A 230,686-nucleotide genomic window follows, 5' to 3' on the forward strand; every position below is an offset into this window, starting at 1 on the left:
ATACTCGCGACGCGGACACATTCCGTCAAGCGTGAATCTGTCCGCGAAGAGTCTTCTCGACTCCGACTCCCGGATGCTTCCGATCGAGAAAGTCTTGTCGAAATCGGCCGACGTTCTACCAACCGCCACCGGCCCTGTCGTGATCTATTGCGGTGGCGGAGTTTCGGCGTGTTTGACCGCACTTGCGCTGATCCGCAGCGGCCACGCGGACGTCAAAGTCTACGACGGTTCGTTAGAGGAATGGACTGCAGATCCGGTTTTGCCGATGGTTGTCGGCAGTGAGCCCGGTGGCGCGAATCCGGATGTGCGATGTCCGCGGTCCTGAATCGCCGCAGTCCCCAAATACCTCCCGTCCTGAAGGAATTCTCATGTCTGACACTGTCTCTGTCGAAACCGTCGCGTCGGCGATCGACGCACTCCGCGATCAGGTACCGCTCGTCCAGTCGCTGACGAACATCGTTTCGGCGAACTTCTTGACCAATGTTCTGCTCGCTGCCGGCGCAAGCAACGCTCACATCGACAACGTTCATGAAGTGGGTGGGTTCGCTGCCGTCGCCGGGGGAGTGCTCGTCAACCTCGGAACGCCGGACGACGGGACAGCCGAAGCCTTCCTGATTGCCGCAGAAGCGGCCCGAACTGCCGGTACGCCATGGGTTTTGGATCCAGTCGGTGTCGGCGGACTACCCTGGCGGAGCGGTATTGCTGTGGATCTGCTGCGCTTTCACCCCAGCGCCATCCGCGGGAACGCATCGGAGATCATCGCTCTGGCCGGACTCGGCGGTGACACCCGCGGCGTCGACAGTGCCTCCGACTCCGCCGACGCAGTGCCCGCCGCTCTGTCACTCCTGAAGCATGCGGATGCCGTGTCGGCATCAGGCCCGGTCGACTACATCGTCGGCCGCGATGGTGGCGGCGACGTTCGGGGCATCCGAGTCTCCGGTGGCAGCGCTCTGTTGCCGCGCGTGACCAGTACCGGTTGCTCTCTGGGAGGCCTGGTCGCTGCCTACCTCGCCGTTACGCCGACCGCGCTGGACGGATTGGTTGCCGCGCATACGCATGTTGCCGTGGCATCGGAGATCGCCGAGGAAAAAGCCTCAGGTCCTGGTTCTTTCGCGGTCGCGTACCTCGACGCGCTCTACACCGTGAGTGCGGACACCATCCGCTCACGTGCCCGAATCGAATCGTTCGACCTGCCGGCTGGAGTGCAGAACTGATGGGCGTCAAGACATTCTGGTATCTCACCCAGGCCGACGGGGACTACCCGTGGAGCCCCGGCGGGCTGTTCCCCGTGGACGGGGCCAGGCAGATCGAGCTCGCGAAGACCATCGACGACGGCGGATTCGAAGGTGCGCTTGTTGCCACCTGGCCGAACGATCCGTTCATTTCGGCGACGTGGGCGGCAGCGCACACCGTGCGCATGAAGTTCCTCGTCGCCGTCTACGCGAACATGACGCCGGCGCGACTGCTGGCGGAGAAGGCATTGACTTTCGACGCCTTCAGCGGTGGCCGACTGTTGATCAACTCGGTCAACGGACGCGAGAACATCCTGACCAAGTACGACATGAACGTGCCCCACGACGACCGTTACGAGTTGGGGGAGCAGTACTGGGCGGACTTCCGCCGCATCTACGCCGAAGGCACGGAGTCGAACTTTCCCAACACACCACTGCGTATCGATGCGCCCGCTGGGCATCAGGTTCCGCTGTGGGGTACCGGTGATTCGCCTGCAGGCCTGGCGAATTCAGGCAAGGTGCTCGACACCTATCTGGCGATGTTGCGCGAGACTTCGTTCATCGAAGACAAATTCTCTGCCGCACGAGCGGCGGCGGAGGCAGCCGGGCGCGAGTTCACCGACTTCGGTGCGCTGACCGGTGTGATCGTTCGCCCCACCAAGGCGCAGGCGCACGACCGGTTCCGTTCGTTGTTCGAGAAGACGGGCGTCGAGCAGATCGCTCATGTCTTGGACAACGCAGTGCGTCGTCGTACTCAGGGGAAGCAAGACCTCAAGACTTTCACCGCTCGCGACGCACAGCGGCAGGGCTGGGCGGACAAGATTGCTTCCGGCCGACTTCCGGAACCGGAGGAGTTGTACGTCGGTGACGGGCTGTACGCGGGTATCACAGCGTGGTCGCCTCTCGACATCTTCGGCACCGGGTCATCGGCGGTGTACTACGTCGGCGATCCGGATTCGATCACGGACTCGGTACGCACGCTTCGCGGCCGAACCGGTTTGACTGCACTGATCCTGGCAGGTTGGCCGCTGATCGAGGAAGCGAAGTGGGTTGCGGAGCATCTTGTTCCGCGATTCGACGAACTCAGCTGACTTCGCGCCGCAAGACAGTGGTACCGAGACCCAAAGTGTCGCGGAGAAATGCTGCGGCAGTGCCGATTTCATCGGCAGTGCAGTCGAGAAGGATCTTGACTTCCACGTCCTTCTTGTCGATGTCGGCAATAACGGCCATGGCAACAACGCCGTTGCCGACGGCAGAGCCTCGGAACAGATCGATCCCGTCGCCGTCCGCGCTGACGGTCCCGTCGAGATAGCCGTAATCGAGCGGATAAATCGCAGCGGGGTAACGCGGGTGTGCCGACCCTCGGGGGCGATCGATCACGACAGTTGACGTGGCAGCCAGGTGATCGAGGGCGGAGAACAGGTCTTCGCTCATCGTTATCGGTGCTCGCGCAGTAGCTGAGTCGGTGTCAGGCCTGTCAGCGCTCGCGTATCGCGCGCGAGGTGGGCTTGGTCGGCGTAGCCGGCGCGACCGGCCAGCGACGACAGCGTGAGATTTGCATCGCGGCTGAGAGTCAACACGTCCTGGATACGTTGCACTTTCTGAATCAGTTTGGGGGACAGCCCGACCGCCGACGTGATCGATCGTCTGAAATGACGTTCGGAAACACCGAGGTCTGCAGCGATCTCTCGTATCGGCGTCGAAGGGGAGCAGATGAGCGCGGAGTAACCACGCTCGATTCCGTGGTCGGGTTCCAGTCCACGCCACAACTGGCCCAGTAGGTGAGCGTCGACTGCCTCGTGGCTAAGGGCGTCGGCAAGTACCCGCGCTTGTCTGGAAGTGAGGATGTCGTCGAAGGCGATCTTCGAATCCTGCACCGCGTCGGCCGCTGTGCCGAGCAGGCTCCGCAGAGCCGGCGGATTGATCCGGATGCCCCACATGGTTGTACCCGCGGCGACCGAAACCAGATCGGCACCGGTTGCAGGTCCGACGAGCCACGACTTTCCGGTGCTGTCGACGATGAAGTCTGCGCAGAGATCGGGAAGAATCCGCTTTGCTTCCGTGGGCGCATGGGGGTCGGTAGTGCTTTTCCACGTGCAACTGAAGAGGCCGGCCGAACCTGTGATCCGAGTCTCGACATAGGTGTGGCCGTTTTGTTCAAGACTCGACGCTACCGTCCGACTACCGTCAAGAGCGAGGGTGTCAGTGCCGGTCATCAGATCATCGTCACACACTCGCCGATCACTTCTCGACCCGAAACAGGAGAAATACCGTGTCCGTCTCTCCGAGACTCGATCTCGTCGGAATCGTCACCAACGATCTCGCGCGTTCCCTCGCGTTCTACCGAACCCTCGGGCTCGACATTCCGGAAACACCCGCTGACGCTCCACACGTGGAGTTCACTTTCGACAGTGGGCTTCGGCTGGCCTGGGACGCGCTGTCCACCATCGCGAGCTTCGATCCTGACTTCGTTGTCGGGGAAGGTCGACACCCCGTCGCTTTGGCCTTCGATTTCGGGACACCCGCTGCAGTCGACGAGGCGTATCAGCGCATCACAGCCGACTTCCCCGGACATAAAGAGCCATTTGATGCCGTGTGGGGCCAGCGCTACGCCGTTCTTCTCGATCCCGACGGCAATACCGTGGATCTCTTTGCCGCGCTCTGATGTCGAACGACGCAGGCCCCGACCGAAATTCGGTCGGGGCCTGCGATTGTCGGTGATCGAGTCGTTGTCAGTTCACCAAGCGTTGAGGGTGTCGAGGATCTGGCCTCGGGCCTTCCACAGTTCCGCGCCCCAGTACGGCCACGAGTGAGTGCCGTTGGCCGGGAAGCTGTACGTTGCCGGAATTCCCAGGGAGTTCATGCGCAGCTGGAATGCCCGTGAGTTCATCAGGGCAAGGGCTTCGAGGCCGATGGCGCTACCGGTATTCACGAAGTCGACGGGACGACGCGGTTGATCGAACTGCCCGGGTAGGCCGCTCGCGGCGGAGATGTACAGAGAGAGCCCAGCCAGTTCGGGTGCAAACACGAAGGGGTCGTTGCGGAGCCAAGCGGGGTTCCATGGCGGTCCCCACATGGCATCGACATTGAAGGACCCTGCGCTGACCATGGCCACGCGGATTGCTTCACGCATGCCTGGAGCTGAGATGTTGAGGTATCCCGAGAGCGATCCGGCGAACTTGAACTGATCGCGGTGATAGGCGGCGAGCGTCAGTGCCGCGCTGCCACCCATGGACAATCCGAGCACACCGTTGTTGGTTCGGGAGACGCCGCGCGATTCCAGATAGGCGGGAAGTTCCTGGGTGAGGAAGGTTTCCCATTTGTACGTGACCGGCTGGCGATTCAAATTGCTGTTCGCATACCAGTCGGAGTAAAAGCTGGACTGCCCGCCGACCGGCATGACCAGGGTGACGTTGTCGCCGCGATACTGCTCGAGAGCGTTGGTCTCGAAACTCCATGCGTTTCGGTCGTCGCGTGCTCGTAGACCGTCGAGAAGATAGAGCGCCGCGTTGCCGCCGCGCGAAGCCCACTGGATCTGAACCTTGATCGGCCCCATCGAGGAGTCGACGAACACTTCCTCGTATCCACCGGCCGGGGCGGTGCGCGCGGGCGCTGCGGTCGCTACTGATCCGCTGATCAGGCCTGCGGTCAGGGGGAGTGCGAGTGCTGTCGCGGCGAGGCCGAGGATCCGACGCTTGATTCGTTTCGAAATGCGGTTTCTCGAAATATCCGGGTTCGAAATATCTGGGTTCTTCGCCAAATCTGTGTGAGCCTCGTGCATGTATCACTCCCGCCCCAAAGGTGCTTGCACACCGAAATCCGACCGAGCCCCCCGAGGCACGGAATTCCTGATGACACTAAGTGGTCTGTAATGACGTCGACGGCTCCGTTACCGTTTCGTTATCAAACTGGTCTGATTTGGGTAGTGCCGTCAGGCGTCGTCGACCGGAGGTTGCGCGTCGATTTGCCACCCTCCACGAATCAGGTGTTCACGTACCCGGGCGACGTCCGATTCGTGCGGAATATCGTCGGTGACCTTGGTGATGAGGACGCCGATGTCGATCGGATCGACCGAACCGGGAAAGTCGATCGGATCGACCGAACCGGGAAAGTCGATCGGATCGACCGAACCGGGAAAGTCGATCGGATCGACCGGAACCGGAAAGTCGGCGACGAGATCGTCGGCAAGAACGGCGATCTCGTCGTCGGACAGCTGTCGCCGGAGCAGGGCCATCAAAGGGACGTAGTCCTGCTCCGGCACGCCGTTCGGATACCCGGCACGGAGCCAGCCGAGTATCGAAGCCAGAAGTGGTGGAAGACTCAACGAATCGAGCTTCAGTCGTTGTCGAGATCAGCGAGGGGCCACCCGGCGGCGGCCAGGACGGAGGCAACGCGCGCGATGTCCTCGTCCGAGGGAGTCTGGCTCGTGAGATCGGCGATCTGAGCGCTGATCTCGTCGCTAGAGATCACCTGGTCGCTGTTGACGTCGCTCAGTTCTGCGAGTGCAGCGCCGATGGCAATGTCTCGAATTTGCGCGTCCGAGAGCTTGCGTCGTAGCAATGCGACCAGCGGAATGCGGTCCTTGGGCGGTATGCCTTCGGGGTAGCCGGCGCGAAGCCATTCCAGAATGGACTGAGGAAGGGATGGAGTCGGTGCAGTCACGGTGATGTCTTTCCGCTCGTGAGGGCGCACGGGATCAGAAGATCTCGATGCCGAATGTGTGGCTGAGGAAGCCCTGCATGATGAAGAGGATTCCGGTGACGATCGCGATGAGCACTACCGCGAAGCACACCACTGCGCCTGCCACGGCCAACGGACTGCGAGCCGCGACGGCAGTGCTCCCGCCGCCACTGCCACGTTGCCCGGCGTCGAGGGACTTCAGTCCGATTGCGAAGATCGCCGGAAGTCCGGCGCCAAGCAGGAGGCCGACAAGCACGACCTGCCAGAGCGAGTCGACGGTGTTTTTCAAGATATCCATGTCGATTCCCTCTTTCAGGCTTTGACGTCGGTGGTGACGCGGGCATCCGGACCGGGGACCTCTGCAGGCACCAGGCCGCCGTCCCACTCGGCGTTGACGTTGCTCGGATCGATGGGCTCCTTGCGGGAGCGCAGGTACATCCAACCGGCCAATGCGATGAGCACAGCGAAGACGACCAGGACACCGGGCAGGCCGCCGACGATGTTGGCCAGTCCCCAGCACAGAGCGCCGACGATCGCAGCGGACGGGAGAGTGATCAACCAGGCGACCGCCATACGTCCGGCGACGCCCCAACGAACCTCGGCGCCCTTGCGTCCCAGACCGGTTCCCATGATGGAACCCGTCGCCACATGGGTGGTCGAGAGTGGAAGACCGAGGTGGCTGGAGGTGAGAATGATGGCAGCAGAAGATGCTTCGGCCGCCATGCCCTGCGGCGCGGCGATCTCGACCAGGCCCTTGCCGAGTGTGCGGATGACTCGCCACCCGCCGAGGTAGGTTCCGGCAGCGATCGCGAGTGCGCAGGTGAGCTTGACCCAGAACGGCATGTCCGCGTCGGCGGAGATGGTTCCATGGGCAACCAAGGCGAGGAAGATGACGCCCATTGTCTTCTGAGCGTCGTTGGTGCCGTGGGCGAGGGAAACGAGTGAAGCCGAACCGATCTGGCCGAGTCGGAAACCCTTGTCCTTGGTTTCCTCACCGACGTTGGAGGTGATGCGGTAGATGAGCCAGGTTCCGGCCGCTGCAACCAAGCCGGCTACGACGGGAGCGAGAACTGCGGGGATGACAACCTTGCTGAGCACGCCGCTCCAGGCGACACCGCTCATTCCGAGGGACGCGATGGCGGCGCCGATCAGGCCGCCGAACAGTGCGTGTGAGGAACTCGAGGGGATGCCGAGCAACCACGTTGCCAGGTTCCAGATGATGCCGCCGACAAGGCCGGCGAAGACGATGGTGAGCAGCGCTTGGCCACCCACATTTCCGAGGTTCACCACGCCCTTGGCCACGGTGGCAGCAACCTCTACCGAGAGGAAAGCTCCGACCAGGTTCAAGGAAGCAGACAGAGCGACTGCCACCTTGGGCTTGAGGGCGCCGGTTGCAATCGACGTGGCCATAGCGTTGCCAGTGTCATGAAAACCGTTGGTGAAGTCGAACCCCAGAGCGGTTACGACGACGACGAGGAGAACGATGAGTTCCGCATTCACGAGAAGTCATGTTCCAACACCTGCGGGCCACAAATCGACCTGAGACGTGGTCGTTCCGCGACATTTCCATCACTCGGCACCTGTTGTTCATCTTCGTCCGGATAATTGTCCGTTTCGAAACGCGTGAGGCATAGAAAGTTCATTCGTGTGCATGGTCGTGGAGTTTGTGGAGGCATACGCCAATTGCCGGACGGACGTATCGGGTTCTGGACTTCCTCGAAATCGGGTAAGGCCAAGCGGCTGCGGAACAACCCACGCGTCACCGTCGTGCCGTGCGACAACCACGGAAAGGTTGCCGACGGCTCTTCGCGTGTTGCCGGGACCGCTCACTTGGTGAGCGGCGGACCTGAATTCGACGAGATCCGCCGCAAAGTGAAAGCGAAATACGGTGTGATGGTGCCTATTTCGAAATCCTTCAACACCCTCGGTCACATCGGTAATGGTCCGTTCCCGTACGGCGACAACGGCGTGATCATTTCCGTCGATGCGTAGTCGGGATTGCGCAGCGGAGTAGCCTGAAAGTATGGAACCCACGACCGGGCGCCTCTGCCTGACGGTTCCACGAATCCTCCGTTAAGGAGCCTCGTCATGGCGCACATCAGCACTCTCGACTATGCAATGGAAGCGCCGCAGCGCCATGTCGGGCAACCTTTCCCGTCGCCGACGCGGACTCCGAGGTTCCTGCTTCGTGGTCAAGGTGCCGTCAAGGCATCGGTAGACGGCGCGTGGTTCCCATGGACCACCAACGTCACGGCGGAGCTTCACGATCTGATATCCGCACTTTCGCTGAGGTTGGGGCCGATCGCGCGGGTTGCGTTCGACTGGAACACGATCAGCAGCGCGCAGCGTCGTATCGACGAGGTCGACGGACTGGAAGTGCGGGGTCCGTACCCTGGCCAGCCTCACGATTTGATGTATCTCGACGACATCTATGGTCGTCAACTCGTTCTGATGATGATTCCGCCGTACACGGATCCGGACCGTGCGTACGAGATCATGCGGCGGTTGGTTGATCCTGGCCGTAGCGAAACCTATCGGGTGCAGTGAGATCTTTTCTGACGTGCGGGGTCGAATCTTTCGATTCCTGAACATGCGTCCAGTTTGTCTGGTTTGATGGTTCTCGTAACCACAATCTCAGGCGCATTCCTTCAGGTCAGCGCTTGGGCGCGGCAGCTTGACTCCCTGCCGTGTCGTCGGTCCGGCATGTCCACCACCCTCCCACTGTGCGTGAGCGCCGGATCGAATGAAGCCCCGCCCTCCCCACGGGGGTGGGGCTTCAACTTTGTTCGGGCTGACCGGCGTTCGCATTTCCCGAATCCGCCGGGTCGTTCGGAAGTTCGGGACGCCGTGGTCCGTAGCATCGCCACTGTGAACATTTCTCTACTCGGTGCGGCGGGGCTTCAGGACTGCGCCGACAGTGGAATGGACTGTATGGACGGATTTGGGGCGTTCGTTCTTCTGTACGTCGGCGGATTCACTCTCGCCTTGATATGGATTTCCGTGTGCCTTGTCGGAACGGCCGATGTGGTTTCCGTGTCCCGGCGAATTGGTGTGTGGCGAGCAGTCGCCTTCTTTTTCGGGATTTGGCTTGTGCCCATCGCCGGGTTGAGTGCATGGCTTGTTTTCCGACGCTCTCGTTAAACTCGCGAAAGTGGAGTCGGAGAGGTAGACGCGCTTCCGGAGCCCGGTAACTTGTTGGATCCGAGGCGATTTGAAATGTGGCGAGAGGCTCTTGTCGATGCAGCAGGCGACAACGTCCATCCAGGCCATGCCGGAACTGGTTGGGCCTGGGCCAACTGGCAGTGGGTGGTCGGGACCGCCCGCTACGGCCGAGTGGATCTGCTCGGCATCGACGAACTCGGTTACATGGAACTCGACAAACGAGGCGCCGAGCTGCTTTTTCAGGTGTTGACCGAACGGGAGGAAAAGAACTCCGTCGCCATCGCCTCCAACGCGTCGTTCTCCGGCTGGACGACAACGTTCACCGAACCACGACTTTGCGCCGCCATCGTGGATCGGCTCACCTTGCGGCGGCAACATCATCGAAACCGCCACCGACTCTTACCGACTCGTCCACATCCGAGCTCAGCAATCCGCTTGATACACACAAGGTGGGTCCGGATCACGCCCCCTATCGGACTTGAATGAGACTGACATTTTCACTGAGACCCGCACCTAGCCTTGAAACTATGTGGCATCCTGCCGCTCCAGCCAGTTCAAGATCGCTTGGTTGGTCTCTTCGGGTCTTTCTTGCTGGATCCAGTGACCGCAGTCGAGATTGACTACTTCCACATTGGGCACGAACTCTGTCAGGTTCTCAGCCCTCACGATCGCGTCACGGTTGCCGTAGATCATGAGTGCGGGCTGTTGGATAATCGGGTCCACCTCCGCCAGCAAATGCCAGTTGCGGTCAAGGTTCCTGTACCAGTTCACACTGCCCGTGAATCCTGTCGATTCGAAGGCGGAGACGAAAACGGCCAATTCGCTATCGCTCATCAGAGGCTCACCGAGTGGTGTCTCTGCTCTGGCGAGATCGATCAGCGCCATACCCGGCTGAGGCTCCCTGAGGGGTTCGTTCTTCCGGTACAGGTTGCGGAGGAACCGGAAGGTGTTGTCTTCGAACACCGCGTCCGCGACGCCCGGCTGTCGATTGAAATGGACGAAGTAGAAATCACCGCCAAGCACGGCTTCCATGAACTCAATCCAGGGCTGCTCTCCGCGATCCTGGTAGGGCAGGCTCAGGTTGATCACTTTGTTTACCCGGTCCGGGTGCAACAGGGTAAGGCCCCACACGACAAAGGCACCCCAATCGTGACCGACAAAGGTGGCATCGTCGTAGCCGTAGTGATCGAGAAGTGCGATGAGATCACCCGCCAAATGTTCGATGTCATAGTCCGTCACTTCGGTCGGGCGTGATGAATTGCCGTAGCCGCGTTGGTTCGGGACGATGACGTGGTAGCCCGCCTCGGCAAGGGCGGGCACCTGGTATCGCCAGGAATAGGCGTGCTCTGGCCATCCGTGACACAACACGATGGGTTTCCCGGCATTGTCTCGCCCTGCTTCGAAGACTTCGAGTTCCACGCCGTTGACTTGGATGAGGACGGGCCTGGGGAAGTCGGATGGATTCACGGATGCTCCTTTGATTTGAGTACCGATCTCGTGTCTGGATCGACCGGTTGCTCCGACGATAGGGAGCATCGTGGACACATAAAGTCCTAGATCGCTGGCAATCTGAAGAAATGCGGAACGATCCCACAGGCCGAGCACTGCAATTGCTCTCGCTCCTTCAGACCCATCGCTTCTGGCACTGTGCCGAACTTGCCGCACGACTCGATGTCACGCAGCGGACGGTGCGCCGCGACATCGATCGGCTACGCGACCTCGGTTATCCGGTCGATTCCACGTCCGGAAAGTACGGGGGCTACCGACTTGCAACGGGGGCGCACGTGCCGCCCCTGATCCTCGACGATGACGAGTCCGTGGCGGTAGCCGTCGGACTGCGCTACGCCGCCGAGGCCGCCATCGGAGGCATCGAAGAAACATCGCTGCGCGCGCTGACCAAGATCGAAGCACTCCTGCCCCATCGACTACGCCGACGTGTGTCGGCACTGCATTCGAGCGTCAGTTCCATGCGGCGGGCAGATGACGACATCGTCGACCCCGAAGCACTCAGTGTGCTCGCTGCGGCATGTCGCGACCACGAGCACGTTCGTTTCGACTACCGGCGAGGTGACGGCGAGAGCAGCAGACGGCTCGTCGAGCCGCACCGCCTTGTCACGGCGGGACGTCGTTGGTACCTCGTAGCATGGGACCACCATCGTGCGGATTGGCGAACATTTCGACTGGACCGGCTCTCGGAGCCCTGGCTGGCAGGCAGTCATTTCACGCCACGCGAGATCCCGGGCGGTGACGCGGCAGCCTTCGTCGCGAGATCAGTCGGCTCGCCACCCCGTCACCACGATGCAAAACTCGCCATCGAAGCTACGTTCGCCGACCTCGAGGGCGTACTCAGATGGATAGACCACACACCGATCGAGGTGGCAGCGGACGGCTGCCTTGTCGAGATCCGCAGCGAAGATCTCGGCAGGCTCGCCATGACGGTTGCGCGCATTGCGCTCACCGCCCCAGTGGTCGTCATCGAACCAACCGAGCTTGCCGACACCGTCAGTCGGCTCGCCCTTCACCTCAGGGTCTCGCCACCATGACAGTCAGAAGAGGATTGTGCGACAGAACCATTCATGTCCAGGTTGCCGCGGGGACGTGTTCCCCACGCAGGCCCCTCGTCTATCGAGACACGTATCCGTTCCCCTGTGAGCTTGGAGAGTAAGTGACCAATTCGAAATCATCGCCGGCTTCCATCCACCCCCCGACGTGGAAGTTCGACTACCCGATCATCCACGCCGAGACTCGGGAACAGTGGCGAACTTGGCTGACGGACAATCACACGTCAGGCCGAGGTGTGTGGTTGTGCTCCTGGCGCACCACCACCAACCGACCACGCTGCCCCTACCCTCAGGCCGTTGAGGAAGCCATCTGCTTTGGTTGGATCGATTCCACCAACACCATCCTCGACGAAGAGCGCAATTTGCAACTGTTCACGCCTCGTAGACGCAAGAGTTCCTGGACCCGTCTCAACCGCGAACGCGCAGCTGATATGGAAGCGCGTGGCCTTATGACCGCTGCTGGTCGCGGTGCAATTGCTGCCGCGAAATCCACTGGTTGGTGGACGATTCTCGACCAAGTCGAAGACCTCGAGGAACCATCTGACTTGCAGGCGGCGCTGGACCTGGACCCGCAAGCTCGAAGCAACTGGGACAGTTTTCCGCCCAGCGCCCGCAAACAGATGCTGTGGTGGATAGTCTGTGCCGCTCGAGACGCAACACGGGCAGGTCGAATCGCCCATATCGTCAACAATGCGGCCATCGGCGAACGTGCTCGCGGCTGATCCGCGATTCGACCGCGTCCGGTATGAAGGCCGGTCATCATCTCTCCGAGGGGTTTCCCTCGGACCGAAACAAGTCCACCCGCCCCGCAGAAGCGGGACGGGTGGACTCGGTACTCGCAGGTCTGACTTACGTCAGGATGCGGATCACACGTCGTAGTAGAGCTCGGACTGCGTTCTCGATGTTTGCCGTTGTTGACATTGGTTGGTGAAACGAATCTACCTGCAGATATGCCGTTGATGGTGTTGGTATGACCTGGGCGGTTTCGGATCTACTGCGTACTCTCTGCGTACCGAAGAGCTGCCTCAGCTCTTACGGGCCCATGTACTTGACGATGGGTATCTTCGAAACGACGATCGTAGTTCCAGCCGCCTCGCAGGCTCGAGATACTGCAGCCGAGTCCGTGTTGAATGATTCCGCAGCCGACTTACTCGTCAGGAGTTCCGTCGTGTCAGTCGGGATCCCCTCCACCAGAGAATTGATGCGCGCCTTGATATCACTGTCTGTCGTGGCGAGGCCCGCCGAATCCATAGACTCAACGGCTTCAGTCTTCGCTGCCGTGAACTGCTCGAGCGTCAAGGCCTTCTTACCGTCGATTCCGTAGCCGACGAGTTCCCTCTGCGCGCTCGCAAAGTTGGTGCAAGCTTCTGCATGGTTGTTGTCTGCCTTGTCGTCGCTCCCACAACCTGCGAGGAGTAGAGCGCCGGCACCGAGTACAGCCACGAGTGTCTTGTTCATCAGCAATGCATACCAGACCGGTCGGACGGAGAGATTCCCAATGAACCTCCCCCCGCTCGGTGCGTGACGAAAAACGTCACGCCCCGGCCGTGGTCATAATGACCACGACTGAACCGTGACGAAAAACGTCACAACTGATTCGGATCAGAATTACTGCTGATCAATTTGTGGGATCCCACAACACGCGGCGCCAACTGTGGCGGGACGCCCATGGTTGCCATCTACATGATGTCTATACCGCTGATCGCAGGCCGTACTTCAACTACGGCCAGGTCGGGGCGCTTGCAGGATCCCACACCAGGGCTGTTCATGCGGCTTACAAACGCCTGGCAACTTGGTTCGACAGCCATGCTGGTCGAGCCGTCCGGACTGGACCGGACCCCCGACTGGACGTTCTTCGTGACTTCGCGAAGAAGGGTACTCACTACCGAGTTAGCCCTTGGGTGTCGATGTCGCGGTTGACCTGATGTCGATTCAACCGACACCAACCCGAGGAAGCGCACTAGATCGCGCCCATCACTCGAGCAGGTGACCGTACCCACTCCGAGCGAGACTGCGCCTCAAAGACTCGGAAGCCGAATGATCTCGAAGCCATACCTCAATGCCATGCTCTTGCTCGATCGAGAATTCCCGAGACAAATCTCAACCGATTTACCAGAGACGAGACAAACCGAGGCGCCGGCAACAGGAGAATCGGGAGCCGCGAACACGCTCCCCCAGAGTCGAGCATTGCTCATCGGGATTCACACGAGAGTTGCCGAGTGCGCCGACCGGAAACTTTCGGCGATTCCGGAATGGCATTTCACGATTGGGGAGCTCTCGACCAGCGCTTTCGCGCCTTCTCCGACGGCTCTCGGCAAAGGGGTGGGGGTGGACCTAAAACGAACGATTCACGCGGCACCGCGGGGGAGGGGAGTAAGACCCGCGGAGGGTTCAAACATTTTGCGAATCGCTCGAGCTAGCCTTCCGCATGACCAAAATCAAGATTGAGATCACGCTTGAGATCGACGAGGCTGAGTGGATGCAACGTCAGCATGTCGACATCGACGAGGTGCGGAGCTCGGTGCAATACAGGATCCACGAATTAGTCAGTGATTACATCTCGGGCGGAGATTTCGGTTTCGTGAGCAGGTCGACCCACACGCATCCGAAGCCCCGGCCATTGGGTCGAGGTCGTTAGACAACGACTTCTATCGTTGACGAGCCCTCTCAGCCTTCGCTTTCTTCAATCGGGAGCAGCGCACGGAGCTCTTTCGCATGCCGGAACGGCATTCCGCATGCCAAGGAGTACGTAACAATAAAGTCCGCGTCGAAGCCCTCACCGAGAAGTTCGTCGATGATCGGTGTTGCTTGGCGCATAGCGTACGCGTCTCGTTTCGAGAACCCTTTGTAGCCGGCGCGATTCAACTTGTCGAAAAGTGCGTCTTTTTCTGCGCTAACTCCTGGATGGTGTTGACCCGTTAGGACATTGAAGGCTCGGGTTGCCGCGGCAAAGCCGTCGAGGGTGGGACGGTGGAAGGAGACCAACCCAAGGACATGTCCAGCAGCTCTAGAAGCCGCGATCTCAAGCTCCTCATCACCTGGACCGTATGCCAGCACTGGTCCGCCACGGACTGTCGAGCGCCGATTTCGATGCGTGACAATGTTGCCGTTTGAGCTGTAAGCACGGACGTTCGGATCCTGGCGGGCGTCATTGACAAGGCACACGACGATCGAGCGTTCATTCCATGAACTTGTGTTTTCGTGTAGCCAATCTATGACCGGCACGGCGGAATCATCCAGTGCAATGTCATGCAGCCAGGGTATCCACGCAACGGTCAATTCTGGCCTCTTACTCATTGAGCCAGTATGTCAGCGACTTACCCGCGGTGGATTCGTTTCGATTGGTTTCGAGGTTGGCCCCAGGGTGGTCAGTAGTGACCACCCTGGGGGGCTCAGTAGTGAGCGGCCTTTGCCGAGCGGCTTTCGACGCCAAGGTCTGTTCGGAGGTGCGAACTCTTAGATCGGCTGTGTCGTCCAGGTCCTGCCGAAAGCGGCGATGCCCGTCTCCGTGGTCCCGACCTCGACCAGGCCACCTGATCCGACGTGCTTGCGGATGTCGGTCAGCCATAGGCGGTCCAGGTCCGAGTCAGGCAGGTGATCGGGATTGTCGACCCGCACGGTCGATACCTCATCACCGATCAGGATTGTCAGGTCGAGCCATGCGCGCTCGTTGACGTCCTTCTTGATGTGCGGGCCGAAGCGGCTGTCGAGGACGGATGCCATTGCCATGGTCTTGCTCCTTGCGTTCGTGGTGGTGGTCATTCGACGCCCCAGCTGCCGGCGTCGTGTGCTGCCGAGTTCACGGAGCCGGGTGCGTTGCCGAACCCTGGCTGTCCGCCGAACCCCGCAGTGAGGTCACTCTCTGACTGTCCTTCCAGGAGTGCAGCTGCGAAGTCCTTGCCGAGTCGGTCACTGCGACTCTTTGCCGATTCCTCAACCTCACTGGGCTGACGCAACTCCGGCGGTTCTGCTCCGTAGATTTCGAAGTGTGCTGAATCCCAGTCGATTCCTGCTCGATCCGTCGGCGTTCCGGGACTGTCGATAGTCGGGTCGAGATTCCAGAGTTCGGCCACCTCGTCTCGGTAATCGGTGGTGTCGGCGTACGCGTTCACTACGTCGGGCCAACGATTTTCCATTGCCACGTTGACTACTGCTCGAACGAGGAAGGTGTCTCCGGAGTTGATGGCGCGGTTGACCATCTCCAGTGCCTTCTGTTCGTTTCGGTAGAACGACTGAGGGTCGTCGGTGTAGTTGGTGGGAGTCAGTGCTCGAGCGCGGTCTTCAGCATCTCGCCAGGCGATCATGTCGGATCCGGTGAGATTGTTGATCGGTGGACCCCAGACCTTTCGCTCCAAGGTCTGTCGGTGGGCCTTCCTCTGCCACTCGTGCTTGCCCTTTAATTCGGACAGCGCCTCGGTGGTGTCGGCGTGCAGTGCCTTGATCTTCCGCGCCTTTGCGCGGTCGTTCAGATCCGGCTCCGATCGAATGCTGTCGAGCTGTACTCGGTAGGTCTCGGTGACCTTTTCAGCCTTGGCTTTGTAGTCGATAGGCATGGTGTGTCCTCTCTCGGTGGTTGTTAGAAACGGGATCCGGCACCAAGTGCGCGGGTGTTTTCGATCTGGCGGATGCGACGTGCGTTCTCTTCGACGTCGCGGGTGGTGAAGTTGTAGACGCTGGTCGGCTTGTCTGCGACCTTCATCAGTCGGTCGACTTGTGCGGTGAGTGCGCTGATGTCGGCGCTGCTTCCGTCGCCGCCTTGGCTGGCTCCTCGCATAAGGGCGAAGTCTCGGGAGAGGTTCAGCCGCTCGTCTGCTGTGAGCATCCATTCCTCGGCTCCTGAGAGGTTCAGGGCGGCGGTTCCGTGTGGGACGGGTCCGCCGTTGTCTCGCAACACTGTCGGGACGTTCAGGGCTTCAGCTAGACGCTTCTGCCAGTCGTCTCCGACCTGAGCGAGCATGTTCTGCCAGCCGGGAACTCCGGGTGTGGTCGGCAGCTGACCCTGAATCTCGGCCGTCGAGAACGTCGGGGAAGCAGCAGGAGTCGACTCGGGCTTCTTACCCATCAGCCCCTCCCAGTCCGTTGTCATCCAATGCGATTCGGTGACCTGCGACGGGAACTGTTCGAGGATGGCGCCGGCCACGATTCCGCCGACGTCCGATCCGAATTGCTTGAACCGGTCGTTGAGCGAGAACGTCTTACCGTCCTTGGCTTCCTTCGCGTCCTTGCGGGCTTGCTCGAGTCGGTTCTGCGCCGTGTAGACCGCGATATCGGCCTTTTCCTTGTCCAAAGACGTCGAGGTGGCATCGGCGTAGGTCTTGTCTCGGGACAGTTGAGCGTCGAGTACGGAAATCTCGGCATTGCGGATCCCGATCGCGTCCTCGGTCATTGCCCCTGTCAGGGCAGGTGCGGGAGCGATCGACGTTGCTGAGCCGGCTCCGTCTCGCTTCTGTTCGAGTTCCTTGACCTTGAGTTCTGCGCGTTGGACTTTCAGGTCTGCCTGCTGCCGGTCGGCGTCGCTCTTCTTGTCGTTGGCGTAGACGGCGTCTCGGTCCTCCTGAGCCTGGACGATTGCCACGCGAGCCGATTCGAGCGCGAGGGCGTCCTTCTCGGTCCAGGGATTGGTCGACGCCCCTGCGGTGTATGAGGCTCCCCCGGAGAGTGCCATCTGCACGGCCGGATTGAGCATGGTGTCAGGAAGGAAGAATTGGCGAGAGAACTGTGCGTCGTCGTACCCGGCTGCACTGCCACCGAAGGTGGATCCTGCATTGCTGCCGCCATTTTCGACGTCAACCCGGGAACCATCTTTCATGAACAACGTGCCCGCCATATGCTCCTGGCTCACACCGATCCGGAAGTGCCCCTCACTTCCTCCAGGTTGCATACCCTGCAGGTCGCCGCCAAGGATCGAGTAAGTCGTCCACAGTCGGCGAGGCTGCTGCCCCATGCCCGTTGCCGCAATATGGGACATGTACATCGAGCAGTCCCACGGGCCGTAGTTGTAGCCGATCCCAGCCTTGGCCCGGGCGAAGTTGATCATGTTATCGAGACCGTCAGAGCCAATGGCTCCGCCGTCTGCGAACTTCCCGACCTTGCCCTGCGACAACGCTTCTCGGAAGCGATACACCCCTGCCTGGCCACCGAGGTTGTCGACGTCCGTGGTGGTGAGAACGTGCTCGCCCGGCATACCGAGGATCGGTACCGAGTCTTTGCCGGGGATACCACCCTCGATGGGTCCGCCGAGAGCGCGCTCAGCTGCACCGAATACCCCGAACGGGAGAGGCGCCGAGAATGCAGGCGTCGGTACTGTCAGTTGAACGCCCTTGAGGTTGTCCAACGTCGTTTGGAAATATCCGAGCTTTGCGCGAGCGTCAGTGTCGTCGACGTCGATGTACGTACTCTTGCTTGGAGGAATCAGATTGAACTGGGTAATCAGTGCCGCAACAGCCTGCTCGGACCAGCCGAGATTCAACAACGTCTGCTGGAGGGCATCAATCTCGCGCTGAGATGCGGCTTCTGCAGCCGCAGCCGCGTCCTCGTGGGACTTCCCCTGTTGGATTGCCGATTGATAAGCAGCGTTGGCTACTCCATCGAATCCTGACATGACATTCTTCAGTTCGGAGTACAGTCGCGACCCTGCCGCGGTCGAGGTATCGATATTGCCGGCTGCATCAACTACGCCAGTGCCGGCTTCGCGTGCCGCCTCTCCGAATCCCCGCATAGCGTCGTTGATCGCTTGTTGAGCATCCTTGGTGGACAACTGATCTCCGCGAAGCTTTGCTAAGCCGCCGTTGAGGATGTCGATCTTCGAGGCTGCCCCGCCCGTGGATTCACCGAAGGCCCGCATCGTGCTCGACATCGTGCCCAGAGCTGTTGCGGTACCTGATGCGTCGATAAATCCTGCGGATAGATCAAGACGGCGCTGGGACTCGGCCAGCTTCCGAGCTTCCTCGTCGAGCTTCTTGAAGTCCGCCAACGCATTCGCCGCTTCATTGGCCTTGTCTTTTGCGCCGCCGATGTTGAAGAGCGATCCCAGGGCGGAGGATGCGAACCCTTCGGACCCCTTACCGACGCGCTGCTTGTTCACCTCGGCTTCGATCCGGGCTTGATCCTCGAGAACCTTCAAGGTTGCCTGCATTTCGGAGCGGGATCCTGCGAGGCCCTTCGCCGCTACGCCACCGGAGACTCCTACCGCTTCGAGGTATTCGACCAGGGAACGTCCGGTGCCTGCGAGCTTCGAACTCTCCAACGCATTCGCCGCTGCGCGTTGAGTGGTGGCGTTAAGGGCGCCATTGGACTCGTAGAGAGCCTTGCCGAGTTCTTCGGCGGACTGCTTGAGCATCCGATTGTGCTCGGCGGCCTTGCGCTGGTTGGCCGAATAGATCGAGAGTGCTGCAATCGCGGCGCCGATACCGATCATCCACGGTCCACCGACCGCGGATAGTAGATTTCCGCCCATGGTCTTGAGTCCGGTCCCGGCTGCGGCCAACGTACCGATTGCTGTACCGAATCGCTGGGCTCCGGTCGAGGCGGTCACGAATGATTGGCCGATCCGGGAGAGGCTTCCTTGTCCGGTGGCGAGAACCTGCATCGAGCCCGCGAAGCGTCCGACTCCTGCGCCGGCCTGGCCGGAGAGCGTGGTGAATGCTCGGAAGTTTCCGCCCGCCGTCTGGAGTGAGGTACCGAGAGTTCGGACTGTGCCCGGTAGGCCCTGGATTCGAGTTCCGAGTCCGTGTGCGGCGGTGGCCATCCTGCCCATACCGTCAGTACTTCGGGCCATGAATGCAGACGTGGCCATCGAGGCGACCTTGAGGGCAACGAGTCCGACCGCAACGGATTGGATGGGGCCCGGGAGAGCTCCGAACGCTCCGGCCGCGGTGGCGACAACACTGACGAGCGGCTGAATGGCATTGAAGGTGGTCGACACGACCCCCGTTGTGAGACTGAGGGTTCCTTGGAGGGTGTCGACGACGCTGCCAGACTCCATTGCACCTTCGGCGATGGACTTGAGTCCGTTGCCGACGCTGACGCCCATCTCGGCGAGGGATCGTCCTGTGCTGACGACGTTGTTGAAAGCGCCTTCGAGCATCGGCAGGTTGGTCAGGGATCCGCCGATGACCTCGTTCATTCCGACGAGAACGCCACCCGAATTGTCGAGCGCGATAGCGAACTGATCCATGGCGCCATCAGCGATTCCGACGACCGTGTTTCCGAAGCTGGTCAGAGGCCCGTCGATGAGTTCGAAGAGTTGGAGCTGGAAGCGCTCCGATGCATTGCCGGCGCGCTCGAATACTCCAGGCAGTCCCTGGTTCTGTGCTCCCGCGAGTTCGAGTGCTCCGCCTGCTCGGCCGACCGACTCGGCCATTGTGTCCCAGTTGCCGGCACCCTCGGACGCCATTGCCGAGGCAGCGCGCACGGCGTCTGTTCCGAATGCCGTTGCCGCAGCCGAGGCGAACTGCTCCTGCGTCATGTTCTGCTGAGCGTCGGCGAGCTGCTCGGTGATGGTGCGAAGTCCGACGAAATTTCCTGCGGCGTCGAATGCGCTGATGCCCAGGTCTTCAAGGGCTCCGGCCTGGACCTTGCTCGGTGAGGCCAGGGAAACAAGCATCGTCTTCAGGGAGGTTCCGGCGTCACTGCCGGCCATGCCGTTGTTGGCGAACAAGCCGAGCGCGGTGGAGGTGTCCTGCAATGAGATTCCGAGGCTGTGTGCGACGAGTCCCGATTGTGAGAGCCCCATTGCGAAGTCGGTGATTTCACCGCTCGCGGCGTTGGAGACGTTTGCGAGGGTGTCTGCTACGAGTGTTGCGTCCTTGGCTTCGAGGCCAAAGGTGTTCAGTGCCTGGGACTGGATCTCGGAGGCTTCGGCTGCCTCGATCTGCGCGGCTGCGGCGAGTGCGAGACTGCCCTTCGCGGCGTCCATCGACTGCTCAACGGAGAGGCCACCTTTGGACAACTCAGTCATTGCAGCGGCGGCATCGTTAGCGGAAGTGCCGGACAACTCGATGTCGTTACCGAGTTCCATGGCCTTCTTCTTGACCGCATCCATCTGCGCGCCGGTGGCCTGGGAGACGCCCGACATCTCATTCAGTGTCCGGGTGAACTCGACGCCTGTATCAATCACTGACTGGAAACTGATGGCTACGCCGGCAACTGCGGCTACTCCAGCCAGCTTGCCGGCGAAGCTCGAGGCGGCCTCACCTGCTGACTCGAGACCGCTCTCGAACTCCTCGTTGAATGGTCCGAGGTCTGCTGCGACCTCGACATCGATTCTTCCGCCTGCCATGCCATGTCCCGTCGTCACTTCGATAAGTGGCCGCGGTTCAGCGTGGATGAGCCTTCCGGTAATCCATCACCGTTGCGCGATCAAATGAAAGTGAGCGCCCGAAAAACCTTTTGGCTCCGAGTACCTCGGCTAGGCGTTGCGCCTGCCGGACAGATACTCCCAAAATGGTTGCAGCCGTTGCGGTGCTGATCCAGATCTGCTCTATATCAGATTCTTTCACAATCGGCGTGACTAATGCCTGTTCATGTCGCTCAAGCGACATCGAGTCGTTCTTCCGGAGTTCTGTCATGGCTTCGTCGAGCGCCTGCAACAGATCTCGGGTCGTGGGGCTGGGTGAGATCCCATCGCACCGAGACGAATCCCTAACCGCTTTGAAGACCAGGGCCCGACACTGAACCAGCGCCGGGCCCTGAAGCAGTACAACGCCTCCCGAGCGATGAATGCCGGGGTCAGTCGACATCGCGCCGCATGTACTCGAAGACAGCGGTTTTCACGTTCGAGTCGATGACATCGACAATCTGACTCGGCGACTGCCCCATGTCGTTCAACTTCCGCACGAGAGGATCGAACCCGAAGTTCATCAGCAACGCGATCAGGTGACTCGCCGTCGCGCTCCACTGCACGGTGCCGACCTTCTTCTCCGCCGCATTCAGAAGATCGACAACCTTGTTCGGATCCTGTGTCGCGTCGAGGACGTCTTGGAACAATTCCCATGCGTGCGCACGAACTTCGTTGAAGTCGGTTACCCCGTCGGGGAGTCCTTGGTCGTCGAGATGGAACCTCGTATCGGCCGCGTTGTCAGTCATGTTTCCTGCTTTCAGTTGAATGTTCGGTGGCGTCGACCAATTCGTTCGCGAGTCGGATCGCCTGCCTTGGGGTGAGCACGACGCCGATTCCGGTGCGCCCGAGATCGACTCGAATCCGCTTGTTGCTGTTGCGGGCTACCGTGAGCCCTCCCTCGACGTCCAGGATGAGCCTTGCCATCAGTTAGCCCGCCTTTGCGATCTCGGGACGTGCGAGCGAGTCAGGGCACTCGGCAGAGTGCACGCACCTCCGGCACAACCCACGTGCATAGTTCTTGTCGTCGCGGGATGCTTTGCCGTCCACGATGTCGTCGAACAACTCCCTATTCGTTCGACACCTGGCCTCAGGAAGATTGGGTCGATTGTCAAGAATCTCCGCAAGGAGAGACAGCGCCCCGGGTTCCTTCCGCGAGCCGGACCGAGTTCTCTGCGCGGTCATGCGGACCGGACCTTGTTCAGGACACATTCGAGGTGTCTGACGATGCCCGCGGGGAGTCGTTCATTGCACTCGGGGCACAGTCTGATCAGTGACGGGGTTCCGGTCCTTCGGTGGGGAATTTCCCCAGTCGGCTCATTCACGGGAGTGTGAGCCGACTGCAATTTCGCTCCAGTTGGCTCATCGGGTTTGCGCAGGTCAGCTCCAGTTGGCTCAGTTGGCTCAGTCAGCTCATGTGAAAGGGTTGGATGGTCCGGCTGAGCCGGCTGCACTGGCAGTGACCAGACCGACGTTCGAGGGAACCCTTCGAAGGCGTAAACGACCCCGAGTTTCTTCGCCGCGCGCTTGATGGTCGGTTCCGAGATGCCCTTCTTTCGGGCGTCGTCCTTGACCTGTTTTGCGGTCCGTTTGCCTTGCTCGGTGAGGTAGTCCTCGAGCCATGCCTCGGCTTCGGATCGGTCATCCAGGTCACTGTCGTCGGCGCCCTGAAGTAACTCTCGGGCGTCTCGTGTGGATTCGCCGAGCCATTCGATCCGTCCGACTTCTGCGTCACCATCTTCGGTGGGAATTGTGGTGGATACGATCTGCGCTTCCATCGACCGCGTTCTCGGTGCGAGATTACCTTTGGTGTTGGTCACCACCAGGTGCCCACTGTCCTCGTCGAGCGCTACGGAGAGAACCGAGCGCGCAACTTGCGACCATGCGATCGAGCCGAGGATCAACTTGCCGGTATCTGCCCCGTCGCGCTTACCGAAGTGACACAGGCCGAAGACGACACAGTCACGTCGTGCAGCCAACTGTGCCAATGGTTCGAGATACTGACGAACCGCTCGATCGTCCTTGCCCGACAACTCCGCCGACATGCTTGACGTGGCGGCATCGAGCACCACTATGGCCATGTCGTATTTCGTGACCAAGTCTTCGAGAGCGAGCGTGTCGAGCGGCAAGATCAGCGTTCCAGAGTCACTCATCTCCGTCTGCACGTCAACGAAGAAAACCCGGTCCATGTCCGCGCCGGCCGCTTTCAGCCGCGGTGCGACGGTGAACTCCCTGGAGTCCTCGGTATGGACGTAGAGGACATTCCGAGGCGTGCCGAACAGTTCTCCTTCGAGTGCTCCGCGGGTGATTGCCGCGCAGATACTGCCCGCAATCGTCGACTTACCCAACCCCTCACGCCCTGCAAGCAGGGTCAGTGAGCCGGTGGGGATCCAGTCGGGCATGATCCAGGTGACTCGTCGGGTCTGAACCTCCGAGCCTCGCGTGACCTTGAGTCTGCGGCCCCGACCGACGCTCATGTCGAGCGGCTGAAACTCATTGAGCCCATAACCAGCAGCGACATGATCGGCAGCGTCCTTGCCCTGCGCTGCGTGAACGACGACGACCCCGTTTGCGAGCGGTTCGAGGATCTCGTAGACCTGCTGGGCGTGCTTGTCGCCAGGTGCATCGTTGTCGGCCACGATGATCACTACGTGACCCGTCAGTGGAGTCCAGTCGAATCGATTGGCCTTGCCAGCGCCCATCGCGGAGCACACTGCAACTGCGCCTACCGATTCCAGTGCATGGACGTCCTTCTCGCCCTCGACCACGTAGACCGGTGATCCGGTCTGATGCTGGTCGAGCCGCTCGACGCGGTAGAGCGCAGTGCCGGAAGTGTTCCCAGCCTGCCGAAACTTCTTGGTTGGGGACCGATGGACGGTGCGGCCGTCGCCGTAGGAGTACGTCACCCCTTTCGGATCATCGAACAGGGCCGCTGTCGTGAGTCCAACCGCAGCAAGAACCTGCTCTTTTTCGTCGGCGTGGCTATTCATCAGGACTTGGCCGGAAATCTGCCGGAAGGTGACAGATCGATCGCTGTCGGAGTGTCCGGGAGCCTGCGCTGATGCGCTGTCGCCGTTGTCCTTCCAGATGAGACCGTTCTCTTGCCACTTGCCCCGAAGGACATCGAGCGCAGTCATGCAGCACCGCCGTTGGCCATCGGCTTTGCGGCCTTCGCTGTACGGCGCCAGACGCGAGCCGGGGAATCCCAGTCCCCGGGGATCGCTCGGGGTCCGTAGGAATGGAACTCGACATAGCCCTTGCGATTCAGTTCGCGAATCAGAGCGCCGAGACGTGACGGCTTGTCATCTGCATAACCAGGTAGATCCTCCGCGAGCTGAGCGGCGGTGAACTCTGTGCCAGTGGGCATTCCATCCAGCCGCTGCAATGCAAGCGGCCAGAGGTCGGGGTGCGCTGCAAGCAACGCATTATCAGGTCCGTAGGGGATAGAATTACGTGGAGGCATTTGGGCGTGCTTTCTCGAGGGTGAAACGGGGCTGGTCTTCCGAGCTGGAGGGCCAGCCCCGTTTCGTGTGTCAACCAGGAATTCCGCGCCAGGCGTTGTTAACGGATCGAATATTTTTAGGGTGCGTGTGCTGGATTCGGTTGCATCAGAGCGCCTCTCGAATCTCTGCGGCCGTGCGGATCTCGGACTCGTCGCGGACGAGAGTGCGAATCTCTTCGCCTTCTGCTTCGCCAAGGGTGAGAGCGAGTTCGGTGATGAGATCTACCGACTCCGCAATCGAGAGCGTGAGGTTCAAGTCATGGGCGAACCGAATGTTGACCTGATTGCGCTCTGTAAGAGCAACTTCCAAAGGCTCTATCGTCGTGCTGGTATGTGTCACGTGTGCCATCTCAAGCCACCTGCTCATGCTCGATCAGTGGTGCCTGCTCAGTCATCCGCTTCAGGCGGGACGCGTACTGGACACGCTCGAAATCAGTCGCAGCCCGGATTGCCATCGCAACTTCATCGCGGGAATCGACTCTGATCGCTATTACCGAGTACCAATAGGACGCTCGGGCGTTCCGAACACGCTTCCAACCCGTTGCCTTGTACATCTTCTCGGCGGAACGGAAAGACACTTCCGCCGCGCCGAGCAGGCGAGCGAGTTCTTTCGGCGAGGTGTCCTCGAACGGCCAAGCATGGATGTTGCCCGAGTCGTAGACGGCGATGGAACCGATCTCCTTCATCAGTAGACCGTCATCACTTCGGTAGTAAACAGCGCGATCTTGTTGCTCTCCGAGGACGATTCCGAGCGCTCGCAAGTCGTCAGCAGTGCTCGGATCTACGGACGGGCATAGAAACCAGGTAGTCATCAGGCCACCTCCGTAAATCCGGCGCCGTGGCTGAAGCGGACAATCAGAGCGGAATCGGCCAGCACCGCCGACAGTTCCTCTGCCTCATCGAACGACAGACGGAGAGAGGGGTTCTCATCTCCGGGAAGCGTGACCTCGATACCACCGTTCTCGGTGACTGCAACGGAGACTTCCTGCTTGCGTCCGAGGTTGTCTCGGTGAGATCCAACTCTCACTTCCGCGCTGAAAACGCTGGGTTGTACAATGGTGGTCACTGAATCTCCTTCGTAAGGGTTGGGGTTCTGGACGGCATCGGTCGCAATTGGGACTGCCATCCCGCGGTCGATGCCGTATCTGTGCATTTGGTGTACGCGCAACGCGATCAAGCTTCGAGGCGTTCGATGTACTCGCAGAGTGCCGCTTCCGACACAAGACGACGCTTGCCGATCGTGACGCTCCTGATCGCGCCAGACTTGATCAATCCAAAGAGCGTTGTCCTGCCAATTCCAAGTCGATCCAGAGCCTCTGGGATGGTATGGAGACGTGCCTGCTGTTTTGACATTTGATCCTCTTTCATCGGTTTGATTACTGGCATGGAGTCATCGGTCGGTCGCCACCTATCGCGCGACGCCGCCGCGTACGTGGTTGGTTTCCTGCGCTGCCAGCCATTCGTTCAGCTTCGAGAGTTTGTAAACGACCCTCGCCGGCCCCATGACCATCGACTCGGGTCCAGCATTGATGTGGCGCCAGTACCTCAAGGTCGCTGTGGGAACGCCCGTTAGGTCGCTCACGTGCTTGGTGGTCAGGTACTTCTCGGTGGGCGCTGCGATGGGGGAGTGGATGTCTGGCATGTCGAAACTCCTGTTGGATTGATTGGCGTGCAACGTAGTGATGGGGTCTTCATCACTACGTTGTTTCTACACCAACCAGATTGCGTTCGCAACGTGGTGTTGTGTGGCGCATCATCCTGTTGGTACCGTTGGGGAATGGCACCTACTGAAGAGTTCGATCCATGGTCCTGGGATGACTACGGATGGGAAATGAACTTCGTGGCCCAGATGCAGGCGCGCAGGGAAGCGAAGGGATGGTCTCAGACGGAATTCGCTAAACGCCTTTCCGCTGAAGGGCTTCGGTTCCACCAGCCGACCGTCCAACGCATCGAATCGGGCGAGCGACCGTTGAAGCTAACGGAGGCGATCAAAATCGCTGAAGTTCTCGATACAAGGTTGGAGGTCATGCTTCGGGCGGCGAGCGTTCCTATGGTGTATGACGAGCTTGCCGAGTACCTTCGCCCGGGCGCGTTCGACAGCGAGATTCGGGACGCCGAGATGCTGGAGAATCAGATCGATAACAACATTCGCATGGCCAATGAGCTCGTCGACGCTTACCACGAAGCGGTCACGCACTCACCGAGTCATCAGGTAGACAAGCGCCTCATGAATGTGGCGAACGCGTTTATCGACCTCAATGACAGCCTCCTCGATCACGTTGAAACGACCACCATGATGGTCAAAGAGGCTGCGCAGAAGTTCGGGGCACTTCCACGCGAATATCCAATGAGCCTGAGGGACCGCGATGACAGCACCCAAACGCAATAGGCGCGCCGGTGTCGAGGACCTCTGGAGAGATTTGCCCCGACCTCGACCGCTACTTGACGAAAACGGCAACCAACTTCATGACGACGACGGCGCTCCCCTCATGACGCTGCGCCCGAAGTTGTACGGAAAAGGGAAACGCTGGCGCGCGAGATACGTCGACCACCAGAGTGGCGAGCACACGAAGAGATTTGATCGCAAGGTTTCTGCGCAGAATTGGCTCGACAGCGCGACTGCAGCTTTGGAGCAGGGTACTCACGTCGCCCCACGTGACGCACAATTGACAGTCGAGCAGTGGTGTGATCAGTGGTTACTCGGCTATTCGGTTCACCGTGACTCGACCGTCAGGCAAGCTCGGACACACATTGCGCAGATAAACGCAGCGTTCGGCGGAATGCAGTTGGCGGCTGTCAGACCTTCGGCGGTCAAAACGTGGACGGCACAGCTGAAGGCGGAAGGTTTCGCTGACTCGTACGTATACGCGTTGCATTCGCGCCTAGCGCAGATTCTCGGCGACGCGGTTCATGACGGGTTGCTCGGGCGTAATCCATGCTCACGTCGGACGTCGCCGCCAATGGGGCGAGCAAAGATGTATGTGATCACGACTGAGCAACTGTGGGCAGTGCACGACGCAATGCCGGCGCATTATCGAGTGGCAATCCTGCTCGGCGCGTTCGCAGGCCTTCGGATCTCCGAAGCGGCCGCGACGCTCGTCGATGATGTCGACTTCATCAGGGGAGTAGTTCACCCGAAACGGCAGTGGCCGGACAAGCCATTGAAGACGCAGGGGAGTGACGCGGCGATACCGGTGCCGCAGTCTCTCGCACTCATGCTGGCGGCGTCGGTACAGCAGTGGCCCCATGAGCACATGGTCACAAACGGCGAGGGGAAGGCCGCGGGGCCGTGGTTGATCGAACGTGCGTTGCGAGCGGTGAAGGACTCGGGGGAAATCGACCTACCGGACGAGTTCACATTCCACGACTTGCGGCACTATCTCGCCTCGCTGCTCATTGCCTCGGGCGCGGATATCAAGACCGTCCAGGCTCGACTGCGGCATGCGAGCGCGAAGACAACGCTCGACACTTACGGTCACCTGTGGCCGGACGCAGACGAATCCACCCGCTTGGCGATCGATGCTGTGATCGCGAAGCGGATGGACTCGGCTGAATCTTCTGCGTACTGACTGCGTACCGAGAGGGTATTTCCACCCTCCCGATGCAGGTCAGCGAGTTAAGCGGATCACACGTCGTAGTAGAGCTCGAACTCGTACGGGTGCGGACGCAGGTTGACCGGAGCGATTTCCTGCTCGCGCTTGAGCGAGATCCAGGTCTCGATCAGGTCGGTGGTGAAGACGCCACCCTCGGTCAAGTACTCGTGATCGGCTTCGAGGCGGTTGATGACCGTCTCGAGGCTGGTCGGAGCCTGCGGGATGTTGCGAGCCTCCTCCGGGGGAAGCTCGTAGAGGTCCTTGTCGACCGGAGCCATCGGCTCGATCTTGTTCTTGATGCCGTCCAGGCCGGCCATCATCTGTGCAGCGAAGTTGAGGTACGGGTTACCCGAGGAGTCGGGTGCGCGGAACTCGAGACGCTTTGCCTTCGGGTTGTTGCCCGTGATCGGGATACGGACAGCTGCCGAGCGGTTGCGCTGGCTGTACACGAGGTTGATGGGGGCTTCGTAGCCCGGCACCAGACGGTGGTACGAGTTGATCGTCGGGTTGGTGAAGGCCAACAGCGACGGAGCGTGGTGCAGGATGCCGCCGATGTAGTGGCGAGCCATGTCCGAGAGGCCTGCGTAGCCGGACTCGTCGTGGAAGAGGGGCTTGCCGTCCTTCCACAGGGACTGGTGGACGTGCATGCCCGAGCCGTTGTCACCGAAGAGCGGCTTCGGCATGAAGGTCGCGGACTTGCCGTGCTGCCAGCAGGTGTTCTTGACGATGTACTTGAACAGCTGCAGGTCGTCAGCAGCTGCGAGCAGCGTGTTGAACTTGTAGTTGATCTCCTGCTGTCCGCCGGTGCCGACCTCGTGGTGGCCGCGCTCGAGCTCGAAGCCCGCGTTGGTCAGGTTGGTGGAGATTTCGTCGCGCAGGTCCACGTAGTGGTCGTACGGAGCGACGGGGAAGTAGCCGCCCTTGGCGCGAACCTTGTAGCCGAGGTTCGGGGAGCCGTCGGCGTTGGTCTCTGCGCCGGTGTTCCAGGAACCGGAGATGGAATCCAGCTCGTAGAAAGCGGAGTTCATGCCGGAGTCGTAGCGAACCGAGTCGAAGATGTAGAACTCGGCCTCGGCGCCGAAGAATGCGGTGTCCGCGATGCCGGTGCTGACCAAGTACTCCTCGGCCTTGCGGGCAACGTTGCGCGGGTCGCGGCTGTAGGACTCACGGGTGAACGGGTCGTGCACGAAGAAGTTGATGTTGAGGGTCTTCGCCTTGCGGAAGGGGTCGATCTGCGCCGTGGTGACGTCGGGAAGCAACATCATGTCGGACTCGTGGATCGACTGGAATCCGCGGACCGAAGATCCGTCGAATGCGAGGCCGTCCTCGAACACGTCCTGGTTGAAAGCAGACGCCGGGATCGAGAAGTGCTGCTGGACGCCGGGCAGGTCGCTGAACCGAATGTCGACGTACTCGATGTTCTCGTCCGCGATGTACTTGATGACCTCTTCGGCCGTGGTGAACGCCACGCTTGTGCTCCTTAAGTCGCTTCAGCCAAGTGATGTCGGTTGAATCCGTCGAGGCAGACGGTAGGGAGCTGGTGTTGCCCGCTCGTCAACCCTTTGTTTCGGCAGTGTTACGCGTCGCAGCATCCTGGGGATTTCCGAAGTCCATGTGACCGGCCACACAGTTAAAACCCGGCAAATCTGGACTACGGTGCTGCGACGCCTATCCTGGACAGCATGGCACGTATCACCGGAACTTGGCTCTCTGGGCCGCAAGCAGCTTTGCCGAAGAGCACGGACGGCCGTGAGCAGTCGTACCGTGGCGAGTTCCTCGGTTTCCCTCAGGAGGGGCCGGGTTCGCTGGTCGGTTCGGGCCGTCGTATCGCCGCACTGTTGGTGGATTGGGTCATGGCCGTGGGAGTGGCCTCGCTCATCACCGGAGACTTCTTCGACGGTATGACCTCGACTGTCACGCTGATGGTGTGGTTCGCCGTCGGTGTCGTCACTGTGGCTCTGTTCAACTTCACCCCGGGGCAGTTCGTCCTCGGACTTCAGGTTGCGCGAATCGAAGGCCCGATCCGAGTGGGCTTCGTTCGCGCGTTGGGGCGTCAGGCGCTGCTGGTGTTCGTCATTCCCGCGACCATCACCGACATCGACGGTCGCGGTATGCAGGACCGCGCGACCGGCACTTTGCTCGTGAAGTCGCGCTGACACAAACTTCTCGAACGAAGAAAGACCCGGGTCCGTATGGGCCCGGGTCTTTCGTTTGCTGTGGGGGAGTGTCAGCGACGACGAATGGTTCGCTGCATTCCCTTCATCTTCGCGCCTCCGGGCATCGGGCCCTTGGGAAGCGCTGCTCCGCCGCCGCGTGCGCTGAGCGCAGCGAGGCGACCTTCGATGTTGTCCATGCGCTTGGTGTCGATGTTGCGGGGCAACTTGTTCAAGTAGCGCTGGAGCTGCGAGAGCGGAACCTGGCCCTCGTCGTTTCCGATGATGATGTCGTAGATCGGGGTGTCGCCGATGAGGCGGGCAGTCTTCTTCTTCTCCTGCGCGAGGAGGCCCTTGACGCGTTGCGGCGAACCCTCGGCGACGAGGATGACACCCGGCCGTCCGACGACGCGGTGAACGGCGTCGAGCTGGGTGGTGCCGGCGACGGCATTCGTGACGCGCCACGCGCCCTGCATGTTGTCGAGCGCCCACGCAGCGGCACCGGCCTGGCCTTCAGCCTTCTTGTACACCGATTTCTGGACGCGGCGACCGAAGATGATGAAGGCGCCGAGGAGTCCGAGAACGATGCCGATCGGCAGCAGGAACCACTGAAGGCCCCAGATGAGACCGACCAGGAAGAAGACCAGAGCAGCACCGACGAGGGTGCCGATCATCAGCGGCAGGAGGAGCTTGTCGTCCTTGCGCTGCATCTGGAATGCCTGCCAGAGCTGAGTTCTACGTTCCTTGGAAGCCTGCTTGCGGGCAGCCTTCGCTGCAGCCTTTGCCTCTTTGGTGGGTTTGCCCTTACCGGATTTGCTGCCGTTCGCCATGTACCCAGGATACGTCCATTGCTGTGCGCCTTTACTAACCGCCCGCGGTTAATAAAGGCGCACAGCAGAAAGTGGATCAGCGATTCAGGCGCGCCATGAGTGAGCTGGCTTCCTGGGAAGCGTCTCCGCCCTCGGTCAGATGACGCTGCGCCTCGGGCAGTTCACGGCCGTGATGTGCCATGGCCTGCGCATACAGGCGTCCGGCGCGGTATGACGAGCGAACCAACGGACCGGCCATGACGCCGGCGAAGCCCATCTCTTCTGCAGCCTTGGAGTGTGCGACGAACTCCTCGGGCTTGACCCACCGCTCGACGGGGTGGTGCCGGGGCGAGGGTCGCAGGTACTGGGTGATGGTGAGGATGTCGCAACCGGCGGCGTGGAGATCTGCCATCGCTTCGGTGACCTCTTCAGGGGTTTCGCCCATACCGAGGATCAGGTTGGACTTGGTGACCAGGCCGTAGTCGCGTGCTGCCGTGATGACGTCGAGGCTGCGCTGGTACCGGAATGCCGGACGGATCCGCTTGAAGATGCGGGGGACGGTCTCGAGGTTGTGTGCGAGTACCTCGGGGCGTGAGGCGAAGACCTCGTCGAGCAGTTCGGGTTTGCCGTTGAAGTCCGGAACCAGGTTCTCGACGCCGGTGCCCGGGTTGAGTTCGTGGATCTTGCGGACGGTCTCGGCGTAGAGCCAGGCGCCGCCGTCGGGGAGGTCGTCGCGGGCGACGCCGGTGATCGTGGAGTACCGAAGCCCCATGGCCTGAACGCTTTCCGCGACGCGACGGGGCTCGTCGCGGTCGAGGGCTTCGGGCTTGCCGGTGTCGATCTGGCAGAAGTCGCAGCGGCGTGTGCACTGCTCGCCGCCGATCAGGAACGTGGCTTCGCGGTCTTCCCAGCACTCGTAGATGTTGGGGCAGCCTGCTTCCTCGCAGACGGTGTGCAAACCTTCACGCTTGACCAGGCCCTTGAGCTCCGTGTACTCGGGGCCCATCTTTGCGCGGGTCTTGATCCAGTTGGGTTTGCGTTCGATGGGCGTCTCCGCGTTTCGGATCTCGAGGCGGAGCAGCTTACGTCCTTCTGGGGCGATAGTCACGGGGACGATCCTACGCCCGGTGATTACTGCAACGGGGTTCGGGCGAGCCCGTCAGCTGTACTGAACGGTAGTAAAAGTCGGAGTAGGCGAGGCGCTTTCGAAGGTGACGCGCTCGACGTTCCGTTCGGTGACGGGCATGGTTCCGTCGAGAGCAGCGATCACTGCCTCGGTCACAGCGGGAGTGACTTCGTCCACGGTGACGTCGCGACCGAGTTCGTCCGACAGCGTCGTCACCCCGGCGTCACGGATGCCGCAGGGAATGATGTTGTCGAATCCGGTCAGGACCGAATTGCAGTTCAGGGAGAAGCCGTGCAGTGCCACGCCACGTTGGACGCGCACGCCGATGGCAGAAACCTTGCGCTCGGGCTTCCATTGCCCGTTTGCGAGTTCGGCGGGCAGCCAGACGCCGGAGCGGCCGTCGATGCGCCCGCAATTCAGCCCGAGGTCCGTGCACACCGTGATCAGTGCTTCCTCGATGCGTCGGACATACCGCACCACGTCGATCGGCTCGGCCAGTTTCACGATCGGATATCCGACCAGCTGGCCGGGGCCGTGCCAGGTGATCTTCCCACCGCGGTCGACGTCGATGACAGGTGTGCCGTCGACGGGACGGTCTTCGGGTTCCGTGCGTCGACCTGCCGTGTACACCGGCGGGTGTTCGAGGAGCAGTAGCGTGTCCGTTCCGATGTCGTCTGCCCGCGCTGCCGCGAGCTCACGCTGGCGGTCCCACGCGGCGTTGTAGTCAGTCAAACCGAGTTGCTCGACGGTGATCGGCAGTTTCGAGAACCGGGCGGAAACGTCAGCGCTGCTCATGGACGTAGAGGTTACGCCCGACTTCGGAATCATCCGAGTGCGGCCGCCAGCGCTTCGCCGATCGTGTTGTGGCGGAAGGAGAATCCCGCCTTTTCCAAGGCCGCGGGAATGGCGCGCTGGCCACCGAGGATGCCACTCTTGGCGAATTCTCCGATCAACGCTTCGAGTGCGAACCCGGGAACGATCCAGGGAGCCGGTCGGTGGACCGCACGGGACATGGCGTCGTTGAACTGGGCGTTGGTGACCGGTGCCGGACCGGTCAGGTTGACGGGACCGGAGATTTCGGAATTCGTGAGCGCGAACTTGATCGCGTCGCACTCGTCCTCGAGTGAGATCCACGGAAAGTACTGGCGACCGTTGCCCAGTCGCCCACCGAGACCGAACGAATAAAGGCGCCGAAGCCGACCGAGCATGCCGCCGTGGGGTGAAATCACGACGCCCGAGCGCAGATTGACCACGCGGGCTCCCGCCTTGTGTGCGGGCTCGGTGGCAATTTCCCAATCGCGACACGTCGTGGCGAGAAAGTCGGTGCCTGCCGGCGAATCCTCGTCGACGATCTTGTCGCCGGTGTCGCCGTAGTAGCCGACGGCGCTCGCGTTGGCGAGTACGGGAACCTTCTGACTTGCGACAGCTTCGGCCAGGACATCGGTCGCGACGATGCGGCTGTCACGGATCGCCTGCTTGTAGGAACCCGACCACCGTTTGTCGCCGATGCCGACGCCGCAGAGGTTCACGACGGCGTCAGCGCCCTGTAGGACGGAGAGGTCCAGACGGTCCTGGTCCGGGTCCCAACGCGATTCGTCGGGTCCAGCGGTCGAGCGTCGCACGAGACGTACGACGTCGTGGTTGTCGGAGCGCAACGATGACACCAAGGCCGTTCCGATCAAACCGGACGAGCCGGCGATGACTACTCGCATTCGGAAAGCCTCCTTCGATTCAGCCTGCTTCGATATCCGACCGTGTATATCCGACCGTACTGAAAAAGCCGGGGCGCCACCTCCTGATGGAGATGACGCCCCGGTCGGCCGAGCAGTTGCTTACAGGCCCAGATCAGCTTCGAACGAGGCTTCTTCCAACCGCTGCTTCACAGTGGTGAGGAATCGGCCGGCGTCGGCGCCGTCGACCAGACGGTGATCGTAGGTCAGCGGCAAGTAGATCATCGAGCGAACGCCGATGGACTCGTTGCCGTTCTCGTCGGTGACCACCATCGGGCGCTTGACGATCGCGCCGGTTCCGAGCATGGCCGCCTGCGGCGGTACCAGGATCGGGGTGTCGAACAGCGCGCCCTGGCTGCCGATGTTGGTGATGGTGAAGGTTCCACCCGAGAGCTCGTCCGGCTTCAGGCCACCCGAGCGTGCACGCTTCGCGATGTCGGCGATGGCGCGAGCCAAACCGGCAAGGCCGAGATCGCCGGCGTTGTGGATGACGGGGGAGAGCAAGCCCTGATCGGTGTCCACTGCGATGCCGAGGTGCTCAGCGTCGTAGTAGGTGATCTGCTTGGCAGCCTCGTCGTAGCTGGCGTTGATGTTCGGGTGCGACTTCAGCGCCTCGACGACTGCCTTGGCGAAGAACGGAAGGAACGTCAGGTTGACGCCTTCGCGCTCGATGAAGCCGGCCTTGGCGCGGGTCCGCAGGGCGACGATCTTGGTGACGTCCACCTCGAAGGTCTGCGTGAGCTGAGCGGTGTTCTGCAGCGACTCACGCGTCTTGGTGGCCGTGATCTGCCGAATACGGTTGGCCTTCTGCGTGGTTCCGCGCAGGTGTGCCAGTTCCGGTCGGACGCCTGCGGCTGCGGTGGCGGCCGGTGCGGCCGCGGGTGCTGCAGCAGGAGCAGCGGCGGCGGGAGCCTTCTTGGCCTCCGCAGCGGCGAGCACATCCTGCTTGCGGATGCGGCCGCCGACGCCGGTGCCGGTGACGGTCGCGAGGTCGACGCCGTTGTCCGTGGCGAGCTTGCGCACGAGCGGGGTGACGTACGGGCTGCTGTCGCCGGAAGCTGCGGGTGCGGCCGCCGGTGCGGGAGCTGCAGCAGGCTTCGGAGCGGGTGCGGCCGGTGCGGCAGCAGGCTTGGGTGCCTCAGCCTTCGGTGCTTCGGCCTTCGGTGCTTCAGCCTTGGGTGCCGGCGGAGCGGCCGGTGCTGCGGGAGCGGCCTTGGGTGCCGGAGCCGCGGCGGGTGCGCCGGATCCGACGACGGCCAGCTGGCCACCGATCTCGACGGTGTCGTCTTCCTGTGCATTGATCTCGAGCAGGATTCCGGCGACGGGGGACGGGATTTCGGTGTCGACCTTGTCGGTCGAGACTTCGAGCAGCGCCTCGTCGACGGCAACCTCGTCGCCGACGGCCTTGAGCCAGCGGGTGACGGTGCCTTCGGTGACGGACTCGCCGAGGGCGGGCATCGTCACGGCGGTGCCTTCAGCGGAACCGCCGGAAGCAGCGGGTGCCTCGGCGGCGGGAGCTTCTTCGGCGGGAGCTTCGGCAGCCGGGGCTTCCTCGGCGGGAGCTTCCTCTGCGGCGGGGGCGGGCGCCTCTGCCTCGGGTGCTGCGGCTTCGCCGGCTTCACCGATCTGGGCGAGCTCGCCACCGATTTCCACGGTGTCGTCTTCCTGCGCGACGATCTTGGTCAGGACGCCGGCGACGGGAGACGGAATCTCGGTGTCGACCTTGTCCGTGGAGACTTCGAGCAAGGGTTCGTCGACTTCGACCGTGTCTCCTTCCTGCTTGAGCCACCGTGTGACAGTTCCCTCGGTGACGCTCTCACCTAGGGCTGGCATCTGGACGGAGAAGGCCATGTCTTTTGACTCCTCGACAGTTGTGTTCGGGTTGTTGAATTTTGTCGACTTGTGGTCGTAATGCATTGTGCTCGAGTGGCGCGCGACGTGCGGCTACTTGTAGCTATTTTGCCGATGTCGACGCGCGGGCGCGGCGTCACCGTCGTTCATCTTTCCATTGATACGCCGGGCGTGTCCGATGAGGGGGATGCCGTCCGTTTCGGGTGTGTCGGCTACTGGCGAGTAGGTATGCGTTGGGGGTCCGGCTGTAACGTCGTAAGCGGACCAAACGGTATGTCGTGCGCAGGCACAACGGACATCGCCTGGCAAACTTGACATATCGCCGGGGTGCATCCGCGGCGTCGGTACCGAGGAGGGTACGACCGTGGGACTGTTCGATCGTTTCAAGCGTTCGCCGAGTGCGGCTCAGGCAGCAGCGCAGAGTGATGCGGATCATCTGGCGAATTGGGCGCATTCGCACGAAGGCGTCGAGGCCTATGTGGAACCGCAGACGACGGTGACCGAGGTGACCGTTGTCCTCGTCGCGAAGGACGGGGAGTGGACTCGTCGTCGTGTCGGCGGCGAACGTGGTGCCCGCAAATTGGGACAAGACCTGAAGATCCCCGTCTACGACGTCCGAAAAACGGGATATCCGCAGCGTATGCGCGATCACGACGAGCGTAATCGAATCGAACGCAAGCGGGCCCGAGAGCAGGAATTGCGCGACGGCGCCTGAACTGCTGTGCGCCTTTATTAACCTCCCGCGGTTAATAAAGGCGCACAGCAAGTGGTCAGCCGTTGACCGCGATGTCCTCCAGGACCGAGATCATCGTGCGAACCGGAACGCCGGTGCCGCCCTTGCCGGTGTAACCCCACGGCCCTGACGTGTTGTACGCAGGACCTGCGACGTCGATGTGCGCCCACTGGACACCCTCGGGAACGAATTCCTTGAGGTAGTGAGCGGCGACCAGCATGCCGCCCCAGCGGTGCGGGGTGACATTGGCCATGTCGGCGACCTTGGAGTCGAGATCTCCGCGCAGTTCCTCGGGCAGCGGCATGGCCCAACCGTTCTCGCCGACGCTCTGCGAGATGGAGGCGACGCGGTCACGGAACTCGTCCGTGCCCATGACGCCGGGGGTGCGGTTGCCGAGCGCCACCATCTGCGCACCGGTGAGGGTTGCGGTGTCGATCATGTAGTCGGGGTTGTCCTCACCCGCGCGAACCATCGCGTCGGCCAGGATCAAACGGCCCTCGGCGTCGGTGTTGACGACCTCGATGGTGATTCCGCCGTACTGGGTCAGCACGTCGCCGGGACGCTGCGCGGTTGCGGACGGCATGTTCTCGGCCATCGGGACGTATGCGACGACGTTGACGGGCAGACCGAGCTTGGCGGCAAGCACGACGGTGGAGATGACGGCTGCGGCGCCGCCCATGTCCGAGGTCATGTTCTCCATCCCGGCGGCAGGCTTGATGGAGATTCCGCCGGTGTCGAAGGTGATGCCCTTGCCCACCAGTGCGACCTTGCGGGCTCCACGCTTCTTCGACGCGTATTCGAGGCGGACGAGACGAGGCTGGCGTGACGAGCCCTTGCCGACGCCGATGATTCCGCCGTAGCCACCCTTCTCGAGTGCCTTCTCGTCGAGCACCTGGACGGTGAGCCCGGCCTCGACGCCCAGTGCCTTGGCGCGCGCGGCGAACTCGGCGGGGTAGAGGTGGCTCGGGGGAGTGTTGACGAACTCGCGTGCGGTGGCGACGGCCTCGGCGATCGCTGCCGACCGTGCCAGCGTTGCCTTGGTCTCCTTGGTGCGCGGCGAGGGCACCAGAAGTTCGACGCGGGCCAGTGGCTGCGAATCAGGACCGGGAGCCGTCATGGACGACTTGAATTCGGTGAAGCTGTACGCGCCCAACGCAAATCCCTCGGCGGCTGCGCCGAGATCGAGGATCGAGAGCGTGGTTGCGACGGTGTCGATGCCGGACAGTGAGCGCGCTGCAGCACCCGCGGACTTGCGGATCTGCTCACTGTCGAGTTTGTCGGCGGAGCCGAGTCCGACGGCGAGGACGCTGGTGACCGACAGCGCGCTCGGTGCCGGGACGCGGGTGAGCTGCTCGGCCTTGCCGGTGGCGCCGACGGCGATGAGGCTGTCGAGGATCTCGGCGAGCACGTCTTCGGCGACGATGCCTTCGCTGAGTGCGATCTCGGGGCCGTCCGGACCCGACGTCAGACCGACGACCAATATCTCTGCGCGCTTGGCGACTGTGCCGGCGAGAACGAGGTCGGGTCCCAACGATCGGGCTGTGCGAGTGCTCAAGGTGTCTCCTGTGAGGTGAGTGTGCGACGCGTCCGGTTCTGGCGGATGCCTGAGTCGATGTTAGGCCCTTTGCCGTTTGCGGACGGGGCGATCGTCGCGGCCGGGTGAGCTCTCGCTGCGGACATGTTTCGATCGGCGAAGTCCGATAGGTTGTGGGCCATGACCGACGAACAACTGTTGCAGGGCCCGATCCACCCCGTCCACGTCGAACTCGGCGCGACGTTCGCGCCGTTCGGGGGATGGCAGATGCCGGTTTCGTACGCCGGCGTCGTGGCCGAACACACCTCTGTGCGTGAGAGTGTCGGACTCTTCGACGTCAGTCACCTCGGCAAGGCCGTCGTGCGTGGCGCGGGCGCCGCAGAATTCGTGAACTCCGCACTGACCAACGATCTGAACAAGATCGGGCCGGGTAAGGCTCAGTACACGTTGTGCTGCAACGAGTCCGGTGGTGTCATCGACGACCTCATCGCGTACTACGTCAGCGACGACGAGATCTTCCTCGTCCCGAACGCGGCCAATACCGCGGACGTCGTTGCGGCTCTTGTCGCCCTCGCACCGGACGGAATCACCGTCGAGGATCAGCATCGTGCCTACGGTGTGCTGGCTGTGCAGGGTCCGAAATCGGTGGCGGTTCTGACGGCGCTGGGACTTCCCACCGAGATCGAGTACATGGCGTACGAAGATGCGGAATGGAACGGCGTGCCTGTTCGTGTGTGCCGCAGCGGTTACACCGGTGAGGTCGGCTACGAACTCCTGCCGCGGTGGGAGGACAGCGAGCCGTTGTTCCGTGCGCTTCTCGAGGCAGTGCGCGCCGAGGGTGGGCAGGCCGCCGGACTCGGCGCCCGTGACACTCTTCGTACCGAGATGGGTTATCCGCTGCACGGGCATGAGCTTTCGCTCGAGATTTCTCCGCTCGAAGCGCGCTGCGGATGGGCGATCGGTTGGAAGAAGCCGACATTCTGGGGCAAAGAGACCTTGACCGACGAGAAGGCTGCCGGCCCGGCTCGCAAACTCTGGGGGATCAAGGCTCTCGATCGCGGCGTGCTTCGTGCCGGCCTCGGTGTTCTGCGTGACGGCGAGGCAATCGGCGAGACCACCTCGGGGACGTTTTCGCCTTCGCTCAAAGTGGGAATTGCGTTGGCGCTCCTCGATTCCGGTGCCAATGTCTCGGCCGGCGACGAGATCGAAGTCGACGTCCGTGGTCGTGCTCTTCGGTGCGTCGTGGTGTCTCCTCCGTTCGTGGAGACCAACACCAAGTAGAGAGCTTTTTCACGTTCGATAGGATTGCGCCCATGACAGGTGCCGCCGATTTCGTTCGTGTTCAGAGCTCGTCCCCGAAGTCCGACGCCGAGCGCCGTGACATTTTGGCGGCGCCCGGCTTCGGGCGGCACTTCACCGACCACATGGTCTCGATCGACTACACCGCGGGCAAGGGCTGGCACGACGCCCAGGTGTTGCCGTACGGAAACATCGAGCTCGATCCGGCCGCAATGGTTTTGCATTACGGACAGGCCATATTCGAGGGCCTCAAGGCATACCGTCAGCCGGGTGGCGAGATCAGCTCGTTCCGCGTCGAGGCCAACGCCGAGCGTTTCGCAGCATCTGCGCGCCGTCTGGCCATGCCGGAGCTCTCGTCGCAGATGTTCATCGATTCCATCACCGAACTGATCGACGTCGATCTCGACTGGGTTCCCGCAGCCGGTGGCGAGGACGCGCTCTACCTCCGTCCGTTCATGTTCTCCACCGAAGCCGGACTCGGTGTCCGTCCCGCCGACGAGTACCGCTACCTGCTGATCGCCTCACCCGCCGGTGCGTACTTCCCGCGCGGCGTCAAGCCGGTCAGTGTGTGGCTGTCCACCGAATACGTTCGCGCGGCCCCCGGCGGTACCGGCGCGGCCAAGTTCGCCGGCAACTACGCCGCTTCGCTCCTCGCCCAGGCGCAAGCCGCCGACGAGGGTTGCGACCAGGTGGTCTGGCTCGACGCCATCGAGCGCACGTACGTCGAGGAAATGGGTGGAATGAACCTGTTCTTCGTCTTCGGCTCCGGCCCCGACGCTCGCCTCGTGACGCCGTCGCTGTCCGGTTCGTTGCTGCCAGGCATCACGCGCAACTCGCTGCTCGCCCTCGCCGCCGATTCCGGCTTCTCCGTCGAGGAGCGCAAGATCAGCACCGACGAATGGCGCACCAAGTGCAAGAGCGGTGAAATCACCGAGGTCTTCGCTTGCGGCACAGCAGCAGTCATCACCCCCGTCGGACGCGTCAAGTCCGCCGAGGGCGAGTTCACTATCGCCGACGGCGAGCCGGGTGAAGTGACGATGGCACTGCGCGACACCCTCACGGGCATTCAGCGCGGCACCTTCGCCGACACCCACGGCTGGATGACCAAGCTTCACTGATCGCTGGTTCGTTCTGCGAGCAACCGCTCGCGGAAGAACTGCAGAATCTCGTCTCGAGCGACGGTGGTGGGCGATCCCACCTCGTCGACGAGATGAGCCGTCACCACGCTGTGTGGATTGGCAATGACGTGTTCGAAGAATGGTGACGTTGTCGCGTTGGCCGCTTCGTCGGGCAGTACCTTCCCGACGAAGCGCTCGCCCATGGCCTTCGAGTAGGCCGCGAATCGCTGTGCGCGGCAGAACGGGTCACCTTGAAAGCGGTATGCAAGCACCGTGAGGTCTTCGGCCTCGAGTCTCGAGCGCACGGCTTCGAGTTCTCCGGGCCCGCTGTCGGTTTCGTCCGGTCGATCGAGCGGTAACGACGGTTGGGCGAGAACCGGCGCGATGACCGAGGGTTCGAGCATCATCGACAACGCGAAGTTGCCGGTGAAGCACATCCCGATCACGCCAACGCCAGGACCGCCGCACTCCTCATGCGCCGAAGCGGCGAGTGAACGCAGCCAACGGACCGCCGGACTCGGTTCGTCGACAGCGAGGGCGCGGAACTCCGCACTGACGCAGGCTCTCTTGAACACCGTCAGCCCCTCGTCCACTGTGGGGACCGCTCCGTCGCGCCCGAACAGTGACGGAACGAAGACAGTGAAACCGGCGTCGCGCACCCAGCGGGCGAATCGAGCTACATGGGGGCTGATGCCTGGCATTTCCGGCATGACGATTACTGCGGGACCGGTGCCGGCCACGTACACGGACTTCGACACTGCGCCGATCGTGATCGTTCGACGGTCGAAGTCTTCGAGTGGATCATCTTTTGTCATACTTCGGTTCGGCACGATGAGCCCTCCCAAGTAGTCGAAGTAATTCCTCTGCACAGTCTTTCGGTGCGGGATCAACTACAGAAGAGGGCGGTTCGCCACGTTTTCGGGCGGGCTCGCCACGCACGGCCTATCCGGCGCCGCCGTTGCGGAATCGCTTTCGATAGTCGGCCGGGCTGATGCCGACGCGGTCGGCGAACAGGCGACGGAAGGTTCCAGGATCCTGATAGCCGATGTGCCCCAGGATCTTTCCGAGAGACCAGTCGGTCGATTCCAACAACCGTTTCGCTTTTCGGATCCGTGCACGCTGCAGATAACTGCGCGGCGATTCCCCGGTCTCGTCCTTGAACTTCCGAAGCATGGTTCGAGTGCTGAGGTGAAAAGCATCCGACAGCAGATCCAAGTCGTATGGCTCCGCCATCCGTTCGACCAGCCAACTTCCGACGTCGTCGGCGAACTGTGTGTGTTTGACGGGCAGTATCGAGTCGACGATGTACGGAGATTGACTGGTTCGGTTTTCCGGCGCCAGAGTAATTCTCGCAGTCGTTCGCGCAATCTTGTCGCCGAGATGCTCGCGCACGAGTGCTGTTGCGAGGTCGAGCGCGGCAGTGAACGCCGCAGTGGTGGTGACGCCGTCGTCCTGGACGATCAACGAGTCGGTTCGAACCATCGCACCGGGGTAACGACTTGCGAGGTCCGCACCGTACAGCCACGACGTCGTACATCGGCGTCCGTCGAGCAGTCCCGCCTCGCCCAGCAGATACGCGCCGACGCAGACCGACGACACCCGAACGCCGCGCGCCTCGCACGCACGGATGAACTCGATTTCTCTGTCCCACAGCGACAAACGCGTCGCAGGGTCTTCGGACGGCACGAGGTCGAACCCCGGCACAACCAGGTGATCGATGTCGTGATGCCCCTCCTGCACGCCGAGCGAAAATCCACCTGCCGCAACGACGGGCGTGCCCGACGCTGCGATGACCGATACCTCGAAGGGGTCGGCGGGCGCTCCATCAGCGACCCGATTCGCGATCAGGAGAAGGTCGGTGAAAACGAAGATCTCGGCCGCGAGGCAACCTTCGTACGCAAGGACACCTACTCGCACGACGTCGGATCACAGTCCGAGAGTGAGGCCGACGGCCGTCAGCGTCACAGTGAGTTCGAGCGCGAATCCGAGAACGTCTCCGTTGAGTCCGCCGAATCTACGGACGCAGTGACGCACGCACAGCACACTGATCACCAGCGCCGACGCGGTCACGAGAGGGCCGAGCCACCACCGGTCGGTGGCAAAGCCGGAAGCGGCGATCAGCGGAACCGACCACACGATTGCGGCCCACAGCGGTTGTGAATCGGCGACGAGCGCACCGAATCCGCTCGGGCTCGACGCGAGAATACCTCGGCGGCAGGCAAAAACGACGGCCACACGACCCGCAGCGACAGAAACGAGAACGGCGATCCACTGCGTGGGGGAGTCGGCAACAGCGAGGACGCCGAAGGAGACCGATTGCAGCCCAAGGAAGATGAACAGTGCCGCGACTCCGAACGGTCCGGCACCGCCGCTGTGCATGACCTCGCGGGCGCGCTCCGGTGGACCGTAACAACCCAGTCCGTCGACGGAGTCTGCCAGTCCGTCCACGTGCATCCCGCGTGTCCCGAGAGCGAGCGCACCGACCGTCAGCAAGCCTGCGAGATAGGGATTCAGGCCGATACTGGTTGTGCCCCAGAGCAGAAACGTCGCGGCAATGCCGAGAGCGATCCCGGTGAGCGGAGCTGCCGCGATGGCGCGACGACCGGCAGTTCGGTCGATGTCGGAGGGACCACGAACCGGAAGGACCGTCAGCCACGAGAAGGCCAGAGGCACTCCGGACAGCGGGCCCGCCATGCTCACTCCGCCGTATCGGTCTTGGTCAGGTCGATCGACTCCGGTTCGTCGGCAGGTGCGCTGCCCTGAGTGCTGACACCGGCTTCGGAGAATGTCGCCATCTTGCCCAGGATTGCCACTGCGCCCTGAAGAATCGGGAGCGCTGTGACTGCACCTGAACCTTCACCGAGCCGCATGTCGAACTCGACGATCGGGTCGAGACCCATGCGGGTCAATGCGATGGTGTGGGCGGGTTCGGTGGAGCGGTGTCCGGCGACCCACCATTCACGTGCACCGAAAGCCAGTTCGTCGGCAACCATGGCGGCTGCGGTGACCACTACGCCGTCGAGGATCACCGGCGTGCGACGCGAAGCTGCCTGGGCCAGAAAGCCGGCCATCGCGGCGAGGTCGGCACCCGAAGACGTGCGTAGCAGCGCGACTGTGTCGCGAACGTGCGGACGGGCGCGACGGAGAGCGTCGCGAATCGCTGCGGTCTTGCGGATCCACCCGGCGTCGTCGATACCGGTACCTCGACCCACGACTGCGACGGGTTCACTGTCCGTCAGGGCTGCGATGAGTACGGTTGCGGGCGTCGTGTTGCCGATGCCCATGTCGCCGGCGATGAGAAGATCTGCGCCCCCGTCGATTTCCTCGTCCGCGATCGCTCGGCCGGCGGCGATGGCCTGAAGGGTTTCCTCGTTCGACATGGCGTCTTCGCGGTCGATGGACCCGGAAGACCTGCGCACCTTGTGGTTCGAGACGGACGGATCGGTATCGCCGTCCACTGCGATGTCGACGACGCGTACCGTGGCGCCGGCAACCTCGGCGAGGACGTTGACTGCCGCGCCGCCCCCGAGGAAGTTGGCGACCATCTGTGCGGTCACTTCCGGCGGATAGGCGGAGACGCCGTTGCGGGCGATTCCGTGATCACCCGCGAAGACGACGACGCGAGGCCGAGCGAAAGCGTGTGGGGGACAAACTCCTTGGCAGGCTGATGCCCAGCCGGCGAGAGTCTCCAGTCGGCCCAGCGAACCTGCCGGCTTGGTCAGATCACGCTGACGCGCATCGGCCTGCGCACGCACCTCGCGGTCGGGCGGGGTGACGGGTTCGAAGTCGGCGCTACTGACTGGCGCGACGTCAGGGTTGGCATCTGGATTCGCCCCTGAAATGGCCCCTGGATTGGCCTCGGTACTCACATCGTGCCTTCCGGTTGTGCAGCAGTATCTTTCAAGATGAGCGGTAACCCTGCAACCACTAGTACGACACGATCGCACACCGCGGCGATACGAGCGTTGAGAGTGCCGATCTCGTCGCGGAACAATCGTCCCGACCGCGTCTCGGGGATGACGGCCAAACCCACTTCGGGGCTGACCAGCACCAGGTGTCCGCGATAGTTCTCGACACTGGCGACCAGGCTGTCCGCAGCGGGAGTGACGGTGCCGCGCGGAGCGTCCCAGGCGCCTTGCCGATCGAGTTCAGTGGTCAGCCACGTTCCCAGATCGTCGACCAACGTCGCTGTGTGTGAATCGCTTTCGAGCTGCGCCGCGAGGTCACCGGCAGCTGCGGTTTCGACAGTCGACCAATGAGAAGGCCGTCTGTTGCGGTGCTGGTCGATCCGGCTTTCCCAGTCTGCGTCGGAGACATCACGTCTGGCTGTCGCCAGGTACCGGATCGGTGCCGAACTTTCGGGTAAGTGGCCTGCACAAACCAAATCCTCGGCGTGCGCGGACTTACCAGACCGCGCGCCGCCGAGGACCAAAGTTCTATACGTGTTCGTCACGCTCAGATTGCGTCGCCCGGCCCCACACGAGGCTTCGGTGCGCGCAGCTTACGGATCTGCGACGCGCGAACGAACGCGTACCAGCCGAGCTTGAATCCGCCGTCGGTGCTGTCGGGGAAGCGCTCGGCGACGCGGTTGTTGATCATGCGACCGAGCCAGATGCCTTCACCGACCATGAAGAGCATCATCACGAGCATTGCCAGCGTGACGATCTGCTGGAGAGCGGGCGTGACGAACATCGTCATGATGAGGATCAATGCGAGCGGCATGAACAGCCCGACGAGGTTGCGGCGAGCGTCGATGAAATCACGGACGTAGGCGCGAACCGGTCCCTTGTCGCGGGGGAGCAGGTACTTGTCCTCGCCGGCGAGCATGCGGGCGCGGCGGTCTGCCGACGATGCGCGACGCTCGGCGGCTTCGGCCTTGCGGTCCTCCTTGGAGCCGCGGGTCGCCTTACGGCGGGCGCGGGCTTCCTTCGCGGTCAGCGGGGCAGGTGCAACGGGGCCACGCCTCTTCGCCTCGGCGTCACGACGCTTGGGTGTGGGGCGGCCCTTGCCCACCTGCTCGATGGGCGCCTCTTCGGAGGCCGAGGATGCCTCAGTGCCCTCGACGTCACGTTTGTCGGAGTTGTCTGAGTCACCGCGGCGTAGCAATTTCACACCTCCAGGCTATTGGATAAGTGCACGGTCTGGGAAACCGACCTCGGTCTTTCTGAAAAACCCGATCGCCCGAGGCACTGAAACGCGCGAGATCGTGAAACATCGGGGTCATTCGGGACTCTTAGACTTCCGCTATGCGGGTAATAGTTGCTCCAGATTCGTTTGGTGAGACGTTGACGGCCGTCGAGGCGGCTGAGTCCATTTCTGCCGGTTGGCGACGTGGCCGACCCGAAGACGACGTCGTCACCGCGCCACAATCCGACGGTGGTCCGGGTTTCGTCGACGTCTTGGCCACGGCTGGGGGCGACATCCGGACCGCACGGGTGCCTGGGCCACTGACCGTGGGCGTCGACGCCGCGTGGCTGTTGGATTCGGACACGGCGTACATCGAGTCCGCCGAGGCTGTCGGGCTCGGTCTGCTCGGAGGTCCGCCGACACGGGACAGCGCACTCGCCGCGCACAGTCGCGGTGTCGGAGAACTGATCGCAGTCGCGCTCGAGGCAGGCGTGAAGACGATTGTCGTCGGACTCGGCGGGAGTTGCTGCACCGACGGGGGACGTGGGCTGGTGGAGGCGCTGGGCGGTCTGGAGGCCGCAACGGCGGCTACGGCGGGCATTGCGTTGGTCGCGGCCACCGACGTCGAACACGTACTTCTCGGCGAGCACGGTGCGGCAGCGGTGTTCGGCCCGCAAAAGGGCGCCGACGCCGATGCCGTCTCTGTCCTCGAAGCGAGAAACGTGAGATGGGCCGAACAGTTGGAGTCCGCCACCGGAAAACGAGTGTCGGATTTTCCGGGTGCCGGCGCCGCGGGTGGTATCGGTGCTGCGCTGTTCGCCCTCGGTGCACAGCGGCGATCGGGGGCGGACGTCGTTGCCGATCGCACCGGCCAGGCGGCGCTATTGGCTTCCGCTGACCTGGTGATCACGGGTGAAGGCAAGTTCGACCACCAATCTCTGCGCGGCAAACTCGTCACGACGCTTGCTTCGGCCGGGGCGGCGCACGGAGTTCCGACGCTCGTCTTTGCCGGTCAGGTCACGCTCGACGCGGCGGACTTTGCGTCGACCTCGATAGTCGCGACGAAATCGGTGACGGAGTTCGCCGGGTCGGTGGAACGTGCGATGGAGGAAGCGTCGGCGTGTCTCGAGGGACTCGCCGAACACACGGCACGGGAGTGGAACATCTGGCGCGGCGCCCGGAGCTGAGGATCCACAAGCGTCGACGCGCCGTTGCCGTGTCGGGAAGACCGGATAGGATGAAGACGAATCGCACCCGGTAAGGACTGGCGGGAATAAGTCGGCAGCGGCGTACCGTTGAAGCGTTCACGGGTTGGTACGAACATTAGGGAGAGCCCATGACTGTGCAGAACGAGACCGCCACCCACGGCGTCAAGATGACCGAGGCCGCATCCGCCAAGGCGAAGGCACTCTTCGATCAGGAGGGTCGCGACGACCTCGCGCTGCGTATCGCAGTGCAGCCCGGCGGCTGTGCCGGACTGAAGTACCAGCTGTTCTTCGACGACCGCACGCTCGACGGTGACCTCACCGTCGACTTCAACGGCGTCAACCTGGTTGTCGACCGGATGAGCGCGCCGTACGTCGAAGGTGCGTCCATCGACTTCCTCGACACCATCGAGCAGCAGGGCTTCTCGATCGACAACCCCAATGCAACAGGCTCCTGCGCCTGCGGTGACTCGTTCAACTGAGTCTGTCGATCACAACTCAATTCACAAACAACTGACGCGGAACCGACATTCGGTTTCGCGTCAGTTGTTTGTGGTGACTCGCCTGCAGACCGTTCCGATCTGACGGCTCGGGCGCCGATGACGGCGCTACGGGCGGTAACGTGAACTTTTGCTCCTCTTTCATTCTTGTACTCACTTCGCTGAAAGGCCACGATCCGTGACTATTGCGGTAACCGGTTCCATCGCCACCGACCACTTGATGCGCTTCCCCGGCCGCTTCGCCGATCAGCTCCTCGCCGATCAGCTCGCCCACGTTTCGCTGAGTTTCCTGGTGGACGATCTCGTGATTCGCCGCGGTGGTGTCGGCGGCAACATCGCTTACGCCATGGGCGTGCTCGGTGGGTCCCCGCTACTCGTCGGCGCAGTCGGTGCCGACTTCGCCGAGTACCGCACGTGGCTCGAGGACAACGGCGTCGACTGCAGTGCGGTCCGTATCTCGGACAAGGCACATACGGCGCGTTTCGTGTGCACCACCGACGAGGACATGGCGCAGATCGCGTCGTTCTACCCCGGTGCGATGAGCGAGGCCCGCGAGATCGAACTCGCGGCAGTGGCCAAGACTGCGGGCGCAGTCGAGCTGGTGCTGATCGGCGCCAACGACCCCGAGGCCATGGTTCGCCATACCGACGAATGCCGTCTGCTCGGAATCCCGTTCGCAGCGGATCCGTCGCAGCAGCTTGCTCGCCTGTCCGGTGACGAGGCCAAGGCGCTCATCCACGGTGCGAAGTACTTGTTCACCAACGAGTACGAGTGGGGTCTGCTTCAGCAGAAGACTGGTCTGAGCGAGGAAGAGATCCGCGCGCAGGTCGGCATTCGTGTCACCACCCTCGGCTCCAAGGGTGTGGAAATTGTTGACGCCGAAGGTAATTGGGTGCGCGTCGACGTAGTGCCCGAGACCGGCAAGGTGGATCCGACGGGCGTTGGCGACGGTTTCCGCGCCGGGTTCCTGCTCGCACACGGCGCTGGCCTGAGCTTCGAGCGCGCCGCACAGCTGGGATCTTTGGTCGCTGTGCTGATCCTCGAGACCGTGGGAACGCAGGAGTGGGTGTTCAATCGCGACGAGGCCCTCAAGCGCCTTACCGACGCATACGGCAGTGCGGCTGCGGACGAGATCGCGACGATCCTGCCGAAGTAGGGCTCCGCCCCGTGAGTGGTTGAGGAGTCCGGAGACTCCCTGACCACTCACGGGGCCGAAGGCCTAGATGTTGACCGGGTACACCGGTTCCTGGATCTGCGGCACGATGCGCTTCTCCACGAAGATCCCGTGCCAGACCATGAACGTCAGCACGGTCCACAGGCGTCGGCTGTGGTCGGACACGCCCTCGCGGTGATCGTTGAGCATCTTCACGACGGCCTGCTTGTCGAAGATATGGTCGGTTCCCGACTCTTCGATCTGCAGATGTGCCCAGTCGAAGAGTTCGGTGCCGCGCAGCCAATGGCGCAGGGGAACCGGGAATCCGAGCTTCGCACGGTGCAGAACATGGTGCGGCACAATGCCTTCCAGGGCCTGGCGCAGTGCGTACTTGGTTGTGTCCTTCGTGATCTTCTGATCGAGCGGTACGCGTGAGGCGACGTCGAAGACCTCTGGATCGAGGAACGGCACACGCAGCTCCAGCGAGTTGGCCATCGTCATCTTGTCTGCCTTGACGAGGATGTCGCCGCGCAGCCAGGTGAACAGGTCGAGATGCTGCATCCGCGCAACCGGATCCCAGTCCCGTGACTGCGCGTAGATCGGCGCGGTGACGTCCTGGTGCGTCCACTCCGGACGGAAATCGCGCAGGACGGCGCGGAGCTGAGCGTCGTTGAAGCTACGAGCATTTCCGTAGTAGCGCTCCTCGAGGGTCAACGAACCGCGATTGAGCAGGCTCTTGCCGCGAGTGCCGTCCGGGATGCGTTCGGACAACTTGCCCGCGGCCCGACGCAGTCCCTTTGGGAGGTACTCGAAAGGTTTGAGCGACAACGGTTCACGGTAGATCGTGTAGCCGCCGAACAGCTCGTCGGCGCCCTCGCCGGACAGCACCACCTTGACGTGCTTGCGAGCTTCCTTCGCGATGAACCACAGCGGAATCAATGCCGGATCGGCCACCGGGTCGTCGAGGTACCAGACGATCTCGGGAATGGCAGCGGCGAACTCGGCGGGGGAGACCACCTTGACGACGTGCTTCGCGCCGATCGCTGCGGCGGATTCTGCAGCAACGTCGACCTCGGAATAGCCCTCACGTTCGAAACCTGTCGTGAAGGTGATCAGGTTGGGGTTGTGACGCATCGCCAGCGCCGCGATGGCAGTGGAGTCGATACCGCCGGACAGGAACGAACCGACGGTGACGTCGGCGCGCATGTGCTTGGCAACCGAATCCTCGAGTGCCTCGGCGATTTCCTGGTAGCGCGCCTTCTCCGTGCCCGGCGCAAAAGGCTTGGCCGGGAACTTCGGCGTGAAGTACCGCGTGAACGTGGGCTCCTCGCCCGGACGGACCCGAGCGAAGCTGCCCGATTCCAGGCGTCGGATCTGCTTGTGCAGTGTTTCCGGCTCCGGTACGTACTGCAGAACGGTGTAGTGCTCGATTGCGCGCGGATCCAGTTCGGTACCGATGCCGATCAGATCGGTGAGTTCGAGCAGGCTCTTCTTCTCGCTGCCGAACGCGGTGCCGCCGGCGCCGGTCGCGATGAACAGCGGCTTGATCCCGAACGGATCGCGCGCGATGAACAGCTCGCGTGTGTCGGTGTCCCAGATCGCGAACGCGAACATTCCGCGCAGGCGCCGGACCGCGTCCTCACCCCAGTAGTGGAATGCAGCGACGATGGCCTCGGAGTCGCCCTCGGTGAAGAACTTGGCGTCGTGGTCCTTGACCAGTTCGGCGCGGATCTCCAAGTAGTTGTAGATCTCGCCGTTGAACGTGAGCGCATAACGCTCCGGGTTCTCCGGCGGGCCCCAACGCAGCGGCTGGTGGGAATGAGCGATGTCGATGATCGCCAGGCGGTTGAACCCGAAGACGAGGTGGTCGTCGTTCCACGTCCCGTGTTCGTCCGGCCCGCGGTGACGAAGGCAATGCATCGCCTGGTCGACCCGCGAGACGGCGTCCTCGCTGGTTCCGCCAGATGTCAGTAGCCCGAGCAGTCCACACACAGCGTCCGGTTCCTCGATTCAGAATTTTTGTACAGAAGGCTCCCGGACACGAGTGTCGGGGAGAGGTCAACGAACTCTTGACGAAAGTATGCCGCAGATCGACGTCCCTGCCGATCGCGGCGGAACGAATCGACGTGATGTGCGTCGCCGAAACGACCTGAGCCGTTCCTGAGCAGCACCTGAGAGAGCTGTGTGACGTCCGCCGCGACACGGGCGAGGACCCGAGGATGGATAGCGCCCGGCTTTGGTCTACGCTGCGTAGTAATTGGGCCTTCCCTCCGGGCATGCCCTAGTTGAATTTTGTGGCGATCAGGAAGGCGTGAACGTGGCGCAAGGTCGGATCCTTCGGCGAGCGGGGCTGGCAGTATCTCTGGGCATTGCTGCCTTGCTGCTGTCGGGTTGCTCCATCGACAACGAAGTGCTTCGTTTCGGGTGGCCTTCGGGCATCACCCCGGAGGCGACGCGCATGCGTGAGCTGTGGACGTGGTCGGTTGTAGCCGCCCTCGTCATGGGTGTGCTGGTGTGGGGGCTGGTCTTCTGGGCCGTCATCTTCCACCGCAAGAAGAAGGACTCGCCGGAATTCCCGCGTCAGACGGCATACAACGTGCCGCTCGAACTCGGTTACACGGCAGTTCCATTCGTCATCATCGCGGTTCTCTTCTACTTCACCGTCATCGTTCAGAACCATGTTCTGGACAAGACGGACAATCCCGACGTCGTCGTAGACGTCACGGCCTTCCAGTGGAACTGGAAGTTCGGCTACCGCTCCATCGAGTTCGGTGACGGCTCCGCCAAGTACAACGGCATCGACGTCGAGGCCGAAGAGGCTGCAAAGACCGAGGGCTCGACCGTGAACGAACACGGGGAAGAAGTTCCCGGCCCGATCCACGGCAACAGCACCGAGGACCTGAGCTACCTGCACTACGACAAGATCGAGACCGTCGGCTCCAGCCAGGAGATCCCGATCCTCGTTCTGCCCACCGGCAAGCGGATCCAGTTCGAACTTGCTTCCTCGGACGTCATCCACGCTTTCTGGGTGCCTGAGTTCCTGTTCAAGCGCGACGTTCTCCCGAACCCCAAGGAGAACCACTCGGACAACATCTTCCAGATCAGTGAGATCGAGAAGGAAGGCGCGTTCGTCGGGCGTTGTGCAGAAATGTGTGGCACGTTCCACGCGATGATGAACTTCGAGGTTCGTGCGGTTTCGCCCGAGGACTTCGCCAAGTACATCGAACTGCGCAAGGGTGACGCGGAGGGCAAGGGTGGTCTGACGACCGCCGAGGCTCTGCAGGCAATCGGTCAGTCGCCGGTGGCTACGTCGACCACGCCGTTCAACACCGACCGCGAGTACCGTCAGGCAACCGTCGCCACTGCAGGCAACTGAGCCGGCCAGCCTCTTCACTGAACAAGGACAAGTGCTGATATGAAGATCGAAGCCAAGCTCTTCGAGATCCTGACGATGTTCTTCATTCTCGTCGCGATCATCTACGGAGTGTTCACCGCTCTGTCACGCACAGGTATCGAGTGGGCCGGACTGACGGCCATCGTCCTGTCTGCAGGTCTGACGCTCATCGTGGGTACCTACTTCCGCTTCGTCGCCCGTCGTCTGGACACCCGTCCCGAGGACTACGACGACGCTGAAATCTCGGATGGTGCAGGAGAACTGGGCTTCTTCAGCCCGGGTAGCTTCTGGCCGATCCTGCTTGCCGCTGCTGCTGCACTCGCGGCAGTGTCGCTGGCGTACTTCCAGCCGTGGCTCATCGCAGTCGCAGTTGTCTGTGTGCTCGCCGCAGCCGCAGGCCTGGTGTTCGAGTACTACACCGGACCCGAGAAGCACTAGTTTCACCCGCACTCGAACAGAGGCGCCGCACCCACCCGGGTACGGCGCCTCTGTTGTCGTTTATGTGAGTTTCGGTGGTAGGAGGGTGCCTGTCAACAACCGCTCTCTGTCAATCGTGGAGCGAGTATTCGAGGTCGTAGCGGTGCAGACCGTCGACGACCTCCAGCTCGAGAGTGCCTGCGATGCCCTTCAACTCGCCGGTTCCGGACCCCGGCACGATCTCGTACAGAAGCTTCTGCGTTCCGTCGATCATCTGACCGAACTGCTGCAGGGCGAACGATCCCACAGCTTCGTCGACCTGCCCCGTGACAAACTCCAAAGCGACATAGCCCGCTGCACCGGCTGTCGGATCGCCCGCGGACAGCATCAGTCCGGACGATGTTCCTTCGACGCCGCCGATGAACGTCTTGTCGAACTCGAATCGTCCGACGCGTCCGGAGAGCTCAGGATCGGCGGGGCGAAGATCGATCTCGAAGGTGCCGCGTGCATGGGATGTCATGGTCCGAGTATCTCACCAGGCGACAACGCCTCGAGGGGACTCCCGAGAACGTGCAACACTTCGTAGATGATTCTCGAACATGCCGTCCTGCAGGTCGATCCGTCGCAGTCAGCGCGTTTCGAGGCTGCATTCGACGTGGCCCGAACCATCATCTCCGAGGTTCCCGGATTCATCAGGCTGCGGCTCTCGCGCTGCCTGGAATCACCGGAGCGATATCTCCTGCTAGTCGAGTGGGAAGACGTGGAGTCACACACCATCGGGTTCCGTCAGTCCACGGGATACGAGAAGTGGCGAGAACTTCTCCATCACTTCTACGAGCCGTTCCCGACGGTGGAGCACTATTCGACTGTGCTCGAGGTCTAGCAAAGCGTAGTGCCTCCTGTTGTCGGCGCTCAGACGACGAACCGGGGGAGTGGTGCCCACTTGGAGGTTGTACATACTGAATCGCTCAGAGAACGAGTGAGGCCCCGAACCGGAATCCGGTTCGGGGCCTCACTGGTCAACTGACGTTCTTAGTGGAGTTCTCCACTGGAACCATCGGACTTGCCGTTGGTTCGGTTCTGGTAGTCCAGAAGGATCTGAAGCTGCTCGTGCTCAGCTTCGTGATGAGCGGCTTCGAGAGCCTCGCTCTCCTCGACTGGGTCAGCGGTGATCAGGCTACCGCTACCGGGCTTGCCGGCGAGGCCGAGCTTGTTCATCTTCTTCGGGACAGCAGCACCCTGGTACTCGAGCGGGATCGGGTGTCCGTGCTCGTCGACGGGGCCGAGCGGCTGGTGGATCTCGATGTACTGGCCGTTCGGCATCCGCTTGATGATGCCGGTCTCGATGCCGTGTTCGAGGACTGCACGGTCACTGCGCTGCAGGCCGATGCAGAACCGGTACGTCACGAAGTACGCGATGGGCGGAAGGATGACCATGCCGATACGGCCGATCCACGTCATTGCGTTCAGCGAGATGTGCAGGTGGTACGCGATGATGTCGTTGATGCAGGAGATCGTGAGCACCAGGTAGAACGCGATGGACATCGCACCGATAGCGGTACGGACCGGCACGTCGCGCGGGCGCTGCAGGATGTTGTGGTGAGCGTCGTCTCCGGTGAGACGCTTCTCGATCCACGGGTACGCGATCAACAGTGCGAAGACGAGGCCCATGATCAGGGCGACGGCGAACACAGCGGGGATCGTGTAGCGGCCGAACAGGTAGATCTCCCACGCCGGCCACAGTCGAGCAAGGCCGTCCGTCCACATCATGTAGATATCGGGCTGGGAACCTGCCGAGACCTGTGACGGGTTGTACGGACCGATGTTCCAGACGGGGTTGATCTGGAACAGACCACCGAGCAGTGCGAGCACGCCGAAGGTCATGGCGAAGAACGCGCCACCCTTCATTGCGAAGACCGGGAGGATGCGGACGCCGACGACGTTCTGTTCCGTACGGCCGGGGCCGGGGAACTGCGTGTGCTTCTGGTACCAGACCAACGCGAGGTGGCCGGCGATCAGAGCCAGGATGATGCCCGGGAACAGCAGCACGTGAGCGACGTAGAGACGCGGGATGATGAGGTCGCCGGGGAAGTCGCCGTCGAAGATCAGCCAGTGCATCCAGGTACCGACGATCGGGATACTCATCGTGATACCACCGAAGGCGGCGCGAAGGCCGGTGCCCGAGAGCAGGTCGTCGGGGATGGTGTAGCCGAAGAAGCCTTCGAACATCGCCAGGATGAGCAGCAGGCAGCCGATGACCCAGTTCGCTTCACGCGGACGACGGAATGCGCCGGTGAAGAAGATGCGAGCGAGGTGAACGATGATCGACGCCGCGAACATCAGTGCAGCCCAGTGGTGAATCTGGCGAACGAAGAGACCGCCGCGCACCTCGAAGGAGATGTTCAGGGTCGTCTCGTAGGCGCGAGACATCGTGACACCACGAAGCGGCTGGTACGCGCCCTGGTAGACGACGTGTGCCATCGACGGATCGAAGAACAGTGTCAGGAACACACCGGAGATCAGCAGGATCACGAAGCTGTAGAGCGCGATCTCGCCGAGCATGAAGGACCAGTGCGTCGGGAAGACCTTGTTGATCTGCCGGCGCATGCCTGCGGCTAGGTGGTAGCGGGAGTCCATAGCCTCCGCTTGTCCAGCCGCTGCCGCGCTGATCTTGGACGGTTTGGTTGTTGTTGTGGTCACGGTCGACGCTCCCAAAATGCCGGGCCGAGTGCTTCGATGAAGTCACCGTCGGCGACCAGGAAGCCCTCTTCGTTCACTGTAATAGGCAACTGCGGAAGTGCGCGAGCAGCGGGACCGAAGATCGGCTTGCCGTAGGTCAGTGCGTCGAACTGCGACTGGTGGCAGGGGCACAGAATACGGTTGCTCTGCTGTTCGTAGAGCGAGGTGGGGCAACCCAGGTGGGTGCAGATCTTCGAGTACGCGAAGTAATCGCCGTAGTTGAAGCTCTCCTGGCCCTTGCGCTTGGTGACACGCGCGGTGTCTTCCGTGCGGAGGCGGATGAGCATCACCGAGTTACGAATGCCGCGCAGTGCTGCGAGCAGAGCGTGCTCGTCGCCACGGTCGGACTCGCGGAACGGGAAGACCGTTTCCATCGAACCGGCATCGAGATCTTCCGGGCGAACGAGGACGATGTCCTCGGGACGGCCGGTGTCACGACGCAGGTAGATGGTCTCGCCCGGGTAGTTCGGGGTCCAGCCGGACACCCACAGGGGTGAGTCGTCGCCCTTGGCCCACGGGTTCTTGATGAGTCCACCGAGAGGCATGACCATCATGACGCCGAGAGCGCCACCGCCGAACATCAAGCTGCGCTTGATGGCCTTGCGGCGGGGGAGGGTGGACGTATCGAGGGTGTCGCCGAGCTCGGCGACGATCGTGCGACGATCGACCTCGGTGGATCCACCGTCGTGGCGGTCCTGGATCGAGACCTCTTCGGGGATGAACTTCTTGGTGAACTGAACGGCACCGATGCCGACGCCGAGGATCGCCAGACCCATGGTCAAGCCGATCAGCGGGGTGTACAGGCTGTACTTGCCGTAGTTCTCGTCACCGGCACCTGCATACTCCCAGGGCCAGAACAGGTAGATCGCGATGAATGCGATCGCCGAAACGCCGGCGAGGCCGAACCAGAAGGCGACGTTGCGCTCGGCGCGCTTTTCCGCCCTGGTGCCCTTTACCGACCAACGATCACGGCGGTAGACGACATCGACGCCATCGAGATTGGTACCCAGCTTGACCAGGTCGTCGCGTGACATCGCGTCGAGCTCTTCATCTGTGTACTTCTTAGGCGTATCGCCGCCATGCTGGCCAGCGTCGCTCATGACCTTGCTCCGATCCACAATGCTGCACCGACGACAGCGATGATTCCGACGGCCCACATGGCGAGACCCTCAGAGGCCGGACCGAGGCCACCGAGCCCGTACCCACCGGGGTCCTTCGACTCGCCCGACGACTTGACGTAGGCGATGATGTCCTTCTTCTCCTCGATCGTCAGCTGACGATCCGAGAACTTCGGCATGTTCTGGGGGCCGGTAACCATGGCAGCGTAGATCTGCTGCTCGCTGGCCGGATCCAGGACCGGGGCGTACTTGCCCGAGGACAGTGCGCCACCGCGGCCGGTGAAGTTGTGGCACGACGCGCAGTTGAGCCGGAAGAGCTCACTGCCGCGTCCGATGTCGCCACCGCGCAGCGAGGACTGGGCGATTTCGCCGTTCTCGTCGCGGATGAGCGTCGGGCCGCCGCCGTTGGCCTGGATGAAAGCGCCGAGGGCGTCGGTCTGCGCAGCATCGAACTTGGGGTCCTTGCGTGCAGCCTGGGCCTCGTTGCGAGCTGCGGGCATACGACCAGAGGAGACCTGGAAGTACACGGCTGCTTCGCCGACGCCGATGAGGCTGGGACCGCGGTCCTGCACGCCCTGCAAGTTCGCGCCGTGGCACGTGATGCATGACGTGTCGTAGAGCTGCTTGCCTTCACGAATCAGGGCTGCTGAATCGTCGCTGGCGGTCGCAACCTGCGGAGCTGGTGTCAACGCCGAAGCGAGGAAACCTGCGCTGATCAATCCCATCATCAATACGAGCGCGCCGGTAACGCGCCGGCGGATTTTCCGCTGGCGACGCGACTTCGCGGCATTCGCTGAGTTATCGGATGCGGGAGGGGGGGATGAACTCATCTGTATCCCTTTGGTATGTCGGGACGGAACTGGACGTCAGGGGCTGCCTGGGGCGTACAGCTGATTAACGGATGAAATAAATCGTGGCAAACAGCGCGATCCACACGATGTCGACAAAGTGCCAGTAGTACGAAACAACGATCGCGGCGGTGGCCTGGGCGGGCGTGAACTTGCTGACCCGGGTACGTGCGATCAAGAAGACGAAGGCGATGAGACCGCCGATGACGTGCAGGCCGTGGAAGCCGGTGGTCATGTAGAACACCGAGCCGTACACGCTGCTCGAAATCGTGGTGCCCTCGTGCACAAGGTGGTAGTACTCGTAACCCTGGCCGGAGACGAAGAACGCCCCCATGATCAAGGTGATCGTGTACCAGCGACGAAGTCCGAAGACGTCGCCACGCTCAGCCGCGAAGACACCCATCTGGCAGGTGAACGAAGATGCGATAAGCACCAAGGTCACCGGCACGGCCAGATACAGGTTCAATTCGGTTGGCTCCGGCGGCCAATTTCCGTTCGCCTGAGCTCGTGCCACGAAGTACATGGCAAAGAGCCCTGCGAAGAACATGAGCTCACTTGACAACCACACGATGGTGCCAACGCTGACCATATTCGGCCGGTTCAGCGAGTGCACGCGTTGGGTGATTGCCGATCCTGAAGTCCCTACTGCGCTCGTCACAGACAGAAGTATGACGCTTCGTCGTAAGAGACGACCACTCGGGTCCACCATCGGCGCGTCGCTCGGCTCGAGTTCGCGGGATCGGGCGGCGAACGCGCTGGTGGCGTGGTCGGAATATGCTGGCGCGATGGCAGCTACACACAAGAGTAGACCGTGGTTCCTGAGAATTTTCGGCACGAAGATTCCGACGCCGCTCGACGCGGGGCGGTCGGATCTGGTCGTCGTTGCCGAGGGCTTCGACGACGCCGAGGCGAGTTCGACCGCACTCGAACGTGCCGGCTCCACAGAGCCGGAGTTTCGGGCGGAGTCCGAAGTGGTTCTGCGGCACCATCTCGACCTGCCGGAGGACTCGGTTGCCGATGCCGAGAACATCGTCGCTCAGGACGGATATGTGCGAGGCGCGAGTCGGCCCGAGGAGGTGACTCAGGCGGTCGAGAATTCGGTTCGCGTCATCTTCGAGCGTGTCCAAATCCTCGATGCCCTGCATTGCTCCCAGGAGCGATCACGAATGGCCGGTCTGGCGCAGCGACTCGGTGGTTCCGTCGCCGGGTGGGACGCGCTCCAGCCCCCGATTCTTGCGGAGGCGACGCCCAAACGCGGTCGCCGAAAGACCTGAGCGGCCCTATTCGGTTTCCTTGCTACCTCACTGACTAGGCTGCGAGGGTCATCGGCAGCACAAAATGGCAGCACGAAACGACAGCTCGAAATCCAGCCCACATGAACGACAAGGGGACCAAGGCACTATGGCCGGCACCGACGCATCCAACGCCGTGAACGTCGATTCGAGTGCAGTGGTGCGGTCGTGGCCGATGATTCTCGGTCTGCTCACGGACGGCAGTGACTTGTCGGAAGCCGACAGTCGGTGGGCGATGGGCGAGATCATGTCGGACAATGCCACTTCCGCTCAGATCGCCGCTTTCGGCGTCGGGCTGAAGATGAAGGGCGAAACCCCCGCGGAGTTGGAAGGGCTCGCCGGCGCGATGCTCGAACACTCCCGGCGCGTGCCCGTCGATTCCGACGTCGTCGACATCGTCGGCACGGGTGGTGACCGCTCCAACACGGTGAACATCTCGACAATGGCCTCGATCGTGGTTGCCGCGTCCGGTGTGCGAGTTGTCAAGCACGGCAACCGCGCTGCTTCGTCCAAGAGTGGTGGCGCCGATGTGCTCGAGGCGCTCGGCGTTCGCATCAACCTCGGCCCGGAGCAGGTTGCGAGGTGCGTCGAAGAGGTCGGCATCGGCTTTTGTTTCGCGCCGGTCTTCCATCCCGCACTGCGCTTTGCGGCGGTGCCTCGCAAGGAAATCGGCATCCCGACGGCATTCAACGTGCTCGGTCCACTGACCAATCCGGCTCGTCCGCGTGCCGGGCTGATCGGGTGCGCATTTCCGAAGCTGATCTCGGTCGTCGCGGGAGTCCTTGCGCAGCGCGGTAATTCGGCGTTGGTGGTGCGTGGAGACGACGGACTCGACGAACTGACCACATCGACGACTTCGACGGTTCACATCGTCGGCGGTGGAAGTGTGCGAACTGTCACGCTGGATCCGCGCGACCTCGGAATCGACCGCGTTCCTCTCGAAGAGTTGCGCGGAGGAGACGCCGAATTCAACGCCACCGTCGCCCGAACGCTGCTTTCCGGACAGAAGGGGCCGGTCCGGGACGCGGTCTTGCTGAACGCGGGAGCGGCCATCGCGGCGTTCAACGGTGTCGGTGACGATCTCGAGGGTGCGATCTCCGCCGGGATGACTGCAGCCGCTGCCGCGATCGACAGCGGCGCCGGCGCTGAACTGCTTCACAAGTGGGCGGCACTCACCGCCGAACTGGCCGACCAAGCCTGATCGACGAGCTACTCGCCCAGCGAGAAACCGGCCTCGACGTCTGCGCTGGAGAATGACTGGAAGGCGATGTGTGTGGCGGTTCGCAGAACGCCGGGCACCTTGTTGATTCCTCCGGTGACCACGTCGGCGATCTGGGCGTGGTCACGTACCTTCACGATGGCGATCAAGTCGACGTCACCTGCGCACGAGTAGACCTCCGTCACTCCGGACAGGTCGGCGACGGCCTGCGCGGTTTCCGGGATCCGAGCGGACTCGGCGTGAATCATGACGATGGCGTTGATCATTTCTCTCCTCGATTTCCCGGTGGGTTGTGATGACCCGGTGGTTTCGATCGAGCTTAGGGGTGCCGCCCCGTCGTTACGTCATCGATGTTCGGATTCGGTTCCGGCCCGCGCGAGTCGGCACCAGGCTTCCCACTTGCCGGCGCCGCCCGCAGGTTCGACGTAGCCGGATGTCGCCGACACGATTCGGACACCGTCCGATGCGAGCCACCGTGCGATCAGGCCCAGTTCTTCGGGTGACGCGCCGCGAAACGGTGCGTCGTCCGGTAGGACGGTTTCGGCGGCCGCGGTGATGGCGTCGACGACGGGCATCGGGTGAGTTCCACGTCTGGCGAGCCCGGCGGACGCGAGACGTCCGGAACGGATCACCGACAGCTCCCAGCCCCCGTCCCCGGTGGGACGGGCGAGAATCAGTTGTTCGATCGCCGCGACTGCTGCAAGTCGCTGAGTGCGCCGCACTGCGGTAGAGACTGCGACCGTTCGGTCACGCAGACGAGCAGCATTCTCGAACAACGCGTGTTCGGACAGCTCGTCTATTCGCGCCTGCATTTGTTGGAGGGGAGCGTCGTTGGTTCCCCGGAAGAATCCACGCACAGTCTCAGGGGCGGCCGCGTAGTCCTGCGCAGTGAGTTCCGGTGCCCAGGAGGCGGGACACGCCCCCAGTTCGCGAGCGGGGCAGTCAGGGCCGTGAACGGCGCCGCGCCCGAGACGTTTGGTGCACGTGCGTAGGCGGCTGAACTCTGCGACGGTGTCGGCGACTTCTACTGCGTCGCCGCGAGAGGTGAACGGGCCGATCGAATCGGCCGTAGGCGTGCGAACCACGGACAGTCTGGGAAACGCCTCGTCGGTGAGAGTGATCCACCATCCTCTTTTGGGGAATTTGGAGCGACGGTTGTACGGGGGTGCATGCGCGCTCAGTAGGCGTAGTTCACGCACCCCTGCCTCGAGCGCATGGGCGCACTCGACGTGGTCCACACGGGTGGCGAGCGCGACCATTTCCTTCATCCGGCCGCGGGTCTCCGAACCGGTGAAGTAGTTGCGGACGCGGCGTCGAAGGTCGTTAGCAGTTCCTATATAGAGGGCTTCGTCCGAAGGGCCTCGGAAAAGGTAGACACCCGGGCTTCGCGGCAGGTTTGCGGCGAAGGACCGTTTGGCCCGCTGATGTGAGGAAATGTTGGGCAGGTAGTCGACGAGTTCGCTGTAACTGTGGACGCCTTGGTTCCCGACTCTGTCGATCAACCCGTGTAGGACGTCGACGGTCGCACGCGCGTCGTCGAGCGCGCGGTGCGTCGGTTGGGTGGTCACCTGGAAGAGATGGGCGAGTGCTGAGAGTTTGACCGAAGGCGCCTCGTCGCGGGTGAGCACGCGCCTGGCGAGCTTCACAGTGCACAGCACACGGAACGCCGGCCACGGGCGTGCGCTGCGTGACGCCGCTGCTTTGAGGAAGCCGATGTCGAAGGGCGCGTTGTGTGCCACCAGCACCGCACCCTCGGCGAATTCGAGAAAAGCGGGTAGGACACGTTCGATGGGAGGTGCGCCGATCAGCATGGCGGTGGTGATTCCGGTCAGTTCGACGATGTACGGCGGAATCGATCGGCCGGGGTCGACGAGTGTTGCCATTTCACCGAGCACTTCGCCACCGCGGATCTTGACGGCGCCGATCTCGGTGATGGAGTCCTGGTCGGCGCTTCCACCTGTGGTCTCGAGGTCGACGACGACGAACGTCGTTTCGCTCAGCGGTGTGTCCAGCTCGTCGAAGCTCAGTTGCCGCCCGACGTCGAACTTCTCCCCGTCGGAGAACGGGGACGGAGACGGAAATTCTCGGGCCGAGGCGGGACTCACACCGCAGACAGTAGAAGGACCCCCCGACACGAATTCGAGAGTGCATACGCGGAATCCGGCTCACTGCGACTTCCATTGGGAAAGCAACGGATTGACCCCCGACAAAAGTATGAGAGACGAGGATCACACTTGCGGTGGGAACTCGCGAATGCGGTCTCCTACCTACTTACCGGTAGGGCGATTCGTGAGGGTGTTGCTACGGCGATCAGTCGCCGAAACCGCCTGATTGATCGAAACGGGTTCTAGTTTCAAGTAATCGGCGTTGAACTGCATGGAAGATCGGATTGTCGGGTTTGGTGACCCTTGCCAGTGGGTAGCAAGCGCAGGTTTGCGGGCCAGGTGAGCCTCGCCGAACAGACCTGTTGTTATCTCTTCGTGACCCGTCCGGCGTATCGCGGGCGCGGCAGCATGATTTCCGGCGAATCGGGCGCGATTGTCACGAAGCGGTCGACATCGTCGCGATCATTTCGTAACCTTCCTGAGACCTAACGAAGTCTTGCCGGACCAAACAGGACCGGCATCGTCAGGAACCGCCTAATCGGGATCTCCGCGAGGAACCCGAACCGGGAACCCAAGTTTCCACTGGGGTGAATCCCGCCTGGGGTGCAGCACGCATGATCGCTGCGGACCACGCGGGTAGGGCTGATCTTCCCAGCCCGAACCCGTCAGCTAACTCGGTCGGCGGATGAATGGAAGAAATGGAGCACCCCTTAAGTGGCGTCACAGAGTTTCAAGCGTTCAGCGCAGTTGGCAGTAGCCGGCGCGCTCGCAGTCGGAGCATTTGCTGCAACCGCTGCACCTGCCTCGGCAGACCCCATCACCATCCCCGGCGTCGGCACCTTCGAGGTTCCGGGCGTTTCTATTCCTCAGTTGCCGGTCATCCCGGGCATCACCGACATCGCACCGGCCGCTCCGGCCGCTCCCATCTCCAGTGTTGGTGAGCAGGCAGTTCGCGCCGCAGAGAGCAAGCTGGGCTCCCCGTACGTGTACGGCGCATCGGGCCCGGACGCATTCGACTGCTCCGGTCTGGTCCAGTGGGCATACAAGCAGGCTGGTCTGAACCTGCCTCGCACGAGCTACGACCAGGCCGCAGCCGGCGTTGCCGTTTCACAGTCCGATCTTCAGGTCGGCGACGTGATCTCCTTCTACGGCGGATCGCACTCGGGCATCTACGCCGGCAACGGCAATGTCATCCACGCGTCGACCGCTGGTCAGCCCGTGAAGCTCGCACCGGTGTCCTCGATGCCGTACGACGGTGCTCGCCGTTACTGATTTCTGAACACGCTCGACGGCTGTCTCCGGTAGACGGTCGGAACGATCCGCCGCTGCAAGGCGGCGGAGCTCGGGGGAGCTCCGGATCTTCGAATGTGGGCCTCGAATCTTTGATTCGAGGCCCACATTTTCGTTTCGCGACAATTCGCCCGGTACTTCACCCCGACACGCCTACCGGCGAGTAGACACAAACGTATGCCGTTCCGTAACCTTATCGAGACATTGCGCGGCCGAGACAGGTACTGTGGATAGTTGACAGCCAGCTAACAGATCGTCGACCGGTCCCGGTCGACGTCGCTTCACCGAGACGGAGAGTTGCATTCCGTGGTTTCATCGAAAAACAACAGTCGAGTACGCGCCGCATTGACAGTGGGAGTGCTGGCGTTCGGACTCGTCGCAGGGCCTTCGATGCAGGCCGGTGCCGACCCCGTCATCACCAACCCCACCGAGGCGCTCGACAAGCTCGGTGAACTCTCCCGGGTATCCGAGCAGACCAACGAAGCGCTGCACAACGCACAGATCGACCTCGACGCGAAGCTGGCGGTCGCGAATGATGCGGACGCGCGTTCGGCAGCCGATCAGGGTCTTCTCGACGCGGCTTCGGCACGTGTCGCCGAGTTCGCTCCGGCGGTAAACCGTATTGCCACAGCGAATTACCAGGGTGCGCGGACCAATCGCCTCTTTGCGTTGATGGTGAGCGACTCGCCGCAGCAGTTGCTCGATCAGATGTCCGCGCTGGACGTGATTTCCAACGACGCGGCAGTGCAGGTCTCACAGTTCAACCAAGCCACTGCCGAAGCGCGTGCCGCCTCGGAAGCATCGAAGCGTTCGGCCGAAGAAGCGCGGACCGCCGCCGATCAAGCCCGCGCACTCAGTGACGATTTGCAGCGCAAGCAGAGTGAATTGCAGACGCAGATCGCCGACGTGACCAAAGCTTTCCAGAGCCTCACCGACGCCGAGCGTAACCAACTGAGCGGTACGCCATTCCCGCCGGACGTCGATCTCAGCAAAATTCTAGCTAACTTGACGCCTGGTTCGGGTGCTGCTGCTCTGCAGGCAGGCCTCACGCGGATCGGTGACCCGTATGTCTGGGGCGCGACCGGCCCGAACGAGTTCGACTGCTCAGGTCTGGTCGTATGGGCCTACAAGCAAATCGGGAAGACTCTGCCGCGTTCGAGCCAGGCGCAGGCGCAGGGCGGCGTACCGGTGTCGAGGGACCAACTACAGCCCGGTGACGTCGTGACTTTCTACAGCGACAACTCGCATGTCGGTATCTACGCCGGCGACGGAAACATTCTGCATGCGTCGACGTTCGGCGTACCGGTGAAGGTTCAGTCGATGGCAGGCATGGAGTTCTCCACTGCGCGTCGTTACTGACGGCTTGCTGCGCCCGAGCGGCGTGTGGCCAGCCGCCGTGAAGCGTCGAGTCGAGTTCTCCTACACTCGGCACCGTGCCGACTGAACCGATGACGACGCCCGACGTCGGCGCAGATCGACCACGCCGTTGGGAGTATCCAGCCCTCGTGGCGCTCGGCGTTGCCGTGGTGCTCGTTCTAGGGTTGACGATCTTCCTGACGAACAGGTCCGATTCCGACGAAAATGCGGCCAGTGAGCAGGACGCCGAACGCACCGCGCAGGTACAAGCATTTCTCGATGCATGGGCTGCGGCGCAGATGTCCGACGATCCGTCGGGGCTGGCGAAGTTCGTCGACAGTGCTGCGGCACCCGGTGTGCTCGAAGCGGAAGTTCGGCGAGCCACCGCTGCGGGAGCGCTCGATTTCTCCGACTGGGGATACGAGATTCCCAGCGGCGGCCTGACACCGGCGCCGCGAACCGGTGCACCGGACGGAGACGTCGAGGTCTGGAATGCACAGGTTCTGTTGCGCTACGCCCTCGACGGCGTTGACGCATTGCCCACTCGCAAGGCAGTGTCCATGACGCTCGCGAAACGCGGAGATCAGTGGTCGGTTCTTGCGGACGGGTCGATCGTCGGACTGGACGGAGCCCGAACGGCGGGCGAATCCTGGAACGGCCCTTGGGACTTCGGGCCGCTGGCCGTCGCCGAAAATGCCGCGGGCAATGCACTCGTGATCGGTCACCCGGGTCAGCAGGCGTTCGTCGACGCTTTGGCGGCCGATGTGGACTCAGCCATCGAGAACACGACGCAGTTGTGGGGGCCGTGGTGGTCCGAGCGCGCGGTGCTCATGGTGGCGGGGTCCGCGGAGGAGTTCACCGCACTGGTCGGCTCCCATCACGACGGCGCTTCGATTGCCGCAGTGTCGGTCGCGGATGCAACGGCGGACGGGTCTTCCGACGTGAGCGGCCAGCGGGCGGTCTTCTCGCCTGCCGCGGCTTCGAGGCTGACCGACATCACCAGGCGAACGGTGCTGCGCCACGAGCTCATGCACATAGCCGCCCGATCGAAAACCCGTGACGGGTCGCCGATGTGGGTGTTGGAAGGGTTCGCCGAATACGCGGGAAATCGTGGATCCTCGCGGGCCTGGGGTGAGATCGCGCCGACTCTGGCAGCAGCGGTCCGCTCCGGCGATACTCCGACAGAGTTTCCGGACGACACACAGTTCGGCGGTGTCCCGGTCGTGAGTTCACTGGCGTACGAATCGGCGTGGTCTATCAACGCGTATATCGCTGATCGATTCGGCGAGGCGAAGCTGACCGACCTCTTTCGCGCCCTCGCCTCCGGAAAGATGACGGCCGAAGACCTCGACTCGCGGATCCGAGCGGTCCTCGGCGTCGGAACCGAGGAACTGCGAGTCGGCTGGGTCGACTGGACCAACAGCCATCTGGGCTGAGCGGTTTGCGGCTGGACGTTCGACTCGGCGAGGTGAGCTTCGCAAGTCTCGAAGCACTGCGTGCCCTTGTCACGACTCCAAGCACAGCGTGCCCTACGGTGGACGGATGCGCCGGACCCTCTTGGTGACCAACGATTTTCCTCCTCGCCCCGGAGGTATCCAGTCTTATCTCCACACGTTTGCCGGGCACCTGCCGGCGGACAAGTTGGTGGTGTACGCACCGCGGTGGCGGGGCGACTCGCACAAGAAGTTCGATGCGGCACAGCCTTTCGAGGTCGTTCGGCACCCGACGACACTGATGCTGCCGTCGCCCTTTGTCGCTCGTCGGGCCGCGAAGCTGGTCAAGAAGCACGACTGTGAGTCGGTGTGGTTCGGTGCGGCAGCGCCCTTGGCGCTGTTGGCGCCGGTTGTTCGACGCGCCGGAGCGAGCCGAGTGATCGCGAGTACTCACGGCCACGAGGTCGGGTGGTCGATGATTCCCGGTGCGCGGCAGTCGTTGCGTGTGATCGGCGATCACACGGATGCGGTGACGTTTGTCAGCAAATACACCCGTGGACGGTTCTCGGCGGCTTTCGGCCCGCAAGCGGCGCTCGAGCACCTTCCGTCCGGAGTGGACACGTCGGTGTTCCACCCGGACTCGGTCGCCCGCGCAGAACTGCGCAAGCGATACGGGCTGGGGGAGCGGCCCACGATCCTGTGCCTGTCGCGGCTCGTGCCACGCAAGGGGCAGGACATGCTCATCAAGGCGCTGCCGACCATTCGCAAGAGCGTCGACGGGGCGGTACTGGTGATAGTCGGCGGTGGACCGTACGAGGACCACCTCCGTCAATTGACACGTAAGACCGGGATGGACGATCACGTCGTCTTCACCGGCACAGTGCCCGCCGCAGAGTTGGCGGCTCACCACACGATTGCCGACGTGTTTGCCATGCCGTGTCGCACGCGAGGCGCGGGATTGGATGTCGAAGGACTGGGAATCGTCTACCTCGAGGCCTCGGCGACCGGCGTTCCGGTCATCGCCGGCCGCAGTGGTGGCGCTCCGGAAACCGTGCAGCAGAACAAGACCGGGCTCGTAGTCGACGGCACCTCTGTTCGGGACGTCGCCGAATCCGTGATCGAGGTGCTGTCCGATCGTGATCGAGCGGCCGCGATGGGAGCAGCCGGCCGGGAGTGGGTTGCCGAAGACTGGAAGTGGGACACGCTCGCTTCGAAGCTGCGTAATCTGCTCGGCTGAGCCACCGGGACTCGAACGCAAACGGCCCGCACCGAATTCGGTGCGGGCCGTTCGTTGCTGCGAGAAGCTGCTTGCCGAAAACCTACTTGGCGTAGATCTTTTCGATGTCGGCGGCAAAGCTCTCGTGCACGACGTTGCGCTTGAGCTTCATCGTGGGCGTGAGTTCGCCTGTGTCCTCGGAGAAGTCGACCGGAAGAATGCGGAACTTCTTGATCGCCTCGGCGTGTGAGACGAGCTTGTTGGCCTCGTCGATGGCGTCCTGGATTTCACCGACCAGCTCGCCGTCCGAAACCAGGTCGGCAGCTGTGGTTCCCGCGGCCTTGTTGTTGCGCTCGTTCCAGGCGGGAAGTGCCTCGGCGTCGATGGTGATGAGAGCGCCGATGAAAGGCTTCTGGTCGCCGACCACGATGGCCTGGCTGATCAGGGGGTGTGCGCGAAGGGAATCTTCGAGCTGAGCGGGGGAGACGTTCTTGCCGCCTGCCGTGACGATGATTTCCTTCTTGCGACCGGTGATCGTGATGTAGCCGTCCTTGTCGACGGTGCCCAGGTCTCCGGTGTGGAACCAGCCGTTCTCGATCGACTCGGCGGTCGCCTTCTCGTTGCGCCAGTAGCCGGTGAAGACCACCGGTCCCGAGAGGAGGATTTCGCCGTCTTCGGCAATGCGAACGGAGTTGCCGGCCAACGGCTTTCCGACAGAGCCGACCTTCTGTGCGCCGATGGTGTTGACGGCGAACGCTGCGGTGGTCTCGGTCAGTCCGTAGCCCTCGTAGATCGTGACGCCGATACCGCGGAAGAAGTGGCCGAGTCGAGCGCCCAGGGGTGCACCACCGGAAATGGCCAGCTGGCACTGTCCACCGAGTGCAGCGCGCAGCTTCGAGTACACGAGCTTGTCGAAGAGTGCGTGCTTGGCCTTGAGAACGATGCCCGCGCCGCCCTTGTCCTGAGCCTCGCTCCACGCGACCGCGGTGTCTGCGGCCGCGTCGAAGATCTTGCCCTTGCCGTCACCGTGCGCCTTGGCGCGTGCGCTGTTGTAGACCTTCTCGAATACGCGCGGCACCGAGAGGATGAAGTCGGGCTTGAACTCGCCGAACGTCGGAACGAGGTTCGGGATGTCGCTCGTGTGTCCAAGCGCTGCACCGGCATCGAACGACGCGATGCTGACTGCGCGAGCGAGAACGTGCGCGAGCGGCAAGAACATCAGGGTGCGAACGCCGGGAGTCTTGAGCAGCGTCCCGAGGTTGGAGTCGAGGATGCCCTTCGACTCCGCAATGAGGTTGGAGTGCGTCAGCTGGCAGCCCTTGGGTCGGCCAGTGGTGCCCGAGGTGTAGATCAGGGTCGCAGGATCGGAGGCCTTCAGTGCAGCGACGCGGGCGTGGACGTCCTCGTCGGAGATGTCGGCGCCCAGTGCGGTCAATTCCTCGACGACACCCTTACCGGCTGCCGCGGCATCGATCTGGTAGACCGTGCGCAGCGCGGGTGCGGCTGCGGCGACGTCCTTCACGGTCGCGGCGTGAGTGTCGTTCTCGACGATGAGGTCGATTGCTTCGGAGTCCTCGAGAATCCAACGAACCTGCTCGGCTGCGGAGGTTTCGTAGATCGGAACCGTCACGCCGCCGGCTGCCCAGATGGCGTAGTCGACGAGCGGCCATTCGAAACGCGTCGCCGACATGAGGCCGACGCGGTCGCCTTGCTTGACGCCGATCGCGATGAGGCCCTTGGCGACTGCAGTCACCTGGGCGGCGAAATCGCCTGCAGTGACATCGACCCATGCATTTCCGACTTTGCGCTTGTAGACAACCGCCGCCGGCTTCGTCTTCGCGAAGGCGAAGACCGAGTCGACCGCGGAGGCATCCTCGGGAATGGTGAACGTCTGGGGTGCGCTGAACTCAGGCACGAAATACCTCCGACACTGCGAAATACTGACGAGTAGGGTTTTCGTCTCCTACTGTAGTCGCATGTCCGACGCAGTTGTGGCCAGGCTTACAGTCTGTCCGGTATGTAGTGTTGCGACACCCCTCGACGCTTCGCCGACGCGATATGTGAAGCTACTTCGGTGAGCAGCATTCAGGTCGCAGACCAGACTTTCATCGCCGCCCCGCCCGAGCGGGTCGCCGAACTGTTGTCCTCGCGCGCGCGGTGGCGTCGCTGGTTCAGTGATCTTGCGCTCGAAGTCCGGGAAGATCGCGGTCCCGCAGGATTCCGTTGGGGAGTGTCCGGTCAGCTGGTCGGCACCATGGAGGTGTGGCTCGAACCGGTCATGGACGGGACGATCGCGCACTACTTCCTGCACTGTGAACCGGTCGGCGTATCACCGTCGGATCTGGCGAACCTCGACCTCGCCGGGATGAACCGAAAGCGTCGGGTCGACGGCAAGGTCATGTCCTTCCAGCTCAAGCGCGAACTCGAAGCAGGACGTGCCGCCGGGGTAGCACCGGACTGATAATCGAAGTAGTGCTCGTTGTGCAGGTTCTGGACTTTTGACGAAGGAAGGTAGCGCAGTCGTATGGCCGAGAAGACCAAGGGGTTGATCAGCATCGACGCCCCTGCCGACGCCGTGATGGACGTCATCGCCGATTTCGCGCAGTACCCCGAATGGGTGGCCGCGGCGAAGTCCGTCGAGGTGACGGCACCGGGGCAGGGCGGCCGCGCGGACCGAGTGCGTTTTGTCCTCGACGCGGGGATGGTGAAGGACACCTACGAACTGCAGTATTCGTGGGCGCCTGACGGGATGGCAGTGAGCTGGGAGCTGATCTCGGGTGAGATCCAGAAGTCCCAATTCGGTTCGTACACACTCGAGCCCGGCCCGAACGGCACCACCTCTGTCACCTACGAGTTGACGGTCGACCTGACGATTCCGATGATCGGTCTCTTCAAGCGCAAGGCCGAGAAGATCATTACCGACACAGCTCTGAAAGAACTGAAGAAGCGAGTCGAGGGCTGAGTGCCGGAGCAACGATCTCGCGTCCAACTGTTCGTCGGTAAAGGCGGAGCAGGCACGACGACGCTTGCCTCGGCGACGGCTGTGTCGGCTGCGTCCGACGGGGCACGAGTGCTTTTGGTGTCGATCGATCAGGCAGGTTCTCTCGCGGATGTCGTGGGCGTGCCGGCGCTGCGAACGACTACACCTCTCGCCGAGCGCCTCGACGTCCGGCAACTCGACACTTCCGAGCTCCTCGAGGAAAAGTTCCGAGGACTGTCGGGATTGATCGATGCTGCAGGAAATTTCGGAGCGGGAGATCACGAACACGGTTCGTCGTTCGAGGGGTTGGAACCGGAAGAGTTGACGGGATCCCTGGGGATCCAAGACATACTCGGACTCTCCGAGATCGTCGATATCTCGAGCAGCGGTGACTACGACCTCGTGATCGTGGACTGTCCGGCCGCAGCCGAAGCACTGCGGATCCTCGGGTCGCCGTCGATGGTGTCGGAGTATCTCGAGCGATTGTGGCCGCGGCACAGGCGGATGGTCGCCGTGACGGGCTCGGACATGCGAGTGTTGCTACTCGTGTCCGTCATCGAACGCGTGCTCGCGTCGGTGGATCGAATCGCCGTTCACCTCTCGGATCGGGAGAACACCAGCGTGCGCGTTGTGACGTCGGCCGATGGCGTGTCGGCCGCGGCGACTCGCCGGACGTTGTCCGGTCTGGCTCTGGCCGGATTGCGAGTCGACGGGATTATGGTCAACAACCTTGTCCCGCAGTTCAACTCGTCGGCCGGGAAGGGTGTCGACGATTCGCCGGCGGCGCAGTGGCTTGCTTCGATCAGGGCGTCACAGGCACTCGTCGTCGCCGAATTGCGTGGATCGACTGATGGAATGTCCGTCACAACGGTCGAGCGCGCCTGCGCCGAACCGGTAGGGTTGGCGGCTCTGGGCGAGATCGCGGCCACGTTCGAGGGTGGAACGGGCACGGATTCGGACACCGTCGACACAATCGACGCTGTCGACACCGCGGACAACATCGTGGTGTCGTTGGAGTCGGGGGCCGGAGTCGATTCGGTGTACGTGATGCGGATGTACCTTCCGCTTGTGGATCCGTCGTCGTTGTCGTTGGGCCGGGTGGAGGACGATGTGCTGGTGGGAGCAGACGGCGTACGACGCAGAGTTCGTTTGGCGTCGGTGCTGCGTCGTTGTGTCGTGAACGGGGCGGAGTTGGACGGCAGTTACCTGATCATCCGGTTCAGCCCGGATCCCGCGGTGTGGCCAGTATGAGCGAAGAGCACGAGCGCCTCGTCGCGGAATTTCGTGCGCTGGCGGATACCGTTCTGACGCGCCTGGAACCGGTCTTGCAAAAGGCTGCAGCAGCGACGGCCGACGTTGCGGGTGACTCGGCGTCAGCGGACACGCAGCCGGTGTTCACTGGCTGCAGTTGGTGCCCGGTGTGCGCTCTCGCTGCACTGGTTCGCGGTGAGCACCACGAACTACTGGCGTTTCTCGCGGGTCACGCAGCCGCGTTCCTCGCATTGCTTCGCGAGATTCTCGACGAGTTTCTCGGGGGGCCGTCCGGCCCGGATCGCGGACCGGACAGCGGAGCGACGACGCCAGGTGCCGAGCGAACTCGAACGGCGGCATTTGTCCCGATCAACGTGACGGTCAAGGACTGACTTAGTACCCCGGGTAGAGCTGACGGCCCGAGATGAGCACAATCGACACAATGGTCACCGACGCACGAGGCACCGATACAGGGTGCGCACTCCAGCGGGCGCCGCTCGCGCGGGAATTGGCGCGATGAGCGCGCGCCGCTTGAAAGCGGTCTCCGACTCCACCATGGACGACATCTTGACGGTCGGCATCGACGTCGGCGGAACGAGCATCAGGGCCTCCGTCGTGGACGTCGACGGACAAGTGCTCGAGATGATTCAAGCCCCGACCCCGCAGTCCGCACGCGCTCTCGAAGACGGCCTCGATCGCGTCGTACGCGAACTGGTCACCCGGCACGAGGTGTCTGCCGTGGGGTTGGCGGTCGCCGGCTTCATCACCTCCGATCGAAGCTCGGTTCGGTTCGCGCCGCACTTGCCGTGGGTGGACGCGCCGGTGGGCAGTGACTTGAGTAAGCGGCTCGGATTGCCGGTCGTTCTCGAGCACGACGCCAATGCAGCGGCGTTCGCGGAGCACCGATTCGGCGCGGCCGCAGGTGGCCGCAATGTCGTGATGGTGGCAATCGGGACCGGAATCGGCGGTGCGCTGCTGATCAACGGTGAGCTGTACCGGGGCAGTCACGGCGTCGCCCCCGAACTCGGCCACATCCAGGTCGTGCCAGGCGGGCGTCAGTGTGCGTGTGGCAAGCGTGGGTGTTGGGAGCGCTATTGCAGCGGAACGGCGCTCGTGGACACGGCAATCGAACTGCTGGCCGCCGACCCGGCTGCGTCGACGGTTCTGGCGCGCGAAGTAGCGGTGGATCCGGGTTCCCTCACCGGTCGCCGGATCGCCAACGCCGCGCAGGACGGTGACCCACTCGCTCTGGCAACCATTGCCGAGTTCACACGTTGGCTGGCCGTCGGATTGGCGATGGTCGGGGACGTCTACGATCCCGATCTGGTCGTGATCGCAGGCGGCGTCGCGAGTTCTGCCCCACTGTTTCTCGACGACGCCCGTGAGCAGTACGCGACATTGTTGACCGGCGCGAAGCACCGCCCACTGGCACGAATCCGTTCGGCTCAACTCGGCGAAGCTGCGGGCATGGTGGGCGCCGCCGCATTGGCGCGTTCGGTAGTGCCTCAGGATCTCGGTGGGGTCGACGGCGCTGGAACCACGTCTGCCAGACTGTGATCGGGTCGATCCTCCAGGGGCGTGTGTAGCGGGGGTTACCGGTCGGCAGTAAGGTCGTACTCAGCGAAATTCAGCTGTGAATGGGAGGGACGCCGTGTGGTATTGGCTCTTCAAGTATGTGTTGCTGGGGCCGATTCTCTGGCTGCTCGGGCGTCCGACGGTCAAAGGTCACGAGAACATTCCGACTGACGGCGCGGCCATTCTGGCCAGCAATCACCAGGCGGTTCTGGACTCGTTCTACCTTCCGCTTCGCGTCAACCGCCGTATCACCTTCCTTGCCAAGAGCGAGTACTTCACCGGTTCCGGCCTGAAGGGCGCTTTCCAGAAGTGGTTCTTCACCGCGGTCGGACAGGTCCCCATCGACCGAACCGGCGCGGACGCGGCGCAGGATGCGCTCAACGCCGGTCTCAAGGTTCTCGGTTCGGGCAGTCTGCTGGGTATCTACCCCGAAGGGACGCGTTCGCCTGACGGTCGTCTCTACAAGGGCAAGACCGGAATGGCGCGCCTCGCGCTCGAATCGGGCGTCAAGGTGATCCCGGTTGCGATGGTCGGTACCGACAAGATGAATCCGATCGGCTCACGGATGTGGCGCCCCGCGAAGGTCACCGTGATCGTCGGTGAACCCATCGATTTCTCCCGCTTCGAAGGCATGGGCGGAAACCGCTTCGTCGAGCGGGCTGTGACCGACGAAGTGATGTACAAGCTGATGAAACTCTCCGGTCAGGAGTACGTGGACATCTACGCGGCGAGCCTCAAGAACCAGGCGCCCACGAAACCCGAAGCTGCCGTCGATGTTCCGGCGGAAGGCGGCGAGTCGGTTGTTGATCTCGTGGTCTCGGCCGAGTCGAAGGAGTCCGCGAAGACCGACAAGGATTCGCTCCCGGACGCACAGGCCAGCTAGAGATTTCCCACACCTGCCGCACGCGCATTGGCTCCAGAGCCTGCGCGTGCGGCATAGTTTTCGGACGTGCGCTACTTCTACGACTGTGAATTCATCGAAGACGGTCGAACCATCGATCTCGTGTCCATCGGCGTTGTCTGCGAGGACGGCCGAGAGTATTACGCGGTCTCGACGGAGTTCGATCCCGCCCGTGCCGGTAGTTGGGTGCGCAAGAACGTGCTGCCGAAGTTGCCGCAGCCTTCGTCGCCGCTGTGGAAATCACGCGAGAAGATCCGCGACGATCTTCTGAAATTCTTCGTTCCGCGGCCGATGGTCGTTCCGGAGCTCTGGGCGTGGGTAGCCGCATACGACCACGTCGCGCTGTGCCAGTTGTGGGGCGATATGACCGAACTACCGCAGTCGATGCCGCGGTACACCCGCGAACTCCGACAGTTCTGGGAAGACAACGGCAGTCCTGCCCTCCCGTCAGCGCCCGCCGACGCACACGACGCACTTGCCGACGCCAGGCACAACCTCGTGAAGTTCGACGCGATTTCGGCAGCACGTTCACTTCGCTGACTCAGGTTTCGGTGCGCGAGAAGTGTCCCGATTGGGCTGCGATCGAGAGCCTGTGTGACGCGCCGACGGGCGAGCGAATATCCTGTAGAGGTGAACTGGACTGTCGACGTGCCGATCGACCGCTTGCCCGAACTCCCGCCGCTGCCTGCCGGACTGCGTAAGCAGCTCGACGAGGCACTCGCGAAGCCCGCTGCTCAGCAGCCCTCGTGGCCCGCTGACCAGGCGGCCGCCATGCGGACTGTGCTCGAGAGCGTGCCTCCCATCACGGTGGCCAGCGAGGTCGAGGCGCTGCAAGAGCGTCTCGCGCAGGTCGCGCGTGGTGAAGCATTCCTGCTCCAGGGCGGTGACTGCGCCGAGACATTTGCGGACAACACCGAGCCGCACATCAAGGGAAACATCCGCACGTTGCTGCAGATGGCCGTCGTGCTCACCTACGGTTCCTCGATGCCTGTCGTCAAGGTTGCTCGCATCGCCGGCCAGTACGCCAAGCCGCGTTCTGCCGACATCGACTCGCTGGGGCTCAAGTCTTACCGCGGCGACATGATCAATTCGCTCGTCGCCGACGAGGCAGTCCGTGCGCACGATCCTTCGCGTCTGGTGCGCGCATACGCCAACGCCAGCGCCGCGATGAACCTGGTTCGCGCGCTCACCGGCGCCGGTATGGCCGATTTGCACAAGGTGCACGACTGGAACCGCGCGTTCGTCGCAGCTTCGCCCGCGGGCGCACGTTACGAGCAACTGGCAGCCGAGATCGACCGCGGCCTGCAGTTCATGAACGCGTGTGGCGTCACCGATCCGAGCCTGCACCAGGCACAGATCTTTGCCAGCCACGAGGCCCTGGTTCTGGACTACGAGCGCGCGATGCTGCGTCTCGACAACGACAGCGACCACCCCAAGCTCTACGACCTGTCGGCCCACTTCCTCTGGATCGGTGACCGCACCCGTCAGCTCGACGGCGCGCACATCGCCTTCGCCGAGTTGGTCTCCAACCCGATCGGCCTCAAGATAGGTCCGAGCACCACGCCGGAAATGGCGGTGGAATATGTCGAGCGTCTCGACCCCACCAACAAGCCGGGTCGACTGACTCTGATCTCGCGCATGGGCAACGGCAAGGTCCGCGACCTGCTGCCGGCGATCATCGAGAAGGTCCAGGCCACCGGCCACCAGGTCATCTGGCAGTGCGATCCGATGCACGGCAACACCCACGAAGCCTCCACCGGGTACAAGACGCGCCACTTCGATCGCATCGTCGACGAGGTTCAGGGCTTCTTCGAGGTCCACAACGGCCTCGGCACGCATCCGGGTGGTATCCACGTCGAGCTGACCGGTGAGAACGTCACCGAGTGCCTCGGCGGCGCGCAGGACATCTCAGATCTCGATCTCGGTGGTCGCTACGAGACGGCGTGCGACCCCCGATTGAACACCCAACAGTCGTTGGAGCTCGCGTTCCTCGTGGCCGAGATGCTGCGAGGCTGAAACCCTGTTTCGCCGAAGCTGATTCGCACTGGCACTGATTTTCAGCAAACGCCCTCACCCGCTCGCGCCGGTGGGGGCGTTCGCTATTTCGTGAATCGTGTGACGAATCGGCGCTGCCAGGGCATTTCGACGGCGCGAGGTGAGTAGCGTGCGCGAACGTACGCGGTGGCGTCCTCACTCGGCACTCCGTCCATAATGGCAAGAGCGGCCAAAGCTGTTCCGGTGCGGCCGAATCCGCCACCGCACGCGATCTCGACTCTTTCGGTTTCCGAACGCACCCAAACTTCGTGCAAGGCGCTGCGCAGCGCGTCGGGATCGCTCGGCAACCAGAAATCTCGCCAGCGGACCCACACCGAATCCCACTCGGTGGCGGGAGGTTCTTTACCGGTCAGATAGACACCGAAGGTGGGGAGAGGCCCGGAGGGAAGTGGATTGCGGAGTCCTCGACCCCGAATCGATCTCCCCGACGGCAAGTCGAGTATCCCTATGCTCTCGGGTTCCCACGTGGCCATGAATTCAGACTAGGCCGAAGCGGACTGTCAGGGAATTGCGACGACGCTGATGTCGGTGCCCTTGGCAACGAGGTCGTTCTTGACGCTCTGGCTGATGATGACCGAGCTGTCGTTCTGGGTGAGCTGACGCACGGTGATCTCGAGGCCGAGGCGGCCGAGTTCTTCGCGTGCTGAGGAGACGGAGCGGCCGATCAGCGAGGGAACCTTGACGGAGTCGGAGATGAGGAGAACAACGGAGGTGCCGGCGTTGACGGAGGACCCGACTGCGGGATCTGTGCCGATCACGCTACCGCCCTCGACGGCGTCGTCGAACGTTGTTCTGGTGGTGCTGACGGAGATACCTACCTTGTCGAGGGCGGCGCGCGCAGCGTTCTCGGACATGCCCTTCACATCGGGAATGTCAACGGGCGGTGACCCTTTGGACGTGATGACCTTGACCGAGGAGCCCACGGCAACCTCGGTTCCCGGCGCCGGGTCGAGCGCCGCCACGCCGCCGATCGGGATCTTGGAGCTGAATGTGTCCCCGCCGTCGACCGCGACGAGAGTGCGGTCGGCGAGTTGTGCGCCCAGGGCCGAGACGTCGCCGCCGGCCGGAATGGGCGGAACAGTCGGACGCCCGAGCGAAGTCAGCAGCGCGACGGTCGAGCCTTTGGTAACCCTGGAGCCGGAGGCCGGGTCTGTCCCGATCACCGTGTCGATGGGTTGGGCGTCGGAGTACTGACCCTGGACGTCGGGGGAGAGCCCGGCGTCCTGCAGAGCGGTGACCGCAGTGTCCTTGGTCAGCCCGTCGATCGAGGGAACAGCTGTATAGCGGCCCGAGCCCATCCACCATCCGCCGAAGCCCAACGCAAGCGCGAGGACCGCGATGACGAGCAGCCAGATCAGGGTGGCTCGTCGAGACTTGCGTCGTGCTTCGACAAAATGAGCGTGCGGATCGTCAGGTCCCAGTTGGTCGTCGCCGAAATCGGAACCGTCGTCGAAATCCGAGTCGCCGTCGACCGTCGCCGGACGAGCAGTTTGTGCGGTGACCGCGCGAGTGTGCTGAATGCCACCGGGGGGAGGAGAGCCCGTGCCGAGCGCCGTGGTGGCTGCCGCAGCCGGGGCCACGCCGGACGCCAATACCGTCGTGGCACCAGGGTTCGGGCGCGCAGCAGAGTTCGGGTGTACATCCGTCGGGGGCGCAGGCGCCGGTTGTGGCCGAGCCGGGGCAACCTGCGCGCTCTGGTGCTGGGCGCTTCGACGCGGAGCCGGAACGCGGTATGACGGAAGTTCCAGTTGTTCGCTCACACTGCGAAGTGCAGCTGCCATCTCACCAGCGTCGGCGAAACGATGTGCCGGCTCGCGGTGAGTGGCTTCGGCAACCAGGCGATCGAACTGCGCCGGTACACCGGGGATGCGTGAACCGGGGCGCGGGACATCGTCGTGGATGCGTTGGTAGGCGATGGAGAGTGACGTATCACCGGTGAACGGTGTTGTACCGGTGAGAAGTTCGAACATCAACACGCCGGTCGAATAGACGTCGCTTCGAGTGTCGGCAATTCCTGACGTCACCTGTTCCGGCGACAGATAGGCTGCGGTGCCGAGGATCACGCTGTTGGAGGTGGTGGTTGCTGCCGCGGCTGCACGCACCAATCCGAAGTCGGCGATCTTCACTTCGCCGGTGTCCGAGATCAAGATGTTCTCGGGTTTGACGTCACGGTGAACCAGTCCCGCTCGATGCGCCACCGCCAACGCGTCCAGGACAGGTGCCACGACTGCAGCGACGGCGTGAGGCGGCATCGGTCCGCGCTCACGAAGGAGTTCGCGCAAAGTTCCACCGTCGACGAGTTCCATCACGAGGAACACGTGATTGCGATCGCTGCCCTGGTCGTAGACGGCCACAAGGGACGGATGCTTGAGTCTGGCCACGGCCCGGGCCTCGAACTCGAAACGAGTCAGGAACGCTGGATCGCCGGCAAATTGCGGGTCCATCACCTTGATCGCGACAGGTCGATCCAACCGTGTATCGAGGCCTCGATACACGGTCGACATACCGCCGCGCGCGATCGGTGCGTCCACTCGATAGCGGCGCTCGAGCATTTCGCCGATCAACCCTCGACCTCCGTAATGACTATTCCTCCGTGCTTGCGATCTGTGTGGTTGTGCTCTGTGTGGTTGTGCTCTGGGCGGTAGCTGTCTGCATGTAAGTAGTGGCCCCCGCCGTACGGGCGCCGTTTCGCGGTCACCACGAAATCCCGGTTCGCGAAATCCCGGTTCACGAAATCCCGGTTCACGAAATCCCGGTTACTGATACGCCGCATCCCGTCCATCGTAGCCAGCGATACCGACGCGGAAGTCTCGAGAATGTCACAGAGCGCTGTGACCCAAGCGGAGCGGCGGTTTCGAGCACTGCACCGGGCGGTACACAGCGGGCTCGCCGGACCGGATAAACTTCTCGCGGTGAGCGCGATTCCTTATTGTGATGATGTCCTGGATTCTTCGGTTTCCCTGTTCCAGCTGGTGGATGTGGCGAAGAACGTCGGGTTGCCGGTGAGTAAGGTTCACCAGTTGCTTCGCGATCACAAGATCATCGCAGTCAAGCGGCATGGCGTTCTCGGTGTCCCCGAAGTGTTCTTCGGCGAGGACGGCCAGATCGTCAAGTGGTTGCCCGGTCTGCTGGCGGTGCTGTACGACGGCGGCTACACCGATATCGAAATCCTCCGCTGGTTGTTCCTGGCCGACGATTCCCTGCCGGGGCGCCCGGTGGACGCACTGCATGGTGATCTCGCGCGTGAGGTCATCCGCCGCGCACAGGCCATGGCTTTCTGAGATGCCGGCCTTCTGACAACTCACCTCATGCGGTTTTTCGCCGCGTAGGTTGCCGACCGGACCAGACCCGGCGCAGCGACTCGAAGTCGCGTGCGTCCGGGAACGGACACACGTCGATGCAGTATCCGGAAGTCGGCGCGCTCGACCTGGTCGAGAATTGCTCCGTACAACACGAAAGCCGTGCGGATCGACGGCTGGACCCGCCGATCGAGCATCGGGATGCCGGATTCAGCAGACCGATACCGCCCCCGCGTCACGGCAATGAAGTGTGCCAGCGCGCGCTTGACCCGAACGTCCACCGTTCCGGTTCTGCGCCCGTGCTCGAGCATCTCGATGTCGACCCCGAATGCGGCGAACTCGCCCGCCGGGAGATACAGACGTCCCCGGTCGAGGTCTTCACCGACGTCGCGGATGAAGTTGGTCAGCTGAAACGCCTCACCGAGATTCGACGCGGGCACTACAGCTTCCTGCTGCGGAACGCTCACTCCGAGAATCGGGAGCATCTGCAAACCGATGACGACGGCGGAGCCGTACATGTACTCGCTGAGTTCGTCCATCGTGTTGTAGACGGGTCGAAACTTCGCCGTGTCGGGGGCGTCCATCCGCATGGACTCGAAGAAGGCGTCGAAGTATGCACGCGGAATGTCGAACGTCTTCACAGCATCGGCGAAGGCAGGGAGTACGCGTGTCAGGTCGAGGGGAACCGTCGACGGGAAGCCACCTGTCGCAGTGGGGTTGTCGAGTGCGGTGACGGCTGCACGTTCGACGTCGGCGAGCACCGTGCCTCGTTCATGCGGACCCGAGGGTTCGTCCACGACGTCGTCGACGACGCGAGCAAATGCGTAGAGAGCGTGAACTGCGCGGCGTCGAGGCTCGGGCAGCAACCGAGTGGCCAGAAAGTACGTTCGGCCGTGTTCCCTCGTCACGTCCTCGCAGAATTCATAGGACGCAGACAATGCGTTCATGACACGCGGATCACGCAGATTCTGACGTCGAGGGCGCCGAGGCGGCTGACGTCATGTCGATCGGTTTTTCGTGTTTGCGTCCACGAAGTCTGAGTGGGTCTTCCGTCTGCAAGGACATCGCCGCGACGACGGCGACGAAGACGGCCAGAGCCACATGCGGGAAGGTGTAGAGGCCGAGCGATCCGTCCGGCTGGAACACCAGCATCAGCCAGGTGGACAGCCCGGTCAGTACGGCGAGAGTCGTCGGCGACATTGCGAAACCGGCCGCCACTGCCAGCGGCCAGGAGTAGTACCAGGGGAGTGCTGCGGGGGACAGAACGACGATGGCGACCATCACGATCACGATGCCCATGACGGCGTCGCGCTCGGTCTTGCGGTAGCGCCACCACACGACGGCGATGATCGCGATCAACACAACTGCCGAAATGGTCCGGGAGACTTCGAGGATTTCGTTGAAATGGTTACCGGCGAACCACGAGGTAGCCAAGGTACTGATTTCCGCTACGAGCGTGGGCAGCGAGAGCCAGTTGATGATCTTTGCCGAACCCGAGAGTGCCGTCGTCCAGCCGAGGCCGACTCCGGCGATCAGTGAGGTGGATCCGAGTACCGCCACGAACACCGCGAAACCCGCACCGGCCGTTTTGACGAACGATCGGATCGGTGACGCCGGTTCTCGCCCGGCCGCCGCCGCGTCCTCCCGCTCGTGGATCATCCAGATCCAGACTATGAAGGGAAGTGCGACGCCCGCGGTTGCCTTGATCGCAACGGCGAACGCGATCAGCCCGATTCCGAACAGGTGCTTGCGTTCGAGAGCGAGCGCAATACCCGCGGCCATGAGGCCGACCATGAGCATCTCGTTGTGAACGCCGCCGATCAGGTGGATCAGGACGAGGGGATTGAGTACTGCGAGCCACAGGGCGATCGAGGTATTTCCGCCGAGCTTCGTCGCGAGATGGGGAACGGCCCACATCATCAGGGCGAGTCCGGGCAGCATCGTGATCCGCAACAGCATCGTGCCGGCGATGACGTTCTCACCGGTCAGCCGAACGATGGCGTCGGCGAGGAGAAGGTGAACCGGACCGTACGGGGTAGTTGTCGTCGTCCACACGTTGGAGACGTTGTCGAGCAGGATTCCCGGATTGACGACGGGGCCGACGGCATACGGGTCGAAGCCGTTGCGTAACAAGGCGCCCTGTGCCAGGTAGGAGTAGGCGTCACGGCTGAACATGGGCACCGCGAACAGCAGCGGAAACGTCCAGACCGGGACGACGTAGCGCAGGCCGCGCAACGAGACGTCACCGCGCAGAGTCGAGCGGCCGAGTCGAACCCAGGCGGCGATCATGCACAGGACACCGATCCAGACGATGGCCGCCGACAGAATCGATCCGTGTCCGAAACGGAGCCAGGAGAGATGCATCGACTCGAGCAGCGGATCTTGGCGCCGGACGCTACCGGCACCGAATCCGCCGAACGTGATCATGACTGCGCCGAAGAAACCGAGCAGTGCACTGTGACCTTCGGGAGTCCGAAGGAAATTGGCGGCCCTTAGGTGCCACGGTCTTTCAGTGGCTGCGGCAGAGGACGTCATCGGTGCAGGTTCCTCCCCCGAGGAGATCGGTGTCGATCGGCGCATGCAGCGCCCGAGTCGGTGAATCGTGGATGAATGGTCGGTTACGAGGGGCTAGTTTAGTTGCTCGCACGAGTGCCCACCGCGCTGGCTCGCTCGCGTGTACCGGTAATACGTTCGGCGGCGAGCCGGCCGGACAGCAGAACGGTCGGTACTCCCACCCCCGGAACGGTTCCCGATCCGGCGAGAACGACGTTGTCGAAGCCGCGGGCGAGGTTCTTGCGTCGGAACGGCCCCGTCTGGGTGAAGGTGTGTGCCGCCGCGAACGGGCTACCCGCGGCCATGCCCTTCTCGAGCCAGGTCTGCGGGGTCTCGACGTGATCGATATCGAACCCCTCGACCAGTCCCGTATAGCCACGTTCTTGCAGCGTGAGGATGATTTCACGCACGTAGGCCGGGCCGAGAACTGCCCAGTCGAGCGGCGCACTGTCCAGATTCGGGCACGGCGCGAGGACTGACAGCGGTTCACGGATCCGGCCGTCTCGCGAGAAGGCCAGGCTCGGGTCGGTCTGCGCCGGTCGGGTGACGAGCAGTGACGGATCACTCATCAATTGCCCGCGGCCGCGGCGTGCCGTGATCTCGGCGAAGGTGCGCTTCCACGCCTCGCCGAAGTCGATCATGTGGTGTCGCTGCGCGGGCCATCCGTCGGCGACGGCTGAAGAAACAGTGCCGTGAATCACGACCGCGGACGGCGATGTACGCACCGGTCGCGGGCGCAATCGCGTATGCGGGCGCAAGAGGGAGTCCGTGACGGCCATGTCGGGGGTGAGGACTGCGACATCACAGTCGTAGCTCTCACCGTCGCGTGTGTGTACGGCACGCACGCGACGGTCGCTCGCCTCGAGTCGTTCGACCGTGCGGCCGAGATGCAGAATTCCGCCGGCTTCGGTGAAAGCGTCGGCCATCGACTCGGCGATCGTGCGCATCCCGCCCTCGGGAAAGTAGACGCCCAGTGAGGTGTCCATGTGAGCGATCGCCCCGTACACCGCGAGGGCTCGAGACGGAGCAACTCCCGCATACAGCGCTTGGAAAGTGAAGATCCGCCGGAGGCGAGGGTCGCGGATCTTGCGATCCACCTGCCCGCCCAGTTTCCCGAATCCTCCCAGTGCGACGAGTCGGCTCAGATCCTTGACTGCGCCACGCGAATTGACCAGTCCGAGGGGAGAATCGAAGTCGGCGTCCATGAAGCGGTCGAATTCCGCGTCGAAGATGCGGTTCAGCCATCGCCGCAACGCACGGTATCGCTGCGCTTCTTCCGGCCCGCAGACACGAGAGACTTCGGCAGCCATGTCTTCGGGGTCGGCGTGAACATCGAGAGCGGTGCCGTCTGCGAATCGCGCGTGGTACGTCGGATCGAGCTTGTGCACAACGAATTTGGGGTTTGTCGAGTCGGGGTCGGCGCCGACGGCCGCAAGAGCGTCTTCGACGAGTTCGGGCATCGTGAGCACCGTTGCGCCGTTGTCGATGCTGTAGTCACTGCCCTGGTAGACACCGACTCGCCCGCCGACCGAGCCGTTGCTCTCGAGGATCGTGACGTCGCGGCCGGCGCCACGCAGATACAACCCCGCAGACAGTCCGGCAAGTCCCGCGCCGACGATCACGACTCGATCGGTCGGCAAGCTGACGGTTCGAGTGCGGTGCACGTCTGCCACGGTCAGTAGCTTCGCTTCGTGGCCGCGATCGCCATATCGGTCAGGCGAGCCTTGGACTCGGCCGTTGCCGTGCTCGAGTCGAGGGCGTTCGCAGCTGCCTCGACGAGGGTGTCGATCTGCGTTTCGACGTCGGTGACGGCGCCAAGATCGGTGATCACCTGACGCAGAGTGTCGACTTCGTTGTCGGTCAACTGGGTGCCGATTCCGTTGCGGAGCAGTTCTGCTGCCGCCGGATCTGCGGCGTCGGCGCGGGCAAGCGCCATCGCGAACAGGACAGTCCGCTTACCGGCGATGAGATCGTCGCCCGACGGTTTGCCCGTGACGGACGGATCTCCGAAGACACCGAGCAGGTCGTCGCGAAGTTGGAAGGCAATCCCGATGTCGGTGCCGAACGTCCGGTAGGCATCGATCAACTCGGCGTCTGCACCGAACAGTGCGGCGCCGAGGTGCAGGGGGCGTTCGATCGTGTACGCGGCGGTTTTGTAACGGTTGACCCGCATGGCTGCCTCGACGGTCTCGTCTCCGCGGGCTTCGTTGCTGATGTCGAGGAATTGGCCACCGAGCACCTCGGTGCGCATTGCCGACCAGACCGGGCTCACTCGTGCGGCCGCGTCGGGGCTGATCCCGGATTCTCGGATCATGTCGTCAGCCCAGGCCAAGGCCAGGTCGCCGAGGAGAATGGCGACAGCCTCGCCGAAGTGCGCGGAGTCGCCGCTCCACTCCTCGCCTCGGTGCTGGTCCTCGAATTCGACGTGAACGGTCGGGAAGCCGCGCCTGGTCGTTGATGCGTCGATGATGTCGTCGTGCACGAGCGCGCAGGCCTGCACCAGTTCGAGGGCCGCGCATGCACGAATCACCGCCTCCGCGTCGCTCCCGTTCGGGTCGCCTCCGGCGCCGAGCCATCCCGTCCAGGCGAACGAGGGCCGGACGCGCTTTCCTCCGCGCAGGACGAAGGCTTCGAGGGTGCTGACGGCTTTCTCGTATCCACCGCCGATGTTCGAGACGAGTTCGCGGCGTGAATCGAAGAAGTCGCGGAGCGCTCCTTCGAACATGCCTGGCAGTTCGAGTGAGGTCGGATGCGGTGCGGTGTTGGTCGAACTCTGTCCAACGCGCGCGGTTCCTGCGGACAGGGTGGCCTCCAAGATCGGTATGTTCTCGCGCCGGAGGGTTACACGGAAGCGAGCTTGAGGCCCAGCTTAGTGGGGGTTGGAATCAACGGGGGTTCGGGCCGTGAACTGCGTGATCCTGACATTCGGGATACGCGGTCCTGGGCGATGAGCTTGTTTGCAGCTGGAAAACATATGCTTGACCGGTGACATTCGATCCAGTCAGGGGCCGCTCCAGCGAGGGGTGGGCCACCCGAACACCGTCGATCGTCGATCGGATCGCTTCCTCGACAGGTAGCCGTATTCCGTTCTCGGTCGAGTTTTCGCCGCCGCGCGACGCTGACGCCGAAGCGCGCCTGTGGCGTGCGGTGCGTACCTTCGAGCGGCTCGGACCGGCGTTCGTCTCGATGACTTACGGCGCAGGTGGCTCGACGCGCGATCGTACGGTGCGCGTCACCGGCGAACTGGCCGAGGAGACGACCCTGCTGCCGGTTGCTCACCTGACTGCCGTCTCGCACAGCACCGAAGAACTTCGCGCCATGGTCGGTGCGTACGCCGATCGTGGGATCAGCAACATCCTCGTGTTGCGCGGCGATCCGCCCGGCGATCCGCTCGGCGAGTGGAAGAAGCATCCCGAAGGCGTCGAGTACGCCGAGGAACTCGTGCGGATGGTCCGTGACCTGGGCGACTTCCACGTCGGCGTCGCGTCGTTCCCCGAGGGGCATTACCGCGCTCCGGACTTGGCGTACGACACGAAGTACCTGGTGTCGAAGTTGCGTGCCGGCGCCGAGTACTCGATCACGCAGATGTTTTTCGACGTGGAGGACTACCTGCGTCTCCGTGACCGGGTGAGTGCATACGACGCAGAACAGGGCGCCAAGCCGATCATCCCGGAGATCATGCCGGTGACGTCGCTGCGCTCGGTGAGGCGCATGCTCGAGCTCTCGGGCTCGTCGTTGCCTCCCGCCCTCGAACGCCGATTCGACGCCGCGGCCGGAAGCGGTCCGGACGAGAACCGTGCAGCGGTCCGCGAACTCGGCATCGATCTGGCCACCGAGATGGGAGAGCGGTTGATCGCCGAAGGCGCTCCGTGCCTGCACTTCATCACGTTGAATTTCGCGCGCGCCACCAGTGAGGTCCTCGAGCGACTCGGTCTCACCCCCGACACCTCTGTCGGGACAGCACAAGCCGTCTGATCCCGGTTGCCCCGCTCGACACCTATCGAGGGGGCAATCGTCAGGCGCTACTTCGTGGTGTTTTTCGGATTCCTGTTGTCAGCTTGCTTGCTGCCAGGTGATTTCGTGACAGGCGTCTTCATGGCCGGTGCTTTCGCGGCGGGCGCGCGCTTGATCGGTGCTCGATTGCGCGCCATCCAGGCCATTGCACCGACGATAATCGCGACACCGAGCGCCAGTCCGGCCATGATTCCTGCCCACCCGGCGAAGCTTCGGGTGCTGGGGTCCGCGTAGTTGACCTCGGCGCGCATTGTCGACACCTCGCCGGCGGGCAAAGTCCACGAAACCCGGGAATCGCCGTCTCGTGTTCCGTTGGTCGTGCCGACCCGTGCCGGGAAGGCGATGCTGACCTGGACGTCGGCGCCCTGAGTCGGAACCGTCTTCAGGTCTGCCTTGCCGTCGAGCGTGACGGTGTCCCCGGATCGCTTGAGGGTGATCTGGAACGACCCGGATCCCTCGGCATACATCGAGCCCAGTTGGGCGACGTCACCGAAGGACAAGTCGCTGAAGAACGCCTGGCTGCCGACGTATCCGTCCTTCTTGTATTCCTGAACCCGTATCTTGTCCTCCAGCGAGGAAGGCGGGGTCAGCTGCGGACCCTTGTCCGCCTCGTTCGCCGGAATAGCGGCAGCTACCACCTGTCCGGTCACACGATCGTTCGCGGACACTCCCATCGACACCTGCACGCGGATGCACCCGGCAAGCAAGGGAACAAGCATGAGGGCGAGCGCGGCAACCGTCAGGAAACGTTTCCGACTGGTCGGCTTGGCGGCGGGATCGGTGGACTGTTGCACAGTGGTCATCGTGCCAGCCGTGGCGTAGCCAGTCATCGAGGCGGGGGCGTGTCGGCGGGTGAAGTTCGGTGGGTGACCTTCACGACCTGCTCGAACGACGCAGCCACTGACTCGCTTTACCCCGGCGGCTGTCGGACAGTGCGATTCGAGCCGCACTGCGACCACTGGCTCCGGACACACCACCACCGGGATGCGTCGATGCTCCGGTCAGATACAACCCGTCTGCTCCCGGAACGCGATGGCCGGACAGTTCGGGAAGCGGTCGCCACAACATCATCTGATCGAGTGACATCTCGACGTGCATGACATTTCCGCCGATCATCCCCAATTCCGACTCGATGTCGCGGGGAGTCTGAATGAAGCGGTCGAGGACGGAATCGGCGAATCCGGGTGCAAAAGCCTCCATCTCGCCGACGATCCGGTCGGCCTCGGCCTCGGCGACCGACGCCCAATCGCGATGTCCGCTGAGACGATACGGCTGCCACTGCGACCACAGTGTCACCTGATGCCGCCCGGCCGGGGCGATCGTGGGATCGATTCCGCTGAAACTCATTCCGAGAACCGCAGGGCGAGGAGGCAGTTCCCCCGCCAGTGCTGCGCCGTGTGCAGTGCGCAAGTGGGCGCGATCGGAAACGAGTAATTGCAATCCCGAGGTACTTTCCCGTGTCGTGGCGTCGCCGCGGTAGGACGGGAGCGCAGATGTTGCCAGTCGCAATACAGCGCCGATGCCGGGGCCGACCCTGATCTTCCGCCGCCAGTGATCGAGCGTGGTTCGGTCGAATCCTCCGGTGCCCAGGAGATCGAGTGTCGTGAGGATGTGGCAACCCGCGATTACCTTGCGAGCGTGAACTTCTCGACCGCTCTCGGTTGTGACGGTCCAGTGGTTCGAGTTCCGGCGGATCGACGTCACGCCGTCACCGAGCGCGACGGTGGCGCCGTCGACAGCCATCCGGGAGGCCAACGCAGCACTCAGTGCGCCGCTCCCTCCGACTGCTCGCCCGGGCGGTAGGACGTGCATGAGGGCCGCGAAGCCGACCATCGGAGCGGTTCCCGGTTCCGACATCGGAGGCCCGGACTGGGCGCCGAACCACGCCAACGCTGCCTTGAGCGCCTCACTGTCGAAATACTCGTCCAGCAGTGCGTCGCCAGGCGCGAGGAACTGCCGCGACAGTTCGCTGTTGCCGCGCGCTGTGGCCAGTCCTCCGAACGCACCGATCAGGTTCGATCCGGTGGGCGGTGTGGAAAATGCCTTCATCACGTGTCGGCTGCGCTCCGACCAGACCGCGAAGAACTGCCGGTACGCGTCGGCGTCCTTTGTCCCGCAAGCTCGTTCGATGGACCGGCAGGTTGCATCGAGGTCGCGATGAAACACGATGCCCGGCCCGTCGGTGCCAGGGGCGGGCGGAGCGAACGCCCACGGGTCACAGTCGATGTAGCGAAGGCCGTGCGCGCCGAGTCCGAGTTCCTCGATGATGCCGCTGTGTCGGATCATGAGGTGTGCAGACGACCCCCGGTCCACCTTGTATCCGGGAAATCGCTCGACGGTCGAGACGGCACCGCCGAGAACCGTGTCCTTCTCGAGAACCTCGACCGACCAACCCTCGCGTGCGAGATACGCGGCCGAAACGAGCGCGTTGTGTCCGGAACCGACGACGACGGCGTCGAGAAATGCGCTCACAGCGGCAGTCCACGGCCGAGGACCGCAAATGGCCGGTTGTCGCCGGCAAAACGAAATCTGCGGAGCACGTCGCGAAAGCCGAGACGGCGGTACAGCCGCCAGGCTCGGTTGTCCTCGTCGAACACCTCAGGTGTCGACAACAGAACGCTGCGTTCGGTTCGATCGACGAGGAGGTGGCGCAAGAGCGATTCGCCCAATCGGTGACCTTGACCGTTCGGATGCACGTGGAGTTCGGTGAGTTCGAAGTAGTCGCTCAGAATCGCGTCGATCTCGCTTTGAGGGCGACCCGAGCGCCGAAGCCCGTGCAGTACCTGTTGATGCCACCACTGGTCCGGGCTCCCGCGATACCCGTAAGCGATCCCCACCAGCGGCAGATTTTCGTGTGACGGTTCCTGGGGAACCGCCAATGCGCCGACGGCTTTCCAGCCAGGCCGGTTCGCGTGCTCCTGCCACATCGGTGCGCGATGGAACTCGGTTCCTCGCGGATAGTCCATCGCAGTGACGTACACGGCCAGTGCCTCGTGGAGTCGACTCGCGAATTCTTCACGATCGAGGTCGACCGTATGTGGTGTCCAGGCGATCTGCGGGTCGACCGGTCTCACCTCTTCTCTTGACGGCGTGTCGGTGGGTGCAGTTATATTGAATAGGTCGAACAGATGTTCGATGTGGGTGATCCGGAGATGCCCGAAGGGAAGCGGGCATCTCCGGCCCACCTGGCCTTGGATCCTTACGGTGCAGGAGGTGCCCCGATGTCCGAGCATGTAAAGCCTGATCGTGTGAAGTGCCAACGAACTCTTCCGGCCGAGTTGTCGAGCCCGTCGGATGCCGCAATCTCGCGATTGCCTATATCGGCGAGGCGGTCCTTCGGTGCGACGGACGCCAGCCACCGCACTGCGCAAGTGGGAAAGCCCGGTGTGGCGTGGGGGCTCCTCCGGAAGGCGGATGCGCTTCTCGAGGAAGCGATTGGGGCGGGCGATCCTGCCGACCGGTTCCGGTGTGCCTATCTGGCAGCACTACGTGGTGCCGGGGCAGTGTTGGCCGCAGCTCCTGCCGGTGCCGGATCGAAGCGCAAGCGAAGCGGAAACGCGTGGGTTCTGATGGACGCCGCAGCGCCCGCGTTCGGAGCGTGGTCGAAGTTCTTCGCGGGGTGGTCCGCTGCGCGTGCGGCCGTGGAAACCGGTGTGTCGATCGTGATCACGGACTCCGATTCCGATGCATTCTTCGCCGAGGTCGGTCGTTTTCTCACGGCGGTCGAAGATTTCATCGGTCAGGACGCGTCCGAGCATTTGCGAGCGTCGTGAACAAATGGTCCGTGTTGGCAGTTGTTTCCGGGGAATTTCCTGGTCCGCACAGGCAAATGGAGCCGAATCGGGGCCCTTCGGCACGAATACGTACGCTTGTGGCGGAACTCGTACCCGGAGTTGGTGGTCCGAGACCTAAACTGCTCGTATTATGAAAACAGGTAATCGTCCAACTTGATTACCCGCCGCCCCACACCGTGGGGTGGTTGCCAAACTTCCAGTGCCGGGGGAGGTACCGTGCCACTCTCCGAGCACGAGCAGCGCATGCTCGATCAGATCGAGAGCGCTCTCTATGCCGAAGACCCCAAGTTCGCCTCCAATGTGAGGGGCGGCCGTATGCGGGCGCCGTCGAGTAGACGGCGGTTCCAAGCAGCGGCTCTATTCGTGCTGGGTCTGGTCCTGCTGATCGCGGGGGTTGCCCTCCCGCTCAAGCCGGGCGGTTTTCCGATCATCAGCCTGTTCGGTTTCTTGTTCATGTTCGGCGCAGGGGTCTTGTTCCTCTGGGGTGGTGGACGCAAGTCCGCAGCAGCAGCCGAACCTGCTTCCGAAGGTGGCAATCATCCCTCCGGTCCGCCGGGTAGGGGTAGTGCCGGTGGATCCGGGCGGGGACGCGGCCGCAAGTCCGGCGGCGGATTCTCGTCGCGGATGGAAGATCGATTCAAACGCAGGTTCGAGCAGGACTAGCTCTCCCGCCCTTCTTCGGGCGTACTTCGAGAGTGGTGCAGTTCGGACATGACGCCCTCTGTAGGGCACGGACGACCACACGTGTGGCGGTCGGCAACCAAGGTTGCCGACCGCCACACGTCGTTGGTGTGGGTGTTGTACATGTGTGCCGGCAATCCATCGAAGTGAATCAGTGACGCGCGAGCGAATCACTCGCCACCCACGGTCGCCCCTAGGCAAGCCCGCGGGCTTCCTCCACTTCGCTCCACTCGGCCCTCCACTTTCCTCCACCCTGGTCGAACTGCAACGCACGACCAGACCTCGTCCCGCTCACGTCTATTCGAAAACCGCGCTTGTACTGCGATTTTGCTTGGGGGAGCGACAAATCGTGGCGTGAAGGGTCGATATGACGGCGGTGTGGGCCGGGACACGGTTGCAAATTTCCCCCACGTATCCCCACCTGCGCTGACCTGCTATTTATCAGCAAATGATGCTGAATAGGGACCATGTGCTCCTTGTTTGTGGGGGAAAGTGGGGTACTGTGGGTTCGGGCGGAGAGCTGAAGCACGATCCGCTCGATAGGGAGGGTTTCAGCGCAAGCTCGCAGGAGGTGTCGAGTGTTCCTCGGTACCTTCACGCCGAAGCTCGACGACAAAGGTCGGCTCACGTTGCCGGCAAAGTTCCGAGACGAACTGGCAGGAGGATTGATGATCACCAAGAGTCAAGATCACAGCCTCGCCATCTACCCCCGGGACGAGTTCGTCAAGCTTGCTCGAAAGGCAGCGGCAGCTCCACGCAATGATCCGGCAGCTCGGGCGTATGTACGTGCCCTGGCCGCCGGTACAGATGAACAGCACGCCGATGCCCAGGGGCGAATCACCCTCTCGGCTGATCATCGGCGTTACGCAAACCTGTCCAAGGAATGCGTAGTGACCGGCTCCGTCGATTACCTCGAGATCTGGGATCTAGCAGCCTGGGAGAGGTATCTCGGAGACAACGAAGAGGACTATTCGCAGGCAACAGGCGAATCTCTCAGCGAGATCGTCTAGGCGAAGAGCCCCCGGCGAATGCCGCGAGGCCTCTGCCCGGAAAGACCCTGACGCACTTCCCCAGCGCCAGGTTCTCCTTCGGGCAGGGACCTCGAAGCATTCGCCTTCTCGAACAGTCATCGCCTTCTCGGAAAGTCAGCATCTTTTCGAAAAGTCATCGGAAATCATGAAAGTAGGAGCCGGAGCAATCATGGTGGATCACGAGGTGAACGAACCCTCGGATGCCGATGGCTTCGCGCACGTCCCCGTACTTCTGCATCGTGCCGACGATCTTCTCGGCCCTGCCATCACCGCCGTCGGTGACGGTGGCGAAGGCGCATACATGATCGATGCGACGTTGGGGCTCGGAGGCCACTCCGAATTCTTCCTCGGCAAGTACCCGGGCCTTCACCTCATCGGTCTCGATCGCGACACCAACGCACTCCGCATCGCTGCCGAGCGTCTGGCGCCATTCGCGGACCGAACCACGTTCGTGCACACCACGTATGACGGGATCGAAGACGCGCTCGAACAGGCAGGTCTGCCGTCGACGGAGTCGGTTCACGCGATCCTCTTCGATCTGGGTGTGTCGTCGATGCAGTTGGACGAAGCCGACCGAGGTTTTGCGTACTCGATCGACGCCCCTCTCGACATGCGGATGGATCAGACGGTCGGGCTGACCGCGGCAGAGGTCCTGAACACCTACAGTCACGGCGACCTTGCTCGCATTCTGAGCACGTACGGCGAAGAGCGGTTCGCCGGAAAGATTGCGTCCGAGATCCTTCGGCAGCGTGAGCGTGAACCATTCACCACCAGTGCAGCTCTGGTCGAGTTGCTGTACCGAACAATCCCGGCGGCCACGCGGCGTACGGGTGGACACCCGGCCAAGCGCACCTTCCAAGCGCTGCGGATCGAAGTCAATGCCGAGTTGGATTCGCTTCGCGCGGCCGTTCCTGCCGGGCTCGATGCACTGGCAGTCGGTGGGCGAGTGGTGTTCATGTCCTACCAGTCGCTCGAGGATCGAGTTGTGAAGGCGGAGTTGGTTCCCCGCTCGAAGTCCACCAGTCCTGAAGGTCTACCGGTCGAGTTGCCGGGTATGGGGCCGGAGTTCCGCATTCTCACCCGTGGCGCAGAACGTGCGTCTGAGCAGGAAATCGAAGAGAACCCACGATCAGCTCCGGTGCGTTTGCGTGCCGCAGAACGCATTTCCAGGAGGCGGGCATGAGTCGTCAGGGCAAATCCGGTGCAGCGCAACGCGCATACGACAAGCGCACCGCACGGGCGGCAGGCCGGACCGGAACTGCCGCTGCTGTCGGCCCGTCGATCTCTCCTCGGGCGATGCTCAAGGGACGGGTACCGTTCGTGGCCTCCGTTATCGGACTTCTGTCCATCGGTCTCGCGGTGACTCTGCTGCTGACCACTCGCGCTGCCGAGGATTCGTACCAACTCAGTGATGCACGTGCATACAACCAGTCTTTGGTCGAGCAGAAAGCAGCGCTCGAACGTGACTTCCAGTCGCGTAACTCGGCTCCGGAGTTGGCAAATCAGGCAAGCGCTCTCGGCATGGTCCCCGCCAAGGACCCTGCACGTCTGGTAGTTCATCCGGATGGTTCGGTCGAGGTCGTCGGAACGCCGACTCCCGCGACTGCCGGCGCGATGCCGCCGCTCGATGCGCCCACATCGGTGCCCGCACCGACCGCGACACCGCCGCGCACCACAACGCCAGTTGTTCCTGGAGCCACGCCGAGCGTTCCGAATAACACGCGAAACCTCGCGCAGAGTGAACAATTGGTTCCTGTGATCCCCACGACGACAGCACCCGCCACCACGACGGCGGTGCCTGCTCCGCCTGAGGAACGTCGGTGAGTCAGAACTCCCGTAACAACCCCGGTCGGCGTCCGCGCCGCTCGGCCACTGCCTCATTTCCGTTTCGTCAGCGAGTCGGTCGTATCACCATGTGTGGTGCGCTCGCCGTTGCGGCATTGCAGCTCTTGTGGATTCAGGGAATCGATGCGCCGAGCCTGGCTGCGGAATCTGCGAATCAACGAACCACGACGCAGGTCGATCCGGCCGTACGCGGCTCGATAACCGATCGCAACGGAAACCCCCTCGCGTTCACCATGGAAGCCAAGGCGCTGACCTTCCAACCGGTGCGAGTACGCAAGGAACTCGAGGAAGCGCGCGCGAAGAGCATCGAGCAGGGCGCCGAGGGTGACAAGCAGGCGCCGGAAGTCAGCGATCGCCTCGCCGAGATCGCCGCCGGAATCCACGCCAAGCTCGGCGATACCGTTCCGGAAAAAGATCTGCTTCAGAAGATGAACAGCAACGAGACTTTCACGTACCTCGCTCGCAGCGTGGATCCGGCGGTTGCTGCCGAGATCTCGGACAAGTTCCGGGAGGTCGGCCTCGAGCGACAGGACATCCGCGAGTACCCCGGTGGCTCTCTGGCGGCGAATCTCGTCGGCGCGACCGGCTGGGACGGGCACGGTTTGCTCGGCCTCGAAGATTCGATGGACTCCACGCTCGCCGGAACCGATGGATCCGAAACGTACGACCGCGGTTCCGACGGCGCTGTGATCCCTGGTAGCTGGCGTGACAAGCAACCGGCCGTCAACGGTTCGGGCGTCGAGCTGACCATCGATTCGGACCTCCAGTTCTACGTTCAGCAGCAGGTCCAGATCGCCAAGGACAAGTCGGGCGCCAAGAACGCTTCGGTTGTGGTCATGGACTCCAAGACGGGACAGGTGTTGGCCATGTCCAACGACAGCACCTTCAACCCCGCGATCGGCATCGACAAGAACGCGCCGACAGCCGAAATGGGCAATCCGTCGGTCAGTACGCCGTTCGAGCCCGGATCGGTGAACAAGATCGTCACCGCAGCAGCGGCCATCGAGGACGGCAAGACAACTCCGGACGAAGTTCTGCAAGTCCCGGGCAGCATCACGATGTCCGGTGCCACAGTCAAGGATGCGTGGGATCACGGTGTGGCCCCGTATACCTCTACCGGTGTGTTCGGAAAGTCCTCGAACGTCGGCACCTTGATGCTCGCTCAGCGAGTGGGCGAGGATCGCTACGCAGACATGCTGAACAGGTTCGGCCTCGGACAACGCACCGACGTCGGACTTCCCGGCGAGAGCGCGGGCAGCGTCCCGAGTCGCGATCAGTGGTCCGGCGGAACCTTCGCGAACTTGCCGATCGGGCAGGGTCTTTCGATGACAACCTTGCAGATGACCGGGATGTACCAGGCCATTGCCAACGACGGTGTGCGAATTCCTCCGCGAATCGTGAAGTCGACTGTCGATTCTTCCGGCACTCGGACCGAGACGCCGCAGCCCGAGGGTGTCGAGGTGGTCAGCGCCCAGACAGCGTCGACGGTTCGGGACATGTTCCGGTCGGTCACTCAGGAAGACACCGGCAACCAGCGAGGAACCGGTGTTGCCGCGGGCGTCGAGGGATACCAGGTCAGCGGAAAGACCGGCACCGCGCAGCAAGTGGATCCCGCGTGCAAGTGCTACTCCAACTCCAACTACTGGATCACCTTCGCGGGAATCGCGCCCGCGGACAACCCCCGATTCGTGATCGGAATCATGCTCGACGCACCGGTTCGCGGTGTGGACGGCGGCGGCGGTCAATCGGCAGCACCGTTGTTCCACAACATCGCGTCGTGGATGCTGCAGCGTGACAGCGTTCCGATGTCGCCGGACCCCGGTCGCAAGTTGGTGTTGCAGGCGGACTGATTGCGGTGTGTCGGTTTCGACAGGGTCTTCGGGTGAATCCCGGACACGGTAATCTCAAACGTCGCAGTAACCTCATTCATCGCAGTACGCCGAACTTTGCTTGCGCTGCGACCGCCAAAGAACAACGACAATTGCCAGGAGTCGAGTGACAGTGCCGAATCGTTTGCAATCGTCGAACTCGGACGGCGCTCCCGGGACGCGTCCGACACAACCGGTTGCTACCGCGATCACGGCGCTCTCCGAACTGTCCGGAGCTCGCCTCGAATGGGTCGGGCAACCGGGATCACAGTCGTCGGAGGTCGTTGTCAAGGGCGTCGACCTGCGTGCGCAGGGAATCGTGGCCGATGACCTCTTCGCCGCTCTGCCCGGTGCCAGGACGCACGGCGCTCAGTTCGCCGTCGACGCTCTGGGGCGCGGTGCGACCGCGATCTTGACCGACGAGGCCGGCCTCGAATTGATCGAGGCCGCCGGCAAGGCGCCCGACCGGTCCGTCCCGGTTCTCGTTCATCCGAACCCGCGGGATGTGCTCGGTGAGATCTCAGCCGAGATCTACGGCCGGCCATCGGAGAAGATGCAGGTCGTCGGCATTACCGGCACATCCGGCAAGACGACGACGTCGTACTTGCTCGAAGCAGCGATTGCCGGAGCCGGCCGCAAGCCCGGCCTGGTTGGCACCATCGAGACTCGGATCGACGGCCGACGGGTGCCCAGCGCTCTGACCACGCCGGAAGCTCCGCAACTCCATGCGCTGTTCGCCGTGATGGCAGAGCAGGGGATCGATACCGTCGTCATGGAGGTGTCCAGTCACGCGCTCGCTCTCGGACGCGTCGACGGCATCCGCTTCGACATCGGCGCGTTCACCAATCTTTCGCAGGACCACCTGGATTTCCATCGGGACTTCGAGGAGTACTTCCAGGCCAAGGCTCGACTGTTCGATCCCGAGTCGACGGTGCGAGCCGAGCATGCCGTCGTCTGCGTCGACGACGTATGGGGTCGACGGATGGCTGAGTTGGCCGCGACCGACGAGAGCGATCCGGTGACCACGGTCTCGACCTCGACGGCCGAGGCCGAGTGGAAGGTCGGCGCCGTCGAGGTTGCCGAGGACGGCTCGCAGACTTTCGAGTTGGTCGGGCCGGACGGACAATCGTGGCCCGTCTCGCTTCGCCTCCCCGGTCGATACAACGTGGCCAACGCAGCCTTGGCGCTGACTGTCAGCTTCGCGGCCGGACTCGATCCGGACGCTGCTGTTCGAGCACTCGGAACGGTGGATGTCCCCGGACGAGTGCAGCGGATCGACCGCGGGCAGAGCTTCCTGGCAGTGGTCGACTACGCCCACAAACCGGCGGCACTCGAAGCCGTGATCGCCACCCTGCGCAATCAGGTTCCCGGCCGAGTGGCTGTGGTCGTCGGTGCGGGCGGGGACCGCGACGCCGGCAAACGCACCCTCATGGGCGAAGCTGGTGCGAGGGGCGCAGACCTGCTGATCGTCACCGACGACAACCCGCGCACCGAGGATCCCGCGAAAATTCGCGCTTCGGTTATGCAAGGCGCCATCGACGTTCCCGAATCCGAACGCGGCGAGATTCGCGAAGTGGGGGACCGGGCGCTCGCGATCGAGCAAGCAGTCCGGTGGGCGCAGCCAGGCGACGTAGTTCTGGTGGCAGGCAAAGGCCACGAAGTGGGTCAAGAAATCGACGGGGTCAAACACCCATTCGACGACCGCGAGGTGTTGGGCGAAATGATCGGCCGATTCGCGATCAACACAGCACATGGAGGCAAGCAATGATCCCGATGACGCTCTCTCGGATCGCCGAGATCGTCGGAGGAACCCTGCATGACGTCGACGATCCGTCGACTCAGGTGACAGGAACCGTCGAATTCGATTCGCGCAAGGCTGGTCCAGGTGGACTGTTTCTCGCACTCCCCGGCGCACGCGTCGACGGTCACGACCATGCGGAAGCGGCGGTGGCCGCCGGTGCGGTGGCGGTGCTCGCAGCGCGGCCGGTCGGGGTTCCGGCGATAGTTGTCCCGTCGGTACCGAACGACGGTCCGAGCGCTGTGATGTTGCTCGAACATGACACAGACGGATCCGGGGCTGCCGTCTTGCATGCCCTCGGCCTCCTGGCCAGGGCCGTGGTCGACGAACTGGCAGCAGAGGGGTCGGCTTCGGGGGGCGGGCTGACGCTGGTCGGTGTCACTGGTTCGGCGGGCAAGACCTCGACCAAGGACCTGATTGCGGCGCTGCTTCGCGAGCGCGGTGAGGTGGTCGCCCCACCAGGCTCGTTCAACAACGAACTGGGTTTGCCGTGGACTGTGCTCCGCGCCGACGAGAAGACCCGCTTCCTGGTCCTCGAGATGTCGGCCCGTGGGGTCGGTCACGTCGGCGAACTGACCAAGATCGCGCCGCCGAAGATCGGCGTCGTTCTCAATGTAGGCACGGCCCATCTCGGTGAATTCGGTTCGCGTGAAGCGATCGCGGTCGCCAAAGGTGAACTGGTGGAAGCACTCCCGTCGGCAGCCGACGGTGGAGTTGCGGTCCTCAACGCCGACGACCGCATGGTCGCCGCAATGGCGAGTCGAACCAAGGCCCGGATCGTATTCGTCGGCCAGTCCGAAGACTGCGACGTTCGGGCGACCGACGTGGTTGTCGACGACCAGGCCCGGGCTTCCTTCACGCTGAACTGTTCACAGGGTTCTGCGCGTATTCGCCTGGCCGTTCACGGCGAACACCACGTGAGCAACGCCCTAGCCGCTGCGGCCGTCGCACTCGAGAACGGCCTCGCGGTTGCAGACATCGCGCGTGTCCTCGAGGGCACGAAGGCAGCGTCAGCGAGGCGGATGGAAGTCACCGAGCGCGCCGACGGCGTCACCGTCGTCAACGACAGTTACAACGCCAATCCCGATTCCATGCGCGCTGCGCTCAAAGCGTTGGTGTCCATGGCGCGATCGGATCGGCACTTCGGGCGCCGTAGCTGGGCTGTGCTCGGTGAGATGGGTGAACTCGGGCCGGAATCGGTCGTCGAGCATGACGCGATCGGTCGCCTGGCCGTCAGACTCGATGTCAGCAAGTTGATCGTCGTCGGAACGGGCCGCACCTCGCGTGCGATGCATCAAGGTGCGGTGATGGAGGGGTCGTGGGGTGACGAGTCCGTCGTCGTGCCCGACGCAGCTGCGGCGATCGCCATTCTCGAAGCGGAACTCGAACCGGGCGATCTCGTCCTGGTGAAGGCGTCCAAGTCTGTTGAACTGTGGACAGTCGCCGAAGCGATTCTGGCCGCAACGCCCAGCGACAACACCGGTGACGCGAACACCGATGGCGAGAACGGCGGGGATTCGCAGTGATCCAGATTCTTCTCGCCGCAGGCATCGCGCTGGCGGTCTCCATCATGCTCACGCCGATCCTGATCAAGGCGTTCTCGAAACAAGGTTTCGGGCAGGAGATCCGAACCGAAGGTCCAGCCAGTCACCAGGCCAAGCGCGGCACTCCCACGATGGGCGGCGTCGCGATCCTGACCGGAATCTGGGCCGGCTATCTCGGCTCACACCTCATCGGTCTCGGCATGGACAACGCGGAGGGACCGTCGGCGTCCGGCCTACTCGTTCTCGGTCTGACCACCGCGCTCGGTGGAGTCGGTTTCCTCGACGACTTCATCAAGATCCGCAAGCAGCGCAATCTGGGACTGAACAAGACAGCGAAGCTGGTCGGCCAGTTCGTCGCTGCCATTGCCTTCGGAATTTTGGCCCTGCAGTTCCGCGGTGACGACGGGCTGACTCCGGGCAGTGTTCATTTGTCGTACGTTCGCGACATCGCCACCGTCTCACTCGGTTCCGTGGTCTTCATCGCCTTCTGCTACCTACTGGTCAGCGCCTGGTCCAATGCCGTCAACCTGACCGACGGCCTCGACGGATTGGCCGCCGGAGCGATGAGTTTCGTTCTCGGCGCCTACGTCATCATCACGTTCTGGCAGTTCCGCTACTCGTGCGAGACGAATCCCGGTAAGGGTTGCTACGACGTCCGAGACCCGCTCGATCTTGCGGTGCTCTGCGCGGCCGGCGCCGGCGCGTGCATCGGTTTCCTCTGGTGGAATGCCGCACCCGCCAAGATCTTCATGGGCGACACCGGTTCTCTTGCCCTCGGCGGCATGCTCGCCGGATTGTCGATCACCACAAGCACGGAACTGTTGATGGTCGTCATCGGTGCACTGTTCGTCGCGGAGGCCGCGTCGGTGGTGATCCAGGTAGCGGTGTTCCGGTCCAGCCGACGGCGGGTCTTCCGAATGGCGCCGTTCCATCACCACTTCGAACTTGCCGGGTGGGCTGAAACCACGGTCATCATCAGATTCTGGTTGCTGGCGGCTATTGCGTCGGCTATCGGATTGGCACTCTTCTACAGCGAATACCTCGCAGCGCTCGGAGGCTGAAAACCATGACCAGCTCAGCGGATTCCGAGAACGACCTGTCCTGGCTCCGCGGTACGCGAGTGCTGGTCGCTGGAGGGCGGGTGTCCGGTCAAGCGACCATCGAACCTCTCGTCGCTCTTGGTGCTGTCGTGACGGTCGCCGATTCGACCTTGGACTTCGCGCAGCGCTGCGCCGAGCTCGGCGCGGATATGGTGACCACCACCTCGATCGAGGATGCTCCGGATTCGATCACCGAGTACGGGCTCGTCGTCACCAGTCCGGGCTTTCGGCCGGACGCACCGATCCTTGCAGCGGCCGCCGGTCACGGGATTCCCATCTGGGGAGACGTCGAGTTCTCGTGGCGCGTCGACCACAGCGGGCACTTCGGCGGACCCCGTAAGTGGCTCGTCGTGACGGGGACGAACGGCAAGACCACGACGACGTCGATGCTGGCCTCGATTCTCGACGCCGCCGGAGTTGTCGGCCGAGCCTGCGGGAACATCGGGCTTCCGATACTCGACGCACTCGCCGAGACGTCGCCGCGCGTGGAGTACCTCGCTGTCGAACTGTCGTCTTTCCAATTGCACTGGGCGCCTTCGGTGCGTCCGGATGCCGGCGTCGTCCTCAATGTCGCCGAGGATCACCTCGACTGGCACGGCGGAATGAGCGCGTACGCCGCGGCAAAGTCGCGGGCGCTGAGTGGAAAGGTCGCGGTGGTCGGCCTCGATGACGCAATCGCTTCCGAACTGGGAACACGAGCAACTGCAGACATTGTCACCGGGTTCAGATTGGGTGAACCGGGCGAAGGAGAACTGGGTGTCGAAGCGGGACACCTCGTGGACAACGCTTTCGGTGATCACGTCCGCTTGGCCGAAGCAGCTTCCATAGATCCGGCCGGCCCGGCAGGCGTCATGGACGCGCTGGCCGCTGCCGCTTTGGCGCGGGCACTCGGATTCGAGGCCGACGTCGTCGAACGCGGTCTGGCCGCACACAAGGTCGGCCCACACCGAGGGGCCCTGGTCGGTCGTGTCGGGTCCGTTGTGTACATCGACGATTCCAAGGCCACCAATCCGCACGCAGCCAGGCCGTCGATACTCGCGCACGACCGCGTCGTCTGGGTTGCAGGCGGTCTACTCAAGGGCGCAAGCGTCGAGCAGTTGGTGAGCGAAGTGGGACCGAGACTGTCCGGCGCTGTTCTTCTCGGCCGTGACGCCGGTGTGATCGAGGACGCGCTGGCGCGACACGCGCCCGATGTTCCCGTGGTGCACGTGCTGTCGGGGGACGATGAAGTGGTGAGCGAAAACAGCAGCAACTCGACTCTCACCATCCGGCTGCCGTCGGGTGCCGACGCGGATGCCGTCATGGCCGCAGTGGTCGTCGAAGCTGCCGAGTTGGCGTCCCCCGGTGATGCAGTTGTACTTGCCCCGGCCGCCGCGTCCTTGGACATGTTCGCCAGCTACGGACATCGTGGTGACAGTTTCGCCGCCGCCGTAGCCGCATTACCCGATCCGTTCACGGATTCGCCTGGCCAAGCCGGGAACTTGCGATGACCAAGGGTCCCAAGACCCGAATCGGTGCCTGGTTGGCGCGGCCGTTGGCGTCGTTCCACCTGGTGGTGACGATTGCCACGATGTTGACTGTCTTGGGGCTCGTGATGGTTCTGTCGGCGTCGAGCGTCGAGCAGTACGTGTCCGGTGGCTCGGCATATTCGTTGTTCACCCAGCAGTTGATCTTCGCGATTCTCGGGGCGGTGCTCTTCTACGTCGCGCTGCGGATCCCGGCGAGAGTGCTCCGGCAGTATTCGTTTCCGCTGTTCGTCGTCGTGCTGATCATGCTGGTACTCGTTCTGATTCCGGGAATCGGCACCGAAGCGCAGGGTGCGCGTCGCTGGTTCAACGTCGGTGGATTCTCGGTGCAACCATCGGAAATCATGAAGGTCGCCTTGGCGATCTGGGGCGCGCATCTGTTGGCCTCGAGGCGTCCGGACGACCGATCCGTGAAGTCGATCCTGATTCCGCTCGTGCCCGCTGCGATGCTGGTCTTCGCCTTGGTCGTCGCGCAGCCGAATCTCAGTACGACCATCGCACTGGGAATCATCGTCGGGGCCCTGCTGTGGTTCGGCGGGCTTCCACTGAAACTCTTCGGCTCGATAGCGCTGACAGGCGTTGTCGGCGCCGCTGTCCTGGCCATGACGGCCGGGTATCGATCCGACCGAGTCCAGGCCTTCTTCAACAAGAGCGATGACCTGCAGGGCAACAACTATCAGGCCAAGCAGGCCTTGTATTCGCTCGCAGACGGCGGCTTTTTCGGTCGCGGACTCGGGCAGAGCGTCGCCAAATGGAACTACCTACCGAACGCGCACAACGACTTCATCTTCGCGATCATCGGCGAAGAGCTGGGATTTGTCGGCTGCGCTGTGGTGATCGGTTTGTTCGCTGTATTCGTGTACACGGGATTGCGGATCGCAGCCCGCAGCATCGATCCGTTCTGGCGGCTCCTGTCGGCCACCGCAACTACCTGGATCGTCGGCCAGGCGATGATCAACATCGGTTACGTCATCGGACTGCTGCCGGTGACCGGACTCCAGTTGCCCTTGGTCTCCGCCGGTGGTTCGTCCTTGGCGATCACGCTGTTCATGTTCGGGGTCATCGCCAATGCAGCGCGCCACGAGCCAGAAGCAGTTGCCGCTCTGAACTCCGGGCAGGACGGCAAGATCTCGAAGTTGCTCAGACTGCCCAAGCCGGTGCTGTACCACCCGCCGTCAGGGGGCCGGCCTATCCGTCGACAGAAGCCCGCACGACAGATCGAACCGGCACGCGGACGCGACGGCCGGCGCGCGATCGAGACGGGCGATCGACGCAAGCGGGCAGATCAAGGCGCTCGCCCTTCCTCGGATTCCAACCGAGGTGCGGCCGCTGGGTCACGGAAGCACACCGCGGGAGGGCAGAATGGTCAGCGTCGGCAGGCGCCGACACGTAGGGCACAAGATCCACGAGAAGTTCGAGAGCGAGGAATTCGTAGGTGAGCGGCAACAAATCGGCTCTGTCGGTAGTGGTGGCAGGGGGAGGCACGGCTGGTCACATCGAACCCGCACTTGCGGTCGCGGACGCGGTCAAGGCCGCTCAGCCCGACACCAGGATCACCGCACTCGGGACAGCACGTGGTCTCGAAACCACCTTGGTGCCTGCCCGCGGGTACACACTCGAGCTCATTCCGCCGGTTCCGCTTCCACGTAAGCCCACGATGGATCTCGTCAAACTGCCGACACGCATCCTCGCCTCGGTGCGCAAGACCCGTGAGGTACTCGATTCCGTCGACGCCGACGTGATCGTCGGTTTCGGTGGTTACGTCGCGCTTCCGGCGTATCTTGCCGCACGTGGCGGTGTTCTTCGGCGCCGCCGCAAGATTCCGATCGTCATCCACGAGGCGAACGCCAGTGCCGGCATCGCGAACAAGATCGGTGCTCGCCTGGCGACGCGGGTGCTTGCTGCTGTTCCGGGTTCCGGAGTGAAGAACCGCGGCGATCAGGACGCCGAGATCGTCGGCATCCCGGTTCGCGCGTCGATCGCCAATTTCGATCGAGCGGGACTCCGCTCGCAAGCTCGCGAGTACTTCGGACTTCCTCAGGACGGTCCCGTTCTGCTCGTCTTCGGCGGATCGCAAGGCGCGAAGTCGCTCAACGACGCGGTGTCCGGAGCAGCGGAAGAACTGGCGAAGGCCGGGATCTCGGTCCTTCACGCACACGGACCCAAGAACTCCCTCGAGGTCACGCAGTACTCGGAGACGGCACCGTATGTGGCTGTACCTTATCTTTCGCGGATGGATCTCGCGTATGCCGCAGCCGACGCGACGATCTGTCGTTCGGGCGCGATGACGGTCGCCGAGGTCTCGGCGGTCGGACTACCGGCCGTTTACGTTCCGCTGCCGCACGGCAACGGTGAACAGGAACTCAACGCGAAACCCGTTGTCGCAGCGGGCGGCGCGATCATCGTCTCCGACAACGAGCTCACGCCGACGTTCGTCGCCGGCACCGTCGTCCCGATGCTGAGCGACAGCGCGCGTCTCGACAAGATGAGCAGTGGCGCTGCCAATGTCGGGCACCGCACGGCGGCAACAGAGATCGCACGGATCGTGCTCGACATCGCGGCAAAGGAAAACGCCGTCCAGGAAAATGCAAGGGGAAACCGATGACCGCGCTGCCCGCCCACCTCGAGCGAGTACACATGGTCGGAATCGGCGGTGCCGGTATGTCCGGCATCGCTCGAATTCTGCTTTCCCGCGGGGGCCTTGTCTCGGGTTCGGACGCCAAGGAGAGCCGAGGAGTCCTGGCGCTCCGTGCACGCGGGGCACAGGTCCGGATCGGCCACGACGCCGATGCTCTCGACCTGCTGCCAGGTGGACCGACCGTCGTCGTCACGACGCACGCAGCTATCCCGAAGGACAACCCGGAACTCGTCGAGGCCGCTCGCCGCGGAATCCCGGTGATTCTTCGGCCGGCTGTCCTTGCATCACTCATGCAGGGAAATCGCACGTTCCTGGTTTCGGGTACACACGGCAAGACGTCGACGACGTCGATGCTCGTGGTCGCCCTGCAGCACTGCGGTTTCGACCCCTCGTTTGCCGTTGGCGGCGAACTCAACGAGGCGGGCACGAATGCCCATCACGGCAGCGGTGACGTCTTTGTCGCCGAGGCCGACGAGAGCGACGGGTCGCTGCTTCAGTACGACCCCAACGTGATCGTCGTGACCAACATCGAGGCCGATCACCTCGACTACTTCGGCAGCGTCGAAGCGTATGTGAAGGTGTTCGACGATTTTGTCGACAAGCTACGTCCAGGTGGACTTCTGATTGCTTGCCTCGACGATCCGGGATCTGCGGATCTCGCGAAGCGAATCGTGGCCTCGGGTCGTTCGGACATCCGTGTGCTCGGTTACGGATCAGCGGATGCGCAGGAAGTAGAAGCGGGCACTGCCTTCGAACCTGTCGACGGCGTCGAGGTCGGAGTCCGACTACTGGGCTTCCATGCACACGACGTCGGGGGAGTCCTGCAGTTCCAACTGGCCGGCGAGAGCGCCGCGCGAACCGTGCGGATGGCAGTGCCGGGTCGGCACATGGCGCTCAACGCACTTGCCGCCCTGCTGGCCGCCCGTGATGCGGGCGCCGAGACCGAGGAGATCGTCGAGGGGCTCGCCGGATTCGGTGGCGTCCACCGCCGCTTCCAGTTCACCGGCCGCGAGCGTGGTGTCCGGGTGTTCGACGACTACGCCCACCATCCGACCGAAGTTCGCGCGGTTCTCGGCGCGGCCGCGGATCTGGTTCGACCGGAAGATGATTCGTCGTCGACCAATTCGGCAGCCGGACGTGTGATCGTGGTCTTCCAACCTCACCTCTATTCGCGCACAGCGGCATTTGCCGTGGAGTTCGCGCAGGCACTGGACTTGGCCGACGAGGTAGTGGTTCTCGATGTCTACGGTGCTCGCGAAGAGCCGATGCCGGGAGTCAGCGGTGCGCTTGTCGCTCAATCGGTCACCAAACCTGTTCACTATCAACCCGATCTGTCGCAGGCACCGAAGCAGGTGGCGGCGTTGGCTCACCCCGGCGACATCGTCATCACGATGGGCGCCGGTGACGTGACCATGCTCGGCAAACAGATCCTCGATGCTTTGCGTTCGGCGCCGCATCCCGCGCCGCGATGACACCCGACGCACGAAGTCGTCGCGGGCGTCGAGATCCTCAGGCCAGGCGAGCCACCAGTACGCGTCGGCGCAGTACTCGCACCGAATCGCGATATTCGACGCGGTCGACGGAGCCGGCTCCCGAACCCACGCCGACTCGTAAGTGGTTCAAGCGACCGCTGATCGTGGCACCGCTGGCAATCGTGCTGGTGGTGGGAATTGCGCTGACGGCCTGGTTGTCTCCGGTGCTCTCGGTCCGGGGCACCGAAGTTCTCGGTGCGACGACGGTCAGTGAGGAACAGATCCTTTCGCTCCTGGCAGTACCGACCGGTCAGCCGTTGATGCGGGTCGACGCCGGCGCCGCCGCCGCACGTGTAGCGACGATTCCGAAGGTGGCCTCCGCCCGAGTGCAGCGGATGTATCCGTCGACCATTCGCGTCACCGTGACCGAACGGGTACCGGTTGTCTTCGTCGACTCACCCGAGGGTGCACACCTGCTGGACGAGAAGGGTGTCGACTTCGAGATGGGCGTCCCGCCGCCGGGGGTTCCGCGTCTGGTGACACCGACGCCGGGATGGAACGACGAGCCGACGCTTGCCGCGCTCGAGGTGTTGTCGGTGCTGCCGCCGGATCTGCGATTTCAGGTGGGAGAGGTTGCCGCTCGGTCGATTTCGAGCGTCACGCTGACTCTGCTCGACGGTCGCGTCGTAAACTGGGGCGGTGTCGAGCACTCGGATCGTAAGGCTGCCGTGACACTTCCTCTGTTGACTCAACCGGGGCAGACGTACGACGTGTCCAGTCCTGATCTTCCGACGGTCCGATAGCGCACGGTGCACCCGTGCGCCGGTGCGTGGCAAATACTTCGGTGTGTCTCGGCGCGCCTAATGGCGGAACGCGACGACGGTGCATAGCGTTTCGTTTCAGATCGAATACTTGACATAACTCTAACCCTGTGGTTGAGGTTTAGAGTTTATCTCGAACACCAGCAGTAACAAATACACCAGCAGTTACAAATACAGCAGCAGTAAAAAGACAGCAGCACTGACAAGCAGCGTGAAACACGACACGGAAGGCGAGAGCCGATGACGCCCCCGCACAACTACCTCGCCGTAATCAAGGTCGTCGGCATCGGCGGCGGCGGCGTGAACGCAGTCAACCGCATGATCGAACAGGGACTCAAGGGAGTCGAGTTCATCGCGGTCAACACGGACGCGCAAGCCCTTCTGATGAGTGACGCCGACGTCAAGCTCGACGTCGGTCGTGAATTGACCCGTGGCCTCGGCGCCGGTGCTGACCCTGAAGTGGGTCGCAAGGCAGCCGAAGATCACAAGGACGAGATCGAAGAGGTCATCAAGGGCGCCGACATGGTGTTCGTGACCGCAGGCGAGGGTGGTGGCACCGGAACTGGTGGTGCCCCTGTCGTGGCAAGCATCGCCCGGAAGCTGGGCGCACTCACCGTCGGCGTCGTGACTCGGCCGTTCTCCTTCGAGGGCAAGCGTCGTGGGGGACAGGCGGATACCGGAATCCAGGCGCTCCGCGAGTCCTGCGACACGCTGATCGTCATTCCCAACGATCGCCTGCTCCAGTTGGGTGACGCGGCCGTCAGCCTCATGGACGCCTTCCGCAGCGCCGACGAGGTTCTCCTCAACGGTGTCCAGGGCATCACCGACCTCATCACCACCCCGGGTCTGATCAACGTCGACTTCGCGGACGTCAAGGGTGTCATGTCCGGTGCAGGCAGTGCGTTGATGGGCATCGGATCCTCACGTGGTGAGGGACGCGCGATCAAGGCGGCGGAATCTGCGATCAATTCGCCTCTCCTCGAAGCATCGATGGAAGGCGCCCGCGGCGTTCTCCTGTCGATCGCCGGCGGTAGCGATCTGGGCCTGTTCGAGATCAACGAGGCGGCTTCGCTGGTGCAGGAAGCCGCGCACATCGACGCCAACATCATCTTCGGAACGGTCATCGACGATTCACTCGGTGACGAGGTTCGTGTGACGGTCATCGCTGCGGGATTCGACGGAGGAGCTCCGGCTCGTCGTCCCGTGGAGTCGACCGCACAGGGACGTGGAGCTATCGGCGCCGGGCGCGCGGGTGAGGTCGGCCGGTCACCGGTGGCCGCCGAACCTGCTGGCGAGCAGCCGATTTCCGCAGCGCGCGAGACGACGGGTTCGGGTAGCTTGCCTCCGATCGGTGGCCCACGCCATGCGCCGGTCCAGGAAGACGAGGGCGACGACGACGTCGATGTGCCTGTCTTCATGCGTCGCTGACGCAGGGCTACAAACAGTTTCGAGAACAGGGTGCCCGGAATTTCTGGGTACCCTGTTCTTGACTGGATGTCCGGTCACGTCTGAGCCGGACGACAACTTTCGACGTTTGTGAGCACACATATCTTGAGTACCGAGAAGTCGACCACCCGCACCCGCATTCGCCGCGTCGTGACCAGCCGAGCCGGTGGTGTTTCCGCGTCGCCGTACGAGTCGTTCAATCTCGGCGATCACGTCGGAGACGATCCGGCAGCCGTCGAGGCGAATCGCCGTCGTCTGGCACGCGAAATAGGCGTCGAGCCTGACCATCTCGTGTGGATGGAACAGATCCACTCGCGCAACGTCACTGTCGTGACGGAACCGACCGACGAAGTGATTCCCGTGACGGACGCTCTGGTCACCACCGTTCCCGGCCTGGCGCTCGCCACCCTCAGCGCAGACTGTGTTCCCGTTCTGCTCTCCGACGAGGAGGCCGGTGTGATCGCGGCAGTTCATGCCGGACGGATCGGTGCCCGCATCGGTATCGTCCCGCGCGTCCTCGCGGAGATGGTGCGACAGGGCGCGGACGTCTCACGTATCGGTGCCTTCCTCGGCCCGGCAGCGAGCGGACGCCAGTACGAGGTTCCCGCCGCGATGCGTGCGGACGTGGAAAAGCACTTGCCGGGCAGCGCAACTCGCACCGAGAAGGGCACGCCGGGACTCGATCTGCGTGCGGGACTGCGTAAGCAGTTGCTCGCCGCGGGTGTGTCCGGTGTTGCCGAGGACCCGCGGTGCACGATCGAGGATCGCGCGTTGTTCAGTCATCGCCGAGAATCTCTGACCGGGCGTCAAGCTGCAGTGATCTGGATGGAAGCGCCCGCAGCGCAGGAAACCGTCTAGGCAGAAATGCGCCAGACGGATATGCGGCTGACAGAAATATCGACGGCACTCGACTCGGTGCGTGCGCGGCTGGCGGCCGCCTGCCTTGCCGCCGGTCGTGAAGTTTCCGACGTAGCACTGCTGCCAGTTACCAAATTCTTTCCGGCGTCCGACGCCCGAATCCTGTACGAACTGGGTTGCCGTGAATTCGGTGAGTCTCGTGAGCAGGAAGCAGTGGAGAAGGTCGCGGACTTCGACGGCGCTGCACAGAGCGGGGCGATCGACGATCCGGTTCGCTGGCACATGATCGGGCAGTTGCAGCGCAACAAAGCGCGTTCGGTAGCGAAGTGGGCCTACGCAATTCACTCGGTGGACAGTGCACGACTAGCCGATGCACTCGATCGGGCGGCGCTCGGAGCTTTGTCCGACGGGGAGCGTAAAGCGCCGCTGCGGGTGCTCATCCAGGTAAGTCTCGACGGAGACCCTGCGCGTGGCGGAGTTCCGACGGGAGAGCTAACCCCTCTCGCCGAGCGGATCGAATCAGCCGAAGGTCTCGAATTTGCGGGACTGATGGCCGTCCCGCCACTTGGATCAGATCCGGACGAGCAGTTCGAAATCCTCCGCAGGGCACATCTTTTGATTCTCGAATCGCATCCCCGGGCAACCGAACTCTCGGCTGGCATGACCGGTGATCTGGAGGCCGCAGTGCGCCACGGATCAACGTGCGTGCGTGTCGGAACCGCACTGCTCGGCTCACGACCAGTAATCTCGAGGTGATCGCTCAGGTGATCGCCCAACCCGTCCACACCGCTGCGACCGGTCGCAGTCGGATTGATTCCGCCGCGCCAAGGAAGGTCGATCAATGAGCAACCTGCATAAGTTCAAGGCTTACTTCGGCATGGTTCCCCTCGATGACTACGAGGACGAATACGTGGAGGAGCCCGATCAGGCTCGCCGCGCACCCCGTCGTAGTCACGACGGCTATGCCGAGCGCGACGACCGCGAGTTCGTCGAACCTGCCTTCTCGAAGGCGAGCTACGCGCCCAGTCGTCGTGACGAAGAGGACGCGGAGTTCGATCGCTACGATTCCCGGCCTCGCGTCGACACCGTTCCCAGCCGCAGTAGCCGCCCGGCGATGTCGCCGCGTCCGGCAAGCCGTGGAAACCTCGCGGTCGACGCCCGTGCAGAGCGTCCCGAAGCGCGACGTGCGCCTGTTGTCGATGACGGCGGCCCGCTCGCCAAGATCACGACACTGCGTCCGCAGAGCTACGCAGAGGCCCGCACCATCGGTGAGCGGTTCCGCGACGGCACTCCCGTCATCATGGATCTGGTCGACATGAGCAACGCCGACGCGAAGCGTCTGGTCGATTTCGCGGCCGGCCTGGCGTTCGCATTGCGTGGTTCTTTCGACAAGGTAGCCACCAAAGTGTTTCTTCTCTCACCGGCTGACATCGACGTTTCCGCTGAGGAACGCCGTCGTATCGCGGAGACGGGTTTCTACAGCCAGAAATGATGGTCTCGACCGCAGTCCGGCCCCTGAGCAGGGGTGACGTGAGCACATTCGAACGGCGGCCCGTCTCGGCGGACGCCGCATTCGGACCCATCGCCGGCCGTTACAAGACGGACTCGATGCGGGCCGGTTCCGGAATTGCTGCGGTGTGTCTGTTTTGGACACACCGCAGAAGTCAGGCAGAGTGAGGGTGTGGACGCGCTTCTCTCTGTGATCTATCTGGTGCTGGTTGTCTTCTGGCTGTTGCTGATCGGCAGAGTGATCGTCGAGTTCGTTCGTTCGTTTGCCAGAGATTGGCGACCGACCGGATTGGTCGCTGTCATTCTCGAAACCATTTTTACGATCACCGATCCTCCGGTGAAACTGCTCCGCAGGTTGATCCCCCCGATCAACCTCGGTGGAGTTCGCTTGGATCTATCCATCATGGTCTTGCTTTTCATCGTCATCATCCTGATGTCGGTTGTTCGCTGAGCGCAGTCCGAGTGAGTGGTATGCCAGAATGGAAGCCATAACTCATCCGGTGGTTCGCCACTACGTAGACTGTGTTGCAACTGAATGCTTGCTAGACCGCCAAATGACGCGTGAAGGGATCCTTCCATGCCGCAACTGACTCCAGCTGACGTGCACAACGTTGCGTTCAGCAAGCCGCCTATCGGCAAGCGTGGCTACAACGAGGACGAGGTCGACGCATTCCTCGACCTCGTCGAGCAGGCGCTGTCGCAGCTCATCGAAGAGAATGCGGACCTGCGCCAGCGCGTAGGTGAGCTGGATCAGGAGCTCGCGGCTGCCAAGAAGTCGCCGGCACCTGCTCAGCAGGCAGCACCCGTCGCAGCGCAGCCCAAGCCGGAGCCCGCTCGGGTTGTCGAACCGCCCAAGCCTGCACCCGTTGCAGCTCCGGTTCCCGCCGCCGCTGCCGTTGCAGCGCCGCAGAGTGGCGACACCCACATGCAGGCCGCGAAGGTCCTCGGACTGGCTCAGGAGATGGCGGATCGCCTCACCAACGATGCCAAGACCGAATCCGAGCAGCTGCTCGGCAGTGCTCGCACCAACTCCGAGCAGCTCATGAGCGAGGCTCGCAGCAAGGCCGACGGCATGATCGCGGATGCGCGCAACAAGTCGGAGGCAATGCTGACCGACGCTCAGACTCGCTCCGAGACCCAGCTTCGCCAGGCTCAGGAGAAGGCAGACGCTCTCAAGGCAGACGCCGAGAAGAAGCACACCGAAATCATGGCGACCATCAACCAGCAGCGTTCGGTCCTCGAGGGCCGTATCGAGCAGCTCAAGACGTTCGAACGTGAGTACCGGGTGCGCCTGAAGTCCTACCTGGAATCGCAGCTCGAAGAGCTCGAACAGCGTGGCTCGGCCGTTCCGGTCGACGGTGGACAGGATTCCTACAGCCCGTCCTTCGCCAAGGGAAACAGCTGACCGAGAGCGCCTCGTCGGCTCAGCTATCGGACCGGACAAAGGTTGATACGTGCTGGTCGTGACGTTGGTTCTCGCGGGAGTTGGCTTCGCTCTCCTGATCGTTGCCCTGACCACAGGGTCGCTGATCTGGGCGTGGGCATGTATCGCGATTTGTGTAGCAGGTGCCGTCCTCCTGCTGGTCAGTGCGCTGACCAGCAGGAAGGCGGTTCCTTCGTTGGATGACCCGATATCGGGCAGCGGCGTGTCGTCGCCTTACGGTCGAGTCGAGAGTTCCTCGGATTCCTCGACCGATGATGCAGCTACTGCCAACGACGACAATCAGGGAAACCACGGCGGGTCGCCGGGTGCCCCCGACAAGTCCTAGGGCGAGTTCCGACAAGGTCCAGGACGAGTATTAGACTGTCCAACACGAATACCAGGCTGTGATCCGGCAATCACCGGGGAGCTTTCGGAAGAACGGTTGTCGACGCTTTCGTACGTGTCGAGGACCCAGTAGAACCGAACGGGTGAGCCCGTCACAGCTCGATCGAGTGGCAGCTCGAGATCCGGTGTGAAAGCACGGATCTGCGGGGTGCAAACGGGGTGGTACCGCGGTGTCGGCGCACAAGCGTCACGTCGTCCCCGTGCCGAGTCCGACTGGCACGAGGAGATCGCCATGGCGAGTAACGGGTATCCCAAAGTCGACTACGGTGTCCCCGCCGACACCGGAGTCAAGTTCCCCGAACTGGAACAGAAAGTCCTGAAACAGTGGGACGACGACGACACCTTCCGTGCGTCGGTTTCCAATCGGGACGGTAACGAAGAGTTCGTTTTCTACGACGGACCGCCATTCGCAAACGGTTTGCCGCACTACGGCCACCTGCTGACGGGGTACGTCAAGGACCTGGTGCCGCGCTTCCAGACAATGCGTGGACGCAAGGTCGAACGACGCTTCGGCTGGGATTGCCACGGCCTTCCGGCAGAGCTCGAAGCGGAGAAGCAGCTCGGCATCAAGGACAAGGCCGAGATCGAAGTCATGGGTCTGGCCAAGTTCAACGAGTACTGCAAGGCCTCGGTGCTCAAGTACACCGACGAGTGGCGTGACTACGTCACCCGCCAGGCGCGCTGGGTCGATTTCGACAACGACTACAAGACCCTGGACGTCGACTTCATGGAGTCCGTCATGTGGGCCTTCAAGGAGCTGCACGACAAGGGCCTGATCTATCAGGGCTTCCGTGTGCTGCCCTACAGCTGGTACGAGCAGACTCCACTGTCCAATCAGGAGACTCGCCTCGACGATGCGTACAAGATGCGTCAGGATCCTGCAGTCACGGTCGACATGCCGCTGGTCGCTCCGGGTTCACCCCTCGACGGCGCAAACGCGATCATCTGGACCACGACTCCGTGGACACTGCCGTCCAACTTGGCCACTGCGGTTCATCCCGAGGTCGACTACGTCCAGGTGCTCGGCGAGGACGGAAAGCGGTACGTGCTCGCAGAAGCACGGGTAGCTCATTACGCACGTGAGCTGGGGGAGGACCCCGAGGTCGTTTCCCGTCACAAGGGCGCCGAACTGGTCGGACTGTCGTACACACCGCCGTTCGACTTCTTCCTCGGACATCCGAATGCGCACGTCGTGCTCTCGGCGGACTACGTGACAACCGACTCCGGAACCGGAATCGTCCACCTCGCACCGGCTTTCGGTGAAGAGGATATGGACGTGGCCACGGCCAACGGTATCGAGGTCGTACAGCCGCTCGATCCGGGTGGAAAGTTCACCTCGATGGTTCCGCCGTACGAGGGCCTGATGGTGTTCGACGCCAGCCCGGTCATCATCAAGGACCTCAAGGCTGCCGGAAAGCTGCTGCGGCACGAGACGATCGAGCACTCGTACCCACACAGTTGGCGCAGTGGGCAGCCGCTCATCTACATGGCGGTTCCCTCGTGGTTCGTCGCGGTCACCAAGTTCCGAGATCGCATGGTCGAGCTGAACAAAGACATCACCTGGGTGCCCGAGCACATCCGTGACGGCCAGTTCGGCAAGTGGCTCGAAGGTGCACGAGACTGGAACATCAGCCGAAACCGTTACTGGGGCAGCCCGATCCCGGTGTGGGTGTCGGACGATCCGCAGTACCCGCGTACGGACGTGTACGGCTCGCTCGATCAGTTGGAGGCAGACTTCGGTGTGCGTCCGACCGATCTGCATCGCCCGATGATCGACGACCTGGTCCGTCCGAACCCCGACGACCCGACCGGGAAGTCGATGATGCGCCGCGTTCCCGAGGTGCTCGACTGCTGGTTCGAATCCGGTTCGATGCCGTACGCGCAGGTGCACTACCCATTCGAGAACCGTGAATGGTTCGAGGGCCATTTCCCGGGCGATTTCATCGTCGAGTACAACGGGCAGACTCGCGGCTGGTTCTACACGCTGCACGTACTGGCAACCGCACTCTTCGATCGTCCGGCGTTCAAAACCGTTGCTGCGCACGGCATCGTGCTCGGCGACGACGGACTGAAGATGAGCAAGTCCAAGGGCAACTACCCGGACGTGAAGGAGGTGTTCAACCGCGACGGCAGCGATGCCATGCGATGGTTCCTGATGTCTTCGCCGATCTTGCGCGGCGGAAACCTCATCGTGACCGAGCAGGGCATCCGCGAAGGCGTACGTCAGGCGTTGCTCCCGCTGTGGAACGCCTGGAGCTTCTTGCAGTTGTACGCGCCGGAATCCGGTGTGTGGCGTACCGATTCGGAGAACATCCTCGATCAGTACATCCTGGCCAAGCTCGCTACCACCCGCGACGTGATCACCGAGGCCCTCGAGGTCAACGACATCGCCGGCGCGTGCGACGAGCTTCGGTTGTTCTGTGATGCGCTCACCAACTGGTATGTGCGACGGTCTCGTTCGCGGTTCTGGGACGAGGATCGCGACGCGATAGACACCCTGCACACCGTGCTCGAGGTCGTGACGCGTCTCGCTGCGCCGCTGTTGCCGCTGGTATCCGAGGTGATCTGGCGCGGGTTGACCGGGGAGCGCTCGGTTCACCTGGCTGATTGGCCGGAGGCGTCGGAGCTCCCCGCGAACCCCGAGCTGGTAGCGGCGATGGACGACGTCCGGACCGTGTGCTCCACGGTGCTGAGCCTGCGCAAGGCGCAGAATCTGCGTGTTCGTCTTCCGCTGCCCGAGGTCACGGTTGCGGCGCCGGATGCCGAGCGTCTGCGTCCGTTCCTCGGACTGATTGCCGACGAGGTCAACGTCAAGAAGGTCGATCTGACCGATGACGTCGACGTGCACGGGCGCTTCGAGATCGCGGTCAACGCGCGTGCTGCAGGACCGCGTCTGGGCAAGTCCGTTCAGACTGTCATCAAGGCGGTCAAGGCGGGCGACTGGACCGAGAACGCGGACGGCGTCGTGGTTGCGGCGGGCATCGAACTGCTGCCCGAGGAGTACACGCAGAAACTGGTTGCAGCCGAGCCTGATTCGACGGCTGCATTGCCAGACGGTGTGGGACTCGTCGTACTCGATTCCGTCGTGACGGAGGAACTCGAAGCCGAGGGCTGGGCGAAGGACCGTATCCGTCAGTTGCAGGATGCGCGTCGTGCCGCCGGTTTGGACGTCTCGGACCGGATCAACGTCGTACTCGAGGTTCCGCAGGACTGCAAGGAGTGGGCGGAGCGTCATCGCGAATTGATCGCCGGTGAGGTTCTGGCCACCTCGTTCTCGGTGGGTGAAGCGGGAGACGACGCCGTCGATCTCGGTGACGGTATCCGCGCCGCGATCACGAAGGTCTAATACCGCCGTAACTACTCCGGCTCCCCGATGAATGTCTGTATGTCGGGGTGCCGGAGTAGTTTGCTCTCATGAGTACGAGCAAGGAAACCGTGGCGCGCATTCTCGAGCAGTTGGAACCGCTCGACGTGCGGGCAAGGGCGATGTTCGGCGAGTACGGATTGTATTGCGACGAGAAGATCGTGGGCTTGATCTGCGGAGACGTTCTGTTCGTCAAACCCACCGAGGTCAGTGCGGAGTTCGGATCAGAAGCGGATCTGGCTCCGCCGTACCCGGGAGCGAAGGATTACTACCGGGTGACGGAGGAACGGTTGCAGGACCTCGATCACCTGCACGCCTTCATTCAACGGACTGCCGACGTACTACCCCTGCCGAAGAAGAAGTCGCCCAAGAAGAAGGCGCGGACGTAAATTCTGCACCTACTTTTGAGAGAACCGTAACTCCCGATGAATCAAGGTGATCCCACACGAAGTCGCAGGTGGGTGCTGCATCTCGACATGGATGCGTTTTTCGCCTCCGCCGAGCAGTTGACCCGTCCCACGCTGCGAGGTCGCCCGGTGCTGGTCGGCGGCTTGGGCGGGCGCGGAGTGGTGGCCGGGGCAAGTTACGAAGCGAGAGTTTTCGGTGCGCGTTCGGCAATGCCGATGCACCAAGCACGCCGGATGGTCGGTGGCGGAGCGGTGGTATTGCCACCGCGGATGTCGTTGTATTCAGTTCTGAGTAAACGCACCTTCGACGCGTTGCGCCTTCGTATGCCGATCCTCGAGCAATTGTCGGTGGACGAGGCATTCGGCGAACCAGTGGAATTGGCCGGAGTCGGCGCCGACGAGGTCCGCGCGTTTTGTGAGGACCTGCGGGCGTTGATCAAAGCCGAGACCGGGTTGGTCGCCTCGATCGGTGCCGGCGCAGGTAAGCAGGTCGCCAAGATCGCGTCGGGACTGGCAAAGCCCGACGGCGTCGCAGTGATTCCTCCCGGGATGCAGCACGAGTTGCTCGATCCACTTCCGGTGCGAAAGCTGTGGGGGATCGGCCCTGTTGCCGAGGAAAAGCTGAAGCGTCTCGGCATCGAAACCATCGGAGGGTTTGCCCGCACTCCCATAGCGGAGGTGGCGTCGATACTCGGAACCACTGTCGGACCGGGGTTGCACCGGCTCGCGCAGGGGATCGACGACCGGCCGGTCGCGGAGCGTGCCGAATCCAAGCAGATCAGCGCGGAATCCACGTTCGCCGCAGACATCGTCACTATGGCGCAACTGCGCGCGGCCGTCGAAAGTAGTGGTCGCGCAGCATTTTCCAGGCTGGAGAAGGACGGAAGAGCAGCTCGCACCGTCGTACTGAAGCTCAAGAAGTCCGATATGAGCATTCTGACGCGATCCGTGACGTTGCCGTTTGCCACCATCGACCGCCAAATCCTTGTCGCGACCGCGCAGAAACAGGTCATCGATCCACAGGAATTGGGGCCGATTCGCCTGGTCGGTGTGGGATTCGCGGGTTTGTCCACCGTTCGGCAAGGATCACTTTTTCCCGAGTTGGATCAGGACGTTCCCGGCTATCCGGTCGAGACTCTCACGGGCGCCCTCGATGAGGCCGAACTCGACGTTCCGGTGGCCGCACGCGTCCCTCAGCGCTACTGGCACCCTGGTTTGGACGTGAAGCATCCAGAATACGGACACGGTTGGGTGCAGGGTGCCGGGCACGGAGTGGTGACAGTTCGCTTCGAAACCCGTTCCAGCGGAACGGGAATAGCCAAAACCTTCGCCGAATCGGATGAGGTGCTCGAGGTAGCAGATGCGGTCGACAGCCTTCTCTGAGGATGTCCTTAGACTTTTTCCGCTTACCGTTGGGTAATGTTGTCGACGATCCTCGAGCAAGCACGATGTTCGACTGACGCTCGAATGTGAACACCCGAATGGATAGGACTGAGAAGTTGAAGCTTCAGAAGATGACCGTTGCAGCCGTGGCGATCGCAGCAGCCCTGACGATGACCGCTTGTGGCTCGGATGACAAGACCGACTCACCCACCACGACGTCCAAGAGTGCGACGGCCACCACCAGCACCACGGACGTTGCAGCTCCCGAGCTCCCGACGTCTGCTGAGCTCAACGGCAAGGTCGCTCAGGCACTCGACGAGACCGTTCCGGCCGCAGACAAGGTCAACCTCGTCCAGGGCGCCGAGCAGGATCCCGAGCTGATCAACCAGGTCGCCGCTGCCGCCAAGGCTGCCGGCGCGCAGGTCGAGATCCTCGACCCGGTCACCGACACGGGTAGCGAGACGGCCGCAGCTTCGCTGAACATCGTCGTCAACGGCCAGCCGCTGCAGCAGGGTCTGCAGGCTTCGTTCGTCTACGAGGACGGCGTCTGGAAGCTCTCGAAGACCACCGCTTGCCAGATCGTCGGCGTTGCAGGTCTGACCTCGCCTGCTTGCGCTGCTTGATCTCTGCGCAACACCTGAAACACCAGAGCGGCCGTCGACTCCCGAAAGGGAGTCGGCGGCCGCTCTTCATGCAGTGAGCGTCGTCAGTGATGGAATCCCTCGGTGACGCGTGGCCGCGGCATCGGGCTGTCGAGTTCGTCGAGGAACGCGGTTTCCTCTTCGATGATGCGCAGCAGATTGGCTGCCAGGTCCATGCTCAGTCCGTTACGAACCACGATGCGCTGCACTGTCAGATCCGAGAGATCGTCCGGCATGGGATAGGCCGGCACCAACCAGCCCTTGCCCCGCAGTCGGTCGGACAGGTCGTACAGCGTCCAGTTGGACGTGTGGCCCTCGGCGAGGCGCCACGCGAAGACCGGGATGTCGGAACCGTCGTTCCACAGTTCGAAGGCGTCCAATTTCCCGATTCCTTCGGCGAGGAATTTCGCCACGTCCTGTGAGGACTGCTGGATCGCGCGATAGCCGTCGTGGCCGAGACGCAGGAACAAGTAGAACTGCAGGATCACCTGAGCGCCGGGCCGCGAGAAGTTCAGCGCGAAGGTCGGCATACTGCCGCCGAGGTAGCTCACCTTGAACACGAGGTCGTCGGGAAGTAGATCCTGCGATCGCCAGACCACCCAGCCGAGGCCGGGGTAGACGAGTCCGTACTTGTGCGCCGAGGTGTTGATGGAGTGCACGCGTGGGAGCCGGAAATCCCATTCGAGTTCGGGCTGTAGGAACGGGGCGATCATTGCGCCGGAAGCGCCGTCGACGTGGATGGGAACGTCGAGTCCCGTCTTTTCCTGGATCGCGTCGAGTGCCTTCGAGATTTCCAGGACCGGCTCGTACATCCCGGTGTACGTGACACCCATGATCGCGACGACGCCGATCGTGTTCTCGTCGACGTACTTGTCCAGATCGTGACCGTCGAGGGTCCGGTGTTCCTCGCTGATCGGCACGTAGCGCGCCTCGACGTCCCAGTAGTTGCAGAATTTCTCCCAGCACACCTGGACGGCGGAACTCATGATGAGATTTGGTTTTTCGGTCGACTTGCCCGCGGCTTTTCGTGCGTGCTGCCAGCGCCGTTTCATCGCCAGGCCACCGAGCATGCACGCCTCGGACGAACCGATCGTCGAGGTACCGATTGCGTCCTTGGGGGAGGGCGAGTGCCAGAGGTCGGCAAGGATGCGCCAGCAATAGGTTTCGATCGCGGCGGTCTGTGGATACTCGTCCTTGTCGATCATGTTCTTGTCGAACGACTCGGTATACAGCTTGGTGGCGTGATCGTCCATCCACGTGCTGACGAACGTCGCGAGATTGAGCCGCGCATTGCCGTCGAGCATCGTTTCGTCGTGGACGATCTGATAGGCGGTCTCGGGAAGCATGCCGTCGGGTTCGAGTGTGTACTTCGATGCAACCGAATCCTCGCCGGGCCTCGAGAAGATCGGATTGACGGCTACGTAATCGGTGTGATCTGACCTTCTGGGTTCCGGCATGAACTCTGGCTCCTCACATCAGTGTGTCGCGTTGGTCTGTTTCGTACCTACTCTCACCGTTCAGTGTGGACGGGCAGTTGTCAAAGGGTCTGTGGTCCCGAATCATTCGCGTAAGGCCGAGACGGGTCTAATCCGCTCGTTGTCAGGGCGTTTGTGCGCGCAGGCGATCGGCGGCAGCCGATGCCATCGAGTGCAGCACGTCGGGGGCGATCGGACTCGGCGCAGTTGCGGACACCTGGGTCAACGTGGTCCCGACTGCGGCCACGATCGCATCGGCGACCAAGGTGAAACCGCCACTCTCCGTGATGATTCGGAAAGCGAAAGACGCGTCGCCGACGTTCGGGTCCGATGCTCCGCCGACGCGATAGGTGATTGTCGTTCCGTCGGCATCGGTTCCTGAATACTCCGCACACCCGGCCAGCGTGGTCTGAAGTTTCTCGAAAGCTGCTGCTGCCGCTGCGCCGTCGGCGTACGAAGCAGAGTCCTGATCGATGCTCGTGAAATCGGGGCCGGTGAACATGTCGGAGAGGTCGGCGACGGATCCGGCGGCCTGGGTGGCTATCGGTGCCAGAACCTGAGCGCAGACGGCAGGGTCGGTGCTCGACTTGTCCGCCTCCGAACTCTCCGGCGCCGGTGCGAGGCCGAGGTCGTCGACCGGGTCGGGAACTATGTCGAAGTCCGCAGGTAGTTCGGAGAGGGTGAGCGCGGCTCGTTGCAGCGCATCACGGTCGAGAGGTGCCCCGCTCAGCGGTGCGGCCGGAGCAGCTGTGAACGGCGCCAAGCCGACCTGTGGGGCGGAAACCTGCGTAGTTGTGTCAGCACTAGGAGAGTCGTCCGAGCCGCAACCGGTGACGACGAACAGTGCCGCCGTTGTTGTCAGGCCCAGTGCGAGCGACCGGCGTGTCACGATTCCCACCGAATGCTGTTGGAGATCGTCTGCCGGATCACCGAGGAGCTGTCCGGATCGCCGTACGCCTGGTCGCCGCCGACGGTCATCTGTCCGGCGATCGGCAAGGGGAGCGAGAGGTCGACGGTGAGGTTTCCGGAGCCGGCCATGACGTACTGATCGATGTTCAGCGTTCCGGCGTCACCGGCCAGGTTCCAGACCGGGCTCTGCGGGGTCTGCGATACGTCCACCGCGAGCGAAAGCCGATTGCCCTCCCGCGCGGTGAGCGTGACGGTGGTTGTCTGATCGAGCAGGATTTCACTGCTGACTTGTTGTCGAACCACCCAACGTGCGCCGACACCGACCGGAGCGTCGGGGAGTGCAACGGTCCGGTAGACCGCTTGGCCGAGCGCCTGTTCGATTGCAGCGCGGGCAGCATTGGCCGAGTTGGCGGACGGCTTCAACCGTAGGGCGGTGATGGCGCCCGAATCCGTGACCGACAATCCGGCCGCAGATCCGTCGGCCCCGCTCAGCGCTGCCTGCAGCGTTGCATCCGGCGAGGTCATCGACGACAGCGTCAGGTCCACGACAGCGGTGGGATCGTCAGCGGTCACGTTTGCCGAGAGCGGGATCGTGATCTCCGGCGAAGAGAAATCTTGTGCCGGCTGTTGATCGATCTGCTGACTCACGACCGCCTGGGTGACGAGCGTCGCCGTCTGCGTGGTGCCGACAGGCAAGTTCATGCGCAACACCTCGCGCGGTTCGCTTCCCGCATCGAGTACCTCGACGGTGGCGGCGGTCACCGGAACAGTGACTTCGCTCGGCGACGAGGTAGGTGTGGTGGGAGGTTGATCCGAGTCGCCGCAAGCGGTGAGAACGGTGGTGAGAGCGAGGGCAGCGAGGGCGAACGGAACTCGTCGGCCGGTCGTGGACAGCAGTGGCACGCGCTCCAGGCTAGCCGCAGTTGCAGAGTGCGTGACCCGGTGCGGTGAACATGAGGGATGATGGTTGCGTGAGTACAGACCACCCAGACCGAGATGTCAACGCGGAGGATCAGCCGATTACCGAAATCTCGAAGGCCGACGAGCCCGAAACCGTGAAACCGGAAGCCGTGAAATCGGAAGACGTGAAATCGGAAGACGGTGACCTGGCGGTTGCGCCGGTCGCAAAGCCCCGCCGGCTGACCATGCTCATTGCCATCGCCGCTGTCATCCTGCTCTCGGACATTCTCACGAAGGTGTGGGCAGTCGCCGCGGTCAAGCCGGGGCAGCCGATCGAAATCATCGGTGACGTGGTCACATTCACGATGGTGCGCAATCCCGGTGCAGCGTTCTCGATGGCGACGTCGATGACGTGGATCCTCACCCTCGTCGCCATCGGTGTCGTCATCGGTGTGATCAAGATCGGTCGCACGCTCCGATCACCGTGGTGGGCGCTCGGTCTCGGCCTCGTTCTCGGTGGCGCGCTGGGTAACCTCGTCGACCGATTCTTCCGCTCTCCCGGAATCATGCGCGGACATGTGGTGGACTTCGTCTCCGTCGGTTGGTGGCCCGTGTTCAACATCGCGGATTCCGCGATCGTCTGTGGCGCGATCCTGCTTGTCGTACTGACTCTTTTCGGCTTCGAACCCAACGGCGAACGCCTGCGTGATCACAAGGCGGACGACAAGAAGCTCACCGAATCGAAGGCCGCAGCCGAGGGAGAAACCAAGTGAGGGAATCCCGTTCGATGCCCGTGCCCGACGGCCTCGACGCCATGCGGGTCGATGCCGGCCTCGCGCGCCTTCTCGGACTCTCGCGCACCGTGGTCGCGACACTCGCGGAAGAGGGTTCGGTACTCGTCGACGGTGTGGCGGTCGGCAAGTCCGATCGTCTGACCGCAGGATCGTGGCTCGAGGTTGTCCTGCCCGAACCGCCGCGGCCCCTGACCATCGAGGCGACACCGGTCGAGGGGATGGAGATCCTCTACGCCGACGACGACGTCGTTGCAGTCGACAAGCCCGTCGGAGTTGCCGCGCACGCCAGCGTCGGGTGGACGGGACCGACGGTCATCGGCGGACTTGCCGCGGCCGGTTTCCGTATCTCGACGTCCGGTGCCCACGAGCGTCAGGGCATCGTCCACCGTCTGGACGTCGGAACGTCGGGTGTCATGGTGGTTGCCACCTCCGAGCGCGCATACACCTTGCTCAAGCGCGCTTTCAAGCAGCGGACCATCGACAAGCGCTACCACGCTCTCGTGCAGGGACACCCCGACCCGAGCAGCGGAACCATCGACGCCCCGATCGGACGCCACCACGGGAACGACTGGCGGTTCACGGTCACGGCCGACGGCAAGCCCAGCGTCACGCACTACGACACCATCGAGGCGTTCCAGGCAGCGAGTCTGCTGGACGTGCACCTCGAAACCGGTCGCACACACCAGATCCGTGTCCACTTCTCGGCGTTGCGCCATCCGTGCTGCGGCGACCTGACCTACGGCGCGGACCCCCGACTTGCCGAGAGGCTCGGTCTCGAACGCCAGTGGCTGCACGCAGTCTCGCTCGGCTTCGCCCACCCGGCGGACGGTCGCTGGGTCGAGATCAAGAGCAAGTACCCGAAGGATCTCGAACACGCACTCGAAGTTCTCCGGTCCTCATGACACCGCGCGGGCTTACCCCCGCGCTGGCCGTCGTCGCGGTGGTGGTCGGTGTGGCGGCGGTGGTGGGCGTGGGGTTCGCGAATCCCGTGCCGACCCCGCCGATCACGACGGACACTCTCGGTCCGGACAGTGGGGAAGCTGTGCCGGACTACCTCGACCGAGCGCGAGATTCTGTCGCGTCGGTCGATGAGCCGGTGTGGGCGTTGGTCTCGTTCACGAAGGCACTCACCGTCGACGAGGTCATCACGTCGACCAGCAGTGTTCAGGTGCCGGGCGCTGAGGTCTCGGGCGTTCGCGTGTCCAGGGTCATGTTCCGAGTTCCGATCGAGCGCGTCCAGACGCCGCTCATGTCGGTGCCCGTTCCCGACAACGACGAAGCAGTGCGCAGATCGCCCGGTGTTGCAGCCACGCGACTGATCTCGCTCGGCGGCGACACCGATCGTCAGCAACAGGTGGCGCTCGCGTCGGCGAAGCAATTGTCCGCCGGGTGCGCCTGCGCGGTGGGCGTGCTGGTGCGAGCTACTCCCGAAGGACTCGAAGCGATCGAACATGACTCGAACGTCCGTGCAGTGGAAGCGTTGCCGTCCGACGCCTCGCCGTGGTTGGCGGCCATCCGTCCCTTGCTGCCGGAGTACGCGGACGTCGTTGCTCCCGGCCCCGACGACGGTCCGGTCCCGTGAACTCCGGTCCCGTGAACTCCGGTTCCGTGAACTCCGGTTCCGTGAACTCCGGTTCTGTGAACAAGGACGAACGCGCTAGGTCCGGTTCGTCCTCGGGGATCCTCTACGGTGTGGCGGCGTTCCTGTTGTGGGGAACGTTCCCGGCATTCTTCGGACTACTCGACTTCGCCGATCCGGTCGAGATCCTTGCGCACCGAGTGGTGTGGACCCTTCTGTTGATGCTGATCGTGTTGGCCTTTGCCGGCCGCCTCGGATCGCTTCGCGGAATCAGCGCACGCACCTGGCTGCTGGTGACCGCGGCATCAGCGGCGATCGCGGTGAACTGGGGGACGTACATCTATGCCGTGGTGTCAGGTCGCGTCGTGGAGGCGGCCCTCGGGTACTTCATCAACCCGCTGGTCACCGTGTTGCTCGGCGTCGTGATCTTCCGCGAACGATTGCGCCGCGCTCAGATCGCCGCCCTCGTCCTCGCCGCCACGGCAGTTGTCGTGATTACGGTCGACTTCGGAAAACCGCCGATCGTCGCATTGGTGCTCGCCGGTTCGTTTGCCACCTACGGGCTGGTCAAGAAGGTGGTTCCGCTCGATCCCCGAACCAGTTTGACTGCCGAGGGAGTCGTCGCCGCACCCTTCGCGGTCGGCTACCTCGTGTTTCTCGGCCTGACCGGGGCCGGTGCATTCATCAGCAGCGGCGCCGGACACAGCCTGTTGCTGCTTGCCGCCGGCCCGGTCACTGCACTGCCACTGCTCCTGTTCGGCGTTGCCGCTCAGCGAGTTCCGTTGGCGACGATGGGCATGCTGCAGTACCTCACCCCGGCGCTGCAGATGGCGTGGGGTGTGGCCGTCATGCACGAGGACATGCCGGCCTCTCGCTGGATCGGCTTCGTTCTGATCTGGGCTGCGCTGGTGATCTTCACGACAGACACCTTCGTCGCCAGTCGACGTTCTCGGCGTTCGATGAGGTCGAGCGCCGAACCTGAGGTTCCGGTCACGTGATCGGAGGCGGCACACTGCGACTCCACGATGGCGGTCGCCGAACGTGTCGGCAACGCGGCATACACTCGATCTCGCTCCCAGACCTTCAGAGAGGCGCACGTGGCTGACTCGTTCGTACATCTTCACAATCACACCGAGTACTCGATGCTCGACGGTGCGGCCAAGGTCGGCGCCATGTTCGAGGAGGCCGCTCGTCTCGACATGACCGCTGTCGGCATGACCGACCACGGAAACATGTACGGCGCCAGCCAGTTCTACAACGAGGCCAAGAGTGCCGGCATCAAGCCGATCATCGGCATCGAGGCGTACATCGCACCCGAGTCTCGCTTCAACACCAAACGAGTTCTCTGGGGAGATCGCAGCCAGAAGTCCGACGACGTCTCCGGTAGCGGCGCGTACACGCACATGACGATGGTGGCCGAGAACGCCACGGGGCTCCGAAACCTCTTCAAGCTGTCTTCTCTCGCGTCAATCGAGGGACAGCTCGGCAAGTGGCCTCGCATGGACGAGGAACTCATCGCGGCGCACGCCGAGGGCATTATCGCCACCACCGGTTGCCCTTCGGGTGAGATTCAGACGCGTCTTCGTCTCGGTCACGATCGCGAGGCTCTCGAAGCTGCCGCGAAGTGGCAGGAGATCTGGGGACCGGACAACTTCTTCCTCGAACTGATGGATCACGGTCTCTCGATCGAGCGGCGGGTGCGCGAGGGTCTCCTCGACATCGGCAAGCAACTCGGTATTCCGCCACTTGCCACCAACGACTGCCATTACGTCACCAAGGACGCCGCCGAGAACCACGAGGCGCTGCTCTGCATCCAGACCGGCAAGACGCTGTCCGACCCCACTCGCTTCAAGTTCGACGGCGACGGCTACTACCTCAAGTCCGCTGCCGAGATGCGCGCCATCTGGGACAACGAAGTACCGGGGGCGTGCGACAACACCGTGGCCATCGGCGAGCGTGTGCAGTCGTACGAGGACGTGTGGGCGTTCCACGACCGCATGCCGATCTTCCCGGTCCCGGAGGGTCACACGCAGCAGACCTTCCTGCGCGCCGAGGTGATGCGCGGACTCGATCGCCGCTTCCCGAGCGGACCTCCGCAGGAGTACCTCGCCCGCGCCGACTACGAGATCGGCGTCATCAACGAAATGGGCTTCCCGGCCTACTTCCTGGTGGTCGGCGACCTGATCAACCACGCCAAGGACGTCGGAATCCGCGTCGGGCCCGGCCGTGGATCGGCTGCCGGTTCGTTGGTGGCCTACGCGATGGGTATCACCAACATCGACCCCATCCCGTACGGGTTGCTGTTCGAGCGATTCCTCAACCCCGAGCGTGTGTCCATGCCCGATATCGATATCGACTTCGATGATCGCCGTCGCGGCGAGATGGTTCGCTACGCGACGGACAAGTGGGGCAACGACAAGGTCGCCCAGGTCATCACCTTCGGCACCATCAAGACCAAGGCTGCCATCAAGGACTCGGCTCGCGTCCAGTTCGGCAAGCCGGGCTTTGCCATCGCCGATCAGATCACCAAGGCGCTCCCGCCGCCCATCATGGCCAAGGACATCTCGGTTTCCGGTATCACCGATCCGAAGCACGAGCGGTACAAGGAGGCAGTCGAGGTTCGAGCGCTCATCGACTCCAGCCCGGACGTCGCGAAGATCTACAAGACCGCGGTGGGTCTGGAAGGGCTGATCCGCAACGCCGGTGTGCACGCCTGCGCGGTCATCATGTCGTCCGAACCGCTCACCGACGCAATCCCGGTCTGGAAGCGCGCCCAGGACGGCGCCATCATCACCGGGTGGGACTACCCATCGTGTGAAGCCATCGGTCTGCTCAAGATGGACTTCCTCGGTCTGCGAAACCTCACGGTTATCGGCGACACGCTCGAGAACATCAAAGCCAACCGCGGCATCGACCTGGACCTCGACACGTTGCCGATGGACGATGCGGCAACATACGAACTGCTCGCCCGCGGCGACACTCTCGGTGTGTTCCAGCTCGACGGCGGCGGCATGCGCGAGTTGCTGAAACTGATGCAGCCCACCGGATTCGGCGACATCGTCGCCGCATTGGCGCTGTATCGACCGGGACCGATGGGTGTGGACGCCCACATCTCGTACGCCAAGCGCAAGAACGCCTTGGAAGACGTCAAGCCGATTCACCCCGAGCTGGAGGAGCCGCTAGCGGAGATCCTCTCGGAGACATACGGCCTGATCATCTACCAGGAGCAGATCATGCAACTGGCGCAGAAGGTGGCCGGTTACACCCTGGGTCAGGCCGACTTGCTGCGTCGCGCCATGGGTAAGAAGAAGCTGTCCGAGCTGGAAAAGGCCTACGCCGGCTTCCGGCAGGGCATGTTGGACAACAACTTCAGCGAAGCCGCCATCAAGGCGCTGTGGGACACGGTCCTTCCCTTCGCCGGGTACGCATTCAACAAGTCGCACTCCGCCGGCTACGGACTCGTGTCGTACTGGACTGCGTACCTCAAGGCGAACTACCCGGCCGAGTACATGGCAGGTCTGCTCACATCCGTCGGTGACGACAAGGACAAGTCCGCGATCTACCTCGCCGACTGCCGCAAGTTGGGCATCACAGTTCTCCCACCGGACGTCAACGAGTCACGCGTCGACTTCGCGACCGTCGGCGACGACATCCGTTTCGGTATGGGGTCGGTGCGCAACGTCGGCGCCAACGTCGTTGCCTCGATCATCAAGGCGCGCACGGAGAAATCGAAGTTCACCGATTTCTCCGACTATCTCGGCAAGATCGACGCGATGGCTTGCAACAAGAAGGTCACCGAATCTCTCATCAAGGCCGGTGCTTTCGACTCGTTGGGTCACCCGCGCAAGGGCCTGATGTTGGTCCATGCCGACGCCATCGATTCCGTGATGAGCACCAAGAAGGCAGAGGCGATCGGACAGTTCGACCTCTTCGGCGGTGCCGAGGCGGACGAGTCGATCACCTCGGTGTTCGACGTCAAGATTCCCGAGGAGGAGTGGGACTCCAAGCATCGCCTGGCACTCGAACGAGAGATGCTGGGGCTGTATGTTTCCGGTCACCCGCTCAACGGCGTCGAGCACATTCTTCGCCAGCAGTCCGACACGTCCATCGCCGCGATACTCGAAGGCGGCGTTCAGGACGGTGCCCAGGTAACTCTCGGCGGCATCATCGCCTCGGTGGACCGCCGGGTCAACAAGAACGGTCTGACCTGGTGCATCGTGCAGCTCGAAGATCTCGTGGGTGGAATCGAGGTGCTGTTCTTCCCACAGGCGTACGCGGTGTACGGAATGGACATCGCCGAGGATGCCATCGTGTTGGTCAAGGCTCGCGTCTCGATCCGAGACGATCGGATGTCGCTGATCGGCAACGACCTTGCGGTGCCTGATATTTCGGCGATCGGGGTCGCACGCCCCCTGTCGGTCTCACTGCCCCTTCGGCAATGCACCAAGGACAAGCTCAGTGCTCTCAAGCAGGTGCTGACGAGGCACCCCGGAACGTCCGACGTCCATGTCCGGCTGATCGGCGGAACCGAGATCAGCTTGTGGAAGGTCGACGACGTCCTTCGGGTCGAACCGTCCTCGGCGCTGATGGGCGACCTGAAGGCATTGCTCGGGCCGAGCTGTCTGACGGTCTGACCGCCGATCGAGCGCACCTGAACCGAACGAAGGGACCTTGCTGCATCAGCAGCAAGGTCCCTTCGTGGTTCGCGGGAGATCGGGGAGTGGAGTGATCAGGTGGTGCGCGAGTAGTACACGCGACGCGCCCACCAGGTGATCACAGCGGCTGTTGCGGCAGTCAGTACGGCTACCTGCATCGACTGGGTGACAGCTCCGGCGACCACGAACAGCACAAAACCGACCGCGAGAGCTTCGATCTTGTACAGCGGCCACTGAGTCCCGGCCAGATCGACGAAATGGTCGGACGAGGGGCGTGATTCGCGAGTGGAGATATCTGCGGTAGTCATCTCGTCCCCTTCTCTGTGCAGTCTGTTCTCGATGCGGCTTGGCTAGCGATACGGCTGTTCGAAGCTGTGGTTTCAGAGTAGCCAGAGATGAGAGTTCGGGCAAGCGAACTTTATTGATCGGCAGCTCACTTAATCGATCAACCAGGGGAGTGTGCCGACGACGGTCCTGGTCGGTGTGGTTCGGTGGCCAAGGTGCTCGAGTGGGTGTTCACTGGTACACATGCCAATCACAGGTGAGTACGAACCCAGTCCAGCGTCGTGGGCCGCCGATCAGGTCGCACGCATCGAGAACTCCGGTGGCACCGAGGGAAACGACATGAACGGCATGCCCGTCGTCGTTCTCACGACCGTCGGGGCAAAGTCCGGCAAGGTCAGGAAGACGCCGCTGATGCGCGTCGAGCACGACGGCTCGTATGCCGTTGTGGCTTCGCTTGGTGGCGCTCCGAAGAATCCGGTTTGGTACTACAACGTCAAGGCCGATCCGCACGTCACGCTGCGTGACGCGACGCAGGTCTTCGACCTGGTTGCTCGTGAAGTCACCGGCGACGAGAAGGCGATCTGGTGGGAGCGCGCTGTCGCTGCGTACCCCGACTACGCCGATTATCAGACGAAGACCGATCGTGAGATCCCGGTGTTCGTGCTCGAACCCAAGTAACGCACCGCAGCCCTCACGAAACGGCAGTCCACAAGAAGCACTGCATAAACCACAAGCAAATCGTCACTCGCGGGGGTCGGCGATCCCGACTCCCGTGAGTGTGTCATGGAGGTCTGATGAGTCCGAAAACCGTTGCAGATCAATTGGTTCAGCAGCTCGTTGACGCGGGTGTCAGTCGGATCTACGGAATTGTCGGTGACAGTCTCAATCCCATCGTCGATGCGGTACGTCGCACCGGTGGTTCCGAAAAGGGCGGAATCGACTGGATACACGTCCGTCATGAGGAAGCAGCTGCGTTTGCGGCCGCAGCGGATGCCCAGATCACCGGAAAACTCGCAGTGTGTGCCGGATCCTGCGGTCCCGGAAACCTTCACCTGATCAACGGCCTGTACGACGCGCATCGTTCGGGCGCCCCGGTCCTCGCGATCGCGTCACACATCCCCAGCGCCCAGATCGGAATGGGCTACTTTCAGGAAACGCATCCCGAGCGGATCTTCATCGAATGTTCGAGTTACACCGAACTCGTCAGCACGGCAGTCCAATCACCTCGCGTGGTGCAGTCGGCGATTCAGCATTCGGTGGCTCGAAACGGCGTCTCGGTGATCGTGCTTCCCGGGGACATCGCCGATTGTCCGGCAGAAGGCACCCCGCCGACGCTCGTCGAAACCCGAAGGCCGACAGTCGTTCCGGATGCCGGTGACGTCAAGGCGTTGGCAGATGTGATCAACGGCTCGCGTAAGGTTGCGATCTTCGCCGGCGCAGGCGTGCGAGACGCACGCGCCGAGGTGTTGGCGCTGGCCGAAACCGTCGGGGCTCCCATCGGGCATTCGCTGCGCGGCAAGGAATGGATCCAGTACGACAACCCGTACGACGTCGGGATGACGGGATTGCTCGGTTACGGTGCGGCGCACGACGGTATCCACGGCGCCGATCTTCTGCTCCTCATCGGAACGGACTTTCCTTACGACCAGTTCTTGCCCGATGACGTTCGTACCGCTCAGATCGACATCGCGGCCGAGCGGTTGGGGCGTCGAACCAGCCTGGACCTGGCGGTGCACGGTGACGTCGCGAGCACCTTGAGCGCACTGATTCCGCAACTCGATCGAAAGACCGACCGCGGGTTCCTGGAGGATACGCTCGCAAAGCACAACACTCTGATGACCAAAGTGGTTGGTGCGTACACGGATCCGGTCAAGCAGCGCACACCCATTCATCCCGAGTATGCGGCCTCGATCCTCGACGATCTGGCGGCCGACGACGCGATCTTCACCGCCGACACCGGGATGTGCAACGTGTGGACGGCGCGCTATCTCAATCCGAACGGATCGAGACGCTTCATCTCCTCGGCGCTGCACGGATCCATGTCCAATGCGCTCCCACATGCGATGGGTGCGGCATGGTCGAGTCCGGGGCGTCAGGTCATCTCGGTGTCGGGCGACGGTGGATTGTCGATGCTGCTCGGTGAGTTGGTCACCGTCGCGATGTACAAGTTGCCGGTCAAGATCGTGGTGTTCAACAACTCGACGCTCGGAATGGTCAAGCTCGAGATGCTGGTCGACGGCCTTCCGGATTTCGGGGTCGACGTGCCCGCGGTCGACTACGCGGCGGTTGCTGCTGCGCTCGGTATCTTCTCGCGCCGAATCGAGAATCCCGCGGACATCGAAGCGGGCCTACGCGCCGCGCTCGATCACGACGGTCCGGCCTTGGTTGATCTGGTGACCGATCCGCTGGCATTGTCGTTGCCGCCCACCATCACCGGTGGTCAGATGAAGGGCTTCGCTTTGGCGATGTCGAAGATGGTGATGAACGGCGGCGTCGGCGAGGCTGTGCAGATGGCCAAGTCGAATCTGCGGAACGTGCCACGTCCCTCACAGTTGGATCCTCGCGGCTGACCTACCCGCCGCCCTGCCTCGCAGACCATGTGGGGCGGGGTGGTGGGAAGGTTGATCCCCGACGTGCGAAAATGGCGGAGTGTCTAACTCGCCCGATGTCGTAGTAACGAAGTCCACCGTCCCCGCGCTCGACGCGCAGGAGATCGACGCGGCCATCGAGCGAATTCAGCACGTCATTGCGGCGACACCCCTGCAGTACAGCGACCGTCTTTCGGCGTTGACCGGCGCGCACGTGTACCTCAAGCGCGAGGACCTCCAGGGCGTTCGTTCGTACAAGATTCGTGGCGCGTACAACCTGATCGCTCAGCTCAACGAGGCCGAGCGCGCGGCCGGCGTGGTGACTGCCAGTGCCGGTAACCATGCGCAGGGTGTTGCCTTCGCGTGCCGAACGATGCAGATCAAGGGTCGGATCTACGTTCCGGCAAATACCCCCAAGCAGAAGCGTGATCGCATCCGCGCCCACGGTGGAGCGTTTGTCGAACTGTTCATGATCGGTGAGACCTATGACGCCGCCGCTGCTGCGGCCGCGGAGGACGTAGCCGAAACCGGCGCAACCATGGTTCCCCCGTTCGACGACGTGCGCACCGCTGCGGGGCAAGGAACCATCGCAGCGGAGATTCTCACGCAACTGGACGCACCTCTCGACACGATCGTCGTGCCGGTCGGCGGCGGCGGTTGCATCGCGGGCATAGCCACCTATCTGCACGAGCGATCGCCCAAGACGTCGATCGTCGGGATCGAGCCGTCCGGCGCGGCGTCCATGACGGCCGCTCTCGTTGCCGGGGGCCCGGTGACTCTTCCCGACGTCGATCCATTTGTCGACGGGGCAGCGGTCAAGAGGATCGGCGATGTTCCCTACGAGGTCGTCTCACGTCTGGGTGCCGCCGTGGTGTCGCACGCGTCGTTGCCGCTCGTGGCTCGTCAACTTCAGACACGGTCCGGTTCGGGATCGTTTGTCGTCAATCAGATCGACGAGGGCGCTATCTGCACGGCGATGCTCGAGCTGTATCAGAGCGAGGGCATCATCGCCGAACCCGCGGGAGCGCTTTCCGTTGCGGCACTTCAGAATTTGACGTTCGAGCCGGGTTCGACCGTCGTGTGCCTGATTTCCGGTGGCAACAACGACGTATCCCGTTACGGCGAAATCCTCGAGCGTTCGCTCGTTCACCTCGGGCTCAAGCACTACTTCCTGGTGGACTTTCCGCAGGAACCGGGAGCGCTCCGTCGCTTCCTCTCGGACGTGCTCGGGCCGGACGACGACATCGCGCTGTTCGAGTACGTCAAGCGAAACAATCGCGAGACGGGTGCCGCGTTGGTGGGTATCGAACTCGGTTCCGCCGACGGGTTGGCGGCGTTGCTCGAGCGGATGGAGCGCGCGCCGATGCAGTCCGAGAGGCTCGAGCCGGGAAGCCCGGCGTACCGCTATCTGACGTAAGGGACGCCCCCGGTCAGGGCCGCAGTCGCTCGACCACCTGTCGATGCAATTCGGGATCTGGCTGGGGGAGCCCGAGCATGGCCGCCAGGTATAGACCGTCGCCGACGAGTCGGATGATCTCGGCTTGTATGGGATCGGCGATCTCGGTCTGAAGGCCCTTGTCCCAGCTGCGCATCACGTGGGTAACGGCTTTCTGGATCTCGTCGTGTTGTCCGTCGACTGTTCTCAGTGCCGCGATGATCGACCGGAAGAGTGAGAGTTCTTCGCTTTCGTTCGCATCGGGGATCTGCAGATAGAACTCGGTGACCGTCGTACCGCCTGCTACGGCGTCTTCGAGTTGTTGATCCGAGCGTTCTCCGAGTCTGCGGACCATCGCCGCGAGGAGTGCTTCCTTGCTGGGGAAGTGATAGAGAAGTCCGCCCTTGGAAACCCCGGCTTCGGCGGCAACGCCTTCGAGCGTGACTTGGGCAACGCCGCTGACCAGCAGCAGCTTCTCCAGTGCGTCGAGAATTCGATCGCGAGTGTCGGCAGCCATGTGATGTGACCCTACCCGGAAATAACTTTACCGCTTGGACGGTTCACTGTTACCGTAGACCTACTGTACCGGCTGGACGGTTCAGTGAAATTTTTTCGAAAGAACTCAGAGAAAGTCGCAGGGGAGCAATGTCAGTGTCGGCAGATCAGACGTCTGCAATCAATCCCGACGAGGTTCGGGCGACAAAGCGTGACTGGGCGGGCTTGATAGTCCTTGCCTTTGCTGTGTTGCTCATCGCAGTCGACGGCACGGTGCTCGATCTTGCGCTTCCGTTCATCAGCGCCGATCTCGAGCCGAGCAGCACGCAGTTGCTGTGGATCATCGACGTCTATTCGTTCGTGCTCGCCGGTCTGCTCATCACCATGGGTACGCTCGGTGACCGGATCGGTAGGCGAAAACTGCTCCTGATCGGCGCAGTCGGCTTCGGTCTCGCCTCGATCATCGCCGCTCTTGCTGTCAGTCCCGAGATGCTCATTGCGGCCCGCGTGCTGCAGGGTATTTCCGGTGCAACGCTGATGCCGGCCACCCTCGGTCTGATCCGCACGATCTTCGTCAACCCGCGTCAGCGCACCGAGGCAATCGGTGTCTGGGGCGCGATGGCCGGTGGCGGTACAGCGGCAGGCCCTTTGGTCGGTGGTTGGTTGCTCGAGCACTTCTGGTGGGGTTCGGTCTTCTTGATCAACATTCCGGTCATGATCGCGCTGGTTGTACTCGGCCCGATCCTGATCCCGGAGTCGAAAGACCCCAACCCGGGTCGATTCGACCTCATCAGCGCTGGTCTGTCGATGGCGACCATGTTGCCGTTGGTGTATGCGGTCAAGGAATCCGTGGTGCACGGCGTCAGCATCACGTTGCTGGTGATCGGCCTTGTGGGTCTCGCCGCCGGCTACGTGTTCGTGCGTCGTCAGCGGATGCTGAAGGATCCGATGTTGGATCTGAAACTGTTTGCCAACGCGTCGTTTTCCACCGCCGTCATCACCAACCTGCTCTCGATCTTCGCACTCGCCGGTGTCCTGTTCTTCGGCTCGCAGTACCTGCAGTTGGTGCTGGGTAACTCGGCGCTCGACGCCGGCCTGCTGATGCTCCCGGGTATGTTGCTCAGCGCATTCACCGCGGTTGCGGCGGCCTGGTTGATTCGCCGGTGGTCGGTGTCTCACGTGCTCAGCGCAGGCCTCGCGGTTGCCGGTATCGGTGCTGCGATGCTGCTCGCCCTCGGGGTGGACAGCGGCCCGTTGATGTTCGTGATCGGCTTCGGTCTGGCCGGTGCAGGTGTCGGTGTCGCACTGACCCTGACGTCGGATCTTGTGGTCAGTTCGGTGGAACCCGAGCGTGCCGGCGCTGCGTCCGCGGTGTCGGAGACTGCGTACGAACTCGGTATCGCGCTCGGTGTGGCGATCCTGGGCAGCGTGGTGATGGCGATCTTCCGCAAGGGAATCGACACGTCCATGCTCGAAGCAGATCAGGCGCACGCTGCGCAGGGCACCCTCGGCGGTGCGCTGCAGGAGGCGACGTACCTACCTGGTGAACTCGGTTCGGTGCTTGCCGATTCCGCGAAGGCGGCGTTTGTCGACGGTATGCACGTTGCCGCCGGCGCAACCGCTTTGGTTCTGTTCGTCAGTGCCGCATTGGTATTGCGGATGCTGCGGAGTACACCAGAGAACGCGAAGCGTTGATGCGTGTAACAGTAGAACGCGAAGCGTTGACCCCTGCAGAATCCGGGTAGTCAGCTTTCGAGTACGACGAACGAGTGCCCAGGCACGACTGTTGCGGACGCGGTCTCGTCCTGAGTCGGCGGATCCCACCAGAGGATGGGGGTTCCGCCGGCTGGGACCGAGGCCGCGTCCGTTCCCAGATTGCACACGATCTGTAATGCGCCGCGGCGCAGGGTGATCCACTGGTCGTCCTCGTCGTAGTCGACGTGCAGGTGCCCCAGCCAGGGGTCGGTGATCTCGATTCGCTTCTTGCGCAGGGCAAGGAGATCGCGATAGCACGCCAGGACGCGAGCATGTGTCTCGTCGGTTCGCTCGTCCCAGTCCAGTTTCGATCGCAGAAATGTCTGTGGATCTTGCGGATCCGGAATGTCGTCGCTGTTCCAGCCGTGTGCCGCGAACTCCGCCTTACGGCCCTTGGCGGTGGCCTCGCCGAGTTCCCGTTCCGGATGCGAGGTGAAGAACTGGAACGGAGTGGAGGCTCCCCATTCTTCTCCCATGAACAGCATCGGCGTGTACGGCGAGAGCAGGACCAGTGCTGCCTTGATCGCCAATTGTCCTGGCGTCAGATAGGCGCTCGGGCGGTCGCCGATCGCTCGGTTGCCGATCTGATCGTGGGTGCACGTGTATGCAAGCAGAGCACTGGCGGGCTGATGCGTGATGTCGATCGGCCGGCCGTGAACCCGCCCACGGAACGAGGAATACGTTCCGGCGTGGAAGAACCCGCGCCGCAATGTACTTGCAAGGGATTCCAAGGATCCGAAGTCGGCGTAATAACCCTGACGTTCGCCGGAGACGGCTGTGTGAATGGTGTGGTGGATGTCGTCGTCCCACTGCGCGTCCAAGCCGAACCCGCCCGCCGCTCGTGGCGTGATCAGAGTGGCGTCGTTGAGATCACTTTCGGCAATCAACGTGAGCGGTCGGCCCAGATGGGCCGACAGTGTTTCCGTTCGGACGGCGAGTTCCTCGAGGATGTGCGTTCCGGTGTGATCGACCAACGCGTGGACGGCGTCGAGGCGTAGGCCGTCGATGTGGAAATCACGCATCCATCGCAGGGCATTCCCGATGATGTATTCGCGAACCTCGCCCGACTGCGGGCCTCCGATGTTGATCGTTCGGCCCCAGGTGTTCGCGCCATCGGCAATGTAGGGGCCGAACTTTTCGAGGTAGTTACCCGACGGGCCCAGGTGGTTGTAGACCACGTCCAGGATCACGCCGAGTCCACGTTCGTGGGCCGCATTCACCAAGCGCTGTAACCCGTCCGGGCCACCGTAGATCTCGTGGACCGTGTACCAGAGCACACCGTCGTAGCCCCAGTTGTGAGTTCCGTTGAAACCGTTGACCGGCATGATCTCGACGAACCCGACGCCGAGGTCCACGAGGTGATCGAGACGCTCGATCGCGGCGTCGAAAGTTCCTTCGGGGGTGAACGTTCCGATGTGCAGTTCGTAGACCGACGATCCTGGGAGTTGCCGTCCGGTCCACTGAGAGTCGGTCCAGGAGGACTCGTCGAGTTGGTGCAGTTGGGAGCGGAGATGCACGCCTTCGGGCTGGCGTGGTGACCGCGGATCCGGGAGTATTTGACCGTCGACGACAAAGCCGTAGCGAGCTTCGTTCTCGCAGTCGACCTCGCCTCGCCACCACCCGTCGTCGGTCCGCTCCATGTCGTGCGTGATGCCATCGACTTCGACCCGGACCGATTCCGGCGTTGGCGCCCAGACCTCGAAAGTATGCACACGATCAGCATGCCTTGTTCGGTCGGATGTGGCAGCCCGGCGGGGTGGATCCGTCGTCATGGACTGTTTCTAGCCGCGGGTGTTGCCAGACGGAGCGGACAACGTGATCAGTTCCGGAGTGGGTGCGCCGCAGCATCCGCCCTCGGCTTCCCCGCCTTCGGCTTCCGCTGCGTCAGCTTCGTCGAAAACACCTGCACCGCCGCAGACTCCGGTCTCCGGAAGGATCAGCTCGACGCGGGCTGCCGCTTCGTGATCGCCGGCGAGTTCGGCGGCGATGCTGCGAACCTGCTCGTAGCCGGTCATCGCCAGGAAGGTGGGTGCCCGGCCGTAGCTTTTCATTCCTGCCAAGTACACGCCTGGCTCCGGATGGCGAAGCTCCTTCGCGCCATGCGGGTACACCGTGCCGCACGAGTGGACGTTCGGGTCGATCAGTGGAGCCAACTCGACCGGTGCTTGTAAGACCGGGTCGAGGCCGAGTCGAATTTCCGAAAGCCAGGAAAGATCGGGGCGGAATCCGGTCAGCGTTATGACGTTGTCCACGTTCTCGATGCGATCACCGGCATCGGAGGCAAGTACGAGTTGTCCCGAAGGGGTTGTTGTCACCTCTGCGGTGCGGAAGCCGGTGACCACTCTCAGTAGTCCGTCCTCGACGGCCTTCTTTGCGCGCAGTCCCAGGGCGCCGCGCGCGGGCAGTTCGTCAGCTTCGCCGCCACCGAACGCTGAGCCGACGTTTCCTCGGCGGACCGCCCAGATGATGCGGGTGCTCGGAGCCTGCTCCGCCAACCCCGACAGCGCAACGATCGCCGTCAGCGCAGAGTGGCCGCTCCCCGCGATGACCGTGTGTTTTCCGGCAAACTGTGCACGCACCGCCGGATCGTCGAGATCAGGAACCCGGTACCTGATCGCAGTGCCCACAGCGCCCTCGCCGAGGGCGGGAAGACCTTCACCGCCGAGCGGGTTGGGAGTACCCCAGGTGCCGGATGCGTCGACAACCGCCTGGGCGAACACGCGGTCCTCGGTTCCGTCACGGCGGCGCAGATGAATCGAGAGGGGTTCGGTATCGCGGCCGGCGTCGACGACCAGGTCACGTCCGCGTCGGGCTACGCCGATCACTTCGGTGTCGAACTGGATGGCGTCGCCGAGTGTTGAGGCGAGTGGCCCGAGGTAGAGGTCGCGCCATTGCCGGCCGGTCGGGTACGTCTCAGCGGCGGGAGAGCGCCATCCATTCTGCTCGAGGAGTCGCTGCGCGGCGGGGGAGACGAGTTCGGACCACCGGGAGAACAGTCGAACGTGATTCCACTCGGAGATCGCAGCACCGGCTGTGCTTCCGCGCTCGTAGACAAGGGGTGTGAGTCCGCGTTCGCGCAGTTCTGCTGCGGCTGCCAGGCCGATCGGGCCGGCCCCGATCACGACAACGGGTAGGGGGTTCATCTCGTACCTTTCATCGACGATTATCGATCTTAGTGGAACTGTATCGACAATCATCAATGTAGGCAACCATCGACAGCTGTCGATATAGTGGAGAGATGACATCGCTGCAGACTCCGACGGTGCGCGTCGGTGATTCGGACCCGGATCAAATTGGTTCTTCCGTCCTCGCGCAGGGCGATGCCGATACCTACGCGCAGTGGTTCGCCTGCCTTGCCGAGCCGATGCGCGTCCGATTGCTTCACCGGGTGGCGAGCGCGGTCGGTGGTATTACCGTCGGAGCGCTCGCCGAAGCGTTGGGGATCGGACAACCGACGGTGTCGCACCACCTGCGCAAGCTCGCCGATGTGGGTTTTGTGACCATGCGTAAGGAGGGGACGAGCACGGTCGTCGCGGTGAATCCGACGTGTTGCGTTGCCTTGCCGCAGGCGGCGGACGTGGTGATGGGAGTCCTTGCTCCGCGTCCTTGCTGCCCGAGTGATCTGCCCGACGATGTCTCTGTCCGGGCCATGATCGACGACGACTGGGATGCGGTTCGCCGTATTTACGGCGAGGGAATCGACACCCGAAATGCCACCTTTGCTACTGAGGTCCCCTCGCGTGAGCATCTCCACGAACGGTGGCTGTCGAAGCATCGGTGGGTCGCGACTATCGAGGGTGTTGTTGTCGGTTGGGCTGCGTTGAGTCCAGTTTCCGAGCGTGACTGCTACCGCGGGGTGGCGGAAAACTCCGTGTACGTCGCGGGCGGAATGCGTGGTCGGGGTGTCGGAAAGGCGTTGTTGCGCAAGCAAGTCATGGCCGCTGATGTCGACGACCTCTGGACACTGCAGACGTCGATATTTCCCGAGAATCGCGCCTCCATCTCGCTGCATCATTCGGCCGGGTTCAGAACTATCGGTCTCCGCGAGAAGATTGCCCAGCTCGACGGTGTGTGGCGTGACACTGTTCTGCTCGAACGACGTGCGGTGACCGCCGAGGGGTGAGTCCGGGATCCGGCCGACCGGGCACTCGATTGCGCGTTGATTCGATATCTGTCAATATCGAAGAATGTCGAATCAAGAGCCACCGGAGTCCGAGGCTTGCTGCACCCCGCTCGTCCGTGAACCGCTGACCGAGGATTGGGCCGGCGACCTGTCGCGGATGTTCAAAGCTCTCGGCGATCCGGTTCGCCTCCGCTTGCTCAGCTTGGTGGCAAGTCACGAGGGTGGTGAAGCCTGCGTCTGCGACATCTCCGACTCGTTCGATCTGTCTCAGCCGACTATCTCGCATCATCTCAAGGTGTTGCGTCAGGCCGGGCTGCTTGACTGTGAACGTCGCGGGACCTGGGTGTACTACTGGGTGATTCCTACTGCACTGCAACAGCTTTCCGCCGTTCTACTGGTTGAAGGTACGAGCGTGAGTGTCGCGGACGCATGCGCAGAGGTCAGCGCATGAGCAACACCGCTGTCACCACCGAACACCCCGCAGTCGTCGGAAAACTCTCCACCCTCGACCGCTATCTGGCGGTCTGGATCGGCGTGGCCATGGTCGTCGGCCTGCTGGTTGGACGCTGGATCCCCGGTGTGAACACTGCCCTGGACAAGGTGCAGATCGACGGCATCTCGTTACCGATCGCCCTCGGCCTGCTGATCATGATGTACCCGGTGTTGGCGAAAGTTCGCTACGACCGCCTCGACACAGTCACCGGGGACAAGAAACTCCTCGCAGGCTCCCTGTTCCTGAACTGGGTTCTCGGCCCGGCGCTGATGTTCGCCCTCGCCTGGCTGTTTCTGCCTGACCTGCCGGAATACCGAACCGGTTTGATCATCGTCGGTCTCGCTCGCTGTATCGCGATGGTGATCATCTGGAACGACCTGGCCTGCGGAGACCGCGAAGCCGCCGCGGTGCTGGTCGCCATCAACTCGGTGTTTCAGGTGATCATGTTCGCCGTGCTCGGTTGGTTCTACCTCTCGGTCCTGCCCGGGTGGCTCGGCCTCGAACAGACCACCATCGACACCTCGCCCTGGCAGATCGCGAAATCGGTCCTGATCTTCCTCGGTATCCCGCTGCTGGCAGGTTTTCTGTCCCGCTTCTTCGGTGAACGCGCCAAAGGCCGCGACTGGTACGACAACAAGTTCATCCCCAAGATCAGCCCCTGGGCGCTCTACGGTCTGCTGTTCACCATCGTCGTGCTCTTCTCGATGCAGGGCGAACAGATCACCTCCCAGCCTTGGGATGTCGTCCGGATCGCGCTGCCCTTGCTCGCGTACTTCGCGCTCATGTGGGGCGGAGGCTACATCCTCGGCGCCGCAATCGGATTGGGCTATGAACGCACGACGACCCTGGCGTTCACCGCAGCGGGCAACAACTTCGAACTCGCGATCGCCGTAGCCATCGCCACCTACGGCGCCACCTCGGGGCAAGCTCTTGCCGGTGTTGTCGGCCCGCTGATCGAGGTACCGGTGCTCGTCGGGCTGGTCTATGTCTCCCTTGCTCTACGCAAACGCTTTGCAGTCGAAGAGGTTTCATCCAGTCGAGAAAGAGCGAGGTCATGAGCAAACCATCGGTGTTGTTCGTCTGCGTCCACAATGCCGGCCGATCTCAGATGGCCGCGGGATTCCTGAGCCATCTCGCAGGCGACGCCATCGAGGTCCGTTCCGCCGGATCCGCACCCGCCGAGACCGTCAATTCGGCAGCGGTCGAGGCGATGGCAGAGCACGGTATCGATATCTCAGCTCAGTCTCCGAAGATCCTCACCGTTGACGCCGTCCAGGATTCGGATGTCGTCATCACCATGGGCTGCGGCGACACGTGCCCGATCTTCCCCGGCAAGAGCTACCGAGACTGGGTTCTCGACGATCCGGCCGGACAGGGCCTCGAAGCGGTTCGCCCGATCCGTGACGAAATCGAGCGTCGCGTTCAAGCCTTGATCGCTGAACTCACCACTGCCGCGAAGTCTCCCTGACCGATCGGGGAATCGACAGGATCATTCGCCCGCGGGCTCGATGTGTTCGGCACCGAGGACCGAGAGTCGGTATTCCTGTGCGTCCTGCTCGGTTTCGAAATCTTTCTCTTCGAGGAGGTTTCGATCGGCGTCGAGGTATCGGTAGGTAGTCATTCCTCCACCGTGCCACTGATGTCCGATTCGTGCTCGGATACCGGTTCGATTTCGTCGACGACTGTTTGAATCAGACTTCCGTAGCGCCGGATCAGGTCCTTCGACGACAACGAATCCTCACCGAGGAGTTCGAGCGTCCGCATGCCGGTGGCAAGTCCGAGCAACAGTGAGACGACGACCTGGCTGCGAACCAAACCGGGCTCGGTGTCGCCGATGCGTCGTGCGATCCCGTGAACGTATCGTTCCTTGATCTCTGCCCGGGCGGCGTCCGGATCTGGCGCCTCGTGAACGTGTACTGCGAGCATTGCCCACGGATCGGTTTCGTCGGATTCTCTACGAGCGACAAGTTTCTCGACCAGTTGACAGCCGATGTTTCCGGTGGCGTCGGCATTGGGATCCTCGTCCATCGGAGGTGCGGACGGGATCGCAGCCGAATACAACCGAGCTTTGCTGCCGTAGATCTTCATGACCAGGGCAGGGGAGTAACCGGCTGCGACCGCGATGTCCTTGATGGTCGTCGATGCGTAACCTCGTTCCGCGAACAAGGCTTTCGCTGCTGTGAGGATGCTGGCTTCACCGCTGCTCATGCCGCTCGCCTCGATACCCGATTGCCATGCGTTTGGTTGCTCATACTGTCGTCAACGGCTCGGCATCGACGGGTACGTCGAAGTCGACGACGGTGGATGCGACGAATTCGCCGGTCGGTTTCGTGAGTGTGACGACGGTTCCCGAGGTTGTTCGGCCGTCGACTCCGACCTTGCCGGAGATGGTGAGGCGGTCACCGAGTTCGACGGTGTGCGTCGATTGCGCGCTGTCGAAAGCGATCACCTGCGACCGAGGGGACCAGCCGTCGGCACTCGTCACCACCAAGTACCGTCCGGGCCGGGGTAGTGCGAGGGAGAAGTTGCCCTCGTTGTCGGCGCGACTCCAGTCGATCGGTCGCCCCTCCATGTCCATCACGGTGACAACAGCCTGCCGGATCGGTCGGCTGTCGGCTCGGACCACCCGACCGGCAACCACAATTTCCGTTTCGGACACGGCGGCGTCGGGAAGCTCGAACCCTTCCGGGGTCACCGGGCGAAGCGCCGTTTCCGGTTTTGCGCCGCGGCGAGGAATGAACGCAGCGGCAGCGGCAGCAGCCACGGCGGCGAGGGCGGCCAGCCAGAAGATGTTCTTGAAGGCGTCGATCGACGGAAGGCCCTCGCCCGGCCCGGACGGGATGACCATCGAGGTGAGCATGGCGGCAACCACTGCGCTGGATGTGGACGTACCGACTGAGCGGAGCAGCGAATTGAGGCCGTTTGCGGACGCGGTTTCGGTGATCGGAACCGATCGCATGATCAGCATCGGCATCGCGGAGTAGGCGATTGCAGTTCCGATGCTGACCACCGCCGCGCTGATGATGATCAGTGCTATCGAGCCGGTCAGGAACACGCGCGCGATGTAGGCGAGCGCGAGCACAGTGCCGCCGACGATCAGGGTGATCTTGGCTCCGAATCGTTTCGTGATGTTCGCGGAGACGGGAGCGAAGAAGACCATCGCGAGGCCTGCCGGAATCATGCACAGTCCGGCCGCCATCACTCCCAGTTCGAAGCCGTAGCCGGAGATCTTCGGCATCTGGAGTTGTTGAGTGGTGGAGAGGTTGTTCGCATACATCGAGAAGCCGACGAGGATCGAGGCGACGTTGGTCAGGAGAACGGGCCGCTTGGCCGACGTTCGCAAGTCGACCATCGGCTGGGTGACGCGAAGTTCGTACGGGAACCACAGTGCGAGCGTCACGATTCCGATGACGAACATGAGCAATGTCAGTTCGCTCGTCCATCCCCAACGGGCGCCCTTGGAGATGGCGAGGAGGATCGCCGTGAGTGCTGTCGAGAGCATGACCGCGCCGAGGAAGTCGAATTTGCCGCGGGTGCGAACACTCGATTCCGGGACGACGGCGGCTACCGCGATGATCAACAGGACGCCCACGATTGCCGAGAGCCAGAAGATGGCGGGCCAGCCTAGATGCTCGAAGATCAACCCGGACAGGGGGAGCCCGAGTGCGCTGCCGATTCCGAGAGTGGCACTCATCAAGGCTGTTGCCGACGCCACCTTCTCCTTGGGCAGTTCGTCGCGCATGATGCTGATTCCGACGGGGATCATCGAGATCGCGAAACCCTGGAGACCACGTCCGATCAGCAGGGCGACAAAGTTGCCGCCGATCGCCGCGACCAGTGATCCGACCACGATCATCGTCATCGAGATCAGCATCATGCGTCGTTTTCCGAACATGTCCGCCAGGCGGGAGACGATCGGAGTGGCGACGGCGCTCGTGAGGAGTGTGACGGTGACGAGCCAGGAGGCGTCGTCAGCGCTGACGCCGAGGATTTTCGGGAAATCTGGCAACAACGGAATGACCATCGTTTGCTGCAGCGCGACCACGGTGCCGGAAAGACAGAGAATTGCGGTGATGAGCCGACTTGAACGGCGAGTGGTCGGAGACGAGTGCAATGCCAAGAGACGGTCCTTCACGCGGCGGTGGTGAACGGTAATTCACCCATGAGTGAACCACTGTTCACCCCTCGTTGTCACCTTCGGTGAATATGCGATTCCTCACGACGGCAACCCGCCCAGGGTTTCCAAGTCGGTATCGCGGGAACAACGTCAGTGGTTGGTCTGCGCCCGCGCGAGCGGGCAGCGAGGAGGAGTGATGCATGCCGAAGTGGGTGACCGTCTCCATGTCCAGGGGCGCGTGGTTGGGCAGGCGGAGGTAACTGCCGAGGTCCTCGAAGTCCACGGGGAGGACGGAGGGCCGCCCTATCTGGTCAGGTACGACAACGGGCACGAGGCGTTGGTGTTTCCCGGTAGCGACGGCTGGATAGATCACCCCGGAAAAGGCTCCTGAACTGCACGATTCTTTCCATGCATGGCCGTTGCATCGAATGCGGCTAAAGTGTGCGCAATGGAGGGCAGACGCCAGTACTACTCCCGCGTGCGTGAAGCTTCCGCACAGCGAACGCGTGAACTCATTCGTGATGCGGCGACGACCTTGTTTGTCCGAGACGGATACGTCAGTGCCACCGTCAAACAGATTGCCGACTCGGCCGGCGTCGCCAATCGGACGGTGTTCACAGCCTTCCCGGGCGGGAAGCTCGAGATCTTCGAAGCGGCCCTCGCCGCGGCGCTCGATGCCGACGAGGTTCCACTCGGCGCGCCGAACCTGGCCTCGGACCCCGATGACGTTCGCCGGATCGTCTCCCAGATCGTGGCACAGGGCATCGGACTGCTCGAACGTGCCGGCGCTCTGATGATGGTCGCGGTCGAATCGTCAGGTGCGGATGCCGACATGCGGCGACTGTCCGAGGAATCGTCGGATCAGTCGGCCGTCAATGCGATGTCGATAGCCGAGGGTCTGTCCGAGCACGGATTGTTGAGGCCCGAGATTTCGCTCGAGAAAGCCGCGGGCATACTTGCCGCTTTCGTCTCGCCTCAGCTTCATCAGCAATTGCGTCGGGTTAGTGGATGGGATGTCGATGCATACCGAGGATGGCTCGAGTTCAACATTCGCCAGAATCTAATGTACTAATCGGTCTGTTTTCGTTAGCATGGCGAGGGTTTTTTATTCTCGGGAGGAATCGCCAGCGTGCCCTATGCCTTGTTCGGCCTCATCACGATGTTGCTGTGGATTTTCTGCATCGTCGACGCCATCACGAGAGATGACGCCTACATCCAGTACCTACCCAAGGTCGTCTGGATTCTGATCATCATCTTCCTTCCCACCTTGGGGTCCGTTCTGTGGCTGGTGGTCGGGCGCGGACAGAACGCGCCCCGCGGTTACGTCGGCCCAACCGGTTACGGCGAGTACGAGCGTCCGGGACGCGCCGTTGCGCAGGATCCGGCGGCGGACGAAGCATTCTTGCGTCAGTGCCGCGAACGGGCGGAAGAGCAGCGTCGAATTGCCAAGCAGCAGCGCCACGACGGCGACGCTGATCGGATTTGAGTTATCGGTAGGCCGTGAGGCGGTCCAGCACGAGCCGAAGCGGCGGCCACGACGATCGGCCGCGACGCGTCACCGCATAGGCGGTGAGGATGACAGGCGGATCGGTCAGCGGCACGACGCGTACGCCTTCGCGGGTCTTGCGTTCGAGTGGCATCAGCCCCACGCCGTAACCACTGAGGATCAAGAGTTCGACCAAGTCGAGACTGTCGATCTGGTGAGTGATCCGAGGGGTGAATCCAGCCAGTGACGCGAGGGTTCGCACGGCCCGCTCGTCGGCTGTATTTCGCGAGTTCACTATCCATGGTGTGTCTGCGAAGGCGCGAAGATCGATCCCGGATTTCGTGGATTCGTCGGGTGTGTGGGCGTTGTCGGGAACGCATAATCCCCACGGCGTCGACCAGAGCGGTAGTGCTTCGAGTAACGAGCTCGGGGATGCGGGGGCGAGGTTGTAGTCGTACGTCAGCGCGAGGTCCAGGTCGTCTCGTTCGAGTAGGGCAAAAGCCTCGGCCGGTTCGTACTCGCAGATCACCACGTCTACCTGTGGATGGCTGTGTTGCAGGCTCAGGGCGACGGGGAGCATCGCGGTTCTGACGGCAGTAGCGAATCCGCCGACTCTCAGTGTCCCCTCCGGTTCGGCGGTCGGATCGAGGTCCAGGCGAGCTGCATCCACGGCTGCCAGGATGGTGACGGCATGATCGGCGAGTCGTTGACCGGCAGGTGTGAGGCGAACGCGTCGGCCTTCCGGTTCGATCAATGCAGTACCGGTTTCCGCGGTCAAAGCCGCGAGCTGTTGGGACACTGTCGATGTCGTGAGGTTGTGAGCTTCGGCGACCGCGCGCATGGAACCCAAGCGGGAGAGTTCGAGGAGGAGATGGAGTCGACGGGTTTCCATCGTTCGATCATTCACTAATCGTGAACATAATGTAGGTCAAAATCGCGTGGACACGAACGGTTGGCGTCCCGTTCAATTCAGCTATGGATACGAAAGCGCGGGCCGGAGTGGGCCTGGCTGTTCTGGCGATGTTGTGCGTGCAGCTCGGGCTCGCCGTGTCGGTGGGTCTGATCGATCAGCTCGGAGCAGACGGAGCAGCGTGGATACGTCTCGCCTGGGCGGGCATCATTCTTCTGATCATCGTCAGGCCCCGTCCCTCCGCGTTCACTCGCAAAGCGTTTCTGGCCTGCGTGGTCCTGGGTGTGGTCACCGCCGGCATGACGCTGTTGTTCATGGCGGCCGTCGAGCGTCTTCCTCTGGGAACGGCAAGCGCGCTGGAGTTCTTGGGTCCGCTGACGGTTGCTTTGCTCCGGGGGCGTGGCCGCGTTCTGTGGCCGGTTCTGGCAGGCGTGGGCGTAGTCCTTCTCACCGAACCGTGGGCAGGGACAGTCGATCTGGTCGGTGTGGCGTACGCACTTGGCGCGGCGCTCTGCTGGGCGATGTACATACTGCTCACCCAGCGGGTCGGCGACGAGGTTGCCGGTATCAACGGGCTGGCGGTGTCGATGGCGGTTGCCGGGTTGGCCGCGACAATTGCCGTGGGCCACTCGGCCATTGGGCGGCTGACCCCGCACCTGGTTCTCGTGGGCCTCGGACTTGCGATCTTGCTGCCCGTCGTGCCGTTCGTTCTGGAGATGGTCTCGCTACGGCGGCTGTCGACGGCAGCATTCGGCACGCTGATGAGTCTCGAACCCGCATTCGCGCAGCTCATCGGTCTTGTTGTGTTGCAACAAGTTCCGAGTGTTCTGGCAGTGGCAGGTATCGCATGCGTCGTCGTTGCGGGGATCGGCGCGACCCGCGGTGGTGCTCGGGGTGGTGGCGGGAAGCCGGCAGGCCCACCCTCCGATTCCGAGCGAACGTACCTTTCGGCGCCCTCATGAGACCGAGAGTGCCGTTCGCTCAGGGCATGTCAGCTCAGTGCACGGCTGCCGCAGCGATTGCTCCGGCGAACACATCGGCGACCTCGCCGAGGGAATCGAGGATCGGCTGACCTGATCGTTCGACGCGAGCCCGCACCAGCGAACCCTCGAGTGCGGACACTGCCAGGACGGCAAGCCGTTCCGCTCGAGTGCGTGCGACACCGGACTCGATCAGTGGGTCGCGCAGTAGCGAAGTCCACTGTCGGTAGACCGCCTGTCCTGCGGCTGTCACGCTCTCCGAATCGGGGGCAAGTTCCAACAACACCGTCGTGATCGGCGAGCCTTCGTGGAAGTCCGAATCGCTCACCCATCCAGCGAGCAGCCGCGCATACTCGCGCAGCAGTGCTCCGGCGTCCGGGTGGTTGTCGGCGAGTTCGGTCAGAGTGTCGGTGACCAACTGCCCGCCGACGCGGACGACCTCTTCACCGATCTGCTCTTTGCCGCCGGGAAAGTAGTGGTAGAGCGAACCTTTCGGGGCGCCACTCGACTTGAGGATCTCGTTGAGCCCCGTAGCCGCATACCCCTGGCGGCGAAACAGATCGGCTGCAGCTCGTACCAGTGCTTCGCGGTGTTTCGGGGGAGTCGCCACGAGTTGGAGCTTAAACACCCCAGCGATCCACCACAATCTATGTAGACTGGTCTACATGGAAAATTCGGAAATGCTGGAACAGTTGCGCGCAGTCAACGCCTCGGCGGCCTTCAACCGGTGGGCCGGATTCGAAGTGACGGAGGCCGAACCAGGACGTGTCTGCCTGCGGCTCGAATGGCGTGAGGATCTCGGCCAGTACTCGGGACACTTGCACGCTGCGCTTGTGGCGGGACTTATCGACACTGCGTGCGGATTTGCTGCCTTTACACAGGTAGGTGTCGTGGCGGCGTCCAACTGCGCGGTCAATTTCGTGAGCCCGGGAGTCGGAACGGCATTCGTCGCCACGGCACGCTCGGTCAAGGCTGGGCGCAAGCAGGTGTTCGTCACTGCCGAGGTACATGCCGAACGCGAAGGCGAATCCGTGCTCGTCGCGTTCGGCACTACCCTCTTGGTTCCACTCGCCGTTCAGGCTTAGGGAACCTCAGGGAATGAGGATGAACTTCCCGGCGGGATGAGAACTCTGCAACTCGGTGTGAGCGAGTGCGACGTCTGCGAGCGGGAAGGTCTTGGCGATCTTCACGGTGAGGTGTCCGGACCCGGCTTGTTCGACCAGTTCGGAGCGAGCCTTCAAACGTGCTTCGGCACTTGCCGGATTGCCTCCGCCGACAGACTCGAAGCCGTCGGTCTGGGCGCGTCCGAACGCGACGATGGTGACGATACGGCTCTTGTCGGTGACCAACGCCAGAGATGTATCGACGGCTTCGTCAGTTCCGGCGGTGTCGAAAGCGGCGTCGACACCGTTCGGTGCGAGTTCACGAACGCGGGCTTCGAGGCCCTCGCCGTAGAGCACCGGCGTGGCGCCGAGCGAGCGCACGTAGTCCTGATTCGATGCTCCCGCAGTGCCGATCACGGTGGCACCGCGTGCTGCGGCGAGCTGAACCGCAATAGCGCCGACGCCACCGGACGCGCCGTGGATGAGGACGGTGTCCCCGGAGCCGACGCGAATGGTGTCGAGGGCGTCGACTGCAGTTCCGCCGACGAGAAGGAGTCCGGCCGCCTGTTCCCAGCTGATGCCGGCGGGCTTCGCGGTGATCGAGGAGACCGGCACGACTACCTGTTCGGCGTAAAGACCGTTGCCGGGGCTGACGATCACTTCGTCGCCGACTGCAACACCGGTAACGCCGTCGCCGACCGCCGAGACGACGCCCGCTGCCTCGCCGCCGAGGCGGATCGGAAGTTTCTCGGGATCAGTGCCGAAAGCACCGCTGTAGAGCTTGAAGTCGAAGGGATTGACGCCGATCGCCTTCACGTCGACCAGGACTTCGCCTGATTTCGGTGCCGGTAAATCGATGTCCACCAGCTCCAGGACCTCGGGCGTGCCGTACGTCTGCGCTACAACAGTTTTGGTCATGTCTCGCGCAACCGTCCTCGGGGAAGCGATATTCCCCGAGGACGGGAAAAACTCGAGAAGATTCGATCAGCGGATCAGGGTGCCCAGATCGAGCGGCATCGCGATGCCGGTGATGTGATGGGCCTCGTCGGAACCGAGGAACGCGACGGCTGCGGCGATGTCCTCCGGCTGGCTGACCGGGTCTGGCAAGGTCTGCATGAAGATCGGACCGAGGGTGTGAGCGTTGGCGTCGATGAGCGGCCGCATGTCCGTCATCTGCATTCCGGTTTCCACGCCGTGCGGGTGGATGGTGTTGACCCGAATGTTGTACTGCCCCAATTCCGAGGCCATCGTCTTGGCCAGACCGGTGATGCCGTGTTTGCTCGCGACGTAGTGGCCGAGGAAGGGGAGCCCACGCAGGCCGGCGACGGAGCTGGTGAAGATGATCGAGCCACCGGTGCCTTGCTTGATCAGGTGCGGGATCGCTGCCTTGGCGGTGTGAAAGACGCCGGTCAGGTTGACGTCGAGCGTTTCCTGCCACTGCTCGGGCGTGATTTCCCAGGACATGTTGGCAGAACAGATTCCGGCGTTCGCGACGACGACGTCGAGGCGCCCCAGTTCGTCGATGCCGGCATCGAGCGCCGCGGTCAGCGCAGAGAAGTCGCGGACGTCGGTCTTGGTAGCGACAATTCGTCGGTCCAGAGCCTTGACCAGTTCGACTGTCTCGGCCAGGTCGTCTTCGGTGGCGCCGGCGTAAGACGTGGATTCGAATTGAACACACGCGTCGACGGCGATGATGTCTGCGCCCTCTTCTGCCAGCCGGACAGCTTCCGCCCGCCCCTGACCGCGGGCTGCTCCGGTGATGAAGGCAACTTTTCCGGTGTATCGATTGGCAGTCATGCTCAAACCTCCGAATAGTGGTGACGATCTGCTCTTCGGAAGTTAGCGCGACGAAGTTCTTTTCGGGGGTGAATGTCCAGTCAGCGGAAACCGCTCAGCACACCCTGGTCAACAGGGCACATGGTCCGTCGGCGAAGACATCGCGCGCATCTGCGGACGTGACGGGTTGTCCGCTCAGTGCGTCGAGCCATTCGCCTTCGGGAAGGTCGATTCGTGTGTCTCGCCAGCCGTGCGACGAGAGTCCGAGCGAATGTCGCGTCGCCAGAGCAACGACCATGGGCGGATCACCTGCCGGGCCGCGCGAGAAGCCGACCAGATGACCGGATCCGGAACCTGAAGCGAAGATGGGCCGGTACTCACCGTGATCGAACCACGAGGGGTTCTCCCGCCGCAGTGTCAGTGCCGTGCGAACGAGGTGCAACTTTGCGGTTCCTGTCGCGTCGATCGGCGCGGCGCCGGATTCGAGCAGTGATCGCCTCGTTCCGTAGTCGACAACGCGCCGGTTGTCCGGGTCGACCAGCGAGTCCTCCCACAGCTCCGTGCCCTGGTAGACGTCGGGAACTCCGGGCCCGAGGAGTTGGAGCAGCTTTTGGCCCAGAGAGTCCGCCCAGCCGTGACGCGCGATCCGGCCGATGAATTCGCTGACCGAATCAGCGACAGGTCCGTCGAACACCTCGTCGATCCAGCGGTGCACTGCCGACTCGAAGCCGACGTCCGGATCGTTCCAGGAAGTCCTGGCGCCGGACTCGCGGACGGCTTTCTCCGCATAGGCGTGTAAACGCTCGCGCAGCTCTGGAACCGAGGCTGCCGAGCGGCTGTCCGCCGGCCACACACCGATGATGTTCTGCCACAGGAACAATCCGGTAAGCGGATCAGGGCTGGGGCACACGTTTTCCCACTCGCGAATCAGCCGGGACCACAGGGTCGGCACCTGAGACACAACACCGATCCGTGCCCGCACGTCCTCGCCGCGTTTGGTGTCGTGAGTGGACAGACTCGTCATCGCCCGCGGCCACCGCTTCGCTCGGTCCGCGTTGTGGAGATGGAATTCGGCGACGGAGACGGCAAGTGATGCCGGGTTGCCGCCGACTTCCTGACGTGAGACCAGTCGCGCCGTCCGATAGAAGAGTCGATCTTCGACGGACTTAGCCATGACGGCGCCGCACACCTGCTGGAAGCGAACCGCCGCTTCACAGCCGTTCACCAAGGATTGCGCCAGCACGTTGAACGCCGCTTCATGCCCGGGCGCCAATTCGTGCATGTCGCCGACGATGCGAGCGGCCAAACCGGCGAGGGGACTGTAGTCGGATCGATAGACCGGCATCCGAGCGATCGCGACGACGACTGCGTCGTTCAGTTCGGTCTCGCTGCAACGACTTCCGGTTTCGCGTCGGATTGCGCGCACGAGTCTGCGAACCTCGGGTGCAAGGTCACCGCGCCCGGTGTCGCGTTTGAACTGACGTTCGGTGTGATGCAACCACGTACTGTCCCCGTCGTCGCCGGTCAGATCTGCCGAGAGTTCGGTCAATTCGAGTTCGGCGGCGGGATCGACGAAAATGCCGCCCAGTTGATTGAGTGCGTCGTATCCGGTAGTGCCGTCGATCGGGAGCAGCGGATCGAGTGGTTCCGTATGGCCGAGGATCTTTTCGATCACGAGCCACTGATCTGGTCCGATCAGTTCCCGCAGGCGACAAAGGTACTCCGCCGGATCGGCGAGTCCGTCCGGGTGATCGATGCGAACGCCGTCGATCAGTCCTTCGTCGACCCACGACTTCAATTGCCGATGGCAGAGTTCGAAGACTTTGGGGTCCTCTTGGCGCAGTGCAGCGAGTTCGTTGACGGCAAAGAACCGTCGGTAGTTGATGATTCCGGCGTTCCACGGTACGAGTCGGTACGACTGCCTGGAGTGGACCTCCTGTGGAGATCCGAATTCGGTGCCGGAGGCGACAGGGAAGCGGTGCTCGTAGAACGCGAGAAGTGTTTCCTCACCATCCTTCTCGACAGTCAGTGCGTCGAGATCGTCCTGGCTGCCCAGCACCGGGAGCGAGAGTTTGCCGTTGGCCCCGTTGTCGTCTGCCCAGTCGATGTCGAAGAAGTCCGCGTACTCCGACGACTGCCCGTGCGTGAGAACGTCCCACCACCAAGCATTTTCGCGAGGTTTGGCGACACCGACATGGTTGGGGACCAGATCGACGATCAGGCCCATCCCACGTGATCGAACCGCGCGCGATAGCTCCACCAAAGCCTCGCGGCCACCAAGTCCTTCGGACACGGTCGTCGGATCGGTGACGTCGTAGCCGTGCGTCGACCCGGACGTCGCAGTGAGGATGGGGGAGAGATAAAGATGTGAGACCCCCAATGCCTCGAAGTAGTCCACCTGTGCGGCCGCATCACGAAGAGTGAATGCATCCGGTCGCAACTGCAGTCGGTAGGTGCTGGTTATCGGGGCCATGTGCACGTCTCCCTCAGGCGGTTCTGCGAAGTACCGTCAATGCTCGCGCTTTTACATCCAATGTTGTTCCGGCCTTGATCACGGTATCGCTCTCACCAGTGGGGACCGAGGTGTCGAGTACGACGGTCCACTCCGACGCGTAGTCCGCGTTGGGGGTGGAGAATTCGAGATCTTCGTAGTGAGCGTTGAAACACAGGAGGAACGAATCTCCCGTGACACGCTCGCCGCGGTAGTTCGGTTCCGGGATCGCGTCGCCGTTGAGAAAGACGGCCAACGACTTACCGAAACCGCTGTCCCAGTCGGCCGGAGTCATCTCCTCGCCCGACGGCGTGAGCCAGGCGATGTCTCGGCCCTGATCGCCACTTCGAATGGGTCGGCCCTCGAAGAATCGACGACGCCGGAAGACCGGGTTCTTGGCGCGCAAGGCAATTGCGCGCTTGGTGAACTCGACGAGGTCCGCATTGGTTTCCGCGAGAGTCCAATCCATCCATGACAGTTCCGAATCCTGGCAGTAAACGTTGTTGTTACCCTGCTGAGTTCGGCCCATCTCGTCGCCGTGAGCAAGCATCGGGGTGCCCTGGCTGAGCATCAGCGTAGCCAGGATGTTTCGGCTCTGGCGTCCACGCAGTTCGAGGATTTCGGGGTCGTCTGTGGGGCCTTCGACGCCGCAGTTCCAGGATCGGTTGTGCGATTCGCCGTCGTTGTTGTTCTCGCCGTTGGCTTCGTTGTGCTTCTCGTTGTACGAGACGAGGTCGTGCAGGGTGAAACCGTCGTGGGCGATGACAAAATTGATGCTCGCGCCGGGGCGACGTCCGGTCGCCTCGTAGAGATCCGAGGATCCGGTGAGGCGGGAAGCGAACTCGCCCAGCGTTGCCGGCTCACCACGCCAGTAGTCGCGGACGGTATCGCGGTACTTGCCGTTCCATTCGGTCCACAGGCCTGGGAAGTTGCCGACCTGGTAACCGCCTTCGCCGACGTCCCACGGTTCGGCGATCAGTTTCACCTGACTGACGATCGGATCCTGTTGCACCAGATCGAAGAAGGCGGAAAGGCGGTCCACGTCGTGCAGTTCACGGGCGAGTGTCGAGGCCAGGTCGAAGCGGAAACCGTCGACATGCATTTCGGTGACCCAGTACCGCAGCGAGTCCATGATCAATTGCAGGGTGTGCGGATGACGGGCATTGAGGCTGTTGCCCGTTCCGGTGTAGTCCATGTAGTGCGCTTCGTCGCCGTCTACCAGTCGGTAGTAGGCGGCGTTGTCGATTCCGCGGAAGCTGATGGTCGGCCCCATGTGGTTGCCCTCGGCGGTGTGGTTGTAGACCACGTCGAGGATCACCTCGATACCCGCCTGGTGGAAACTGCGCACCATTGCCTTGAATTCCGCCACGGCCGCATCGGGTTTGGCGGCCGAGGAGTAGTCGGTGTGCGGAGCAAGAAAGCCGAAGGTGTTGTAGCCCCAGTAGTTTCGCAGTCCCTGATCGAGCAGCACCTGGTCGTGCATGAACTGATGGACCGGCATCAGTTCGATCGCCGTGACACCCAGATTGGTGAGGTGCTCGATGATCACCGGATGCGCGAGTCCGGCGTAAGTGCCGCGCAATTCCTCCGGAACTCCGGGGTGCGTCGCGGTCATACCCTTGACGTGCGCTTCGTAGATGACCGTCTCGTGGTACGGACGCTTCGGCGAGCGGTCGGATGCCCAGTCGAAGAACGGATTGATGACGACGGTCGACATCGTGTGACCGAGCGAATCATGTTGGGGGAAAGGGATGGTAGCGGGTTCGTCGACGAGCGGTTCGGGATCGAAGGGTTCTGGGTCGAGGCTCTCGTCCGATTCCTGATCGTCCGTGGGTGACTCGTCTTCGAGGCCCACCTCGCCCGATTCGGCCTCCGAACTCGTTTCGTCGGTGGCTTCTTCCGGCTCCACGGCAGGAGTTTCGTCGTCTCCAGCAGGTTCGGGGTCCGCCGCCGACTCGACGTCGTACGAGAACAGTGAACGGTCTCCGTCGAAGTCTCCGTCGAACGCTTTTCCGTACGGGTCCAGCAGGAGTTTGCTCGGATCGCAGCGCAGACCTGCAGCCGGATCGTACGGCCCGTGCACGCGGTAGCCGTATCGCTGGCCGGGGGACACGGACGGAAGGTACGCATGCCAGACGTAACCGTCGACCTCGTCCATCCGAATGCGGGTTTCGGTGCCGTCCTTGGCGATCAGGCACAGTTCGACGGCTTCGGCGACCTCGGAGAAGAGCGAGAAATTGGTCCCCGCGCCGTCGTAGGTGGCACCGAGTGGGTACGCACTGCCAGGCCATACCGGGATGGGAGTGGCTGAGGGCGCGCTCGGCGGTTGATCCATGAATCAGACCCTATCGGGTGCAGCCGATCGAATCTTGTCGACTGTCTACGCCGCTGATCACCGTTTCGCCTGGCTGCGGGCGGTTGCAAGCATTCCGGCTGTGATCTGTTCCACCTCCGCGTCCGAACACAGGTACGGAGGCATCGCGTACACGAGGTTGCGGAACGGTCGAAGCCAGACCCCGGCGTCGACGGCCGCATCGGTGGCGCTCTGCATCTCGACCGGCTGCTCGAGTTCGATCACCCCGATTCCGCCTTTGACTCGAACGTCCACCACCCCGGGAATTGTGACGGCTTCGGCGAGGCCGCGAGTGAGGCCACGTTCGAGGGTTGCGACGTCACGCCGCCAGTCCATTGCGAGCAGAAGTTCGGTCGACGCGACCGCGACAGCGCACGCGAGTGGATTGCCCATGAAGGTGGGGCCGTGCATCAGTCCGCCGCCCTCGCCGGCAGTGATGGTCTCTGCGATCTCCGTGGTGCACAGCGTTGCCGCCAGACTCATGTACCCGCCGGTCAGTGCCTTGCCGACGCACATGACGTCGGGACTGACGCCGGCATGATCGGCGGCGAACAGTTCACCGGTGCGTCCGAATCCGGTCGCGATCTCGTCGAAGACCAGGAGGACTTGGTATTTGTCGCAGAGGTTACGTAGGTCGATCAGGTACGCGGGGTCGTGGAAACGCATTCCGCCGGCGCCTTGGACTACGGGTTCGACGATCACCGCGGCGAGGTCCTCGTGATGCTCGGCCAGCAGCGTTTCCAACTCCTGCACGTATTCGGGGAGATAGTCCGCCGGGGGAGTCTGCGCGAAGACCTGAGGGCGAAGGACGTCGGTCCAGAGAGAGTGCATGCCGCCGTCGGGGTCGCAGACGCTCATGGGGGTGAATGTGTCGCCGTGATATCCACCGCGCCAGGTCATCAAACGATTCTTCGACGGTTTTCCGAGGCTCCGCCAGTACTGCAGGCACATCTTGACTGCTACTTCGACGGCCACCGAACCGGAGTCGGAGAGGAACACCTTGTCGAGGTGAGGTGGTGTGATGTCGACGAGCAGTCGCCCGAGGCGAGCGGCGGGTTCGTGCGTCAGTCCGCCGAACATGACATGACTCATCTTGCCCAGCTGCCGTGCAGCAGCAGTGTCGAGCACGGGATTGCGGTAGCCGTGAATGGCGGCCCACCACGAGCTCATTCCGTCGACCAATCGGCGGCCGTCGGAGAGCGTGAGGGTAGCCCCCTGGGCAGAGTCGACGATCAGCGGACGAGTCGACGCGGGAAATGATCCGTACGGATGCCAGAGGACATCGGCATCGATGGCGGAGACGTCATGGGGATCAAGTCCGGTTGTGAGCACGGATGCACCCTAACCATTGAGTTGAACGGTGTTCAAGTATGGTCGGAAAAGTGAACACCTCGCTGAATTGGCTCACTGCCGTCGAAGCGGACCGTAGGGCCGCTGGACTGCGCCGCGAACTCCGTCCTCGCACGGTCGACTCCCCGTTGATCGACCTGGCGTCGAACGATTACCTCGGACTCGTGCGGCACCCCGACGTGATCGAGGGTGCAACGGCGGCTCTGCGCCGTTGGGGCGCGGGCGCCACGGGTTCGCGTCTGGTCACCGGCACCACCACCGAACACGAACTGCTCGAAGTCGAACTGGCCGAGTTCGTCGGGGCGGACTCCGGACTGGTCTTCTCTTCCGGCTACACAGCCAATCTCGGCGCGGTGACGGCGCTCTCGGGTCCCGGATCGTTGATCGTCTCCGATGCGGGATCGCATGCCTCACTCGTGGATGCCTGCCGCCTGTCACGTGCCCGGGTTGCGGTAGCTCCGCATTCGGACGTGAGCTTTCTCGCCGACACGTTGCGCAGCAGAGTGGAAGAGAGAGCGCTGGTCGTCACGGATTCGGTCTTCAGCGCCGACGGAGACCTCGCGCCGCTGCGGGAGATGCATCAGGTGTGCCGCGAGTACGGGGCGATCCTGCTGGTCGACGAGGCGCATGGCATCGGTGTGCGCGGTGCCGGTGGACGTGGACTCGTCCACGAGTCGGGCCTGGCGGGTGAACCTGACGTCGTCGTGACGGCAACGCTGTCCAAGTCGCTCGCCAGTCAGGGCGGAGTTGTACTCGGCGACAACAAGATTCGCGCGCATCTCATCGACGCGGCAAGAACGTTCATCTTCGACACCGGTCTCGCTCCCGCCGCTGTCGGGGCGGCCAGAGCTGCACTCGCCGTACTCCAGCGCGAGCCGACGCGAGCGCTCGACGTCCTGGCCCGGGCATCCGAACTCGCCGACGTCACCGGTGCACCGTCGCCTGAATCTGCTGTCGTCTCGGTCGTTCTCGGCGATCCGCAACGGGCGTTCGATGCCGCGTCGGCGTGCCGGGATCAGGGGTTGCATGTCGGTTGCTTCCGCCCGCCGTCGGTTCCGGAAGGAACGTCACGGCTGCGTCTGACCGCACGAGCGACGCTGTCCGCATCCGAGATGGAGCAGATCGCTCTCGTACTGCGCGACGTCTTGGCCGGTGCCCGAGCATGAGCATTTTCCTGGTGACCGGAACGTCGACGGACGTCGGAAAAACAGTGGTGACAGCCGCATTGGCATCGGTGGCCTTGCAGTCGGGCAAGTCGGTTGCAGTGCTCAAACCGGCCCAGACCGGCGTCGACGTGGACGGTGCGGGTGATCTGGCCGAGATCGAGCGTCTGACCGGCGGCGGCATGACGCTGGTCGAGTTGGCGCGGTATCCCGAACCTTTGGCGCCGGATACTGCTGCACGTCGAAGTGGTCTCAAGTTGTTGGCGCTCGACGACGTAGTCCGAGTTGCTCGCGACCTGGACACCACCCACGACTTGACCTTGATCGAAGGTGCCGGCGGCTTGCTGGTTCGGTTGGGGGTGGACGGGTTCACCGCGCGCGATCTCGCCGCAGCTCTGGCAGCACCGGTAGTGCTGGTGGTTGCGTCCGGCCTGGGCACGCTCAATCACACCGCTCTGACCGTGGAAGCGCTGGGTGCATCCGGTGTGGAATGCGCCGGGTTGGTGATCGGTTCGTGGCCGCAGGAACCGGACCTCGCCGAGAGATGTAATCGCGAGGATCTTGTCTCGGTCAGTGGTGTTCCCCTTCTCGGGTTGATGCCTGCGGGAAGTGGCAGCGAGAGTGTCCAAGAGTTTGCTCAGACCGCTTGGGGCGCGCTCGGTAAATCTCCTTTGGCCATCTGACGCCGTAACATCCGATTTGTCTGCATCGATAGCCAAGGCACAGTGGGGCGAATTGTGAGTAGGTCAGTCGAATGTAGGTGGTGAGCACGGTCGAAAAGTCGTTGTCGTCATCGGCCGTACGTCGCGCACTGCTCATCGGCGTAGTCGTCTTCGTCTCGTGCCTGGTCGGAATTTTGAGCCGCCTACCGGGCACGCTTGCTGTCTTCTGGCCGGCCAATGCGCTGCTTCTCGGGATTCTCTTTCGATCGCCGCGCTCGGCCACACCGCTCACCTGGATCTGCGCTGCAGCCGGCTACGTTGGAGCCGACCTCATCACGGGCGGGGCGTGGGAGTCCACGGTGTGGCTCAACGCGGCCAACATCGTCGGGGTTGCGAGTGGCTTTTACGCCTTCCGCTGGGTGGGCGGCGACGATCGTCGACTGACCAGTATTCAGTCCGTCGGCTATCTCGTGTCGATGACTGTCGTGGCCGCGTCGATGGCGGCGCTCGTGGGCGGAATCGCGAACCGCGTGCTGTTCGGCGGGCAGTGGTGGGACGGTTGGTTGCTCTGGTTCTCGAGTGAGTTCGTCAACTACATGACCATCGTCCCGTTGGTGCTGACTTTCCCTTCGCTTCGGCGGGTGGATCGAGACCCGAAAGCTGTTGGCACACTTCTGCGTCGATCCGTTGTTCCGACAGCGCTGCTGGCCATCTGCATCATCTTGGAGTGGGTGATCGGCGGCGCCGGAGCGATCGCGTTTGCCATGCCGGCGCTGGTGACTGCCGCTTTGCTCACCAATGTCTTTGTCACGTCGGTGCTCACCGCCGCATCAACTGCCTGGACGTTGGTACTGACGGCCGACGGGCATCTCGGATTGTCCAGCGAAGGCGTCTCGCCCGTCAGTGCGTCCGTCCAGATCGGATTGTCGTTGCTGGCGGTAGCGCCGATCGCGGTGGCGTGTGTGATCCTCGAGCGCCGCCGCGCGCTCGAGGCACTCACACAGGCCGTCACCCACGACGATCTCACCGGTGCGTTGCGCCGGGACGAGTTCTTGCGGCGAGGCGGCAGCGTGACGGGTGCGCCCGATCCGCGTCGCCACTCTGGACGTCCGGTGAGCGTCCTGATGATGGATCTGGATCACTTCAAGATGGTGAACGACAACCTCGGTCATCGCGCCGGCGATACCGCGTTGGTGAGTTTTGCCGATCAGGTGCGGCGGAACCTCGATGACAAGCATCTCTTCGCCCGGTTGGGCGGTGAGGAGTTCGTCGTACTGATGGCCGGCGTCGATCTCGAGGGTGCGACCGAAACGGCCGAGATGATTCGACGCGCACAAGCGGAGAATTCGTCGGCGGTATTGGGTGAACTCGGGCCGACGGTCAGCATCGGCGTCGCATGTTCACCCCACGGCGACGCAGACCTGACGCAATTGGTCGATTGCGCCGACGAGGCGTTGTACCGAGCGAAGAAGCTGGACCGGAATCGAACCGTGGCGCTCACGGTCGGTAGATGAGAAAACACGTGCGGACCCGCATTCTTGCGGGTCCGCACGTGTTGGTTGAATCCAGCGATTCAGAACAGATTGATCAGGGCAGGAACGCTGAACAGCGCCACGTAGTAACCCATGAACAGAACACCGCCGTGAATCTTGAACAGGCGCCCGAGAAGGCCACCGACCAGGCCGACCGTCACGGTGATCAGAAGCCCGAGGATGCCGCCCTCCCAGATACTGATGACCACAACCAGTCCCGTGAACACCGCGATCACAGCTTCGTGACTGATGTGCTTGACCACCGCTGACGCAGCGCGGTACGCGTAGTTCATGGCAAACGGGTATGCGATGACCGTTGCCGTGACCACTGCGAGCAGTCCGTAGAGCAGGAACTCCCACTGCGTCAGGTACGTGGAGAGATTGTTGATCACTCCGGTTTCCTGATTGGTCTCGAAGACCGGCGGAGCGTTGAACAGAGGGGCCGCGGGACCTGCTGCCAGCGGGCTGAGCGGAAGGCCGAAGGCCACGAGAGGGATGAGGGTTTCCGCGATGTAGGTGGATTCCGTCGTACCGTTCTTTGCCGAGACCATGGTGGTCAGTCGGTGATAGCCGTTCTTGATCCGCGCACCTACCAGCTCACCCATCAGAACTGTCATGGCGACGGGGCTGAAAACGAACGTTGCGCTCGACACCGTGGAAGCGGCTGCGGTGTAACCGATCTGCTTGCGATCGAGGACCTTCAGAGGATTGGGGAAGTATCCCTTCCATCCTTTGATGTCCGGGGCCAGTGCGACGGTCTTGGGTTCGCTGCGTTCCATGTCCTTGCGGCTCGACGGCCCCAGGGTCAGCGCGAGGTCGGCGATCAGCGGCCCGACCGCAATGGCCAGGAAGTAGCTGATGTTCAGCGACACATCGTAATTCGACGTCAACGCGCGGGCACCGAGGATCAAGATGACAAACGGAACGAGGGCGACCACCCCGGCCCAGCGGCCTGGTGAGGCGTAGGCGATGCCGATGGCGGCGACCAGGAACAGCCACGGTGCGATCGACTGAACGGTGTCGGCGAACGGCGCGAGGATGGTCGCGAACAGGACGGCAACCGGCACGGCGACGAACGCCGAGATCACTGCTCCCGAGATCGCCTTGCGGAGTGCGATGTGCGGGATGCCGAGTGAGCGCATCATCTGCGCTTCCGGCAAGAGCGGAATCGCCATCGTGTCGCCGGGAATGCCCAGCAGCATCGTCGGCACCGCATGCGTCATGTGTTTGGCGATCGCACCGGAGAGGAAGAACGTGAAGACTGCCGCCGGGGGAGCGCCGAGCAGAATCACGAGCAGAGTCAGCGGTGCGATGGTGGCGGTCTCGTCTGTGCCGGAGATCAATCCGATGAACGTGAACGCGACAGCACCGATGATGCCGAAGAGAACGGCGATGAGAATTTCGTTGGTCAGAACCGAACTCATGCGCGCCCACCGCCCTTCGGCGGGTTCGAGGGCGATGTCTTCGAGGCCTGTGCGTGCTCGGCCTCGGCAGCGGCGAAGTGGTCGTACAGACCGAGTTCGCGAAGTTCCTGTCGACTCTGCTCCGGAATGTCGGCGAGAGTGCCCAGACCCTGACGCTGCTCACTCATCGTCGTGATGACACCGTCGATCGACTCCGCGTCGGCGGCGGCCAAGGCGACTATCCGCTTCGGCTTGATGAAGACTCCGCAGACGACGCCGGCGAGCAGGCAGGCAGCGATCCCGACCAGCAGGCTGTACGCCTGGGCCAACGACGGTTCGCTGACGACCCGTTCGAACAGCGACTGGGCCGCAAGCAGAGCCGAGGCGCCCACGACACTGCCGACTGCGACGGAGATCGCGAGGTGTCGACCGTTGACAGTGTCGCCCCAGACTTCGAGGTATGTCTGCTGATCGGTCGGCGCGGTTGTGGTGGTCGGCGTCGTTGCCGACTGCGGTGGTGACATCAGTCTTCTCCAGTGTCATGCATGGCAGGGGGTCGTACAGGGAGGGGCTTGCGTGCGAGTGTCAGGTACGTGCTGCGCGGAGGGCGGTGACGACTCGGGACGGACTCGAGTGTCCGATCTGTTCGGCCATCCAACTACTTGTGTCGGTAAGGGAATCCAGGTCGATGCCGGTGTCGATCCCGAGGCCGTGGAGCATCCACACCAGGTCCTCGGTGGCGAGATTCCCGGTCGCGCCCTTGGCGTACGGGCACCGTCCGAGACCACCTGCTGAACTGTCGAATTCGGATACTCCAGCGGTCAATGAGGCATAGACGTTCGACAGCGCCTGGCCGTAGGTGTCGTGAAAGTGCATGGCGATCTGCGATGTGGGGATGCCACGTTCTCGGAGGGCGTCGAGTAAGGCGAGCACATGGCCAGGTGTGCCGACGCCGATGGTGTCGCCGAGTGAGAGTGACGTGACACCGCTGTCGACCAGGGTCTTCGCGATGTCGGCGACACGTTCGACGGGCACAGTGCCTTCCCAAGGGTCGCCGAAGCACATCGAGATGTAGCCGCGGACGGGAAGTCCCAGAGCTCTTGCGGCGGCAGTGACCTCGGTGGCCGCGGCTATAGCGCCGTCTACCGTCGAGTTGAGGTTTCGTTTACCGAATTCCTCTGTAGCGCTGACGAATACTGCAACTTCGCGCGCTCCGGCGGCAACGGCCCGCTCGAGACCCTTGCGGTTCGGGACAAGAACGACCGTACGTACCGAGTCCGGCAGGTGCAGCCGATCCATCAATTCTTCCGCGTCCGCGAGTTGCGGGATCCATCGAGGTGAGACGAAGCTCGTCAATTCGACAGTGCGGGAACCGGCCGCGACGAGGCGTTCGATGAACTGGGCTTTCGTCTCGGTCGGGATCACCGCCGTCTCTGCTTGAAGTCCGTCGCGTGGCCCGACTTCGTAGATCCGGACCGAGGTCGGTAGTCCCGGCGCCGGCACTCGATGAGGCGCCGGCTTCCACACTGGTGATCCTGCAACTGTTTCGGTCATTGTCGTCAGTTTCCGCCGCGGATCTCGGCGAGAACCTTCTCGGCATGTTCGACGCGAATGCTCTTGTCCGCGATCAGGCGTGCGACCACGGCGTCGATCTCGCTCTTCTGCGCTCCGGCGGTGGCAGCGATGTTGCGGGCGTGCAGTCCCATGTGTCCGCGTTGGACACCTTCACTGGCCAGAACGCGGACAGCGGCCAGGTTCTGCGCCAGACCGACTGCCAGGATGATGCCGGCGAGTTCCTCGGCGCTCTCGACGCCGAGCATCTTGATTGCGGCCTGCGCTACGGGGTGCACTTTGGTGGCCCCGCCGACGAGGCCGACCGGCATGGGCAGCTCGAGGGTGCCGACGATGTTTCCGTCGGCATTCTTCTCGAAATGCGAGAGCGAGGAGTAGATTCCGTCGGCGTTGACTGCATGGGAGTGGCATCCGGCTTCGACTGCGCGCGTGTCATTTCCGGTAGCCAGCACTACGGCGCTGATGCCGTTCATGATGCCCTTGTTGTGCGTCGCGGCGCGGTAGGGATCCAGCTCCGCCAAGCGCGCGGCATGGATCAGGTTGTCCACAACCTCTGCGCCGCCGATCAATTCGGCGTCGAACACGGCGCGCACGCGCGTCAGCCGCAGATCGGCCTTGTTGGTGAGAATGCGCAGGACGACGTGTCCGCCGCCGATCTCGGCGACTCGATCCGCGATTGCCTCGGCCATCGTGTTGACGGCGTTGGCGCCCATGGCATCTCGTACGTCGACATGAAGATGGAGGACCACGTAGGTGGCCTTGTCCGAAGGAACGATGCGAACCGAAATGTCCTTCACACCACCGCCGACGCTGACCAACTTCGGGTCCTGCTCGTTGGCGAGTGCAATGATTTCCTCGCGAGCCTCGAGGAGTCGGATTCGGGCGGCCGCCGGATCCACGACGTCGACGAGTTGTATCTGGGCCTGCATGATCGGCGGGGTGCTCGAGACGTGAAAGCCGCCGAGTCCGCGTGCGATGCGGGCAGCGTTACTCGCGGCTGCGACTACCGACGGCTCCTCGGTGGCGAGAGGGATCAGGTAGTCCGTGCCGTTGATCGTGAAGTTGGTGGCGACGCCGACCGGGATGCCGATGACGCCGACTACGTTCTCGACCATGCGATCGGCCTGATCGATGGTGAGACCGTCGGCAGCGTCGTAGACCGCGATGTCTGCTTCGGTCAGGTCCGTCTGGCGGACGATCTCGGCGCGCCGTGCGGCGACATCGTAGGACCGGAAATTGGCGATACGGCTATTGATAGACCGGCTGTTGATTGACACGGGGGGTGGTCCTCCTGAAGTGATTCTGTGCTCCGCTTCACAGTAGGGAGGGTGATGGCTGCCAGGCCACGTGCTCAGGGCACATCGATCGGTCGAAATTGTAGTGTCATGCACCACCGTCTTTGTCGACGGTCTCACCCCCGGCCTCTTCGGCGCCCACTTGCCGAAGCTCGTCGAGCCTCGTCGCCATGGACACCCGAAAGAAGTTCTCGTCTTCACGCCACGAGTGACCGAGGAGCGTGCGGATGCGCTCGAGACGCTGAACGACGGTGTTCGGGTGATAGTTGAGGGCGCGGGCAGCCTTGGTCGGGCTTCCTTCGTTGCGCACGAGGGCGCGCAGGGTCGCAGTGAGATCGGTGTCCTTGTCGCGGTCGTAGGCGAGTACCGGGCCGATCACGTCATCGATGAACTGATGAAGTGATTCCGGATTTTCGCCGAACAGAACGGTGTACGGCAGATACGACGCCGTCGTGACCGCGCCGTCGGTCTTGCCCAACGCCGAGAGCAGGCGAGCAGTACGCAGGGCAGAGGTGAAGCGCGCCGGGAGGTCTTCGGGACGCTCCGCCGTTGCCGGCGCAATCACCACGGCGTGAGGTCCCACCGAACCGGTGATCTGGCGGTGAACGACGGTTGCCGCGGCTGCCGGGTTCCCCGAGCGCGACACCACCGCGATCAATCCGGCGTGCTGCGACGCCAAAGCCCCGACCGGCAAACTCTGCCCGATTGCGCGGAGCGCAGCGGTGCGGAGTTCCGGAGCAACCGACACCACGAGGACGGTATCGAGTTCGCCGAGGGAGATGCCGAGGTTGCGGGTCCGACGTTCGAGATCGCGCCTGCGCTCGGGCGCAGTGCTCAACAGATCGGCGACCAGTTCGTCACGTGCGCGCCGATCCGCTGCTGCCGCCGCCGTGTGCTGCAACACGAGGATCGCAGTAACCTGAGCGGCCCGTTCCACGGTCCTGAGTTCGACAGGTCCGATCGGCGCGTCCGAACGATTCAGCAAGATGGCCCCGAGGAATGATTCGCCGGCGGTGATGGCGCTGACGAGTTGGATCACGGTTTCACTGTCATCGGCGACAAACGTGCATCGGCCGCTTCGGCGACTCTGGTCGATGGCCTCGGACACGGCGCGAGGTAGAGACAACGGCACCGTCGTGATCTGCTCGCCCGAGGATTTGACCAGAGGGCGTAGCTCACTGTCGACCACGACGGTGCCGCGCTCGAGTGCGCTGCTGAGGGTTCGTGCAACCTGGGCGTATCCGCCGCCACGGAGAACGGCGTGGATCAGATCCTGGTGGACGATGTTCGACTTGTCGCGCGCGGACACGTGCTCCCGCAGTTCGTCGAGTGCTCGCCCGGTCTCGGCGGCGGATTCCTCGGCGCGGTCGAGCGCCCGCGCGGTTTGCAGGACCACCGAGGCATGATCCGCCAGCGCCGAGAGCAGGGCTATCTGATCGGCAGTAAATCGTCGTTCCCGGCGGTCGGCGGCAAACAGGACTCCGAGGATCTGGCCGTCCGAGAGCATCGGCACGCCGAGAATCGCCACCAGACCTTCGGCGACTATCGCGGCGTCGACCACCTCGTCGTGACGCGACTGCGTGTAGTCGCTGTAGTTCTGAACCCATTGGGCTGCTCGAGATTCGGCAATCGCACTGACCAGTCCCGCGCCGGCGGGAACCTGTAGATGCTGTAGCTCCGGCGAGACGGCGCCTGCTGTCTTTCGAACATTCAGATCTCTGGTGACCACATCGAACTCGGAGAGGTACGTGACGTCGGTGCCCATGATGTCGTGTGCTCGGTTGACGAGTCGCTGGAGCAGAGTGTCCACGTCGCGAACTTGCGCGAGTTCACGCGCACTCGAGTAGAGGACCGCCAATTCGTTCTCGCGACGGCGCAGTCGGCGGAATTCCGACCGACTGGCCCGGATGCGGGCCGCGGTCTGCGTGATCTCCGTTGCGCCGAGGCCGAATTCGGAAAGTACCTGTTCGACATGTTCGTCACCGACGGAGTCGGACGTCACGTCGAACAGCGCGGCAATCTCGTTGGGTTCCGAGTCGGAGTCTGAATCAGGGGCGGTCACACCGAACAAACTACAGACCTGCGGACCTACCGAACTCGTCGAGCGGCGGGGGTGTGTGACTGTTGTTGACCTTTAATGCATTTCGATCCGTGCCCGTGCCTCCCAGTTCTTCGTGCAGTCTGTCCATGTCCTTCTCGAGCGCGCTGACCTTTGTCTCGAGGGCGAGAACTTTGCGGTTCAATGCTTGGATGCTCGCCATGCAGACGCCGTTTGCATCGACGGCCGAGATCCGACGGGTGTTGGATCCCAGGCCGAAGACTGCGGCAAAATCCTGTGCCATCGGTCCGAGATGACGGATCGACTTGTGGTCGAAACCGTAACTCCACGTGCTGATTCGGAGAGCCGTCAACCGGTCGAGCACGTTCTGGGCGCTGGTGGGAACGGCTGCGTCTGTGTCCACGCCGCGGCGACGTGTGGCGTGCGAGAGCACCCACTGCGCGGGGTGGCGCATCGCCGCGTTGACCCGAGTGCTGACCCGAGTGTCCAAATAGTCAGTGCGCTCGCCCTCGTCAGGCGGTGAGGTCACGTCGCGCAGTTTTGACGGTCTTGTCGCTCAGCAGAATTCCCGCTCCCGCGCCCAGTAGTCCGAGGCCGATTCCGACAGCAGCGCTGCCGAGGCCCAAAGCAATTCCCAACATGATTCCTCCAAAAATTGTGCGGTGAATTGAGGGGCCAGGTGTCCGACGAAAGTGCTGCCGACCTGCTCCGCGCTCATCTTTCACATTGCTCCGCCGTGCGGGCGATGACAACCCGTCTGGACCGAATTTCTCGTGGAAAACACAGGCGTGCAACACTGGGTCAAGAACTGCTGGGTCATCGGCGCCTTGTCGGCGCCGTACGGGCGGCAGTAATCAAGTAGCCATCGACCGATCTCTAACGCAGGTTTATCTGCGCGCGGCAACGATGACCAGGCAAAAGGGTGGCATGTGAACGAATCGAGCAATGGCTTGTTTTCCGACCTCAGCGCGTCGGAGCCCGTTGTCGACGCAAAAAGCGCCGAGCAACTGGCGGCCGAGCGTGAAACTGCGGCAGCAGAACGCTCGAACACCGACACCGCTGAACAGCGGCAGTCACAGCTGTTCAGCGGTTAAGCGCGTCAGGACTCCTTGATTACCGACAGAACATTGCCGGCTGGATCGGTGAACCACGCGATGTCGGGGCCGTTGCCACGCATGATGCCTCGCGCATCCTGGGGGAATCCGTCGTATTTCAGAAACTCCACGCCACGTGCGGTCAGTTGATCGACGGTTGTGTCGATGTCGTCGACGACGAAGTTGAGAATCGTGTACGTCGCCGCTTCGTGATTCGGTTTGGGATAGACGAGGATTTCGGTTCCGCCGGCAAGATGTAGCCGAATCAGCCCCATGTCTTCATCGGTCACTTTCAGCCCGAGTATTTCGCCGTAGAACTTCTTTGCAGCATCGATGTCTGTCACCGAAAATCCGCTGAATGCTTTGGTGTCCGCAAGCATGACTGTCTCCGTTCCTAGCTGTTGTCGGACTAGGTGGGTTGGGAATCCGTCATTCCGGATTCCATGTCGGCCCTGGCTTCCTCGCTGAACTCGATGATCTGAACGTAGTTTCCGTCGGGGTCGATCGCGGTGGCGAACAAACTGCCCCCGCGGACTTCGAGCGGAGCGTGCCAGTTTCCGCCGAGTGCGTCGATGCGCTGTGCGATCGACCGGGCGTCGTCGGTCTCGACGTTGAGGAACATGCGACCCGGCTGGGGGTTTGTCTCACCGACGTCGTCGCGTCTGTCGAGCATTACGTAGAAACCGTTGAAGTCGAGGACGTCGTAGCCAGGGTCACCGGGAGTCCGGTCGACCTTCGGGGCGAACGCCTCGGCGTACCAGTCGCGCAAACGTTCGGGGTTGGTGCTCGAGAGCAAAATGCTGCTGATGCTGGATCCGGACATGGGTCCTCCTGCTGTCGGTCGTTACTGTCGTCGGCAATCGAGGCTCTGGCCACATCACCTCCCAGATACAGACTTCCCGCAGCGGCGAAACTCATCGCGGCTCAGCTGTGTTCCGACACCATGATCGCCGTCGTCCCTGGTTCGAGCGCCCGAAAGATATGCTCCTCGTCGCCGGGATAAGCGAGATAGTCGCCCGGGCCGAGCTCGATCGGATCTGCAGTGGGCCCGACCTCCGCTCGCCCGGTGCCGATCACAACGTGTTCGGTGGTGCCGCGCGCATGCGGAGTCGAAATACGCGGCTCGCCCGGTTCGGCGACTATCCGATACAGATCACGTCGTGCGTTCGGTGGGCTCGGCGCCAAGAGCGTCGCGATGTACGACGCGTTTGCCGAAGCAATTGCGGGACCTTCTCCGGCTCGAATCAATTGAACGGTCTGGGCCTGCGAGTCGACGAGTTGTGAGAACGGCACACCCAACGCGTTGCCGAGTGCCCACAGTGTTTCGAGGCTCGGGTTCCCGAGGCCGGATTCGAGTTGGGAGAGTGTGGATTTGGCGATGTCGGCGCGCCGCGCCACCTCCGAGAGGCTCAAGCCTGCTCGGGCACGTTCGCGTTTGAGTGCGACGGCGACCAGTTTCTGAGGAGTCTCCGCTGTATCCGTTTCATTACTGGTCATCGTTCGATTCTCCGATCGGTCGTTCTACTTGACGAACGGTGCCACTTCGTTCAACATAGAATACATGCGTTCTTTATGGCGAACAGTTGATCGAGACACGGTTCGGGTGAGCGTGCTGATCTGTCTCTCCGTGGCCATCGTCGGAGTGTCCTACGGTGTGACGGCAGGATCAGCTGGATTCTCGTTGTGGCAGCTTTCGGCATTGGCTGTACTCGTTCTGGGAGCGTCTTCGGAGTTCTTGTTCATCGGAATCATCGCAGCCGGAGGCAGCGTCACCGCTGCTGTTGTGGCGGGCTTGTTGATCAACTCACGTAACTTCGCCTACGGGATGTCGGCAGGATCATTTCTCGGCAGGGGTCGCTACAAAGATTCAGGCTGGCGCAGTATGGTCGGCGCGCACCTGGTCAACGACGAAAGCGTCGCGGTCGCCATGGCGCAGGAATCGGTGGAGCGCAAGCGTGCGGCTTTTTGGTTCTGTGGAATCGGGATCGCGGTGTCGTGGCCGATCGGAGCGTTGCTGGGCGGGCTGCTCGGCAGCGTCGTCCGAGACCCCGGCGCGTTGGGATTGGATGCCGCGTTTCCGGCTGTCATTCTGGCCCTTGTCCTGCCTGCGCTGAAGGAAAAGGTGACGCTGCTTGCCGCCCTGATCGGTGCAGCAGTCGCGGTGGCCACGGCGCCGTTCCTGCCGCCCGGTACCGCGCCGCTCGTAGCGCTGCTGAGTATCGCGGTGACGATACCGTTCCGGGAGAAGGTTCGATGAATACCGCGTCGGTCTGGATCGGTATTGTTGTGTTCGCTTGCGGCTCTTACGCTTTGCGGGCAAGTGGCGTTCTGCTCCGCGCTCGGGTGAAGCTTTCGAGCTTTGCCGAGAAAACCCTCGATCGTGCTGTCGTGGTGCTGCTGCTTGCAGTGGTTGCGACATCGACGATCTTCATCGGGCATGACGTTGCAGGGCCGGCGCGGATGCTCGGTGTGGTGGCCGGAGGCATCTGCGCCTGGTTAAAGGCGCCATTGGTACTAGTGGTGATTGCCGCGGCCGGCACTACTGCATTACTGCGGCTGTCAGGGGTGTCGTAGAGCCGATTCGGTGCGCGTTGAATGTGTGGTCGAATTCAGGCGAGTGCGGATGCCGTCGATGAACAGGTCCAGGCCGAACTGGAAGCGCACTGTCGGATCGCCGTCGAGGAGGTCCTCGTCGGAACCGCCGCCGATCACCTCGGGGGAGTCGGGGGAAATGGGTGCTCGGGTAAGTGCCCCCATTTCTTCCATCTGCGCTCGGGACTGCTCGTCGACGGTGTGGCCGAGCACGTAGTACAGCAGGGCGTACGCCGCGAGTTGGGCATGCTCGCGTGATAGCCCGGATTCTTCGCCGGCGTGTACGAAGTGCTCGCGCACCTTGCTGCTTGTCATCCGCGAGGCGAAGGTGGCACTGACCAACTCGGCGCCGTCGCGGTGCGCCAGCAGGGCAGACCGAAGTCTGTGTGCCAGTTCGGAATACGCCTCTTGCCATGTCTCTGCGTCTACGGGAGTTTCGAGGTCTTCGAGGATCTTGTCGACGACCGCACCGAGCAAGGTCTGCTTGTTCGGGAAGTGCCAGTACAGGGCGCCGGGTTGGACACCCAGTGACGTTGCGAGCCTGCGCATCGTGAGGTCGGCAAGTCCGAACTCGTCGAGTATCGCCATGGCGCCGTCCAGCACGTCGCCGCGTCGCAACTGCACTTGTTGTTCCCCTCGTTTCGTCCCGCTGTGGGGCGCTCGCGATCGGATGTCGATCGGACCCGCCTTTGACAGTATTCCACCACGTCTCTAACGTGAACACCGTTCAACTTGTACGGTGTTCAATTTTGCTGGTTTCGAAGGAGACGTCTGTGACCCCGCCCCCGATTAGCACGGCCCCTGCGACGGTCGACATCCTCGACCAGGCGCGCGAGCAAGTTCTCGAAAGAGGAGTTGGCCTGACCGAAAGCCAGGTGCTCGACGTACTCCGACTCGACGACGACAGGCTCGAAGACCTGCTGGCTCTCGCCCACGATGTGCGTATGAAATGGTGTGGACCGGAGGTCGAGGTCGAGGGCATCATCAGCCTCAAGACGGGCGGTTGCCCCGAGGACTGCCATTTCTGCTCGCAGTCCGGACTCTTCCAGTCGCCGGTTCGCGCGGCCTGGTTGGACATCCCGAGCCTGGTGGAAGCTGCCAAGCAGACTGCGAAGTCGGGCGCTACCGAGTTCTGCATCGTGGCCGCCGTCCGCGGACCTGACGCCCGGTTGCTCGCTCAGGTAGCCGCAGGTATCGAGGCGATCCGCAATGAGGTCGACATCCAGATCGCCTGCTCGCTCGGCATGCTGACCCAGGAACAGGTCGACCAACTGGCCGCCATGGGTGTGCACCGGTACAACCACAACTTGGAGACCTCGAAGTCGCATTTCCCGAACGTCGTGACCACACACTCGTGGGAAGAGCGGTGGAACACGCTTCGGATGGTTCGCGAAGCAGGCATGGAAGTGTGCTGCGGCGGAATCCTCGGTATGGGTGAATCATTGGAGCAGCGCGCAGAATTTGCCGCGAACTTGGCTGAGCTCGAGCCGGACGAGGTCCCGCTCAACTTCCTCAACCCGCGTCCCGGCACCCCCTTCGGGGATCTGGATGTGCTGCCCGCCAGCGAGGCGCTCAAGTCCGTGGCGGCATTCCGTCTCGCGCTGCCCCGCACGATCCTGCGCTTCGCGGGTGGACGCGAAATCACCCTCGGCGACCTGGGTGCCAAGCAGGGCATCCTCGGCGGAATCAACGCCGTCATCGTCGGCAACTACCTGACCACCCTCGGGCGTCCCGCCGAGAAGGATCTGGATTTGTTGGTCGATCTGCAGATGCCGATCAAAGCACTGAACGACACTCTGTGAGCACTCCGGTGACCGAGGAGCGGTACAACCCGTTCACCGGGCGTCGGATCGTCGACGGTGTCGACGATCCGACGCCGACTGCGGCGTCGATGGGGCTAGAGCCGCCTCGCTTCTGCGAGCAGTGCGGGCGCCGCATGATCGTTCAGGTCAGCCCTGACGGATGGTGGGCGAAATGCTCCCGACACGGTGTCGTCGACTCGATCGACGCCGCCCGCAGGTAGCGTCACTCTGTGTGATCTCTCTTCGGCAGACTCGTCTGCGCACCGCGATCGTGATCGCCGCAACCACTGCGGGCGTGAGCGTGCTCGTCGGTGTGGTGTGGGCGTTCTTGGCTCCGGCCGAGCACCTGTTGGTGGTGTCCGAGGGGCGCGGCGTCGCGTTGACGGGTGAGAGCCTCCATCAGTTCGACGCGAGTGCTGTGTTCATCTGGCTGGCACTGATCGTCGGTGTGCTGTCGGCAGTAGCGGCGTGGTTGGCGCGTCTGAGTCGAGGCCCGTATGCCCTGGGCGGGTTGATAGTCGGCTCGGCGGCAGGTGCCGGACTGATGGCACTCGTTGGTTCGGGCGTGACAAAACTGCGTTTCCCCACCGCCGACAATCCGGCGGTCGGGGAGATCATCGCGCGTGCACCGAACATCGGCACCTTGCTCGTGCTTCTGTTTCAGCCGCTCGCGGCGTGCGTCGTGACTTTGGTTCTGGCAGTGCTCAATCCGTACGACGACCTCGGTGTTGGGGACCACCCGGAATCTGGGGATCCGGAATCCGGGGATCCGGCCACCGAGGCCGAACAGACCGACGACGAGGTCCAGCCGAAACTCCCGTAGCCGTTGCTTCTATACAGCCGACGCTTCTCTATACCTCCGACGTCGACGGGCGGTTCGCTGCGGACTTCATTCGCACGTCACCCAACAGTCGACCCGAAATCAACGCTCCCAACCGGCGGGTTGCGAAGCGAGTGCTGATCGAGGACACCCAATTCGGCAAACCTGATACGACTGTCGGCGGTGCGTTGCGTCGATCCAGTGCCCGGAAAGCTGTATCCACCACCTGAGTTGCCGTCTGCATTCGCCCGACCGCAGCATCTTCGGAGCCGACGACGTCGAAGAACTCGGTTCGTGTCGGGCCGGGGCACACCGCCAATACGGTCAATCCGCTGCCGCGAGCTTCTGCCCAGAGTGCTTCGGTGAAGTTGAGTACAAAAGCCTTGGACGCGCCGTAGACGGCCATGCCAGGGGTCGGCTGGAACGACGCCGTGCTCGCGATGTTGACGAGCGCTCCACGTCCGCCCAGGAGATCGGGCAGGAAGGTGTGCGTCAGTTCGACCAGCGTGGCGATGTTGAGCTGAATTTCGGACGTGACGCGCTCGAGATCTTCGTCCACGAATGCTCCGTGTGTTCCGAATCCGGCGTTGTTGATCAGCGAGGTGACGGTGATGCCACGGTTTGTCAGCTCCTGGTGCAGTGTTGCGCCGACGCCGGGCGCCGCCAGGTCGGCAGGCAGAACTGTGACTGTGATGCCGTGGGCGACGCGGAGTTCGGTAGCGAGGGCTTCGAGGCGATCTGCCCGCCTGGCGACGAGAACCAGATTTGCACCGCGAGCGGCGAAGCGGTGAGCGAATTCCACTCCGAGCCCAGCGCTGGCTCCGGTGATGAGGACGGTGGTTCCGGCTACGTCGATGGCCATGGTGGCTCCTTCGGTTCGGGTGATCCCAAATGTAGGCACTGACACCATAGTTGTCAATGACAACATTTTGATATGGTGCCACCATGCCCGCCCACGAACAGCCGTACCACCACGGCAGCCTGCGACAGGAACTCCTGGCGTCAGCTGAAGCGACCCTCGAGCGTGATGGCGTCGACAAGTTGTCGCTGCGGCAGCTTGCGCGCGAGGCGGGCGTCAGTCACGCGGCCCCTGGCAAGCATTTTCGCGACCGTCAGGCTTTGCTCGACGCCTTGGCTGAAAGCGGATTCCATCGGATGACCGGTGCACTCGAGCGAGCAGTTTCGGAGGCGCCGCCGACCGCGAAAGCCCGGTTCTCCTCGCTCGCCAACGCCTATGTGGATTTTGCGTTGGAGCATCCGGGTCTGTTGTCTCTGATGTACAGCAACAAGCATGCACCCGGTGCGGCCGAGACTGTCGTGAACGCGGGGCACGCGACGATGGACCTGACCGTTCGGCTCGTATCGGAAGCGCAGGCTGCGGGTGACATTGCCGCCGGTGATCCGGAAAGTATTGCGCTGGTTGCCTTTGCGACGTTCCATGGCGTCGCGACGCTGGCCGCGGGCGGAATGTTGGGCGACGTGCCGATCGGTGATGTGGTGAACGCTTCCTCGACGGTCTTCTGGGCGGGGCTGTCTCGATCTGCCTGATGTGTGGGGCGCGGAATCCCCAGAGTTCTCACAGAACCAACACAAGGGAGCCACAAGATTGCGGACTTACATGGGAGTCAAGAAGTTTGATTCCGAGTGGAGGTTTCGCAATGAGCGTTTCGGACATCGCCCCGAACAGGGGAGTTGTACTTGTCACGGACATCGGATTCGAGCACGGTGCGCGTATCGCCACCGAGTTTCTCGACGCCGGTTGGAGCGTGGCGGCCACCGCGCGGACGGTGACAGAATTGGTGCGCGTCATGGCGGGAAAACCGACCAATCGCTTCTTTGCGATAGTCGCTGATCCGACGGATCGTTGGCAGGCCGATCGGATTCTCGATCGGGTGACGACGCGGTTCGGCGCAATCAATCGGGTCATCGATCCGGCCGGCGCGGTGAACTCGGCGTGGCTGCAACGCGGAAGTTTCGAAGCCGTTGCCTGAGAACCTGATCGACGTCAGCTCGGGGGACGCAGTGCCGCGAACTCGTCGGTGACTCGCAAGGTGGAGTCGGTGAAGCGGTACAGGGCCGGTGGGCGTCCGCCCGACTTGCCGGACGGTGCGGTGTTGCCGGTGGGAGTCAGTACGCCTCGGCGACCCAGTACACGTTGTAAGTTGGTTGCGTCGACTTGGTAACCGAGTGCAGCGCAGTAGATTTCGCGCAGTGTCGACATCGCGAACTCTTCGGGAGCCAGCCCGAATGCGATGTTGGTGTAGGAGAGTTTTGCAGCCAGTCGATTACGCGCGTGCCGTACGACGGTTCCGTGGTCGAACGACATCTCCGGCAACTTCGAAACGGGGTGCCAGGCCGTGTCGGGTGGAAGTTGTGGGTCGGCGCTGAGGGGAACGAGTCCGAGGAAGGTCGACGCGATGCGGCGCGGGCCCGGCACTCGTTGTGGATCACTGAAGACGGAGAGTTGCTCGAGGTGGGCGACCTTTCGTAGGTCGACCTTCTCGGCGAGGAGTCGTCGAGCGGAGGTCGTCAGGTCCTCGTCGTCGCGCAAAGTGCCCCCGGGCAGGGACCATGTGCCTTTCTGCGGGTTGAGTGCGCGCTGCCACAGCAGCACGGCCAACTCTTCACGCCCTTGTGGGCAGTGATCGCCGTCACCTGCGGCGATGCTTGCGGGGAAGGTGCGAACTTGGAACACCGCTGCAAGCACTTCGTGGGTGGTGTTACTATTGGGCACGTTTTCGATCCTAAGTCGAAAACCTCGAATACGGAAATCCGGGCCAGCCCGTCCGGATTTGAACTGGGTGACGAGCCCGGGTTCACGGTGAAGGAGAACGCCATGACGACCACGACGTTATGGGAGGGATCGGCCTCGCAGATTCACGACGGCCCCGGCGGATACAACGGAGTCGAAGCGACCCCCGAGTGGGCCGCTGAGATCAAACGTCTGGCTCGCGAACGCGGCGCGACGATTCTTGCGCACAACTACCAGCTGCCTGCGATTCAGGACGTCGCCGATCATGTCGGCGACTCCCTGGCGCTTTCGCGAATCGCTGCCGAGGCGCCCGAGGACACGATTGTCTTCTGCGGTGTGCACTTCATGGCCGAGACCGCGAAGATCCTGTCGCCGTCCAAGACGGTGCTGATCCCGGACGAGCGTGCCGGCTGCTCTCTGGCCGACTCGATCAATGCCGAGCAGCTTCGTGAGTGGAAGGCCGACAACCCGAACGCCCTCGTCGTGTCCTATGTCAACACCACGGCCGAGGTCAAGGGTCTCACCGACATCTGCTGCACGTCGTCCAATGCCGTCGACGTGGTCAACTCGATTGATCCCGACCGGGAAGTTCTCTTCCTCCCGGACCAGTTCCTCGGAGCTCACGTCAAGCGCGTCACAGGCCGCACCAACATGCAGATCTGGGCCGGTGAATGCCACGTCCACGCGGGTATCAACGGTGACGAGTTGACGGCGAAGTCCAAGGCTCACCCCGATGCCGAGCTTTTTGTGCACCCTGAATGTGGTTGCGCTACTTCGGCTCTGTACCTCGCCGGTGAAGGCGCGGTCCCCGCGGACAAGGTCAAGATCCTCTCCACCGGCGGAATGCTCGACGCTGCCCGCGTCACCAAGAGCAAGCAGGTTCTGGTCGCCACCGAGATCGGGATGCTGCACCAGTTGCGCAAGGCAGCGCCCGACGTCGATTTCCAGGCCGTCAACGACCGCGCGTCGTGCCCGTACATGAAGATGATCACGCCTGCCGCGTTGCTTCGCTGCCTTCTCGAGGGCAAGGACGAGGTCCACGTCGATCTCGAGATGGCCAAGCGTGCACAGAAATCGGTGCAGCGCATGATCGAGATCGGTAATCCGGGCGGCGGCGAGTGAGCAGCCCTGCCGGGCGTTTCGCCTGGGAGGCTCATGCCGACCTGGTCGTCGTGGGAGGCGGTGTCGCGGGCCTAACCGCTGCGCGCACCGCTTCTCTGCGGGGGCTGAAAGTACTCACGGTCAGCAAGGGTGGTCCGACGGACACCTCGACTCAGTACGCGCAGGGCGGCATCGCAGTCGTCGACGATCTGAATACGGATTCCGTCGAGTCGCACGTTGCGGATACGTGTGAGGCCGGCGTCGGCTTGTGCGACGAGGAAGCCGTCTATTCCATCGTCGAAGCTGGTCACGACGCAGTTGCGGCGCTGGCCGCGTTGGGCGCGGTCTTCGATCGCGGGCGAGACGGCGAGGTGTCGCGCACCCGCGAGGGTGGGCACAGCACGCGTCGGATCATCCATGCGGGCGGCGACGCCACGGGCGCGGAAGTGCAGCGGGCTCTCAACGCTGCCGGCCTCCCCGTTCTGTTCGGTGCAGCGGCAGTCCAGGTGGTGACCAACCGGCGCGGGGTGTGTGGACTCATTGTCTCCTCGCCGGAAGGGCTCGGAGTGATCCATGCGCCCGCGGTACTGCTCGCTACCGGTGGACTCGGTCAGCTGTATGCCTGCAGTACAAATCCGCCCGGCGCAACTGCCGACGGAATCGCGTTGGCGCTCGAAGCAGGTGCGGCAATTGCGGATCTGGAATTCGTTCAGTTCCATCCGACGGTGCTCTTCACTCCGGGTGGAGTAGGTCGCCGGCCCTTGATCAGTGAGGCGGTCCGCGGCGAAGGTGCGATTCTTGTCGACACCAACGGCGATTCGGTCACCGCAGGTGTTCATCCGCTGGGTGATCTCGCCCCGCGTGACGTGGTCTCGCGCGCAATCGCAGCACGCCTACGAGATCTCGGCACCGATCACGTCTACCTCGACGCCCGCAAGCTCGACGGCTTCGATTCGCGGTTCCCGACGATCACCGCATCCTGTCTCGAAGCGGGCATCGATCCACGCACCCAACTCATTCCGGTCGCTCCGGCCGCGCACTACTCGTGCGGTGGAGTCGCCACCGACGTCCATGGACGAACGGGAGTGCCTGGACTCTACGCAGCCGGCGAAGTGGCTCGCACGGGATTGCACGGCGCGAATCGTCTTGCGTCCAACAGCCTTCTCGAGGGTTTGGTGGTCGGGGAGCGTGCCGGAATCGCAGCTGCCGAGCGTCGCGAGGTTCATGCCGAAGTGGTCAACGTGGTGCGCAAGCCGATGCCGATCCTCCCACGAGAGACTGTGCAGTCCGTCATGACAGCACACGCGTCGGTGGTTCGCGACGGAGGCGGTCTCCTGACTGCGCGAGCCGCGCTTGCCGACGCCGATCAGACAGTGGCGGTGGCTGCTGGGGACCTCGAAGACGCGGCGCTCACACTGACCGCGACAGCGTTGGTCGATGTAGCCGTGGCACGAACCGAGAGCCGAGGCTGTCACACCCGCACCGACTATCCTGAAACAGATCCGAATCAGCGTCGCAGCACTCGGATCAAGATGAGTGCCGATGGAGCGCTCGAAATACTAGACATGTTGTTGACAGGAGTTCATTGATGACCGAGCAGAAGATCCTGCCCGCGCCGCTCGACCGTGACGAACTGCTCACGTTGGTCAGGCTCGCTCTGGACGAGGATCTGCGCTATGGCCCTGATATCACTTCTACCGCAACGGTTCCCGCCGATGCGGTCGCGAAGGCTTCGGTCGTCTCACGCTCCTCGGGTACTGTCGCCGGCATCGACGTCGGACTGCTTGTTCTCGACGAGGTGATCGGCGCGGGTAACTACGAGGTCGTTGATCGGGTGGCCGATGGAACTCGGGTTGCGCCAGGTCAATCGGTGCTCACCGTCGTCGCGCCCACCCGCGGCCTTCTCACGGCAGAGCGGACGATGCTCAACCTCGTCTGCCATCTCTCGGGAATCGCCACGGCGACGTCGCAGTGGGTCGACGCCATCGCCGGCACTCATGCCAAAGTGCGGGACAGCCGAAAGACACTGCCCGGACTGCGTTCTCTGCAGAAATATGCAGTCCACGTGGGCGGAGGCGTCAACCACCGCATGGGATTGGGTGACGCGGCGTTGATCAAGGACAACCACGTTGCCGCTGCCGGTTCGGTGGTCGCAGCACTTCGTGCGGTCCGTGAGCTCGCCCCGGACATCGAGTGCGAAGTCGAGGTCGACAACCTCACTCAGCTCGACCAGGTGCTGGCGGAGAACGTGGAACTTGTTCTGCTGGACAACTTCCCGCTGTGGCAGACGCAGATCGCGGTCCAACGCCGAGACGCTGTTGCCCCCGAAACCAAGCTCGAGTCATCCGGTGGTCTCACCATCGACGTTGCCGCAGAGTACGCCCGAACCGGCGTCGACTACCTCGCTGTAGGTGCCTTGACGCACTCGGTGACAGTGCTCGACCTCGGGCTCGACATGTAGGTGCCGCTATCGCTCGGCGTCCAGCAGTTGCGGGACGGCCGAGCGAAGCGCGCTTGTCACGGTTGCGACCGCCGGGTGAGCGTCGGAGCCGGCTCGGTGTGCGATCTTGGTCCTTCGTCGAATGGGCATCGGCGTCAGGCGCACTCCGAGTGGCGGATGGATGGCTCCGAGTTCCGGGACCAGTGAAACGCCCTGCCCTGCAGCGACGAGGGCGAGAACGGTGGCGAACTCGTCGATGTGGTGTCGCACTTTCGGGGTGAACCCGGCCGCTTGGCACGCGCGAATGGTCATTGCATGACAAGCAGTTCCGGGGATCGCAGTAATCCAGTGCTGCTCCACGCAGTGGGTCAGCGCGGTAATGGTGCTGTCGGGATCTGTAGCGGTGTCGTTCGACGCCAGATAGACCGATTCGCTGCACAGAGGCAACGCTGTCAGGCCCGGTTCGCTGGGACGAGGGACGAAGTCGTAGTCGTGAATCAACGCCAAGTCCAGATTCCCAGCTCGTAGGGCGTCGGCGACGTCCGCTGGGTCGATCTCCGAAACCATCGGTTCCAACCCGGGATGCTCGCGAGAGAGGGCGATCAATGCCGGCGGGAGGATCGCCCGTGCGGCGGTCGGGAACGTTCCGATGCGCAGCGGCCCCGCCAGTCCACGACGCGCGTCGACCAATTCACCCGACGCCTGCTCCAGGCGTTGCAGGATGACTTCGGCATGACGTGCGAGGTTCTCACCGGCCGGCGTGAGGCGGACGCGACGGCCTGTTCGTTCCAGCAGCGGCACGCCGGCTTCACGTTCGAGGACGGCCAATTGCTGCGACACCGCGGAGGGACTGAACGACAGCGCCTCGGCAACGGCAACGATGGTTCCGCGCAGCGCTAGTTCGCGCAATAGCTTCAGTCGACGGACATCGAGCATCAGCTCAGCTTACGCTCGACGATGGAAATGCGAACTAGACCTACAAGGTCTGTTCGGTGAGGCTGAGTTCTATGACTACGACTCGAGTTGACCTGGCCGGAATCCATGTACCACTGATCACGCCCTTCGAGAGCGACGGTCGTGTTGCAACCGACGCACTCGAACAGCTTGCGCACCAGGCCCTCTCCGACGGTGCGGTCGGACTCGTTGCGCTGGGGACTACAGCGGAAGCCGCAACCCTCACCGAGCAAGAGAGAGTGACCGTTCTGGATATCTGTGCGAGCGTGTGCCGTGCGAGAGGTGCGACGTTGATCGTGGGCGCGGGTAGCAACGACACGGCGGGCAGTGCGCAGGCGCTCGGGAGGCTGACTCGGTGGCCTGACGTCTCGGCGGCCTTGGTGCCGGTTCCCTCCTTCACGAGGCCGTCGAAAGCCGGTGTGGTGGCGCATTTCGCGCATCTGCAGTCGTCGAGCTGCGTGCCGCTGATCGTCTATCACGTGCCGTACCGAACTGCGTGCGATCTGGACAGCGGCACTTTGCGGGAGCTGGGTGATTTGCCCGGGGTTGTTGGTGTGAAGTATGCCGCGGGCGGTATCGACGCAGCTGCCGTCGAACTCTTCGCGGATCTTCCGGACGACTTCGCCGTGCTGGCGGGGGATGATCTGTTTCTCGCGCCGCTTCTGGCCTTGGGTGCGTCAGGCGGAATCTTGGCGTCCGCTCATCTGTCGACCGCCGAGTTCGTACGCCTGGTGAAGGCTTGGGACAGTGGAGATGTGGACAGTGTTCGCGATCTTGGACGACGGTTGTCGACGCTGTCAGGAGCTCTCTTTTCCGAATCGAACCCGACTGTCATCAAGGGCGTGTTGCATGCATTGGGGCAGATTCCGACTCCCCATGTGAGACTGCCGTTGCTACCTGCGAGTGACGAATCGGTAGCGCGGGCGCTCGAGGTCTACCACTCTTGACTCGAACGGGTGTTCGAGTATTGTTGGGGGTGGGGATCGGGGGATTCAATGAGTGTCTTGTTGTCGGATGTGGTGTCGGGTTCTGCGGTGGGGTTGCGCGGACGTCTGTGGCGGTTGTCTGCTTCTGAGTTGCGTGCGGTTGCGGTGTCGGCGAGTGCGGAGATTCTGCGTCTCGAGGCTGTTCGTGTGGCGGTGGTGGACGAGTTGTCGTTGCGGCCTGATGATCAGGTGATTGCCAGCCGCGGGGTGGGTTGCTGGTTGGCGGCAAACACGATGCTGCAGGTTCGGGACGGGAAGAAGATCGCCGCGTTGGGTGCTGCGCTGCGGCCTTTTCCGGCGGTGGCGGCTCGGTTCGATGGCGGGGACTGCTCCTTCGATCATGCCGTGTTGATCGTGGCGTTCTGCGAGTCACCTCCGAAGGGGATGCCGGAGGAGGCGCTCCCTCGCTGTATCGATTTGTTGTTGGCTGCCGCCTCGGGGGTGGAGGCGACGACCACGAAGGTGCGGAACGTGATCGCGACCTTGGAGCGAGTGTTCGAATCCGATGAAATTCCACCCGCCGAAGATAACGACCGGAACGAGTTGCGGATCGCGTCGACATTGAATGGTCGGGTGGTGGTGCGCGGAGATTTCGATGCTCTCACCGGTGAAATGTTGTTGTCGGCGTTGTCGAATCTGACGATGCCCACCCCGGCACCCGATGGAACCCCGGATTCTCGGTCGGCGGCGAAACGCACTGCGGATGGGTTCACCGAACTGATCCGCCGGTATTTGGACTGCGCGAAGACCGGTACCGACGGCGGTCAGCGGCCGCACGTGAACGTGCACATCAACGCCCGCGATCTTGCGGAGCACCGGGATTGCGCCGCCGCACCCTCGCCCGATGGTGTTGGAGTGGCTGTGTCGGATCTCGATGTCGGGCACATGCCCTGGCTCGGACCACTGTCCGTATCGCAGTCCAGGCTTCTCGGGTGTGATTGTTTCCTCTCGACCGTGCTGCTCGATGATCACGGTGCGCCCTTGGATGCGAGACCCGGAAAGAGGTTGGTCACCGCGGAGCAGCGAGTGGCGTTGATCGCGAGAGACAAGGGCTGCGCGTTCCCCGGCTGCACATGCGTGCCCGCGTGGACGGATGCGCACCATATTCGGCACTGGGCTAACGGTGGCCCGACGGTGATGAGCAACCTTGTCCTGCTGTGCCGTTCGCATCACCGGTTGATGCACCGGAAATCCGGGTTCGTCGGGAAGTGGGTGATCCGCATCGGGGTCGACAAGAATCCCTGGTTCATCCCACCGCCCTCGATCGACCCCGGGCAGCATCCGCGACCGGCGAACACCACATTCAAAACCTGACTGAGTGGTGACACCCGTTCAGGCACACAACTTCACGCCGATAGGCTTCACCTCGGAGATACACCCGGGTTGGGGCCTGGAGGCCGTGTGTTGTGAACGGCTGCAGATATGGGGGAGGTCATATGGTTGTGGACGTTGTGCAAGCGGTCGAGAGCGATGGGCCGGAGATTCTGGCGCTGCGGCACGCGGCAGAAGACTGGTTGGCAGAACGCGGAATCATCCAGTGGCGCCCACGTGAAGTGTCTGTCGAGCAGGTCGGGGAGCAGATTTCGAGAGGGGAGTTCTTTGTTGCGCGAGACCGGGCGCAGTCAAGGATTGTCGGCGCCCTGCGGTTGATCTGGTCAGACCCCGTGGTCTGGCCCGATTCGAACGAGCCTGCCGGCTACGTGCACGGATTGGTTATCGATCGAGAATTCTCGGGCACCTCGTTGGGCGAACGCTTACTCGTCTGGGCCCATCGACGGTCCGCGGAGGAGGGCGCGCAGTACTTGCGGCTCGATTGTGTCGAAACGAACGTGCGGTTGCGCCGCTACTACCGAGACGCGGGTTTCGCCGAGGTAGGGCGTCGTGACTTCGGAGATGCTGTCGACAACGGTTGGTTCAGCGTCGTGCTGTTCGAGCGTTCCCTGACCTGATTCATTCACAGCAACTTTCCAGCCGGCTCCCAGTACCGCCGGGGTTGAAAGCGCGATCGTTGGCAGGACAGTAACTCGTGAAGGGACTTCCTGATGACCGCCGTTCTGCATCCGGCCCCGCCTCAGCGGCCGGCACCAACTGCCCATCGAGCCGAGCCCTCGCCGTCGTGGTTCCGCACTCGCCGTACAGGATTGGCGCTGACGGTCCTGTTGGCAGCAACGGCGGTCTTGTATTTGTGGAATCTGACCGCGAGTGGCTACGCCAATACCTTCTACGCTGCGGCGGCGCAGGCCGGCTCCCAGAATTGGAAAGCGTGGTTCTTCGGTTCCCTCGATACCTCGAATTTCATCACTGTCGACAAACCGCCCGCTTCATTGTGGGTCATGGGTCTGTCCGGACGAATCTTCGGATTTTCGAGTGCCAGCCTTCTTGTTCCGCAGGCGTTGATGGGCGTCGGATCGGTTGCGCTCGTGTATGCGGCCGTCAAACGAGTGGCGACCCCGGCTGCGGGTCTTGTGGCGGGAGCTGTGTTGGCAGCTACGCCCGCTGCCGCCCTGATGTTCAAGTTCGACAATCCCGATGCATTGCTTGTCCTGCTCATGACTCTCGCCGGCTACTTCGTGATTTGCGCCATGTGCACGGCGGTGGGTCGACGAGCCGCAATGTGGGTGGCGCTTGCAGGAGTCGCGCTGGGCTTCGCTTTTCTCACCAAGATGTTGCAAGGGCTGATGGTGTTGCCTGCATTTGGTGCCGCGTATTTGATTGCCGGACAGGTGCGCTTGCGGACTCGCCTGTTCCACCTGGTAATCGGTGCTGCGTCCGTTGTCATATCGGCTGGGTGGTGGGTGTTGGCAGTGTGGCTGTGGCCCGCTGATTCTCGCCCGTACATCGGCGGATCGACCAACAACAGCGTCATGGACTTGGTACTGGGATACAACGGATTGGGTCGACTTTTCGGGAGCACCGGTGGCGGTGGCGGAATGGCTGGTGGCAGTGCAGGTTCCAGCTTTGGGGGAAGTGCCGGACTCGATCGGCTGTTCGGCAGCGAGATGGGTATCCAGATTTCCTGGCTGATACCTGCGGCACTGATCGCGTTGGTGTTCGGACTCCTCGCCCGTGGGCGTGCACCGCGCACAGATCTTCTCCGTGCGTCGTTGATCCTGTGGGGTGGTTGGTTTCTCGTTACCGGCCTGATCTTCAGCTACATGTCCGGAACGATCCACCCCTATTACACAGTTGCGCTGGCGCCTGCTGTTGCGGGGATGATCGGCGTCGGTGGATACGCCCTGTGGTTGGTGCGTGCCCGCTCGATCGGACGCTGCGGCTTGGCAGCGATGATGCTGGCCGCAGGAATTTGGAGCTGGGTGTTGTTGCACCGCAATGCCGAATGGCTGCCGATGCTGAAGTGGATTCTGTTGGCGGGCAATGTCGTCGGCGCGATCCTGGTTCTGTTGGAAGCCAAGGGTCGATTTCGCAAGCTCGCTGTCGCTGGATTGATCATCGGTTCGTTGGCAGGGATAACCGGTTCGGCGTCTTACGCGATTGCCACTGCCGCTACAGCGCATGGTGGGTCCATCCCGACGGCAGGACCAACCGGCGCCGTGTCCGACTCCGGAATGGGCGGGGGAGGAGGCATGAGTGGGGGCCAAGGGCAGGGAGACGGTGGGGCTCTGCCGAACTCTGATGACGCGAGCAGTAATCCGACGGCGAGTGGGCCAGGAACAACGAGTGGGCCAGGAACAAGCAGTGGTAGCGAAAGTACTTCCGAGTTGACGGCAATGTTGGTCAATGCGGGCACCACGTGGTCGGCCGCGACCAACGGATCGCAAAGCGCAGCAACCTACGAGTTGGCCAGCGATACTGCGGTGATGGCGATCGGCGGTTGGAGTTCTGATCCCGCACCGACGCTGGACCAGTTCATCGAGTACGTGGCAGACGGCGAGATCCACTATTACATCGCCAGTGGCCAGGGCGGAAGCCCGAAAGATGGCCAAGGCGGGGACAGTACGTCGAGTGCTATTCAGGAATGGGTCGAAGCGAATTTCTCGTCGACAACGGTGGGAAATTCCACGATCTACGACCTCAGCGGGTATGTCGGATAGCGACGTAGTTGTTGTCGTAGGCAATGATCGAGAAATGTCTGGGCGCACCGCACACGAGTCGAACCGTCGCCGCGAACAATGGACCTGGCGCGACGGGCTGGTGATCGTCTCGATCGTCGCATTGGGAACTGTTGTCGCAGCGGTGACGAACGAGGGCACGGGCACGTCGATTCCCGGCTGCGAGTCGGTGGAATCGCCAGGTCCGCCGGTGCGCATCAACTACGGTTTTACCGGTGAGCCCGGTTATGACGACCCGGACTATCCATGGTTCTCGGGACCGAAGGCCACCGCCATGAGCGACGCACTACTCGAATCGTTGCCTTCCGATGTCGACGTTGCATTTGCGAGTCCATCGAAATCGCTCGAGTTCGCGCCGATCCAGAATTACCGTGGCGTTTCGTTTCCCGACGGGGTCGACCCGATCGAGTTCAGCGGTTCGACGTCGGCGAAGGGAACCTTGACTCGCGTCGGGCGGACTGCGGATATCTCGGTTCAGGTTCGTGCATGGGATCAGCCGGTGCCACCGTGCCTGGAGGGGCTGGTGGATCGGCGGGAGTATCTCGCGAACGGAACGGTACTCGACATCGCAGATTTCGAGGACCGAGCAGATTTCGAAGACAAAGACGGTTCGGCAGTCGGGGCCGAGCGCGGTGTAGTCGCGTATCTCGGTGACGGATCCAGAGTTGTTGCCAGCATCGACACGTCGACCGGCACTTCGACGGATACTGGTCCGCTTTTGACGATGGACGAACTGATCGCGGTCGCGACAGCGCCCGGGCTCGCTGTGACTGAGCCGGTCCCAGACTCGACGCCGCCACCGATGGCATCCTGCTACACCGATTCCGTGAATGCCGGTCCACCTGCGACGCGCATGGATATCGACCGACTGAATCAGTTGCTCGATGCACGTTGGAAGGATCTCGGCGCAGAAGAGGTCACTTTGGAACGCCCGCTCGGTTCGCTGGTTCCGGATGACTACGGACGGGGAGGGGCGTGCGAACGAATCGTCGTCTCGACATCGGACGGCCGCGGTGATGTCGAAATATCGATTGGTACGGCCGTCCCGGAACCAGGCGCGATCCTGACGTTGCCCAACGCCACCACGGTGACTCGCCTGGTCGATCCCGATGGCTCGGGCGATGACACGGTCCGGGTTGTTCACCCCTCCGGCGAAACAGTAGTGGTGACCCAGTTCGTGACATCGGCTGGCTCCACATCGGCGTCGCCTTTGACGATCGAAGAGCTCGAGTTCATCGCAACTACACCAGGATTGTTGATTTCGCGGTAGTAGTGGACGCGTCTCGGTTACCGTGTCGCGAATGGCAGGGGAAATTGGTCGGTGGCGTCTGTTGATTTGCGTAGTAGGCATGGCTTCCTCGATCGGACTCGTGGGATGCACAGTCGATCTGGAGCAATCGTCACCCTCGCGGGCGACACCATCCGGTGGTCTTTCTGCAGGTTCAGAGTGCCCAGGAGCCCCCATTGTGGAGGCGGCATTGGCTGACGCACTGCGCTCACGAGCATCCGAGTTACCTACTGGATTGACAGTCGGCGGCGGATCGTTTGATAGTGAATCGCGAAATGTCCGCCTCGATCTGTGCGTCGTGGATACCGACCCGCGCGACTCGGCTTCGTTGACCGCCCGGGCCATTCAGGCTTCGCCTCTTGGTGATTCGGTGAGCTCGATGGTCGTCCAAGTCCGCGAGCCGAATGGGTCGGCGACGACGGTGACGTGTGCCGACTTCACAGCGCACGACTTCTCGGGCGACCCTGCGGCGACGCGGAATGCGTGGGTGTAGGCATCAGCTGGCAGAATCGGAAGTCAATGTTCTTGTTGTCGAGTGACGTCGGAGGCTCAACGAATGGGCGATGCCAGCCCTGCTCGCGGTGACGACTTCTCCACGTGGTTCATTGACCAGTTCTCCGTGTACTGGCAGTCCGGTGGTGGAGCCCGCATCGAGGGACGCATTGCGGGCTATTTGTTGATCAGCGAGTCGCCAGGGGTCAGTGCCGAAGAGTTGGCGCAGGCACTGGGAGCCAGTCGCGGATCGGTGTCGACTTACATTCGCCGTTTGATCGACCGGGGGTTCGTCAAGCTCACGCGCAAGCCTCGGGATCGGACTCACTACTACGTCATGGATTCCGACGTGTGGGGCGGATTCCTCGAAACAGAGCACGTGTATCTCGAGAATCAACGCAAACTCGCGACTGAAGCACTGCAGTACGCAAATCCCAACGGCCCCGCCTACATTCGTGTCCTCAACATGCGCGATTACATGGGGTGGATCATCGACAATCGAATGTTGAGTAGCGAGTGGATGCGATTCAAAGCCCAACGCGACGGCAAGAAGCCCGCATCCGAATAGGACGCGGGCTTCTCGATCGCGCGATGCTGATCTACATCACTTGTTCAGCTTTGCGATTGACTCGTCGATCATCGGCACGTAGCGCTCGAGCGACCAGGGCACGGTCAGCGGGTTGATCATCGAGGAACCCGTGACGAAGGGCTGCTCGGTCGGAGCGATGACAGTTCCCCGAGCCACAGCGGGGATGGCCTTGTAGGCGGGCTGCGCTTCGATCTCGGCCCGATTGGCCGGGGCCGAGTAGAAGGTGAAGAGCAGGTCGGACTTGTCGAGGAGGTTTGCGTTCTCGAGGCCGATGACGGCGGAGTCTGTTCCTTCAGATTCCGCCAAGGTGTAGACGACGGGATCCACCTGCAAGCCGAGTGCGCGGACCATGGCCACGCGCTGCTCTTCGGCGAAGAAGACGCCGAGGGTTCCTGGGCCCGTGTTGTAGATGAAGGAGAAGCTGACGTCGGCGTAGTTCGGATGTGCTTCAGTCGATTCCGCGAACTGCGACTTGATCTTGTCGATTTCGGCTGTCGCCTTCTCGGATTCGCCCATGGCTTTGCCGATGACGTTGATCTGGTCTTCCCACGTGATGGTCCACGGACTCTCGGCGTAGGCGACGGTCGGCGCGAACGCGTTCAGTGAGTCGAACTGCTGCTGGGTGATGCCGGACCAGGGGGCGAGGATCAGGTCGGGCTCGAGGGCGATGATCGCTTCGATGTTGAGGTCGGTGCCGCCGGTGAACTGCTCTGGCAGTTCGCCACCCTGCTTCGTGACCGCTTCGTGCACCCACGGCAGATATCCGGTGTCGTCGCTGCCCCATGCGTACTTTTCGACGCCGACGGGGATCGTGCCGAGCGCGATCACGGTCTCCGCCGACCCCATGCCGAGAGTCACGATTCGCTCGGGCTTTTCGGTGATGACGGCGTTTCCGAGCGCACTTTCGATGGTGACGGTTTCGAAGTCGCTGCTGCTTGATTCGGTTGCGGTGTCGTTGTTACTGCATCCGCCGATTACCAGGGCGGCAATGACCAATCCGCTCAGGGCCACAGTTCGGCGAAGTGAGCGCACACGGGCGTATCGCATGGGGAACCTTCCGTTGTCGATGCGCCGAGGAGTGAGACTCCGACGGATCGCAGCCGACGGCCGGTTCCAGGCGCGTCAGGAAGCATAGGCTAGCCTTTGCCAAAGTTTCAAATCTCTTGAAAGTTCACGAGGCGGCAAACGCCGACATGACAGGGGGATCTGTCGGCGTTTGCCGGTCAGGCTCAGCAGGTAGGCACGTCGACCGTGATCTTCGGCTCGTCGACCAGCGGCTGGACAGGGACACGGGCTTCGCCCTCGGCTGTGGGCTCGGTCAGATCGAACTTCAGCTCAACGGTCTGCCCTCGCGGAATGACGGCCCTTGTCATGAATGCCGGGTGGCCCTGTTCGGTTCCGTTGACGGCAAACGAAATCTGCCCGCCCACGGAGACTGCGTCGAGTTTGGCGCCGGTCGTTGCCAGCAGTGTGACTGCAGCCACGTTGGTGCCCTTGGGTAGTCGTCCGGGGTTGTCGACGATCCCGCTGACATATTCGGTCAGGTCGGCGTCGGGCGCGTTGTTTGTCAGTCGAACGGTGACCGTTGTCTTTCGGGTGTCGCCGGTGCACGTCTGGGCTGTGTAGGCGATTTCTCGTGTGAGGTAGTAGTCGAGCTTGTTACCGGCTTGGTTGTTGATCACCACACCGGCGTACGGAGCGGCATCATCGGGAATGGTGTGCCCGAGGACGGTGTCGGCGAGAACCGATTGTTCGTCGGGGTGAGAGCTCCACACGGCGATTCTGCCCTCGCTGACGCCCTTGCCCAGAGCTTCCAGCAGTGCGCTCGGCGACTTGATGTTCCCGGTCATCTTCTCCACGACACGAGCTGCGATTGTCTGCAGATACTGCTTTCGTGCCTTGTTGTCGGAAGGGAAGCGAGCGTACGCAGTCGACTCGGTCAGTTCCACGACGTTGTCGGCGGTGACCGACTCTCCGTCGGGCATCTTGATCGGTCCTACCGCTTCGAGGATGTAACTCAGGGCGATCGGATCGGTCGCTATCGCACCGTCGACCATCTCACCCCCGGACTCCTGTGACCACAGGGACTGCCAGATCTGCGCTGCGTAGGGAAAGTGCGAGCTGAGGTTGCTGTTGCGAGAATCGGTGGTCGGGCGACTGTTTCCGTACAGCTGGTTGAAGTCAGGACCAAGGTCTATCGGTTGATTGTCCAGTGTTAGTTCGGAGTTGGGGGAGAGCGTGTCCACCCGTGCGGCGCCGTTGTCGACTCGGACGATGCCGTATCCACCCAACAGACCGCCGGTTCCTCGGGCTTCGGCATTGGTCTGGAAACCGATGAAGTAATTGCGCGGTCCGTCGGTGCCGAGCATCGCCGGTGCGATGCGCGCCGCGGTGGCGGTGTTCGTCAGGAGGGTAGCCAGTTCGCTTGTCTGCGACTGCAATTCTGCTCTGGCATCGTTAACTCGGCCCAGGTACTTCGATTCGCGAACTTCCTGTGCCTGCGACGACAGCAATTCCGCGGCGATAGCTGTTTCGGCCAATTTCGGTTCCGCTTCGCGTAACGGTGCGAGTGCCAAGCGTCCACCAGGCTGGACCAATTCCGTTGGTGCGAGTGAAGTTCCGACAGTGACAGCGGGACCGAGAACGTCACGCGTGAGTCCCTGAACGACCTCGGTCATCTGACGCGTCGTGTCGAAGGGCGACCCGATGACCGGAATTGCGGCGGCGATGTTCCAGGGGAGTGAATGGGTGTTGTCGTACGCTGCGGATGCATTTCGATCGGCTTCCGCCGCTGCGGACTCTGCGACCCCGGTATCCCCGGCCAGAAGTGCACTCTTCGCCGATTGTGCATGGTCGCGAGCTGCTTCAAGGTTGTCTTTCGCCTCGTATGCCGTGTACCCGAGCCAGGCCACGAAACCGCCCACCACCAGTGCCGTTCCCGTGATTGCGAGTGCAGTTCGACGGCCTCCCGGCAGTGTGACCGTCCTCTTCGTTTCGCGCTCCGGGCCCCTCGGTGGGATGGTGTTGGAGCCGCTCGGTTCAGCCCCGGAATCGTCGTCGGACTTTGGTCCCACCGTGTCGTTGTTCATCCGCTGAAGCTCCTGACGTTTGAGTGCGTGAAAGCTGCGTCGACATGTCTAGCAGTGTTGGCCCAGTGGTGAAAACTTAGACGAGACAGTAGGGTTCGGTTCGGCCGTTCGTGGTGTTCGCTCCCATGGATTCACGTGATCAGCCATCGAATGTTCGTGAAAAACAAGGCTGGTGAAATGTGAGGTGACGGGTTGAGTGCTTTTCCGTTGTCTCGGGCTCAGCTCGCGCTGTGGTTTGCGCAGCAACTGAGTCCGTCAACTCCGTTCGTGGTGGCTCAGTACGTGGAGCTACGAGGGCCGGTTGACGTCGACGCTCTGATCGAGGCAACGAACACGGCATGTCATCAATTGGAGTCGCCGTTCGTTCGCCTCGTCGCCACTGATGCCGAGCCGGCGCAGATTGTCGATCACTCGATCGTCGACGGTCTCGCATACCTCGACTTACGCAGCGACGACGACCCGGTTCAGCGCGCGAACGAGTGGATGACTGCGGAATACTCACGGCCACTTGACGTGATGTCTGACCGCCTGATCTCGGCGACTTTGCTTCATCTGGCAGATGATCACTATTTCTGGTACTCGCACGCCCATCATCTCGTGCTCGACGGACATGCGGCGATGACACTCACCGCGCGGGTGGCCGAGCGCTATTCGCATCTGGTTCATGGCAAGACGCTGACTCCTTTCGGTGGTCTCGGGGTACGTGCACTGCATGACCTCGACGTCGACTACCGATCCTCGTCGCGGTATCGATCGGACAAGCAGTACTGGACGGAGATGTCCGAAGGCCTGCCCCGCCCGGTTCGCCTCGCCGACGGCGCCGGCCTGACGTCCATGCCGCAGCGCATGATGGTGCGGACACTGAATCCAACTCTTGCAAAACAGCTTTCGGATGTCGCGACCGAGTGGACTACGTCCGAGGTGGCGGTCCTCGTCGGTGCATTCGCGTCCTATCTCGGCCGCATGACTGATTCCGATGACGTAGTCCTCAGCTTGCCGGTGTCCGGCCGCACCACGGCGACGTCGAAACGTTCAGGTGGGATGCTGTCCAACATCGTGCCTGTTCGTGCGCAACTCGAACGGGATCTGTCGCCACAAGAACTGGTGCGTCAGATCTCGGTGCAGATGACCGGTGCACTACGCCACCAGCGATTCCGCTACGAGGACATGGGCTTCCAGGAGGGTCAGGGCGGATCCCGTGAGGCGGCGGGCCCGGCCGTGAACGTCATGATGTTTCACGAAGCCATTCGGCTCGGCGACGTCGTCGGCGAATTTCACGTCCTCACATCCGGACCCACCGAAGATCTGTTCTTCAGCATTTATCCGTCGATCGCGGGGGAGAACGTTCGCCTGTCCTTCGAAGCCAATCCACGCCTCTACAGCGAACGTGACCTGGCGATGCATCATCGTCAGTTCGTTCGGTTTCTCGAGGGATTCCTCGACTCGGCTACCCGTGCGCTCGGTGACCTCCGCATCCTCTCGACGGACGAAGCGAAGGATCTGGTCCCCGCGTTAGGTCCGCGGACGGACGGATTCGCGACGCTCGATTCGGTCGTCAGAGGCGGCGCAGGGCAGGGGAGCGCCGTCGCGATCCGCGAGCAAGGTGTGGACGTCACTTACGACCAGCTCGGCGCTCGCGCGGATGCACTGTGCGCCTTGCTCGTGGAGAACGGCGTCGAACGAGGTGACGTCGTCGGGATCCTCACCGAGCGCTCGACCGATTCCGTAGTTGCATTTCATGCAGTAGCGCGGGCTGGTGCTGCCCTTCTTTTCGTGGATCCTCAAACACCGTCCGAGCGTGTCGCTTTCATCCTCGACGACGCCGACGTGTCCGTTGTGGTCGGCGGCGAACTCGTGAACGTGCCGGCTTGGGTCTGCGTCGTCGACCCCAGGGAAGACGAGACCGTCGATGGGCCGATCGATCGAGGCGCGGGGACCGGTTCGTCTTCAGGCGACGTGTCCCTGGACGACACCGCCTACGTGGTCTACACGTCGGGGTCGACCGGACGGCCGAAGGGCGTCGCGGTCACGCACCGAGGTATCTCACCGTTGCTGCGTTCTCACGCCAGGCGACTGAACATCGATAGTTCCTCCCGCGTCGCGCTCCTGGCAGCTACCTCGTTCGACGTGGCGATCCTCGAGATTCTGCTTGCTCACGGCTGCGGCGCGACCGCCGTGATCGTTCCTCCCGGATTGATCGGCGGAGAGGACCTCGAAGACTATCTGCGGCTCGAGGGTGTCACGCACCTGATCTCGACACCGTCGGTTCCGCTGACGATGGATCCTCGGAAACTGCCGGATCTTCGAGTGTTGAACGTCGGCGGCGAGCGACCGCCGGTGGCGCTCGTGGATGTGTGGTCGAGTCATGTCGACATCGTTAATTCGTACGGACCCAGTGAAGCGACCGTCGCGGCATTCATGAGCGAGCCACTCGAGCCTGGCGGTGATACTCCGATCGGGCGTCCGATCGACGGCGTTGCCGCTGTGGTGTTGGATTCGTGGTTGCGTCCGACTCCGGTCGGCGCCGTGGGTGAGCTGTACGTGATGGGACCAGGACTGGCGCGCGGGTACCTTTCCCCGACGCTGACCTCGGAGCGTTTCGTAGCGGCGCCCTTTGGTGCCACTGGTGCTGGCGAGCGCATGTACCGCACCGGCGACGTCGTGCGATGGAACGATGCCGGTCAGCTCGAGTTCTTGGGCCGCTCTGATCAACAAGTCAAGATCCGTGGAGTACGCGTCGAACTGGGCGAGATCGAGGCTGTGCTCCTGTCGACTCCCGGTGTTGCGCAAGCAGCGGTGGTCGAGCGATCCGGGTCGCTTGCGGCGTACGTGACTGCGGCCGAAGGTGAGGACGGCACTGCTCATCTATTGAGTCAGAAGGCGGTCCGCGAACATCTGGCTTCACTACTTCCACGTTCCATGCTTCCGGGTTCGGTGACGATTCTGGCAGCGTTGCCCGTCACGAGCCATGGAAAGACGGACCGTTCAGCGCTTCCTGAACCGACATGGTCCGCGGTCGCCGAGCAGCACTCGACCGTGCACCGTCCGATCGAGTACGACGAGGAATTGATTGCCTCGGTGATGGCCGAGGTCCTGGGCGTCGGAGTTCTCGGACCGCACTCCGACTTGTTCGCCTGGGGCGGTAGTTCCCTCGACGCCGTGTATGTTGCAGCGCGCGTGAGTTCTGCACTCGGTAGACGAGTTGGTGTCAGGGACGTGTTCGGCGCCCCGACTCCGGCGCGTCTGGCCCAGAAGATTCGTGAGGACCGGGCGGAATGGGTGGTGGAGCCCGAGCGCATTTCGGACGAGGTCACCGTCGAAATCGCTCCGGCGCAACAACGTCTATGGCTGCTCAACCGTCGCGATCCCCAGTCGTCGGCGTACAACATCGCGTTCGAGGTCGCGTTCAGTGGTGCACTGGATACAGAGGCGATGAGGGCGGCGGTAGCCGACCTGACCGATCGCCATCTCGTCTTGCGTACCGTGTTCTCGTTCGAACAGAATCACGACACGTGGCCGATCCAAGTTGCGACCGCGACTCCGGTGACTCTGATCGAGGTTCCGTCCGAGGAATACGATACTGCGTCAGCGGAATTGGTTGCGGCAGGTTTCGACCTGGAGACCGATGCACCGCTTCGTTTGATCCTCACCTCCGGCAGCGATGCCGACCACCGCTTGACCGTGGTTGCGCATCACATAGCCTTGGACGGCCTTTCGTTCGCCACGATCGTTTCTGACCTGATCTCCGCGTACGACGCTCGCGCCGACGGGCGGTCGCCGATCTGGCCTTCGCCCGCGCTCGACTACCGTGACTATTCCGCTTGGCACAGAACCGTTCTCGGTGATCCTGCAGATCCACAGAGCTTGGCAGGTCGCCAGCTGGAATTCTGGTCCGACGCACTCGCCGGCGTTGATCCGACTCTTGCTCTTCCCGTGGACAGATCCCGCCGGCCGGACCAACCGTCGTCGGCTCGGGACGTGACTTTCGAATTGCCCTCGCCCGTCCACGCGGCGCTCAACGAGATCGCTCGAGCGCATCACTGCACAACCTTCATGGTGTTGCACGCCTGCCTTGCGATTGCGCTGAGCAAGATCACCGGTGCGTCCGATGTGGTCATCGGAACCCCGACGTCCGGCCGAACACACCCTTCGTTCGACGGCGCCGTCGGTATGTTCGTCGGGACCGTGGCGCTGCGAACGCTCCTTCGCGGCGGAGACACCTTCGGTGAGTTCTTGAGTCGGGTACGCGAGGCTGACGTGGCAGCTTTGTCCAATGCCGACGTCCCGTTCGACTGGGTGGTCGACCGCGCGGTCGGTGGGGCCGCAGGCGACAAGAATTCCTTCCTCAGAGTGGTTCTCGCGGTCGATCCGGTAGCACCGGATTCCGAGATCGCGGTGGGAACTTTGACGGCCCACGGCACTCCGCTACCTCCCGCGCACCCTCGCTTCGACCTCGAAGTGACTGTGCGCGAAGATCGTACGATTGACGGCGACGCGAGCGGTATTCGCGGCACTTTCCGATATGCCGCCGATCTGTTCGATGCGGGCACCGTGCAGAGCTGGGTCGAGCGACTGCGTCGAGTATGTGACTCGATTACCGAGAACTCGTCAATCATGCTGCGCGACATCGATGTTCTCAGCGTTGCGGAGCGCGAAGAATTGCTGGCTTGGGTGCCGGGGCCTTCGATTGTCGCGCAGTCGCTGCCCGACCTCTTCGGGGCCGTCGCAGCCCGGCATCCGAATGCAATCGCGGTGTCGAGTGGCGATACTCGCGTCACCTATGAAGAGGTGCGAGTTCGTTCGGAGGGCCTTGCCGCCGTATTGATCGATCGAGGAATTGGAGTCGGGGATCGCGTGGCGGTCGCCCTGCCTCGATCGGTCGACCTCGTCGTAGCCATCATCGCCGTCGTTCGCGCGGGCGCTGCGTACGTCCCGATCGACTTGCAGTATCCCGACGCTCGCATCCACTACGTACTTGCCGATGCAGGCCCGAAAGCGATTGTGTCGACGGACGAATCAGCTGGGCGGTTCGTTGGGTCCGAGCAAGCTGTCGTCCTCGTCAACGAGACGACTGAAGCGACGGCCGGTTGGCCTGTTCCACAGTCGGACGCCGCCGCCTACGTGATCTACACGTCCGGATCGACCGGAGCGCCCAAAGGTGTGGTGGTGACTCAGGACAACGTGTTGGCTCTGCTGGCCGCGACTCGCGAGATCTTCGACTTCGGCGACGAAGACGTGTGGTCGATGTTTCATTCGCACTCATTCGACTTCTCGGTCTGGGAGATGTGGGGTGCGTTGACCACTGGCGGATCCCTGGTGATCGTAGACGGTGACGTCGCGCGCTCTCCCGAAAGATTCGCGGATCTGATTGTGCGGGAGAAAGTCACCGTTCTGAATCAGACCCCGGCCGCCTTCTATGCGTTGGCGGAAGTTACGCCGGAAATGCTGCTTCCGCTCCGGACGATTGTTTTCGGCGGCGATCGCCTCGACGTCGGGCGCGTGCAGGGTTGGTTCGATCGGCACCCGGACGTGCGGGGTGTCAATATGTTCGGAATCACCGAAACCACGGTCCATGTAACCAATTTCGATCTCATCTCCGGTAACGAGACTGTCTCGCCGATCGGGTCCCCACTACCAGGGTTTCGCAGCTACGTGCTCGACGCGTCGTTGAAGCCCGTCCCGCCGGGATCTGTCGGCGAACTGTACGTTGCCGGTCCGCAGGTGGCCGAAGGCTACTTGGGTCAACCAGGGATGACGTCTTCCCGATTTGTGTCTGAACCCGGATTCGAAGGATCGCGGATGTACCGCAGCGGCGATCTGGTCCGTCGGCGAGCCGGTCGACTCGAATATGTTCGCCGCGCCGACGGTCAGATGGCCCTGCGCGGTTACCGCGTCGAACCGGGCGAGGTCGAATCCGCGCTGTTGGCTCACACGTCGGTGGAGCAGGCCACGGTGGTGGTGAGAGAACTCGACAGTGGGCCGACTTTGGTCGGTTACATCACCCCTGAGAACGGACACGACCTCGACGGTGTGTTGCGGACTGCTCGTTCGTTGTTGCCCGCACATATGGTCCCGTCGGCTTTGATGCCGCTTGCGTCATTGCCGGTCACGATCAACGGCAAGATCGACCGAGCATCACTGCCGGACCCGACTTCGCAAGTGCAGCCGTCTCGGCAGTCGCGAGACTTCTTCGCTCAGACAGTTGCAGCCATTCTGAGCGATTTGATGGAAGTTCCGCATATAGATCCGGTCCGGAATCTCTTCGATCAAGGGGCCAATTCCTTGATCGCCTCTCGTCTTTCGTCGCGCCTGAACTCCGCTTTGGGCTGCAACCTCGACGTCCGCGATGTGTTCGAGCACCCATTCGTCGATCAGCTCGCCGGCATCGCTGCCGCCCGAATCGGCACGGGGCAAGCGTCTCCGTTGTCTTTTGTACCTCGTCTGTCTTTGGTACCTCGCCCAGGCACTGCGGAGGTGCAGCTGTCGGCTTCCCAACACCGAATGTGGATTCTGAATCAGTTGGATACAGAGTCCTCCGGCTACAACATCCCGATCGTGTTACGCATGACGGGTGAATTGGACGTAGCTGCAGCCGAACTGGCAATTCGCGACCTGATCGATCGCCATCGCACTCTGCGGACCGTATACCCGGTTGTCGGCGAGTGTCCGGTTCAGACGGTGCTCGACGCCGAGGACGCGATGCCGCTGTTTCATCCCGAGGCACTCGCCGGCGACGACGCCGAGAATCGTGTTGCAGAACTGGTGAGTTCGGGCTTCGATGTCACCGTGGATCCGCCCGTACGTGCGGCACTTCTCCAGCTTTCGCCTGACGAGTACATCCTGGCTGTTGTTGTCCATCACATTGCAGGCGATGCTCGATCGCTCGAGTTGTTGGTACGTGACTTCACGGCGGCGTACATCGCTCGCTCGGCGCAGCAAGCTCCGAAGTGGTCGCCGCTCGCGCTCGAATACTCCGATTACAGCGCATGGCAACGGGAATCGGGGATTCCCGAGACGGTATCCAGCTACTGGAAGCAGGCTCTCGAAGGCCTTCCCGAGCAGGTGACGCTACCCCTGGACCGTCCGCGTTCGACGTCCGCCCGCGCGTCGAGTTGCCGGGTAGAGATCTCGGGTTCGGTACGGACGGGCCTTCAAGCACTCGCACGATCGAACAACGGAACCATGTTCATGGTTGTCCACGCTGCACTCGCGGCGCTGCTGGCGAGGTACAACGGCAGCAATGACGTAGCTGTCGGCACTGTTGTGTCCGGACGCGTCACACCTGAACTCGACGAGCTGGTCGGCATGTTTGCCGGCACGATTGTTCTTCGGACCGAAGTCGATCCGTCGAAGTCGTTCGGCCGGTTGGTCGAGCAGGTTCGTCAGCGAGACGTAGCGGCGTTCGCGCACGCAGAGATGCCCTTCGAATCGCTGGTTGATCTGATCGACCCACCGCGATCGCGTTCGCGACATCCGTTGTTCCAGGTGGCGCTCTCGTTCCAGACAACTCATTCCGCCGCGTGGTCCATACCGGGGTTGTCCGTCACTCAGATCTCGCCCGATGTCAGGCAAGCAAATTTCGATCTGCAGCTCAACGTCACAGACGAGGGGATCGGGGGCGGTCTCGGTCTCGAATTCGTTTATAACGCTGATCTATTCGATGATCTGACGGTATCGAGCTTTGCGGGTCGGTTCGAGCACCTCCTGAATCAAGTGTCTGTCGACCCCAATGTCGCGGTAGGGCGAATCGACCTGTTGACGAGTGCGGAGCGAGCTCTTCTCGTCCCCGCACACGGCGCGGTCGACCGGCCCGATGCATCTCGGTGTTCCGGTACGACGCTTGCCTCGATGCTGCGATACGGCGTCGAATTCGCTCCGGATGCCGTGGCGGTCGAAGCTGAGGGCAACACACTCACTTACCGAGACCTCGATGCGCAGTCGGACGTCGCAGCCGACGAGTTGCGCTCCGGGGGAGTCGGAGTGGACCACGTCGTTGCCTGGACTGCCGATCGGACCATAGCGTCGATCGTGCGATTGTGGGCGATCGCGAAGGTCGGTGCAGCTCCGGCATTGGTGGACCCGGAACAGCCGCAGGCGCGAGTACGCGATGTCCTCGAAGCACTGGGCGACGGCGCGGTCTGCGGCCTCGACGCCGGTGGTGGCCAGGACGCAGACTGGGTGCGACAGCATTCCGAGAACCTCGCGGCCTACGTAGTTTTCACGTCAGGAACGACTGGAACTCCGAAGGCCGTGGTGGTGACCAACGGCGGGCTCGGCGTGATCGCCGAAGACCTGCCCCGTCGATTCTCGGCTGGTCCGGGTTCGCGCGTATTCCATCGCGGAGCGCCAGGGTTCGACATGACGTTGCTCGAGGTGCTCATCGCGAGTGCGTCCGGGGCGACGCTCGTTCTGGCGAAGGACGACCAACTGTTCGGCTCGGGACTTGCATCAGCACTGAGGCGCGAGCGAATTACTCATCTGTGCGCCACACCTACTATCGTCGCCTCGATCGGCGATCCGTCGCTGCCGGACCTTGCAACGGTGATGTTCGGGGGCGAGCGACTCGGCGGTGCGTTGGCGAAGCGCTGGCAAGCCGGACGCAGAGTGATCAACGGATACGGACCTGCCGAGTCCGCGATGTATTCGCTTGCTACCGAACCACTGTCGATCGACCATCTGTCAGCTGACACTCACGACGGATCCGTCGGGTATCCACTGGCCGGGGTCGACGCCGTCGTGCTCGATGATCGACTCGAACCGGTGCCGCCGGGAGTCGCCGGTGAACTGTATCTCTCCGGTCGAATGCTTGCGCGCGGTTACGCCGGCCAACCGGCCCGAACCGCGGAACGATTCGTGGCAATCAGTTCAGGAGCCCGGATGTACCGGACCGGCGATCTGGTGATGTGGAAGCCGGAAAGCCCCAAATCTGAAGGCAATACGTATCGCCTGCATTATCTCGGGCGAACCGACGTGCAGGTGAAGGTCAACGGTGTCCGGATCGAACCGGGTGAGATCGAGGCAGTCATTCAGTCTGTCGCGAACGTCGATTTCTGCGTCGCCGGGGTTCGGTCGGCCCAGGGGGGAAGTCCTCTGTTGGTCGCCTACGTGCGAAGCTCGGATGCCGAAAGAGTTGACACGGGTCAACTTCGCGCCGCTGTCGCAGAAGTCCTTCCGACGTACATGGTTCCGCATGTCATCGTCGAAATCGAGGGTGAGTTTCCGATGCGGAACGGCAAGGTCGACTTCGCCCGTCTCCCCGCGCCGACACTGGATGTTTCCCGTGCACAGGGGCCGGCCACCGCCACAGAACGCCTTGTTGCCGAAGCTTTTACTTCGGTGCTCGGCGGGAATGAGGACGACTGCGACGCAGACTTCTTCTCCCTCGGCGGCAACTCGCTGTCGGCCGCGGAGGTTACCTCGCTCTTGAGTAGTTCCCTTGGGCTGGTTGTTCCGCTCCGGACCGTATTCGAGCATCCAACAGTTGCGGCGTTGGCGGCCCGGATCGATTCGCTCGAGCAGAGTGGCCCGGCGACCGATGTTGTCAGACTGGAACCGCGCCGCGACCCCACGCCCGCACCTCTGTCACGGAACCAGCGTGCGATGTGGGTACTGAACCAGCGGAACACGTCGAGCGGTGCGTACAACCTGCCGATCTGCATCGAGATCGACGGTGAACTCGACGTGCCCGCGCTGCGTCACGCAGCGACGGATCTTGTCGGCCGTCATGACGTCCTCAGAACCCGGTATCCGGGCACTCCACCGGTTCAGGTCGTGGATCCTCCGACCTCCCTGACAATGGAAACGCGACTGGTCGCCGACATCGAGGTCGAGGTGCTGCTGCGAGAGTTCGGCTCGCGCGGTTTCGATGTAGCGGCAGACCTACCGGTGCGCTGGATGCTGCTCCAGGTGTCACCGGTCAGGCACGTTCTGGCAGTGAGCTTTCATCACATCGCAGTCGACGGGGTGTCGATGCGAACAGTGGTCGGCGACCTGCTGACCGCTTACGGCAAGCGACGAGCTGGACTGGATCCGCAATGGTCTCCGCTGCCGATCCAGTACGGGGATTTTGCCGCGTGGGAGGCAGCACGTGACGTTTCCCCTGTCGTCGAGGAGTTCTGGCGCCGAACGCTCGACGGCGTGACATCTGTGTCGCCGCTGACGGTGGATCATTCTGATGGCGGGCCGGATTCCGTAGCGCAGCGAGTGAACTTCGTGATTCCAGCCGTCATCACCTCGGCACTGCAGGCGCGAGCCGATCGATCGAAGGTCTCGCTGTTTGCGGTGGTTCATGCGGCGTTGTCCGTGGTGCTTGCCAAGCTGAGTGGAAATCCCGATGTCGTGATCGCGACAGCTGTCGACGGACGGCGTACGCCTGAGCTCGACGGTGTGGTCGGCATGTTCGTGGATACGGTGCCTCTTCGCCTTCGGATCGACGGGGACGTGCCGATCGACCTTCTGTTGGGTGCAGCTTTCGATGCTGATGTGGCAGCATTCGAAAATAGCTCTGTTCCTGCCGAATTGGTTGGTGAGCTGCTCGGCGGACGAACTCCCCAGATTGCGCTGGGTCTGCAGAACTTCGCGATCCCTGCCGTGGAGGTGGCCGGTCTCACGATTGAGGCTCGCGAAATCGAGACCGCGACAACGAAGTTCCCCATGCACGTCTCGCTCGCACCCGCTGTCGACGGATCGTTGACCGGAGCGCTCATCTATGCCGCGAGCGCGTTCGATCCTTCGAGCGCCGATGCGGTTGCTCGACAACTGTCGAGAGTGCTCACCTCGATGGCCGAGGATGTGCCAGTACTCGTTTCGGATCTCGCGGTGGGCGCGGCGCCCAGTTGGACTGCTGTCGAGGTCGATTCGTCCCGGACACTGACCCAGATCTTCGCCGCCACAGCGGCGCAATTCCCTGACAACATTGCTCTCGACGACGGACAGCGCACGGTGACGTATGCCGAACTCGACTCTGCCTCGGATGCCCAAGCCTGGGAACTGGTGGCTCGGGGCGCAGGACCGGGTGCCGTGTACGAGATTCCGGCGGTACGGACTATCGCGTACCTGGTCCGAATGTTGGCGATCTCGAAAACGGGTGCGGCATTCGTGCCGATCGACCCCGACCTGCCGCCGGCACGGCTGAAGCAACTGCGCACAGTGCTCTCCGACCGCAGCCCCGTTCCCGGTCGGCAGTATCCGGATTCAGTCGCGTACGTCGTTCACACGTCCGGGTCGACTGGTGAACCGAAAGGCGTTGCAGTCACCCACCGAGGACTGGGCCTTCTTACCGACGACGCAATCCGGAAGTACGGCGTGACTTCGGACTCGGTTGTGCTGCACGGTTACAAACCGACGTTCGATGCGGCGATTCTCGAGATGATGTTGGCGATCGGCGCCGGGGCTACCTTGGCGGTCGCTCCTCGGGAGGCTTTCGGCGGAAGGGCACTCGAAGAATTTGTCGCAGAACGCGGCGTCACTCACATGTTGTCCACTCCGGCCGTACTCGACACCATGGCTCCGGAGCGGTTCGACTCGTTGGAGGTGGTTGCAGTCGGTGGCGATGTGCTCTCACCTTCCACCGCGCGTGCGTGGAGTCGTCGCGCGCGAATGCTCAATGCGTACGGACCGACGGAATGCACGGTGGTCACGACCGTCGCCGAGGTGGATCATCGGGTCACCATCGGAGTTCCGCTCGCCGGAATCGGTGCAGAGGTACTGGATACGCGACTGCGTCCGGTGCCGTGGGCCGGGATCGGTGAGCTGTACGTCAGCGGGTCCGGGCTTGCGATGGGCTATGCCGGAGATCCCGCCGGCACCGCCAGCTCGTTTGTCGCAGCACCAGGTGGACGCCGCCGCTATCGGACCGGTGATCTGGTTCACCGCCGCACCGATGACACGCTCGGATTCGTCGGACGCTCCGACCGTCAGATGAGCGTGCGAGGAATCCGCGTCGAGCCCGCCGAAATCGAATCAGCTCTGCGGCGGTGCACGGGCGTCGAGGCTGCGGCGGTTGTCCTCGTCGACGAGATCGCCGTTGCGTGCGCGGTTGGCGATGGTGTGGAGGCGGATCAGCTGACAATCGAGTTGGCCGCGATGTTGCCTGCGTATCTGATGCCCGGCCGCGTGGTCGTGTTGGAGTCGATCCCGCTGACGACGAACGGAAAACTGGACGCAGATGCGTTGCGGCGTCATGTGTTCGAGAGCCAGGCGCCCGATGCAGCAGTGACGGTTTCGGAGGAACTCGTCACCGCTGTGATGTCGGAACACGTGTCCGGAAGTTTCGGCGCTCTGCACAACCTGTTCGAATCAGGTGGTGATTCGTTGGCCGCGGCAGCGGTGGCAGGTCGACTCGCCTCGATCTTCGCGCGGGATGTGCCTGTTCGCGCCGTCTTCGACAATCCGTCGCCGCGAGCGATGTCTCAGTGGCTGTCGGCGAGCGCGTCCGATGGCAAACGCCGCGAACTGACTCGACGTGATCCCGGCATGCCGGCCCCGCTGGCGCCCTCGCAACAACGACTTTGGCTGATCAATCAGCTTCAGCCGGAATCGACTGCGTACAACCTGACGTTTGCAGCGGTCCTGGCAGACGACATCGATCGTTCGGTTTTGAGCAGCGCCCTCGGTGACGTCGTCGATCACCATGCCGTGTTGCGAACTGTGTTTGTTCCGGGTGAACTCGGTCCACAACAGGTTGAAATAGACTCTGTTGCAGTCGATCTCACCGCTGAGTGCGTCGACGATATCCGTGCGAGCGCTTCGGCCTTCGCGACTGTGCCGTTCGATCTCGAACGAGATGTTCCGTTCCGTGTGCGTGTGTTCAGCGAAAATGCAGGAGCCGATTCTGCAGGATTGACTGTCCTGGTACTGGTTGTTCACCACATCGCAATCGACGGTGCGTCGATGGGCCCGATCCTTGCCGATTTCGCGGCAGCCTTCGAGGCGAGGGTGCTCGGAAGGGAATGGGATCGCTCCGCCGGCGGGATCAGCTACGGCGACTACAGTCTCTGGGCGAGAGAGAGCTTGGGCGATCCGGAGGATCTTCTGAGCGTGGCGCATCGGCAACTCGACTACTGGTCGAACGCACTTGGTGGCGTCGAGGATGTGTTGGCTCTACCCGTCGACAACCCCCGGAGTCCGGTGTCTTCACGATCCGACGAGATGGTGACGGAAGTCCTCGATGGTGCCACCTATGACGCGTTGTCGGCGTTGGCTCGTTCGCATGGCGTCACGGTATTCATGGTTGTCCACAGCGTGATTGCCGTGCTGCTCGCTCGCGAGTGCGTCACGGACGACGTCGTGGTGGGAGCAGCTGTGAGTCTGCGGAACGATCCGGCGCTGCTGAGCGTGGCCGGCATGATGGTGGGTACTGTCGCATTGCGCACGAGGATCAACTCCTCCGACCGCTTCGCTGCTGTCCTGGACGAGGTTCGCCGTGTCGATCTGGAAGCAATGGCGAACGCGGACGTCTCGTTCGACGATGTAGTTGCGAAGGTCGATCCGCCGCGCAGGATGAACGAGCATCCCCTGTTCACGGTCATGCTGGCATATCGGCGAGCGCTCGACGTGCCGCAGATCGACGGCATCACCGTCTTCGACATCGACAAGGCAGGGTCGTCGACCGGTTACGACTTGACGTGGGACCTGGTCGACACCGGTGACAGTCTGACGATTCGATTGCTGTATGCCACAGACAGATTCCGCGCGTCGACGGCGGAACTGTTCATGCAGCGGGTGACACGTATCGCCGAAGCAGTGACAGGTGAACCCGAGATCGTGGTCGGGGAGATCGAATTGCTGTCCGGTCTCGAACGCTCGGCGCTGACGGCTGCGAATCCTCGACACGTCGAACCGCTGACGATTGCGGACATTTTCGAACGCGCGCTGCGGCAGGCACCCGACGACATCGCGCTGGAATTGAACGGCAGGCGCTGGACCTATCGCGACCTGCACGAGGAGTCGTCGCACTGGACTCGCGAGTTGGTGGTCCGAGGAATCGGACCCGATGACGTGGTGGCCGTTGCGCTCGGTCGCGGGCATCTGTGGATCGTTGCGCTGTGGGCGGTAGCGCGGGCAGGCGCAGCGTGGCTGTCGCTCGATCCGGCGCTGCCGACAGCGCGCCGACAGACGATGGTCGAGGAGTGCGGTTCGGTTGTCGGTTTGACAGCGCGAGGTGCATCCGAGAGTTTGCCTGACTCCGTCGAGTGGGTGGCGATGGATGAATCCTGCACTGCTGGTGGGGCTGTCGAGGTATCGGCAACGCCGGCTCATCCCGACAACCTCGCCTACGTCATCTACACGTCGGGTTCCACGGGAAGACCCAAGGGTGTCGAGGTTTCACACCGCGGCATCATGAACGTCTACACCGCGCACGCCGAGATCGCCGAGCTCGATCGTGGCCCCCGAGTCCTGCAATTGGCGTCGTCGACCTTCGACGCGTCGGTGATCGAGATTCTTCTGGCGGCGGCAGGGTGTGGAACGTTGATTCTGGCTCCTGACTTCGTCTACGGGGGAGAGGAACTCACGAATCTGCTGATCGCTGCCGACGTCACACATCTGATCGTGACGCCAACGGTCCTGGCCACAGTCGATCCGGATGCAGTGCAACCGTTGATCGTCGAATCGATGGGGGAGCCGCTCTCTGCCCGCCTTGCGTCGGCGTGGTCACCCCGACATCGCATCGTCAACGGATACGGACCGACCGAATCAACGATCGCGGCATCGATTTCCGCGCGGATCACTGACGGGGACGTCACCGTCGGCACCCCGGTACCTGGCACGACGGCGTTTGTTCTCGATCAGAGGCTCCGACCGGTTCCGGATGGCGTTGCGGGAGAACTATTCCTCGCCGGCGAGAATGTGGCACGGGGGTACGTCGCCTCTCCGGGTCTGACTTCCGAGCGTTTTGTCGCCAATCCTTATGCGGTGGGGACTCGGATGTATCGCACGGGTGACCTCGTGCGTCGTAGGCGTCACGACCGAGCGCTCGAGTACCTGGGGCGCAACGACGCACAGGTGAAGGTGCGGGGTGTCCGCGTGGAACCGGCGGAGGTCGACGTGGCTCTGTCAAGCCATGGAGCAGTGATCTTCTCGGTTACCGTCGTCTCTGACGACGGGCACGGATCCGCTGAACTCCGGTCGTACGTAACGCTGGCGGAAAACGGTTCGGTGACGGAATCGGAGCTTCGCGGGTTTGTCTCCGGCCTGCTGCCGAAGCACCTGCTGCCTTCTTCGGTGACGGTGATGGGAGTGGTCCCGTTGCTCGCTTCGGGGAAGATAGACGTAGCGGCACTTCCTGCTCCTTCGCCGCAGGTAGGGTCGAGTGTGGATCGACCCGTCTCGGATACCGAACGTCAAGTGGCACAGGCATTCGAGGGCGTGACCGGCGCGAAATCGGTGGGCCGCTACGACGACTTCTTCGAGCTCGGCGGGACATCCATGGGTGCAGTTCGAGTGGCTTCGCGCTTGCGTGAGACCCTGAACAGGGATTTCCCGGTTCAATGGATTTTCACCGATCGAACTGTGGCGGAGCTTGCCTCTCGGATGGATCTCGTTCATGCCGACGTCGTGGAGGGTGATTCGTTCCATTCGGATCCGCTGGACACGATCGTCATGTTGGGCGGCAATCCTGATGACCTAAGGCCGCCGTTGTTCTGTGTGCATCCGGTCAGCGGAATTGCCTGGTGCTACGTCGGACTCGTCGGTCAGCTCGAAGGTCGACGGGTATACGGCATCCAGGCAACGGGTGCAGGTGAGCTACCCGGCACGGTGGCGGAGTTGGCGTCGGGGTATGTCGATGCCGTACGGAATGTGCAGCCGTCGGGTGAATACCATCTACTGGGTTGGTCTGCCGGTGGAACGATCGCGCTCGAGATGGCGAGCCAACTCGAAGAGACGGGCGATCTGGTCGGTTCGGTTGTCATGCTCGACGCGCTGTTGCCGGAGATGATGCCATCGGTACAAGCGGCTCCGAAACCTTCCGAACTGTTTGCACAGATCGGACTAGCTGAGGTTGAAACTGAAACTGCAGCAATGACTTTCGTAGACGTTGCGGCAGAGATCCGAAGGCAGACCGGTATGGATTTCCTTTCCGATACGGTTCTCGAATCCGTAGTGGGGCGGGTGGAAAAACTGTCGCGAATCGTTCGGGACCACACGCCGCGGCGCTATTTCGGCTCAGTGGAATTGTTTGTGGCGCAGCATGATCTGCCTGAACATCGTCACCTGGTCGAAAAATGGTCCCAACTGGTGGGGCCACTGCGGCCGTACCTGGTCGACTGCTCTCACGCGGAAATGTCGAGCATGGAGGCTTTGGCGAGTGTTGCGAAAGTCCTCGTCGACAATCCTGAAGGCGTCGAATCCGAAGCGGGGGAGAGCAATCATGCTGGGGTGCAGTAGATCTGCGGTGCCGGGACTTTGGTCCGGAGTTGTCACACTCGGGGTCCCCATGCTTCCGTTCCACAAGTAGAACCCGTAGCATTTTCCTTGTGGCAGTAAGCCATTCAGAAACTATCTCCGGAGGATCGTATGTTGGGTTCCCTTTTTTCCATCAGCTCTGAAATCGGTGTCCCGTCCGTTGATGCGCTCTTCGAGGCTGCTCGGACCATCATCGGCGCGATCTTCGGCCTGAGCTGACACGTCGCAGCGACCTTCCCCCGCGGTGAAGAAAGTCCCTGTTCTCCGACAAGGAGAACAGGGACTTTCGTGCAGCGTGCCGGTGAGTGGTTGCGTGGCGGCGAGTTAGTGTCCTACCGGCCGTTCTGTAGATACGCGATGGCTATCAGCGATCCGACTTCGTCGTTCACGTCCTCGGTGCTGGTGAGCCCGATCTTGTGAGTCGACTGCCCGGGAGCTTTGGCCGGCACCAGAAGTTCGGAACCGGGGGCCTCGACAAAACGTAGTCCGAGGTCGACTCGGGCTTTGGTGGCCGCTGCGATGGCAGCAAATTGGCGAACGCGAACAAAGGGCGTGTATGTTCCGCGGCCTTCGACTCGAACATCGGTTCCGAGCTCTTCGATCAGACGTCGGGCTGCATCGAAGATGGGTCGCAGTGCTGCCTTCGGGCCGCTGTACTGCTGGTCGATGTATTGCTCGACGGTCGGCTCCACCCATCCCGACTGTTTGGCAGTCTCGAATGCAATTGCCCACTGCGAGTTCTGCGATACACCGTGCTCTGCTTTCAGCCACTTGCGGACTTCGTTCTGATCGAGCGGGTCGACCCCCGACGTGCGTACAGCCTCAACCCATTCTTCGAGAGTGCGTCCGGTACGGTCGCGCACGGGCGAGGTGACTGCGGCCATCATGTCGGAGGGTTCCATGCGTCTGTTCTACCGGCTGTCACGGTGCACGGGTAGCTCGCTCAGTCGATACCCAGCATCGCCCTGAGCGCGTCTGCGCCGGTCACTTCGACGGGGTACGGCGGTGCGACAAAATCTTCGCGGCTGAGGGTGAAGAGTCGACGCACGGTCATTCGGCCGTCGGCAGCCAACTCCTCTACTGTGCCGTCGGCGCGGTACCCGACTTTGGTCGACACCGTGATCGAGGCGGGGTTGTCCGTGAACGCCGACGACACGACGCTGCGTGCGCCCAAAGAGTCGAATGCGAATGCGCAGATTGCCTGTCGGGCAAGAGTGCCGATGCCCCGGCCTTGGAACCCGCGCCCGATCCACGAGCCGGTTTCACCGGTACGACTTTTGGGAAAGTCCGTCGCGGCGAACGCCTGGCAGCCGACAATTTCTCCGTCGACGACAATGGCTGTTTCGAATTTCCAGTCGGCCGTGGTCATCGCTCCGCGGACCGACCAGTGGTATTGGATGAATCTTCGCGACACTTCGGTGGGAGTGCCCACCGTCCAGGGGACGAGAAACGGCATCTGTTCGGCAGGGTGAATGCCGGCTCGGACCAGCGCAGCGAGTTCGGGGAAATGGTCGTCGCGCACAGGGACCAAGGTGACGGGCCCACACGTGATCGTGACTCCGTACGGAGGCCAGATCTCTGTCAGTGGACCAACCATCGTCTTCAGGCTTTCGTTCGTGTACGAATCGGTTCACAGTCTGGCATGCCCGGCCCGTCCGAGTGAGCGACTTCTGGTCATCGAGATTCTTTTGCCCTCGCGGTACGGAGTCGTGACATTAGTGTGTGGACGGTGACTACAGACAAACCGGTACGTCTTCGTGAAGGTAGATCGCCTGACAGGCTTTCGCGCGGCGTGGTGGCCGGATACGCAGCGGGAAGTGTCGGCACGGGTGGATTCGGCGTGCTTCCAGGTCTGGTACTGGCGTACTACCTGACCGATACGCTCGGCGTGGCCGCGGCGCTCGCGTCGCTTGTGGTCATTGTCCCGAAAATCGCCGACGTTCTGATCGATCCGCTGATCGGGTCGATCAGCGATCGAAGCTCTCATCGAACTGGTACGCGAGTGCCACTCATGCTCGCAGGCGCTCTGGGACTGCCGTTGCTCTTCATTCTCACGTTCTCAGCCCCCGTGTCTGCGGGCCCCGGAGTCGGGGCGTTGTGGGTGCTCGTCTTCTTCCTGCTCGCGGCGAGTGCGTACAGCCTCTTTCAGGTTCCGTACATCGCGTTGCCGACCGAGTTGACCGGCGATTACCACGAACGCACTCGTTTGGTATCGGTTCGAATTGCGGTGTTGGCCCTGACAATTCTGGTCATCGGCGCTGGTGGACCGGAACTTCGCGACGCTGCCGGGGGCGGAGCACGCGGTTATCTGGTCATGGCCATCGGGGTGTCGGCGCTGATGTGTGGGGCAATGATCTGGGCAGTTCGCGGAGCGGCGCGCCACACGGTGACTCACGCGGACGCGCCGGTCGGCTCGTTGCTCTCGCAGTACCGGGACGGGTTCGACGCGATACGACGTACCCGCGCGTTCCGATTGCTGGTCATCGTCTTTGTGCTCCAAGCACTTGCCACCGCTGTGATGTTGGCGGGTGCGCAATATCTGGCGACCTATGTGATGGGCAGCGAAGGCGCGCTCACCGGTCTGTTCGTTGCACTCGTCGGACCAGCTCTCGTCGTCATGCCGCTGTGGTACCGGTTCTCGCATCGGTACGGAAAGCTTCGCGGTTACGTCGTGTCCTCGGTTCTGTTTGTCGTCGCGACGGCGTTGTTGACCCTTGCGGCTGTCAACGCCGGTTCGTGGATCTACGGTGCCGTCGCCCTTGCCGGCGTCGGATATGCCGGCATGCAGGTTTTCCCGTTGGCGATGCTTCCTGACGTCATCGAGGACGACGCGCGAATCGGTGGACGCCAACGTGGTGGTTCGCTCAGTGGTATCTGGACAGCCTCGGAAACCGCAGGCCTTGCCCTGGGGCCTGCGGTGTTCTTGGGTGTACTCGCGGTGACCGGCTTCGTTTCGAAAACTGCGGGCGAAACTGTCGTGCAACCGGAATCAGCGCTGACCGGAATAGCCCTTGGCTTCTCGGTCGTCCCGGCGATCCTGGTTGCGATCAGCCTGGTCGTACTGCGGAACTACCGCACCGAACAAGAATCCACTCACGAGAACGTAGGTGAACGATGAGTTCCACTCAGGCCGAGGAACTTCAGGGCAAGATCGTCGAGAGCACGAACCTCGAGAAGAGGGCGGCCGACATCTTGACTCGGCTGCGTTCGCTTCGTGAGCAGGACGCCCCGACGCACGGAGGCCGGGTTCTGTCGTACGTGTACGACAGCGGTCTCGCAGCCCTCGACGAGTTGGCAGCGGACGCAGCTCGATTGGTTCAGCCGGTCAACGGTCTCGACCCGACGGTGTTCCCGTCCACGGCGGTGATGGAGCGTGAGTTGGTTGCGTTCGCTCGCGAGTTCCTCCATGGAGCTTCAGACCCAGCCGCAGATACCGATACAGACACAGACACCGGAGGCGTAGTCGTCGGAAATGTCACCAGCGGCGGAACGGAGAGTTGTGTGTTGGCCGTCAAGGCAGCTCGCGACTTCCGCGGGCTCCCGCCGGGTGAGGGTTCGCTGGTTCTTCCGACCACCGCGCACGCCGCTTTCCACAAGGCAGCGCACCTACTCGGACTGGAGCTCGTCCTGGTACCCGTAGATCCCACGTCGGGGCGCGTGGGCGCACACGATATTGCGACGGCAGTTCGGAAGGACACGGTTCTGATCGTCGTCTCGGCGCCCAATTACCCGTTCGCGGCGCTCGACCCGATCGCCGACGTCGCGGAAGTTGCTCGTGCACATTCGATTCCATTACATGTCGACGCCTGCATCGGTGGGCTTGCGTTGCCGTGGTGGGGTGATCTGCCGCCCTGGGATTTCCAGGTGCCCGGTGTCACCAGCATGTCGGTCGACTTCCACAAGTACGGATACTCACCCAAGGGCGTCTCGGTCTTGCTGCACCGCGGGCGTGACCTGCATCGCAAGCAGTATTTCGGGCTCACGGATTGGCCGGGGTATCCGGTGGTCAATCCCACTCTTCTCGGTTCCAAATCCGTTGCTGCACTGGCCGGAGCGTGGGCGATTTCGCAAGTTCTCGGGCAATCCGGGTACGCCGAACTGGTGTCCCGGGCGCAGCGGGCCAACCGTGCGCTGATCGAGACGGTCCAGAGCATCGACGGGCTTCGCGTCGTGGGCTCGCCGGTGGGGCCGCTGTTCGCGGTCGCCACCGATGGTTCGGTGCCCCTCGAACGTCGAGTCGATCCGCATCGCTGGGTAAGCGCTGTCGGTGCCCGCGGCTTCGTCCTTCAAGGGCAGCCGGCGTCGACGCAACCTGACGGAACTGTATTGCCTCGAACAACCCACCTCACCGTCACCCCGGTGACCGAGTCGGTGCTCGGCGAGTTGACCAATGCGCTCGTCCTCGGTGCCGACGACGTTCGCGGCTCGGCGGCAGCCGAGGCGCCGCCGGCCCTGGCAGAATTGGCCGGAGCATTCGAACGTGGCGATGTCACCGTCGCCGATGTTCTCGCGTTGCCAAGTGACGCTGTCGCGGCAGCTTTGAGGTCGGCGGGGCTGGATCCTCGGGGTTCTGCTGATTCGCCCTTGGACATGGCGGCCGTCCTCGCGGCAGTGGAATCGCTGCCACGCGAGGTAACCAAGCGGTTGTTGGTGGAGTTTCTCGCCGGACTGGTGGAGCCCTGATTTCAGCGAGGTATGCCGAAACCGCGATGAGCACTGCCCAAAACTCGGACAAATGGCGCGAAAGATTCGCGAATCGGGCGTAAGTTTTCTGTCATCGGCTAACCATCTTTGTCGGAGGGGTTGATCTGTGACTGGTGCCGCGACCAAAATTTTGACGGTTTTCGAGGAAGTGATCGGGGTTCCGCTTCCGGTTCGCGTGCGATGTTGGGACGGTTCGGAGGCAGGTCCGCCGGACGCCGCTGCGCGGGTACATTTCCGGAATCGGCGTGCCCTACGTCGAGTCCTGTACTCTCCCAACGAATTGGGGCTGGCGAGGGCATACGTGTCCGGCGATCTGGACGTAGACGGCGATATCTTTGCGCTCCTCGATGTCCCGGATCTGGTCACGCGGCTCGGTGAGAATCGTTTGTCGGCGTTGCCGTTGCGCTCGCTGGTGCGCGCCGCCGGTACTTTCGCCGGCTTGGGGGCGGTGGGTCCACCGCCATCGCCTCCGTCGATCGAGATGCGTCGTAAGCGAGGCAAGCGGCACAGTAAATCACGCGATTCGGCCACGGTCTCCCATCACTACGACGTCGGGAACCGCTTCTACGAAATGTTTCTCGGGCCGAGCATGGTCTATTCGTGCGGGTACTGGCCGGAAGGGGTCGAATCCCTCGAAGCTGCTCAGTACGCGAAGCTGGATCTGATTTGCCGCAAGCTCGATCTGAAGCCGGGAATGCGACTGCTCGACGTCGGTTGTGGCTGGGGATCGATGGCACTACACGCTGCCCAGAACTACGGCGTCGACGTCGTCGGAGTGTCACTGAGCAACGAGCAGGTCGAGTACGCCAAGGGACGAGTTGCCGACGCGGGTTTGGCCGATCGTATCGAGATTCGGGTGCAGGACTATCGCGACGTCGACGACGGCCCGTACGACGCGATTTCGAGCATCGGCATGTCCGAGCATGTGGGCCTGGCCAATTTGCCGGTGTACACGGCAAAACTCTACGACCTGCTCGTGCCGCAGGGTCGTCTGCTCAATCACGCCATCGCGGCGGTGAAGTCTTTGTCGGACAACGTCGATGACGGACGCAGTTTCATCGACAGGTACATCTTCCCGGACGGTGAGATCCTTCCGCTGAGCAAAACCATTGATGCGCTCGAACTTTCAGGCTTCGAGACGCGTGACAGCGAGGCGTTGCGCGAGCATTACGCCTTGACACTGCGCGCGTGGGTACAGAACCTTCGCGAGAACTGGGACGCATCGGTCCTACAGGTCGGTGCTCCCCGCGTGCGTACCTGGTTGCTGTATCTCGCTGCCAGTGCCCTGGGTTTCGAGGAGCCGCACAGGCTTACGATTCATCAGGTCCTGGCCGTGAAACCAGGGGATCGGGGGGCCAGTGGCATGGCCCGCTCGCGTAGCAGTTGGTATCGATCGATTGAAGTCCCGCAGATCGAAACCGGTCCGCGCGTCGACTGAGGCCTATACGTTGGATTTCCATGAGCACCCGGAAGGTTGTCCTCGCGGCACTGAAGGTTTCGGCCGTTGCGGTATCGGCGCTGTTGTCGACCTCGCTACTGTTCACACCGGTATCGAACGCCGAACCTGTGAACGATTTCTACGACGCGATTCCGGGCGACGTCGGTGATCCGGGTTCGGTGATTCGGACGGAACCGCTGCCGCTGGCCGGTGCCGTTGGCGGAGTGCCTGGTGTGGGGACCCGGATCCTGTATTCGAGTACCGACACCCACGGATCCAATGTTGCTGTGTCGGGCTCGTACCTGGAGCCGGCCGCCCCGTGGTCAGGCGCGGGCCCGCGCCCGACGGTCGTGATCGGTCCGGGCACTCAGGGCCAAGGTGATCAGTGCGCGCCGTCGAGGATGTTCCCCACTGCCGGTCAACTCCGCCTGGCGGAACCCGGGAATCCGTCGAACTACGGTGCCGGTGTGGACAGTGTCGGTGTCAACTACGAGTCCGCATTTGCTTTCGCATTCCTAGCCCAGGGCGTTCGCGTGTTTGTCACCGACTACATCGGACTCGGAACACCCGGCATCCATACCTACGTCAATCGCGCCGAGGAAGCCCATGCGATGTTGGACGGTGCACGCGCTGCCCGAGCCTTGGCGAAGGCAGGAGAGGACGATCCGATAGCGCTGTGGGGCCATTCGCAGGGCGGCGGCGCCACTGCCGCTGCAACCGAACTGGCACCCGAATACGCGCCTGAGTTGAATCTGGTCGGGAGTTACGCGAGCGCGCCCCCGGCAGACCTGGCAAGCGTTCTGCGTCATATCGACGGTACCGGCCTGATGGCCGCGATCGGCTACACGATCAACGGCGTCCTCGACCGATATCCCGCTGCCCGAGAGCCGATCGAATCTCGACTCAACGACTACGGCCGGTCCGTGCTCGCCGACGTCGCCGGGCAATGCCTCATCGATTCCCGAACCAAGTACGGGAAGCAGTCGACGGCGTCGTGGACCACGGACGGCCGGCCACTTGCCGACGTGGTGGAATCGGTACCGGAGATCCAGCAGGTGATCGAGGAACAACGCATCGGGCGGCGAACCCCGGCCTCGCCGATTCTGGTCAACGGAGCGCTCAACGACGATTTCATCCCGTACGAGCAAACCCGGCGCCTGGTTCAGGACTGGTGCGCGCGCGGGGCCGAGGCGACGTTGTTCACCGACACCCTGCCTGCAGTGAATCCGGGGAGCGGTAACAATCACCTCGCGCCGGCCGTAGCGGACTTCGGTGTCGGATTGCAGTACGTGCTGGACAGATTCAACGGCAAGCCTTTGGTCGACACCTGCAACGCCTGACACGCCTGCTTCTCGATTACCTTGCGGCGTAACCACCGTCTCATTGCGAACGGTGGTTGACTGAGCCCGTGAACGATCGATCGCATGACCTTCCGATCAACCCGGTTCCGCGGAGTGAGCTGGGTGCCGGGCCAGCGCTGAGAGTGTCGACAGGTCTGGTGCTCGGTGTCGCTGCAGGCGTCGTCACGGCGTTGGTCGGCTACCCCCGGTTCGCTTTCCTGATCGGCTGGGATGTCGCGGCGATGGTGTTCACGGTGTGGACGTGGATTCTGGTCTGGCCCTTCGATGCGACGCTCACCGCGAGCCACGCAACGCGGGAAGAACCGGCTCGCAACGTCGCACACCTGCTGATTCTCGGCGCTGCCGTCGCGAGCCTGGTCGGTATCGCGTTCCTGCTCTTGGCGGCACCCGACGGACATCACTACCAAGTCGTGGCGGCATCGGTTGCAGTCGGTAGTGTCGTGATCTCGTGGCTGGCGGTCCACACGCTCTTCGCCCTCGGCTATGCGCGGCTGTACTACTCGGGCCCCGACGGCGGAATCGATTTCAATCAGGAAGAACCGCCGCGGTACAGCGATTTCGCCTACGTGGCCTACACAGTCGGGATGAGCTTCGCGATTTCCGACACCAACTTGAAGTCGTCGGACATGCGCGCGATGGCGCTCGGCCACGCATTGCTCTCGTACCTGTTCGGTTCGGTGATCGTGGCGTCCGTCGTAAACTTGATTGCAGGCCTGTGACCGATCAAGCCGCTGCACGTCCGATGCTCGAGAGGAAGCCGGCGGCTCCGAAGAACAGGCCGGCGAACACTCGATTGGTGGTTCTCTGCTGTTTGGGGGATCGCATCAAGGTGAGCACCCGTGCGGCCAGCCCGGTGTATCCGGTCATCACGATCACGTCGACTGCGCACATCGTGGCGGCGATGATCAGATACTGCGGAAGCAGCGGTGCCGACGGGTCCAGGAATTGTGGGAGCACTGCGAGCATGAAAACGACAGCCTTCGGGTTGCTCGCGTTCACGAGAAAACCGCGAAGCATCATCATCGGGCCGGAACTGCTCGCGGTTGCCTCGTCGGTCTCCACCTCGGTGGGCGCCGATCGCCACTGCCTGATTCCCAGGTAGACGAGGTATGCCACACCGAACCACTTGATCAAGGAAAAGGCCACGGTCGAACTGGCGAGAATTGCACCGACCCCGGCCGCGACAATTCCGATCTGCAGCAGCAATCCCAACTGCAGCCCGAAGATGTTCCAGTATCCGCGCCGCAAGCCGTAGGCAAGCCCTGACGACATCGACGCAATGGCGCCGGCCCCCGGTGACAGGCTGATCACCCAACTTGCTCCGAAGAACGCCAACCAGACGTGCCAACTCATGTCGAAAGTCCTTTGATCGGGAAATACTCCCGACAACCAGCACGCACGGGATCAGAAAAGTGTAGACGGACTGTCCTGCTCACTGCTCGCGACAGTGCAATGATCGGGAGATGACGTCGTATCCCGTACTCGACCTGACACCCGACGAATTACTGACCACAACGCGGACCGTTCGAAAGCGTCTGGATCTGACCCGTCCCGTGCCGTTGGACCTGGTGAAGGAATGCCTCCAGATCGCCCTGCAGGCGCCCTCCGGTTCGAATCGCCAGGGGTGGCAGTGGATGGTGGTGACCGATCCGGCACTGCGTGCAGCAGTCGGGCAGATCTACAAGGAAGTCACCGACGAGTACCTTGCTTCTCACGGTTCGGCGGCAAAACTCTTCGCCGATGATCCCGATCGCGCGCCGATCCAACAGCGAGTAGGCACCAGCGTCGCGTGGCTCGGTGAGCACATGGGCGAGGTGCCGGTTCTTCTCATTCCGTGCATCAAGGCGGGTAAGACGTTGCCGGAGGGGAACCAGGCCGGTCTGTGGGGTTCTCTACTCCCGGCCGCGTGGAGTTACGCTCTGGCCGCACGGGCACGTGGACTCGGTACGGCGTGGACGACATTGCACCTGCAGCGTGAAGCGGAAGTTGCCGAGCTGCTGGGTATTCCGGCCGGATTCCATCAGGCGGCGCTTATCCCGACGGCGTACTTCACCGGCGAGACGTTCAAACCCGCCGCCCGTGAACCGGTCGACAACGTGCTGCACGTGGACCGATGGTGAGCCTGATCTACTCGGCGATCTGCTCGATCGACGGGTATGTGGCTGATGAGCAGGGGAACTTCGACTGGGCGGTTCCCGACGCGCAGGTCCATTCGTTCGTCAACGAGCTCGAGAGGGGAGTCGGCACGTACCTGCTCGGGCGCCGGATGTACGAGACGATGATTCCCTGGGAGACAATGATTCCCTGGGAGACAACGGCACACGAGGACCTTCAAGGTACTTCCGCATCGGTAGGTTCTTCGGTGCCGGACGAGTTTGCCGGAATCGAGGCGGCGACAGTCGAGTTCGCTCAGATCTGGGGTGGCATCGAAAAAATTGTGTACTCCACGACGCTGAACGAGGTATCGACGGCGCGCACAACGATTTCCCGGGACTTCGACGCCGACGCCGTTCGTGCGCTCGAGAGCGAAGCGGTACAAGATATCTCGATCGGCGGGCCGACGATCGCTGCAAGTGCATTCGCGGCGGGGCTGGTCGACGAATGCCGACTGTTCGTCTGCCCGGTCAGCGTAGGAGGCGGATTGCCTGCCCTTCCGCGCGGGCGACTGGACCTGCAGCTGCTCGAAGAGAAAACCTTCGACGGCGGCGTCATCTATCTGCGGTATGCCGTCCGCTAAGCCGCGATCATCACCGCCGTGACTACTGCGAGTAGAGCGATGTAGGCGGCGGCATGGATCCGGTCCGGGATGGCGCCGACAATTCGCCGGCTCAGTGCAATCGCAGGTAGAGAGCCGGCCAGTAACGCGCAAACGGCGAGAAGGTCGATTGCGCCGACCCTGCCCGCTGACAGATCCGAGGCGGTGCTGTGCCCTGATGAGGCCGCGTACACCGCAGTCGCGACGACGGCGACAGGCAAGCTCAACGGGTTGGCGCTCGCGGCGGCGTCGGCCATCGGAACTCCGCCGCGACGCATCATCGGAACCGTCATGACGCTCCCGCCGACTCCGAGGAAACTTGCGACGGCGCCGATGCCTATCCCGATAGCGCGGACGCCGTGACGGTCAAGATGTTCTCGAGGTTCAGGTGGTGTCAGAAACCCTTGTCGCAGAAGGCTGTCGAGGATTGTGACCACGAGGTAGAGGACGAACAGAATCCGAACGGCGCCGTCGTCGACGTGACCTGCCGCAACCGCTCCGAGGCCTGCTCCGGCTGCGACGGGGCCGATCAGTGGTCTGATGTACTCCGCCCGAAGCCGTCCTGACTTCCTGAATGCGATTGTGGCACTGAGTGAATTGACCACCATCACTGCCGCCGAGGATGCGACGGCGACATGCATCGGATCGATGACGTCCGCCCGAAGTGTGGATGCAGCGTAAACGACTGGGACGGTGACAAACCCGCCACCGAATCCGAACAGAACGGTAGTGACTCCGGTCAAGGCGCCGAAAGCGAGAAGGATGAGGGCGTAGTGAAGCACTTGATGAACGGTAGCGATTTCTCCGCTGGCGCACATTCGAAGGTTCGCCACGTTCCATTGTCAATCAGACACGGACTCGGTAGGTTCCTCCGGTGCGCAACATCTCGATCAACGACGTCGATCACTCACCTCGCGGTGTTCTCGCAATCGGAACCGACTACCCACCAGGTCACGTGCTGGCCGCCCACAAACATCGACGAGCCCAGTTTCTCTTCGCTGTGAACGGTGCGATGAACGTCGAAACCGATGACGGTGAGTGGACGGTTCTGCCGTCCAATGCGGTCATGATTCCCGCCGGTGTCGCTCATGCAGTGACGATGGACGGTGTCAGCACGCGAAGCCTCTACATCGAACCGTCCGCAGCGCCGTGGTTCCCGGTCAGGTGCCGAGTCGTCGCGGTGTCGTCGCTCCTGCGTGAGCTGCTCGTCGCTGCAGTCGACATGGATGTCGAGCTGAACGTGGAGGACGACTTCCCCGCACACGGACGCGGCGCCGCGGTATTTCAGCTGATCCTGCACGAACTTCGCGATCTTGCGCCCCTACCTGTGGAACTCCCGCTGCCTCGGCACCCGCGATTGCGGGCGTTGTGCACGCGGTATCTCGCCGGCCCGTCGATCCACGACTCGCCCACGCGGTGGGCCGAGCAACTCCACATCAGTGAACGAACACTGCACCGCTTGCTGATCTCGGAAACGGGGATGAGCGCGTCGTCGTGGATGCAGCGTGCCTGCATTCTTCACGCGCTGCCGAAACTCTCTGCCGGTGCCAGTGTGACAGCCGTTGCGTCTGAACTCGGATACTCGACGCCGGCTGCCTTCGCAGCGATGTGCACCCGAGTTTCGGGTGCACCGCCCAGTAGCTATCGGGCGCGCGTCAGGACACAGACACCGGGATGATGTGGGCGACGACGTCGTGGATGAGACCGTCACGGACTTCGAAGGTTTCACGAATCTCCACGGTCATGAGGCGAGTGCCACCGATTCCCGCGTCGAGCAGATAGGTGGTCGAGACGATGTCCCCGGCTTCCGACATCTCGAGGTCTCGTACGCCCTGGATAACGCGGTATTGGATACCGTTTTCGAGGTCGGCGGACATCTGTGGTCCGGAGAACCCCGTCTTGAGTCCGGCTTCGACGCGCGTCGCATCCGGGGCGAAATGAACATCGGAAACGTCATGGGAGACCAGGGCGTCGATGTAGGCGCGTGCCTGCGCCTCGCGGGGTGAATCGGCCGGGTTGGGGGCTGCTGTCGCAGCGCCTCCGGCAACCAGGATCAGGGCAGCCGTGGCAGCGGCAGTTCCGGCGATATTTCGCAGTGTTCGCATGGGACATCCTAACGACGAGGTGTGGAGGAATTTCGGAAAACGGCCGTCATCGAGTAGCCGTACAGCTGCGGGGAGGATCGACGAGCGAGCAGAAAGCCGGGGCCATGACGGGCACGTAGTCGGCCCCGACGCCGTTCTCGTGAATGATCCGGCGGTAGGCGTCGACGCCGTCGGTCGGGATTCGCGCCGCAGTGGGATCGCCGAGAACATCGACCGTGTAGAGGCCGAATCGAGGTCGGTACGAACCCCATTCGTAGTTGTCGGTGATGGACCAGTAGTTGTAGCCGATCACGTCGGCACCGTCTTCTCGGGCGCGTTCCATCCAATAGATGTGATCGCGTAAGTGATTCGCGCGTGTGTAACCGTCGGCGCGCGGCGCTCCATTGTCGGTGGGCATGCCGTTCTCGACGATGTAGAGGGGGAGTTCTGGATACTTGCCCGAGTACCGCATCAATGCGTCGTAGAGGCCTTCGGGTTGTGGTGTGACGTTGTAGAACTCGTCGAGTGCGGCGTACGCGGCAGTCGGATTGTTCAGGGCCACACCGTAGTAGTAGTCGATCCCGAGAAAGTCGAGCTTGTCGCGCACCCGATCCGTGAATACCGAATCGATCGCCTCGGACACGCCGGGAATGAAGGAGAAATTACTGCTCGCGCGGGCACCGGGATCGAGAACATGGATGCGGTCGTAGATCGCCCGGTGGACTCGGACCAATGAATCGAACATCGACGGTGCCTGGGTGAGTGCGATTCCGCCGTAGGTCAATTCACGCTGAACATACACAGTCGGCTCGTTGATCGTGATCCACAGCGCTCCGATTCCGGAGTACCGCTCGACTACCTTCTCTGCGTTGACCAGCCAATCGGCTTCCGTCTTCGGATTTGTCCAGCCGCCTTGATCGACAACCCATCCCGGATACACCCAGTGGTCGAGCGTGATCATCGGAGTCATGCCCCGCGCGCGGATGTGAGCTACCACGTCGTCGTAGTACGCGAATTCGGCCTCGTTCCAGCTCCCGGCGGCGGGCTGAACTCGCGCCCACTCGACGCCGAATCGGAAAACCTTCGATCCCAGATCGGCCGCCTGGTCGATGTCCTCGGCGTAGCGATGCCGGAAGTCGACCGAATCACCGATTTTGTCGTGGGTTCGTCCGGAATCGGAGTATCGAGACCAGTTGCTGTCCGGCGACGAACCTTCCGATTGGAATCCGGAGGTGGCAACGCCCCAGAGGAAGTCATCCGGTACCTCCGCCGAGGCGCGAGTGGGAAAGGCGAGCGCCCCGAGCAGGCACGTCAGTGCCATGAGTGCAGGCGTAACAGACCGTGACAGGGCTCCCATGCCTGGGAGACTAAGTCATACAAGTGTCCAGTCGCAGGCGTTTCGTCCGATCCGCCCGCGACTGGACCGTGTCACTCAGTGACCCATCCGCTCAGAAATTCCGCTCAGAAAACCATGGTCATCGATCCCGGATTCCACGTCCCGGAGCGCTGAACGGTCGCTTCGTCGACCTGGGCAGGCACTGCACTCGGATCGATCGGTGTGTACTTCTCGATCGAACCCCAATCGCGAGCCCAGTCGTTGTCGAGATACGACGGAATGGTCTGAGCGGTCAGGAGCAGATCGATCCACCCCAACGGTCCACCGCCGTAGTGGTCCTGCCAGGCACTGGTCACGAGCGCGCCGGAATGGTCGGGAAGGATCCGATACTCGGGGACCTCGGCGATACCGACCCGATGATCGAAGGGGCGTTGGCACGGGAATGCCAGTCCGACAGCCCAATCCAGCATGACGGGCGCCTGTGAACCGACGACGTCGTTGAGCTTCTGGGTCTTCGGAACCCGCGGCGGGGTGACGGCCACCCATTGGTCGGGCTTGCTGTCGTAGTCGCTGACGACAAGTCGAATGCTGTTGGCTTCGACGGGAATCTGGTCCAGCGGCACACGCAGGTTCCGCCACGACGGTGCCGGACCGATGTCGAGGGGCGCGATCTTTCCGAGTGTTTCCACAGCGTCTGTTTCGGCATCGTCGACGCCACGCGCTGTTCCGTATTCGACCTCGACGTTCTGGCCGTAGGTGACGATTCCGTCCTTGTCGACCGACCGAACACGACCAGCGGTTGCAATCGAGATGATGTCTCCGCGTGTGGCGTTCTCGCCCACGTCGGGGAGTTGGTACCAGTCGCTGGTCAGAGTGCCGGGGGAGGGCTGACCGTAACTACCCATGACGGGTGTTGTCGCCGGGTCGAGACCGAACGGTAACGCGACCGAACTGCCGTTGACCCCGGTCTGTCCGGCGCCTCCGCCGGTTCCGGCCGAGTTACCGGCGGTGTCCTCGGAGGTGTCGACGGTGTTCGCGCCGCCGGTAGCCGTGGCTTCCTTGTCTGCTCGAAGGTCGGAGGCGACGCCATTCGGATCGAATCCTGTAGCCCCACCGGCGGAGAGTGCTGTGGCGACGCTGCCCGAGAGGGGCGTCAGCATCGAGGCGTTCGGATCGGTCTCGAGCAGAACGTCGTTGGCGAGTCCGCAGTGTTGGCCGAGAACGGCGTCGACGTTTGCACGGCCCACCGAATAGGCCGGGTACTGGGTGACCGCGCCCTTGGCCATGGACAGCACCTCGAAGAGGACCATGGCACCTGCGGCAATCGTCAGTGGCGAGATGGCAAGCAGTCGAGCGTGCTTCGCGGACGGTTCCTTCCCAGCGGTGTACGGCTCACGGAAGAAGTACCACGCGGCGACGCCGAGCATCAGCACCGTCAGCCCGAGGAGGACGGTGCTCGCGCCGAGTCCGCTGATCGACACCGGCTTGTCAAACCACGGAACGCTGTAGCTGGACACGTAGTAATAGCTGTTGCTGCCGGTGAATGCGACGGCCAGGAGAAACAGTACGGCTGCCGCGAAGAGGGCCCGATTGCGCGGCGAGCGCAGGAGTTTTGTACCCACGGCGACCGCCGTCATCATCGCCAGAACGGCGGTGAGTCCGGCAAAGATTCCGAAGTGGTGCGTCCACTTGGTCGGCGAGAACATCAGCAGTGGCAGTGCGCCGATCGTCAGCCCCACGACGCGGCGTGACGGACCGGCGGCCAAACCGGGAATCCGGCCGCCCTTGCGCAGCATCATCGCGGTGCAGACGCCAAGGCACAGAACCATGACGAACACACCGAATCTGCGAGTCAGAGAACCGTCGACGGAGATGTTGAAGAGGTATTGATAACGGAGGTACTCGTCGAACCAGGGCTGGTTCGGTGAGATCGAGTGGACGCGTTGCATCTCGACGACGGCGGCGAGGCTCTGATCGCCGAGCGCGGGGATGAGGATCGACAGTCCGGCAGCCAGCAATGGTCCGACAGCCGCGACGTAACCGGTGGTGCGGGCACGTTCGATGATGATGCGCATGATCGGGCGGATTCCGGCGATCAGTGCGGCGAAGCAGATGAGGCCGGAAGGCCCGGCGGTCAAGGTGAATCCGGCGATCAGAATCGCGACTGCGACCGGCAGAAGTCGTCTCGTCGCGACTGCGCGTTCGATCGAGCACCACGTCAGCAGGACGCCGAGAGCAACGATCGGTTCGGGGCGCAGTCCGTTGTTGAACGGAAGCCAGAACGCGAGGAAGACAAGCGCGCCGGTCCACAGGGCGAGCCGGTTTCCGCGAATTGCGGCTCCCAGTCGAGGCGCGACCTCGCGGCTGATGACGAGCCAGGTGATGATGCCTGCCAACAGAGCAGGCAGACGAACCCAGGGGCTTGCAGTGCTGACGTGCGCCAGGAGTCCGAGGATGTTGTAGTACGGCGTTCCGAACGGGGTCTCGGGGACCGCGAACCACCGGAAATAGTTGGACATGTAGCCCGATTGCTCGGAGGCCCTGGCCATCGTGAACTGGTAGCCGTCATCGGTGGTGGTAGCGCCGATGAAGTGCCAGAGCACCAGAGTTCCGACGACGACGCCGTCGAGGACGGTGAACTTCCACCATCGGGCGGGCAGAAATTTGCGTGTGCCCCGGCCGTCGCGGTTGTCGAGGCGGTGCAGCGCGAAGAGGGACACGACAGCCGTGAGTGCCCCGAGAATCATGGCGAGAGTCTTGATCACCGACGGGCTCGACGTGAAGCGAGAGTCCGCCTCGATCGAGACGTTCAAACCGGCTGATGCCGAATCGAGGTCGCTGAAGACGCCGACTACCTGTGGTCGGCTGTCGCCCTCGATGACGCGCGGTTCGGAACCGGTGGCGCTGAAGGTGGTTCGGGTCGGCTCGGCGGCGAGCGTGAGTGCGCATCCAGTTTGCAGATCAGCAACGGGTGTCGAGAGCAGCACTTGATCGCGCAGGACAACGTCGACCCGAGCGGGAGCGTCGGCGGATTCGGGGGAGACAGTGGCAACAAATCCGTAGCGGCGCGCATCGGCGGCACCCGGGGGAGCCGTCGAGACGAGTGTTCCGCCGGTGGCGGCCAACTCGCTGATCGACGCGCACGGGATCGATGCCTCCATGCGCAGCGGTGTGTACGAGACCAATGGCGCCTCGACGCTTTTCGTCGACCCGGCGTGCGGCCAGTTGACGACGGCTGTGTCCTGCTCGATCGGCAGGAACGGCACTGATCCGCACAAAACTATGCCGAGGATCGATGCGACAATCGCAACGATCCGTGCTCGGTTCGGTCCGCTGGATCGCTGAGGGGTCGGCAAGGCCGGAGGTGCGGTCGTGGCCACGTCACTGTCTGTCACGACTTTGGACCCTAGCTGTGCGTGACGTGTTTGTTATAAAAGCGCGAGTAATGGGATGGTCGTGTTCCCGGTGCCGTTCCGCGGTGCGGGGGTTGTCGGCGATCGAGGCGGGGGTGCTGTGCACGAAGTTCACGAGTCCATTTCGTTGAGCCCACTTCTGCGGCGTTCGACGGCCGCATTGTGCGTCGTCCTCGGAATTGTCCTGGTGATTGTCTGCGGGTTCGCGGCGATCGTGGAACACGACCCGGCGGGCTACGTCGGCGCCGTGTTGTCCGCGGTCCTGTCCTTCGGGTTGGCCGCGTACATGTGGAAGGTGCGCGTGATCATCACCACAGACGTCGAACGAGTGTCGATCGCGCTGTCTCCGGGGCTGCGTCAGGTATTTCGGTGGGACGAAGTTGTGTCTGCAACTGCAGTACATATCGGGATGGGCTCCGGAATCGGTTATCGAATGACCGGCCCAGGTATGCGGGTAATTCTCGCGTCACCCGGCGCCGGGGTCCGCTTTCGTCTGCACGACGGACGCGAAATCTCGGTGGCGACCGACCGAAGGGACGAGCTGATCGAACTCGCCCGGCGGCGGGCGCCGGACCTGCAGTGAGCGTCGCAGGTGGACCGGTGAAAAATGGGGTGCGCCTATCCTGGATAATTGACATCAGTTCTGTATTTCAGGCGCGTTGTTCAGGCCTGTAATGCCGGACCGGTTTGCTGCCGCTTGCACAGGCACCCCGTTTGCGTACGAGAGGAACTCTCATGCTTGCCCGCACCGACCTGCGTGGTCGTACCCCATCCACGGCCGAACTTCGCGCCGCGCTTCCCCGAGGTGGAGTGGATGTGGACGCGGTGCTGCATCAGGTTCGCCCGATGGTCGAAGCTGTTCGTGATCGCGGGGCAGAAGCCGCCCTCGAGTTCGGCGAGAAGTTCGACGGCGTTCGTCCGGCTTCGGTTCGTGTACCCGCAGCCGAGCTCGAGCGCGCACTTCGTGAACTCGACCCCGCAGTCAAGGAAGCCCTCGAGGTTGCGATCGAGCGCACCCGCAAGGTGCACGCCGATCAGCGTCGCAAGGACACCGTCACCGAGGTCGTTCCGGGTGGCACGGTCACCGAGCGTTGGGTGCCGGTCGAGCGCGTCGGGCTGTACGTACCCGGCGGCAATGCCGTGTACCCGTCGAGCGTTGCCATGAACGTCGTGCCGGCTCAGACGGCCGGCGTCGGGTCGCTTGTTGTCGCCTCGCCGCCCCAAGCCGACTTCGGCGGATTGCCGCACCCGACCATTCTTGCCGCCGCAGCCATGCTCGGCGTCGACGAGGTGTGGGCCGTCGGCGGCGGGCAGGGCGTCGCCCTCCTTACCTACGGCGGAACCGACACCGATGGAACCGAGCTTGTCCCGGTCGACCTCATCACCGGTCCCGGCAACATTTATGTCACTGCGGCCAAGCGTCTGTGCCGCGGACTGGTCGGCATCGACGCAGAAGCCGGTCCCACCGAGATCGCGATCCTCGCCGACCACACCGCTGACCCGGTCCACGTTGCTGCCGACCTCATCAGTCAGGCCGAGCACGACGTGATGGCCGCCAGCGTTCTTGTCACGACCAGCGTCGAATTGGCCGACGCGGTCGACAAGGCTCTGGCTGCGCAGCTCGAGATCACCAAGCACCGCGAACGCGTCACCACGGCACTGACCGGCAGCCAGTCGGGCACGGTGCTGGTTTCTGATGTTTCCGCTGGTCTGCGCGTCGTCAACGCTTATGCGGCCGAGCACCTCGAGATTCAGACCGAGGACGCAACCGGTGTCGCAGCTCAGGTCACCAGCGCTGGTGCCGTGTTCGTCGGCCCGTGGGCGCCGGTCAGCCTCGGCGACTACTGCGCCGGCTCCAACCACGTTCTGCCGACGGCCGGGTGTGCACGTCACTCCTCCGGTCTGAGCGTGCAGACCTTCTTGCGTGGGATCCACGTGATCGACTACTCCGAGTCGGCTCTGAAAGACGTTGCCGGACACGTCATCACGCTCGCCAACGCGGAGGACCTGCCCGCTCACGGCGAGGCTGTGCGTCTGCGATTCGAGGCTCTGCGATGAGTAGTGCTCCTGGAGAATCGATTACGGTCGACGCCCTTCCGATTCGCGAGAACCTGCGTGGAAAGTCGGCATACGGCGCACCGCAGTTGACGGTGCCGGTTCAGCTCAACACGAACGAGAACCCGCATCCGCCGACGCAGGCGCTCATCGACGATGTCGCCGAATCCGTGCGCGAAGCCGCGAAGGAACTGCACCGCTACCCCGACCGTGACGCTGTCGCGTTGCGGACGGATCTGGCGGCGTACCTGTCGAAGCAGACGGGTGTGCCGGTCACCGTCGACAATCTGTGGGCGGCAAACGGATCGAACGAGATTCTGCAGCAGCTGTTGCAGGCCTTCGCAGGTCCGGGACGTAGCGCGATGGGTTTTGTGCCCTCGTACTCGATGCACCCGATCATCGCCGACGGTACCGATACCGAGTGGGTCGAGGTCTTCCGTCGGGACGACTTCGCACTCGACGTGGATGCTGCCGTCACAGTGATCGAGGAACGTCGACCGGACGTCGTGTTCGTGACCAGTCCCAACAACCCGACCGGACACAGCGTCGGTATTGCGGAACTACGACGCATCCTCGACGTGGCGCCGGGCATCGTGATCGTCGACGAGGCGTACGCGGAGTTCTCCGCTGCCCCCAGCGCGATGACGCTGATCGACGAGTTCCCGGCCAAGCTGGTTGTGACCCGCACCATGAGCAAGGCTTTCGCGTTTGCCGGTGGCCGACTCGGCTACCTCGCCGCCGCTCCCGCGTTCATCGACGCACTGTTGTTGGTGCGCTTGCCCTATCACCTCTCGGTGGTCACGCAAGCGGCGGCACGTGCCGCCCTGCGTCACGCCGACGAGACCCTCGGCAGTGTCCACGCCTTGTCCGCCGAGCGTGATCGGGTGTCGAAGGCACTGGCGGACACCGGTTTCCGAGTGATTCCCAGTGACGCGAACTTCATCTTGTTCGGTCAGTTCACCGACAGCGCACAGGCGTGGAAGGAATACCTCGACCGCGGGGTTCTCATCCGCGACATCGGCATCCCCGGATATCTGCGGGCCACCGTGGGACTCGAAGCCGAGAACGACGCGTTCATCAAGGCCAGTGACGAAATCGCAGGCACCCAGCTGGTCGACACGAATTCAGGAGAGACGGCATGAGCGATCGCATCGCGCGGATCGAACGAACAACTCGGGAATCAAGCATCGTCGTCGAACTGAATCTGGACGGGACCGGCATCGTCGACGTCTCCACCGGCGTTCCGTTCTTCGACCACATGCTAAATGCCTTGGGTACGCACGCCAGCTTCGATCTGGACGTCAAGGCGAAGGGTGACGTCGAGATCGACGCCCACCACACCGTCGAGGACACCGCGATCGTTTTCGGCCAGGCGCTCGGCCAGGCTCTCGGCGACAAGAAGGGCATCCGTCGTTTCGGCGACGCTTTCATCCCGATGGACGAAACGTTGGCGCACGCGTCGGTCGATGTCTCCGGTCGCCCTTACTGCGTGCACACCGGTGAGCCCGACTACATGGTGCATTCCGTCATCGGCGGGTACCCGGGCGTTCCGTATCACGCGGTGATCAACCGCCACGTGTTCGAGTCGATCGCATTGAATGCACGTATCGCACTGCACGTTCGGGTTCTGTACGGCCGCGATCAGCATCACATCACCGAAGCCGAGTACAAGGCCGTTGCGCGCGCTCTGCGTGAGGCGGTCGAGCCGGATCCGCGCGTGAGTGGCGTGCCGTCGACGAAGGGCACACTGTGAGCGTCCTCTTCACCTACCTGCTGTTCATCGGCGCGGGTATTGCCGTGGGCGGCGCCTACTCGATGTTCAAGGTCAACAAGCTTGCGTCGGGAATCCTTCTGGCGTTGGCGGTTCTGGCGGCGGTAGCGGGCGCACTGCGTCTGTGACGCGAAAAGTGACTGCGTCTGTGACGCGAGATCCTGCTCCATCGCCGGGGTTGCTTCGCACTCCGGGCATGATCGGTGTCCTGATCATGGCGGCGGCAGCTTTCGGTGGCTGGTCGTTGCTCTTGCCGGTGGTGCCGTTGCTGGTTGCGCATTCCGGCGGATCGGATGCGCTCGCCGGATCGGTGACCGGTGTCTTCATGGCGGCCACGGTCGTGACGCAACTGCTCGTGCCTCGGTTGTTGCGGACGCAGGGCTACCGGCGCGTGCTGGCGGTCGGATGTCTGCTCCTCGGTCCACCGTCGTTGGTGCTGTTGATCTCGGCCGACGCCGGCCCCGTCCTGGCGGTTTCCGCGGTGCGAGGAATCGGTTTCGGCATGCTGACGGTTGCCGGCAGCGCGCTCGTGGCGGAGTTGGCGCCCAAACGAATTCTGGGCCGTGCCACCGGCGCTCAGGGAATCGCGATCGCAGCGTCACAAATGGCGGGGCTTCCGCTGGGGCTTGCGATCATGGAACGGTGGTCGGCGACACCGGTGTTCGTTCTCGGTGCGCTGATCCCGGCACTCGCGCTGGTGGCCATTGCCGGGTTGCCGAAGATCTTCGCCCAGCCCACCGGCGAATCCGCCCGGTTGAGTGTGTTCGTCGTCTTGGTCCCGGTGCTCGCTCTGGCGTGTGTGTCCGCGTCGTTCGGCGGGCTGTCGTCTCTACTGCCGATCGCAATCTCGGAGCGCGCGGCCGTTGCAGGTGTGGTGTTGGCGACCGCCAGTGGATCGATGTTGATCGGCCGGTACTCGGCGGGCCTGATCGCCGATCGTCTCGGCAGTGGTCGGACACTCGCGCCGGCATTGGCGTCGTCGACCATCGGATTGGTGCTGTTCGCGATCAACGTCGACGGTGGGTCGACGCCGGTCTTGTTCTGCGCGGCGGTCCTTTTCGGGCTCGGGTTCGGGGCGGTGCAGAACGAATCCTTGGTCATGGCGTTTCAGGCTGCCGGCCCGAGGCAACTCGGATCCGCCAGCGCGATCTGGAACATCGGCTACGACGCCGGCACCGGAATCGGTGCATTGGCGTTGGGATTCGTGGCCACGACTGCCGGCTATGCGTGGGTCTTCGCGGTCTCCGCGGTCGTTGTCGCTCTGCTCCCGGCACTGGCCGCGGGCGGCAAAGTGATCGGCAGCAGGGTTGCCCGATAGAGTTGGGGCATGAGCGCTTCCACGATTGCTGTACTCGATTACGGCTCCGGCAACCTGCATTCGGCTACTCGCGCACTGGCGCGCACCGGGGCGCAGGTGGAGGTGACCAACGATATGAAGGTTGCATTGGCGGCCGACGGTCTGGTGGTGCCCGGCGTCGGTGCGTTCGCGGCCTGCATGGAAGGTCTGCGCGCAGTCCAGGGTGACCGAATCATCGGTAGACGCTTGGCCGGTGGCCGACCGGTGCTGGGTATCTGCGTCGGCATGCAGATTCTGTTCGACCGCGGAGTCGAATTCGGTGTCGAGGCGGAGGGCTGCGGCGAATGGCCTGGCACCGTCGAGAGGCTGCAAGCAGAGGTTTTGCCGCACATGGGCTGGAACACCGTGGAGGCTCCGGAGTCGAGCACGCTGTTCAAGGGTATCGACGCCGACACCCGCTTCTACTTCGTTCACTCGTACGGTGTGCAGAGTTGGGAACTCGCGCCGTCCGAGCACATCGCACCTCCGAAGCTGACGTGGGCAGATCACGGCGGAAAGTTCCTCGCTGCCGTCGAGAACAGTGCGTTGTCGGCAACGCAGTTCCACCCCGAGAAATCCGGCGACGCAGGCGCCGAGTTGCTGAGCAACTGGGTGCAGAGTTTGTGACCGGGAGTTCCGGCCCGAACCGCGGCGACGACTTTTCCCTCGCTCGTCTGGCGTTGTTCTCGCTCGGCGCCGCTGTGGCTGCGTTGGCGGTCGCCACCGTCGTCATCGTCGTGCTCAAACCCTCGCCGGGTGTCGGTCTCGCGATCGGTCTCGTGGGGGTCGTTGCTGCGATCGCGGCAATGGGCGTCGTATCCAAGCGGATGACCCGAAAAGCGTTCGGTGACCCGGAAGACGGTTCGAGGTCCTGACCTACTAGGGTTACCGCACGTGAGCCTGGTCCTTTTGCCTGCTGTAGATGTTGTCAACGGTGAAGCTGTTCGCCTCGTGCAAGGAGAGGCGGGAAGTGAGACCGGTTACGGGTCGCCCCGCGACGCTGCTCTTGCGTGGCAGAACGACGGTGCCGAATGGGTGCATCTTGTCGACCTCGACGCCGCTTTCGGGCGTGGGTCCAACAGTGAACTGCTGGCAGGCGTCATCGGCGACCTGACGGTCAAGGTGGAACTCTCCGGAGGAATCCGCGACGACGCTTCCCTGGAAGCTGCACTGGCCACCGGCTGTGCCCGCGTCAATCTCGGAACCGCCGCTATCGAAGATCCCGAGTGGTGTGCCCGTGCATTGGCCAAGTACGGCGACAAGATCGCCGTCGGCCTCGACGTTCGTCTGGTCGACGGCCAGTACCGCACCCGTGGGCGCGGCTGGGTCACCGACGGCGGCGATCTGTGGGAGACCCTGGCCCGTCTCGATCGCGACGGCTGCACCCGTTACGTCGTCACCGACGTCTCCAAAGACGGCACACTCACCGGTCCCAACCTCGAACTTCTCAGTCAGGTCTGCGCTGTCACCGACGCTCACGTCGTCGCCTCCGGTGGTGTGTCGACCATCGAGGATCTGCTCGCCATTTCCAGCCTGGTTGATCAGGGTGTCGAGGGCGCGATTGTCGGCAAGGCGCTGTATGCCGGTCGCTTCACTCTCCCCGAAGCGCTGGCAGCAGTTTCCGGATAGATTTTCCAGATGACTCCGACGCGTGACCTCGACGAACTTCTCGCGATTGCGGGTCGGCTTCTCGATGGCGTCCACGATCAGTTCGTCGCCGGTGTCGGCGCCCCGAGTGCGGTCCGCAAGGGCTGGGGTGATTTTGCCACCGAGGTCGATCTTGCGCTCGAGAAGCGGTTGACCGCGGAGTTGTTCGAGCAGACCGGCATCGAGGTGCACGGCGAGGAATTCGGCGGCCCAGACGTCGGTTCGGGGCTCGTCTGGGTTCTCGACCCCGTCGACGGTACTTTCAACTACTCGGCCGGATTGCCCACTGCCGGAACACTGTTGGCGCTTCTCGACGATGGTGTCCCGGTACTCGGATTGACCTGGCTTCCATTGATCGGGCACACGTACGCCACTCGTGCCGGCGGTCCGTTGTTGGTCAACGGAATCGCCGTACCGCCGCTGGAGCCAACCGATCTGGCGTCGTCGATCGTCGGATTGGGTGCCCTCAACGTCAACAGTCGCGGCCGGATCCCCGGCAGTTTCAGGCTCGACCTCCTCGCCGAGATCAGCAAGGTGTCCTCGCGGATCCGAATACACGGCTCCACCGGAGTCGATCTCGCTTTCACGGCGGCCGGCATCCTGGGCGGAGCGATCGTCTACGGCCGCAACGCGTGGGACAACGCGGCCGGGGTCGCGCTCGTTCGCGGTGCGGGCGGGGTGGTCACCGATCTGGCCGGAAACCCGTGGACCGTAGAATCGGAGTCGGTGCTCGCTGCCGCCCCGGGCATCCACGGTGAGATTCTCGATATCCTCAACGCGCTCGGTGATCCGCGCGCTTCGTCCTCAGGAGGACCACAGTCATGACCCTCGCAGTTCGTGTGATTCCGTGCCTCGACGTCGACGCCGGACGAGTGGTCAAGGGTGTCAACTTCGAGAATCTTCGCGACGCCGGAGATCCCGTGGAACTCGCGGCAGCGTACGACGCTCAGGGCGCCGACGAACTGACCTTCCTGGACGTCACCGCCTCCACGTCGGATCGTGGCACGATGCTCGACGTCGTAAGTCGTACTGCCGAGCAGGTTTTCATTCCTCTGACCGTCGGCGGTGGAGTACGCACGGTCGCGGACGTCGATCGTCTGCTGCGTGCCGGTGCCGACAAGGTCAGCGTCAACACCGCGGCGATTGCGCGCCCGGAACTGCTCAAGGAACTGAGTGAGCGTTTCGGCTCGCAGTGCATCGTCCTCTCGGTCGACGCCCGCACCGTTCCCCAGGGGCAGCCGGACACACCGTCGGGGTGGGAGGTCACCACGCACGGGGGCAAGCGCGGCACGGGCATCGACGCTGTCGAGTGGGCCGAGCGTGGTGCCGAGTTGGGAGTGGGGGAGATCCTGCTCAACTCGATGGACGCCGACGGCACCAAAGCGGGCTTCGACCTTCTGATGATCCGCGCTGTCCGGGCAGCAGTCCACGTACCGGTGATCGCCAGTGGCGGTGCCGGCCTGGTCGAGCACTTTGCCCCGGCAGTCGAAGCGGGCGCAGACGCAGTTCTCGCAGCGAGTGTCTTCCACTTCGGCGATCTGAGCATCCCGGAGGTCAAGGA

The 230,686-nt window shown here is 62.8% G+C and carries 212 protein-coding genes, 2 pseudogenes and 1 riboswitch (2 of these 215 only partly in view); of the genes and pseudogenes, 120 read left to right on the forward strand and 94 right to left on the reverse strand.

The annotated features are described in order from the left end of the window. The 3 genes in view from EEB12_RS26460 to EEB12_RS26470 are tightly spaced (at most 43 nt apart) and all read left to right on the forward strand, a layout consistent with a single transcriptional unit that may run on beyond the window. A protein-coding gene (locus tag EEB12_RS26460; protein WP_084326252.1) for a sulfurtransferase crosses the window boundary here: on the forward strand, positions 1-325 show its 3' end. The gene continues 596 nt to the left of window position 1, outside the view; the window shows 325 of its 921 coding nt (coding positions 597-921); its start codon lies off the left edge, out of view; its stop codon occupies positions 323-325. Positions 326-368: 43 nt separating this feature from the next. Continuing rightward, complete coding sequence (gene thiM / locus EEB12_RS26465; RefSeq protein WP_019748938.1) at positions 369-1,214, forward strand: hydroxyethylthiazole kinase; 846 nt, start codon at positions 369-371, stop codon at positions 1,212-1,214. Beyond that, positions 1,214-2,323, forward strand: coding sequence for an LLM class flavin-dependent oxidoreductase (locus tag EEB12_RS26470; protein ID WP_141488795.1), 1,110 nt, complete (start codon positions 1,214-1,216; stop codon positions 2,321-2,323). The genes thiM and EEB12_RS26470 overlap by 1 nt, the downstream gene beginning before the upstream one ends. Here the strand turns inward: EEB12_RS26470 and EEB12_RS26475 are convergent. Both EEB12_RS26475 and EEB12_RS26480 read right to left on the reverse strand, forming a co-directional pair. After that, positions 2,316-2,666 (reverse strand): inorganic pyrophosphatase, encoded by a 351-nt coding sequence (locus EEB12_RS26475; protein ID WP_019748936.1) that lies wholly within the window; start codon positions 2,664-2,666, stop codon positions 2,316-2,318. The two genes, EEB12_RS26470 and EEB12_RS26475, sit on opposite strands and share 8 nt — an antisense overlap. A gap of 2 nt (positions 2,667-2,668) precedes the next feature. After that, positions 2,669-3,448, reverse strand: coding sequence for a helix-turn-helix transcriptional regulator (locus tag EEB12_RS26480; protein ID WP_258537389.1), 780 nt, complete (start codon positions 3,446-3,448; stop codon positions 2,669-2,671). Positions 3,449-3,504: 56 nt separating this feature from the next. Between EEB12_RS26480 and EEB12_RS26485 the strand changes: the two genes are divergently transcribed. Then, positions 3,505-3,897 (forward strand): VOC family protein, encoded by a 393-nt coding sequence (locus EEB12_RS26485; RefSeq protein ID WP_019748934.1) that lies wholly within the window; start codon positions 3,505-3,507, stop codon positions 3,895-3,897. A gap of 72 nt (positions 3,898-3,969) precedes the next feature. Here the strand turns inward: EEB12_RS26485 and EEB12_RS26490 are convergent, their stop codons facing one another. The 5 genes from EEB12_RS26490 to EEB12_RS26510 all read right to left on the reverse strand — a co-directional run bounded on the left by EEB12_RS26490 (position 3,970) and on the right by EEB12_RS26510 (position 7,412). Continuing rightward, positions 3,970-5,013: an alpha/beta hydrolase gene (locus tag EEB12_RS26490; protein WP_019748933.1), complete on the reverse strand. Its 1,044-nt coding sequence runs from the start codon at positions 5,011-5,013 to the stop codon at positions 3,970-3,972. 150 nt (positions 5,014-5,163) lie between these two features. Next, positions 5,164-5,556, reverse strand: coding sequence for a DUF3349 domain-containing protein (locus EEB12_RS26495; protein ID WP_141488797.1), 393 nt, complete (start codon positions 5,554-5,556; stop codon positions 5,164-5,166). Positions 5,557-5,567: 11 nt separating this feature from the next. Further along, a complete protein-coding gene (locus EEB12_RS26500) occupies positions 5,568-5,894 on the reverse strand; it encodes a DUF3349 domain-containing protein (RefSeq protein WP_020908123.1) in 327 nt (108 codons plus the stop codon). A gap of 34 nt (positions 5,895-5,928) precedes the next feature. Next, positions 5,929-6,210, reverse strand: coding sequence for a hypothetical protein (locus EEB12_RS26505; protein ID WP_003941641.1), 282 nt, complete (start codon positions 6,208-6,210; stop codon positions 5,929-5,931). A 14-nt stretch (positions 6,211-6,224) separates the two neighbouring features. After that, on the reverse strand, positions 6,225-7,412 hold the full coding sequence (locus tag EEB12_RS26510) for an inorganic phosphate transporter (RefSeq protein WP_003941590.1): 1,188 nt from the start codon (positions 7,410-7,412) through the stop codon (positions 6,225-6,227). Positions 7,413-7,595: 183 nt separating this feature from the next. Between EEB12_RS26510 and EEB12_RS26515 the strand changes: the two genes are divergently transcribed. From EEB12_RS26515 to EEB12_RS26530, 3 genes and pseudogenes are all read left to right on the forward strand, one after another. Then, on the forward strand, positions 7,596-7,904 hold the full coding sequence (locus tag EEB12_RS26515) for a pyridoxamine 5'-phosphate oxidase family protein (RefSeq protein WP_141488798.1): 309 nt from the start codon (positions 7,596-7,598) through the stop codon (positions 7,902-7,904). Between the two features lie 96 nt (positions 7,905-8,000). Further along, positions 8,001-8,459 carry a DUF5994 family protein gene (locus tag EEB12_RS26520; protein ID WP_003941615.1) on the forward strand — a complete coding sequence of 153 codons (459 nt, stop codon included), beginning with the start codon at positions 8,001-8,003 and terminating at the stop codon, positions 8,457-8,459. Between the two features lie 771 nt (positions 8,460-9,230). Beyond that, positions 9,231-9,513: pseudogene (locus EEB12_RS26530) on the forward strand (ATP-binding protein); the annotation flags it as partial. Between the two features lie 86 nt (positions 9,514-9,599). On the opposite strand, the gene EEB12_RS26535 reads toward EEB12_RS26530, so the two are convergent. After that, positions 9,600-10,541, reverse strand: a complete 942-nt coding sequence (locus EEB12_RS26535; protein WP_141488799.1) for an alpha/beta fold hydrolase — start codon at positions 10,539-10,541, stop codon at positions 9,600-9,602. 110 nt (positions 10,542-10,651) lie between these two features. Between EEB12_RS26535 and EEB12_RS26540 the strand changes: the two genes are divergently transcribed. Further along, on the forward strand, positions 10,652-11,617 hold the full coding sequence (locus EEB12_RS26540; protein ID WP_141488800.1) for a helix-turn-helix transcriptional regulator: 966 nt from the start codon (positions 10,652-10,654) through the stop codon (positions 11,615-11,617). 122 nt (positions 11,618-11,739) lie between these two features. Continuing rightward, positions 11,740-12,357: a YdeI/OmpD-associated family protein gene (locus EEB12_RS26545; protein WP_021334216.1), complete on the forward strand. Its 618-nt coding sequence runs from the start codon at positions 11,740-11,742 to the stop codon at positions 12,355-12,357. Positions 12,358-12,667: 310 nt separating this feature from the next. On the opposite strand, the gene EEB12_RS26550 is transcribed toward EEB12_RS26545, so the two are convergent. The 15 genes from EEB12_RS26550 to EEB12_RS26620 all read right to left on the reverse strand — a co-directional run bounded on the left by EEB12_RS26550 (position 12,668) and on the right by EEB12_RS26620 (position 26,116). Beyond that, the gene (locus tag EEB12_RS26550; RefSeq protein ID WP_141488801.1) at positions 12,668-13,093 is read right to left on the reverse strand and encodes a hypothetical protein; all 426 of its coding nucleotides are present in this window, start codon (positions 13,091-13,093) and stop codon (positions 12,668-12,670) included. Between the two features lie 1,209 nt (positions 13,094-14,302). Beyond that, positions 14,303-14,932 (reverse strand): hypothetical protein, encoded by a 630-nt coding sequence (locus EEB12_RS26555; protein ID WP_141488802.1) that lies wholly within the window; start codon positions 14,930-14,932, stop codon positions 14,303-14,305. A 159-nt stretch (positions 14,933-15,091) separates the two neighbouring features. Then, positions 15,092-15,364 (reverse strand): hypothetical protein, encoded by a 273-nt coding sequence (locus EEB12_RS26560; RefSeq protein WP_141488803.1) that lies wholly within the window; start codon positions 15,362-15,364, stop codon positions 15,092-15,094. Positions 15,365-15,393: 29 nt separating this feature from the next. Then, entirely contained in the window at positions 15,394-16,188 is a 795-nt protein-coding gene (locus tag EEB12_RS26565) for a hypothetical protein (protein ID WP_141488804.1), read from the reverse strand. 23 nt (positions 16,189-16,211) lie between these two features. Next, entirely contained in the window at positions 16,212-20,915 is a 4,704-nt protein-coding gene (locus tag EEB12_RS26570) for a phage tail tape measure protein (RefSeq protein ID WP_141488805.1), read from the reverse strand. Between the two features lie 37 nt (positions 20,916-20,952). Next, on the reverse strand, positions 20,953-21,225 hold the full coding sequence (locus EEB12_RS26575) for a hypothetical protein (RefSeq protein WP_141488806.1): 273 nt from the start codon (positions 21,223-21,225) through the stop codon (positions 20,953-20,955). Between the two features lie 139 nt (positions 21,226-21,364). Further along, on the reverse strand, positions 21,365-21,721 hold the full coding sequence (locus EEB12_RS26580; protein WP_141488807.1) for a hypothetical protein: 357 nt from the start codon (positions 21,719-21,721) through the stop codon (positions 21,365-21,367). Further along, entirely contained in the window at positions 21,714-21,899 is a 186-nt protein-coding gene (locus EEB12_RS26585; RefSeq protein ID WP_141488808.1) for a hypothetical protein, read from the reverse strand. The genes EEB12_RS26580 and EEB12_RS26585 overlap by 8 nt, the downstream gene beginning before the upstream one ends. A gap of 254 nt (positions 21,900-22,153) precedes the next feature. Beyond that, positions 22,154-24,109 carry an AAA family ATPase gene (locus tag EEB12_RS26590; RefSeq protein ID WP_141488809.1) on the reverse strand — a complete coding sequence of 652 codons (1,956 nt, stop codon included), beginning with the start codon at positions 24,107-24,109 and terminating at the stop codon, positions 22,154-22,156. Continuing rightward, positions 24,106-24,339, reverse strand: coding sequence for a hypothetical protein (locus tag EEB12_RS26595; protein WP_141488810.1), 234 nt, complete (start codon positions 24,337-24,339; stop codon positions 24,106-24,108). Before EEB12_RS26595 ends, EEB12_RS26590 begins: the two co-directional genes overlap by 4 nt. A gap of 241 nt (positions 24,340-24,580) precedes the next feature. Beyond that, the gene (locus tag EEB12_RS26600; protein WP_141488811.1) at positions 24,581-24,823 is read right to left on the reverse strand and encodes a hypothetical protein; all 243 of its coding nucleotides are present in this window, start codon (positions 24,821-24,823) and stop codon (positions 24,581-24,583) included. Position 24,824: 1 nt separating this feature from the next. Beyond that, entirely contained in the window at positions 24,825-25,286 is a 462-nt protein-coding gene (locus tag EEB12_RS26605) for a hypothetical protein (RefSeq protein ID WP_141488812.1), read from the reverse strand. Then, positions 25,286-25,540 (reverse strand): hypothetical protein, encoded by a 255-nt coding sequence (locus EEB12_RS26610; protein WP_141488813.1) that lies wholly within the window; start codon positions 25,538-25,540, stop codon positions 25,286-25,288. The genes EEB12_RS26605 and EEB12_RS26610 overlap by 1 nt, the downstream gene beginning before the upstream one ends. Positions 25,541-25,647: 107 nt before the next feature. Further along, the gene (locus EEB12_RS26615; protein WP_315985411.1) at positions 25,648-25,860 is read right to left on the reverse strand and encodes a helix-turn-helix domain-containing protein; all 213 of its coding nucleotides are present in this window, start codon (positions 25,858-25,860) and stop codon (positions 25,648-25,650) included. Positions 25,861-25,882: 22 nt separating this feature from the next. Next, positions 25,883-26,116: a helix-turn-helix transcriptional regulator gene (locus tag EEB12_RS26620; RefSeq protein WP_141488814.1), complete on the reverse strand. Its 234-nt coding sequence runs from the start codon at positions 26,114-26,116 to the stop codon at positions 25,883-25,885. 135 nt (positions 26,117-26,251) lie between these two features. Between EEB12_RS26620 and EEB12_RS26625 the strand changes: the two genes are divergently transcribed. Together EEB12_RS26625 and EEB12_RS26630 are read left to right on the forward strand one after the other, a co-directional pair. Continuing rightward, entirely contained in the window at positions 26,252-26,863 is a 612-nt protein-coding gene (locus EEB12_RS26625) for a helix-turn-helix domain-containing protein (protein WP_141488815.1), read from the forward strand. After that, entirely contained in the window at positions 26,841-28,043 is a 1,203-nt protein-coding gene (locus EEB12_RS26630) for a tyrosine-type recombinase/integrase (RefSeq protein WP_141488816.1), read from the forward strand. Before EEB12_RS26625 ends, EEB12_RS26630 begins: the two co-directional genes overlap by 23 nt. 56 nt (positions 28,044-28,099) lie before the next feature. Here the strand turns inward: EEB12_RS26630 and glnA are convergent, their stop codons facing one another. Further along, positions 28,100-29,536 carry a type I glutamate--ammonia ligase gene (gene glnA / locus EEB12_RS26635; protein ID WP_003941609.1) on the reverse strand — a complete coding sequence of 479 codons (1,437 nt, stop codon included), beginning with the start codon at positions 29,534-29,536 and terminating at the stop codon, positions 28,100-28,102. A 213-nt stretch (positions 29,537-29,749) separates the two neighbouring features. Between glnA and EEB12_RS26640 the strand changes: the two genes are divergently transcribed. Beyond that, entirely contained in the window at positions 29,750-30,223 is a 474-nt protein-coding gene (locus EEB12_RS26640) for an RDD family protein (RefSeq protein WP_019748923.1), read from the forward strand. A gap of 71 nt (positions 30,224-30,294) precedes the next feature. On the opposite strand, the gene EEB12_RS26645 is transcribed toward EEB12_RS26640, so the two are convergent. From EEB12_RS26645 to sucB, 5 genes are all read right to left on the reverse strand, one after another. Then, a complete protein-coding gene (locus tag EEB12_RS26645) occupies positions 30,295-31,050 on the reverse strand; it encodes a DUF4191 domain-containing protein (protein ID WP_003941625.1) in 756 nt (251 codons plus the stop codon). A gap of 76 nt (positions 31,051-31,126) precedes the next feature. After that, the gene (lipA, locus tag EEB12_RS26650; RefSeq protein ID WP_003941610.1) at positions 31,127-32,137 is read right to left on the reverse strand and encodes a lipoyl synthase; all 1,011 of its coding nucleotides are present in this window, start codon (positions 32,135-32,137) and stop codon (positions 31,127-31,129) included. 51 nt (positions 32,138-32,188) lie between these two features. Then, entirely contained in the window at positions 32,189-32,950 is a 762-nt protein-coding gene (gene lipB / locus EEB12_RS26655) for a lipoyl(octanoyl) transferase LipB (protein WP_141488817.1), read from the reverse strand. Positions 32,951-32,979: 29 nt separating this feature from the next. Further along, complete coding sequence (locus EEB12_RS26660; RefSeq protein ID WP_141488818.1) at positions 32,980-33,867, reverse strand: TIGR01777 family oxidoreductase; 888 nt, start codon at positions 33,865-33,867, stop codon at positions 32,980-32,982. Positions 33,868-33,987: 120 nt separating this feature from the next. Then, positions 33,988-35,736: a 2-oxoglutarate dehydrogenase, E2 component, dihydrolipoamide succinyltransferase gene (sucB, locus tag EEB12_RS26665; protein ID WP_141488819.1), complete on the reverse strand. Its 1,749-nt coding sequence runs from the start codon at positions 35,734-35,736 to the stop codon at positions 33,988-33,990. 364 nt (positions 35,737-36,100) lie between these two features. Between sucB and EEB12_RS26670 the strand changes: the two genes are divergently transcribed. Then, the gene (locus EEB12_RS26670) at positions 36,101-36,451 is read left to right on the forward strand and encodes an oxidoreductase (protein WP_070796876.1); all 351 of its coding nucleotides are present in this window, start codon (positions 36,101-36,103) and stop codon (positions 36,449-36,451) included. Between the two features lie 55 nt (positions 36,452-36,506). Here the strand turns inward: EEB12_RS26670 and EEB12_RS26675 are convergent, their stop codons facing one another. Beyond that, complete coding sequence (locus tag EEB12_RS26675) at positions 36,507-38,024, reverse strand: leucyl aminopeptidase (RefSeq protein WP_141488820.1); 1,518 nt, start codon at positions 38,022-38,024, stop codon at positions 36,507-36,509. A gap of 159 nt (positions 38,025-38,183) precedes the next feature. Here EEB12_RS26675 and gcvT point away from each other — a divergent pair, with 159 nt between their 5' ends. Both gcvT and EEB12_RS26685 read left to right on the forward strand, forming a co-directional pair. Then, positions 38,184-39,284 (forward strand): glycine cleavage system aminomethyltransferase GcvT, encoded by a 1,101-nt coding sequence (gene gcvT, locus EEB12_RS26680; RefSeq protein WP_047887993.1) that lies wholly within the window; start codon positions 38,184-38,186, stop codon positions 39,282-39,284. A 32-nt stretch (positions 39,285-39,316) separates the two neighbouring features. Further along, positions 39,317-40,420: a branched-chain amino acid aminotransferase gene (locus tag EEB12_RS26685; protein ID WP_141488821.1), complete on the forward strand. Its 1,104-nt coding sequence runs from the start codon at positions 39,317-39,319 to the stop codon at positions 40,418-40,420. On the opposite strand, the gene EEB12_RS26690 is transcribed toward EEB12_RS26685, so the two are convergent. The 6 genes from EEB12_RS26690 to EEB12_RS26715 form a co-directional block, all read right to left on the reverse strand. Continuing rightward, complete coding sequence (locus tag EEB12_RS26690) at positions 40,414-41,235, reverse strand: dienelactone hydrolase family protein (RefSeq protein WP_141488909.1); 822 nt, start codon at positions 41,233-41,235, stop codon at positions 40,414-40,416. The two genes, EEB12_RS26685 and EEB12_RS26690, sit on opposite strands and share 7 nt — an antisense overlap. 127 nt (positions 41,236-41,362) lie before the next feature. Next, a complete protein-coding gene (locus tag EEB12_RS26695) occupies positions 41,363-42,337 on the reverse strand; it encodes a GlxA family transcriptional regulator (RefSeq protein ID WP_141488822.1) in 975 nt (324 codons plus the stop codon). A gap of 9 nt (positions 42,338-42,346) precedes the next feature. Further along, positions 42,347-43,114, reverse strand: coding sequence for an adenosylcobinamide-GDP ribazoletransferase (locus tag EEB12_RS26700; RefSeq protein WP_080961137.1), 768 nt, complete (start codon positions 43,112-43,114; stop codon positions 42,347-42,349). Positions 43,115-43,116: 2 nt separating this feature from the next. Continuing rightward, entirely contained in the window at positions 43,117-44,262 is a 1,146-nt protein-coding gene (cobT, locus tag EEB12_RS26705; protein WP_141488910.1) for a nicotinate-nucleotide--dimethylbenzimidazole phosphoribosyltransferase, read from the reverse strand. A gap of 23 nt (positions 44,263-44,285) precedes the next feature. Further along, positions 44,286-44,873: a bifunctional adenosylcobinamide kinase/adenosylcobinamide-phosphate guanylyltransferase gene (cobU, locus tag EEB12_RS26710; protein ID WP_020969887.1), complete on the reverse strand. Its 588-nt coding sequence runs from the start codon at positions 44,871-44,873 to the stop codon at positions 44,286-44,288. Positions 44,874-44,875: 2 nt separating this feature from the next. Then, entirely contained in the window at positions 44,876-45,532 is a 657-nt protein-coding gene (locus EEB12_RS26715) for a DUF3043 domain-containing protein (protein WP_007730051.1), read from the reverse strand. A 134-nt stretch (positions 45,533-45,666) separates the two neighbouring features. Between EEB12_RS26715 and EEB12_RS26720 the strand changes: the two genes are divergently transcribed. The 3 genes from EEB12_RS26720 to EEB12_RS26730 all read left to right on the forward strand — a co-directional run bounded on the left by EEB12_RS26720 (position 45,667) and on the right by EEB12_RS26730 (position 48,408). Continuing rightward, positions 45,667-46,734 carry a glycerate kinase gene (locus EEB12_RS26720; RefSeq protein WP_069146849.1) on the forward strand — a complete coding sequence of 356 codons (1,068 nt, stop codon included), beginning with the start codon at positions 45,667-45,669 and terminating at the stop codon, positions 46,732-46,734. A gap of 149 nt (positions 46,735-46,883) precedes the next feature. Further along, positions 46,884-47,234 (forward strand): HesB/IscA family protein, encoded by a 351-nt coding sequence (locus EEB12_RS26725; protein WP_007730053.1) that lies wholly within the window; start codon positions 46,884-46,886, stop codon positions 47,232-47,234. A 196-nt stretch (positions 47,235-47,430) separates the two neighbouring features. Further along, entirely contained in the window at positions 47,431-48,408 is a 978-nt protein-coding gene (locus EEB12_RS26730; protein WP_003941700.1) for a carbohydrate kinase family protein, read from the forward strand. 63 nt (positions 48,409-48,471) lie between these two features. Here EEB12_RS26730 and asnB read toward each other — a convergent pair whose 3' ends face one another. Next, positions 48,472-50,397, reverse strand: a complete 1,926-nt coding sequence (gene asnB / locus EEB12_RS26735; RefSeq protein WP_003941790.1) for an asparagine synthase (glutamine-hydrolyzing) — start codon at positions 50,395-50,397, stop codon at positions 48,472-48,474. A gap of 319 nt (positions 50,398-50,716) precedes the next feature. Between asnB and EEB12_RS26740 the strand changes: the two genes are divergently transcribed. Together EEB12_RS26740 and EEB12_RS26745 are read left to right on the forward strand one after the other, a co-directional pair. Beyond that, complete coding sequence (locus EEB12_RS26740) at positions 50,717-51,781, forward strand: cytochrome c oxidase subunit II (protein ID WP_030537048.1); 1,065 nt, start codon at positions 50,717-50,719, stop codon at positions 51,779-51,781. A gap of 39 nt (positions 51,782-51,820) precedes the next feature. Further along, on the forward strand, positions 51,821-52,237 hold the full coding sequence (locus tag EEB12_RS26745) for a cytochrome c oxidase subunit 4 (RefSeq protein WP_003941723.1): 417 nt from the start codon (positions 51,821-51,823) through the stop codon (positions 52,235-52,237). 109 nt (positions 52,238-52,346) lie between these two features. On the opposite strand, the gene EEB12_RS26750 is transcribed toward EEB12_RS26745, so the two are convergent. Further along, positions 52,347-52,736, reverse strand: a complete 390-nt coding sequence (locus EEB12_RS26750) for a DUF3224 domain-containing protein (protein ID WP_030537047.1) — start codon at positions 52,734-52,736, stop codon at positions 52,347-52,349. Between the two features lie 66 nt (positions 52,737-52,802). Here EEB12_RS26750 and EEB12_RS26755 point away from each other — a divergent pair, with 66 nt between their 5' ends. Then, positions 52,803-53,099: an antibiotic biosynthesis monooxygenase family protein gene (locus EEB12_RS26755; RefSeq protein WP_141488823.1), complete on the forward strand. Its 297-nt coding sequence runs from the start codon at positions 52,803-52,805 to the stop codon at positions 53,097-53,099. A gap of 149 nt (positions 53,100-53,248) precedes the next feature. Here EEB12_RS26755 and EEB12_RS26760 read toward each other — a convergent pair whose 3' ends face one another. The 4 genes from EEB12_RS26760 to EEB12_RS26775 all read right to left on the reverse strand — a co-directional run bounded on the left by EEB12_RS26760 (position 53,249) and on the right by EEB12_RS26775 (position 57,579). Beyond that, positions 53,249-54,853: a cytochrome b gene (locus tag EEB12_RS26760; RefSeq protein WP_044480654.1), complete on the reverse strand. Its 1,605-nt coding sequence runs from the start codon at positions 54,851-54,853 to the stop codon at positions 53,249-53,251. A 59-nt stretch (positions 54,854-54,912) separates the two neighbouring features. Next, positions 54,913-56,055: a ubiquinol-cytochrome c reductase iron-sulfur subunit gene (locus EEB12_RS26765; RefSeq protein ID WP_020908103.1), complete on the reverse strand. Its 1,143-nt coding sequence runs from the start codon at positions 56,053-56,055 to the stop codon at positions 54,913-54,915. Then, positions 56,052-56,903: a cytochrome c gene (locus tag EEB12_RS26770; protein ID WP_020908102.1), complete on the reverse strand. Its 852-nt coding sequence runs from the start codon at positions 56,901-56,903 to the stop codon at positions 56,052-56,054. The genes EEB12_RS26765 and EEB12_RS26770 overlap by 4 nt, the downstream gene beginning before the upstream one ends. A gap of 64 nt (positions 56,904-56,967) precedes the next feature. Then, complete coding sequence (locus EEB12_RS26775; RefSeq protein WP_020908101.1) at positions 56,968-57,579, reverse strand: heme-copper oxidase subunit III; 612 nt, start codon at positions 57,577-57,579, stop codon at positions 56,968-56,970. 127 nt (positions 57,580-57,706) lie between these two features. On the opposite strand from EEB12_RS26775, the gene EEB12_RS26780 reads away from it, so the two are divergent. Next, the gene (locus tag EEB12_RS26780) at positions 57,707-58,195 is read left to right on the forward strand and encodes a hypothetical protein (RefSeq protein ID WP_141488824.1); all 489 of its coding nucleotides are present in this window, start codon (positions 57,707-57,709) and stop codon (positions 58,193-58,195) included. Between the two features lie 127 nt (positions 58,196-58,322). Beyond that, positions 58,323-59,414, forward strand: a complete 1,092-nt coding sequence (gene trpD / locus EEB12_RS26785) for an anthranilate phosphoribosyltransferase (RefSeq protein WP_020908099.1) — start codon at positions 58,323-58,325, stop codon at positions 59,412-59,414. Between the two features lie 8 nt (positions 59,415-59,422). On the opposite strand, the gene EEB12_RS26790 is transcribed toward trpD, so the two are convergent. Further along, on the reverse strand, positions 59,423-59,698 hold the full coding sequence (locus EEB12_RS26790) for an Lrp/AsnC family transcriptional regulator (RefSeq protein ID WP_003941677.1): 276 nt from the start codon (positions 59,696-59,698) through the stop codon (positions 59,423-59,425). 78 nt (positions 59,699-59,776) lie between these two features. After that, the gene (locus EEB12_RS26795; protein ID WP_181447579.1) at positions 59,777-61,537 is read right to left on the reverse strand and encodes a DEDD exonuclease domain-containing protein; all 1,761 of its coding nucleotides are present in this window, start codon (positions 61,535-61,537) and stop codon (positions 59,777-59,779) included. Between the two features lie 521 nt (positions 61,538-62,058). Continuing rightward, positions 62,059-62,237: riboswitch (cyclic di-AMP (ydaO/yuaA leader) on the forward strand. Positions 62,238-62,251: 14 nt separating this feature from the next. Between EEB12_RS26795 and EEB12_RS26800 the strand changes: the two genes are divergently transcribed. The 4 genes from EEB12_RS26800 (at position 62,252) to EEB12_RS26815 (ending at position 66,853) form a co-directional block, all read left to right on the forward strand. Beyond that, on the forward strand, positions 62,252-62,809 hold the full coding sequence (locus EEB12_RS26800) for a C40 family peptidase (RefSeq protein ID WP_019748904.1): 558 nt from the start codon (positions 62,252-62,254) through the stop codon (positions 62,807-62,809). Positions 62,810-63,133: 324 nt separating this feature from the next. Continuing rightward, positions 63,134-64,186 carry a C40 family peptidase gene (locus tag EEB12_RS26805; RefSeq protein WP_060938901.1) on the forward strand — a complete coding sequence of 351 codons (1,053 nt, stop codon included), beginning with the start codon at positions 63,134-63,136 and terminating at the stop codon, positions 64,184-64,186. A gap of 74 nt (positions 64,187-64,260) precedes the next feature. Next, positions 64,261-65,619: a hypothetical protein gene (locus EEB12_RS26810; protein ID WP_258537384.1), complete on the forward strand. Its 1,359-nt coding sequence runs from the start codon at positions 64,261-64,263 to the stop codon at positions 65,617-65,619. A gap of 106 nt (positions 65,620-65,725) precedes the next feature. After that, positions 65,726-66,853 carry a glycosyltransferase family 4 protein gene (locus EEB12_RS26815; protein WP_020908095.1) on the forward strand — a complete coding sequence of 376 codons (1,128 nt, stop codon included), beginning with the start codon at positions 65,726-65,728 and terminating at the stop codon, positions 66,851-66,853. A gap of 82 nt (positions 66,854-66,935) precedes the next feature. Here the strand turns inward: EEB12_RS26815 and EEB12_RS26820 are convergent, their stop codons facing one another. Further along, a complete protein-coding gene (locus EEB12_RS26820; protein WP_019748900.1) occupies positions 66,936-68,747 on the reverse strand; it encodes an AMP-dependent synthetase/ligase in 1,812 nt (603 codons plus the stop codon). A 159-nt stretch (positions 68,748-68,906) separates the two neighbouring features. Here EEB12_RS26820 and EEB12_RS26825 point away from each other — a divergent pair, with 159 nt between their 5' ends. The 8 genes from EEB12_RS26825 to EEB12_RS26860 all read left to right on the forward strand — a co-directional run bounded on the left by EEB12_RS26825 (position 68,907) and on the right by EEB12_RS26860 (position 75,555). Next, on the forward strand, positions 68,907-69,293 hold the full coding sequence (locus EEB12_RS26825) for a hypothetical protein (RefSeq protein WP_019748899.1): 387 nt from the start codon (positions 68,907-68,909) through the stop codon (positions 69,291-69,293). 63 nt (positions 69,294-69,356) lie between these two features. Then, on the forward strand, positions 69,357-69,794 hold the full coding sequence (locus EEB12_RS26830) for an SRPBCC family protein (RefSeq protein ID WP_019748898.1): 438 nt from the start codon (positions 69,357-69,359) through the stop codon (positions 69,792-69,794). Next, a complete protein-coding gene (locus EEB12_RS26835) occupies positions 69,795-71,063 on the forward strand; it encodes an ArsA family ATPase (RefSeq protein ID WP_141488826.1) in 1,269 nt (422 codons plus the stop codon). Then, the gene (locus EEB12_RS26840; protein ID WP_019748896.1) at positions 71,060-71,455 is read left to right on the forward strand and encodes a hypothetical protein; all 396 of its coding nucleotides are present in this window, start codon (positions 71,060-71,062) and stop codon (positions 71,453-71,455) included. Before EEB12_RS26835 ends, EEB12_RS26840 begins: the two co-directional genes overlap by 4 nt. A gap of 124 nt (positions 71,456-71,579) precedes the next feature. Continuing rightward, positions 71,580-72,620, forward strand: coding sequence for an ROK family protein (locus tag EEB12_RS26845; RefSeq protein WP_181447578.1), 1,041 nt, complete (start codon positions 71,580-71,582; stop codon positions 72,618-72,620). 94 nt (positions 72,621-72,714) lie between these two features. Next, positions 72,715-73,521: a lysophospholipid acyltransferase family protein gene (locus tag EEB12_RS26850; RefSeq protein ID WP_020969874.1), complete on the forward strand. Its 807-nt coding sequence runs from the start codon at positions 72,715-72,717 to the stop codon at positions 73,519-73,521. A gap of 66 nt (positions 73,522-73,587) precedes the next feature. After that, positions 73,588-74,079, forward strand: coding sequence for a polyadenylate-specific 3'-exoribonuclease AS (locus EEB12_RS26855; protein WP_003941683.1), 492 nt, complete (start codon positions 73,588-73,590; stop codon positions 74,077-74,079). 90 nt (positions 74,080-74,169) lie between these two features. Then, the gene (locus EEB12_RS26860; protein WP_141488828.1) at positions 74,170-75,555 is read left to right on the forward strand and encodes a class II 3-deoxy-7-phosphoheptulonate synthase; all 1,386 of its coding nucleotides are present in this window, start codon (positions 74,170-74,172) and stop codon (positions 75,553-75,555) included. An 83-nt stretch (positions 75,556-75,638) separates the two neighbouring features. Here the strand turns inward: EEB12_RS26860 and EEB12_RS26865 are convergent, their stop codons facing one another. Then, positions 75,639-76,067, reverse strand: coding sequence for a protein-tyrosine phosphatase family protein (locus EEB12_RS26865; protein ID WP_020969872.1), 429 nt, complete (start codon positions 76,065-76,067; stop codon positions 75,639-75,641). Between the two features lie 27 nt (positions 76,068-76,094). Continuing rightward, entirely contained in the window at positions 76,095-78,158 is a 2,064-nt protein-coding gene (gene pknB, locus EEB12_RS26870) for a Stk1 family PASTA domain-containing Ser/Thr kinase (protein WP_019748891.1), read from the reverse strand. Between the two features lie 348 nt (positions 78,159-78,506). On the opposite strand from pknB, the gene EEB12_RS26875 reads away from it, so the two are divergent. Next, on the forward strand, positions 78,507-78,875 hold the full coding sequence (locus EEB12_RS26875) for an Rv2175c family DNA-binding protein (RefSeq protein WP_141488829.1): 369 nt from the start codon (positions 78,507-78,509) through the stop codon (positions 78,873-78,875). 20 nt (positions 78,876-78,895) lie between these two features. On the opposite strand, the gene EEB12_RS26880 is transcribed toward EEB12_RS26875, so the two are convergent. The 4 genes from EEB12_RS26880 to EEB12_RS26895 form a co-directional block, all read right to left on the reverse strand. Then, positions 78,896-79,840 (reverse strand): phytoene/squalene synthase family protein, encoded by a 945-nt coding sequence (locus tag EEB12_RS26880; protein WP_020908087.1) that lies wholly within the window; start codon positions 79,838-79,840, stop codon positions 78,896-78,898. 10 nt (positions 79,841-79,850) lie between these two features. Continuing rightward, entirely contained in the window at positions 79,851-81,428 is a 1,578-nt protein-coding gene (locus EEB12_RS26885; protein ID WP_139120594.1) for an alpha-(1->6)-mannopyranosyltransferase A, read from the reverse strand. A gap of 98 nt (positions 81,429-81,526) precedes the next feature. Beyond that, positions 81,527-83,119: a phytoene desaturase family protein gene (crtI, locus tag EEB12_RS26890; protein WP_141488830.1), complete on the reverse strand. Its 1,593-nt coding sequence runs from the start codon at positions 83,117-83,119 to the stop codon at positions 81,527-81,529. Positions 83,120-83,121: 2 nt separating this feature from the next. Next, a complete protein-coding gene (locus EEB12_RS26895) occupies positions 83,122-84,261 on the reverse strand; it encodes a polyprenyl synthetase family protein (protein WP_021344573.1) in 1,140 nt (379 codons plus the stop codon). Positions 84,262-84,431: 170 nt separating this feature from the next. Here EEB12_RS26895 and EEB12_RS26900 point away from each other — a divergent pair, with 170 nt between their 5' ends. Beyond that, positions 84,432-85,421, forward strand: coding sequence for a methylenetetrahydrofolate reductase (locus EEB12_RS26900; RefSeq protein ID WP_003941803.1), 990 nt, complete (start codon positions 84,432-84,434; stop codon positions 85,419-85,421). A 47-nt stretch (positions 85,422-85,468) separates the two neighbouring features. On the opposite strand, the gene EEB12_RS26905 is transcribed toward EEB12_RS26900, so the two are convergent. The 3 genes from EEB12_RS26905 to EEB12_RS26915 form a co-directional block, all read right to left on the reverse strand. Then, positions 85,469-86,263 (reverse strand): LppM family (lipo)protein, encoded by a 795-nt coding sequence (locus EEB12_RS26905; RefSeq protein WP_225989382.1) that lies wholly within the window; start codon positions 86,261-86,263, stop codon positions 85,469-85,471. A gap of 70 nt (positions 86,264-86,333) precedes the next feature. Next, positions 86,334-87,932: a phytoene desaturase family protein gene (locus EEB12_RS26910; RefSeq protein ID WP_046378705.1), complete on the reverse strand. Its 1,599-nt coding sequence runs from the start codon at positions 87,930-87,932 to the stop codon at positions 86,334-86,336. Continuing rightward, positions 87,929-88,534, reverse strand: coding sequence for a GNAT family N-acetyltransferase (locus tag EEB12_RS26915; protein ID WP_046378704.1), 606 nt, complete (start codon positions 88,532-88,534; stop codon positions 87,929-87,931). The genes EEB12_RS26910 and EEB12_RS26915 overlap by 4 nt, the downstream gene beginning before the upstream one ends. A gap of 147 nt (positions 88,535-88,681) precedes the next feature. Here EEB12_RS26915 and EEB12_RS26920 point away from each other — a divergent pair, with 147 nt between their 5' ends. From EEB12_RS26920 to EEB12_RS27050, 25 genes and pseudogenes are all read left to right on the forward strand, one after another. Next, a complete protein-coding gene (locus EEB12_RS26920; RefSeq protein ID WP_241841102.1) occupies positions 88,682-89,233 on the forward strand; it encodes an SAV_6107 family HEPN domain-containing protein in 552 nt (183 codons plus the stop codon). A 237-nt stretch (positions 89,234-89,470) separates the two neighbouring features. Continuing rightward, positions 89,471-89,917 (forward strand): DUF3040 domain-containing protein, encoded by a 447-nt coding sequence (locus EEB12_RS26925; RefSeq protein ID WP_019748880.1) that lies wholly within the window; start codon positions 89,471-89,473, stop codon positions 89,915-89,917. A gap of 596 nt (positions 89,918-90,513) precedes the next feature. Further along, positions 90,514-90,945 (forward strand): division/cell wall cluster transcriptional repressor MraZ, encoded by a 432-nt coding sequence (mraZ, locus tag EEB12_RS26935; RefSeq protein WP_003941779.1) that lies wholly within the window; start codon positions 90,514-90,516, stop codon positions 90,943-90,945. A gap of 190 nt (positions 90,946-91,135) precedes the next feature. After that, complete coding sequence (gene rsmH / locus EEB12_RS26940; protein WP_029538264.1) at positions 91,136-92,149, forward strand: 16S rRNA (cytosine(1402)-N(4))-methyltransferase RsmH; 1,014 nt, start codon at positions 91,136-91,138, stop codon at positions 92,147-92,149. Next, positions 92,146-92,790, forward strand: a complete 645-nt coding sequence (locus EEB12_RS26945) for a hypothetical protein (protein WP_020969859.1) — start codon at positions 92,146-92,148, stop codon at positions 92,788-92,790. Before rsmH ends, EEB12_RS26945 begins: the two co-directional genes overlap by 4 nt. Further along, positions 92,787-94,661: a peptidoglycan D,D-transpeptidase FtsI family protein gene (locus EEB12_RS26950; RefSeq protein WP_020908076.1), complete on the forward strand. Its 1,875-nt coding sequence runs from the start codon at positions 92,787-92,789 to the stop codon at positions 94,659-94,661. Before EEB12_RS26945 ends, EEB12_RS26950 begins: the two co-directional genes overlap by 4 nt. A 151-nt stretch (positions 94,662-94,812) precedes the next feature. After that, positions 94,813-96,447: a UDP-N-acetylmuramoyl-L-alanyl-D-glutamate--2,6-diaminopimelate ligase gene (locus EEB12_RS26955; protein WP_141488831.1), complete on the forward strand. Its 1,635-nt coding sequence runs from the start codon at positions 94,813-94,815 to the stop codon at positions 96,445-96,447. Further along, positions 96,444-98,003, forward strand: coding sequence for a UDP-N-acetylmuramoyl-tripeptide--D-alanyl-D-alanine ligase (gene murF, locus EEB12_RS26960; RefSeq protein ID WP_020908074.1), 1,560 nt, complete (start codon positions 96,444-96,446; stop codon positions 98,001-98,003). Before EEB12_RS26955 ends, murF begins: the two co-directional genes overlap by 4 nt. Continuing rightward, entirely contained in the window at positions 98,000-99,082 is a 1,083-nt protein-coding gene (mraY, locus tag EEB12_RS26965) for a phospho-N-acetylmuramoyl-pentapeptide-transferase (protein ID WP_003941699.1), read from the forward strand. The genes murF and mraY overlap by 4 nt, the downstream gene beginning before the upstream one ends. A 5-nt stretch (positions 99,083-99,087) precedes the next feature. Continuing rightward, entirely contained in the window at positions 99,088-100,611 is a 1,524-nt protein-coding gene (gene murD, locus EEB12_RS26970) for a UDP-N-acetylmuramoyl-L-alanine--D-glutamate ligase (protein WP_141488832.1), read from the forward strand. Continuing rightward, on the forward strand, positions 100,608-102,086 hold the full coding sequence (ftsW, locus tag EEB12_RS26975; protein WP_070796857.1) for a putative lipid II flippase FtsW: 1,479 nt from the start codon (positions 100,608-100,610) through the stop codon (positions 102,084-102,086). The genes murD and ftsW overlap by 4 nt, the downstream gene beginning before the upstream one ends. Continuing rightward, entirely contained in the window at positions 102,083-103,252 is a 1,170-nt protein-coding gene (gene murG, locus EEB12_RS26980) for an undecaprenyldiphospho-muramoylpentapeptide beta-N-acetylglucosaminyltransferase (protein WP_019748872.1), read from the forward strand. The genes ftsW and murG overlap by 4 nt, the downstream gene beginning before the upstream one ends. Continuing rightward, positions 103,249-104,757: a UDP-N-acetylmuramate--L-alanine ligase gene (murC, locus tag EEB12_RS26985; protein ID WP_019748871.1), complete on the forward strand. Its 1,509-nt coding sequence runs from the start codon at positions 103,249-103,251 to the stop codon at positions 104,755-104,757. Before murG ends, murC begins: the two co-directional genes overlap by 4 nt. Further along, entirely contained in the window at positions 104,754-105,560 is an 807-nt protein-coding gene (locus EEB12_RS26990) for a cell division protein FtsQ/DivIB (protein WP_258537381.1), read from the forward strand. The genes murC and EEB12_RS26990 overlap by 4 nt, the downstream gene beginning before the upstream one ends. 258 nt (positions 105,561-105,818) lie before the next feature. Beyond that, positions 105,819-107,006: a cell division protein FtsZ gene (gene ftsZ / locus EEB12_RS26995; RefSeq protein ID WP_003941788.1), complete on the forward strand. Its 1,188-nt coding sequence runs from the start codon at positions 105,819-105,821 to the stop codon at positions 107,004-107,006. A 108-nt stretch (positions 107,007-107,114) separates the two neighbouring features. Then, entirely contained in the window at positions 107,115-107,882 is a 768-nt protein-coding gene (pgeF, locus tag EEB12_RS27000) for a peptidoglycan editing factor PgeF (protein WP_019748869.1), read from the forward strand. A gap of 6 nt (positions 107,883-107,888) precedes the next feature. Further along, positions 107,889-108,638: a YggS family pyridoxal phosphate-dependent enzyme gene (locus tag EEB12_RS27005; protein ID WP_019748868.1), complete on the forward strand. Its 750-nt coding sequence runs from the start codon at positions 107,889-107,891 to the stop codon at positions 108,636-108,638. 85 nt (positions 108,639-108,723) lie between these two features. Then, complete coding sequence (locus EEB12_RS27010; protein ID WP_141488833.1) at positions 108,724-109,374, forward strand: cell division protein SepF; 651 nt, start codon at positions 108,724-108,726, stop codon at positions 109,372-109,374. Between the two features lie 189 nt (positions 109,375-109,563). Next, on the forward strand, positions 109,564-109,842 hold the full coding sequence (locus EEB12_RS27020) for a YggT family protein (RefSeq protein ID WP_003941780.1): 279 nt from the start codon (positions 109,564-109,566) through the stop codon (positions 109,840-109,842). 126 nt (positions 109,843-109,968) lie between these two features. Then, positions 109,969-110,796 (forward strand): DivIVA domain-containing protein, encoded by an 828-nt coding sequence (locus tag EEB12_RS27025; protein WP_003941722.1) that lies wholly within the window; start codon positions 109,969-109,971, stop codon positions 110,794-110,796. A 49-nt stretch (positions 110,797-110,845) separates the two neighbouring features. Beyond that, positions 110,846-111,031: pseudogene (locus EEB12_RS31165) on the forward strand (hypothetical protein); the annotation flags it as partial. Between the two features lie 420 nt (positions 111,032-111,451). Continuing rightward, positions 111,452-114,565: an isoleucine--tRNA ligase gene (gene ileS, locus EEB12_RS27035; RefSeq protein WP_141488835.1), complete on the forward strand. Its 3,114-nt coding sequence runs from the start codon at positions 111,452-111,454 to the stop codon at positions 114,563-114,565. A gap of 68 nt (positions 114,566-114,633) precedes the next feature. Beyond that, a complete protein-coding gene (locus tag EEB12_RS27040) occupies positions 114,634-114,972 on the forward strand; it encodes a TfoX/Sxy family protein (RefSeq protein ID WP_021344556.1) in 339 nt (112 codons plus the stop codon). A gap of 72 nt (positions 114,973-115,044) precedes the next feature. After that, positions 115,045-116,373 carry a DNA polymerase IV gene (locus EEB12_RS27045; RefSeq protein ID WP_021344555.1) on the forward strand — a complete coding sequence of 443 codons (1,329 nt, stop codon included), beginning with the start codon at positions 115,045-115,047 and terminating at the stop codon, positions 116,371-116,373. A gap of 131 nt (positions 116,374-116,504) precedes the next feature. After that, the gene (locus tag EEB12_RS27050) at positions 116,505-116,996 is read left to right on the forward strand and encodes a hypothetical protein (protein ID WP_228117853.1); all 492 of its coding nucleotides are present in this window, start codon (positions 116,505-116,507) and stop codon (positions 116,994-116,996) included. 83 nt (positions 116,997-117,079) lie between these two features. On the opposite strand, the gene EEB12_RS27055 is transcribed toward EEB12_RS27050, so the two are convergent. From EEB12_RS27055 to EEB12_RS27065, 3 genes are all read right to left on the reverse strand, one after another. Then, positions 117,080-118,471 carry a glutamate decarboxylase gene (locus tag EEB12_RS27055; RefSeq protein WP_021344553.1) on the reverse strand — a complete coding sequence of 464 codons (1,392 nt, stop codon included), beginning with the start codon at positions 118,469-118,471 and terminating at the stop codon, positions 117,080-117,082. A gap of 142 nt (positions 118,472-118,613) precedes the next feature. Further along, positions 118,614-119,378: a sensor domain-containing protein gene (locus EEB12_RS27060; protein ID WP_232816917.1), complete on the reverse strand. Its 765-nt coding sequence runs from the start codon at positions 119,376-119,378 to the stop codon at positions 118,614-118,616. Beyond that, the gene (locus EEB12_RS27065; protein WP_097387282.1) at positions 119,375-120,301 is read right to left on the reverse strand and encodes a hypothetical protein; all 927 of its coding nucleotides are present in this window, start codon (positions 120,299-120,301) and stop codon (positions 119,375-119,377) included. The genes EEB12_RS27060 and EEB12_RS27065 overlap by 4 nt, the downstream gene beginning before the upstream one ends. Positions 120,302-120,369: 68 nt before the next feature. On the opposite strand from EEB12_RS27065, the gene lspA reads away from it, so the two are divergent. From lspA to dnaE, 5 genes are all read left to right on the forward strand, one after another. Continuing rightward, positions 120,370-121,071: a signal peptidase II gene (lspA, locus tag EEB12_RS27070; RefSeq protein ID WP_141488836.1), complete on the forward strand. Its 702-nt coding sequence runs from the start codon at positions 120,370-120,372 to the stop codon at positions 121,069-121,071. After that, complete coding sequence (locus EEB12_RS27075; RefSeq protein WP_007733161.1) at positions 121,068-121,994, forward strand: RluA family pseudouridine synthase; 927 nt, start codon at positions 121,068-121,070, stop codon at positions 121,992-121,994. Before lspA ends, EEB12_RS27075 begins: the two co-directional genes overlap by 4 nt. Continuing rightward, complete coding sequence (locus tag EEB12_RS27080; RefSeq protein ID WP_141488837.1) at positions 121,991-122,674, forward strand: hypothetical protein; 684 nt, start codon at positions 121,991-121,993, stop codon at positions 122,672-122,674. Before EEB12_RS27075 ends, EEB12_RS27080 begins: the two co-directional genes overlap by 4 nt. Positions 122,675-122,730: 56 nt before the next feature. Beyond that, positions 122,731-123,669, forward strand: coding sequence for an EamA family transporter RarD (gene rarD / locus EEB12_RS27085; protein WP_141488913.1), 939 nt, complete (start codon positions 122,731-122,733; stop codon positions 123,667-123,669). Positions 123,670-123,768: 99 nt separating this feature from the next. Further along, complete coding sequence (gene dnaE / locus EEB12_RS27090; RefSeq protein ID WP_141488838.1) at positions 123,769-127,305, forward strand: DNA polymerase III subunit alpha; 3,537 nt, start codon at positions 123,769-123,771, stop codon at positions 127,303-127,305. A gap of 95 nt (positions 127,306-127,400) precedes the next feature. Here dnaE and EEB12_RS27095 read toward each other — a convergent pair whose 3' ends face one another. Continuing rightward, positions 127,401-127,634 (reverse strand): hypothetical protein, encoded by a 234-nt coding sequence (locus EEB12_RS27095; RefSeq protein WP_020908060.1) that lies wholly within the window; start codon positions 127,632-127,634, stop codon positions 127,401-127,403. A 220-nt stretch (positions 127,635-127,854) separates the two neighbouring features. Between EEB12_RS27095 and EEB12_RS27100 the strand changes: the two genes are divergently transcribed. The 3 genes from EEB12_RS27100 (at position 127,855) to ilvA (ending at position 131,616) form a co-directional block, all read left to right on the forward strand. Continuing rightward, positions 127,855-128,289 carry a nitroreductase family deazaflavin-dependent oxidoreductase gene (locus tag EEB12_RS27100; RefSeq protein WP_019748853.1) on the forward strand — a complete coding sequence of 145 codons (435 nt, stop codon included), beginning with the start codon at positions 127,855-127,857 and terminating at the stop codon, positions 128,287-128,289. 116 nt (positions 128,290-128,405) lie between these two features. Beyond that, the gene (locus EEB12_RS27105) at positions 128,406-130,181 is read left to right on the forward strand and encodes a pyruvate dehydrogenase (protein WP_020969844.1); all 1,776 of its coding nucleotides are present in this window, start codon (positions 128,406-128,408) and stop codon (positions 130,179-130,181) included. A gap of 79 nt (positions 130,182-130,260) precedes the next feature. Further along, positions 130,261-131,616 (forward strand): threonine ammonia-lyase IlvA, encoded by a 1,356-nt coding sequence (ilvA, locus tag EEB12_RS27110; protein ID WP_019748851.1) that lies wholly within the window; start codon positions 130,261-130,263, stop codon positions 131,614-131,616. Positions 131,617-131,629: 13 nt separating this feature from the next. Here ilvA and EEB12_RS27115 read toward each other — a convergent pair whose 3' ends face one another. Continuing rightward, positions 131,630-132,151 (reverse strand): TetR/AcrR family transcriptional regulator, encoded by a 522-nt coding sequence (locus EEB12_RS27115; protein WP_019748850.1) that lies wholly within the window; start codon positions 132,149-132,151, stop codon positions 131,630-131,632. Between the two features lie 128 nt (positions 132,152-132,279). Between EEB12_RS27115 and EEB12_RS27120 the strand changes: the two genes are divergently transcribed. Next, positions 132,280-133,824: an MFS transporter gene (locus tag EEB12_RS27120; RefSeq protein WP_019748849.1), complete on the forward strand. Its 1,545-nt coding sequence runs from the start codon at positions 132,280-132,282 to the stop codon at positions 133,822-133,824. Positions 133,825-133,874: 50 nt separating this feature from the next. On the opposite strand, the gene treZ is transcribed toward EEB12_RS27120, so the two are convergent. Next, positions 133,875-135,596 (reverse strand): malto-oligosyltrehalose trehalohydrolase, encoded by a 1,722-nt coding sequence (gene treZ / locus EEB12_RS27125; RefSeq protein ID WP_141488839.1) that lies wholly within the window; start codon positions 135,594-135,596, stop codon positions 133,875-133,877. A gap of 69 nt (positions 135,597-135,665) precedes the next feature. Next, positions 135,666-137,027 carry an NAD(P)-binding domain-containing protein gene (locus tag EEB12_RS27130; RefSeq protein WP_141488840.1) on the reverse strand — a complete coding sequence of 454 codons (1,362 nt, stop codon included), beginning with the start codon at positions 137,025-137,027 and terminating at the stop codon, positions 135,666-135,668. Positions 137,028-137,122: 95 nt separating this feature from the next. On the opposite strand from EEB12_RS27130, the gene EEB12_RS27135 reads away from it, so the two are divergent. The 4 genes from EEB12_RS27135 (at position 137,123) to EEB12_RS27150 (ending at position 139,968) form a co-directional block, all read left to right on the forward strand. After that, positions 137,123-138,007 (forward strand): helix-turn-helix domain-containing GNAT family N-acetyltransferase, encoded by an 885-nt coding sequence (locus EEB12_RS27135; RefSeq protein ID WP_069146869.1) that lies wholly within the window; start codon positions 137,123-137,125, stop codon positions 138,005-138,007. Positions 138,008-138,071: 64 nt separating this feature from the next. Continuing rightward, positions 138,072-138,458, forward strand: a complete 387-nt coding sequence (locus tag EEB12_RS27140; protein WP_042952095.1) for an ArsR/SmtB family transcription factor — start codon at positions 138,072-138,074, stop codon at positions 138,456-138,458. Beyond that, entirely contained in the window at positions 138,455-139,558 is a 1,104-nt protein-coding gene (gene arsB / locus EEB12_RS27145) for an ACR3 family arsenite efflux transporter (protein WP_141488841.1), read from the forward strand. Before EEB12_RS27140 ends, arsB begins: the two co-directional genes overlap by 4 nt. Then, on the forward strand, positions 139,555-139,968 hold the full coding sequence (locus tag EEB12_RS27150) for an arsenate reductase ArsC (protein ID WP_021333708.1): 414 nt from the start codon (positions 139,555-139,557) through the stop codon (positions 139,966-139,968). The genes arsB and EEB12_RS27150 overlap by 4 nt, the downstream gene beginning before the upstream one ends. A gap of 21 nt (positions 139,969-139,989) precedes the next feature. Here EEB12_RS27150 and EEB12_RS30935 read toward each other — a convergent pair whose 3' ends face one another. Genes EEB12_RS30935 through EEB12_RS27160 form a run of 3 tightly spaced genes read right to left on the reverse strand, consistent with a single transcriptional unit; the run spans position 139,990 to position 142,635 of the window. Beyond that, on the reverse strand, positions 139,990-140,121 hold the full coding sequence (locus tag EEB12_RS30935; protein ID WP_007733137.1) for a hypothetical protein: 132 nt from the start codon (positions 140,119-140,121) through the stop codon (positions 139,990-139,992). After that, complete coding sequence (locus tag EEB12_RS27155; protein WP_019748842.1) at positions 140,118-140,708, reverse strand: TetR/AcrR family transcriptional regulator; 591 nt, start codon at positions 140,706-140,708, stop codon at positions 140,118-140,120. The genes EEB12_RS30935 and EEB12_RS27155 overlap by 4 nt, the downstream gene beginning before the upstream one ends. A 40-nt stretch (positions 140,709-140,748) precedes the next feature. Continuing rightward, positions 140,749-142,635: an MFS transporter gene (locus EEB12_RS27160; RefSeq protein ID WP_141488842.1), complete on the reverse strand. Its 1,887-nt coding sequence runs from the start codon at positions 142,633-142,635 to the stop codon at positions 140,749-140,751. A 178-nt stretch (positions 142,636-142,813) separates the two neighbouring features. Here EEB12_RS27160 and EEB12_RS27165 point away from each other — a divergent pair, with 178 nt between their 5' ends. Genes EEB12_RS27165 through EEB12_RS27175 form a run of 3 tightly spaced genes read left to right on the forward strand, consistent with a single transcriptional unit; the run spans position 142,814 to position 144,103 of the window. Beyond that, entirely contained in the window at positions 142,814-143,008 is a 195-nt protein-coding gene (locus tag EEB12_RS27165) for a DUF1918 domain-containing protein (protein WP_003941743.1), read from the forward strand. A 57-nt stretch (positions 143,009-143,065) separates the two neighbouring features. Further along, positions 143,066-143,689 carry a TetR/AcrR family transcriptional regulator gene (locus EEB12_RS27170; protein ID WP_141488843.1) on the forward strand — a complete coding sequence of 208 codons (624 nt, stop codon included), beginning with the start codon at positions 143,066-143,068 and terminating at the stop codon, positions 143,687-143,689. Between the two features lie 57 nt (positions 143,690-143,746). Next, positions 143,747-144,103: a PLD nuclease N-terminal domain-containing protein gene (locus tag EEB12_RS27175; RefSeq protein ID WP_070386481.1), complete on the forward strand. Its 357-nt coding sequence runs from the start codon at positions 143,747-143,749 to the stop codon at positions 144,101-144,103. Position 144,104: 1 nt separating this feature from the next. Here the strand turns inward: EEB12_RS27175 and EEB12_RS27180 are convergent, their stop codons facing one another. Next, the gene (locus EEB12_RS27180) at positions 144,105-144,995 is read right to left on the reverse strand and encodes a LysR family transcriptional regulator (RefSeq protein ID WP_070386480.1); all 891 of its coding nucleotides are present in this window, start codon (positions 144,993-144,995) and stop codon (positions 144,105-144,107) included. Positions 144,996-145,078: 83 nt separating this feature from the next. On the opposite strand from EEB12_RS27180, the gene EEB12_RS27185 reads away from it, so the two are divergent. Then, entirely contained in the window at positions 145,079-145,975 is an 897-nt protein-coding gene (locus EEB12_RS27185) for an EamA family transporter (RefSeq protein WP_019748836.1), read from the forward strand. A gap of 34 nt (positions 145,976-146,009) precedes the next feature. On the opposite strand, the gene EEB12_RS27190 is transcribed toward EEB12_RS27185, so the two are convergent. After that, positions 146,010-146,603, reverse strand: a complete 594-nt coding sequence (locus tag EEB12_RS27190; RefSeq protein WP_141488844.1) for a TetR/AcrR family transcriptional regulator — start codon at positions 146,601-146,603, stop codon at positions 146,010-146,012. A gap of 55 nt (positions 146,604-146,658) precedes the next feature. Between EEB12_RS27190 and EEB12_RS27195 the strand changes: the two genes are divergently transcribed. Then, positions 146,659-147,078, forward strand: a complete 420-nt coding sequence (locus tag EEB12_RS27195) for a PaaI family thioesterase (RefSeq protein WP_020908051.1) — start codon at positions 146,659-146,661, stop codon at positions 147,076-147,078. A 6-nt stretch (positions 147,079-147,084) separates the two neighbouring features. On the opposite strand, the gene EEB12_RS27200 is transcribed toward EEB12_RS27195, so the two are convergent. The 5 genes from EEB12_RS27200 to EEB12_RS27220 all read right to left on the reverse strand — a co-directional run bounded on the left by EEB12_RS27200 (position 147,085) and on the right by EEB12_RS27220 (position 155,048). Further along, complete coding sequence (locus EEB12_RS27200; RefSeq protein WP_046378693.1) at positions 147,085-148,014, reverse strand: NADP-dependent oxidoreductase; 930 nt, start codon at positions 148,012-148,014, stop codon at positions 147,085-147,087. Between the two features lie 66 nt (positions 148,015-148,080). Next, entirely contained in the window at positions 148,081-148,893 is an 813-nt protein-coding gene (locus EEB12_RS27205; RefSeq protein ID WP_046378692.1) for a mycofactocin-coupled SDR family oxidoreductase, read from the reverse strand. A gap of 94 nt (positions 148,894-148,987) precedes the next feature. Beyond that, positions 148,988-151,345: a malto-oligosyltrehalose synthase gene (gene treY, locus EEB12_RS27210; protein WP_141488845.1), complete on the reverse strand. Its 2,358-nt coding sequence runs from the start codon at positions 151,343-151,345 to the stop codon at positions 148,988-148,990. A gap of 13 nt (positions 151,346-151,358) precedes the next feature. Further along, a complete protein-coding gene (glgX, locus tag EEB12_RS27215; RefSeq protein WP_020908048.1) occupies positions 151,359-153,698 on the reverse strand; it encodes a glycogen debranching protein GlgX in 2,340 nt (779 codons plus the stop codon). Between the two features lie 57 nt (positions 153,699-153,755). Next, the gene (locus EEB12_RS27220) at positions 153,756-155,048 is read right to left on the reverse strand and encodes an adenosylmethionine--8-amino-7-oxononanoate transaminase (RefSeq protein ID WP_020908047.1); all 1,293 of its coding nucleotides are present in this window, start codon (positions 155,046-155,048) and stop codon (positions 153,756-153,758) included. Between the two features lie 38 nt (positions 155,049-155,086). On the opposite strand from EEB12_RS27220, the gene EEB12_RS27225 reads away from it, so the two are divergent. The 3 genes from EEB12_RS27225 (at position 155,087) to EEB12_RS27235 (ending at position 158,405) form a co-directional block, all read left to right on the forward strand. Further along, complete coding sequence (locus tag EEB12_RS27225) at positions 155,087-156,232, forward strand: 8-amino-7-oxononanoate synthase (protein WP_019748828.1); 1,146 nt, start codon at positions 155,087-155,089, stop codon at positions 156,230-156,232. Beyond that, positions 156,229-156,912: a dethiobiotin synthase gene (gene bioD / locus EEB12_RS27230; RefSeq protein WP_070796831.1), complete on the forward strand. Its 684-nt coding sequence runs from the start codon at positions 156,229-156,231 to the stop codon at positions 156,910-156,912. Before EEB12_RS27225 ends, bioD begins: the two co-directional genes overlap by 4 nt. A gap of 80 nt (positions 156,913-156,992) precedes the next feature. Next, positions 156,993-158,405: a sensor domain-containing diguanylate cyclase gene (locus tag EEB12_RS27235; RefSeq protein ID WP_258537548.1), complete on the forward strand. Its 1,413-nt coding sequence runs from the start codon at positions 156,993-156,995 to the stop codon at positions 158,403-158,405. Between the two features lie 59 nt (positions 158,406-158,464). On the opposite strand, the gene EEB12_RS27240 is transcribed toward EEB12_RS27235, so the two are convergent. From EEB12_RS27240 to EEB12_RS30940, 7 genes are all read right to left on the reverse strand, one after another. After that, positions 158,465-159,847, reverse strand: coding sequence for a tripartite tricarboxylate transporter permease (locus tag EEB12_RS27240; protein WP_003941745.1), 1,383 nt, complete (start codon positions 159,845-159,847; stop codon positions 158,465-158,467). Further along, complete coding sequence (locus tag EEB12_RS27245; protein ID WP_141488847.1) at positions 159,844-160,350, reverse strand: hypothetical protein; 507 nt, start codon at positions 160,348-160,350, stop codon at positions 159,844-159,846. Before EEB12_RS27245 ends, EEB12_RS27240 begins: the two co-directional genes overlap by 4 nt. A 61-nt stretch (positions 160,351-160,411) precedes the next feature. Continuing rightward, positions 160,412-161,380, reverse strand: a complete 969-nt coding sequence (locus EEB12_RS27250; protein WP_141488848.1) for a hydroxymethylglutaryl-CoA lyase — start codon at positions 161,378-161,380, stop codon at positions 160,412-160,414. 5 nt (positions 161,381-161,385) lie between these two features. Further along, a complete protein-coding gene (locus tag EEB12_RS27255; RefSeq protein ID WP_175470278.1) occupies positions 161,386-162,675 on the reverse strand; it encodes a hydroxymethylglutaryl-CoA reductase, degradative in 1,290 nt (429 codons plus the stop codon). A gap of 106 nt (positions 162,676-162,781) precedes the next feature. Next, positions 162,782-164,755: a helix-turn-helix domain-containing protein gene (locus EEB12_RS27260; protein ID WP_069146908.1), complete on the reverse strand. Its 1,974-nt coding sequence runs from the start codon at positions 164,753-164,755 to the stop codon at positions 162,782-162,784. 10 nt (positions 164,756-164,765) lie between these two features. Further along, positions 164,766-165,281 (reverse strand): tail fiber domain-containing protein, encoded by a 516-nt coding sequence (locus EEB12_RS27265; RefSeq protein ID WP_141488849.1) that lies wholly within the window; start codon positions 165,279-165,281, stop codon positions 164,766-164,768. Continuing rightward, positions 165,265-165,393 carry a hypothetical protein gene (locus EEB12_RS30940; protein WP_021333694.1) on the reverse strand — a complete coding sequence of 43 codons (129 nt, stop codon included), beginning with the start codon at positions 165,391-165,393 and terminating at the stop codon, positions 165,265-165,267. The genes EEB12_RS27265 and EEB12_RS30940 overlap by 17 nt, the downstream gene beginning before the upstream one ends. 288 nt (positions 165,394-165,681) lie before the next feature. On the opposite strand from EEB12_RS30940, the gene EEB12_RS30595 reads away from it, so the two are divergent. Beyond that, positions 165,682-165,846, forward strand: a complete 165-nt coding sequence (locus EEB12_RS30595; RefSeq protein WP_019748819.1) for a hypothetical protein — start codon at positions 165,682-165,684, stop codon at positions 165,844-165,846. Positions 165,847-165,851: 5 nt separating this feature from the next. Here EEB12_RS30595 and EEB12_RS27270 read toward each other — a convergent pair whose 3' ends face one another. From EEB12_RS27270 to EEB12_RS27280, 3 genes are all read right to left on the reverse strand, one after another. Further along, positions 165,852-166,226: a VOC family protein gene (locus tag EEB12_RS27270; protein WP_019748818.1), complete on the reverse strand. Its 375-nt coding sequence runs from the start codon at positions 166,224-166,226 to the stop codon at positions 165,852-165,854. A gap of 29 nt (positions 166,227-166,255) precedes the next feature. Beyond that, complete coding sequence (locus EEB12_RS27275) at positions 166,256-166,669, reverse strand: VOC family protein (protein WP_019748817.1); 414 nt, start codon at positions 166,667-166,669, stop codon at positions 166,256-166,258. A 101-nt stretch (positions 166,670-166,770) separates the two neighbouring features. Then, a complete protein-coding gene (locus EEB12_RS27280) occupies positions 166,771-167,343 on the reverse strand; it encodes a helix-turn-helix domain-containing protein (RefSeq protein WP_021344529.1) in 573 nt (190 codons plus the stop codon). A gap of 64 nt (positions 167,344-167,407) precedes the next feature. Between EEB12_RS27280 and EEB12_RS27285 the strand changes: the two genes are divergently transcribed. Together EEB12_RS27285 and EEB12_RS27290 are read left to right on the forward strand one after the other, a co-directional pair. Further along, positions 167,408-168,103 carry an AzlC family ABC transporter permease gene (locus tag EEB12_RS27285; RefSeq protein WP_220095797.1) on the forward strand — a complete coding sequence of 232 codons (696 nt, stop codon included), beginning with the start codon at positions 167,408-167,410 and terminating at the stop codon, positions 168,101-168,103. Then, complete coding sequence (locus tag EEB12_RS27290) at positions 168,100-168,420, forward strand: AzlD domain-containing protein (RefSeq protein ID WP_141488851.1); 321 nt, start codon at positions 168,100-168,102, stop codon at positions 168,418-168,420. Before EEB12_RS27285 ends, EEB12_RS27290 begins: the two co-directional genes overlap by 4 nt. On the opposite strand, the gene EEB12_RS27295 is transcribed toward EEB12_RS27290, so the two are convergent. Then, positions 168,406-169,062 (reverse strand): TetR/AcrR family transcriptional regulator C-terminal domain-containing protein, encoded by a 657-nt coding sequence (locus EEB12_RS27295; protein ID WP_141488852.1) that lies wholly within the window; start codon positions 169,060-169,062, stop codon positions 168,406-168,408. The genes EEB12_RS27290 and EEB12_RS27295 overlap by 15 nt on opposite strands. A 164-nt stretch (positions 169,063-169,226) precedes the next feature. On the opposite strand from EEB12_RS27295, the gene bioB reads away from it, so the two are divergent. From bioB to EEB12_RS27310, 3 genes are read left to right on the forward strand one after another with little or no spacing between them, the layout of a single operon-like run. Next, positions 169,227-170,240 carry a biotin synthase BioB gene (bioB, locus tag EEB12_RS27300; RefSeq protein ID WP_024487821.1) on the forward strand — a complete coding sequence of 338 codons (1,014 nt, stop codon included), beginning with the start codon at positions 169,227-169,229 and terminating at the stop codon, positions 170,238-170,240. Beyond that, positions 170,237-170,461 (forward strand): hypothetical protein, encoded by a 225-nt coding sequence (locus EEB12_RS27305; RefSeq protein WP_019748812.1) that lies wholly within the window; start codon positions 170,237-170,239, stop codon positions 170,459-170,461. The genes bioB and EEB12_RS27305 overlap by 4 nt, the downstream gene beginning before the upstream one ends. An 11-nt stretch (positions 170,462-170,472) precedes the next feature. Continuing rightward, complete coding sequence (locus EEB12_RS27310; protein WP_019748811.1) at positions 170,473-171,063, forward strand: DUF2567 domain-containing protein; 591 nt, start codon at positions 170,473-170,475, stop codon at positions 171,061-171,063. Positions 171,064-171,091: 28 nt separating this feature from the next. Here the strand turns inward: EEB12_RS27310 and EEB12_RS27315 are convergent, their stop codons facing one another. Continuing rightward, entirely contained in the window at positions 171,092-171,922 is an 831-nt protein-coding gene (locus EEB12_RS27315; RefSeq protein ID WP_141488853.1) for an SDR family NAD(P)-dependent oxidoreductase, read from the reverse strand. Between the two features lie 83 nt (positions 171,923-172,005). Here EEB12_RS27315 and EEB12_RS27320 point away from each other — a divergent pair, with 83 nt between their 5' ends. Together EEB12_RS27320 and EEB12_RS27325 are read left to right on the forward strand one after the other, a co-directional pair. Further along, complete coding sequence (locus tag EEB12_RS27320; RefSeq protein WP_141488854.1) at positions 172,006-172,608, forward strand: TetR/AcrR family transcriptional regulator; 603 nt, start codon at positions 172,006-172,008, stop codon at positions 172,606-172,608. 110 nt (positions 172,609-172,718) lie between these two features. After that, positions 172,719-173,051: an SDR family NAD(P)-dependent oxidoreductase gene (locus EEB12_RS27325; protein ID WP_141488855.1), complete on the forward strand. Its 333-nt coding sequence runs from the start codon at positions 172,719-172,721 to the stop codon at positions 173,049-173,051. A gap of 14 nt (positions 173,052-173,065) precedes the next feature. On the opposite strand, the gene EEB12_RS27330 is transcribed toward EEB12_RS27325, so the two are convergent. After that, positions 173,066-173,794 carry an NUDIX hydrolase gene (locus EEB12_RS27330; protein ID WP_007733069.1) on the reverse strand — a complete coding sequence of 243 codons (729 nt, stop codon included), beginning with the start codon at positions 173,792-173,794 and terminating at the stop codon, positions 173,066-173,068. Positions 173,795-173,896: 102 nt separating this feature from the next. On the opposite strand from EEB12_RS27330, the gene nadA reads away from it, so the two are divergent. The 3 genes from nadA to nadC are packed head-to-tail and all read left to right on the forward strand — an operon-like array spanning position 173,897 to position 177,374. Next, positions 173,897-174,934, forward strand: coding sequence for a quinolinate synthase NadA (gene nadA / locus EEB12_RS27335; protein ID WP_020908027.1), 1,038 nt, complete (start codon positions 173,897-173,899; stop codon positions 174,932-174,934). After that, complete coding sequence (locus EEB12_RS27340; RefSeq protein ID WP_141488856.1) at positions 174,931-176,502, forward strand: L-aspartate oxidase; 1,572 nt, start codon at positions 174,931-174,933, stop codon at positions 176,500-176,502. Before nadA ends, EEB12_RS27340 begins: the two co-directional genes overlap by 4 nt. After that, positions 176,502-177,374 (forward strand): carboxylating nicotinate-nucleotide diphosphorylase, encoded by an 873-nt coding sequence (gene nadC / locus EEB12_RS27345; RefSeq protein ID WP_003941805.1) that lies wholly within the window; start codon positions 176,502-176,504, stop codon positions 177,372-177,374. Before EEB12_RS27340 ends, nadC begins: the two co-directional genes overlap by 1 nt. 6 nt (positions 177,375-177,380) lie before the next feature. On the opposite strand, the gene EEB12_RS27350 is transcribed toward nadC, so the two are convergent. After that, positions 177,381-178,289 carry a LysR family transcriptional regulator gene (locus tag EEB12_RS27350; RefSeq protein WP_042952068.1) on the reverse strand — a complete coding sequence of 303 codons (909 nt, stop codon included), beginning with the start codon at positions 178,287-178,289 and terminating at the stop codon, positions 177,381-177,383. Between the two features lie 71 nt (positions 178,290-178,360). Here EEB12_RS27350 and EEB12_RS27355 point away from each other — a divergent pair, with 71 nt between their 5' ends. The 6 genes from EEB12_RS27355 (at position 178,361) to EEB12_RS27380 (ending at position 185,711) form a co-directional block, all read left to right on the forward strand. Then, entirely contained in the window at positions 178,361-179,254 is an 894-nt protein-coding gene (locus tag EEB12_RS27355) for a 4-hydroxy-tetrahydrodipicolinate synthase family protein (RefSeq protein WP_141488857.1), read from the forward strand. A gap of 48 nt (positions 179,255-179,302) precedes the next feature. After that, a complete protein-coding gene (locus tag EEB12_RS27360) occupies positions 179,303-180,607 on the forward strand; it encodes an HNH endonuclease signature motif containing protein (RefSeq protein WP_141488858.1) in 1,305 nt (434 codons plus the stop codon). 122 nt (positions 180,608-180,729) lie between these two features. After that, entirely contained in the window at positions 180,730-181,242 is a 513-nt protein-coding gene (locus EEB12_RS27365) for a GNAT family N-acetyltransferase (RefSeq protein WP_020969809.1), read from the forward strand. Between the two features lie 93 nt (positions 181,243-181,335). Beyond that, a complete protein-coding gene (locus EEB12_RS27370) occupies positions 181,336-183,345 on the forward strand; it encodes an ArnT family glycosyltransferase (RefSeq protein WP_141488859.1) in 2,010 nt (669 codons plus the stop codon). A 34-nt stretch (positions 183,346-183,379) separates the two neighbouring features. Continuing rightward, on the forward strand, positions 183,380-184,633 hold the full coding sequence (locus EEB12_RS27375) for a hypothetical protein (RefSeq protein WP_141488860.1): 1,254 nt from the start codon (positions 183,380-183,382) through the stop codon (positions 184,631-184,633). 574 nt (positions 184,634-185,207) lie between these two features. Further along, positions 185,208-185,711, forward strand: coding sequence for a GbsR/MarR family transcriptional regulator (locus EEB12_RS27380; protein WP_020908019.1), 504 nt, complete (start codon positions 185,208-185,210; stop codon positions 185,709-185,711). Positions 185,712-185,747: 36 nt separating this feature from the next. On the opposite strand, the gene EEB12_RS27385 is transcribed toward EEB12_RS27380, so the two are convergent. Together EEB12_RS27385 and EEB12_RS27390 are read right to left on the reverse strand one after the other, a co-directional pair. Next, positions 185,748-186,779 (reverse strand): iron-siderophore ABC transporter substrate-binding protein, encoded by a 1,032-nt coding sequence (locus EEB12_RS27385; protein ID WP_141488861.1) that lies wholly within the window; start codon positions 186,777-186,779, stop codon positions 185,748-185,750. Positions 186,780-186,961: 182 nt separating this feature from the next. Beyond that, positions 186,962-188,821, reverse strand: coding sequence for a DUF4012 domain-containing protein (locus EEB12_RS27390; RefSeq protein ID WP_113684148.1), 1,860 nt, complete (start codon positions 188,819-188,821; stop codon positions 186,962-186,964). A gap of 192 nt (positions 188,822-189,013) precedes the next feature. Between EEB12_RS27390 and EEB12_RS27395 the strand changes: the two genes are divergently transcribed. Further along, the gene (locus EEB12_RS27395) at positions 189,014-205,207 is read left to right on the forward strand and encodes a non-ribosomal peptide synthetase (RefSeq protein WP_141488862.1); all 16,194 of its coding nucleotides are present in this window, start codon (positions 189,014-189,016) and stop codon (positions 205,205-205,207) included. Between the two features lie 350 nt (positions 205,208-205,557). On the opposite strand, the gene EEB12_RS27400 is transcribed toward EEB12_RS27395, so the two are convergent. Beyond that, positions 205,558-206,127, reverse strand: coding sequence for a DUF5655 domain-containing protein (locus tag EEB12_RS27400; RefSeq protein ID WP_141488863.1), 570 nt, complete (start codon positions 206,125-206,127; stop codon positions 205,558-205,560). Between the two features lie 41 nt (positions 206,128-206,168). Then, positions 206,169-206,822 (reverse strand): GNAT family N-acetyltransferase, encoded by a 654-nt coding sequence (locus EEB12_RS27405; RefSeq protein ID WP_097387306.1) that lies wholly within the window; start codon positions 206,820-206,822, stop codon positions 206,169-206,171. 123 nt (positions 206,823-206,945) lie between these two features. Between EEB12_RS27405 and EEB12_RS27410 the strand changes: the two genes are divergently transcribed. From EEB12_RS27410 to EEB12_RS27430, 5 genes are all read left to right on the forward strand, one after another. After that, complete coding sequence (locus EEB12_RS27410; RefSeq protein ID WP_020969800.1) at positions 206,946-208,343, forward strand: MFS transporter; 1,398 nt, start codon at positions 206,946-206,948, stop codon at positions 208,341-208,343. Further along, a complete protein-coding gene (locus EEB12_RS27415) occupies positions 208,340-209,908 on the forward strand; it encodes a pyridoxal phosphate-dependent decarboxylase family protein (protein ID WP_179154750.1) in 1,569 nt (522 codons plus the stop codon). Before EEB12_RS27410 ends, EEB12_RS27415 begins: the two co-directional genes overlap by 4 nt. Before the next feature lie 127 nt (positions 209,909-210,035). Beyond that, positions 210,036-211,367, forward strand: coding sequence for a class I SAM-dependent methyltransferase (locus tag EEB12_RS27420; RefSeq protein ID WP_019748788.1), 1,332 nt, complete (start codon positions 210,036-210,038; stop codon positions 211,365-211,367). A gap of 20 nt (positions 211,368-211,387) precedes the next feature. After that, complete coding sequence (locus EEB12_RS27425; protein ID WP_084326985.1) at positions 211,388-212,707, forward strand: lipase family protein; 1,320 nt, start codon at positions 211,388-211,390, stop codon at positions 212,705-212,707. Between the two features lie 68 nt (positions 212,708-212,775). Then, the gene (locus EEB12_RS27430; protein ID WP_020908009.1) at positions 212,776-213,447 is read left to right on the forward strand and encodes a DUF1345 domain-containing protein; all 672 of its coding nucleotides are present in this window, start codon (positions 212,776-212,778) and stop codon (positions 213,445-213,447) included. A 4-nt stretch (positions 213,448-213,451) separates the two neighbouring features. Here the strand turns inward: EEB12_RS27430 and EEB12_RS27435 are convergent, their stop codons facing one another. Then, positions 213,452-214,081: a LysE family transporter gene (locus tag EEB12_RS27435; protein ID WP_020908008.1), complete on the reverse strand. Its 630-nt coding sequence runs from the start codon at positions 214,079-214,081 to the stop codon at positions 213,452-213,454. Positions 214,082-214,191: 110 nt separating this feature from the next. Between EEB12_RS27435 and EEB12_RS27440 the strand changes: the two genes are divergently transcribed. Together EEB12_RS27440 and EEB12_RS27445 are read left to right on the forward strand one after the other, a co-directional pair. Continuing rightward, positions 214,192-214,848: a nitroreductase family protein gene (locus tag EEB12_RS27440; RefSeq protein WP_003942413.1), complete on the forward strand. Its 657-nt coding sequence runs from the start codon at positions 214,192-214,194 to the stop codon at positions 214,846-214,848. Then, positions 214,842-215,465 (forward strand): dihydrofolate reductase family protein, encoded by a 624-nt coding sequence (locus EEB12_RS27445; protein WP_141488864.1) that lies wholly within the window; start codon positions 214,842-214,844, stop codon positions 215,463-215,465. The genes EEB12_RS27440 and EEB12_RS27445 overlap by 7 nt, the downstream gene beginning before the upstream one ends. On the opposite strand, the gene EEB12_RS27450 is transcribed toward EEB12_RS27445, so the two are convergent. Then, positions 215,462-216,265, reverse strand: coding sequence for a sulfite exporter TauE/SafE family protein (locus EEB12_RS27450; RefSeq protein ID WP_258537550.1), 804 nt, complete (start codon positions 216,263-216,265; stop codon positions 215,462-215,464). The genes EEB12_RS27445 and EEB12_RS27450 overlap by 4 nt on opposite strands. A 92-nt stretch (positions 216,266-216,357) precedes the next feature. Between EEB12_RS27450 and EEB12_RS27455 the strand changes: the two genes are divergently transcribed. After that, positions 216,358-217,161: an AraC family transcriptional regulator gene (locus EEB12_RS27455; RefSeq protein WP_020969793.1), complete on the forward strand. Its 804-nt coding sequence runs from the start codon at positions 216,358-216,360 to the stop codon at positions 217,159-217,161. Here the strand turns inward: EEB12_RS27455 and EEB12_RS27460 are convergent. From EEB12_RS27460 to EEB12_RS27470, 3 genes are all read right to left on the reverse strand, one after another. Then, a complete protein-coding gene (locus EEB12_RS27460) occupies positions 217,139-217,588 on the reverse strand; it encodes a hypothetical protein (RefSeq protein WP_020969792.1) in 450 nt (149 codons plus the stop codon). The two genes, EEB12_RS27455 and EEB12_RS27460, sit on opposite strands and share 23 nt — an antisense overlap. Before the next feature lie 46 nt (positions 217,589-217,634). After that, complete coding sequence (locus tag EEB12_RS27465; RefSeq protein ID WP_141488915.1) at positions 217,635-218,888, reverse strand: glycoside hydrolase family 1 protein; 1,254 nt, start codon at positions 218,886-218,888, stop codon at positions 217,635-217,637. A gap of 140 nt (positions 218,889-219,028) precedes the next feature. Beyond that, complete coding sequence (locus EEB12_RS27470) at positions 219,029-222,298, reverse strand: arabinosyltransferase domain-containing protein (protein WP_410055717.1); 3,270 nt, start codon at positions 222,296-222,298, stop codon at positions 219,029-219,031. Between the two features lie 55 nt (positions 222,299-222,353). Between EEB12_RS27470 and EEB12_RS27475 the strand changes: the two genes are divergently transcribed. The 11 genes from EEB12_RS27475 to hisF all read left to right on the forward strand — a co-directional run. Beyond that, entirely contained in the window at positions 222,354-222,899 is a 546-nt protein-coding gene (locus tag EEB12_RS27475; RefSeq protein WP_019748778.1) for a hypothetical protein, read from the forward strand. A 152-nt stretch (positions 222,900-223,051) separates the two neighbouring features. Beyond that, positions 223,052-224,374, forward strand: coding sequence for a histidinol dehydrogenase (gene hisD, locus EEB12_RS27480; protein ID WP_141488865.1), 1,323 nt, complete (start codon positions 223,052-223,054; stop codon positions 224,372-224,374). Then, on the forward strand, positions 224,371-225,513 hold the full coding sequence (locus EEB12_RS27485; protein WP_019748776.1) for a histidinol-phosphate transaminase: 1,143 nt from the start codon (positions 224,371-224,373) through the stop codon (positions 225,511-225,513). The genes hisD and EEB12_RS27485 overlap by 4 nt, the downstream gene beginning before the upstream one ends. Further along, positions 225,510-226,124, forward strand: coding sequence for an imidazoleglycerol-phosphate dehydratase HisB (gene hisB / locus EEB12_RS27490; protein ID WP_003942383.1), 615 nt, complete (start codon positions 225,510-225,512; stop codon positions 226,122-226,124). The genes EEB12_RS27485 and hisB overlap by 4 nt, the downstream gene beginning before the upstream one ends. Continuing rightward, on the forward strand, positions 226,121-226,270 hold the full coding sequence (locus EEB12_RS30600; RefSeq protein ID WP_007732248.1) for a hypothetical protein: 150 nt from the start codon (positions 226,121-226,123) through the stop codon (positions 226,268-226,270). Before hisB ends, EEB12_RS30600 begins: the two co-directional genes overlap by 4 nt. 68 nt (positions 226,271-226,338) lie before the next feature. Beyond that, on the forward strand, positions 226,339-227,460 hold the full coding sequence (locus tag EEB12_RS27495; RefSeq protein ID WP_024487482.1) for an MFS transporter: 1,122 nt from the start codon (positions 226,339-226,341) through the stop codon (positions 227,458-227,460). A 9-nt stretch (positions 227,461-227,469) separates the two neighbouring features. After that, positions 227,470-228,105, forward strand: coding sequence for an imidazole glycerol phosphate synthase subunit HisH (gene hisH / locus EEB12_RS27500; protein WP_141488866.1), 636 nt, complete (start codon positions 227,470-227,472; stop codon positions 228,103-228,105). Then, positions 228,102-228,353, forward strand: coding sequence for a hypothetical protein (locus EEB12_RS27505; protein ID WP_019748773.1), 252 nt, complete (start codon positions 228,102-228,104; stop codon positions 228,351-228,353). The genes hisH and EEB12_RS27505 overlap by 4 nt, the downstream gene beginning before the upstream one ends. Before the next feature lie 19 nt (positions 228,354-228,372). Further along, positions 228,373-229,107, forward strand: a complete 735-nt coding sequence (priA, locus tag EEB12_RS27510; RefSeq protein WP_003942371.1) for a bifunctional 1-(5-phosphoribosyl)-5-((5-phosphoribosylamino)methylideneamino)imidazole-4-carboxamide isomerase/phosphoribosylanthranilate isomerase PriA — start codon at positions 228,373-228,375, stop codon at positions 229,105-229,107. Positions 229,108-229,116: 9 nt separating this feature from the next. Beyond that, the gene (locus EEB12_RS27515) at positions 229,117-229,950 is read left to right on the forward strand and encodes an inositol monophosphatase family protein (protein WP_021333657.1); all 834 of its coding nucleotides are present in this window, start codon (positions 229,117-229,119) and stop codon (positions 229,948-229,950) included. Continuing rightward, positions 229,947-230,686 carry the 5' portion of an imidazole glycerol phosphate synthase subunit HisF gene (gene hisF, locus EEB12_RS27520; RefSeq protein ID WP_003942380.1) on the forward strand. It continues 34 nt past the right edge of the window, so the window shows 740 of its 774 coding nt (coding positions 1-740); its start codon is at positions 229,947-229,949; the stop codon falls past the right edge of the window. The genes EEB12_RS27515 and hisF overlap by 4 nt, the downstream gene beginning before the upstream one ends.

Source organism: Rhodococcus sp. WS1 (assembly GCF_003797745.1).
In the GTDB taxonomy this organism is placed as follows: Bacteria; Actinomycetota; Actinomycetes; order Mycobacteriales; family Mycobacteriaceae; genus Rhodococcus_F; species Rhodococcus_F erythropolis.

Coding starts and splice junctions, on each gene's coding strand:
- thiM (WP_019748938.1), top strand. CDS start 369: ATGTCTGACACTGTCTCTGTCGAAACCGTCGCGTCGGCGATCGACGCA.
- EEB12_RS26470 (WP_141488795.1), top strand. CDS start 1,214: ATGGGCGTCAAGACATTCTGGTATCTCACCCAGGCCGACGGGGACTAC.
- EEB12_RS26475 (WP_019748936.1), bottom strand. CDS start 2,666: ATGAGCGAAGACCTGTTCTCCGCCCTCGATCACCTGGCTGCCACGTCA.
- EEB12_RS26480 (WP_258537389.1), bottom strand. CDS start 3,448: ATGACCGGCACTGACACCCTCGCTCTTGACGGTAGTCGGACGGTAGCG.
- EEB12_RS26490 (WP_019748933.1), bottom strand. CDS start 5,013: ATGCACGAGGCTCACACAGATTTGGCGAAGAACCCAGATATTTCGAAC.
- EEB12_RS26505 (WP_003941641.1), bottom strand. CDS start 6,210: ATGGATATCTTGAAAAACACCGTCGACTCGCTCTGGCAGGTCGTGCTT.
- EEB12_RS26520 (WP_003941615.1), top strand. CDS start 8,001: ATGGCGCACATCAGCACTCTCGACTATGCAATGGAAGCGCCGCAGCGC.
- EEB12_RS26540 (WP_141488800.1), top strand. CDS start 10,652: ATGCGGAACGATCCCACAGGCCGAGCACTGCAATTGCTCTCGCTCCTT.
- EEB12_RS26550 (WP_141488801.1), bottom strand. CDS start 13,093: ATGAACAAGACACTCGTGGCTGTACTCGGTGCCGGCGCTCTACTCCTC.
- EEB12_RS26555 (WP_141488802.1), bottom strand. CDS start 14,932: ATGAGTAAGAGGCCAGAATTGACCGTTGCGTGGATACCCTGGCTGCAT.
- EEB12_RS26560 (WP_141488803.1), bottom strand. CDS start 15,364: ATGGCAATGGCATCCGTCCTCGACAGCCGCTTCGGCCCGCACATCAAG.
- EEB12_RS26565 (WP_141488804.1), bottom strand. CDS start 16,188: ATGCCTATCGACTACAAAGCCAAGGCTGAAAAGGTCACCGAGACCTAC.
- EEB12_RS26570 (WP_141488805.1), bottom strand. CDS start 20,915: ATGGCAGGCGGAAGAATCGATGTCGAGGTCGCAGCAGACCTCGGACCA.
- EEB12_RS26580 (WP_141488807.1), bottom strand. CDS start 21,721: ATGACTGACAACGCGGCCGATACGAGGTTCCATCTCGACGACCAAGGA.
- EEB12_RS26585 (WP_141488808.1), bottom strand. CDS start 21,899: ATGGCAAGGCTCATCCTGGACGTCGAGGGAGGGCTCACGGTAGCCCGC.
- EEB12_RS26590 (WP_141488809.1), bottom strand. CDS start 24,109: ATGACTGCGCTCGATGTCCTTCGGGGCAAGTGGCAAGAGAACGGTCTC.
- EEB12_RS26595 (WP_141488810.1), bottom strand. CDS start 24,339: ATGCCCACTGGCACAGAGTTCACCGCCGCTCAGCTCGCGGAGGATCTA.
- EEB12_RS26600 (WP_141488811.1), bottom strand. CDS start 24,823: ATGGCACACGTGACACATACCAGCACGACGATAGAGCCTTTGGAAGTT.
- EEB12_RS26605 (WP_141488812.1), bottom strand. CDS start 25,286: ATGACTACCTGGTTTCTATGCCCGTCCGTAGATCCGAGCACTGCTGAC.
- EEB12_RS26615 (WP_315985411.1), bottom strand. CDS start 25,860: ATGCCAGTAATCAAACCGATGAAAGAGGATCAAATGTCAAAACAGCAG.
- EEB12_RS26620 (WP_141488814.1), bottom strand. CDS start 26,116: ATGCCAGACATCCACTCCCCCATCGCAGCGCCCACCGAGAAGTACCTG.
- EEB12_RS26625 (WP_141488815.1), top strand. CDS start 26,252: ATGGCACCTACTGAAGAGTTCGATCCATGGTCCTGGGATGACTACGGA.
- EEB12_RS26630 (WP_141488816.1), top strand. CDS start 26,841: ATGACAGCACCCAAACGCAATAGGCGCGCCGGTGTCGAGGACCTCTGG.
- EEB12_RS26640 (WP_019748923.1), top strand. CDS start 29,750: ATGGCACGTATCACCGGAACTTGGCTCTCTGGGCCGCAAGCAGCTTTG.
- EEB12_RS26645 (WP_003941625.1), bottom strand. CDS start 31,050: ATGGCGAACGGCAGCAAATCCGGTAAGGGCAAACCCACCAAAGAGGCA.
- lipB (WP_141488817.1), bottom strand. CDS start 32,950: ATGAGCAGCGCTGACGTTTCCGCCCGGTTCTCGAAACTGCCGATCACC.
- EEB12_RS26660 (WP_141488818.1), bottom strand. CDS start 33,867: ATGCGAGTAGTCATCGCCGGCTCGTCCGGTTTGATCGGAACGGCCTTG.
- sucB (WP_141488819.1), bottom strand. CDS start 35,736: ATGGCCTTCTCCGTCCAGATGCCAGCCCTAGGTGAGAGCGTCACCGAG.
- gcvT (WP_047887993.1), top strand. CDS start 38,184: ATGACCGACGAACAACTGTTGCAGGGCCCGATCCACCCCGTCCACGTC.
- EEB12_RS26685 (WP_141488821.1), top strand. CDS start 39,317: ATGACAGGTGCCGCCGATTTCGTTCGTGTTCAGAGCTCGTCCCCGAAG.
- EEB12_RS26690 (WP_141488909.1), bottom strand. CDS start 41,235: ATGACAAAAGATGATCCACTCGAAGACTTCGACCGTCGAACGATCACG.
- EEB12_RS26700 (WP_080961137.1), bottom strand. CDS start 43,114: ATGGCGGGCCCGCTGTCCGGAGTGCCTCTGGCCTTCTCGTGGCTGACG.
- EEB12_RS26720 (WP_069146849.1), top strand. CDS start 45,667: ATGCGGGTAATAGTTGCTCCAGATTCGTTTGGTGAGACGTTGACGGCC.
- EEB12_RS26725 (WP_007730053.1), top strand. CDS start 46,884: ATGACTGTGCAGAACGAGACCGCCACCCACGGCGTCAAGATGACCGAG.
- EEB12_RS26745 (WP_003941723.1), top strand. CDS start 51,821: ATGAAGATCGAAGCCAAGCTCTTCGAGATCCTGACGATGTTCTTCATT.
- EEB12_RS26750 (WP_030537047.1), bottom strand. CDS start 52,736: ATGACATCCCATGCACGCGGCACCTTCGAGATCGATCTTCGCCCCGCC.
- EEB12_RS26755 (WP_141488823.1), top strand. CDS start 52,803: ATGATTCTCGAACATGCCGTCCTGCAGGTCGATCCGTCGCAGTCAGCG.
- EEB12_RS26760 (WP_044480654.1), bottom strand. CDS start 54,853: ATGGACTCCCGCTACCACCTAGCCGCAGGCATGCGCCGGCAGATCAAC.
- EEB12_RS26765 (WP_020908103.1), bottom strand. CDS start 56,055: ATGAGCGACGCTGGCCAGCATGGCGGCGATACGCCTAAGAAGTACACA.
- EEB12_RS26770 (WP_020908102.1), bottom strand. CDS start 56,903: ATGAGTTCATCCCCCCCTCCCGCATCCGATAACTCAGCGAATGCCGCG.
- EEB12_RS26780 (WP_141488824.1), top strand. CDS start 57,707: ATGGCAGCTACACACAAGAGTAGACCGTGGTTCCTGAGAATTTTCGGC.
- trpD (WP_020908099.1), top strand. CDS start 58,323: ATGGCCGGCACCGACGCATCCAACGCCGTGAACGTCGATTCGAGTGCA.
- EEB12_RS26790 (WP_003941677.1), bottom strand. CDS start 59,698: ATGATCAACGCCATCGTCATGATTCACGCCGAGTCCGCTCGGATCCCG.
- EEB12_RS26815 (WP_020908095.1), top strand. CDS start 65,726: ATGCGCCGGACCCTCTTGGTGACCAACGATTTTCCTCCTCGCCCCGGA.
- EEB12_RS26830 (WP_019748898.1), top strand. CDS start 69,357: ATGGCCGAGAAGACCAAGGGGTTGATCAGCATCGACGCCCCTGCCGAC.
- EEB12_RS26840 (WP_019748896.1), top strand. CDS start 71,060: ATGAGCGAAGAGCACGAGCGCCTCGTCGCGGAATTTCGTGCGCTGGCG.
- EEB12_RS26845 (WP_181447578.1), top strand. CDS start 71,580: ATGAGCGCGCGCCGCTTGAAAGCGGTCTCCGACTCCACCATGGACGAC.
- EEB12_RS26865 (WP_020969872.1), bottom strand. CDS start 76,067: ATGGCCACGTGGGAACCCGAGAGCATAGGGATACTCGACTTGCCGTCG.
- EEB12_RS26880 (WP_020908087.1), bottom strand. CDS start 79,840: ATGAACGCATTGTCTGCGTCCTATGAATTCTGCGAGGACGTGACGAGG.
- EEB12_RS26885 (WP_139120594.1), bottom strand. CDS start 81,428: ATGACGTCCTCTGCCGCAGCCACTGAAAGACCGTGGCACCTAAGGGCC.
- EEB12_RS26905 (WP_225989382.1), bottom strand. CDS start 86,263: ATGACCACTGTGCAACAGTCCACCGATCCCGCCGCCAAGCCGACCAGT.
- EEB12_RS26920 (WP_241841102.1), top strand. CDS start 88,682: ATGTCCGAGCATGTAAAGCCTGATCGTGTGAAGTGCCAACGAACTCTT.
- rsmH (WP_029538264.1), top strand. CDS start 91,136: ATGGTGGATCACGAGGTGAACGAACCCTCGGATGCCGATGGCTTCGCG.
- EEB12_RS26945 (WP_020969859.1), top strand. CDS start 92,146: ATGAGTCGTCAGGGCAAATCCGGTGCAGCGCAACGCGCATACGACAAG.
- murF (WP_020908074.1), top strand. CDS start 96,444: ATGATCCCGATGACGCTCTCTCGGATCGCCGAGATCGTCGGAGGAACC.
- murD (WP_141488832.1), top strand. CDS start 99,088: ATGACCAGCTCAGCGGATTCCGAGAACGACCTGTCCTGGCTCCGCGGT.
- ftsW (WP_070796857.1), top strand. CDS start 100,608: ATGACCAAGGGTCCCAAGACCCGAATCGGTGCCTGGTTGGCGCGGCCG.
- murC (WP_019748871.1), top strand. CDS start 103,249: ATGACCGCGCTGCCCGCCCACCTCGAGCGAGTACACATGGTCGGAATC.
- EEB12_RS26990 (WP_258537381.1), top strand. CDS start 104,754: ATGACACCCGACGCACGAAGTCGTCGCGGGCGTCGAGATCCTCAGGCC.
- ftsZ (WP_003941788.1), top strand. CDS start 105,819: ATGACGCCCCCGCACAACTACCTCGCCGTAATCAAGGTCGTCGGCATC.
- EEB12_RS27005 (WP_019748868.1), top strand. CDS start 107,889: ATGCGCCAGACGGATATGCGGCTGACAGAAATATCGACGGCACTCGAC.
- EEB12_RS27010 (WP_141488833.1), top strand. CDS start 108,724: ATGAGCAACCTGCATAAGTTCAAGGCTTACTTCGGCATGGTTCCCCTC.
- EEB12_RS27025 (WP_003941722.1), top strand. CDS start 109,969: ATGCCGCAACTGACTCCAGCTGACGTGCACAACGTTGCGTTCAGCAAG.
- ileS (WP_141488835.1), top strand. CDS start 111,452: ATGGCGAGTAACGGGTATCCCAAAGTCGACTACGGTGTCCCCGCCGAC.
- EEB12_RS27040 (WP_021344556.1), top strand. CDS start 114,634: ATGAGTACGAGCAAGGAAACCGTGGCGCGCATTCTCGAGCAGTTGGAA.
- EEB12_RS27050 (WP_228117853.1), top strand. CDS start 116,505: ATGACCGTTGCAGCCGTGGCGATCGCAGCAGCCCTGACGATGACCGCT.
- EEB12_RS27055 (WP_021344553.1), bottom strand. CDS start 118,471: ATGCCGGAACCCAGAAGGTCAGATCACACCGATTACGTAGCCGTCAAT.
- EEB12_RS27080 (WP_141488837.1), top strand. CDS start 121,991: ATGACACCGCGCGGGCTTACCCCCGCGCTGGCCGTCGTCGCGGTGGTG.
- EEB12_RS27095 (WP_020908060.1), bottom strand. CDS start 127,634: ATGACTACCGCAGATATCTCCACTCGCGAATCACGCCCCTCGTCCGAC.
- EEB12_RS27100 (WP_019748853.1), top strand. CDS start 127,855: ATGCCAATCACAGGTGAGTACGAACCCAGTCCAGCGTCGTGGGCCGCC.
- EEB12_RS27105 (WP_020969844.1), top strand. CDS start 128,406: ATGAGTCCGAAAACCGTTGCAGATCAATTGGTTCAGCAGCTCGTTGAC.
- EEB12_RS27115 (WP_019748850.1), bottom strand. CDS start 132,151: ATGGCTGCCGACACTCGCGATCGAATTCTCGACGCACTGGAGAAGCTG.
- EEB12_RS27120 (WP_019748849.1), top strand. CDS start 132,280: ATGTCAGTGTCGGCAGATCAGACGTCTGCAATCAATCCCGACGAGGTT.
- EEB12_RS27130 (WP_141488840.1), bottom strand. CDS start 137,027: ATGAACCCCCTACCCGTTGTCGTGATCGGGGCCGGCCCGATCGGCCTG.
- EEB12_RS27135 (WP_069146869.1), top strand. CDS start 137,123: ATGACATCGCTGCAGACTCCGACGGTGCGCGTCGGTGATTCGGACCCG.
- EEB12_RS27140 (WP_042952095.1), top strand. CDS start 138,072: ATGTCGAATCAAGAGCCACCGGAGTCCGAGGCTTGCTGCACCCCGCTC.
- arsB (WP_141488841.1), top strand. CDS start 138,455: ATGAGCAACACCGCTGTCACCACCGAACACCCCGCAGTCGTCGGAAAA.
- EEB12_RS27150 (WP_021333708.1), top strand. CDS start 139,555: ATGAGCAAACCATCGGTGTTGTTCGTCTGCGTCCACAATGCCGGCCGA.
- EEB12_RS30935 (WP_007733137.1), bottom strand. CDS start 140,121: ATGACTACCTACCGATACCTCGACGCCGATCGAAACCTCCTCGAAGAG.
- EEB12_RS27155 (WP_019748842.1), bottom strand. CDS start 140,708: ATGAGCAGCGGTGAAGCCAGCATCCTCACAGCAGCGAAAGCCTTGTTC.
- EEB12_RS27165 (WP_003941743.1), top strand. CDS start 142,814: ATGCATGCCGAAGTGGGTGACCGTCTCCATGTCCAGGGGCGCGTGGTT.
- EEB12_RS27170 (WP_141488843.1), top strand. CDS start 143,066: ATGGAGGGCAGACGCCAGTACTACTCCCGCGTGCGTGAAGCTTCCGCA.
- EEB12_RS27180 (WP_070386480.1), bottom strand. CDS start 144,995: ATGGAAACCCGTCGACTCCATCTCCTCCTCGAACTCTCCCGCTTGGGT.
- EEB12_RS27185 (WP_019748836.1), top strand. CDS start 145,079: ATGGATACGAAAGCGCGGGCCGGAGTGGGCCTGGCTGTTCTGGCGATG.
- EEB12_RS27195 (WP_020908051.1), top strand. CDS start 146,659: ATGGAAAATTCGGAAATGCTGGAACAGTTGCGCGCAGTCAACGCCTCG.
- EEB12_RS27200 (WP_046378693.1), bottom strand. CDS start 148,014: ATGACCAAAACTGTTGTAGCGCAGACGTACGGCACGCCCGAGGTCCTG.
- EEB12_RS27205 (WP_046378692.1), bottom strand. CDS start 148,893: ATGACTGCCAATCGATACACCGGAAAAGTTGCCTTCATCACCGGAGCA.
- treY (WP_141488845.1), bottom strand. CDS start 151,345: ATGGCCCCGATAACCAGCACCTACCGACTGCAGTTGCGACCGGATGCA.
- glgX (WP_020908048.1), bottom strand. CDS start 153,698: ATGGATCAACCGCCGAGCGCGCCCTCAGCCACTCCCATCCCGGTATGG.
- EEB12_RS27225 (WP_019748828.1), top strand. CDS start 155,087: ATGGTCGGAAAAGTGAACACCTCGCTGAATTGGCTCACTGCCGTCGAA.
- bioD (WP_070796831.1), top strand. CDS start 156,229: ATGAGCATTTTCCTGGTGACCGGAACGTCGACGGACGTCGGAAAAACA.
- EEB12_RS27240 (WP_003941745.1), bottom strand. CDS start 159,847: ATGAGTTCGGTTCTGACCAACGAAATTCTCATCGCCGTTCTCTTCGGC.
- EEB12_RS27245 (WP_141488847.1), bottom strand. CDS start 160,350: ATGTCACCACCGCAGTCGGCAACGACGCCGACCACCACAACCGCGCCG.
- EEB12_RS27250 (WP_141488848.1), bottom strand. CDS start 161,380: ATGACCGAAACAGTTGCAGGATCACCAGTGTGGAAGCCGGCGCCTCAT.
- EEB12_RS30940 (WP_021333694.1), bottom strand. CDS start 165,393: ATGTTGGGAATTGCTTTGGGCCTCGGCAGCGCTGCTGTCGGAATCGGC.
- EEB12_RS27270 (WP_019748818.1), bottom strand. CDS start 166,226: ATGCTTGCGGACACCAAAGCATTCAGCGGATTTTCGGTGACAGACATC.
- EEB12_RS27275 (WP_019748817.1), bottom strand. CDS start 166,669: ATGTCCGGATCCAGCATCAGCAGCATTTTGCTCTCGAGCACCAACCCC.
- EEB12_RS27280 (WP_021344529.1), bottom strand. CDS start 167,343: ATGACCAGTAATGAAACGGATACAGCGGAGACTCCTCAGAAACTGGTC.
- EEB12_RS27285 (WP_220095797.1), top strand. CDS start 167,408: ATGCGTTCTTTATGGCGAACAGTTGATCGAGACACGGTTCGGGTGAGC.
- EEB12_RS27290 (WP_141488851.1), top strand. CDS start 168,100: ATGAATACCGCGTCGGTCTGGATCGGTATTGTTGTGTTCGCTTGCGGC.
- EEB12_RS27315 (WP_141488853.1), bottom strand. CDS start 171,922: ATGGCCATCGACGTAGCCGGAACCACCGTCCTCATCACCGGAGCCAGC.
- EEB12_RS27320 (WP_141488854.1), top strand. CDS start 172,006: ATGCCCGCCCACGAACAGCCGTACCACCACGGCAGCCTGCGACAGGAA.
- EEB12_RS27325 (WP_141488855.1), top strand. CDS start 172,719: ATGAGCGTTTCGGACATCGCCCCGAACAGGGGAGTTGTACTTGTCACG.
- nadA (WP_020908027.1), top strand. CDS start 173,897: ATGACGACCACGACGTTATGGGAGGGATCGGCCTCGCAGATTCACGAC.
- nadC (WP_003941805.1), top strand. CDS start 176,502: ATGACCGAGCAGAAGATCCTGCCCGCGCCGCTCGACCGTGACGAACTG.
- EEB12_RS27350 (WP_042952068.1), bottom strand. CDS start 178,289: ATGCTCGATGTCCGTCGACTGAAGCTATTGCGCGAACTAGCGCTGCGC.
- EEB12_RS27355 (WP_141488857.1), top strand. CDS start 178,361: ATGACTACGACTCGAGTTGACCTGGCCGGAATCCATGTACCACTGATC.
- EEB12_RS27360 (WP_141488858.1), top strand. CDS start 179,303: ATGAGTGTCTTGTTGTCGGATGTGGTGTCGGGTTCTGCGGTGGGGTTG.
- EEB12_RS27365 (WP_020969809.1), top strand. CDS start 180,730: ATGGTTGTGGACGTTGTGCAAGCGGTCGAGAGCGATGGGCCGGAGATT.
- EEB12_RS27370 (WP_141488859.1), top strand. CDS start 181,336: ATGACCGCCGTTCTGCATCCGGCCCCGCCTCAGCGGCCGGCACCAACT.
- EEB12_RS27375 (WP_141488860.1), top strand. CDS start 183,380: ATGTCTGGGCGCACCGCACACGAGTCGAACCGTCGCCGCGAACAATGG.
- EEB12_RS27380 (WP_020908019.1), top strand. CDS start 185,208: ATGGGCGATGCCAGCCCTGCTCGCGGTGACGACTTCTCCACGTGGTTC.
- EEB12_RS27385 (WP_141488861.1), bottom strand. CDS start 186,779: ATGCGATACGCCCGTGTGCGCTCACTTCGCCGAACTGTGGCCCTGAGC.
- EEB12_RS27390 (WP_113684148.1), bottom strand. CDS start 188,821: ATGAACAACGACACGGTGGGACCAAAGTCCGACGACGATTCCGGGGCT.
- EEB12_RS27400 (WP_141488863.1), bottom strand. CDS start 206,127: ATGGAACCCTCCGACATGATGGCCGCAGTCACCTCGCCCGTGCGCGAC.
- EEB12_RS27405 (WP_097387306.1), bottom strand. CDS start 206,822: ATGGTTGGTCCACTGACAGAGATCTGGCCTCCGTACGGAGTCACGATC.
- EEB12_RS27415 (WP_179154750.1), top strand. CDS start 208,340: ATGAGTTCCACTCAGGCCGAGGAACTTCAGGGCAAGATCGTCGAGAGC.
- EEB12_RS27425 (WP_084326985.1), top strand. CDS start 211,388: ATGAGCACCCGGAAGGTTGTCCTCGCGGCACTGAAGGTTTCGGCCGTT.
- EEB12_RS27435 (WP_020908008.1), bottom strand. CDS start 214,081: ATGAGTTGGCACGTCTGGTTGGCGTTCTTCGGAGCAAGTTGGGTGATC.
- EEB12_RS27440 (WP_003942413.1), top strand. CDS start 214,192: ATGACGTCGTATCCCGTACTCGACCTGACACCCGACGAATTACTGACC.
- EEB12_RS27445 (WP_141488864.1), top strand. CDS start 214,842: ATGGTGAGCCTGATCTACTCGGCGATCTGCTCGATCGACGGGTATGTG.
- EEB12_RS27460 (WP_020969792.1), bottom strand. CDS start 217,588: ATGCGAACACTGCGAAATATCGCCGGAACTGCCGCTGCCACGGCTGCC.
- EEB12_RS27465 (WP_141488915.1), bottom strand. CDS start 218,888: ATGGCACTGACGTGCCTGCTCGGGGCGCTCGCCTTTCCCACTCGCGCC.
- EEB12_RS27475 (WP_019748778.1), top strand. CDS start 222,354: ATGGTCGTGTTCCCGGTGCCGTTCCGCGGTGCGGGGGTTGTCGGCGAT.
- hisD (WP_141488865.1), top strand. CDS start 223,052: ATGCTTGCCCGCACCGACCTGCGTGGTCGTACCCCATCCACGGCCGAA.
- EEB12_RS27485 (WP_019748776.1), top strand. CDS start 224,371: ATGAGTAGTGCTCCTGGAGAATCGATTACGGTCGACGCCCTTCCGATT.
- hisB (WP_003942383.1), top strand. CDS start 225,510: ATGAGCGATCGCATCGCGCGGATCGAACGAACAACTCGGGAATCAAGC.
- EEB12_RS27495 (WP_024487482.1), top strand. CDS start 226,339: ATGATCGGTGTCCTGATCATGGCGGCGGCAGCTTTCGGTGGCTGGTCG.
- hisH (WP_141488866.1), top strand. CDS start 227,470: ATGAGCGCTTCCACGATTGCTGTACTCGATTACGGCTCCGGCAACCTG.
- EEB12_RS27515 (WP_021333657.1), top strand. CDS start 229,117: ATGACTCCGACGCGTGACCTCGACGAACTTCTCGCGATTGCGGGTCGG.